We start from the raw sequence: 222,660 nt of genomic DNA, 5'->3' as shown, positions 1-222,660 counted from the left end.
CCAACGTTGAGCAGGAGGACTTCCTTCCTCTTTATCGGCTCGACCCTGAGCTCCTCCTCGGTTCCAACGACGCGCTCAAGTAGGTGAACTTCGAGTCTCAGGTCATCCCAGACCGGCGGGAGCTTTCCGGGCCTTCCAACGACGTTTCCGGCCATGAGGTCGCCCTTGGTCAGGAAGGGGTCGAGTTTGGTTCCAACTCCAACGAGACCGCCCGGATACGCCTCCTCAACGAACCTTCCACCCGCCTGAAGTGAGGTTATCTCCGTGGTTATGGGCTCGTACTTTATACGCCCGTGGTCTTCGTAGGGAACGCCGGGCCTTATCTCGATCTCGTCTCCGACCTTCAGCTTGCCCTGGATTATTGAACCGCCGATGACGCCGCCCACGAGCTTCTCCGGCGGGGTTCCGGGCTTGTTGACGTCAAAGCTTCTCAGGATGAGCATCCTAGGAGTCTTCCTGAGGTCGTGTTTCGGCGTTGGAATGAACTCCTCAATCGCCTCAAGGAGAACGTCAACGTTGGCACCGTGTAAAGCGGAAATCGGGATTATCGGGGCGTTTTCAGCAACGGTCCCCTTAACGAACTCCTTGATCTCGTGGTAGCGCTCCATGACCTTCTCCCTGTCAACCAGTTCGATCTTGTTTAGGGCAATGACTATGTTCTTGTTGCCGACTATCTGAAGGGCCATCAAATGCTCCCTCGTCTGGGGCATCACGCCCTCGTTGGCCGCTATAACCAGAACAGCACCGTCCATGAGGGAAGCACCGGCCAGCATCGTCGTCATCAGGGCCTCGTGGCCAGGAGCGTCTATAAAGGAAACGCGCCTCTCGAACTCGGTCTTGTGGCCGCAGTAGGGACAGATCGGGGAAGTTGAGTATCTCCGGCAGTTCGGGCACTTCCTGATCTCTGCATCGGCAAAGCCTATCTTGATTGTGATGCCCCTTCTCAGCTCCTCGCTGTGGGTATCGGTCCAGATTCCAGTTAGGGCCTTCGTGAGTGTGGTCTTGCCGTGATCAACGTGACCAACCATACCGATGTTGACTTCAGCCTGTCTAATCTCCTTCTTCTTCGCCATTTCCTCTCACCCTTAACCATAGAAAGCGGGGTCGTTTATTAAGGTTACCTCTCAACTCCCTCAAGAGAGAGGAGAGGAAGAGCATGCAAGAAAACAAGAACGGAGAAAAGAGAAACGTCACCAGTTCACTTCGTAGTCAAAGGTGACCTCATTGGAACCGCCGGCCGGGATGTTGAGGGTGAACTCGACGTACTCGTAGGTGTCCCTGCTCGGGGCCACGCTTGAGCTCTTGAGCTTGCCGCGATACTTGTAGTGGCGTACTATGACGGTCTTGCCCTCATCGCCGAAGTTCTGCACGGTTATCCTGATCTTGTAGTAGGCGTAGTGGTCGCCGCTCTGGCGCTGAAGAACCTCAGTCTTCCCCTTTAGGTCGTAGTCCTTACCTATGCCGATCCTGACGATGTCGCCCTTCGGAGTGTGCTCGATGTGGGACTCGCCGATCAGGAGGGTCCCCTCACCATTCTCGCGGTAGATCTCGACAACACCGGCCGGAAGGACGTGCTCCGCCTCGAATGAAACGGACTCGTAAGCGTTTCCACTGCTCCCGTAGGCCCAGCTCTCGTAGAGGTACTCCCTCTTCACCCTCACCTCGCTCGCGATGTACGGGAAGAGCATCGTGCTCGCAGGCCTTATATCGACCGAGCCGAGAGAGTAGACGTAGAAGGCCTCAACCTTCTCCGGCCCTTGAACGGGCACCTCAACGGCCCCTTCCTTTGTCGCGGCAACGTTGTAGAGGTACCTCGGAGAGCCTGAGTAGAAGTTAACGTCCCCGGAGACGAGGGCGACCTTTGCGCCGTCGAACTCCTGAGACGTCGGGTTGCTGAGGAGGACGTAGCCGATGAGCTTTGCCGTGTCATTGCTCAGGTAGAGCTTGTACCTCATCTTCCAGTTCATCCCCTGGACGCGGTAGGTTATCTCAACCGGGTAGATTCCCGCCTTTTCGGCCAGGAAGCTCGCGTAGACACCACCCCTCTTCTCGATCCTTGAGGCCTTGAAGTAGGCTATCTTGGCGGGGTTGATCGCGTACAGGTTGCCGCCGTTCTGAATGATGAGCTGGCCGTTCTTCATGCCGAGGAACTTGCCCTTTATCACGTTCCCGTCGCTGGTCTTGACCTCAACGTCGCTCCCAACGTTGGAGTCGTAGATGTTCTCGCTCGATTCCTCACTGTACAAGCCCAGAAACTGGACGCCCTCGTTTAAGGGCCGGATCGTTATCTCCTCCACGTTCGTCCCCGCGAGCTCATCGAGGGGGACGCGGTTGATTCCCTTCTCAAGGCTCAGGTTCAGAACCCTGCTCACAACCCCGATCTGGGCCGAATCGTAGAGGGCTACCGTCGTGTTCTTTGGAGAAGCCCTGGTCTCGTTGAAGCCGTTTATTGCCACCATAAGGATTATTATTAACCCCAAGGAAAGGGCCACCTTAAAAGCCGTTCTCATATGCATCACCTAAGTAAACTACGGCGGCATACTATTTATGCCCCCGCTACGGCTTCAAAGGAGGTTGAAGCGTTCTCGCATTAACATACAAACGTCGGAACAGGATGGATTAGGGCACCCTAATCTTTGCAAATGGAAACCCTTTTAACGGGCCCCGAGCATTCACAACTGTCAGGCTTACGAGGTGATTGGTATGGACAGGATCGCAAAGGCAAGGGAGATAATAGAGAAGGCCAAGGCCGAAAACAGGCCGCTCGTTGAGCCGGAGGCCAAGGAGATACTCAAGCTCTACGGCGTCCCGGTTCCAGACTTCAAGGTTGCCACCAACGAGGAGGAAGCGGTGAAGTTCGCTAGGGAGATCGGCTACCCGGTCGTTATGAAGATCGTTTCCCCGCAGATCATCCACAAGAGCGACGCCGGCGGTGTCAAGGTCAACATCAAGAACGATGAGGAGGCCAAGCAGGCCTTCAGGACCATCATGGAGAACGCCAAGAACTACAAGCAGGACGCGGACCTCTGGGGCGTCATCGTCTACAAGATGCTCCCGCTCGGCAAGGAGGTCATCGTTGGCATGATCCGCGATCCGCAGTTCGGCCCGGCCATCATGTTCGGTCTCGGCGGCATCTTCGTCGAGATACTCAAGGACGTCAGCTTCCGCGTTGCCCCAATAAGCAAGGAAGAGGCCCTCGACATGATCAAGGAGATCAAAGCCTACCCGATCCTCGCCGGCGCCCGTGGCGAGAAGCCGGTGGACATCGAGGCCCTTGCAGACATCGTTACCAAGGTCGGAGAGCTCGCCCTTGAGCTTCCGGAGATCAAGGAGCTCGACATCAACCCGGTCTTCGCCTACGAGGACGGCGCTGTTGCCGTCGATGCTAGGATGCTTCTCTGAAGCTTCTTCTTTTACCGCTTTTCTAATCTCTTGTGATCCACATGACCTCACAATATTTCCAACGTATAACCGCCATTATTATAACCACCGTTATAACAATCTCAGGAGCCTGAGGGGATTCATGTCGTCGACTGGAGGGATTTTCTAAAGCTCCCCGAGCGTGAATAACCCCCCATCAACATTATTTGGAGTGCGGGGGACCCTGGTATTGCTGCTTATGTTTTAGTTTGCGCTCCAAACTATAGAAAAGCTTAAATAAGGGCTTACGAGTATTAGCTCTGATTGTTACCTCCTGCACTCAGGGAGGTGTTAAATTGAGATTCCTCGTAAGATTTCACCCGGAGAATGAGCCGTTCAGGATACCCTTCAGCCACCAGCACTACATCCAGGGTCTCTTCTACAGACGGGTTCAGCGCGTCAATTCCGATCTGAGCCTCCGCCTGCACTCTCCCAAGGTTCCGAAGCTCTTCACCTACTCACTCTTCATGGCAGAGAAGCGGGAGCTGGCTGAGGACAAGAACTCCCTGCTCGGCTACGGAAAGGGCTTCTTCTACTTCTCGACGGCGGTTCCGGAGATAGCGGAGGCATTCATAGGCGGCCTCCTCCAAAGCCCTGAAGTCGAGCTGTGGAAGGAGAAGTTCACGGTCGAGGAGGTCAAGGCTTTAGCTGAGCCTGAGAGGCTGAGCGGGAAGAAGTTCGTGACGCTGTCGCCCGTTGCAGTTACCACAAAGAGAGTTCAGTTTGGGAGGCCAAGGAGCTACGACCTCTCACCAGCGGAATCGGAGTTCTACGGCCTGATGCGGGAGAACCTGCAGGAGAAGTACCTGCACCTCTACGGGGCGAAGCCGCCGGAAGAGTTTGACATGAGAGTCCTGAGCGCCAAGCCCAAGCGCTTCGAGGTCAAGCCGGGCATCTTCCAGATAGCATGGCATCTCGTGTTCAGGGCTTACGGGGATGAGGGGCTCCTCAGGGCCGGCTACCTTACTGGCTTCGGCGAGAAGAACTCGATAGGGTTCGGGATGGTGAAGGTTGATGGAGGAAAGGAGAGGGTGAAGAAGAGATGGAAAGGAGGTGTGAGCTATCAGGAAGGAGAAGAGGCTTGACGAGTTCCTGACAAAATCGAAAAGTCAAAGTAGCCAGAAGGTGGAGACAGCCACAGATGCTCCATCTCTTTTCACTTGGACTGGACACCCATTCACCGATGCAGGCCTTGCTGCACTGTTACTGTTGAGCGGAAAGGAGAAGCCAGAGGAACTGACTGAAGAGGACATTGAAAATGCTGCAAATTTTGCTTCCAGACTGTATGCTCGAAAAGAATGGAGTTCAGGATACATACACGCGATGATGCTTCCCAACAGTGGAATCCTCATGGCAAACCCAAGCATGGCCAAGAAAAGAACACCAGAGGCAATTAAAAAGAATCTCCTCGGCCTGCTAAATGAGAAAGAAGATCCAAGCGCCCCAATATGTGAAATCTGTGGAAGAAGGCATGCTAGGATTAAGCCCGTCTATCGCTCCGACTTTCCGCTTGTGGGCACCGGAGGAGTTCCGAACTACTTCCCCTCTGGAAAAGAGGGGGCAAACATCTGCTCCCGCTGCCTGTTCCTCGCCCAGATGATGCCTTTAGTGGCCTACCGCCTCTCAAGGGTTCTTATAATCCACGCACACCCCTATGAACTGATGCTTGAGTTTCACAGGGAGGCCATCGATGACATCAAAAAGAGCGAGCTTGCCTCCACAGCAAGGGACTTCAAGCGGCCTGAGAACTTCCTGTTTGAAAAGCTCGTCGAGATAGGAACGAACCTTGAACTGGGCAAACTCGAGAATGCCTCAATAACGCTCTATTATTTTGTTGTAAACAACAAAGCTCCCACCATAGAACTGATATACATCCCCAATCCGGTTCTTCGCTTCGTCGCGTTTGCGGCCAGAGTGGACAGGGCAGGATGGAAGAAAATAGTCTCAATGGGATGGAGAAAAAAGCCGAGTGAGGAAGAGCTCGAAGACTTCAAGAAACGCTATCCCAACAACGTCTACTCAAAGCTACTCTCCGGAGAAAGCATACTCCCGTACTTTATCGACACTAAGAATCGTCGCGCGAATTCAAACTGGAGGCTTCTCTCGTTTTACTGCTCGGAGGTGTTGAGTTTGGATAAAGAAGCCTTGGAGTTTATTAAAGGAGTTGCCGACAGAATTGTGGAAACCGTTGAAAAGCTGCCCGACAACAAGCTCTCCGCTCGGGTCAGAGAGCTGGAGCGGGCGGAGAAGCTCTACCAGTTCGAGGCGTTCTTTGTGAACCTTGAAAAGCTCCGTCAAAGGCTGGGGGTTGAGAAACCACTCCTAACCTTTGACGAGTTCGCTCGGATACTCACCAGCTACGGCGAAGACCTGAACGTCTCATGGAAGACCGTCAAAAATCTCCTTCTTTTCCGCATCTACGAAAAGCTCCATGACAGGCTCGTGAAGGTCTCCGCTGAGGAGGTTGAAGGGACTGAAGAAAACGAAGAGGAATTTGAGGAGGGTGGTGAAGAATGAGGTTCGCAACAGGAATGGTTTTGATAGATGCGCCACACTCGGCGCTGAACATGCTTGGTATAGATGAAAGCCTCGCGGACAGGAACGTTACGAGAGTCAAAACCTTTAAACGCGGCGGAAAGCGCTATCCCTACGTCTCCCCGCAGGCCTGGCGCTACTGGTGGCGTTCCACGCTGAAGGAGCACTTCAATTGGGAGCTTTCACCGCTCTACAGAGAGCAGAAGCAGGTGTTCACGGCCGCAAACCCTCTCAAGTACCCTGACGATGACATCTTTGGTTACATGAGGGCCTTTAAGAAAGGCGGCGTTAACGTAACGGTTACAAGGGTTTCCCCGCTGAAGAACACCCCACTCATTTCGGTTCTCCCCGACAGGAACGCTCTAACGGTTGACGAGGGTTATGCCTCAAGACACGAGGGCGATCCGGTTCCGTACAGCCAAGAGTTCTACTCCACCGTCTTCAAGGGTGCGTTCTCACTCGACCTCGATGCGGTTGGACGCTTCACGATCATAAGCAAGGCAGGCTTCAAGAACCTCCTCACGAGGGACGATCTGCCTAAGAAGAGAAACAAGAACAACGAAGAAGTGTTCAACGAAGTCGAGGAAATGGAGAGAATTGCGAGTGAAATCGGCGCCCAGGTTGGCGAAAAGGAGTGGCTCATACCGGCAGAGATAAGAAAGAAACGCGCAAGTGAAGCCATGAAGGCCCTTCGCCTCCTTTCTGGTGGAGCTAAGCAGACGCAGTACCACACGGACATAACGCCCAAGTTTGTGCTCCTCCTCAACGTTGATGCTGGGATAAACCCGTTCATAAGCGACGTGGTCTTTGAGGACAGGGGGGAGATCAACTTCTACACTGAAGCCCTATCGAAGAGGCTGGCAGACCTTAAAGACGTTATTCCCGGCGGGGCAAAGCTCTACCTTGGCTACGATGAAGGCTTCGTTAAGTCTCTCGGCTGGGACATGGACGATGCCGTCCAGAAGTTCGAGGAGGCAGGTATTGAAGTGTTCGTTGGAACGGTGAAGGAAGCACTAGATGAGTTCGCGAAGGAAATCGAAGCCTACTACGGGTGAGCCCATGATACGGGTGAAACTGAGAGCATGGACAGCATCTTTCCGCTTTCCAACATTTCAGTCAGGGTACCAGCCGACTCTGCCTGTCCCGCCCCCATCAACGATTCAAGGCATACTCTCGGCCGCAAAGGGAGAGCCGGTTTACCTAACGGAGCTTCCATACGTCGGCTACGTCTTCAAAAGCAGGGGCAAGGGAGTAGACCTTGAAAAAATCTACGCCCTTGGAAAGGTCGAGACGGACATCATGAAGCGCGAGTTTCACTACAGTGCAGAACTTTACATCTATCTCCCAGATGAGTGGAAAGAACCCTTCAAAAGACCTCGCTATCAGCTCCTCCTTGGAAGATCGAGCGACTTGGTCGTCGTTGAAGAGATTAAGAGAGTTGAGCTTGAAGAAAAAGAAGCGCCCCTTGGCGGAACCGTAGTGCCTATCGAGCTCGGACTCCCAGGAATGGTCCACGCACTCGTCGTTGAATACGACTACTCTACCGTTCCGAGAAGGGCAAAGCTCGTAAAACCATTTATCGTGCTCCCGTTTCCAAGAATGAGGGCCGAGAGAATGAGGCAGAGAACCAAAGCGCTCCACGACCCAGAGCTCGGCATAGGCGTCTATCTGCATAGGTGGAGCGGATGAAGCTCTGCTATGCCAAATTCAACCCTCACCAGTTCCTCGAGTGCCATACGCTCGATGCAATCAACGTGCTGAAGAGCATAAAGAACGCCTTTCCCTGGCTTGAAGAGCTTTCCCCTGGCATTTTCGAGCTTTCATTTTATGCCGTCCTCCTCCACGATATTGGAAAGTGTGCCCGCGGCTTTCAAAAAAAGAAGAACAAGTGGGGTTACCGCCACGAGATTCTCTCAGTTCCATTTGTGCAGTTCTTGGACTTCCCGGAGAAGGAACGCAATCTTATAGCGCTCGCCATACTCACCCACCACAAGACTTTGGATGAACTTGAAGAGATTCTCCCGGTTAGTACTGCCGAGGTAGGTCCCCTTGAGTTCGACGAGAAGCTTGAGGAACTCCTTGAGCGGGCCGAGTACATAGAAAAGATGTTCCTGCCAAGAATTCCCAACATCGAAGCGTACTACTTTGGCACAACGAGGCCACCAAGAAAGTTCAACTTCCCTAAAGACTGGAGAGAAAAACTCAGAGAATTCGACTTCCAGAAATTGAGGGAGTGGTACAAAGACAATCTTGACGCCGAGAGGAAAACACTGGCCTTTATGCGAGGTCTGTTAAACGCCTCGGATCACCTTGCCTCTGCCGGTGAACTTGAAATACTTCTCCTCCCAGACATCGCTGAGAGGCTTGAATTGAAAATTCCAAGGGGGAAACTTAGACCACTTCAGGTTGAGGCTTTTAATTCAGAAGGGAATCTGCTCCTAAGAGCACCCACGGGATACGGGAAGACCGAAGCAGCGCTCTTATGGGCAAACAGAAATGCTTTCAGAAACAAGGAAGGTATAACAAGCAGAATTTTTTATGTCCTGCCCTACAAAGCCAGCATAAACGCGATGCACCAGCGAATGATGGATATATTTTCCGATCCATCATTGGTAGGGGTTCTACACAGCTCTGCGAGCTTTTATCTCTACACATCTGCCCTTGAGTACAGGCGACTGAGCTCGCTGTACCATAAAATTTACACTCCGCTAAAGGTCACCACCCCGTTCCAGCTTATGAAGGCCTTCTTTGGGGTCGGCTTCCACGAAATGCTGAAAACCGAGCTTTCGGGATCGCTTCTCATATTCGACGAAATCCACGCCTACGAGCCCAACGTTCTCGGTATAATCCTTGCAATGCTTAACGAACTCGAAGGTCTGAAAGCCAAGATCATGGTTATGACCGCAACCCTGCCGGACTTCCTTGAAGAGTTAATCAAGAACACGGCCGATTTCAAGGAGCTCAAAACCCCTGCAGAAGAGGCAGACAGATTTACCCGCCACAGAGTTCACGTTGTTGACGGGGGCATGGCCTCTGTGGAAGAGTTGATAGACGAGCTTGGACTTCACAGAAAGGTCAAGAAGACTTCGAGGCCTGCGTTAATAGCTTGTAACAGTGTGGATCGGGCGGTTAGTGTCTACAAAGAGCTAAGCGGAGACTACAGAGTTCTGCTTCTCCACAGCCGGTTTACCCAGGGTGACAGGGAAGCAAAGGAGAAGACACTCCTTGAAAAGATATCCGATTATGACTTTGTTGTTGCAACACAGGTCGTAGAGGTTTCCCTCGACGTCAGCTTCTCGACGATACTAACAGAGCCGGCACCTTTAGACGCGTTAATACAGCGCTTTGGGCGCGTTAACAGGCAGGGCTGGAGGGAGGGACGGATTGAAGACGTCTACGTCCTGACTAAAGGCTCGGACGCCGATAGAAAAATCTACAAACCCTACAAGGTCGTTGAAGAGAGCGTGAAGATACTCCAAGAGTTCGATGGGAGAGAACTGAGAGAATCCATAATCCCTAAGCTGGTAAGTAAAGCTTATGCGCATGTTTCTGACGAGCTTGTAGAAGAGGTTCGCTACTATCAAAAGATGGCTCAAGAGGTTTTCAACAACGTAAAGCCCATGATGAAAGGTGAAGATGAGCAAAAGTTCTACAAGATGTTCAACGGCCTCGAAGTAGTTCCCGGAACTTATCAGGGAACCGTCAGCAAACTGCTTGACAAGAAAATGGGCATGGAAGTGTATAAGTATCTCATCCCAATCCCTATGTGGCTCTATCACGCTGAGCGGGAGAATTTCCATCCCCTCTCCGACAGGGGGAGGGGGAAGTATATTCTCGTTGCCGAGCTCGAATATGACCCTGAGAAAGGCCTTCAGAGAGTCCCGTTAAATGGGGGAGAGATATTTTAATAAATTACAGTCAAAACTATAAAAATCATTATAGGTAAAACTGTTACAGGTGAAACTGTAATGGAGAACCCCTTCAGATACGGTGAACCCGTCGTCGGTAAGGACTTTGCGGACAGAAAAAAGGAGCTTGAAGAGCTAAAGATGGAGATGCTGAGCGGCCAGAACGTGATAATCTACTCTCCAAGGCGCTTTGGGAAGAGTTCGCTCGTCTACAATGCCATTCTTTCCCTGGAGGGCCAGATCGTTCCCCTCTGGGTGGACTGCTACAGCGTGCTGACAAAGAAAGAACTTGCGGAGAAAATAGCATCGGAGGCTCTGAAGCATTTAAAGCTCCAAAACCTTGTGGAGAGCGCCAAAAAGCTCTTCAAAAAAGTCACTCCAAAAGTCCGGCTTGGAGACACACTCGAAGTCGAGTTCACATTTGGAGAGGAAGAAAAGGCGTTGGGTGATGCCCTTGAAGTCCCACAGAGACTGGCCGAGCATCTAGGGAGAAGAATAGTGGTGGTTTTCGATGAGTTCCAGGAAGTGGCAGAACTTGGGGAGGACGTCCTGAAAAAAATGCGCTCGAAGTTCCAGTGGCAGAAGGATGTGACCTTCGTGTTCATCGGGAGCAGAAGGAGCATGATGGAGAGAATATTCCGCTCGGCCCAGAGCCCATTCTATAACTTTGGCAGGCACATGGTTCTAGGAAAGATTCCGAAGGATGAGTTCAGGAAGTTTATACTGGAGAAATTTAAGGAAACGAGGATCAAGATCGAGGAGAACATCGTAGATAGAGTTCTTGAGCTAACTGGGAGCCACCCCTATTACACTCAGAAGTTCTGCCACAGGCTCTGGTACGTCGGAAAGCTCAAAGGGAGCCTCGAAATTGAAGACGTTGAAAAGACGTTTGAAGAACTCGTTAAGGAAAGCGAGGCCAGCTACATCGAGATATGGGACGCACTACCGTTATCCCAGAGGAAGGTTCTTCTGGCCATAGCCCGAGGAGAGAGGGATCTGTACTCCGCTGAGTTCCTAATAAAGTATGGGTTCAGCTCAACTTCATCAGTTCAGTACTCGATCAAGGCCCTCCGGGAAAAAGAGCTGATACATCGCATTAATGGAGAATTTGAGGTCAGTGACCCATTCCTCCATCACTGGCTTCTCTGGAGGTTTGGAGGTGGAAAATGAATACCCCCTCGACGAGCTCCTCATCGGCGGCACAGAAATCAACTACCTCTTCATCTGCCCCACGAAGCTCTGGTACTTCTCGAAGGGCATCACAATGGAGCATGAAAATGAGTGGGTTGACCTTGGAAAGTTCCTTCATGAACAACGCTACGCCAACGAGGAGAAGGAGGTCCAGATCGGGAGCATAAAGATAGACTTCATCAGGAAAGGGAACATCATAGAAGTCCACGAGGTCAAGCTCGGGAAGGCGATGGAGAAGGCCCACGAGATGCAGGCACTCTATTACCTTTACTACCTCAAGAGGCTCGGCATCGAGGGGAAGGCGGTTCTCCACTACCCGAAGCTCAACGAGACGAAGGAGATAACCCTTGACGGCAGGGAAGAGGAAGTGGAGGCGGCAATTCTGGAAGTTCAGAGGATAAAATCACTGCCCGCTCCGCCGGAGCCAGTTAAATCAAAAAAGTGTAAAAAGTGCGCCTACTACGAGCTGTGCTGGGTTTGAGGTGGTGGATGTGGAAAGAAGCATACGGCTAGGAAAGCGTCTCCCCCCCGAAGATATTGAGAAATCCATAATGGGGGGCTTTGACGAATGCATTGGAAAAATTGAGGGCTTCCTGAAAGATGGGTCTTGGAAAGAGAAGAAAGCAAAGAACACTCACAACGGTGAAGGAAAATGAGAAAACGCTCCCTCACCCTCTTCTCTGACGGAAACCTCTTCCGGAGGGAGAACACACTCTACTTCGAGAACGCCAGCGGGAGGAAGCCCCTAGCCGTTGAAGGAATCTACGACATCTACGTCTACGGTCACGTGAACATAAGCTCCCAGGCCCTCCATTTCCTGGCGCAGAAGGGGATAACCGTCCACTTCTTCAACCACTACGGCCACTACGACGGCAGCTTTTACCCGAGGGAGAAGCTCCATTCCGGAAACCTGGTCGTGGCACAGGCCGAGCACTACCTCAACCGGGAAAAGCGCCTCACTCTGGCGAAGCTCTTCGTGAGGGGAAGCGCCCTCAACATGGAGAAGAACCTCAAACGATGGAAGGTCGCCGATGGATTTTTGGAGCTTTTAGATGAACTCTTCAGAGAGCTTGAGAGCGCGAGGAAGATAACAGAGGTTATGAACGTTGAGGCAAGGATAAGAGAGGAGTATTACAGCCTTTGGGACAATGCCCTTCCAGGGGGCTTTAAGATTGTGAAAAGGACGAGAAGGCCGCCGGGGAACGAAATGAACGCGCTGATAAGCTTCCTCAATTCTCGTCTTTACGCCACCATCGTGAGCGAACTCTACAACACCCAGCTCGCCCCAACCATAAGCTACCTCCACGAGCCGGGCGAGAGGAGGTTTTCGCTCGCGCTTGATTTGAGCGAGATATTCAAGCCGATAATAGCCGACAGAATAGCGACGCGCCTCGTGAAACAGGGTATAATCAAGAAGGAGCACTTCAGGGGTGAGCTTAACGGAGTTTTGATGACGAAAGAAGGTATGAAAACCGTCCTTGAGCATTACAACAAAGAGCTGGGCAAGAGTGTGAAACATCCAGGACTCAAGAAGAACGTTACGAAGCAGAGGCTGATTAGGCTTGAGGCATACAAGCTGATTAAGCACCTTGTTAGGGTTAAGGAGTATGAACCCCTGGTGGCTTGGTTTTGAGGAAGGGTTATGAAAGATTCAATTTGCCGGTTCTTTTCCATGAGGAGGCTTCAGAAGGAAAAACCTCCAGTACCTTCATCTTTTCTGATCTCTTCATATTATGGAGGGTGGGGCTTTCAAAGGGAGAAAGTTAGACGTGAAAGTGATGTTAGAGCGTTCTAATTCCTTTATACTATGTAAAGCTTATACTATGTAAAGCTATTGTTTTCACATGTTTTTGCACGTGAGAAGAGGGCGTTAAGCGTATCATCAAGATATGATGTTCAATGTGCGCGAGAAGGTGAAACAGTTTTTCAAGTTAAACTTGAAAAAAAGTAGAAAAACATGAAATGTTGGGGTGCAACTATAATACGCGTGAGAAACTCACGCGTGTTCTTGAGTGTTTGTGCATGTTTTTTGTTTTCAATTTCTTTATTCACTCTTTTTCAGAAATTTTATAGCATGCGCATTTTTGTGTTTTTCTACTTCTTCTACTTTTTTTCAAGTTAGACTGAAAAAATGTTTGATCACATTGCAAAAACTGTGCACGCTCATGACCAAATGAACCTCCCTCTCCTCATACCACAACTTCACATTTCCTAAAGCTAACATTATCAACATACACGCACCCACTCCCCCCTCCATCATAACATGCATTGCTTTTTCTCTTTCGAAAGCCTCGCCCTTCAGGGTGGGGAGGAGGTCATTTCCTTTCAAAATGAAGTGAAAACTGTATCTTCAGGCCGGATATGCAGTGCGGTGGAGAGACTCTAAATGATGTCCTCTATGGGATTCTTTTCCACTCCAATTATTTCCCTCCTCGGTCCTGAGTGGAGTTTGTAGATAACAACAGAATCCTCGTTCTCATTGATAAGCCCTTTTATGCCTGTTTTTATCCTCTTGAACTCTGCCCTCGTGACCTCCCCTTCGAAGACGCTGTTCTGAACCCAGTGCAGGTGCTGGCGCAGAAACTTTTTGACCTTATTAACTCGCTCAACCGAGATGTCGTAGACAATGATAACGTACATGCTATCACCATAGTCACTACAGTTCGATAATTTTATAGTTTTTGGCTCGTATCACGTTTAAATCCTTTTGTTGTTCAAACAGGATTTTAATAAGCAATTAATCTAGAAAATACCTGTTAATTAACCCTAGGAAGTCTTTAATAACCTTTAGTTACTATCTAACAAAAAGTTGTTTTTATAGATAAAATTATGACGAAATTTTTTCAAAATTCTGAACAGAGGCGTATGGAGGCTTCTTTAATGCTCGTCCCCAGTGCAAATTGAGTATTTTTGTGCGAAAAGGCATAAAAGCAGATCAACCTGTGTTTAAAGCTCTTTAAACGTTCCGGAAGTCTCACGTATATAGTTATACCCTGACTCAAGGGAAGGGCAAGGAGGAGGTATTGGATAGAAACTTACTTCAGAACCCTGGATTGAAGGCTTCTAGGGGCTTTTTAAAGTACCCTTTGAGGAAAAGCTTATAAACTTCGACCGCTCTTGTTAGTTCAGAGGGCAAACTAGGGGAGAATTCGCCCTGTTGCAATAAGACTCTAAGAGAATTGAAACTCATCAAGCGCTCGGCAAGGCGTACAAGCGCTACGGGGTTGCAATAAGACTCTAAGAGAATTGAAACTTGAAGGTGAGTTTCGCTATGTAGCTCATTCTCCCACGTTGCAATAAGACTCTAAGAGAATTGAAACGTTTGAGCTCCTCGATAAATCATTCAAAATGATAGTGTTGCAATAAGACTCTAAGAGAATTGAAACTATTAGCCCTGGTGGTGAAAATGGGCTTTTTGTCCAAGGTTGCAATAAGACTCTAAGAGAATTGAAACTGAAGTAGTCCTCCATAAGCTTCTTTTGTTCGATGAGTTGCAATAAGACTCTAAGAGAATTGAAACGCTTTTTGCGGACGATTGGTAGAACTGGCGCCTCTTTCGTTGCAATAAGACTCTAAGAGAATTGAAACGCTCAAAGGCTCACAAAGATGAGCATGGCGGGGGCTTCAGGTTGCAATAAGACTCTAAGAGAATTGAAACGCCTGGTCGCGGATGGCTGAGGCCGGGGACGTGTCGTGTTGCAATAAGACTCTAAGAGAATTGAAACGGGCTGACGGTGAGGACGTAGAGCCCGGCTCCCGCGTTGCAATAAGACTCTAAGAGAATTGAAACCCGCGTCTATATACTCAGGGCTAAGGGAGCTTCCGACGTTGCAATAAGACTCTAAGAGAATTGAAACAGAAGTACTGCGACGTTTTCGGCGCTGACAGGGTTAAGTTGCAATAAGACTCTAAGAGAATTGAAACGCATGACATAGAAGCGTCTTTTAGTGGGTGCACCGGTTGCAATAAGACTCTAAGAGAATTGAAACCTGGCCGACCTGTATCTTTATGCCGTCGACCTGCGCGGTTGCAATAAGACTCTAAGAGAATTGAAACGTGGAGTTGTTGAGGCATTTCTACTGTCGTCACGATCGTTGCAATAAGACTCTAAGAGAATTGAAACCTTGTCTATCTCCCGCGCCATCTCGTCGAGCTCGGCCTCGTTGCAATAAGACTCTAAGAGAATTGAAACTGGGATTACCTCCAGCACCCCATAAGAACTTGCACTCGGTTGCAATAAGACTCTAAGAGAATTGAAACTTTCCTGTGAGGATGATAGTGGCGGTGTTGTTTTCTAGTTGCAATAAGACTCTAAGAGAATTGAAACGGGACGATAGGGAACGGGAAAATAAAAGACTTTTGTAACGTTGCAATAAGACTCTAAGAGAATTGAAAGGTACAGACAATCCTCGTCTTTCTTTTCCGTCAGTTTGAAAGCGAGAAAAATTAAAAATCACTTTACTTTTTTCTCTTGAAAGCCTCGCCCTTCAGAGCGGGGAGGAGGTCAGCACCCCCTCAACCAGACGCCTCTCAATGAGCCCTAAATGGAAAGAACGAAACGATGGTACCGCATAAGGGGTTTTATAGGAGTTCTATGACTTTCCCCGCGTGGAGTTTCTCAAAGTCCTCACCGAACTCGCTAGCGAAGAGAGCTTCCGCTTTGAGGCCGGTGCAGTGGCCGGCGTAGACCTTTTTAACTCCAATTCCCTTCAAGGCCACAACAGTCTTTTGAATCCTCTCCTCATTGGCATCTATCAGATGGAAACCGCCGACAACTGCATGAACGCTCTCAACCCCGCTTATCTCCCTTGCCTTCTGCGCCATGCTGACTATTCCCGGATGAGAGCAGCCTCCTACCACGACAAGGCCTTTTCTGGTGTTTATCGCGAGTCCTACCTCATCGTTCACGTCATCCTTAACTATCCTCCCATCCTCAAGTTTGTAGAGGCCTACCGAGGTCTCTTTTTCGAAGTCAACCCTCTCCTCAACCGGAACCTCCCCAAGGGTGAACACTCCGGGCATTATTTTTATTGGATCCCTGCTAAGAACCCATATCCCACCAAGCTCCTCGATTTTCTCCTTTGTGCCTCCCCTAAGTGGTGGAATCCCCGCATAAACGAACTCCGGATCCATCACAAAGCTCACCTTGAATATCTCAGGGTGGGCAAATACCGGTACCTCCCTCTTTATCTCCTCTATGATGCCCAGAAGGCCCCCAGTGTGGTCGAAGTGACTGTGAGAGAGGACAATGGCGTCTATTTCGCTGGGATCGAGCCTGAGTAGCTTCATGTTGAAGAGGATTGGCTCGGCGTAGGAGGCCGTGTCGAAGAGGATCCTCCGTCTGGTCTCTCCAGACCTTGCGTCGATGAGAAACGAAACCCCATGCTGTGCCCAAAAAGGACTATTGTAACCCGCGTAGTCATCGGCTAGGACGTAAACCCTGGCGTTATCCACCTTCTCGACTTCCATCGGAGCACCCCCGTCACAAAGTTACCCGAACAAGTCTTTTGTGCGATGCTATGAGTTAATATATGAACAAGAGGTTATATGGTTTACCTCTGAGAGCAGAGAAAATAGAACGGAAAACTCTCAGAGGGACGATGCCACCTCAAGAACTCTCTCAAAGACAGTCCTGTGGTTGCCGAAGGCCTCGTACATTCTGCCGGAATAGCTTGCCGATGCAGTTTCAAGGAACTCGCGGAGGTTATCGCTTATCTCTTCGTTCATTGGGACATGGAGCGGGGCGGGCTCGTAGTAGTCGAGGCCCTTCATGAGCGCGGTCGAGAAGTACCAGAGGGTCTTTCTGACCTTCCTCCCCTTTATTTGGGAGAAGCTGGCCTCCATGCAGTTGAAGGCCGCGTGGAGGACGACCATCATGTCTATCTCAACGCCCTTTTTAAGGAGCCACTTCCTCTCAGGATCGTCCTTCAGATCCTTTATTCTATAACCGCTCCTCGTCTGTTCGTCGCAGGGAACATCGACGTCGTAGATTCCCTCAACGCGTGGGTCGTAGACCAGAACCTCAGTCCCACCAATGATGTAGAGCTTCCCGTTCCTGACCTCCACAACGGTGTTCTCGGTGCTCAGAACCGGTAGTCCGCGGGCCAAGGCGAGAACCGACATCGTGCTCTTACCGGTATGTGGGTAGCCCACGAACAGGATCGCTTTGCCGCTGGGTGCCACGATGCCGACGGAGTCTGTTATGAACATCCTTCCTGACTTTGCCGCGGCCCTCGCCGCCGCCTGGAGTATGAAGAAAATCGGCGCCTCGTTGCCGTAGGCGGAGGGGACGCTGGACTCTATCTTGTACTCGTCCTTACCAAGGTAGTCATAAGACGAGCTGAAGACCCTAAACTCTTCGCCCTTAAAACGCTCAACGACGACCTGAGGATCCCCTGAACCGGGTCTCACGTCGGGAAGATAGCGCCTCGAGAAGAGCCCACTAAAAGCGTCCTCAAAACCGTCGTCAAGCTCCCCGGTAAACCTGACGTTCACACCACCTATCCTCGTGCTCATTGGCTCCCCCGCTATGGGTGGGCCGTGAGATTTATAACTTTTCCGTGGAAACTCCAAAAGTTCAAAAGATGGCTGCATTAACAGGGAAGTGAGAAGGCAGAAAAGCGAAGGGAAAGGAACAAAAGCCCTCACTCGAGGGCTGCGAGGAGCTTCTCCATGAACATCTTCTCCGGGTATGCTCCCTCGAACTGGACCTTGTCCTCGCCGTCCACCTGGATGACGATCTTCGGGACGGCCATGACGCTGTACTGGTCGGCCCACTCCGGGTACTCGATGGCCTCGACCATGTCGCCGAGTATCTTGCCCTTGCCGGCGTTGGTGTTCTCTATGGCTAACTTGTGGGCCATCCTGACGGCGAGCGGGCAGTACGGGCAGGTCGGGGTGACGAAGACGAGTATCCTGACGTCCCTGTTAATCCCGACGAGTTCCTGCTTGCTCTCCGGCATGAGGTCGGTGGTGGCGTTGCTGACGTCAACTATGTCCTCGAGAAACGCACCGAACTCGTGGCCAGCTGGAAGGCCGAAGAACCTGACGCCCATATCCTTGCCGTCCTGGGTTATGGTAACGGCCGGGGCACGGTCGATCCTGTACTCCCCGGCTATCTTTTTGCCCTCCTCTGTGTCGAAGTCGTGGAACTCGTAGGTGAGCTTGTCGCTGAGCTCGGCGAGCTCCTGAACGAGCTGCTTGAGCTGCTCGCAGTACTGGCAGTGCTCCTTGCCAGTAAAGCCGATAATCTTGACCGGGTTGGCCAGCTTGGAGAAGAACTCCTCCCTAATTACTTTCTTGTCGGAATCGCTAATCAATCCCATACCAGCACCTCCGTCTAAAGGTTTATAACCCGCTGAACGCAATCAAACGTGACCTGGAATCCCCAGGTTTGCAACTTAAGGTTGAATGTTCACTATATAAGCTTTACGTCACAGATTTGGGTGGTGTGGGCCATGCCTGAGACGGAACCGGATGTGTTTTACATTCTAGGAAACAAGGTCCGGAGGGATCTTTTAAGCCATCTGACGTGTACTGAATGCTACTTCAGCTTTTTAAGTAATAAAGTAAGCGTTTCTTCGACCGCCGTCGCCAAGCACCTTAAAATAATGGAGCGCGAGGGAATTTTGAAGTCCTACGAGAGGGAGGGCCCGTTCCTCGGCCCGGCGAGAAAATACTACGAGATAAACACCGCAAAGACGTACGTAGTCACCTTAACTCCAAACCTCTTCTGGTATCGCGGCCTTGAGCTCTCAAACGACGGCCTCAAAAAGGCCTCGATTGATATAAGCGGAATCCCCGAAAAACACGAAGGGCTTCTGGACGAGGTGCAATCCTTCCTTCTCCTTACGAAGGAGCTCGAGAAGGTTCTGGAGCTTCTCAGAACAATAGAGAGCCGGAGAAACGAGCTGATGAGGGAGATAAAGGAGCGCTACCTGAGGGAGATAGGTGACATGACACAGCTGGCCATTCTCCACTACATACTCCTCACGGGCGGTGCCACTGTGGACGAGCTCAGCGACAGGCTCAACCTCAAGGAGAGAGAAGTCCTCGTAAAGGCACAGGAACTGGACAGATTCGTACCGTTAAGAATAAAAGAGAACTTCATCGAAATCGATGAGGAAAGGCTAAAACAAAACGGCGGTGACACCAATGCCGGAGAAGATTAAAGTTGTGGTCAATGAGGACAGGTGCTACCTCTGTGGCGGCTGCGCCGGTGTCTGCCCGACCCTCGCCATTGAAGTCCACTCGAGTGGCTGGGAGTTCATCCAGGAGGAGTGCATAAGCTGCAGGATATGCATCAACGCCTGCCCGGTTGGAGCTTTAAGCGCTGAGCCACTGGAGGTGAAAGAATGAACGAGATGAAATACGACGTCGTCGTTGTCGGCGCGGGTATCGCCGGCCCGATAGTGGCCAGAAACGTTGCTAAAGCCGGTTACTCGGTTCTTCTTATCGATAAGAAGCCCGCCATAGGAAGTCCAAAGCAGTGCGCCGAGGGCATAAGCATAAAGGTCTTCGAGGAGTACGACATCCCCTACGACAAGCGCTACATCAACCGCGAGATTTACGGTGCAAAGCTCTACTCCCCGAGCGGCTACGAGCTGGAGCTCAGGTACAAAGAGGCCAGCGGCGTAATCCTTGAGAGAAAGGTCTTTGACAAGATGCTCGCTTACTACGCCGCCAAGGCCGGTGCAGATGTTCTCGCGAGGACGGAGGCTCAAGACGTCATAAGGAAAGATGGCAGAATAGCTGGAATCAAGGCAAAGCATGAGGACGAACCGGTCGAGATCTATGCCGAGGTAATCGTCGCCGCTGACGGCGTTGAGAGCACCATAGCCAGAAAAGCAGGGATAAACACCTACGCTCCACCGCATGAGTTCGATTCAAGCTACGAGTACGAGATGCTCATAGAGGGCTACGACCCCGACCTCATACACCTCTGGTTTGGCAACGAGGTCGCTCCCAGGGGATACGTCTGGGTCTTCCCGAAGGACGAGGACAGGGCCAACGTCGGAATAGGCATCAACTCGGATAATCCGCAGACGGCCAAGTACTACCTCGACAAGTGGCTCAGGGAGAACAACATACCCGCCAAGAAGCTCCTTGAGATAAACGTCGGTGTTGTCCCGGTTGGTGGCTTCGTCAAGGAGCTTGCAAAGGACAACGTCCTCGTAGTTGGAGACGCTGCCAGGCAGGTTAACCCGATGCACGGTGGCGGAATGGCCGAGGCGATGGAAGCGGGAACCATAGCGAGCAAGTGGATAAACAAGGCCCTCGAAGAGGAGAACATCTCACTCCTCCAGAACTATACCAAGGAGTGGTGGGAGACCGACGGAAAGAGGCTTGAGAAGGTTCTCAAGGTCAGGAAGGTTACCGAGAAGCTCACGGATGAGGACCTCGACCTGTTCATTCAGCTCCTCAGCAGCGCGGACGCTGAGAAGATAGCCGGCGGGGACTACGGAGAGGTCATCAAAGCACTCCTGAAGCACCCGAAGGTTCTCCTGAGCAAGCGCAGGATTTCCCTGCTCAAACAGCTTCTTTAACGCATCTAAACCCCCTATTCTTTCTTCTTGAGAAAACCACTATTTCTACAGGAGTGCCCAGGTTCACGCTTCCCCAGCGAGAGGTTACCCTCTTCCCGCTGGAAAACCGGTAGTAGACATCAACGTCCCCGGAGGCGACCTTCTCAAAGTTATCCACATCTACAAGCTTGGATATCTCCTCACAGCGGCCGTCCCTGCAGAGTATGGAGGTGGGTTCAAGGCCGAGCCTCATCTCAAGGTAGAGCAGCGTTGAGAACTCCTCGATCCCCGGTGGGTTCATCTCGTATATTCTCCTCGCGGCTTTGAGGAGAAGGGGGAACCGCCTATCACCCTCGCTCGTGCCGTACCCCAGCTCCCTTAGTGGTTCCCTTGGGGGTTCCCCATTTAGGGCCTTTCTGAGCTTTATCACCCTGTTGGCCCACACCTGAATCTCCTTTGGCTCACCAAGGAGCGAGAGCCTCCTGTCGAGAGAAAAACCCTCCTCCGGGTCGAGGTTGGAGAGGGCACCGAGCTGGACTCCAACCTCTGGAATGCTCACTAAGAGTCCTTCATCTCTAAGGAAGAGCAGCGCCTCAAGGAAGGTTACGTAACAGTCATCAAGACCCTCCGAGTTCCCCTCCAGGAAGAAGCGGAGGCTCGCGTCGGCGAGGTTCAGGAAGATACCAACCTGTGCGTCGCGGAGGTCCTCTAGAGTCAGCTTTTTCTGGATGGACTTCACCCGAAGCTCCCTGAAGGCCATCCTGGCGTTCTCAAGGAACTTTCTGGCGGTTTCAGCGTTTTCCACTGGAACCACCGCCCTTTTTCCAGTCCTTGCAGTTCATGTCAACGCATATCTCGTATTCGCGGTTTCCCTCGCGTATCTTCACGACGGGCGCCCCACCGCAGCAGGTCTTGTTGGTCGGGATTATCTTACCGCGCTGTAGGAGGGGGTAGGTGACGTCGCACTTGGGCCAGTTCGAGCAGCCGACGAAGCGCTTTCCGGTCTTCCTGTTGTAGCGGACCACAAGGTCGCCGCCACATTTGGGACACTTACCGATGACGAGGGCCTTTCGTTCGGGCTTTTTAACTGGTTCGGAGCCGGATTCTCCATCCACTGCCTTTTGAACCGCCTTCTCCTCTTCCTCGCTGAGCTCATTCACGGCTTTGGTCTTCTTCGCTGTTTCTTTGCTTGTTGTTACCCCGGTTCCTGTGCTTTCCAGGAGCATTCTACCTATGTCGAGCTCCTTCTCTTTGAAGACATCGAGGATTTTTACCAAATCATTCTTGCTCTCCTCGATGACCTGATCCTTGTTCGCTTTTCCGGCCATGATGTCCTCCATCTTCCCCTCAAAGGCTTTGGTGAGCTCGACGCTGACTATGTCGGGGACGTTCTTCTCAAGGGCCTCGACAACGCGCATTCCCAGCGGGGTGACCTTTATCTTCCTCTTGCCCTCGATGTAGCCCCTGCTGTACAGGGTTTCCAGTATCTGGGCGCGGGTTGCCTTGGTTCCAATTCCCAAGTCTTCCATCCTCTTGATGACCGCCGCCGGAGAGTAGCGCGCCGGTGGTTTGGTCTTCTTCTTCTCGCGCTTTATCTGGAGGACTTTGACGGACTCACCTTCCTTGAAAGCAGGAAGGATAACCTCGTCGAACTTGACGTACTTACCATATACCTTTAGCCAGCCCTCCTTAACGGTTCTCGCACCGCTCAGGATGAAGCGATGGTTGTTGGAGTTTATGATGACCCTCATCGTTTCCCTTACCGCGGGCTCCATGAAGAGAGCCAGAAAACGCCTGACGACCAGGTCGTAGATGTTCTGTTCGTCCTTTGTGAGGTCACCGGGCTTTGGGAGCTCTCCGGTTGGGTAGATGGCTGGATGGGCAGGGTCTTCCTTCTTGCCCTCAACGGGTTTGAGCTTATCCTTCCCCAGGAGTTCATGGGCGAAGGGCTTGTAATCCGAGAGGTGAGCCAGCTTCTGGATTATGCCCTTCAGGTTGAGGTTCTTCGGGAGCTTCTGAGAACTCGTCCTTGGATACGACTGTAAGCCCTTCTCATAAAGCTTCTGTGCTATATCCAGCGTCTTCTTTGGAGAGTATCCGAAGGCTGAATAGGCCTCCCTCTGGAGGGTTCCGAGGTCAAAGGGCACAGGAGGCTTTCTGCTCTGCTGTTTGACCTCAATCCTCTCAACGAAAGCCGGCCCCTTCTTGGCCTCCTCGACTATCCTCTTGGCCTCTTCCTCGTTGAGGATGCGTTCCTTCTCGTAGTTGGCGGTGTACCCCTCCCCATTCTTCTCCAGAACCATCTTTATGACCCAGTAGGGGGTCGGTTTGAAGTTCTGAATCTCCTTCTCTCGATCAACCAGGAACTTCAAGGTGGGCCCCTGGACTCTACCTGTTGAGAGTACCATCCACTTGCCGCTGGCGCGCTTTATGGCTGACGTAAGGGCCCTGGAGAGGTTAACGCCCCAATACCAGTCCAGAACATGCCTCGCCACGCCAGCATCGGCCATACCGAAGTTTATCGTCGATTCCATGTTGTACCAGGCCTTGAGGAGGTCCGCCTTGGTTAAAGCCGAGAACTTCATCCTCTTCGCCTTTGACGGGTCGACACCGCAGGCGTATTTGAGGGCGGTGTAGCCTATGACCTCACCCTCCGTGTCGTAATCGCAGGCGACGACGAACTCATCGGCTTGCTTTGCCAGCGTCGCAAGGGCCTTTATATAGTCCTTTGCGTAGCTCTTCCCCTTTTCGGCGACATAGACAGGCACCCATTCGATGTCGAAAATGGGATAACCGTAGGTCTTAACTTTGGGGGCGAGAGAGAAGAGATGTCCTACCGCGGGAGCCACGATGACCTTCTTTCCGTCCCGTGTGAACTCGTAATAGCCCACCTTCCCGATGGTCTTTCTCACGGGTTTGCCTTCGGCCAGGGCATAGGCTATCTTCCTGGCAACGTTGGGCTTCTCAGCGATGATGAGCGTGACCATAACAACACCTCAACTTTGTACGGGGCGGCGTATAAAAATCCTGCGGAACAGGTTTTGGAGGAAGCGGAAGGGGGGCTTTGCGAGTGTCGCCCCTGGGGGTCCCGACTTCATCGCAACCCAATACTCGTCGGGCATTGGGATTTTGGGTTATTACCCTAAAAATCTGCCGGGCGATATCCTTTAATAGGCCCCATCGAACTCAGAGCGGTGCGAAAGATGGGAGGAACCGTGAGCAAGATAATCCACTTTGAGGATGAAGAGGAGTTCATAGACGACATGGATCGCGTCCTTGAGGCGTTCTCGTATTTGACTGGCAGGTACGGGCACAATCCCATCGAGGGGATCATCCTCTGGGACTCCATCGGAATCCAGGACAGGGACGGTGTCAAAGTCTTCCGCGTCGGGGAGTTTCCGTTCGCGGAGGGAACCTTAAACCTTGACCTTGAGGAAATCCGGCTGCTTGAGAGGTATTTTGACGAACTGGAGAGCAAGTGGGACGAGCTGAGCGTGGAGGACATCAGGCACTTTGTCGACCTAATGAACAAAGCCTTAGGGAAGGAGATAGTGATATACGAGGCCTACGACCTCGGACTGGACAGAAACACCGCGTACGTCCTCATTAACATAGCAAACATCCACTACCTGGATTCCATACTTGAGGACGAAGACAGAGAAGTCTTTGAGAGTGCACTGGAGCTGCTCCTGAAGTACATTTGACGGACGCGCCGATAGTAGAGCCAAAAGTTTAGATGATTAAATAATAAAACAATTAAACAATCAAATAATTCGATTGTGCTGTCCCCAATGGACTGAAAAGGTGGTATGTATGTTGTTCAGAAAGGGAGGCATCTTCACTGAGGAGGACGCGAGAAAAGTCGTTGAGTGGGTAAGCGCCCATCCCGAAGAGAGGGAGCTAATAGTGATGGCCGAAAGAGTAACGGGAGAGGCCAAGAGACGCCTGTGGGACTACGCGAGGGCGGTAAAGCTAATGGCGGACATGACTGGCGAGGGGAGGGAAGTTAAGGTCGAAATTCTTGAGGGCTTCGTGAGCGAGCATGTGAAGGGACTGGACGTCGAGGAGCTTTGAGGTGATAGAATGCGGGTCATCATAGCAGAGGTCTTCAACAGCTGGCAGGGAGAAGGGGGGAGCGTCGAAGGCTCCGCGTTCGGGAGGAGGCAGATATTCGTTAGATTCGCTGGCTGCGACCTTCACTGCGTTTACTGCGATTCAAAGGAGTACATCGATGCTTCCCGCGTTTCCCGCTGGAGGCACGAGGTGGAACCCTTCACCGGAAAGTTCAAGTACAGGCAAAACCCAGCGAGTGTGGAAGAGGTGACTGATGCCATCCTACGGCTCGATACTGGGGACATACACTCGATAAGCTATACCGGTGGAGAGCCGACCCTTCAGGTAAAGCCCCTGAAAGCCCTGATGGAGAGGATGAAGGAGCTCGGCTTCGATAACTTCCTCGAGACCCACGGCGGCCTCCCGGAGATGATTAAAGAAATCGCAACGCTGACCGATTATGCGAGCGTCGACATAAAGGACGAGAGCGCAAGGGCGACGGAAGACTGGAAGGGCCTTGTTCTCAGGGAAATCGAGAGCATCAGAATCCTGAAGGAGGCCGGGGCGAAAACCTATGCAAAGCTCGTTGTCACGAAGGAGACACAATTAGAGAACGTCCGGTGGTACGCCTCACTCCTGAAAGACCTCGCCCCGCTCGTCATCCAGCCGAGAGAGCCGATAGACATGAGCCCGGAAAAGCTGATGGAGTTCTACCGCGAGGCGGCGGGAATAATGGGAAGAAAAAACGTCGGGCTCAGCTTCCAGGTGCACAAGTACCTCAACGTCCTCTGAGGTGGTCGGATGCTCTACGTGGAAATACTTGGAAACCTGCCGGAGATGGCGGGGGATGAAGTCAAGGCGATGCTAGAGCTGGGCGGTGGGAAAATAACCGGCCAGGACTACCTCGTTATTAAGGTCGAGGCCGACGAGAAAGCCCTCCCGTTTCTGAACAGACTCGGACTGGCCCACGAGTACGGTTTTCTTCTCGTCGAAGCGGATTCTGTTGATGAACTCCTCGGGAAGGCGAGGGAAGTCGATTGGCCGATAAGGGGCACATTCAAGGTCGATACCGAGACGATGAGCAACTGCGGGCACGATGTTTTAGACCTCCCGCGGAAGCTTGGGGGAGTTATACATTCTCAGGGATTCAGGGTGAACCTCTCAAAGCCTGATACGCTCGTAAGAGTTTACTGCGGCGAGAGGCTCTACACAGGGGTAAGGCTGAAATATTTCGACCCAAAGACCTTCGAGAGGAGGAAAGCCCACCACAGGCCGTTTTTCCGGCCAATCTCACTCCATCCGCGCTTTTCCAGGGCTCTCGTTAACCTGGCCAAAGCGAGGAGGGAAGTACTGGACCCCTTCATGGGGGCAGGTGGAATACTCATAGAGGCCGGTCTGCTTGGCCTCAGGGTCTACGGCGTGGACATAAGGCCGGAGATGGTGGAGGGGGCCGAGACCAACCTCAGGCACTACGGCGTAAAGGATTACACCCTCAAGCTCGGCGACGCTACGAGGCTGGAGAAGCTCTTTCCAAAGAAGAAGTTTGAGGCGGTGGTAACGGACCCGCCCTACGGCACCGCCGCGACTCTCGCTGGCAGGGAAAGGGACGAGCTTTACCGGAAGGCTTTGAGGAGTATCTACAGCGTGCTTGAGGAGGGTGGCAGGCTTGTAACCGCGTTCCCCACCAGCTTTGACGGGGAAGGTGAGGCCGAAGCGGTGGGATTCAGAACGCTCGGAAAGTACTACCAGAGGGTTCACAAGAGCCTAGAGAGGTACTTCTATGTGTTCGAGAAGTAACACACACGAAAATAAAGGGAGTTTGACGTTTGTTCTTTACTTTTAGCGGCTTGTTCTCCCGTAGATTTTTAATTTAGGGGTCAAAACGTATATTTTTGAAATTTAACGGTGGTAAGTCGGGTTTCAATTTCTGATTACCCCCGCAGTGGTAATCTTTGACAAAATGTGTCCATTTGAGAAATAAAGCTGAAAAAGTCCTAAAAAGTGGATTGAGCAATCGTAAGGCCAGTTTAGATAGTTAAACGACCCTAAACAGCCATAGATCAAATTTTTAATCGCACTAACTTATTCAATTCTGAAAAACACGATTTCGATTGTTTGGTGTGCTCATAGAACCCGGTTCCTATTCGCAATGAAGCACAAAATGACTGAAAAAGCTCCTCTATTTTTGTGACAGGGTTATAAATGGTCTGCAGTGCTACAGGTTTTCATGGAAAGTCTTAAATAGAAGCTTAAACAGTGTCTTATTTGCCAATTAAAGGAAAAAGAGTGAGAGTTTCCGTAGGACATAATTGTGTGGAAAGAACCTGGCTTTCTGGGAGTGTTCAGACTGAATAACTGTTTCCGTAGGACATAATTGTGTGGAAAGCCACAATAGCGGGAATAATCAAAAAGCTAAGAAAAGTTTCCGTAGGACATAATTGTGTGGAAAGATGTATTCATGGACGTCCGGGAGTGTTTTTAGTTTCTTGTTTCCGTAGGACATAATTGTGTGGAAAGTTGCTCCTTTCCTGAGACGTAGCTGAAATCCCAACTTCCGTTTCCGTAGGACATAATTGTGTGGAAAGAGCGGGAACCCGACACAAAAAACAGCACCTAATAGCGTTTCCGTAGGACATAATTGTGTGGAAAGATCCATTGGTTCGCCATTCTTCACCACCTCAATCTTCTATCGTGTTTCCGTAGGACATAATTGTGTGGAAAGGGGCAATCGATAGACGTGGAGGACATGCAAGCGGATTGTTTCCGTAGGACATAATTGTGTGGAAAGCTGTCGTCGTGGACTATTCCGATGTTGCCAGAGCTAAGAGTTTCCGTAGGACATAATTGTGTGGAAAGCAGTATCTATGAGAGCCCCCGTGGGAACCTAGGGGTTTGTTTCCGTAGGACATAATTGTGTGGAAAGAGCTCATCGTTGCCTTCTGCAATCTCCCACACCTTTTGTTTCTGTAGGACATAATTGTGTGGAAAGAGGTCATTATGTCGGGACCTCGGTCCCGGCGAACACCCACGTTTCCGTAGGACACTTCTGTATCGAAAGCAACGCGACGTTCTGCCTTAGGAATTCCAAAAGATATTAGTAAGGTTTATAAACTTTAACAGTCAAACACATATCTGGCAGTTCGTGCTGTCCGGTGAAAATTATGCGACTAAAATTGTCATTAATACCCCAAAATGGCAAATTTTCCCGCCCAAACAAGCACGCAGTTCAGGGCTTTATTTACCACATGCTGAAGGGAACCGAGTACGGGCAGAGACACGATCAGCCCAAGTTCAAGTTTTTCACGTTCTCAGACTTCTTTGTGGACAGAGAAGGGAAGGCGACGTTTTTGGTTTCTTCGCCGGATTCGGGTTTTATTCGAGCCCTTCAGTCTGCGGTTAAGGAAAGGGAAAGTGTCTACATAGGAAATGACGAGTACAGGGTAGTGGAGATCAAAAAGTTCAAGCTCCCACTCCGAAACAGGTTCCAGACGGGTTCGCCAATTGTAATCTACAGGAACTCCGAAGAGGACGAGTACTTCAAGCTCCATGCCCACAGAGACCTTTGGTTCTTCCTTGAGAGACTCAAAGACAATGCAGAACGGAAGTACAATGCGTTCTACAATGATGATTTCATTCTTGAGGGGCCTCTCTTCGATAGGCTCATCCCGAAGGTGCGCAATAACAACAAACTTGACGTCTACGTAAAGGTCGTGAAGAACGGAGTCCCGTTTCCAGTCATAGGCTCCAACTGGGAGCTTCTGGAGAAAGAGAGGATAGAACCTCAAGAAAGAAAGTTTTACAGATTCATTATGGAGGCTGGGTTGGGGGAGAAGAACAGCCTGGGATTCGGATTCCTCAATCCCATAAGGGGGGAAGGACGTGCTTGATGCCTATCTCAAAAACGGGGAGCTGTTTTTGAAGGAGATCGGTATGGCTACGGTTACACCCGAGGCAATCTCCAGGGCATATCTAAAGCCTATCAGCGAGATGACCAATGGCTACGTCTCCGTGGAGTCCGATGCAGAAGCGATAGCCATCCTAAGGAGATTTGGGTTTGAATTATCTGGAAAGACCAAGGACATTCTCTCGGGGCTAACAAGTGGCAAAAAAGGCACGTGCTCCATCTGCGGGAAGAAAACGGAGGTAGTTCCCAACAGAGCTTTCATATTTCCATTCGAGCGGAAGATAGACTCCATCGTTGATGAAAGCAACAGGCTGAGCCTGTGTTCAGAGCACGCCTTCAAGCTGTATGCGGCCATGGCTTACCTTTACACGGTTCCAACGGGGGAGGGAATGCTTAAGTTCTTCTTCGATGCTCCAGAGAGGGATTTAGCGCGGTTCAAACGGACGTTTAAAGAGGGCTTTTGGAGGGAGCATTTTCAAGTCGTCTCCCAGGAGAAAAAGGGAAAGAGGCAGTACTCAATCAGAACTTCTCTTACCCTCAGCAGATACCATCCAAACGAGGCATTTTTCTCAGTCCTTCACGAATTCGTCAAGTTCCTGAAGCGGAGAAGGATGCTGAAGAAAACTCTGGAGACTGGACGAACAGTTAGAACGTACTTGGTATACGGCGCCGGACAGTTCTACCGGGAGCACGTGATAGAGGGAACGACCCTCGAAAAGCTCATCGGCTTCATAGACAGGGTTCAGAATGCAGGAAAGGAGATGAACTGGGGAAAGAGACACCTTGACGCCTGGGACTCCGCGGTTGTCACCTTCTACGAGAACCTTGAAATCCCGCGCGGAAAGGACCGCTCCAAGAACTACCTTGAGCGCGAGGAGTTCGTGAGGAAACTGCTCGAAGGGAAGTTTGATTTCGTTCTTTTGAACACGATATTTATGGAGCGGCTCAAGCGCAAGCTGACCCTCCCGCCCTATTACTACACATGGGCACACTCATATCTGAATGTATTTGGAGGTGGTGTTGTGGACATTAAAACGTTTGAGCAGGTGAACGGACTCGGCTACAGTCTTGGAATGAAGATGAAGGGAACGAACCTCGAGCGCTACCAGTGGGAGCTCTTTAGAGCCAGGGGCTTTGAGGAGTTCCTGAACAAGCTGGTCGAGCTTCAGGGCAAACTGGAAGAAAACTTTGACCTGAGGCCAGTGTACGAGAACCAGGGCGAATGGAAGGTCTTGAAGGCCATACTCCTTAACGGTATGCTCAATGCCCTTTACGGGCAGGGAAAGAAGGATAACATTGACAAGAACCCAAAGGAGGGATCTGAATGAAGGCTATTGAGGTTGTTACCCTCACAAAAGTTGAAGGGGCAAACCTGAACTCAAACGGGACTGAAGGAGTTATATCTGTCCTCAAAAAGGTCCGTGATCCCGTGGATGGAAGGGAGTACGTCCGCGTGAGCGGTCAGAGCACCAAATACCACCTGAGGATGCTCCTCAAGGAGCTCGGCTGGAAGCTCAGCCAGGTCGTTCCCAAGAGCGAGGGTGGCCAGAAGGTCATAGTTTCACTCGGTGAGCCTCACAACTACATAGATGACGACCTCTTCGGTTACATGATAGCCAAGAAGGTCGACGGAAAGAACGCGACCTTGAGGAGGACGGCCGTCGTCAGGACGAACGGCATGATATCGCTCTTCCCATACCAAGAGGACAGAGACTTTGGAGTCCGCTACGACCCGAGCGGAGACAACCACAACATCTACGAGACGGAGATAACAACCAACGTCATGAGGGGCAACTTCTTCATAGAGGTAGACAGGCTCGGCGTTTTCAAGGAGGGCCTTGAGGTTCCGAAGCTCCAGGGGCTTGAGGAGAGGAAGGAGAAGGACGCCACTGGAAATGAGGTCACCCTCTACGTCCTCCCGAAGGGAGAAAGAGAGAAGCGCCTGAAAGCCCTGCTTAAGGCGATAATGCAGTACTATGGCGGCGCAAAGCTGAGCAACTTCTTCACGAAGGTCTATCCTGAGGTGATGGTCGTCGCCCTGCTGAAGCACAAGATACCCGTCATCGGAGACGCCCTCTGTGTGAAGCCCGGCTACGTTGATAGAAAGCTCTTCCTCGACGTTGACCTCCTTAAAGAGACCGTCGAGACGTTTGAGAGCAACATAGAAAAACTCTACATCGGCCTCTTCGAGAACCGCTTCGCCAACGTGGAGGAGCTCAGAAAGACCTTTGAGGGCTCCGGGAAGGTCGAAGTACTCGGCATGAGAGAGCTGAGAGAAAGGATAGAAAAGCTTGAGCTCGGTGAGTGACGTGCTGGGCCTCGTAGTTGAGGTCAGACCCCTGCAGGCCCATTTCAGGGTGCCTTACAACTCCCTCCTCCTCGACAGCTATCCCTTCCCGCCAAGGACGACGGCGATAGGAATGTTAGCAGGCGCGATGGGCCTCCCGGAAGAGGGATTCAAGAAGCTGCTCAAAGAGCTCCGTTACGGTGTTATCATTGAGAATCCAGGCTCAAGGGTCGAGGAAAAGGCCGCAATATTCAAGAGCGCGAACTCCCCACTGTATCCGATAACAAAGACCCTGTTCCACATGCCAATGTACAGGATGTTCTTCGCTGGGGACGAGGGGGCGATAGAGAAAGCCCACGACGCCCTCTTAGACCCGGTCTTCACCCCCTATCTGGGGGACAGCGAAAGTGTGGTCTATCCAGCGCGAAGGAACTACTTCCGCATGGTTGACGTCGAAGAGACAGAAGAATCCACGCTCAGGAGCGTCATCCCAGGCGAAGCGTACGAGAAAGGTGCCCGGTTCATCCTGATGAGAAAGAACAACCTCTTTCCAAGGGAATACAGGATGCCTGTGAACTTTGTATACAAGGGGAAGAGTAGGAGAGCGATTTACAGGAAAGTCGTGGCCTTTGCAGGGGGCTTTGTGGAGCTGGCCAATCCGGTGAACGTGCTACTCTTCGATGGAGAGCCGGTTTTTGTGTTTTAAAGCTCTATTTTTCTCTCATTCACCTTTATTTATGAATTTCAATTGATTTAGAATCTATAAAGCGACATTCAACCTGTTAGAAGAGTTTTTGTTTTCTGTTTATCACCTTGTGGTAAGGATCAGACAAATAGACACATTTTGCAAAGAAAATCTAAGAAGCTCTAAACACGCCACTGGGACAAAGTTCTTTGAGTTTGAATAGTTAAGAGGCTCGAATTAATCGTGGATTTTGTTTTTAAGTGCCGGATCATGCGTAAAATCGCTAAAGTCCTCTTCGATTGCTGGAGGATTCCCCTTTGATGATTTAAAACCTGTAATAACAATTTCAGGCCTTTTTGCCGGTTCTCCATTTTTGTGTCGGGTTTATAAATAATGCGCAGTGACACAGGTTTTCATAGAAATCCTTAAATAGGAGCCTAAACAGTATTCTATTCATAAATCAAAGGAAAAAAAGTGAGGGTTTCCGTAGAACATAATTGTGTGGAAAGACGGCTACGTGCACGCTTCAAAGACTTTCCACGCTCGTTTCCGTAGAACATAATTGTGTGGAAAGAAACGGGTTCGACGGGGGAGACTGACTTGGACATAAGTTTCCGTAGAACATAATTGTGTGGAAAGACGTAACCGAGGGCCACTTCACCCTTCGCCGTTTCGAGGTTTCCGTAGAACATAATTGTGTGGAAAGCGCTGGACTGGGCGTGGCGAGATAGCATCCAGCACGGGGACAGTTTCCGTAGAACATAATTGTGTGGAAAGTGGCTCTTTGCTATGGCTATTTTTTGCATTGGGGGTAATGTTTCCGTAGAACATAATTGTGTGGAAAGTAGTTTCTGAACACTGGGGCTTTGCTCGTTCTACGGGTTTCCGTAGAACATAATTGTGTGGAAAGACTCTATAATTTCCAAACCAAAATTCTTCCTTACCCACTCGTTTCCGTAGAACATAATTGTGTGGAAAGGACCACCTCCGGTTTTGGGAAAGATTTTGCAATTATAAGAGTTTCCGTAGAACATAATTGTGTGGAAAGACGATTTCAGCAATCAGGAGAAGGTGGTGAAAGTGGGTTTCCGTAGAACATAATTGTGTGGAAAGCAACTCAAACGCCCTAATCACGATGTTTGCACTCTATCACGTTTCCGTAGAACATAATTGTGTGGAAAGCCCCTTGTGAAAAACCCAAAGGGGGTGTAATGTAATGTTTCCGTAGAACATAATTGTGTGGAAAGGCGGCGTGGAATAACCGGGGAAAGTTCCAAAATAATGGTTTCCGTAGAACATAATTGTGTGGAAAGTTCTTATGGAGGCCCTCGGAGTAGGAGAGGCCTCTTCGTTTCCGTAGAACATAATTGTGTGGAAAGCAAATAAGCATTTTGCCACGAAAATCCAACCTATTAATGGGTTTCCGTAGAACATAATTGTGTGGAAAGAGGACATCTTCGAGAGGGAGGGTCTTATCCTTTACAGTTTCCGTAGAACATAATTGTGTGGAAAGTGGCTATCGTGAAGACGAACTCGCAAGCGATGGCCAAGTTTCCGTAGAACATAATTGTGTGGAAAGGAGAAGGCGGCGTCAAGCTGGCCGGTTGTTGCAGAGGATGTTTCCGTAGAACATAATTGTGTGGAAAGTCCAGATTTTCGCCTGCTTGTTCGTACTGTCCCAGGTTTCCGTAGAACATAATTGTGTGGAAAGACACTACCAAAGAGTACCTGAGTGTAAAAAAAGACCCGTTTCCGTAGAACATAATTGTGTGGAAAGATGCCGCCGCCACGTCGGTAACTTCCTGCTCATCAAAGTTTCCGTAGAACATAATTGTGTGGAAAGACGGGTTTGTTTCCCGGTTCATCAATGCCGCGGTAGCAGTTTCCGTAGAACATAATTGTGTGGAAAGCGGGCACAGGGTGGTAAATTGTTATTGTCACTGTCTGCCCGTTTCCGTAGAACATAATTGTGTGGAAAGACAGTCCCTGTGGGAGCAGGTCATCATTGATCCACGTTTCCGTAGAACATAATTGTGTGGAAAGTCAACGCGGTTATGAGCGAGTCGGTGCCTCCCTTCTTCTCCCCGTTTCCGTAGAACATAATTGTGTGGAAAGTGGGGTTCCGTTGCTTGTTCTTCCCTATCCCGTAACGAGTTTCCGTAGAACATAATTGTGTGGAAAGGCGGGGCAAGAAGCCCCCGCCGAGATACACATAAAGCTGTTTCCGTAGAACATAATTGTGTGGAAAGCAACCTTGGTTCACTAACTCCAGCGTCCATAGAAGTCTGTTTCCGTAGAACATAATTGTGTGGAAAGAGCATAACGCAATGTGGGTGCTGACGAAGCGGAAGCGTTTCCGTAGAACATAATTGTGTGGAAAGATGGGGTCACGCTCCGAAGTAGGCCCCTGCCAGCGTGTTTCCGTAGAACATAATTGTGTGGAAAGGGAATGGTATCAACGACCTCGCCAACCGCGAAGTCGGGTTTCCGTAGAACATAATTGTGTGGAAAGAGGGCATTCCGGGGAAAGCTAAAGCCGCGGCGATGGTTTCCGTAGAACATTGTTGTGTGGAAAGAAAACTCCTGAAATTCCTCTTGTGTTCGTTTCTGTCCCCACGTTTCCGTAGAACATAGTTGTGTGGAAAGGTGTACACCATAAAGTACCGGTTCACTTTTGCCGAGTCTCCGTAGAGCATAATTGCGTAGAACGAGGGGGAAGTGGGGGACGGAACGTCCCCCCGTTTCCGTAGAACGTAGTCGTGCGGTGATGTTATGAAACGGCCCGTATACATAACCCAGATGGGGGTGCTTGAGAGGAGGGGAAACACCCTTTTCCTTGAAAACGAGAATGAGAAAAAGGCGATACCCATAAACTCGACCAGCGAAATCCACTGCTTTAAACCGGTCAGTCTAACCAGTGGGGCCATGAAACTCCTCTCGGAGAAAAACGTGCCTGTGCACTTTTACAACAAGTACGGCTACTACAGGGGCTCATACATGCCGGTTGAAGGGCAGACGAGCGGGACCGTCGTTATAAAGCAGGCCGAACATTATCTTGACCCCCAAAAGAGGCTCTACGTGGCAGGGCAGTTCATAGAGGGCATAAAGGCCTCAATGGTGGCCTTCCTCAAATCCCAGAGGGCGAACTACACAAGCATCATGGAAATGGAAGTGGGGGGAACAACACCGGCAGAGCTCATGGGAGTTGAGAGCCAGCTCTGGAAGGAGTTCTACGGGATATACGCAACTCTTCTGAATCACTTCGAGTTCAGCGAGAGGAACCGTAGACCTCCGCGGGACGAGGTGAACGCCCTGATAAGCCTCGGAAACTCTATCCTGTACACGGTCACCCTCTCGGAAATTCGCAAGACTTATCTCCATCCAGCAGTCAGTTTTCTCCACGAGCCCCTCGAGAGGCGCTATTCACTGGCCCTCGATATAGCAGACATCTTCAAGCCCATAACCGTCTTCAGAGTTATCCTAAGACTCGTGAACAGGCGGCAGATAAAGGAGGAGCACTTTGAAAGGGACATCGGCGTGATGCTCAACAGAGAAGGCCTCAAAACGTTCCTGAGCGAGCTGAACGGGGAGCTGGGTAAGAAGGTTCTTCATCCAAGGCTCAAGAGGAAGACCTCGGTGCGCTATATAATCCGGCTTGAGGGCTACTCCCTTGTCAGGCACTTCTTAGGAGATGGAAAGTACAAATCCCTGCGGGCGTGGTGGTGATGTACGTCATCGTGGTCTACGATGTGGATGTCAAGCGCGTTGCAAAGGTGCACCGCTTCCTAAGAACCCACCTCCACTGGCGCCAGAACAGTGTTTTTGAAGGGGAAGTCAGCAGAGCACAGCTTTATGAAATAAAAAGGACACTCAAGAGCCTCATCGGCGAGGAAGACTCCGTGCTGATTTACGAGCTTCCGAACGACAGGTTCAATCTTCATGTCATCGGAGTGGACAAAAGTCCGGTGGGGGATGTAATTTGAGGATAACGGGTGTTATGATTCAGTACTACTTCACGTGCAAGAGAGAGTTGTGGTTCTTCTCAAGGGGGCTCCAGTTTGACTTTGAAAACGAGGACATGCTGATTGGTAGGGTTATCCACCGCGAATCCTATGAGAGAGAATGGAAGGAGGTCATGCTCGGAGACGCCAAACTCGACGTCGTCATCAAACGAGGAGGAGTCGAGGTCGTTGAGGTCAAAAAGAGCTCAAAGTTGGAAGAGCCCGCCCTGTGGCAGCTGAAGTACTACCTTTACCTCCTAAAGAAGGCAGGCACCAATGCGAAGGGCATAATCGCGTATCCTGCGGAAGGCAAGCGAGAGGAGGTAGTTATTTCCGATGAGGACATTGCCATCCTGGAGAGGGCTATTAAGGATATCAAAAGAGTTATATCCCTTGAGCGCCCTCCAAAAGCTGAGAGGAAACCATACTGCAAAAAATGCGCATACAGGGATTTTTGCTGGGTGTAAGATATGGATTGGGAAGAACTGATAGAACTCATGAAGAGGAAGAAAGCGAAGCCGGATAGGAGCCTCTACGAGCACTCCAATGGGGTGAAGACAACGGCCTCAAGGCTTCTTCAGCGGATACCCCACGATGAAAGGCTGGATAGCTGCCTGGTTATGCACGCTTTCCTCCACGACGTCGGGAAGCTCGATGACAGATTCCAGGCAAAGCTGAACGGCAAACTGAAACGGGCTCCACCCCACGCCTACCTCGGCTTAGAATTAGCCAGCCACTTTCTGAATTGCGAGGAACCATACAGGACAATAGCCCTGGTTTCGATACTCACCCACCACTCGGACCTTCACGAGGGGCTGTATCAGAATGAGATGACGAAGAAAGAAAGTTTGGTTGTTGATGGGGAAGTCATCTCAGAACCCTCAGACTTCGTGTGGGGGCTTAGGGAGAGTGTCATCGGCGGGGATTTGGAATATGATTATAACATCGACCCCATTAAGCTGAGGGCATTGTACACCCTCTTCAACGGCCTTCTGAGGGTTTCCGACTGGCTGGATAGCGCGGGGCTTTCCGCGGATTCATACCACCTCAATGACAGGAGTGCGGTTCGGGAGAGTGTGATAAATTACCTGTCACATAGGGGGTTCTCCCTCAGGCCATACCAGTCTGCCGTTCTTGGGAGGGGTGGTGGATATTTCAGACTCCCGACAGGAGACGGAAAGACGGAAACGAGCCTTCTGGCCACGCCCGAGGGCGCCACCAAGGTCATCTATTCCCTCCCGACGATAACCACCACCGAGGCCATGAGAAGGCGCTTTGAGGCCACTTTTGGGAGCGACACTGTGTCCTTCGCCCATAGCATGCTCTTCCTAAGTCTCTACCGCAGAGGGGCGCTCGATGAGAAGTTGTTCCACCGCTACGCCATGAGGCCCATCTTTGTATCAACTGTTGATCAAATCCTGCTGGCGTTTTTGAACTATCCGCGCTTTCCGGTGAGAGAGTTTTCCCTCAGGGGTGCCTACTGGATAATTGATGAGATTCATGCTTACACACCTTTCACGCTTTCGCTTATACTGGACGCCATCGAATACGTCAGGAAGTACCTTGGAACTCAAGTGGCGGTTATGTCCGCCACACTTCCAACTCCCCTCGCGGAGGAGCTTAAAAAGCGGGGGCTAAAACCGCTCCTCCCCTTCGAGACCATCGCGGACAGATACCGCTCCAGAAAGAGAGTGGAGGTAAACGTAGAAGGAGAACCCCTAAAGAACGCGGTGGAAGACATCAAAAAAGAGAGAGGGAAAGTTCTGGTCGTTGCAAACACCGTAACGAGGGCCAGAAAACTCTACGAGGAGCTTAGGGATGAGCTCGGGGAAGATAAAGTATACCTCTTCCACTCCCGTTTCATCAACGAGGACAAGGAGGAAAAGATGAAGCTGGTGGAAAGAATAGAAAGCGGAGTCCTCGTTGCCACCCAGGTGGTTGAGGTTTCACTGGACATAGATTACGATGTGATGTACACGGAGGCCGCGCCTATTGACGCCCTTATTCAGCGCTTTGGAAGGGTGAACAGGAGGGGAAGGAAGAAAGGAAGGGTTCATATCTTCAAGCCAGAGGGGAAGCGGAGGCACCTGCCCTACGACAAAGATGCATTCAACACAAGCTTAGGCCTCATAGGAGAACTGTCAGGTATTACGAGCGAACTTGACCTCTTGAAGATCAACGACGAGTTCTACTTCAACATCTGGGAAAAATACGAGAGGGGGCTTGAGGAGCACCCCCTGCTCAGGACTCTGAAAACTCTGACGCGCTGGAAGGGAAGTGAAGGCTGGCTGACCACAAGGGACACCTTTGTGAGCCTGCCTGCGGTTCCACGGCCGTTCTTGGATAAAGCAGCGGAATTAGCCTCCGGATGGGAAAACTTGAGTGAAAGGGAGCGCCTAGAGGCGACGGTCTATGTCATAGAGCATAGCCTCAACGTCCCGATCTGGGTGCTGAACGAGGCCAAAGTCTACAATGAGGATCTCTACAACAGGTTCGGTGTCTTTGGAATTGATATAGACTATGACAGTGAGGTTGGGATAATTGAAGGGAAGAAAGAGCTGATTTTTTAGACCAACTTCCTTTTCTTAACCCCAATGGAGGCTATGTTCAAATCTGGTTTGTCTCCTCACGCTGAAATAGCCCCTGGTAGAGGCCGAGGTACTGTTTGATGAAGGCAAGGCCAAAGAGGCCAAGGGCAAGATAACGATCCCACGTATATATCCTTAGGATATAACCGGGAACATCCTGGGGTTCATCTTGATACTTGTTGGTCTTCTGACGTGCGGGTGGCTCACTGCCATTCTTCTCATTCCGTTTTATATTTACAACCCCAAAATCTCGAAAAATTTTTATAGTGCCCACTTCCAATACAACACCATGAGGAGATTAATCCCGTTCCTATTGGTGGTTTTACTAACCTCTACCTTGGCCTCAGCCAGCAACGTTACCGTCTCGTTCCATGCTCCACCCGGATACACACTCAACGACGCAACAGTTCATTACAATGCCTCCTGCAACGGTTGGCTGGTGGGAGTTTTCAAGGATGATATCTCAATCCAGAGCTTTGCCATTCATATCAACCGGAGAGGGGAGTTCAGGCTTACCGACTACATATTCCCCGGTGGGAGGAACCCCGAGCTCTACCTCAACGCGAGTTGCCCGATAAACGTCTCCGTCAGTCCGGAATATCAGCCGAACATGTTCCCTGATACAATCAAGGGGGAGTACCGGAGGTACCTGCTCACAAAGGTCGGGTTTGAGAACCTTGGAAACGGCACCTTCAGGATAAACGTCCCATGGAAGCTCGTGGCCATCTACCTTGAGAGCAATACCATATATGAAAATGGGACGTACGTCCCAAAACTTCCACTGAGCGTTGATGTGTCATGGGAAGGGAAAGAGGTCAATAGAACTCCAGCTCCGCCAGAGTACTGGGTTGACCTCAGCGACGAAAAACCATCCGGGGAAGTCCTCGTAAAATTGAGCGGGGAGCGGGCGAAGTTCATAACTGGGGTCTATGGGTACGTCCTCATTCCGTATCAGTCATATTATCCAGCGGAGGATGGGTTTCCCTTTATAATCCCCCGGCATAAGGGCTGCCAGATGGGGATTTCCTCCTATTATGAAGATGTTAAAGTCGAAGGCGAGTTCTTCTGGAGGGGAAACGATTTCACCCTTCTGAAGTTCGTCACGTCACACGGGGAGACTAAAGAGCTGTATGTCAAAGGGGGACGTGTATGCTACGGGAAATGGCCCAGGAGAAAGTGCGGTAAGGTCTCACTTCCAAAGGGAGCATTGAAACTCACGGTGGGATTCAACGGGAGGTATCTATGGGTCTGGAGCGATGGAAAGGATTATTTTGAAACAAAGCTTGACTCGTTAGGTATTGCCCCGATAGAGTTCCTTGATGGAATCCCAGACAAAAACATCTATGCAGTCAATGTTTATGCCACGAAGGGCGTCCCAGAAGAAGAGGGCAATCCATGGGATAAAGCATCGTTGGTACTAAGCATTATTGCGGTTATAACCTCACTGGCTGCCCTCGTGATATCGAGAAAAAAAGGACTGAGAGTTTAGATACAGAGCCCAGCAATTTAAGAGAGGGAATAACAAGTCGAAAATCTAAAAGTAAAAAGTTCCAAACTCACTCCTCAAGCCACAGCTCAAGCCTCTGTTTACCCTTTCCAAGGCTGGACCGCTTGAGCTTCTTGAGGTGCCCTATCTCCCTTATGTCCTTCACGTGCGTTCCTCCACAGGGAATCGGCTCGAAGTCCCTTATCTGGGTCAGCCTTGTCTCTCCTTCCCACCATATCTTCATTTCGCCGCCTTCGTCAACGTAGCGGTTGAAGAGCTCGATTATCTTCCCCTTGTACTGGTTGACGTTCTCCGGGTACTCTATGTCGTAGCGGCCCTTCTCGGCACTCATACCGCTTCCGTAGGGCTTCCACTTGCCTTTTCCAAGAACTTCGTTGAGCACGTGGTCAAGCAGATGCATCGCGCTGTGAATCCTCATGAGCTTGTAGCGGTAGTCCCAGTCGATTCTAAGCTCGACCTCGTCCCCAACCTTGAACTTCTCGGGCTCAGCAACAACGTGCCAGACGTTCCCTTCCTCGTCCTTGTAGACGTCAAGGACTTCAACGCCGTTTATCGTGCCCCTGTCATGGGGCTGGCCGCCGCCGGTGGGGTAGAACACCGTCTGGTCGAGGAGGAGGGCGTTGTCCTTACTCTCCAAAACCTTCGCCTTGGCCTCCCTCATGTAGGCATCCTCGTAGTAGAGCTTCCTTGTGGCCATCATAATCACCACAAGAAAATAAGTGCCGCCATTTAAATGAGTATCGAAAAGGTGGGGAGAAGAAAAGGAAGGAAAACGAAAGCCTTTCACTTCTTCTTTCTCAGGAGGAGTGGTATGATGGCAAGGCCGACGATGGCCGCCGGACCGCAAATGCTCGTTCCCTTCCTGCTGCTTGAAGACGGAGTAGTACTCGACTGTGGGGTGCTGCTCGGGCCGGTACTGGATGTGGTAGTCGTGGTGGTCTGGGTTGTGCTGGAGCTTGAGCTTGTAGTGCTGCTTGAGGAGGAACTGGTGGTAGTGGTTGCAGGGGCGAAGTTTATCTCCTTGGTGGCCTCTGCGGTGTTGTTGTAGAAGTCGACGGCGATGACCTTGATCTCGTAGTCGGACTGGTTAAGGGCTGGGAACTGGAAGACGTAGTATTTGTTGTCCTCCTTACCACTGGTCGGCTCTGCCGGGAACTTTGAGACATTGCCGTATGAGACCTCCTTTCTAGTGGCCTTGTCGTAGACGACCGCGTACATGTCCCTTATTCCAATGTTGTCCGTGGCAGAGAGGTAGAGCTTGAAGGGCCTTCCTGGCCTGGGCCTACTCGGGGAGGTGTAGGCTATCCTGAGAATGGGCTTCTCTGAATCCGCGCCATTGGAGGCGACTATCTGCCAGGTTCCAACGGGTATGGTCACGTTGAGGAGCAGGTAGTGCTTGTCCCCGATGGTTCTCTCGCCGAGGACTGTGTATGTGACCTTGAGTGCGGTACCGTCCTCACCATTGTGCCTGAAGACGATGAACCTATGTGGGACTGGCAGGGAGGTGAAGTTGCCGAAGACCGTTCCAAAGGCCTCCATGACGGGCTTCATCTCGATGGTTCCGTTGGCGTAGATGGTAATCAGGTTGCTGCCGTACCAGGTGAAATCGTTTCATAGAAGTATCTGGGACCGATGAGCTTCTGGAAAACGACGGGCGGGTCATCGTGGTTCTCCTTTATGTTCACAACGAGCCTGCCCGCGGCGGAGGTTCTATCCATTATGTCGAGCATGACCTTGTATCCGGCGTAGTCACCGGCGGTGTCAACGTCATCACCGGTGTTTACTGTTAGAGTCGCATTGGGGTTCATTGCCCAGTAGGTGTAGGCGCTGTCGGCGGCGGTGGCACTGTGAAGAGGTATCGGGTTGGAGCACATCTCATCGAGCTTGAAGATATCCCTCTGGAAGTAGTTTCCACAGACGTATCCGATTTTGGCACCGCTGGTTATGTGGGTATCACTGACCTGGGCGATGTTAAGAACGTCGGGGAACTTCTTGAAGACGTAGATGCCGTTGGGATTATGGTCCGGTTGCTGGAGGTGTTCACGATGAGGGAGTAGCCGTCAGGAACGATATCGTCCGGGACTTTGGCCGTTATAGTTCCGTTTTCATTCCCAAGAACCTGGCGGGTATACAGGCCGTAGAGGACTGAGATTATCTCAAGGCCCACGATTTGAACGCCGCTCTTGGGAATCAGCGTTATTGTAGAGCCCGGCGTAGTTATAGCCGGGGCTCTCGGAGCCGGCTGGGTTAAGACGCACTGTAGGTGTAGTTCGGCGCCGCTGAAGCTCCTAGGAAAGACAAAACGCTGAAGAGCGCTCCCGGCAGCAGAAAAACGACTACAAAGGAAAGCCCTCTCTCCATTGGAATCACCGAAGGTAGTCCAGCCTCCATGATATAAGCTTTCCGTTCGGAGTTAGGAGCTCATCCCCTCTCGTAGAGGCCAACTATCTCGCCCCAGGTTATAACGTGGCCTTCCATAGCCTTCTCCAGCTCCTTCCTCGATGACCCAGGCTTGAGGTGGAGCTCTGTGTCCAGGGCGTAGACCTTAAAGTGATAGTGATGGATGCCGTGTCCCCTCGGGGGACATGGGCCGTTGTAGCCGATCTTGCCGAAGTTGTTCCTCCCCTGAACGATGTGTATCGGCTCATCGGTCTCGGTCTTCTTTGGTATCCATGAGAGGATTTCGCCCACGGGTGGGATGTTCCAGGCTATCCAGTGGGTGAAGGTTCCAGCGGGCGCATCGGGGTCATCGACGATAATCACGAGGCTCTTTGCCTCAGGCGGGATGTTGCCGATGTAGATCGGCGGGTTTGTATCATCGCCTTCGCAGGCGTACTCCTTCGGTATGAACTCCCCCTCGTGGAAGGCGGAGCCTACTTCAAGGGTTTTCTCCATCTTCTCACCCCCTCCGGAGAGACATCCGGAAGCAACTCCCTCATGGTTTTAGTTACGTCATTGGGAGTAAAAAGGTTTTTGGGAAGAAATGCCTAAATTCCCCCGGTGATAATATGGAGCTGGCCGGAAAAGTTGCCCTCGTTACAGGAGCCTCAAGGGGGATTGGGAGGGCCATAGCCGTGGCCCTCGCGAAGAAGGGGGCAAAGGTGGCCATAAACTACGCCCACGACGAAGAGGGGGCAAGGGAGACTGAGAGGCTCTGCAGGGAGGCCGGGGCAGAGGCCATGATTGTGAAGGCCGACGTTAGGAACAGGAAAGAAGTAAGGGCGATGGTGGGGAAGGTCGTTGAACGCTTCGGCGGAGTAGACATCCTCATAAACAATGCTGGAATACTCGGAAAGGCTCTGAAGCCAATGGATGTTACCGATGAAGATTGGGACGCAGTCCTCGGGGTTAACCTCAAGGGTGCCTTCATTGTCACGCAGGAAGTGCTCAGGTACATGAAGAAAGGCAAGATAGTGAACATAGCCTCTATAGCGGGCAAGGATGGAGGAACGGTCGGGCCTCACTACGCGGCCTCGAAGGGAGGCCTTATAGCCCTGACCTTTAACCTCGCGAGACACCTGGCGCCGGACATACTTGTCAACGCCGTCGCCCCCGGTCCGGTGGATACTGGACTGATAAGCCCCAAGATAAAGGAGAAGCTCAGGAAGCTCTCCATTACCGGGGAGATAGCGAAGCCCGAGGAGATAGCCCACGCAGTGATATTTCTCCTTGAAAACGACCACATAACGGGTGAGGTCGTGGACGTCAACGGCGGCAGGCTGATGGACTGAGGAAACGTTTTAACCTTCCCTTCCTACCCTTTTCTGTGGGCAAGATGATGGTGCTGTGGGAGAAAGAAATTCCAGCGGAGAAGATAACCGTCTCACCGAGGCCGGTTTGGAAGTGCAGGGCCTGTCCAATGTACGGGAAGAGGCCGGGCTGTCCTCCCTATGCCCCGGACTGGAAGGAAGCCAAGGAGTGGGTTAAATCTTTCAAAAAGGCCCTTCTTGTAAAGTTTGAGATTGATACGAAGGACTTCGAGGCCGAGAAGAGGAAGGTTCTCCTGTGGCTTCTGAAAAAGGAAGCCGAACTTTTCAAGGAAGGAAAGCTCTACGCAATGGCACTCTTTCCAGGCAACTGCAACCTTTGCGACGATTGCCCGTTCGAGAGGGGAAAACCCTGTAGAATGCCAGAGAAAGTTAGGCCGAGCATAGATGCGGTTGGAATAGAGATAAGCTCGCTCGTTGAGATGGACTTCTCTGAAAGCGTCCTCTACGGGATGGTGATGGTCGAATGAGCGTCCATATAGCCCTGCTCGGGAGAACTCCCTGGGCGCTAGTGAACACCTACTACGCCTCACTCATGAGGGGCGAGAGACCAAAGGAAGTCTATATCATAACCGAGAGAAGGTACTCACACAACCTGCCGAAGATAACCAAGGCGATAAAGACGATATCTGAGGTATATGGATTTTCTCCCAAGGTAAAAACCCTCGTCATATCAGATGACGACTTCAAAGAGGCCGACAGGGTTCTCAGAAGCCTCTTCTCCGAGCTTGGGGAAAAGGATGGAGATATAATCCTCAACATGACTTCCGGGAGGAAGGCGTTGGTGACTGCCGCGATAATTCACAGCAGGGAGTCGAACGTGAGAGAAATCCTCTACATGGCCCTCCTAGATGTCCAGTTCCCGAATAGACCCTACATAATGCTTCCTAAGCACATGCAGGTGCTCAAGAACTTCCTGGGGGAGGAGAATGATGAGTGAGGTCATTATTGAGAAGCCCGAGCTCCAGATACTCATCAACCTCCTCCAAGAGAAGGGAGAACTCCGCGTTTCTTTCCCCATATACGATGCACTTCTCTTCACGGCTAGGCCCTCCGAGGGAGGCTACACCGTCCAGGTCAAGGCCGAGAAGAGGGACTTCCGAGTGAGGCATCCCGAGCTGCCCTCCTACTCCGACTTCTACGAGGCCTTCATCTCGTCAGGCATAATAGTCTACGACAACATAGAGGGCTTTGAGAGGATGCTTGAGCTCTACAGGGTTCTCAAAAAGGGCGTCGTTTTTGCTCCTGACACCAACGTATTCTACCACCGCTTCATCTCAAACTACCGCCTCCTCGACGGATACCAGATAGTCGTCGCCGAGGATGTGAAAAACGAGATAGAGGGGGCCATGAACTACAAGTACCGCTCAAACTACCTCCACGAGATAATGGAGACCGTTAGGAATGGCCATCTCCTCAGAGAGCTTAGCAACAGGAGGATTAAGAAGTCGAGGAAAGCCGCTTACATAGCCCTCAAGGAGTTCGAGGCGCTGAAGAATAGGTTGATTATCGTTGAACGCTATGGTGAAGGCCACAACAATGATGAACTCATCGTTAAGACCCTCAAGCACTACGACGAGATGAGCCCAACCCTAGTTGTTTTCCTGACCGCTGATCTGGCAGTAACGGACGTCGCCAGAATGGAGGGACTGGAATACTTCTACTTTGAGTACCCAACAGCCAAACTGGACAACCATGAAGTATCTGCCTACCAGCTCAGGACTCTCATCTTCAACCTCGCCGCCGTCTTCGGCCTTATCGAGGTGAACGGGACGTTGGTTTACGGCGAGTTTGGGGGAAAGAATAGGCTCAATGAGCTAAAGCTAGTCTTTGAGGATAAGGAGATTGAGAAAGAATTCCTCTTCCATCTCGACCTCTGCAGGAAGCTGGAAAAGATAATGGGAGATTAAGAAATGTCCTATAGCTCAACAAGCCTTTGAACCCTCATTATGACTTCCTCCGCACTCCTTCCAAAGACCAGTATCATCGGCTCCTTTCCCCAGTCACCGAGGTGATAGATCACGTCGGGCCGCTCTCCAAGCCCCTCCACGGCGCGCTCGATACCCCACTCCATAGTGCCCCTCTCGGCCCTCTTTACTTCCTCGGGCTCTTCTCTCCTGTCGTAGAAGGAAACCTTGAGTCCAAGCTTTTCTGCCCTCTCGACGAGCTCTTTCGAATACCGGATATTGATGACAGCCCTGACCTCCGGGTAGAACTCCTTCATCTTGAGGAGGGCACGTCTCAGGTGGTCGCTGGCGTTGAGCTCAACCGGGCCTACCGGCTTCACAGTCTTGCCGTAGCGGACTATCCTGCCCTTAACAGCGAAGACCTCACCGAAGTCCGTTGCTAGGGCGAAGTTCGTACCGACCTCAGGAACGTGGGAGTTCAGGAGTCCACCCATTTTCACAACCCTATCAACGGCCTCCTCAAGCTCTTCCTTAGCCCTCCACCTCTGGGAGTCCCTTTGAAGCTCCCAGAGCGGGTTAACGGCTTTTGCCCCAGTATTCGAGAACTCTATTGCTCCCTCAACGAAGCGCTTGACCCTCTCAACCGCCTCTGGAAGCTTAAGCCCCTTGGCAATGAAAGTTGCTAAGGCAGAGGAGAATGCACAGCCAGTCCCGTGGGTGAAGCCTTCAACGTACTCTCCGGGGAACTCGAAGATTTCTCCGTTCCAGTAGAGGATATCGGTAAGGTTTAGGTGCCCGCCCTTGACGATCGCTGCCTCGGCACCCATCTCTTCCGCGAGAATCTTAGCAGCCTTTTTTATGTCTTCCACTGAAGTTATTTTCAGGCCCGTTAAAATCTCCGCCTCAGGGACGTTGGGTGTGACTATCGAGCCGGGAATGAGCTTTTCTTTAAGTTCCCTCACATCTTCGGAACTCAAAAACCGGAAGCCCGAGGAGGAAGCCATAACCGGGTCGAGGACTCTAATGAGACCTTCCGTCTCTTCTGCCACAAGATCTATAGCGCCACCGTGGAGGAGGCCTATTTTGACGGCCCTGATTTCAAAGGCATCCCTAACGGCCCTTATCTGCTCCCCGATGGCCCCTGGCGGAACTGAAAAGATACCCCTAACTTCCTCTGGGTTCTGGTAGGGTATCGCGGAAACCACGGGGAGCGGGTGCTCGCCAAGGGCTGAGACCGTCTCAATATCGGCCTTTAATCCTGCTCCACCGCCAGTGTCGAGGCCCGCTATGATGAGCACTGCCATCTCCATCACTTTCCGAGCTTCTGAAGGATTTCAAGTGCCGCCTTCCTTCCGCTCAGGAGCATGCCACCGAATATCGGGCCCATCCTGGGAGCTCCGGCCAGGGCGTTCGCCGCCATTCCCGTTGCGTAGAGGCCTGGGAAGACCTCTTTCGTGTGCTCGACGGTAAGCTCCTCGCCCTTCTCGGCCCACATCGGACCCTCTCCAGGGATAGATTTTATCAGCCCGCGCTTGAGAAGGTGTTGGCTTATCTGCGCCCCATGGCCCGTTGAATCCACCACGAACTTCGCCTCGACCGTGAGCGGGTCAACATGGAGGCCGGTCATCATAACCGGAGTCCAGTTTATCACCAACCCTGAAACCCTGTCATCTTTGACAACGAGGTCCTCCACTTCAATCATGTTGAATATCCTCACTCCAGCTTTCACTGCCTTGCTAGCGAGCGTCGAGGCGAGTTCTACCGCGTCGAGAACGTAGAGTCCGTTTCCAGCTGACCTGTAACCAACTCCAAATTCGTCGAGGATTTCTCTCGCGCTCTCCTGAACGATGACACGGTTGAAGCCCATAGCTCCTCCCCAGATCCCGCCCCCGATGGAGAGCTTTTTCTCGAAGATGGCCACCTTCGCGCCGCCCTTGGCGAGGTAATATCCAGCAACCATTCCGGAGGGGCCGGCGCCGACTACGGCAACGTCGAGTTGGAGGTTATCAAGGATGTCGTTGGAGTAGGCCTCAACTATTGCCCTGCTTATCTCTATCTCCCTCATGACTACCACCTAAAACCTTTTAAACCGCGTTCAAAACTAAGTTTTTGGATTTAAAAACTTTATTATGAAGGGATTATAAAACCGGGTGATTGGTATGACACAGATTGAGGAAGCCAGGAAGGGCGTCATAACTGAGGAAATGAAGTTTGTGGCCGAGAGAGAAGGAATAGACGCCGAAAAACTGAGGAGGAACGTTGCCAGGGGTTACACCGTCATCTTCCGCAACGTCCGCCACGACTGGGTTAAGCCGGTTGCCGTTGGCGCGGGCGTCAGGGTCAAGGTGAACGCGAACATAGGTACCTCAAGGGACATTGTTGACGTTAAGGCCGAAATAGAAAAAGCCAAGGTCGCCGTGAAGTACGGCGCCGACACGATAATGGACCTCTCAACCGGCGGAGACCTCGACGAGACAAGGAAGACCATAATGCACGCCGTGGACGTTCCCATCGGTACTGTTCCAATCTACCAGGCCGCGGAGGAAATGCTGGCAAAGGGCAAAGCCATCATAGAGATGACCGAGGAGGACATGTGGGGAGCAGTCGAGAAGCACTTCAAGGACGGCGTAGACTACACGACCATCCACGTCGGCGTCACTAAAGAGGTCGTTGAGAAGATGAAGAGGGCGAAGAGAACCGTCGGAATGGTCTCGCGCGGCGGGACGTTTCTGGCGGCCTGGATACTTCACTGGGGCGAGGAAAACCCATTCTACAAGGACTACGACTACCTTCTTGAGCTCGCCAGGGAGTATGATGTGGTTTTGAGCCTCGGCGACGGGCTGAGGCCCGGCGGTCTGCCCGACGCCGGCGATGAGCTTCAGATTGCCGAGCTCTACACCCTCGGGAGGCTCGTCAGGCGCGCAAGAGAAGCTGGAGTCCAAACCATGGTCGAGGGGCCGGGCCACGTCCCCATAGACCAGATAGCGGCCCAGGTGAAGCTGGCCAAGGTTGCAACGGACAACGCACCCTTCTATGTCCTCGGGCCGGTGGTTACCGACATCTTCCCCGGCTACGACCACATAACGGCCGCAATAGGCGGGGCAATAGCGGCCCTTAACGGGGCTGACTTCCTCTGCTACGTGACTCCCGCCGAGCACCTCGGCCTTCCCGATGTGGAGCACGTGAGGCAGGGCGTGATAGCGGCGAAGATAGCGGCCCACGCGGTCAACCTGACCCGCTTCGAGGCCGACTTTAGGAAGGACTACCTCATGGCCCTCGCAAGAGGGAAGTTAAAATGGGCAAAACAGTTCGAGCTTTCGATGGACAAGGAGCGCTTCATCGAGATAAGGAAGGAGAGGCCAACGAAGACGGAGGCCTGCTCGATGTGCGGCGACCTCTGCGCAATAAAGCTCATCAACGACATGCTCGCGGGTGAGCGGGAGTGAGGCGGATCTACCGCGGAAAGACCAAGGACGTTTACGAGGATGGGCCCTATCTCGTCTTCCATTTCAAGGACTCAATACTCGGCGAGGACGGAAGGGAAGACACCGGCGGCAACGAGGTCATAGGTGAGCGGAGGGGTAAGGGAAGCGCTGTTTTAGATGAGACGGAGTTCTTCTTCCGCCTTCTTGAGAGGAACGGGATAAGGACCCACTTCGTTGAGCGGATTGACAAGAGGAGGGCGCGCTTCCTGAAGGCGGAGAAAATCCCGCTTGAGGTCATCTACCGCGAATTAGCTTACGGGAGCTTCCTGAGGCGTTACAATGGCTGGGTAAAGGAGCTGACGCCACTCGGGATAGTGGAGTTCACGCTTAAGGACGATGCCCTGAAGGACCCGCTGATAACTGAAGAGGCTATAGTGAGGCTCGGAATAGCGAGCGAAGGGGAAGTCATGGAGATGAAGGAGAAAACCCGGATAGTCGCCGAGATTCTAAGGGAGTTCTTCTGTTCAAAAGGCCTTCAGCTTGTTGATTTCAAGCTGGAGTTCGGCCGGAGAAACGGCAAGCTTATCGTCATAGACGAGCTGAGCGGCGACACGATGCGGATTATGAGGGATGGAAAGCTCCTGAGTCAGGAGAAGCTTAGGGAGGTGATAGTGTGATAGTTTCCACGATAGCTTCCCACTCCTCGCTCCAGATACTCCTCGGGGCAAAGAAGGAGGGTCTTAGGACAAGGCTCTACGTGAATCCAAAGAGGGAGCCATTCTACTCCTCCCTCCCAATCGTTGATGAGCTCCTGGTTACCGAGGACATGAGCACCATCCTGAACGACAACGGTATAGCTGTCCCGCACGGCTCGTTCGTTGCCTACCTCGGGCTTAAGGCGATAGAAAGGGCCAGAGCCAAGTTCTTCGGAAACAGACGCTTCCTCAAGTGGGAGACTACCTTCGAACTCCAGGATAAGGCCCTCGATAAGGCTGGAATTCCTAGGGTTGAGGTGGTCGAGCCTGAGGACGTTAAGCCGGACGAGCTCTACTTCGTCAGGATTGAAGGGCCGAGGGGAGGGAGCGGCCACTTTATTGCAAGGGGCAGTGAACTTGAGGATAAACTTTCAAAGCTTAAAGAGCCTTACAGGGTCGAGCGCTTTATCCCCGGCGTTTACCTTTACGTCCACTTCTTCTACTCGCCGATCATGGGGAGGCTTGAACTAATCGGCGTTGATGAGAGAGTTCTTATAGCGGACGGCAATGCCCGCTGGCCGGTAAGGCCGCTTCCGTACACGATAGCCGGCAACAGGGCAGTGGTTCTCAGAGAGTCGCTTCTTCCACAGCTACATGACTATGGGCTGGCCTTCGTCGAGGCGATGAGAAAGCTCGAACCTCCAGGGATAATCGGCCCCTTTGCGCTCCACTTCGCCTACGACGGCTCTTTCAGGGCGATAGGCATCGCATCGCGCATAGACGGGGGGAGCAACGCCGACCACTGGTACTCTGAGCTCTACTGGGGTGAGAGGCTCAGCATGGGGCAGAGGATAGCGAGGGAGCTCAGGCTTGCCGAGGAGGAAGACAGGCTTGGGGAGGTGGTAACGTGAGGTATGTGGGGAGAACCCTCGGGATAGGACTGAACAAAGGAAAGCCCTTCGCATTCTATCTCCTCTGCTCCCGCTCCTTCCCGAACAGGAGGGCGGTGGTAAAGGGGAACGCGGTTTACATAATCAACCAGACCGAGACGGAGAACCCGTACGTGAGCTATCCCGTCGTGAGGCTGAGGAAGGATTACGCGGTTGTCACCAACGGCCTCCACACGGACTTTATAGCTCAGGCCCTCGAGTGGGAGAAGCCAAGGAAGGCCCTCGTCCACGTCTTAGATGCGCTCGACTACGAGAGGGACGACTACAACACTCCAAGGATAGCGGGGATAATTAAGCGCGGGGAAAAAAGGGGCTGGCTCGGCTTCGTCGGAAGGGATAAGCTCTGGGTCAGGGAGCTTAAGCTCGGGGAAGGGAGGGCTTTCCTGACGGCTACTTACAATGTTGATGGCTTCGAAAGTGTTGAAGTGGACTTTTCCAACCAGGAAGAGCTCGTTGAAAAGGTCATGGGGCTTCCCTTCGAGCACAAGGTGCTCGCTATTGGGATAGTTGAAAATGAGAAAGGGTGGGGTCTTTCCTTCACTCCTTCCCTCTAAGTTTTTTCATCAAATTTGCCATCTCCAGCGCGGCCATCGCGTACTCGAATCCCTTGTTGCTCTTAATTCCTGCCCTGTTGAAGCCCTGGAGCTCGTCCTCGACGGTTATCACGCCGAAGATGACAGGAACGCCGCTCTGAAGGGAAACGCTGGCGACTCCCTTGGCGACTTCATTGGCAACGAGGTCGAAGTGCTTCGTTTCTCCCCTAACAACCGCGCCAAGGGCGAGAACCGCGTCGTACTTCCCGCTCTCGGCGAGTTTTTTGGCAACCAGCGGTATCTCAAAGCTTCCCGGAACCTTAACGACGTCAACTCCCTCAACGCCATGCCTCTCAAAGCAGTCGAGGGCACCGCTGAGGATCTCGTTGGTCAGAAGGTCGTTGAAACGGGCAACGACGACTCCAATCTTTACGCCTTCGCTCTTAAATTCGCCCTCAATTACGCGGACTTCCATGCTCCCCACCTCGTTTTCCATAATCCTTTAATCATGTTGTTCTTTAATCAAATAATTAGACTAAATCAGACTTCAAAGGGAAGTTTATGACCGAGCTTCTCTGCTTTGGTCTTTAAGTAGAACCTGTTGTACTCTGTAACCTCACCAGGAGCTGGAACAGTCTCAACGACCTCTATCCCGAACTCCTCAAGGGCCTCCGCTTTCTTCGGGTTGTTGGTTATCAGCCTGACCTTTGAGACGCCAAGAGCGCGGAGCATCTGGAAAGCTGCCTCGAAGGTTCTCTCGTCGGCTTTGTGGCCGAGGGCCTCGTTAGCCTCAACGGTGTCCAGACCTTTGTCCTGGAGCTCGTAGGCCTTTATCTTCTCCTTTAGGCCGATTCCCCTGCCCTCCTGGTCCATGTAAAGGAGTATTCCACCCTCCTGCTCTATCATCCTGAGGGCGTTGGCGAGCTGGCTACCGCAGTCGCATTTTAGCGAACCGAGTGTGTCCCCAGTGAGGCACTGGGAGTGAACCCTGACAAGCGGGACTTCTCCATAGGGCTCCTTGACTATGGCCGCGTGCTCCTTGAAGTCGAGTTCATTGTCAAAGGAGATTATCCTGAAGTCGCCGTACCTCGTCGGGAGCCTCGCGTTAGCGTAAATCCTCATCAGCTGCTTTCTCCTCACGAACTCCTTCCAGACGTCGTCCGTGGTGAGGACGGGAAGGCCGTGCTCCTCCGCTAGCTTTAGGGCGTACTCCCTGTTGTGAGAGTCACCATTCTCGTCGAGGATTTCCACGATGAGGGCGTACCTCCTGAACCCGAGTATCTCCATTAGTTCAAGGGAGCTTTCGGTGTGCCCCCTCCTCCTGTTGAGGCCTATTCCGCCGAGGAGGTGGAGGTGGCCGGGGTAGCGAAAGGCCTCGACTCCAAGCCCTTCCGCAACCTTCCTCGCCGTCAGCGCCCTCTCCTCTGCCGTTATGCCCGTGAAGGTTTCCTTATAGTCAACCGGGATGAGAAAATTAGTCTCCCCCTCCTTGCTCGGAAGCGGGAAGAAGCCCCTCTCCAACGCCTCGTCCATGTCCATGGTGAGACAGAGAAGGCCCTTCATTGAGAGCATGAAGTTGACGACCTCTGGAGAAGCTATCTCGGCCGGATAAATCAAATCGGCCTCAAACTCCCTCCTGTCATCTATGAGAACAACCGGTTTTCCCTCAAGAACCGCATTTTTGACTGAGTCCCAGTTCATCTTTCATTCCCCTGTCCCAGATTTGTTCCAGTACTTTTAAAAATTTGTTCTAAAAATGGAACTAAAAACGGGCTAACGCTCAAGGATTCTCCTCACGTATCTGGCCAGAACGTCTATCTCGTAGTTCACCCTTTCACCCGGCCTCAGGAGGTCGAGGTTCGTCTTTTCGAGGGTGTAGGGAATGACCTGAATCCAAAAGCGGCTGGCTTCAGCTCTCGCAACGGTGAGAGAGACGCCGTTGAGAGCTATCGAGCCCTTCTCCGCAACCCCCCAATTTTCCTTCGGCATTTCAAAGGCAATCCAGGTCGTGTTTCCGCTCCTCCTCTTTGCCACGAACCTTATCGTCCCGTCCACGTGGCCGGTAACTATGTGCCCGTCGAAGCGGCCGTTAGCTGGCATGGCCCTTTCAAGGTTGACCACCTTTGCTTCCCTTAGGTTTGTTCTCGCTAGGGTTTCCTCGCCAACATCGAAGACGGCCGTTTTTCCGTCGAAGGAAACGACGGTTAGACAGGCCCCGTTTACCACCACACTGTCCCCTTCCTTCACCTCAAACGGGAGCTCAACGTAGAGCTTTCCAGCCGAATAGCGGGCCCTTCCGGTTCCCTCAACTATCCCCGTGAACATCTCCACCACCCGGATAAGCGGTAACGAGGAAGCTCTCACCGAGCCTCTCGATTGATTCAATTCTCAATAGAGGAGCCTCGTTGGCGTTCTCAACCTTGAGGCACTCGAAGGGCTTTATCCCGTTCCCGAAGAGCTTCGGCCCGTAGAACAGGTAGAACTTGTCAGCCAGGGGCAGGAACCCACAGGCTATCCTGCCGCCCTCGATCAGGACGCTGTCTATCCCGAGCTCGCCGAGCTTCTTCAGGATCTCAATTGGTTCAGTTATAGGGTAGACCTCAGCTATTCCCTCGAATTTCTCAGGCCTCTGCGTGAAGAAGATAGCCTTCCCATCCTCGAAGAGGCGGAACTTCCTTCCGTTTCTTACATCATCCGCCACCCTACCGGAGCGGTCGAGGATAACCTTAACCTTCTGTGGGCAGTCCTCAAGCCTGCAGTTGAGCCTTGGATCGTCGGCGAGAACCGTTCCAGAGCCGACCATTATTGCCATGTGTCTTTTTCTCAGTTTCTGAACCCTCTGGCGGGCCTTTTCTCCTGTTATCCACTGTGAGGAGCCGGTTTCTGTTGCTATGAATCCGTCGAGCGTGAGGGCAAGCTTTATGGAAACGAAGGGAATCTTAGTTGTGATGTATTTGATAAAGATTTCGTTGAGCTTCCTCGCTTCGTCCTCCAAGAGGCCGACTTCCACATCTATCCCAGCTTTCCTCATCTTTTCTATGCCATTGCCGGCGACGAGGGGGTTCGGATCCTCCATCGCAACGACGACACGCTTAAAGCCCTCTCTAATTATCCTATCAGCACAGGGGGGCTGCTTTCCCCAGTGAGAGCATGGTTCGAGGGTTACGTACATCGTAGCACCTTTGACGTCATAACCCTTTGCCTTCGCGTCCTCGATGGCGTTGACCTCGGCGTGCTTCTCGCCGAACTTCCTGTGCCAGCCGACGCCTATTATCTTCCCATCCTTGACTATAACCGCTCCAACCATGGGATTCGAGTTTACCCACCCCTCCCCGCGCTTCGCCAGCTCAAGGGCGAGTCTCATAAACTTTTCGTCTTCGCTCTTCATGCTCGCAGGTTTGTTCCTTTTCTTATAAGTTTTTGTTCTGGAAAAAGAACATAAATCCCCAAAAATAGGTGCCGCTAACCCCCAGCAATACTGTTAACAAACCGAAAGCTTTATATATTCGAACCAACTAGGTTTATAGTGAAGACGATACATAAAAAGAGAGGTGATGTAAGATGGTCGTCATAGGAGAAAAGTTCCCGGAAGTTGAGGTCAACACGACCTTTGGAAAGATAAAGCTACCGGAGCATTTCACGAAGGAGGGCAAGTGGTTCGTTCTCTTCAGCCACCCGGCCGACTTCACCCCGGTGTGCACCACCGAGTTCTACGCTATGCAGAAGCGCGCCGAGGAGTTCAGAAAGCTCGGCGTCGAGCCCATCGGACTCAGCGTTGACCAGGTGTTCAGCCACCTCAAGTGGGCTGAGTGGATAAAGGAGACCCTCGGTGAGGAGATAACCTTCCCGATTATCGCCGACGACCGCGGAGACCTCGCTGAAGCCCTCGGCATGATACCGAGCGGCTCAACCCAGACCGCGAGGGCAGTCTTTGTCGTTGACGACAAGGGCACCATAAGGGCCATTGTCTACTACCCGGCCGAGGTCGGCAGGGACTGGGATGAGGTTCTCAGGCTCGTTAAGGCCCTCAAGACCAGCGACGAGAAGGGAGTTGCCCTTCCGCACAAGTGGCCGAACAACGAGCTCATCGGCGACCGCGGCATAGTCTCGCCGGCCGGAACCGTCGACCAGATCAAGGAGCGCGAGGAAGCCAAGGCCCGCGGAGAAATCGAGTGCTACGACTGGTGGTTCTGCCACAAGAAGATTTGAAGGGATTTTCCCTTCTTTTTTGTTGTCTTCTGTCGTCTTGTTTCTCAAGGATTTGGACAAGATTTAAGATTTTTAAAGCATTCTCCATCCCCGGGCAACTCAGGGCCGGAACGTTCGGAACGCCGACTCCCCATTCTGTCTATGGTATATACCTCCAACGTAGAGAGAAGCTGAGGAGAGAAAGAGCATCTATAAATTTTAGGTTCAATTTACAAAAAATATGAGAGATTTACCTCTCCTCTTTCCTTCTGAACGTCACGATCTTGGCCATCATTGTGTAATACCACTTCTCCAGGTTGTACTCGAGGAAGGGCGTCCTAATGAACTGGAGGTAGCGTCTGATCTCCGTTCCATTCACCTCAAGGCCGACCTTGACCACGTTGAAGACAAAGCTTCCGAGGGTGTTGACCACGCCCGGACTGAATATGCCCATGTTAAACGTCACCAGCGTCCTGAACCCCTCGCGCTTGTTGAGGACGGTCATGAGCCGCGGGAAGAGCTGGACGAGGTTTTCTTCGCCCTCTCTAACACCATAAAAGTCAAGCCCCAGAATCAAGACCAGCGTTCTCTTTGGAAGATTAGCAGTTATCCCAAGAATCCTGCCAGCTATTATGTCTGGTTGTGTTGTTTTCAGATTCTCCAGCGGCTGGAGCCCTTCTTCCAGGAAGGAGTTCACTGAAACGAGTTTCACACCCTCGAAGACTTTATCGACGTAGTCCCTCTCAAAGACGTTCTCCACGTACTTTCTGAAAGCCTCGTAGCCATCGTAGAACGAAATCACCAGGAAGCCTTCGTAGTTGGGGCGGAGCTTGGATAGGAGCTTCATCAGTATTACTTCTACGTCGCTCCCAATCTCGAACTGGATTAAAGTGGGGCTTATCCTTTCCACGGCACGGGCCAAAATGCCCAGTGGTTCGCTCATGCCAGTCACCTGTAAATCCTCTTGATGTACTCAACGAGCTCCTCAAGGCTGTTGACATCCTCAGACAGACCAGCTTTCTCCTTAAAGTAGCTTATGATGAGCATCTCAAGAAGCCTCGCGCTGTACTCGCCGAAGAGCTTTGAAACGGCATCCTTGAAGCGTTGGGGGTCGTTGTACGCCAGTTCAAACCCCTGCCCCGTTGTCGTCTTGAGGTGGAGCTCTAACAGGGACTTAAGCGTCGGGTTCGCCTTTTCCACAGAGTAAATCACAGCCTTCACAATAACGTTCTGGCCTTCATTCATATATCACCACCCCCTGGGAAGTTATCTCATACCGGTGGATTTTTCTGGAGTGGCCGGAGCCCCTCGCCTTTATCACGGAGAGGTAGCGCTCTATAACCCCATCATTAATAGCATAGCGGAGCCCGATGATGTTGTCAGAGAAGGTGCTGGCCTTCGTGAAGGGCACAGTCTCAAAGTTCGTGTCCGCGTTTAGGGTGATGTATGCCGCGATGTTGTGTTCCTTGATTAACAAGTTGAAATAGCGCACCATCTTTGCGAGCTCTGTGTCATCCATGTGCTCCCGCAGTGCGGTGAGGCTGTCTATCACCACCACCCCAGGCTTAAACTCTTCTATCAGCTGCTTCATCTTCAGGAATGTATAGACGGGGCTCTTTGCCTCTGGAATCCATCCCTCAAGCCTCAGCCCATTTTGTAGTGCCTCATCAATGGGGAGCCCATATCCCCGCGCAGCCCTGATTAGCTGCCCTATCGGCTCCTCGAAGCCGAAGTAAATTGCCTTCCTTCCCTGCAGGGAGTTGGCTATCGCAAAGTGCAGGCCGAAGGTTGTCTTTCCGGTTCCCGTCATTCCCACGAGGAGGGTTACCGAGCCGCGGTAAACTCCACCCCCAAGGAGTTCGTCGAGCTTTTCAATGCCCGTCGTTATCTTCTCGATTGAAACATCGCCAGTGCCTCTAACAAGCTCAGGGATTTCAAGGAAGTGTATGCCTTTGGAGGTTATCACGTACTCGTACTGGGCCCTCTCGACGGAGCGCTTCCTCATCTTGGGTATTTCCATTATCCTTCTCACGATTTCTCCGAGCTTCGAATACTTCAGCACGATTACGCCATCTACCACGAACTCCTCTACACCGAAGCCTATCTCTTCCTTTCCGAGGGGTTTCTCAGCTATGAGGAAAGCCACCGCGCCAAAAGCCTTTATGAATCTCCCAAGAGTTGTGTGGAGAAATGCTCTCGTCTTTTTCAGCCCAAGGAGCTGGGCAAAGGCCGTTATCGAGTCTATGACTATCCTCCTGGGCTGGAAGGTGAGGATTTCACTCATCATGAGCTCTATTTCCTTCTCCACTGTCTCCGGAGTCACGGTCACGAGGTCTATGAACTTGAACAGGCCCTCCTTCTCGTACTTCTCAAAGTCCATTCCGAGGCCCTTCATCTCCTCGTAGAAGTCCTCCTTTGTCTCGGCCAGAGAAACATAGACTGCTTTCTCCCCGAACTGCTCCATGCCGTTGTAGAGGAACGTGGAGCCAAATATTGTCTTCCCTGCACCGGGTTCTCCCGCCACAAGAACCGTGAATCCCTCCGGGAACCCGTCCTTGAGGATGTTCTCGTCAAAGAACTTGATGCCCATTTTCACGGCCATATTATCCCTCCGGTTTATATTTAGGTTCGAACTTAGATATAAGGTTTTCTAAAATTTCCTGTCTTCGTTATAGAAAAAAGGAGACGAGAAGAAAAGCCAAAACCCGTGCTCAGTCCCCGACCACCGCGAGGTGAATCCCCAGGAGAATCAGGAAGGACCCGGCCAGGGCGACGTGGAAGAGCTTCCACTTTCTCAGCAGAACCGTGAAGCGTTTGAGCCTCTCGCTCTGCTTTTTTCTCGCGGCCATCTCAAGCTTAACGTGGACGTATCGCCCGTAAAAGCCGCTTATGTTCATCAGGATCAGGACTATCGCCATTCCGAGGCCGGCTTTCCCAGCTAAGGTAGAGTAGTCGGTGCAGGTGGCAAAGTGGATGAGTGCTAAGATGGTTCCTGCTATCGTGAAGGCGTGGTGAATCGTCATCGGATAAACCGGACCAAAGACTGTTATGTAAGGCCTTTCCGGCTTCACCACGATTCCTGGGCTTCCCTTCCTGTGCTCGATGATGAGCCTCCTCTTGGTGAGCGCGTAGTAAGCTGTTCCTGCAAAGATGAGGAAGACCCCAAAGGAGGCTGGGCTCCCTGAACTCGGCGGCCGGGAGAACCTGGGCATCCCTCAGAATTTCTTCGGCCCTTCCCTCGATTCCCTCAGTGCCCGTATGCCTCGAACCCCTCGGACAGCCCTTCGGCAGAGGAGTTCCTTTCTCGGGATCGTAGTGCATCCGGTCAACGGCGAAATCCAGGTAGAGAACCGGGACGTCAACGCCGTCCGGCTGTATTATGGGTTCTTCTGGCCCGAATAGTGGGAGGGCCTCCCTAACGAGTCCAACGGCCTCTTCAGCGCTTTCAACTTCAAGTTTATCGTAGGGGGAGGCAACGGGAGGAAGCGGCATAGTTAACACCGTTTTCTGTTGGAAACAACACGTACATCATTTGCGGGACGCGGTGTTCCAAACCTTAGGTTTTCAAACCCCTTAAATACACCGTCGAGAACTTCTTTTGGTGTACGTTATGAGAATCGTTATCATCGGAAACGGCCCCGGAGGGGTTGAACTCGCCAAGGAGCTGTCTAAAGAGCATCAGGTAACCATTATCGAGAGGGAAGAGGTTCTATTCTACTCAAAGCCAATGCTGAGCCACTACATAGCGGGTCTGATTGAGAATGAAAAGCTCTTCACTTACCCCCTCGATTGGTACGAGCGGAATGAGATAGAGCTGAAGCTTGGCGAAGAGGCTAAACTGATAGACAGGGCGAGAAAGGTTCTCGTCACAGACAAGGGCGAATATCCGTATGATATCCTCGTTATAGCCACAGGGGCGAGAGCGAGGGAGCCGACGATGGAGGGTGGGAAACACCTACTAACACTCCGGAGCATTGAAGATGCAGAGGGGATAAAGGCCCTGCTTGAGGAGCACGGAGAAGCCTTAATTGTTGGAGGCGGATTCATCGGCCTTGAACTGGCCGGAAACCTCGCAAAGGCAGGCTACGGCGTCAAGCTAATACACAGGCGGGAGACCTTTCTTGGCCTCGACGAAGAGCTCAGCAAGCTGATAAGGGAAAAGCTTGAGGAAACCGGCGTTGAGTTCCACCTCAACGTCGAACTCCCAAAAGCCGATGAGAACGGTGTTCACACGAGCAGGGACTACGTTGAGGGGAAAGTAAAGATTTGTGCCATTGGAATAGTCCCAAACGTCGAGATAGTTAGGAGGAGTGGCATACACACAGGGAGAGGGATTCTAATAGATGACCATTTTAGGACATCCGCGGGGGGGCGTCTACGCCATCGGAGACTGTGCCGAATACAGCGGGATTATCTGCGGTACGGCGAAGGGGGCCGCTGGCCACGCAAGGGTTCTCGCAAACATTCTCAGGGGGAAAGAGGACCGCTACCCATTCGAACTCCGCTCCTCCCCCTTCAAGTTTGGCAACCTGCCGATTGCAATCATCGGAAAGACAAAGGGAGAGGGTGAGTGGCTTGATGAGCATACCAGGACGTTCTTCCAGGATGGAAGACGATCGGGGTTGTGGTCATCGGAGACATTAGAAGGGCGCTTTCCATAGAGAAAGAGCTGAAGGGAGAGCTTTACAGGGCTTGAGGATACCAACTTTTTTTGTCCCCTTCTAAGCTTCAGCCCCTATTCAACCACAGCTTGGGAGAACCGTTTCGATAATCTTATAAACGTGTTAATAGGAACTTAACCCATGCTCAGCGGTTACGGAAGGGACGCGAAGATACTTATAGCGGCCAATGCAGTGGGTCAGCTCTTCCTTCAGTTCTCGATATTCATAATGCCCTTTTACCTCCGCGCCCTCGGCTACGGTATGGACTCCATGGGGCTGTTCTTCTCGGTTCAGACCCTCACCGGCGGGCTCTTCTTCCTGCTTGCCGGCCAGCTCTCGCTCATGCTCGGTTACAGAAAGACCCTCCTTATTGGGGCGGTTCTCGGCCTCTTGGGCAGGCTCTTCCAGGTTCTGGCCCTCACCCACTACCTCCTTCTGACAGGGTTTCTTCTCGTTGGGGTGAACATGGGAATACGACAGCCGAACTTCTCGGCACTGCTGAGCGAAGAGGTTGAGGGAAAGCTGAGGCACCACGCATTCTCGATCAGCTTCGGCCTCGGGACGATATTCAACGCGGTGGGAGTCCTGATTGCGGGCTTCGCTCCGGACTTTCTGACCGAAACCTTCGGGCTTACCCCCGAAATAGCCTACCGTCTGGTTATCTCGCTCGCACTCCTCCAGTTCGCCATTGTAATTCCGGCACTGCTCGTTATTCGGGACGTGCCAGTGAAGAACCCGAGGATAAACTGGAACAGAGAGCTTGTAATAAAGATCCTAAAGTTCTCCCTGCCAAGCGCCCTCATCGGACTTGGCGCAGGTATAACAATCCCATACATGAGCCTCTACTTCAACCTCCGTTTTGGCCAGACCTTAGCGGCCATAAGCGGCGTCTTCTTCTTCCAGCAGCTGGTTATGGGTCTCGGCTCCTTTGGCCTTCCAAAACTGGTGGAGAAAATCGGCCCTGTGAACGTCATTACTTCCTTCCAGCTCGTTGCAGCCCTGCTCTTCGCAACCTTCCCGCTAATTGACGTCTTCCTCATAGCGGCCTTCCTCTACATCGTCCGCTCCATTCTAATGAACATCGTCTGGCCGATAAACGACTCCTTCATGATGGGCTTCTTCACCACGGAGGAGAAAGCTACCGCCGCTGGGATAAGGAGGGCCTTCTCGACCTTCATGCGCGGCGCTGGAAACTACATCGGCGGAGTTCTCTTCTCAGTCTCGCTCAGCTACCCGTTCTACACGACTGCCACTCTTTACGTAGTGGCAACGCTGATATTCTACGGCTTCTTTGCAAGGTACAACAAGGCCTGAACCATTTTCTCGGCGGGCCATCCGTCTCTCGTTCGGGGGCTACCTGAAAATATCCTCGTAGGCTATGTAGCCGTACCTCCCAAGCTCCTTCCTCTGAATAAAGCGGAGTGCCGCGGAGTTTATGCAGTATCTCCTTCCCGTTGGTGTGGGCTCGTCGAAGACGTGTCCAAGGTGGGAATCTGCGAAGCGGCTTCTGACTTCCCGACCGCAGAGGAAGCCCTCGCAGTCTTCGGCCTCAATAACGGCCCACTCTTCCAGAGGCTTCGTGAAGCTCGGCCAGCCGGTGCTGGAGTCGTACTTGTCGAGGGAACTGAAGAGCGGCTCGCCCGAGACCACATCGACGTATATTCCATCATCGTGGTTGTCCCAGTACTCGTTGTGGAAAGGCTCTTCCGTGTCCCCAAGCTGTGTGACCCTGTACTGGAGAGGAGTTAGCAGGAGTCTAAGCTCTGCACCGCTCGGCTTAACGTAACCTAACCAGTAGCGCTCCCTCTCAGGGAAGAGACGGAAGTATTTGTTCTTCTCCCACACTGACTTTATGAATCCGAGCCTTCCGGAGTAGAGCTTGTAGTGCTTGTAGTTCGTCTCGAAGCGGAAGTAGTAGCCCTGATGGTACTCCTCGGCTGGGTAGAACTCCTTCGCGGGCAGTATTTCGGTTACTATCTGCCCATCGAATATTCCCGAAAGCTCAAGCCTCCTCTTCGATTCCTCCGCGAGTTCCCTCTGTTCTTCGTCCAGGTAGAAGATGGCAGTCTTGTACTGCTCGCCTCTGTCGGCGAACTGGCCGCCCGGATCTGTTGGGTCTATGTTCCTCCAGAAGACCTCCAAGAGACGCTCGTAGGAGATTTTGGTCGGATCGTAGATTACCTTAACCGCTTCCCTGTGGCCGGTCTCACCCGTTGAGACGAGTTCGTAGGCAGGATTCTCCATCCAGCCCCCGGTGTAGCCAGATATTGCTTCAATCACTCCGGGAAGTCTCTCAAAGGCTTCCTCCATGCACCAGAAGCAGCCGCCTGCAAAGATCCCTATGGATGTTTTGTTTTGATACCGTTTCATTCTAATTCCCCAACCGCTTTGGTTGGAAATCTTTATATAGTTTTGCGCAGAATTACATATCGGTGGTTAAGAATGAACAGATTTGGCCTGAAGAGAGTTTGGAGGAGTTTTCGTTCTGTGCTCGGGCTCATAGAAGGGACCCTTAGTCTCGTAAAAGAGAAGAAAACCGCTCCGGTGGTGGTGAGACGTGAGTGAATTCAGGGAAGATGTTTCCATAGTCCTCGGTGGAGCCGCCGGGCAGGGCGTTCAGACGGTGGAGGCAATACTCACCTACGCCCTCAAGAAGTCCGGCTACCACGTCTACGCTAACAAGGAGTACATGTCCCGCGTCAGGGGCGGAATAAACACCACGGAGATACGCGTTTCTTCGAGGCGCGTCAGAGCCTTCGTGAAGAGGATAGACATCCTCGTGCCCTTTAAGAAGGGCACCTTAAGCTGGGTCAAAGACAGGCTCGGCGAGAACACTGTCGTCCTCGGGGAGAAGGAAAACGTCGAGGAGGACTTTTTGGACAAAGTAAACCTCGTTGAAGTCCCGCTCACCAAGATGGCCATGGAAGTCGGGAGCCAGCTCTACCTCAACACGACGGCCGCTGGTCTTATAGTCGGCCTCTTCCACGGCGACTTTGAGGCCGTTAAAGAGTACATAAGGAAGCGCTTTGGAAGTAAGGGAGAGAACGTTGTGGAGAAGAACATCGAAGCGGCAAGAAATGGCTACGACCTCGGCGTCAAGCTCTGCGAGGATGGAACGATAGGGATTGAAGTCCAAAAGGACGAAAAAGTCAGGGAGGAGGTTCTTCTAACCGGCACGGAAGCGGTGGGAATAGGCGCCTTCGCTGGAGGTATGAACTTTCTGAGCTTCTATCCCATGAGCCCATCAACGGGAGTCTCGACATTCGCGGCACAGCACGCGGAGGACTTCGAGATAGTCGTCGAGCAGGTCGGGGACGAGATTTCTGCTATAAATATGGCGCTTGGGGCATGGTACGCTGGGGCTAGGGCGATGGTGAGCACATCAGGAGGAGGATTCGCCCTCATGAGCGAGGCGCTGAGTCTGGCGGGAATGGCCGAGAACCCCGTGGTAGTTCACCTCGCCCAGAGACCGGGACCGGCCACTGGTTTGCCGACGAGGACGATGCAGGGTGACCTAAACCTTGTGCTCTACGCGGGCCACGGCGACTTCCCAAGGATAATCCTCGCACCCGGAAGCCTTGAGGAGGCGTTCTACCTTACTTCAGAGGCCTTCAACTTAGCCGACAAATATCAGGTTCCCGTGATAATCCTCACTGATCAATACTTCGTTGATACCTACTACAACCTTCCGGCTCCGGATGTGGAGAAGGTCAAGTTCGAGCGCCATATCGTAGAAGCGGAGCCCGGCTATCGGAGATACGAGCTCACCGAGGACGGAATCTCCCCAAGGGCAGTCCCTGGCTACGGCGAAGAGGTTGTGGTAGCGAACGGAAACGAGCACGACGAGTGGGGAGACATAACCGAGGACGCCGAACTCACGATAAAGATGCAGGAGAAGAGGGCTATCAAGAAGCTCGAGACTATAAAGAAGAACGCGCATCTGCCGAAGCTTATCGGCAAGGAGAATGCAAAATACCTCGCCATAGCCTGGGGTTCAACGCTTCACGTCGTTGAGGAGGCCCTTGAAAAGCTCGGAAGGGAGGACGTTGCTCTGCTCCACTTCAGCTGGGTCTATCCGCTCAACCCAGAGGTAAAGGAGTTCTTCGAGGGCAAGGTTCTCATCGATGTGGAGAGCAATATCACCGGCCAGTTCGCGGAGCTGCTAAAGAAAGAGCTTGGCATAGAGGTGCATCATAAGATTCTGAAGTACGACGGGAGGCCGTTCTCGGTTGAAGAGGTTCTTGAGGGCCTCAAGGGGGTGGTAGAATGAACGTTCAGCTTCCCACTGGAAGAGAGCTCTTCGAGCCAAAGAGGCCAGGAAGTGCTGAAATAGCGTGGTGCCCTGGGTGTGGAAACTTCGGCATAAGGAACATACTAATCTCCACTCTGGCTGAACTTGGGCTGAAGCCGAGCGAAGTGGCCATCGTCAGCGGTATCGGTCAGGCCGCAAAGATGCCGCACTACATCAACGCCAACGGCTACCACACTCTCCACGGGCGCTCGATACCGATAGCGACGGGGGTTAAGGCCTCCAACCCCGAGCTTACTGTGATAGCGGAGGGCGGAGACGGCGACATGTATGCAGAGGGTGGAAACCACCTGCTCCACGCAATAAGGAGGAATCCTGACATAACCGTCCTCATCCACGACAACCAGGTCTATGGATTGACGAAAGGACAGGCCTCGCCGACGACGATGAAAGGCATGAAGACCCCGACCCAGCCGTGGGGAGTTTTTGAAGAGCCCTTCAACCCTGTTGCCCTCGGAGTTGCCCTGGACGCTTCCTTCGTCGCGAGGACATTCATGGGCTACTTCAAGGAGAGCGTGGAGATAATCAAGAAGGCCATCAGGCACAAGGGCCTGGCCATAGTGGACATCCTCCATCCCTGTGTGAGCTTCAACAAGGTGAACACATACGCGTGGTATAAGGAGCACACCTACTGGATGGACGACCACGACCCCCACGACAGGGAGGCCGCCTTCAGGAGGGCCTTGGAGAGTGACCCGCTCCCGCTCGGAATATTCTACATCCACGAGAAGCCCAGTTTCGAAGAGCAGGTTCCGGCTTACAAGCGGGACAAAACGCCGCTCTGGAAGCGCGAGCCGAAGCCCGAGCTGGTGAAGAAGTTCTTCGAGGAGAAAAAGCTCTGAAAGGCCTCGAGTGATTTTTTCTTTTTCCTGCTTTGTTCCAACAATTAAAAACCAATTTGGAGCGTGATCGTGTGAAAGTTGGTGAAAAAGCTCCGGATTTCCTCCTTAAGGATCAGAACGGTGAAGATTTTAGGCTCAGCGACTTCAGGGGTAAGAAAGTCCTCCTGTCCTTCCACCCTCTTGCCTGGACTTCCGTCTGCGAAAAGCAGATGAAGGCCCTTGACGAGAACTACGAGCGCTTTGAGAAACTGAACGTCGTTCCCGTCGGGATTAGCGTTGATTCAGTTCCCACAAAGAAGGCGTGGGCCGAGCACATGGGGCTGAAGAAGCTGAGAATTCTGAGCGACTTCTGGCCGCACGGTAAGGTTGCAAAGCTCTACGGTCTCTTCAGGGAAGAGGGCGGCTTCTCGGAGAGAGCCAATGTCCTGGTTGATGAAGAGGGGAAGGTGGTCTTCTTCAAGGTCTACCCAATAGGCGAGCTTCCGGATCTGGAGGAGGTTTTCGGGTTCACAAAGGAAGGGTGAACTCCTCCCTTCCCCGTACTTAACTCTTCTGGTATAGATGGGGAATAAAGAAAGTCACCTAGAAATCGGACTGAGAATATAAGTGCAGTGAAGTTCACAGAGTTACATGACAATATGACCAAAAAGCCAGAAGCATGCATCCATTTTAGTGTCTCAGCAGTAAAGAATGAAAAGCCTTTTATATTTCGATTTTTGAACTCATCTTAGGGTGACGGAAAATGCCCGGAGTTCGAGTTGAGAAGCTCTGCACCGACCCGGAGCTGTACATCATCAGGGTTGACGACGACAGAATAAGATCCTTCGAGGCCGCGTGGGAGATTCCTGAGGGGATAACCTACAACGCATACCTCATGAAGCTGAAGGACGCGGTGGTTCTCTTCGATGGAAGCAAGGAGGAGTACACAGACCTTTTCATGGAGGGTCTGAAGAAACTTGTCGACCCGGAGGGGATAACCCACATAATCGTGCACCATACTGAGCCAGACCACAGCGGCGCCCTGCCGAAGGTTCTGGAGGAGAACGGTTACAGAGCTCAGATAATAGGCACGCAGTTCGCGAAGAACCTCCTCCAGGGGTTCTACGGCGATAAAGTCGTCGAGAACTTCAGGGTCGTCAAAGACGGAGAAGAGCTCAAGATAGGTGAAAAGACCTTCCGCTTCATAGCCGTCCCCTGGCTCCACTGGCCGGATACGATGATAACCTACGTGGTGGAGGACAGGCTGATATTCTCCTGCGATGCCGGCGGCGGCTATTCCATTCCTGAGACCATCGACGACAGTGATGAGGAGGTCGTAAAGAAGTACCTTCCGCACGTAACCAAGTACATCGTCACCGTCATCGGCCACTACCACAAGTACATAGTCCAGAACATCAAGAAGCTCAAGGAGCTTGGAATAGTCGAGGAAGCTAAAATGATACTACCCGGCCACGGTCTGGCCTGGTGCAAGAACCCGAAGAGGATATTCGAGTACTACGAGGCAGTTGGCGCTGGGGTTCCGGAAAAGGACAAGGTTCTCGTCATCTACGACTCTATGTATGGCTTCGTCGAGAGGAGGATGGAAATCGTCCTTGACGAGCTAAGGAAGCACGGAAAGAAACCTGTAGTTTATTGCTTCACGGACAAAGAAGCTCCTGCAGTGAGCGACATCCTCGGTGAGGTTCCGGACAGCGAAGCCATAGTAATCGGTGCCTCCACGTATGAGGCAGAGATACATCCGAGGATCCGCTACACCCTCTACGAGATAGTGGATAAGGCCAACTACGAGAAGCCCGCCCTCATCGTCGGAGCCTTCGGATGGGGCGGGGTGGCCGGAAGGAAGATCGAGACGCTCATAACGAGAAGCAAGTTCGACCACGTTGCGACCGTGGAGAGCAAGGGCTACCCGACCGAAGAGGACGAGAAGAAGCTTAGGGAAGCCGTTAGAAAGCTCGTCCAGTGGGGCTCCTGATGGGAGCTCATAGCTTTCCTCTTTGCGATCTTTGTCTTTTTTACAGCTGTTCCCCTCCGTCGCAGTTGACTCTGATGGAATCCAACAGCGCTCGCCATCTCTGAGTAGTGCCACAATGTCGTTTTCAGCAGGATTTAGATGTCATTCATTCGGTTTTTCGGACCAATATTCGAGTTTGTTTGACATTATGACAAAGGGATAATTAATTCGGCTGACAAAAGTTCATTAGGAAAACCAAAAAGGTTATATTACAGAACATCACTTATACAAAATTGAGAACAAACCCACAAAGTTGGGTAAAGGAGGTGGTTTGAATGGCGAAGACAACCTTTGAGGAGGAGATCTACCTTAGGGCCCTCACCGGAAGGCTGGTCGGAAAGGCCCTCGCAGACCTTGGACTCAACAAGGTGGCGGTGGTTGCCAGCAGGAACATAATATGCTCCAGCATAGCCACTGCAACCGAGGCAACATACATAACCCTCAGCGGAGGAGTGACCTACCACTTCCTAGCCGAGGCCGGCAAGGAGGCAGACATCGCCAAGCGCGTCAAGGAGTTCGCTCCGCAGGTTACGGTCCTTCAGTTCGGCGGTGAGACTCCGATAGAGGAGACCAAGAAGATATTCGTCGAGACCCTCAGGCAGTTAGCCGAGGGGGACGTTCCGGGAGCCTTCGTCTTCCACGTCAGGATATTCGCGGCTGGAGGACTCGCCGAGGCCCTCAAGGACGAGAAGATCAGGGAGTACCTCGGCAAGAAGGACCTCTTCGTCTACACCGTCGGCTTTGACGAGGGCGAGGTATACGTCAACAAGATACTCCTCGACGGCGAGGAGATCAAGCTCGAGAAGATCGCCGAGTATCAGGTCACCCTCGAGCACGCCGACCTGCTCAACCGCTCCCTCAAGGACAGGAGCGTTATCTTTGCCTGATTCCAGCTTTTCTTCTCTTCTATCTTTGTCCCCATTTTTGTCCAGCAAAGGTTTTTAGGTTCTATTCTCTAACTCCTGCGGTTAAAACACTGAAGGAGGCGCTGAGATGAAGGTCTTCAGGGTTCCAAGAGAACCTGGTGCAGGCGGGACTATTATCCTCTCGATGGCAGGGGGTTTAATCCTAGCCCACGCAGATTGGCAGGGCTGGCTTATTGGGCTTATCGTTGCACTGGTGACGTTCTTCACCTTCGATTTCGCCTTCGACTCCTACCGCGCCTGGAAAATGGGCGGGATGGCCCTGAGCCTCGGCCTAAACACTTTGGCGTACATTCTTCCTGCATTTTACTGGTTCGGCACCGATGTTTTCAGGCCAGCACTTGATAACCCGCTCTTCATGCCTCCGGCGGTAGTCATTGTTCTCTTTGCCCTTCACTTCGCTTTCTCACGAGCTAAAGGCTGGAAGCACCCGGTCACCTACGCCCTTGGAAACCTTCTGCCGGCAGTTCCAGCCCTTTTCGCCCCGGCCGTCTCAGGGAAGCCCTTCAGCGACAAGGTCTTCATTTTCTGGCTGGTTCTGGCCTATTACGAGGCGATCGGAGCGGCCTACGTCGAAACAAGGCTGGCCTTCAGGAAGTTCCCGAAGAAGTACCCTCTGATGGCATGGCTCCCAATCTTCGGGGTTCTGGCGTATAATCCTTATTTGATTATAACCCTCATCGAGCCGACGGTTAGACTTGTGAAGAACCTCAGGGAGGAGAACTACGTCTCGAAAATAGAAGACATCAAAATGCTCGGCTGGAGCGTCTTTAGAAGCGTGATGCTCCTCTACGTCCTTACTTTGGCAGTTCTGTACTTTACCTGATCCTCCTTTTTCAATCTCTCCCATTTCTATGCTACAAGGGCCGGTAAATTTGGAAAAAACAAGAGAAAAGCTCACGCACCTGCCAGAACTGCCTCTGCCAGCTTCTTCACGGCCCCTATGTAGGCATGATAGTCCATCACCTGAACCGCCGCCTGGTGGAAATAACTGTCTATCAGCACCGGAGCGAGGATGCCGAGGAGTATTACAAGGAGAGCTAAGACGATGTTCACGGATGTGAGCGTCCAGTCCTCTTTTATTTCGTGAACGTCATTAGCGTGTTCCTCGCGCTCTTCGTGATCCCCGTGTCCGTGCCCCTCGCTAGGCTTTCCGCGCCAGAGGTTTATGAAGAGCTTAAAGTAGGCCCAGGCCGCTATAGCGCTCGTGATTATGACAACTGAAGCAAGCCAGACGCTCTTCTGCATCAGGGCGTCAAAGATAAGCATCTTGCTGAAGAAGACGCTGAGCGGCGGGACTCCAACGAGGTTTAGGGTTGCCAGACCAAAGAGGAAGGTCGTTACAGGCATGCTCTTTCCGACGCCGGCTAACTCGTCTATCTTAGTCTTCCCGGTCGTGTAGATGAAGGCCCCAACCGTGAAGAAGAGGAGCATCTTGGCTATGGCGTGGTTCACTATGTGGAAGTTTATGGCCAAAACCGCCAGCTCCGTCCCAACGCCGAGGGTCATGAAGAGGTAGCCCATGTGGAGTATCGTCGAGTATGCTATGATCCTCTTGACATCTTTCTGAACCAGCATCATCAGCGAGCCGAGGAAGGCCGTCGCGGTTCCGAGCGTGAAAAAGACCAGCGAAAGCCAGTAGGAGAAGGAGACACCCTGGAATATGGTATAGAGGAACCTCATGAGGGCGTATATCCCAACGACCTCAACGAAGCCGCTGAGGACAGCGCCGACGGGTATTGGGGCACCTTGGTAGGCATCTGGAAGCCAGTAGTGGCCCGGGAAGATGGCGCTCTTGACGAGGACCATCGCTATGGTCAGGGCAAAAAAGATTCCGAGGGCTAAAGTTGGATCTCCGAATACCTTCACCGTGACAGGGAAGCTTATGCCATGGAACTTGGCGCTTAAATCGGCCATGTTAACCGTCCCGAAGGAGGCGTAGAGGAAGCCGAGCGCCAGAAAGTACAGGCTCGTCGCCACGGCACCGCTTATCCCGTACTTGAAGGCACCCTCGATGCTCTCGCTCCTGTTCCTGTAGAAGCCGACTATAGCGTAGGCAGAAGCGCCGAGAACCTCAAGCATGACGAAGAGGTTGAAGGCATCGCCCGTCATGAAAGCCCCCAGAGTTCCGGCCTCAAGGCCGAGGAGGAAGGTGTAGAAGAACTCCAGACCGTGCTCTCTAATGAATCTAACTGAGTATATTCCAGCCATCAGAAAGCCGAAGGTCGCGGTCAAAACCAGCGTCGCGGAGAGCCTGTCAACCTCAAAGACGATGCCTATCGGCGCTATCCAGTTCCCGAAAGCGTAAACTAGGGGCCCATTTGATGAGTAGGCCATCCTGAAGAGCTCGATTCCAGCGAGGAGAGCCACCGTTTGGGAGGTTAGGACGTAGGCTATCACGACTTTTCTGTTCTTTCCAGTTGCGAAGTCTATAAAGGGGAGGAAGAACGCAAAGCTGAGCGGTATTACAGGGACTATTCCAACCTCCATACTCTCACCTCAGTCGAATATTTTCTTCGCGTAGTCCTCAAAGTAAACGACAACGTTCTCCTTGATCTCCTTCTCATCGAGCGTGCTCACGTCAATCCAGTGGACGTAAAGCCACTTTCCGTCGTCGCTGATGTCAACGACAACAGTTCCGGGGGTGTTGGTTATCGAGTTGGCCACGAGAACCTTTCCGTAGTCGTTCTCGACTTCGAGGGGGATTCTAACGATTCCCGGGTTGGTCTTCAGGGTGAAGACCCTCTTGGCAACGTCGATGTGTGTTTTCGTCTCTTCTATCAGGAAGTACCTAAGGCCGTAGATGATCGCATAGAACCACCTTTTCGGCGAGAAGAACTTAAGGTCGTTCTCTATGAGCCAGTGGCCGACTATGAGGGAGATTATGAGTGCGACGATACTTCCGGTTATCAGGTCGTACTCACTGACCGAGCCTGTGTAGAACAGGTAAACGGCGAGCGCTATCAGGAACGTCCCTGGAGAGAACCTAACCTTCATTCTCTCTCCTCCCTCATTATTTCGGCCATGTCGCGGGCGTCGACGGTTCCGTGGAGGCGGTAGAACTGGATTGCATACGTCGTCAGGAGTATGTTCATGGCCATTCCAATGACGACGGCAGTTAGCACTAAGGCTTGAGGAACTGGATCAACGGCCCTGCTCAGGAACTCCTCGACCGTCAGGTGCTTCTCGTATATCGGCGGGAAGACGGGGTAAACGAGGCGGTAGCCGATGAGGATGAAGAGCATGTTTATCGCATCGCCCATCACATTGAGCATGATTATCTTCTTGATGAGGTTGGAACGGGTTGCAACACCGTATATTCCCAGGAAAGTCATTGCGAAGAGCGTTATTGTGATGTATAAGATAAAGAAGCTTGCTATCACTGGACCTCCCTCCTGAGGACGCTCTTGAATATCCACTCGGAGACCCCAAGGACTAAGAACACCGTCAGAAAACCAAAGGTAACCGCGGTGTACTCGCCAACGTCGAGGTTGAAGAGGCCGGTCTCTCCAGGGAGGAGGTTTATCTGGAGGACTTTTCCGCCGTAGAGGAAAACCGGGGCGAGGACGGTCGCCAGGATGAGCGCCAGGCCGAGGGCGTAGGCTGAGACGGTGTGCTTCAACGTTAGACCCTTCCTCTCCAGGGTGAACTTGCTGAAGGCCGCAAAGAGGAGAAGTGAAGCCACTGCCATGGCCGAGCCTCCCTGAAAGCCTCCGCCGGGTGTCAGATGGCCGTGTAGGGCTATCGAAGCCGAAATTGAGACGATCATTATAACGACGAGCTTTACCGTTGCCCTGACTATCAAATCCATCTGCCTGTGGGGTTCCCTCGCCTCGAGGTCATGCACCCCCTTCTCCTGCTCCTTGGTAAGCCTAAGCACGCTCAAAGCACCCATGATAGCCAAGAAAAAAACGAAGGTCTCAAAGAGGGTATCGAACCCACGGTAGTTCCATACTATAGCGGTTACCACCTCTGGGCTGTGGCTCGTCAGGCCCTCGCGGGCGAAGGCGTGACTCAGGTAGAACTCGCCGAGGGGGCGGAGCGGGTTCTGGGCTATCCCGAGGACGTCCTTTACCGTTACCGCGTACGAGATTACAAGGAACGCCAGCAGGAAGGAAACCGCAACGTAAACGTCTCGCTTCATTCTCCCACCTCGTATCTCTCGGTCTTGCTTATCGCGAGTATGACAAGGGCCGTGTAGGCTCCAACAGCTATTGCAAGGTAGGCAAGGACTATGTCGGGAGCGGCCAGGATGTAGAAGCCGAGGGCGAAGAAGGTTGACTGCACGGAGCTCAGAGCTAAGGCTTTAAGCAGATCGTGCTCCTTCATGGCCAGATAGCTGAAGACGAAGCCGAAGGAAACGACGATCGCCAGGATTATGAGATGGAACTCCTGCATTTCACACCCTCCTGAAGGTGAACTTTGACTCTTCCTCCTCGCCGGGAACCTCCTCGTGCTCCCTCACCAGCTCTGCAACGTCGCTCCTCTTCGGAAGGTCCTCCTCAAGGTGATCAACCACGAGCTTCGGCTTCTTACCTATCTTTCCGAAGTAAACAGCCGAGACGAGTGAGTGCGACCCAGTTGGTGCTATGATCAGGATAAGGACACCAACGGTGAAGGCTATTCCCGCCATGAAAAACCTCTGCCCGCCGAGGGGGTGATAGACAAGGGCAACCAATCCAGCTCCAAAGACTGGCAGAGCCGCTCCACCTATCGTCCCAACGGTGGCCGCGTGGGTTCTCATGTAGAAGTCTACGAAGCGGAGCATTCCTATAGCGGCTATGAGGTCGTAGATCGCCCCGATGAGTATCGCGATTGAGCCGATGACGAAGATGATTTGGTCTATCATACCTCTACCTCCCCGTAAAGGACGTACTTGGTGTAGTAGATATCCAGCATGAAGGCCCAGAGGGCAAGGATTATCGCGCCGCTCGCGAGCATGATGGACTTGAAGTATATTCCAAGAACGACCATGAAAGCGGCCATGTCAAAAGAGAGGCAGTCCACGGCGAGAATAATGTCAGCCGTAGTCGGTCCCTTTATCGCCCTTATCCCGTAGAGGACGAAGGCTAGCGTGTAGATGACCGCCGCGAAGTAGAGCACTTCCTGGAAAACACCAACAATGTTCACGATACCACCCCCAGGAGGACTATCAACAGGGCCAAAGCTATCGCAAACCCACTTATCAGAGCGTTCATATCAAGGTTTCTCTCGCCGCTCCACCCGGCGAGTTTCTCAAAGAGCCTTATCAAGGGGATGAACATAGCTTCATCGAGGTGCCTAACCGGATAATCGAGGGCATCGCCGTAGTCCTTGATGAGCGGAAGCTCGTGCTTTGGAACAACCTTTATGAAGGGCAGAACGTAGTTGAGGTAGGCCCTCTTACCCCTATTCAGGAAGAAATTCGCCGTGAAGCGAAGGATGTCACCCACGTTGTAGAAGATGAGAAGGAGTTCGCTGGCCCTGTCCGTGGGCATCCTGCCCATTCTCCAGCCTGCGTATGTGGAAATTAACAGCAGGGCAACGGCAATGGTCACACTCGGACTGACAAAGAAGGTTTTTGACAGGCTTTCAATTTCAAAGCCAGTAAGCTCTTTGACTATATGCTGGAGCCACGGGAAGACGAGCAGGGGGAATACCGCCACCAGAAATCCAAGAAGGGCAACGACACCGGTCACGGAACGTATGTAAAGCGGTACCTCCTCCCTCTCAACCTCCCTCTTGCAGAGGAGCCTGTTGATGCGCCTGACCTGAAGGATCGATGCCAACGGGAAGAGGCCGAGGAAAGCCACTGTAATACCCATTATCCAGAGGTGGGCGTTGGTCGTTCCAAACGATGCCTCGTAGATCAGCCACTTGCTTATGAAGGCCGCCAGAGGCGGGACTCCGGCCATTGAAAAAGCGGAGAGAGAAATCAGGAGGGTTATAACGTGACCCTTGAGGAGCTTCCTGAGGGAGCAGATGTTAGGCTCCTCGCCGTAGTGCTCTATCGCGCCCAGACCGAAGAAGATGGCGCTCTTGTAGAGGGTCTGATAGAGGGTGTGCAGGATGGTACCAACCAGGGCTACCGTGCCGAGTTCTCCACCCAGAACGATGGCCGAGCCAAGGGCGAAATATGACACCCCAACGTCCATAACGCTGTGGTAGGCGAACTTGGTCTTTAGACGGATTTCCTTGAAGGAGTAGAGGGTGGCAAATACTGAAATTGTCCCCAGGAACGCTATGACATAGCCTACCACCGGGGAGTTGGGGAGTGTTTCGAAGAACACCCTCAACGAGAGATAAACGCCAGTTCCCTCAAGGGCAATGAAGACTGGAACGAGCGGGGAGGGAAGCCTCTGGTAGACCCGTGGAATCCATGTATGAAATGGGAATACACCTGACCTCACAAGGACTGGGGGGAGGTAAAGGGCGTATAGGAGCCAGACTCCAACGGGAAGCCTGTCAAGGCCTTCTCTTAGGGCTTCGAAGGTAAGCCCATGGAGGCTACCCACCGCGGAGTAAGCAAGGCTGGTCGCCATCAGAAGGGGGATTATGCCGAAGACTTGGGTCAGGATGATGTAGTTTCTCGCCGTTACGCGGCCCCTCTTCGGAACGGTGGATAGGAATAGAGCGAGCGTGAAAACGGCCATCAGCTCGTAGGAGAAGGCGAGCTTCTCAAGGTTGTCCGTCGCGAGGAAGAGCAGGGCAGAGGCGAGTGTCCCATTGTAGGCTATAGCAAAAGTGAGGTGTCTCGGCTTCATATCGTAGTGGAGGAGATAAAGAGAGACAAAAAGGCCGATAAGGCCAAGAAAGGCCATAAAAAAGCCGTTCAGCGGTTCTACTTTGACCCCCGTTTTAAGGAGGCCGAAGAGTATCTCCCCCTTGATTTCACGGGAGATTCCGTAGGCGCCGGCGAGGAGGGTCAAGAGAGACCCCACTATGGCCGGAGGCAGGCTCACTCTGAAGTCCCACTTGAAGAGGGGCGCAACCGAACCAAGGGCAAAGAAGGCTAGGGCCAGTGAGAGGACTGAGGCATTGGTGAGCGCTATCATGCTCCCACCCCATAGAAGGTTATTTCCTCGACAAGCGGGTAGGCAAGGATCGCCGAGACCAGCGTCAGGATTATGAGCGTTATCAGTGAGGCGTTGATTATCCAGTGGGTTGGAGCCTTTTCCACGCTCGGTTTCCCAAAGACGTTCCTTCCTATCCACCCCATTCCAACCCAGAGGAACACCGCCGAGTCCGTGAGAACCATAATTACCGGAAACCAGGCCAGAGAGGTAGTTTTGAGCGCAACCAAGTCAGTTAAAAGCTCGGCCTTGCTAAAGGCTATCCCCATCGGCGGAAGGCCCGCCAAGCCGAGCAGAGCCACCGCCCATGAGAAGCCGTTCACGGGGAGGAGGTCCTTCAACCCGCTTATCTTTCTTAAATCGAGCGTTCCGAGTGAGTAAGTGAAGGTTCCGGCGGTGAGGAAACCGAGTCCCTTTATGAACGCGTGCGTAGTAAGCTGGAACATCGCTGCCTTAAGCCCAATGTCAAGGCCGAGGGCAGCGAAGGTTAAGCCGGAAAACATTATTCCAGCTTCTGCAACCGTTGAATATGCCAAAAGCCTCTTCGCGTCCTTCTGGACGGGATAGTTGAGTATAGGGATGAGCAGCGTGAGGGAGACCATGATGGCCATGAAGTAGAACACCCAGATTGGGAGCGGGCCGATGAACTGGAGGACTCTCGCAACGAGGTAAACGCCCATCTCTACCATCGCCGCGCCGTGGAGGAATGCGCTTGCTGGAGTTGGGGCCTCCATAGCGTCCGGAATCCAGGAGTAGGTCGGGAACTGGGCGCTCTTGGTGTACCCAGCGAAGAGGAGCGCAATGAACAGCCAGGGCTTTATTGATGGGGCAACGCGGGAGAGCGAGAACAGGCTCAGGTCGTGGAGCTGGGTTATGCCTATTCCTATGGCCGTGTAGAACCCTATCATCGCCCCAACGTTCGGAATTATGAAGGCCTTGAAGCCGGCCCTCCTAGCCTCAGGCGTGTTGTAGTAGCTGACAACACCCCAGCACGCCAGCCCCATGAGCTCGAAGAAGATGAGTAGGCCGAGGAAGGTAGAAGAATAGACGAAGCCAAGTGTCGCACCCTCAAAGAGGGTCATCCAAGCGTAGAAAAGCCCCCTGCCCTTTCCACCAGGATGGCCAACGTTCCTCTCGCTCATGTATTCAACGCCGTAGAACATGAATATGAAGCCCGCAACGGCTACAACCGTACCGATTAGGACGCTCATCGGGTCGATTATTATCCCGTAGGCCTCTCCGAGCCTCTCGGTGGTGAGGTAGGGAATGTGAACCATCTCAAGATGCCCCGTAAGAAAGAGGTAGGCAACGCTGAGCTGAGCAATTAAAGCCGAGATGAAGGATGCGAGCATCACTGCATCGGCTTTTCTCTCGTCTAACCTGAAGAGTATTAATCCACCTATGAGCGGAATGAAGTAAGCCATTGACGCCAGAAGACCTATCATTGCCTTCCCCCCGCATGAGCCAAAAATCCATTAGGTTTGTCTAACGGACCTTTTTAAGCTTTTTCGTCTATACGCGAAACCTTTTTGGACGATTGTATACAAAGTGTGAAAGATGATAGCCTAAGACGAGAGGTTTTCAAACTTTGCAAAAACCCTCTCAAAGTAGCCCGAGACAAGCTTGACAACCTCCTCAGACTCAAAAGGAAGGGACGAGACTTTTCTCAGGGATTCATCTACAAAATCCCTGGCGATCCCGACGGCTTCCCTGAAGACCCCTGCATTCTTCATCCTCTCAAACAGCTCAAGGAGGTTATCCTCAGTAGGCTCTCTGAGCGCCTTCTCAACGAGGGACGAGCCGTACCTCTCCGTGTAGAGGATGAGCGGGAGCGTCGTTTTTCCGTTCAAAAGGTCCTTGAAGCGATCCTTCCCCGTTCCTGGAAAGTAGTCCAAAACGTCGTCAACTATCTGGAAGGCCCTCCCCACGAGCGTCCCAGCCCTGTCAAGCTCCCTCCAGAAGAGTTTTTCAAGATAGTATGCCGGGAGAGCAAAGGAAGCGCCGAAGAGCCTTCCCGTCTTTCCGTCGATGATTTTGTAGTAAGTCTCAACATCGAGGTGGACGGTTCCCCTAACTGCCTCTTGCAGTATCTCCGCCTTCACCATGTCCTCAACGACTTTGGCAACGTAATCAACCATCTCAAGCCTTTTGGAAGCTATAACGCGGAGGGCCCTTATGAAGAGGAAGTCGCCGCTCAGAACGGCAAGCTCCGGCCCCCAGCGCATCACAACGGTTGGGTTGTTCCTCCTCTTCTCGGCCAGGTCTACTATGTCGTCGTGGATGAGACTTGCCGTGTGGATGAGCTCTATCGAAGCGGCCAGGTCGAGGGTGTCCTTCTCATCGAGGCCGAGACCCTTTGAGACGGCCAGGGCTATTCTCGGCCTTATCCTCTTTCCACCACTCTTTATTACGTATTCGCTGACCTTCTGGGCCAGTTCAACACTTCCTTCGAGGAGTTCGAGCATCTTTGCATCGAGTGACTCCATTCACTCACCTCCGAGCTTCCACGCTACTGCCACTCCCGCTAGAGCTATTGTCAGTGAACCGTATACACTCCCGAGACCGAGGGAGTAAAGGGAGAGGAACTCAAATGCCGTAAAAACTGCAAAGGGCATCAAGTCCCTCCTCTTTGAGTAGACCTCGGTGCTCAGGGCGTAGAAGACCGTGAAGATAACTGCCTCAAGGAATAGCGGCAAAACGTTGCCTGTGAACGAAACCGGGAGCTTCATGATGAAGTTTGTGGCAACGAACGTCCCAATGGCCAGGAGAACGAACTGGCCGATGCCAAGGCCGAGGCCTAAAGATAGACCGTCCCTGTTCTTCGCCAGATAGTACTTCCCGACCTCGATGGTCAGCGCACTTAGGAGAGAAACCACCGGGGTTGCCACCACCCTCGGTAGGAGGAGCGTCCCGGTCAGGGAGTAAAACGGCAGGATTATGGAGAGGACTAACGCCAGCCCGGAACCAAGCGCAAGCTCCGGAAAGCTCAACTTTTTCCTCAATAGGTAAACCCCAACCAAAGCGATTAGCGCTCCGCCCATTGCCGCAACCATACCTAGAGGATTGGGCTCCGGCACGACTCCAAGGGCAAGGCCGACGAGCTTACCCTTGTGGTACACGAGGAGAACAGGGAAAGAACCCTTTTCGGTCTCGACCGTATACTTCAGCCGAAGAAGGTCGTCCTGAGTCTCGTTGCCCTCGTAGGTGAATCCTTTTAGCTTTCCATAGTTCCTCAGTGTGAGTTCCCGGAGGTTCTGGAAATAATCCTCAGTGAACTGGGCCTTCAGCTCGTCGCTCATATATGGTTTTATCAGGGAGTAATTCCCTGTGTTGATAGCCTCAATAAACTTCCCCATGAACTCGTCTCCCTGGGATGGAGGCCCTGCAAGAACGGGCGATAAAACTACGAGTATGAAAAGAAAGATTGCAAGAGCTTTCCTCATGCTCTATCCCTCAGACGGCGTTGGAGAGACCCTTAATGAGTTTTTCGGCGAGGCTGTCTATTCCCGGTATCCTGTAGAGTCTGCCGTGGAGGTAGGTGTACATTCCAAAGGCCGCGTAGATGAGCCAGGCGTAGACGATGTACATCGCCGGGCCGAAGTGGGGATAACTCCTGTTCACGGGCATGTGCCATACAGCCATAAAGGCCAGCCAGGCAAAGAAGCCCATGACACTGGAGTAGGCCGCGTGCTTCTTGGTGAACTCGTCGGTGTCCTTCATCAGGATGAGGGGAACTCCCCCAACGAAGCCCATAATGTAGGCTATGAAAGCGTTTGTGAGGCTCCTCATATCCTCCACCTTAGGATTCTGGTTTTTAACCGGATGCATTCTCAATCACCTCCGAGATTGCCTCGATTAGCAGAGGATCACGGTGGTTCAGCTTGGCACGGTAATACTTCAAACCGAGCTCGTCGGCAACCTCTTTATACTCAACGTCGAGCTCGTAGAGAGTCTCAACGTTCTCAACTATGAAGCTGAGCGGGTAGACGAGAACCTCTTCAACTCTCTCTTCCTTCAGCCTCCTCAGGACTTCAGGAACCTCCGGGCCAAGCCACTCACCCTTACCGAACTTGCTCTGGAAGGCTATTTCCCAGGGAAGGTCAAAGGCATCCATAATGGTTTTCGCGAGCTTCTGATGGCTCTTGAGGTAGGGGTCGCCCTCGTCTATGACCCTCTTTGGAAGACTGTGAACACTAAGAATGACGTAAGGATCCTGAAAGCCGCTCTCCCTGAGACCGGCCCGTATATTCTCTCTGACCCACCTGATGAACTTCTCATCCTCGTGCCACTCCCTAACGTAGGGGACTTCTCCAAAAAGCTCTTGGATTTTGACGAGACAGCGCTCGGTTGTTGAGCTCGAGTAAACATGGTACATCGGGAAGACCAAATCGAAAGGTCCTTGAAGCTCCTCAAGGAGGGGCCTTGAGTAGCACATGCCGAGCTCTATCTCATGACCGGTTCTCTCGCTCACCCTTTCGGCTATCTCGCGCATGTAGTCAACGAGGGGGCTCTTCCCACTCATCACGGCGTAGTGGGACTTAACGGTTTTTGCCCTGGCCTTCGCTATTCCCCTGATTATCACCCTCGCCCCGGGAACGTCGAGGCCTATGTGGTGCCTTATATCGTAGAGAAAGCGGAAGATGAAGTCCTCGATTTCATCGGGAGTTGTTGGCGCTCCCATGTATGTGAAGAGAACCCTCACGGTTTCACCCCCAAAGAAGGAAAGGGTCAGAGCTTGCCGTTCATGGCAGCGCCAAGGTTCTTTGCGAGGGTTAGCAGGAAACCAAGGCCCTTCTGGACGTCCTCGTCCCGGAGGTAGCCAAACACGGCGGTCATGCCGACTTTAGGAGCCTCCTTTGGGTCGGTCTTCGCTAAAGCCTTGAGGAGCGCCCTGACGAGCTCCTCGGTGTTCCACTCTACCTCGATGACCTCATCTGTTTCAAGCTCCCTGACGGGCTCAAGGGCTGCGTTCCCAACGGCCACAACCCTCAGGAGTTCCGTCTCCTCGGATATTGTCTCAAGAAGGTGGTCTCCGTTCTCGGCCATCGCCTTGAGCAGGCCAAGGGTTCCGCTCTGTTTGAGCGCAACAGCGACTCCAACGAGCTCTTTAACGGCCGCTATCTCTTCAGGAGTGAAATTGATTTCGCTCATCTTCACCACCTCACACCCTCATGCTGTCGAGCCAGCCTCTATAGAAGGAATCCTTCATCAGTCTCACGAGCGGACTCTTGAAGAGCAGGTAGCACTGGCGCTTGTATTTGTCTCCCTTCCACTCGTACTCACAGTTGCCGGAGAAACCGGTGTTGTATCCGTGACCGAGACATAGAGTTGGAGCGTATTCAGCAACAGGATAACCTCCGTGTATCTGATGGAGTATACTCGTGGAGGCAACGACAGCCGCGTTGTGTAGCGGAACTCCTGCAGTCAAGAGCCCAAGCGGCGGCATGCTGGCCTCGCTGACGATGTAAACTTCATCATAGCCGGGATAGCGGAAGTCAGGCCCATTAATCCTTGCCCACCTCGGGTCCTTATCGCTGGCCATGAACTCCATTAGCTTCGGTATCTTTATCGGTGGTATCTTTATGAGCAGGTCGTACTCAAGCTCGGCGTTCTTGGTAACAACTTTATCGGGCGTTATCTCGACATGGCCATCGTTGTGGATGAACTTCACGTTAGCCTTATCCATCTCCCTCGTGAAGAACCTTATCAAATCTGGCCCAAGTCCGATGGCAGGCTCCTTGTCCGGGTGGACGACGGTTATCTCAACGTTTTCTATGCCCCTGTGCTCGAAGTACATCCTGAGGTTGAGGCTCATCTCGTAGGGGTAAATTCCACAGCGGTGCGGCCCTTCCGGGGTGTAGATGACCACCTTTCCCCCATTGAACCGGGAGAGCTTCTCATGGAGCTCAAGGGCTCCCTCGAGGGTGTAGTTGTGGTATCCGTACTCGTTCATGCCCTTGTACTTGTCCCAGACGTACTCCACACCAAGGCCGAGGAACAGGTAGTCGTAGTCGTAGACCTTCCCGCTCTCGGTCTTCACCCCCCTATTCGCCAAGTCTATATCAATAACCCTGTCGATGTCAACTTTGAAACCGTAGACTTTCTCGGCGTTTTTTATCGGCGCCCACGTTTCCTGCGGAGCGGCTGAACCTAAGGCCACCTCCATGAAGAGCGGCGGCATGTAGTGCCTCTCGCTCGCGGTAACCATCGTCACGTCAACATCAATGCCAAGCCTCTTAGCTTCCTCCGTTATGTATCTTCCGGCGACCAGTCCGGCGGTTCCCCCGCCGAGTATCAAAACCTTCGCCATAACTGCACCTCCTCGTTAGGTGTGTCTAAAAAATTTGGGAAGTTTGGGTATTTAACCCTTTTGATTCTAGCACCGTTGAAGTTCAGAAACCCTAACGGACGAAAATGATATAAGGAATGAACCCAAAGTTAAGGAGCGGTGATGCACCATGGCTGTGAAGGCTGAAACCGGGAAGGAAGTGATCTGGGGGCTAACGGCGATAACATTGACACTGCTGTTCGTGTTGCTTGCATTCCTGGTGCACAACGTTGTATGGATAATAGTGGGAATGATCTTCACCGTGGGCTTTGTCCAGTATGAAGCAGAGGTTCACGGCGATGGGTTCTTCACGAAGCCAAAAGCAAAGAATTAATTGAACTCCCAAAACTTTCTTTATTTTGACGAAGAACCTTTTTCAGATGCCCGAAAACATTATAAGTTTGGACATCGTTGATACCCGTTTGAGGGATAAACCTGGAGGTGACGTGGAATGGACCCCGTACTGCTGTCCAGAATTCAGTTCGCCCTTACCGCCGGCTACCACTGGCTGTTCGTACCGGCGAGTATAGGGATGGGATTCATGGTGTTTCTACTCTGGACAATGGCAGCGATAACCAACGAGGAGCAGTGGCATAAGGCTGCAAAGTTCTTCAGCAAGTGGCTCGGAGTGTTCTTCGTGCTCGGTGTCCCAACTGGAATCGTCATGGAGTTCGAGTTTGGAGCGAACTGGGCCAACTACTCAACCTTCGTCGGCTCAATCTTCGGGCCGCCGCTGATGCTCGAGGGGCTCTTCGCCTTCGCGCTGGAGTCAACGTTCCTCGGCGTTCTCCTCTTCGGCATGGACAGGCTTCCAAGAGTCATCAGCTGGATTTCGGCCTTCTTTGTTTCCCTTGGCTCGGCGCTCTCAGGCCTGTGGATCCTCATAGCCAACAGCTGGCAGCAGACCCCAAGCGCGTACATCGTTAGGAACACTCCCCTTGGACCGAGGGCTGAGCTCACCAACTTCATGAAGGCCGTCTTTAACCCGATCCTCGTTAGCGAGTACACCCACACCATCAACGCAGGCATAATCACCGGTGCGTACATAGTTGTAGCGGTCGGTGCTTATTATCTCCTCAAGAAGAGGCACGTTCAGGTTGCAAGGAGTGCAGTTGCTATCGGAATAGTCGTCCTAGCCATAAGCTCGGTAATACAGCTCTACCCAACGGGCCACGAGGAGGGTAGGGTTGTAGCCCAGTACCAGCCGACGAAGTTGGCCGCGGACGAGGGTCTCTACCACACGACCGTCGGTGCACCCATGGTGGTCTTCGGAATCGTCGACGAAAAGAACCAAGAGATAAAGTACGCAATAGAGATTCCAAAGATGTTAAGCTGGCTCGCCTTTGGTAACTGGAACGCAAAGGTTCTCGGACTGCACGACGCAGCGGAATACGTCTGGTATCAGCAGGTCTTGAACAACCCGAACTACGCCAACGAGAAGGTAAAGAAGGAGGTCGTTGACAGCATAATGAAAGCCTACGGCATCAACCCGAACGACCCGAACGCCAACCAGAAGATGGTTCAGGTTCTTGAGAAGAGCGTACCCGTTGCCTTCATGTTCTACGCCTACCGTGTTATGGTCGGCCTCGGAACGCTCTTCATCCTGATAGGCGGCCTTGGAGTGCTTCTACTTCTCCTCGGCAAACTCTACGACGCCAGATGGTTCCTCAAGGTGCTCGTGGTTACGGTACCCCTTCCCTGGCTTGCAAGCGAGGCAGGGTGGTTCACTCACGAGGTCGGAAGGCAGCCCTGGATGGTCTGGGGAATGGTCACAGTCAAAAATGGTGTTTCACAGAATATCTCCACGGCGAGTGTCTTAACAACCCTCATAGGATTTGTAGTGGTCTACACGATACTGTTCTACATCTGGCTCTACTTCGTCAAGAAGCTCATCAAGGAGGGGCCCGAACCGGTTGAGGGCGACCCTACCGCCAAACCTGCCCCAGCCGTTAGCGCCGCGGGAGGTGGTCAGTGATGGACTACGCGACTGCCTGGTTTTACTTTTCAGCCTTCCTGCTTGGAATGTACTTAGCGTTCGACGGCTTCGACCTCGGGCTTGGAAGCCTGCTTCCATTCGTTAAGAACCAGAAAGACAGGGACTTACTTGTGAACACGATGGCCCCGGTATGGGACGGCAATGAGGTGTGGTTCATCAGCTGGGGAGCTGGGCTGTTCGCAATGTGGCCGGCCCTCTACGCAGTCCTCTTCAGCACCTTCTACCTCGCGGTCTGGTTCCTGGCGTTCATGTTCGTCTTTAGGGCGGTTAGCTTTGAGTTCAGGACGAAGTACAAGAAGACCTGGGACTACCTCTTCGCCACGGTGAGCGCGCTGATAGCCTTAGTCCTCGGCGTAATCGTCGGCAACCTCATCGAGGGGATACCCATTGACGCCAGCGGCTTCCATGGCTCCCTTCTGACACTGTTCAGGCCGTTCCCGCTAATAGTCGGTCTCTTCGTGCTCTTTGCGGTGATGTGGCACGGGGCCAACTGGGCGGTCTACAAAACCACCGGGAAGCTCCAAGAGCAGATGAGAAGGTATGCACTCAGCTTCTGGGTCCTCACGGTGATCTTCCTCCTACTGACCGTGGTCGGCATGAAGATATGGGCTCCACTCCGCTTCCAGAGGGCACTGACTCCAGGAGGATTGACACTGACCCTGATAATCCTCATAGCGGCACTGCTCGATGGCTATCTCATCAAGAAGGGCGCGGAGAAGGCGGCGTTCTACATCAGCTGGCTCGCCTTCCCTCTCGTAGTCTATCTCGTCTACTACAGCATGTACCCCTACTGGATCATCTCTACCACCGACCCGAACTTCAAGCTCAGTATACACGCCCTTGCTGCATCCCCGCTGACGCTCCAGGCAGTCCTCGGAGTTTCAGTAGTGCTGGCAATAATCATCATGAGCTACACCCTCTACGTTTACAAGATGTTCGGCGGGAAGGCCACAGAAGCGGAAGGCTACTACTGAACCTCCCTTCCTTTTCTATACCTTTGAATTTCGAACTTTCCAGGGAAAAGTTTATATTTCGGTAATGCTAAGTTCATTCTGATAACCTAAGAGACGGTGGTCGAAATGCACCGAGGTAAATCTCACGGCTCCTGGCCTTACAATGGAAAGCCAGTCCTCGTCTTCTGGGAGACGACGAAGGCATGCCAGCTCAAGTGCAAGCACTGCCGAGCTGAAGCTATCCTCCAGGCCCTTCCTGGCGAGCTGACAACAGAGGAAGGAAAGAGACTCATAGACTCGCTCACTGATTTTGGAAGACCTTATCCAATACTCATTCTGACAGGCGGCGACCCGCTCATGAGGAAGGACATCTTCGAGTTGATAGACCACGCGGTGGAAAAGGGAATTAGAGTAGGCCTCGCTCCAGCAGTTACACCCCTTCTCACCGAGGAGATGATAGAGGAGATAGTCAAGCACGGTGTTAAGGCCGTCAGTATAAGCCTAGACAGCCCGTTTCCTGAGGTTCACGACGCCATAAGGGGCATCGAGGGGACCTGGGAGAGGACTGTCTGGACCATAAGGGAGTTCCTGAAGAGAGATGTGAGCATTCAGGTGAACACGGTAGTTATGCGCGAGACCGTTGATGGCCTTCCGGAGATGGTAAAACTCCTCAAAGAGCTCGGCGTGAACATCTGGGAGGTCTTCTACCTCGTTCCAACAGGCAGGGGGAGCTTTGAGAGCGACTTGAAACCTAAGGAGTGGGAGGACGTTACCCACTTCCTCTACGAGGCATCTAAACACCTCCTCGTGAGGACAACCGAGGGCCCGATGTTCAGAAGGGTTGCTATAATGAGGAAGGCCCTTGAGGAGAAGGGAATAAACCCGGACGATGTTCTCAAGCCGGGGGAGCTCTACTTCAGGCTCAAGAAGAGATTAGTTGAGCTCCTTGGCGAAGGAGGGGAAGCCAAGGCACAGACGATGGGAACGAGGGACGGCAAGGGCATAGTCTTCATAGCCTACAACGGCAACGTTTACCCGAGCGGCTTCCTGCCCTACCCAGCTGGAAACGTGAGGGAGAAGAGCCTCGTCGAAATCTACCAGAACTCCGAGCTCATGAGAAAACTCCGCTCGGCCGAGTTCAAGGGAAGGTGCGGCCTCTGCGAGTTTAAAGAGGTCTGCGGGGGGAGCAGGGCAAGGGCTTATGCATACCACGTTGACCCGCTCGCCGAAGACCCCGCCTGTCCGTATCATCCCGGAACTTACCTCAAGCTCGCCTCTCAGCTTGGGATAACCCTTCCAATAGGAACCTTTGGTGAAGAAAAGCCGATTTGAGGTGGTGGAAATGAAGTGGAAGGCATTTTTGGTAATCGGGGTTTTGCTGTTTTCGGTCTTTGCGGCAGGATGTGTGAGCAACTCGGGAAGCACTGAGAAAACCACGTCAGCAACGCCAAAGGAGATAACCGTCCAGGACCTCGTAGGGAGGACCGTTACGGTCAAGGTTCCGGTTCAGAGGGCAGTGATACTCTCAACGTCAGCCCTTGAGATAGCCCAGCTACTCAACGCAAGCAACCAAGTGGTTGGAATTACAGGAGACGCCAAGGCCGACGCTTTCCTGAGTCCGAGCCTTAAGAACAAGACTGTTGTTGGAAGAATGCTCCAAGTTACCGACTGGGAGGAAGTCCTGGCCTTAAAGCCGGACCTCATGGTGGACCTTTACCTCAAGAAGTTCTACAACGTTGACGAGTTCCTGAACAAGTCGGCCAGCTATGGAATCCCCGTCATAATGCTCCGCGAGGACAGGCTTAACGACATTCCCAAAGCTGTTGAACTGCTTGGAAAGGTCTTCGGCAAGGAGGAAAAGGCGAGTGAGTTTGAGAAGTACTTCAACGAGCAGGTAAGCGAGGTTAAGAAGATCGCCGAGAAGATACCCGCCGGCGAGAGGAAGAAAGTGGTAATGATACAGCCGATAATGGGCAAGTACTACGTGGTAAACGGCAACGACGTTCTGGCCCAGGCAGTGAGGCTGGTCGGCGCTGATTACATGGCCAACTTCACCTTCAACGGCTACACGCCTGTCAGAGTTCCACTCGATGAAGAGAAGATCATAACCCAGTTCAAGAACGCCGATGTGGTCATTTTGCTCACGAGCGCTGTAACACCCTATGACAAGGTTGAGGCCCTTAAGAACGAGATGCTGAATGACGAGGCGTGGAAGGGCATAAAGGCCGTCAGCGAGGGCAACGTGATAATCCTGAGGGCTGACATGGGCAGGAATTCATTCCTCCGGTGGAGCCCGCGCATGGCAGTGGGAATCTGGGTGATAGGAAGGGCCATCTACCCGAACTACTATCCGAACTGGGAGGAGAAGGCAGTGGAGTTCACAAAGAAGTTCTACCCCTTCCTTTCCTGACCATTTTCTTTTTGGGGTGAGAGCTTGAGGGCGGTAATCTTTCCTGCGTCGCTCGTAGAGATAGCAAAGCTGGTCGGTGCCGGGGGCAGGGTTGTCGGCGTCAACGAGGAGATAGGGCTCGACTACTGCCTCCCAGACTTCCGGGACAGGCCCGTAGTTGGCAAGTACCTCCAAAGGGAGAAGCTGACATACTGGGACGTCCTTGAGGAGCTAAAGCCAGATGTCATAATGGACTTCGAGATAGACACACTATACAGCATTGATGAGCTCAAGGCCTTCGCCGAGAGACACAATGCAAAATTAGCGCTCTTCGACATCGTTAAGGTGGAGGACCTCTTTCAAATAACCCAGAAGATTGCCAGCCTGCTCGGAGGAGACCCTTCGGCGCTCCTCGAATTCTACAGGAGACACCTTGAAAGGATCGGAGAAATCGCCAGTGGAGTTGAAGAGAGGAGAAAGGTAGTGATGCTCTACCGCGGGATAAACGTCGTGACCCAGACCAACGTCCTCAGCGATGCAGTTGAGAAGACGGGGGCAGAGTATATGGCGAAGCTCCCGACACACAGGAAGGTGGTTCCAGTCCCATTCGAAGAGTTCGTAAAGCGCTTTAGCGAGGCTGACGTTTTCATCCTGCTCACCAGCGTCCTGACGAATGAAGAGAAGCTGAGGGAAATCAGGGATGAAATGCTCGACTCAAGCGAGTGGAGGAAGGTAAAGGCCGTAGATGCTGGAGAAGTTCACATCCTGGGCTCGGCGATAGACAGAAAGGGCTTTATGCGCTGGAGTCCAAGGATAATACCCGGGATATATCAGCTCGGAAGGGTCATCTATCCTGACCACTATCCAGAATGGGGATCTATCGCCAAGGAACTCTACAGGCTCTGCGGGGTAGAGAAATGAGGAAAGAAGCCTTCCTCCTGCTTGTCTTTCCAGCGGTTGCCGTTTTCCTTGGAATCTTCGTGGGTAGCTATCCCACGAATCCCTTCCACCTTGACTCGCTTGGAAAAATAATTATCTGGGACATCAGACTTCCAAGGACACTCATGGGGATATCCGCAGGAATGGCCCTTGGCCTGGGCGGGATGGTTCTCCAGGCTGTTTTTAGGAACCCGCTCGTTGATACATACATCCTCGGCGTCTCCTCGGGGGTGGCCCTTGGGGCGGCGGTAGCGGTCTCATTCCTCCCGATGGCTGGGATAGCTCCCCTTGCGCTGATTTTTGGCCTCCTCGCCGTTTTCACCGCCTATTCCCTCGCGAGGGTGAACGGCAGGGTCTCAACGGTCTCGCTGGTTCTGGCGGGCATAATAGTCACTTCGCTTTTTTCCGCTCTACTTGCTCTTCTTGAGCTCCTCCTTCCGAGCGAGAGCCTTTCAGGCCTGGTAGTCTGGCTCATGGGCAGTTTATCCAACGCCACGTGGGAGACCGTTGACTATTCCCTTCCGGGGGTTGTCGTTCTCGCGGTACTCCTCTACCTGCTCAGGTTTAGATTGAACGTCATGAGCCTCGGGGATGAGGCAGAACTCCTTGGAGTGAACGTCCCGCTGTGGAGGGGAATATTCATCTTCATATCGGCTCTGCTGACGGTTCTGGTTATCTCCTTCACCGGGATAATCGGGTGGGTCGGTTTAATCGTTCCGCACACTGCCAGAATGCTCGTTGGCCCGGAGCACTCAAAGCTGATTCCGGCCACGGTCTCACTGGGAATAACGGTTATGGTTTTGGCGGACGTTATAGTGAGGCTCCTGCCGGGGGACGTCCCTGTTGGGATAATAACCACCGTTGTCGGCGTTCCGTTCTTCGCTTATCTCCTCAGAAAGACCGGGGGTGGATGGGAGTGAGGGTTTTAATAGTTTACACGACAAGATATGGCTCAACCGAAAAGGCCGTAAAGCTCACCTCTTCCCTGCTGGAGAAAGAGGGGCACGAGGTAGATGTGAAGAGGGCTGAAGATGACCCGGCTCCAGAGGGCTACGACATCGTGATAATGGCCGCTCCGGTCTACCGCGACGGCCCGCACTGGAACATTATGGAGTGGGTTGAGAAGCATAGGAAGGAGCTTGAAGAGGTTCCAAAGGCGTTCTTCCTCGTTGCGATGCACCTCGCTGGTTCGGTCTTCATGGGCAGACTGCACGGTGGGATAGCATACTCACAGCCTCTAATAGAAGCCTTCGAGGTTCCGCCCTTCTACGGGACACTAATAGGTGGAGATGTCGAGCCGGAGAAGCTGAGCGAAGAGGACAGGCGGAAGATGGAGAGGTTTTACCTGGCGCTTGGAGAGAGGCTCGAAAGGAAAAGCCTTTACAGGGAGGAGGACGTCAGGGCCTTCGTGAAGAGAACGCTCCTCTACTACGACTGGTTTGGTAAGCACTTCAAGAGGGGCGAGCTGGAGAAGGTTGAGGACTTCGACTTCATGGAGAAAATAAGGGAGCTTGAGAGGAATGCTAAAGGCTGAAGGCCTTTACTTCTCCTACGGCGATTTTGCGATTGAAAACATCAGCCTCTCACTCAAGGGGGGCGAGTTAGTTGCGATAATAGGGCCGAACGGTGCCGGAAAGAGCACCCTGCTCAAGCTCATCTACGGCATGATAAAGCCCAGCAAAGGTAGGGTGTTGGTTGAAGGGAGGGACATCCACCGGCTTCCCCTAGGAGAGAAGGCAAAACTGCTCGGCTTCGTGCCTCAAAGCCACGTTCCAACGTTTCCGTTCAAAGTTCTGGACTTCGTGCTCCTCGGCGCCACCCCGGAGCTGGGACCCTTCAGCGCTCCAAACGAAAGACATAAAAAATGGGCCCTGAAACTTTTGAAGCTTTTCGACCTTGAAAACCAAGCTCATAAACCATATACCTCCCTGAGCGGCGGGCAGATAAGGCTTCTCCTGACGGCAAGGGCTTTGATGACGTCTCCGAAGTACCTCATCCTCGACGAGCCCACGAGCGAACTCGACCTCAAAAACGCCCTTTTAGTTCTCCAGACCGTGAAGAAGCTCACAAAAGGAGGTGTTGGCTCCCTCGTGGTCCTCCACGATCCAAACCTCGCCGGGCTTTTCGCGGACAGGGTTGTGCTGATGAAAGATGGAAGGATAATCGCCGAAGGGAATCCCGAGAAGGTCATAGACGAGAAGCTCCTGAGCGAGGCCTACGGGGTGGAGCTCAAGCTGATTGAGTGCGGCGGTGAAAGGGTTTTAAGGCCGAAGGTGGAGGTCTAAGCGATGAAGGACATGCGTGAATACCTCGACTGGCTTGAGAAGAGGGGAGAGCTGATAAGGGTAGATGAAGAGCTTTCGCCGGAGCTTGAGATACCAGCATTTCTGAGGAAGGTTATGTACTCCAGAGCTGGAGCGGTTCTCTTCGAGAAGGTTAAGGGTTATCCTGAGTGGGGAGTGGCTGGGAATCTCTTCACGAGCGTTGAAACGCTGAAGAAAGCCCTCAACGTTGAGAGGCTTGAGGAGATAGGCGAGAGACCCCTTAAGCTCTTCGAGGGCCTTCCGCTTGGCTTCTCGGATAAGCTCTCTTCCCTCGGAAGGCTGAAGGAGATGAGCGCTTACCTCCCAAAGGTCGTGAGGAAGGCTGAGTTCACGAAGAACGTGATTGAGGATGGTCCTCTTGACTTCATCCCTGCATTCAAGACCTGGCCCAAAGACGCTGGCAGGTACCTAACTTATCCTCTCGTCTGCTTCTCCGATCCTAAGGGAGTGAACTCGATAAGCGTTTACAGGGTCATGCTCCTCGACGGCGAGAGAGGAATTATCCACTGGCAGATTCACAAGCGCGGAAGCCAGGCGTGGCTGGAGTACCTTGAGAGAAACGGAGGAAAGATGCCGGTTGCGATAGCTATCGGCTCTGACATAGGCACTCTCCTAACGGCAGTCTCCCCGGTTCCATATCCTCTCGACAAGCTCCTCTTCGCCGGCTTCGTCCGTGGAAAGGGCCTCGAACTCTACCGCCTGCCTAACGGAGTTTTGGTTCCGGCCAACGCGGAAGCGGTGATAGAGGGCTACGTTGATGTGAGCGAACTCCACGAGGAAGGCCCGTTCGGAGACCACTTCGGATTCTACGACAAGCCAGCCGAGAGGAACGAGCTCTACCCGGTTTTCCACGCAGAGAGGGTTTACTACCGCGACGACCCGATATACTACGGCTCGGTCGTGGGTAAGCCGCCGCTGGAGGATGCCGTGATTGGAAAGGCCACCGAGAGAATCTTCCTACCCATGATGAGGATGGTTCTCCCGGAGGTCGTTGACGTAAACTTTCCTGAATATGGAGTCTTCCAGGGGGTAGCGATAGTCTCGATAAAGAAGCGCTACCCCGGACACGGAAAGAAGGTATTGAATGCCCTCTGGGGGACAGGACAGGCCGCGCTCACGAAGGTTATCGTTGTGGTCAGCGAGGATATCGACCCACATGACATCAACCGGGTTATCTGGGCGATAGCTTCCTTCGTTGACCCGCAGAGGGACGTTCTGGTTGTTCCCAACGCCCACACAGATGTACTCGACCCGGCCGTTCCAAACCCACCTCTCGGAAGCAAGCTCGGGATTGACGCGACCAGAAAACTCCCGGAAGAGATGGGCGGAAGGGTAGTTGAGGAAATGGAGGAAGACCCAGAAGTTCTCAAGAGGCTTGAAGGGCTCTTCAAAAAGTACTTCGGTGAGTGAGATGGCCTTCGATCCGGGACAGGTCAGTAGGGCGAAGGGGTTTCACGCTCTCATGAGGCTGGTTAGAATAGAGCACACCCTCTTCAGCCTACCCTACGCTTATGTCGGGGCATTCCTGAGCGGCTTTAAGGTCACGCTCTGGGAGATAGTCTGGATGAGCCTGGCCCTGCTCGGCCTCAGGACAGCCGCTATGGCCTACAACAACATCGCCGACCTTGACATAGACAGCCAGAACCCGAGAACCTGGAACAGGCCGCTGATTAAAGGGGCCGTTAGGATAAGCGACGCCTGGTGGCTGGTCGTCGTTGGGTCGAGCCTCTACTTCGTCTCGGCGGTTCTCCTGAACTTCTGGACTGCCGTTCTCAGTCCAATTCCGTGGGTGATAGCCATGAGCTACTCCGGGGCGAAGAGGAAGCACAGCTTTCCACATCTGCATCTCGGCCTAACCCTCGCCCTGGCCGTTGCAGGCGGAACGATAGCCGCCGGCGGAGACGAGGCCAACCTTCTGGTTATCCTCGAAAAAATTCCGTGGGCGTTCTTCTTCGGCGTCCTCTTCTGGGTGGCGGGTTTTGATACTATCTATGCGATAATGGACTACGAGTTCGACGTCAAGCACGGCGTCGGAAGCATTCCGGCGCGATTTGGCATCGAGAAGGCGATTAAGATAGCCTTCATCTCCCACCTAATTGCCATTGGGTTCTTCGGCCTGGCGATTCCACTCTACGGCCTCGGATGGGTTTACATAATCGGCTGGCTTATCGGGAGCGCGCTCATCCTATACGAGAACGTTATCGTCTGGAGGGACCTTGAGAACATTCCCAAGGCCTTCAACCTCAACATTCCGATAGGTTTAATCCTCACGCTCTTCGCCATAACCGACGTCCTGGTAAGGCTCTACGGAGGTGGTTGAATGAGGAAATGGCTTGCACTGCTGTTGATTGGGATGATCGTCCTAACTGCAGGTTGCATAAGCTCAAACGAGAAGGCATCAAGGGGCACGACTAAAGAGCTTCCCGTAGTGAAGGCCGCGACCCTAATGGGCGGCATAAGCACCCTCGACATCATGGAGGCCAAGGGCTTCGACAGGCAGAACGGGTTCAAGGTTCAGGTTCTCCGCCTTGGAAAGACGCCGGACATAATAGCCGCTCTGGCAAAGGGAGAAACGGACTTCGCGGTTATTCCTGCCGAGATGGCGGCAAAGCTGGCCCAGAGCGGGACGAAGATAGAGATAGTTGCCGTCGATATGATGCAGAACCAGGCAATACTCGGAAAAGAAGGCATAAAGCCTGAGGACCTTAAAGGAAAGAAGATCGGGGCGGTCGTAGCATCGGGAACCTTCAAGCTCTTCCAAGCCTACATGAAGGTGCTCTACAATCTAACAGCAGAGGACTACACCGTCGTCAACGTCCCCCCCGGCTCGATAAAGGACGCGCTCAAAGACGTTGACGCCGTTGTCATCTGGGAGCCGATAGTGAGCGAGCTCATAGCCAGCAACGTGAGCGTTATAGCGACCTTCGAAGACCTCTGGGACGAGGCAGAAAAGAGGGGCATCGTTGAAGGAGAACCAGTAATGCTCGTCTGGGTCGTCAGGAAGGACTTCGCCGATGAGCACCCAGAGCTCGTCAATGCCTTCGTGAAAGCCCAGAAGGAGAGCGCGGAGTTCTGGAAGGAGAACCCCAAAGAGACCAAAGAGATACTTGGAAAGCTCTATCACCTTGATGCCAAGACCCTCGATATACTCTACAAGAGGACAGAGATCAACGATGAGGGCCTCAACGACGACCTCATAAAGGGGATAAAGTCCGAGTGGAAGCTGGCTTACCTCGGCGGCTATCTAAAAGAGAACCCGTCAAACCTGGACATCTTCTACAGGGGTTAAAGGATGAAGCGCGGCTGGCTCTACCTTTCCATTTTTGCACTGGTCTCGTGGGTACTGCTCGCAGAGCTCTATCCGACTCTCGTACCGGGGATAGGAGAAACTTTAGCGTTCTACCCCAAAGCGGGCTGGAATCTGGTTATTGTTTCCACGCTTCTAACCCTCTACCACTCATTGGCGGGCTTTTTCATAGCCTTTGCCCTTGTGGGGCTCTCCATACTTCTCTCGCTGTATTCAGAGGAGCTAAAAGCCTTCTTTTCGGCATTAAACGTCTTCCTCCAGAGTGTTTCAGTTCTCGTCTGGACGATAATCTTCATAATGATATTCGGCGTTACGAGTCCAATAGCCCCCATCCTTGTCACTGCGATGGCGGCCTTCCCGGCTCTCCTATCAGCGGGAATAAGCTCGAGTGAGAACCTCCTGTCCAAATACTGCCCGCTGGTCGTCCTAGTGAAGCCTTCAAAGCTCCAGCTGTACAGGCACTTCATCGTCCCTGGGACGCTTCCGGAGATGGTCTCGGCGAGCAGGATTGCCCTCGGAATAGCGCTGAGGATAAGCGTCGTGGCTGAAGCCTTCGGCTCCGCCGGCGGGATAGGCTACCAGCTTGTTTATTCCTACGATTTGGGACTTAAAGACGGGGTCTTCGCATGGGCGCTTCTCCTAATAGCGCTCATGATAACCCTTGACCAGCTAATCCTGAGGAGGCTTGAGCAGTGGGTGAGACGCTGGTACTGGTGAAGAACCTCAAGAAATCCTTCGGTGAGCCGATACTCGGTGGGGTCAGCCTTGAGGTCAGGAAGGGTGAGGTAATAGGGATAGTGGGGCCGAACGGCACCGGAAAGAGCACGCTCGTTAAGATTTTAGCGGGGGCTGAGAGGCCTGATTCCGGCGAGATAATCATAGGAGGAACCCTTGCCGTTGCCTACCAGGAAGACTACCTCCTGCCCTGGAAGAGAATACGGGACAACGTCTGCCTCCCGCTGAAGTTCAAAGGAGAGGGGTGCTCGCCGGAGGAACTTGAGGAACTTGCCGAGAGGCTTGGCTTAATACCCTACCTCAACCTGTATCCAAAGGAGGTCAGCGGGGGAACCAGGAGGAAGGCGGCAATTCTGAGGGCCGTTCTGATGGACGCTGACGTTACCGTTCTCGATGAGCCCTTTACAGGTTTAGACACAGACTCTGTCGGGGAACTTCTTTCACTCATAGATGAGCTGAGAGAGAGGGGAAAGACATTCATCGTGGTTTCTCACCAGCTGGAGGAGCTCTTTAGAATTGCTGACAGGGTCTACGTCCTCTCGGGAAGGCCGGCGGTGGTTAAAAAGACCATCGGGAGGGAGGAGCGTGGTAAAGGAGCACTTTAACAGCATAGCCGAGCGCTATGACCTGGTCAACAGATTGATAAGCCTCAACCTCGACCGCTGCTGGAGGAGGAAGGCCTGCGAGGAAGCCCTGAAAGTCCTTTCGCCATCTGAGGACAAAATTAGTGTTTTAGACGTCGCATGCGGAACCGGCGACATGCTCCGCTGTCTAAGGAAGAAGCTCGCCGAGAAAGGCATCGATGCGGAGTTCTACGGTCTGGACTGCAGCGAGAACATGCTTGAAGTTGCCAAGAAAAAAGTCCCCTTCGCGAGGCTCGTTCACGGCTTCGCCGAGGATATGCCCTTCAGGGATGAAAGCTTTGACCTCATAACCGTGGCCTTTGGCGTCAGGAACTTCTCCGATAGAGAAAAAGCCATAGGAGAGCTCTACAGGGTGCTGAAGCCCAGCGGAGTGCTTGCAGTTCTGGAGTTCTCGCGGAATCCGAGCTTCCTTGGAAAAACCGCCTGGTTTTACACAAAGAGCGTTGTCCCCCTCATCGGCGGCCTTGTAACGGGAGACGAAGAGGCATACGCGTATCTTGTGAGGTCGATAAGGAGATTCCCCCGTCCGAAGGAGCTCTCTAAAGAGTTCGAGAGAGCCGGTTTTTCAACGTTAAGGCTCCGCTGGTTCTTTCCCAGAATAGCTTTTCTGCTCCTTCTCAGAAAGGGTCGTTAAGACCCTCACAGCCCCGTTGACGAGCTTCTGCTCCCCAACGACTGAAAAGCCGTTCTCCTCCAAAAGCACTCCAATATTGACCCTGAAATCCGTCCCGGTTAATCTGCTCGTTACCGCGCTTAAACTCCCGAGGAAGGCCCTGAAAATGGGATTATCCGGAGGAGAACACTCCATTACCAAGAGGAAGCCACCGGGCCTGAGAACCCTCCGGAGTTCCTTGATACCCTCCCCCTTCCTGGGAACGACACAGAGGAAGAAGGTTGAAACGGCGGTGTCGAACGAACCGTCGGGAAAAGGCAGGTTTCCCGCATCTGCCTTCATCAGCGAGACTCTCGCTTTTGAGTGCTTCTTTCTGGCCTTCTCAAGCATCTTCCCGCTGACGTCGATTCCAACGACTTCAACGTCCTCTGGATAAAGCGGTAGATTTAGTCCTGTTCCCAACCCCAGTTCAATGACTTTTCCCCGAGCTTTCTTGATCAGCTCTTTTCTTGCCTTTCGTATCCCAGTAGGAACTTCAAGGAGAGAGTTTACCGGCTCGTAGATGTAGCTCGCTAAGTCGTACCCCACCGCAACCCCTCCGCGGTTCAGCGTATCGACTCCTCGAGCGGCCTGGGTTTTAGGAAGGAGAGAGCATCGTTCCTCTCGCAGGTGTTCGGATTAAGGGCCATCAAAACAGCGGGGCTGAACTTTCCAGCGAGGCGGAGGATGGATTCTGACGCGGGGATTAGGAGCACCCGTTTTCCTGCCATCGAGGCAACCCTCTGCACAAATTCGCCGAGAGCTACCGCCTTTTCCCAGCAGAGGCTCACTTTGAAGTTCTCATCAACATCCAGGATGTCTGCGATGATTTTCGCCAGGTCCCTTACGTCTATCGGCTGGACTATGGTTTTGAGCTTTGGAAAGACTTTCCACCTAAAGGCGTCGCGGAAGAGCCTCTGGCCCGGTCCAAGGACGAAGGAGGGCCTAATGATAGCATGGCTTTTCACTTTTCTTGCCTCTTTCTCACCCAAAGCTTTGGTTTTGAAGTAGGGAATTTCGGAGTTCTCGTCGGCACCGAGGGCGCTCATCTGGATTAACCTGCAGGAGGAACAGGCCTCGCTATCTCGAGCGGAATCTCCACGTGGGCCTTCCAATAATCACCCCCGAGGACACCAATGAGGTTTATCACTGCATCTGGCTTAAGCTCTTCAACGAGCCTCCCGTATTCCTCCGGCTCTCCGCTGACCCTAACGGTTTTAACGCCGGGAAGGTTAATGTCCCTCCTCGTGGGAACCACTACCTCATGCCCCCTTCTGAGGAGTTCTCCCCTCAGAAAGCTCCCAATGAAGCCCGTTCCCCCTGTGAGGACCACCCTCATGAGAAACACCACAGGCTTTAGTTTTACCAAATAATTCCCACGGATCAAAGAATTAAAATCAAAGAGAAAGGGAAATCACTCACCTTTCTGGGTGAGCAGTGCCCTAAGCTTCGGCGCCCTTGCCCCAAGCTCCCTGTCGAGCATGAAGAGGCCCTGTGGGTGGTCGCCGATTATCTTGAGCTTGTCAACTACCGCCTTCGTGCTGGCCTCTTCCTCGACCTGCTCCTCGACGAACCACTGAAGGAACTGGTAGGTAGCGTGGTCTTTCTCCTCCTGGGCAAGCTCGACGAGGTTGAAGATTGACTGCGTAACCCCAACCTCGTGGAGGTAGACAGCCTCAAAAGCCTTCAACGGACTCTCAAACTCCTGTTTAGGCTTCTCAATCCTCTCAAGCTCGACCTTTCCGCCCCTATCGAAGATGTAGTCGTAGAACCTCATGGCGTGGCCCAGCTCCTCCTCGGCCTGGGCCTCCATCCAGGTGGCGAAGCCGTCGAAACCCATGTCCCTGAAGTAGGCTTCTATACCCATATAGAAATACGCAGAGAAAAGCTCCTTGTTGAGCTGTTCGTTCAGTGCCTTGAGCATCCTCTCGCTCAGCATTACAATCACCTCACTATCTTTATTGTTTTCGAACGTTATAAGTTTATCCATCAAACCTGACATGTGGGAAACCAAAAGTTTTTAACCGATCCTAACACAGTGGATTACTCAGAATGAAGAGACGGGTTAGCTACCTCGATTAAGGTGGGGAATTATGGAGAAACTTAATTATGTGATTAAAGAATTCAACAGGCTCCATGGGAGCGAGGCCAAAGCGAGAGTAAAGAAAGTGGAGGAAGACGAAGTTATCCTGGAATTTGAAGGCTCGTTCTGCGCGACCTGCGGCCTCTACGATTACTTTGATGATATCAAATGGGGGGCAATGGAATTCGGGCTAAAAATAGAGCCGGTGGAGGTTCTGGAAGCGGAGGAGGACGAGTTTGAGCACGGCCGCTACCCGGTGAAATACAGACTTGTAGGGGACAGAAAGACCAAACCTTAGGTTCAGGAAACATTTTTATACATCACCGAACAAATAAAATCGATAATTTTCCAGGTGCTAGGAATGGTAGTGAAAAGGGAGATGACCAGGAAGTTTTTGGAAGATGCTTTTGCAGGAGAAAGCATGGCTCACATGAGGTACCTCATCTTCGCTGAGAAGGCCGAGAGGGAGGGCTATCCAAACATAGCCAAGCTCTTCAGGGCTATAGCTCACGCCGAGTTCGTTCATGCCAAGAACCACTTCATAGCCCTTGGCAAGCTCGGAAAAACGCCGGAGAACCTCCAGGAGGGAATAAACGGGGAAACCTTCGAGGTAGAGGAGATGTACCCCGTCTACAAGAACTCCGCCGAGTTCCAGGAGGAGAAGGAGGCCGTGAGAACAACCCGCTATGCCCTTGAGGCCGAGAAGATACACGCGGAGCTCTACAAAAAGGCCAAAGAGAAGGCCGAAAATGGAGAGGACATCGAGATAAAGAAAGTCTACATCTGCCCGGTCTGCGGATACACGACTGTGGACGACGTCCCGGAGTACTGCCCCGTCTGTGGCACCCCAGGAGATAAGTTCGTGGTGTTTGAATGAATCTTTCGATTTTCCATTTCACAGGTTTGATGCACAAACCTTATAAGGGGAAAATAACAACGTTAGGATGGTGAAAGGAAATGGCGAAGTGGAAATGTATAGTTTGTGGATACATATATGACGAGGACGAGGGGGACGAGGACAGCGGAATCGCCCCGGGAACCAAGTTTGAAGACCTACCGGAAGATTGGGTCTGCCCGCTCTGTGGCGCTCCCAAGGACATGTTTGAAAAAATTGAGTGAGGTGATGGAGATGCTTAGCGGAACCATAAAGAGTGGAGACTGGAAGGGGGAGAAGCACGTCCCCGTTATAGAGTACGAGAAGGAGGGCGATCTCGTCAAGGTCGAGGTCAGCGTTGGAAAGGAGATACCGCACCCGAACACCCCGGAGCACCACATAGCATGGATACAGCTCTGGTTCCAGCCGGAGGACGGGGCCTTCCCGATACTTGTCGGAAAGGTTGAGTTCAGCAACCACACCGACCCGCTCACCGAGCCAAGGGCGGTCTTCTTCTTCAGGACACAGAAGAAGGGCAAGCTCTACGCCCTCAGCTACTGCAACATCCACGGCCTCTGGGAGAACGAGGTCGCGCTCGAGTGACTGCTTAATTCTCTTTTGTCCACTTTTATTGATTCCTTTTTGCATTTCTGTACATTATACTCAATATCTTCGGCTTCAAGAATGGAATAGAACAGAAATATTTATTAGATAGTGGATTATCCTGCTAGATGGGTGAGTGCTGTGAAAAAAATTTCGACAGGAGTTGAAGGCCTTGACAAAATGCTCAACGGCGGCCTCATTCCCGGTAGGGCATACCTAGTGGAGGGCGGACCCGGGGCAGGGAAGACGACCCTAGCTATGCACTTCCTGATGGAAGGTGTTAGGAACGGGGAGAAATGCTTGTATATCGCCCTAGAAGAGCCTATCCCTTCTCTCAAGGAAGATATGAGAGCCTTCGGCTTTGAGCTGGATAACCCGAACCTGAGGCTCATAGATGCGACGCCCGTAGGAGAAAAGAGGAGTGTCTTCGCCGACATCCTCTACGAAGACTTTGCTGTCAGCTTTGAGAAGCTCACGAGGTCGATAAGCGAAGAGCTCAAGACAGAGAGCTACTCAAGGATAGTCATAGACCCCATAACAATGCTCAAGCTCACTATTAAAGATGAACTTAAATACAGGAGGGCATTTATGGCGTTTCTAAAGGTGCTAGCCAACTACGACGCCACAGTCATCTTCACCTCCGAACTCAGCGAATGCGACATTGAGGAGTACCTCGTGAGCGGGGTAATACAGCTGAGGGTGGTTGAACAGAATGGAAAGCCCCTCAGGGGCATTAAGATCAGGAAGTTCAGGGGAAGCTCCTTTGACGAGGAGGCAAGACCGTACAAGATAACCGACAAGGGCATAGTAGTGTACCCCCGTGAGTCTATGCTATGAACCCCAGACGGCAGGGAAAAGGGAATGAAGCTTGAGGTCCCAAAGCTCGACGAGCTCCTCAGGGATATTGAACCGGGGAGCATAGTACTCCTCCTTACAGTGGGAGACCTTGGAATTGATATCTTCTTTAACTCCCTAAAGGCTAACGAAGAGAGTGCTGTAATATTTGCAACGCCCCAGATTAAACGTTTCCTAACTGAGAAGATAGGTATAACAAAGGCGAAGTTCATTGTTCTCGGTGAAGATATAAGCACCAAGAATCTCTTCGAAACCACGAATCTCATAAGGAGTCTTCCAAAGGGGAGTTACGTGGGTGTGTTCTTCTTCCAGCCCCTCTTCCTCTCCCATCCAGTTGAAGTAGTTCAGAGGTTCTTCGCTCAACTCACGGAGATAGCACTTGAACGTCACTTCATACTTCTAGCGATCCTCGACAAGAGGTTCCTCAAGGAAAGGGAGATAGCGGGCTTTGAGGCCAGCGCCACCCACGTCATCGAAATATCGGAGAGGATTTCAGGGTTTACGATAATCCGAGGAATAAGGGTGAAGAAGTCACCCTCCGGTGTGAGCGAGTTCTACAAAATTGAGTTCAAGAACGGAGAGGTTATCGTGGGTGAGGCCCTTGGATGAGAGAGCTTTAGTTTCTCTACTGATAATATTAACGACACTGGCGGCGTTCGGTTATCTCTCCCTGGCGCTAGGGAAGCTGGGAAACTGCGTGGAAAGATGTAAACGGGTGTTCAAACTTCATGTCACGGGAATTTTCGTTGCCGGAGCCTCACTGGTTCTCTGGAGAGCCATTCCCGCTCCCTCGGTCCTGGCCTACGTTTTTCAGGCCAGTACTCTGGTGGGGGGCCTCCTCTACGTGCTCTCCTTGGTAACGTTCAGAGCATTCCGGTTTGGAAAAGAGCTTCTCCTCCAGATCGCGGCGGTGTTCCTGGCAGCCCTCGTTTTTCCCCTGTACTCAGGGGACACCTCGGAATTGGAGTCACTGGTGTTCATTGCATTTTTGGAGTCAACAATGCTGATGGCAATATGGTGGTTTCTCTCGATTAGGATGCTCACGCACTTTGAAAAAAGAAACCTCCGAATAGCATCGTGGCTCGTGGTCTTGTTTGCGTGGTTGAGGCCATACCAGCTAACCCAGAACGGTATTTGCCTCTTTTATACTGCACTCATGGTCATGTTCACTTCCTCGGTGCTCCTCCTGTACTCGGCCATGGTTGTCTATGAGAGGGCCTCAAGGTGGTTGTAATGGAGTGCGTGATCACTGGGATACCGGATTTCATACTCGCGGTTTTCGCCATTGTGGGATTCATCTCAAAGAGGAACCCAATCCTGTACCGCTCCCCATGGGCGCTGGGTGTAGGCGTCCTTCTTCTCATCACTTCACTTCTGGAGGCGAGGGGGGTTACCTCGCTCTGGGTAACATTTCTGGAGTTTACTATCATTCTGATGGCGGGGATCCAGATAGAGCGCTTTGTCTCAACAAATACGGGAAAGAAAGCAATGTACTGGCTCTTTGGGTTGATTACCTCTCTCGTCCTACTAACGGTTGCGGTTACCGGAAGTTTCCTCCACTTTGAAGCTGGCCTTTTAATAATCCTTGGGACAGCGGCGATTAGGTTCAGTTCACTGGAGATGATCTTCGGAACGGAGATCAAATCCCCTCTCCTCACTTCAGGGACGATGGCCCTCCTCTCGGCACTCTCACTCATTCTGGGTTTCGTGGGGCTATCCACTTTTCTGTACACGGGGGCACTCCTCCTGATACTGGTGATAGTGGAAAACGTGATGAGCGTTAGGTGATGGCCATTATGTTGCCAGACTTCCCCCCATTAACCAAAGCTAGTCTCTTTGAACATGATGGGGCGGCTCTCTCAGAACAAATGCGAAGGTTTATTACCCTCCATGGCACTAGGTTATCCATGAACAAAACCAAGCTGGTGATGATTTGATAGATCTTTATTCTGGAATAATGGGTGTAGGTGGAGTAATGGTTCTCGCCGGCATAATTCTAACTTGGAACCTCTCAAGACTTGTTGAGAAGTTCAGGGTCGGAAAGAGGAAGCTTTCGTGGCTCATTCTCCTCGGAGGCTTGTTAACTGCCGTTGGATTTATACCCCCAATTATCAATGAGGAAGGCCACATGATCGTCTGGGCGCTCATAGTAGGCCCAGTCCTTATAGGATACGCCCTTTCGGAGAGCGGGCTCGTCAGGGCGAGCCTAGAAATGCTGTTGCAGATAGTAGCGGTAGTGCTCTCACTCATCTTCACCAAAGGGGACTATCTAGCCATAGCCCAGGTGTTTTCCGCTGTATCAATAATCCTCCTGATGAACGCGGTGGCGTTCTACGTTCACTCCCCCTCGGAGATATCACGGATTTCACGGGCAGCGGCATGGCTCTTTGCAATTTTCGTCCTTCTGAACGCCTGGAAGCACGGCACTGCGTATCTTCCCCTTTTGTACCTGCTTTCCCAGCTCCTCTGGCTCTATACCCTTGTAAAACTGCATTTCGTGGCAAGACAAAGACTCCCCAAAACTGCCCAGGAAGGCTTATAACTGTTCAAAAGAAGTTCCAACGGGTGAAGGAGAATGAAGGTTTACATGCCCGACCGAGAGTGGCCCGAACATTACAAGCCCGTTCTTGAAGAATTGGCAAAGATAACCGACCCGATAACCAGCGGGGACATACTGGACTCCGGTGTTGTGGCAGGCCTTGAGGTAAGCGGAGACACGCTTAAGGTGTGGCTCAACTTTGAGAGCCACGCCGAGTACAACATAACCGGCGAGAGCGCCATAGCGTACTCGAAAATCATCGGCGACATAATAGAGCGCTTTGCCCTCGTGAAGTTTGAGAACGTCTACGTCTACGACCTCAAGAACAACCCCGTTGGGGTCTTCGAGAACAGGAGAGGGTACAGAGCCGAAGACATTGGGGGCGGCTGAGTTGGGACTCCTCGGAATCTTCAAAAGGCCCGAGAAAAAGCCCAAGCGCGGCCCCAGAGAAGACCTCCCGCCAGAGGTCAAGCGGGTGGTTAGCCTTCTCAGATCCGTCGTAGACCCTGAGACAGAACTCAACATTGTCGACGAGGGCCTCCTCTACGGTGTGACAGTTAAGGGTTCTCTAGTTCAGGCATTCTTTCTCCTTGCACGCTCAACGCCGGAGTGCCACTTCTGTCAGGCTTTGGCTGTGAACGTCCAGCGGAGAATCCTGCGGGACACGATAGAGGTTCTCAAAAAGGAAGGGTTTAAGAGGGTTGAACTCTATAATGAGATTGGACTTTTGCTCGAAGAGTGGGGTGGTGAAGATGGTTCCGCAGGAGCTTGATGAGGGGCTTCCCCTCGAAAAGATGAAGGACTTCTCCCTTGAGGAGCTTCTCGGAATGGCCGTCAAGGCTGAGATAGGTGCGAGGAAGTTCTACGAGAGCCTTGCCGAGAGGATAGATATCCAGGAGCTTAGGGAGAAAATAGAGTGGCTCGCTGGAGAAGAGAAGAAGCACGAGGAGCTTTTGAGGAAAATCTACGCCAACATGTTCCCGGGAAAGGAGGTCATCTTCCCCAAGGAGCACATAGGGCCGGAGCTCCAGCCCGTTGCGAGGGAGCTCAACGGCGTGCAGGACATCATCGACCTAATCCGCTGGGCCATGAAGGCCGAGGAGATAGCGGCCAACTTCTATGCGAAGCTTGAGGAGATGGTGAACACCGAGGAGAAGAAGAGGCTCATGCGTTATTTGAGCGACATGGAGTGGGGCCACTACTACAACCTGAAGGCCGAGTACGAGCTCCTCCTTGACTGGGAGATGTACGGCCAGATGATGCATGTTGGGCCGTGAGCCCTTTCACTTAATTTTGCGAGGAATGAGCCCCAGAGCGAAAGCTTTATAGAATTTTGCTATCCTAATATTTTTACGTGAACCTAAAATGCTCGAGGGATTAATAGCCAACCTTTCATCATGGCTTCTATCCATCTCAGGTGGCAGTCTCCTGATGGTGGCGGTCTATGCCGGAATCTTCGTGGCGGTGATGACGACTCTCGGTGCCCTGCTCGCGATTTTCGCCCACAGAATGCCTGACTGGGGAGTCGACGTCAGCCTTTCTTTTGCCGCCGGTGTCATGATAGTGGCGAGCTTCACAAGTCTCATCCTCCCGGCGATAGAATCGACTGGGAGCTTCATGCCCGCGGGCGTTGGGATTCTCCTCGGCGTTCTGCTCATCTACATCATAGACCGCTTCATCCCCCACGAGCACCTCGTCAAGGGCTACGAAGGGCCGAAGGAGTTCAAGGAGAGGCTTCACGTTGTGTGGCTCATCGTTCTAGCCGTCATCATCCACAACCTACCAGAGGGAATGGCAGTGGGGACTTCGCTCGTCTACAACCTTGAGACAGGTCTCATAACGGCGATAGCAATAGGAATCCAGGATTTTCCGGAGGGGACGGTCGTCTCGCTCCCCCTTGCCACACTCCAGAAGAAGCGCCTTATGCCCATCGTAATGGGAGCGCTGAGCGGCGTTGCCGAGATGGTGATGGTCATCCTCGGGGCGTTCCTCTTCACGGTCTTCCACTCCCTGCTTCCCTATGGGCTTGGAATGGCCGGTGGAGCGATGCTCTACGTCACTGTGAAGGAGATGGTACCCGAGATATACAAAAGGGAGGAGAACGAGACGCTCGTTACCCTCGGCTTTTTCCTCGGCTTCTACGTGATGCTGTTTCTCGATTCCATGCTCGGTTAGCTCTTGGATGTTTAAGCTCTCGCGTGACAACCGTTTATTTTTCTTCAGAATTTCAGCGGTCGGAGGCATATCCCCTCGATACCTAAGGAAAAGAAGGAAAAGAGAAAATAAAAACAAGGAAAGCCTTCACTTCGGCATCTCCCTCACGTGAACGTCCATCTGTGGGAAGGGGATTTCTATCCCCTCTTTCATGTATGCTTCGTAGACTGCCTTCGTGAGGTAGCCCTTAACGTCCCAGAAGTCCTCCGTCTTCGTCCAAGCCCTTAACTGAAGGTTTATTGACGAATCCCCGAGGCCGGTTATTGCCACGCCTGGAGCCGGGTCTTTGAGCACCTTCGGGTGGTTCTCCATAAGCTCCATAGCTATCTTTACCGCCCTATCGAGGTCCGTTCCGTATGCAACACCAACATCAACGCTTACCCTCCTCGTCGGCATCCTGGTGTAGTTGGTTATGACACTCCCCCAGACGAGCTTGTTGGGGATCGTTATGAGCACGTTGTCCGGAGTCATGAGTTCAGTGCTCATTATGCCAACGGCGTTGACCTTGCCGACCTTTCCGGCGACCTCAACGACCTCACCCATGTCAATCGGCCTGAGGGCTGCAATCCACACGCCTGCTGCCAGGTTGGTGAGGGTGTCCTGCATGCCGAAGCCCAGGATCATGCCTATAACCGCTGACAGGCCGAGGACCACTGAACCAACGCCGATTCCAAGGGCCCTCACTGTCAGCAGTATCACCGCCACGTAGAGGAGTGCGCTCAAGAACCTTCCGAGAAACTCAACGACGAGAGCGGGGAGCTTCGTCCTCTTCAGCCCCCTCTTGAAGGAAGCGACGACTAACTTTGTCACTATGTAGCCCACTATCAGTACCACTACCGCAGTTATTACTTGGATAGGCGTAATTCCCACGTAGGGGAGCGGACTACCAAAGGCAGTACTGTTTGCATCAGCCATGACATTCACCTTGTACATTTTAGGTTTAGCATTTATTAATGTATGTTGTCAGGGAGAGTATCTTTTCTCAACTTAAAGCATTGTTAGTTAGTTCTTCGAACGGGGAAGAGAGCGGCCTGAGCGCCACTTGCGAGGATGACACGAACTGGGCACTGGACAATCTAGACATGTCCAAGAAATGTTGAAAGCAAAGAAGAGAAAGGGACGTCTCACTCTTTATACTTGGCAATAAGCTCCGCCAGGAGCCTGTGGTGCTCCTGTTCGTTCTTAACTATCGCCTCGGCGAGGCCCTTGAAGAGCGGGTGGGTCATCTTCTCGGCCATCTTCTGGTAGGTCTCTATCATGTCCTTCTCTATATCAAGGTGCATCTCGGCGAAGCGCTTCACAAGAGCTTTCTGCTCAGGGGAGAGCTCTATATCTTTTACTTCTTCCAGTGGACCCTCACCGGCGAGCTTTTCAAGCTCCTTCTGGGCGTTGAGGATGGCCTCCATAAGATGTTTGTGGATTACAGTGTCAACGGCTATCCTGCCGACTATCTCCTCAACCTTGGTGTACCTAAGGCCCTGTCCCCGTATGAGTTTTAGCCCGTCGGTGTAGCTGGAGGCGGCCTTCTTTTCAGTCTCGTAGGCGTGTTTAACAAGTGGTTCAGACATAGACATCACCTGGGTAATATGGACATCAAACCTTAATAATGTTTTTCATAGTCCTACTGGGTACGTTAAAGTTGGAGGAAAATATGAAATCAAAACGAAAAACGTTAAGAAACGAGAAAGATTAGAACTTGACCTTTATTCCGGTCCCCTCTTCAACCTCGTCAAAGCCCTCCTTCATGTACTTGGCCAGTTCCTCGTCAACCTCGAAGAGTGCCGCGAGAAACTCTCCGAAGTGCTCTTTCTCCTCGTTGGCAACATCGAGGAAGATGCCCTTTATCCTCTCATCCTCTATCCCAGCGGCAAGCTGCTCGTAGATGTTTATGGCGTCGAGTTCAGCCTCGATGGCCCAGCGAAGGGCCTGCGCTATCTCCGTCTTTGTAAGGGGCCTGTCCTTCGGGAGTTCAAACGGATATTTCGCCAGCATGGTATCACCCCCTTAACATTCAAGTTCGGGATTAATAACCCTTTCGAAGCGCTCAGGGAGAAGGGCTACAAGCTAACGCCCCAGAGGCTTAAGCTGGTGGAGGTTCTGGAGGAGATCGGGGGAGAGCACCCCTCGATGAACCGGCTCCTTGAGAGGATCAGGAGGGACTTTTCAACGGTGAGCTTCTCAACGCTCTACTCCAACCTGCTCACGCTTAAGGAGCTCGGCCTCGTGGAGCTGTTCTTGATCGAGGAGGCGACAAGGGTCGAGATCAACACGAAGCCCCACGTGAACCTCATCAGGGGGAAGAGCGTTGTTGACGTTGAGGACCCGAAATCATAGAGAGCATAAGGAAAAAGCTTGGGAAGAAGGTCAAGCTTGTAAACGTCCTCGTTGAATGAAAATTTAAAAATCAGTCCACCTCCAGGCTGAAGTCCTGGTAGTCCATCCATATACCAGTCTTCATGACCGCGTCGTACTGGGCCTTCAGAAGCTCGTAGTGGGTCTTCTCGATCCTCGCCAGCTCCTCAAACAGTCGTTTAACGTTCTCGTGCTCGGCCTCTTTAGCTGCCTTCTCGTAGAACTCCCAGGTAAGTTTCTCCTGCTCCATTCCAACCTTCACGGCGTCGACCTCACTGAGGGTTTCGGGCTCCTCAACTACCAGCTTCCCGACAAGCTCCTTGTCAACTGCAGGGAGCTCGCACTTCTCTATGAGCTCCTCGACAAACTTCTCTTCAAAGAGATCCCAGTGCTCCGCTTCTTCCTTCGCCAGGAAGAGGAACATCTTTCTGGCCTTTTCATCTCTAGCCTTCCTTGCAAGCTTCAGGTAGAATTTAAGCTCGTTCTTCTCAACCTCAAGCGCCAAGGCAAGGGCCTCAAGTTCATTCATAGTATCACCCCATCAACCTACTCATCTTCCCCTATTAGCTTTTTGAATTCTGCGAGAACTTTGGCGGCATGTCCCTTCGCCCTCACGTTTATCTTCTTCCAGACAATTTTTCCATCAGGGTTCAGAATGAAAGTGCTCCTTATTACGCCCTCGTACTCCCTGCCGTAGCTCTTCTTCTTGCCCCATGCCCCGAGGGCTTTGTGGAGCTCAGTGTTCGGGTCGCTGAGGAGTTTGATCTTGAGGCCGTGCTTCTCCTTGAAACGCCCGTGGCTCCTGGGAGAGTCGCGGGAGACCCCAATGACCTGGACTCCAAGCTTCTCAAACTCGTCAATCAGTTCCGTGAACTCCTTGGCCTCAGTCGTACAGCCAGGGGTATTGTCCTTGGGGTAGAAGTACAGGACGGTCCACTTCCCGAGAACGAAGTCCCTTAGGGGTCTCTCCTTACCGTTCTCGTCGAGCACTTTTATTTCCAAGTAGTTCACAATCATCACCAGAGTAGTTAGGTTTTCCTAACATTTAAGCTTTCTGGTCGAACCAAAAGCCTCTTTTAAACGGCCGTTGAAATGGTGGGGGTGGTAGGATGAGAATTGAAAAAGTTGAGGAACCGCTCTCTCTCAAGGACGAGCTTGTGAAGTTCGTCTTCAGGGTTTACCAGTCAACCGGTGGGGCATATCCAGCTCTCGAATGGGTGGAAAATAAGCCTTCTCCCGACGATTTTGAGGGCTTTAAGAAGGTCTATGAACCATTCCTTGAGTTCAGGCTCGGAAAGGAATTCGACGAGCTCTACGTTCTCAGGAATAATGATGGAAAGATCGCGGGAACCGTTGCCCTCGTTTACAATCTCGAAGGTAAAGACGTGTGGTGGGTACCTGAGGAGATAAATAACGGAAAGACTGGTCTCATCGAGTTCTTCATGGTTCACCCCGAGTACAAGAGGAAGGGCTACGGCTCAAAGCTTTTGGATTTTGCCATCGAGAGGTTAAAGGAGCTTGGAAAGGAGGCCTACGTGATAACCTTCCCGGAGCTTGAGGCTTACTCATATTATCTAAGAAAGAGCTTCGTCAAGGTTATGGACTACGAGGAGTTTGTTGTTCTGAAGTACGACGGAGGTGGGAAGAGTGGAGGAGATGCTTGAGCTGGCCACGAAGTTCTACGAAGATGAGTACGCGGATTCAGTCCTCTACGCCCAGCTTGCGAAGGGAGAGAAGGACGGGAGAATAAAGGAGGAGTTCTTAAGACTCTCACAAATAGAATCAAAGCATGCGAAGTTCTGGCACGACTTCCTGGAGTCCAGGGGAGTCGAGCCGCCAAGGCCAAAGGTGAGAAGGCTTCACATCGTGAGCGTCAGGCTCCTCAGAAGGCTCCTAGGTCCCGGAGCAGTTGCGTCCCTCCTTGAGATGGGAGAAAACAGCGCCATTCAGAAGTACTTCAGATACCTCACAAAGTACGCGGAGGATCTCTCGGGGGGTGAGATGGAGAGGCTGAAGGAGGTCATAATAGACGAGCTGGAACACGAGCGCTTCTTTGAGGAAAGCAAGAGACGCTTCCACGCCGAGAACATCAGAGACCTCGTCCTGGGGATGAACGACGGACTCGTGGAGATACTCGGGGCTGTTACTGGATTATCAGCAGTCTATGCAAACGCGCCGAAGCTGGTGGGAATCAGCGGCCTCATCGTTGGTGTTGCCGGTTCGCTCTCAATGGGGATAGGGGCCTTCATCTCCGTCCGCTCCCAGAGACAGGTTAACGAGGCGTTGAAGGAGAGGATGAGCGTTCTCTTTAGAATTTCGCCAGACAGGGCAAAGGAGGAGATTAAAGCCAGGTTAATTGAAGGAGGAGTCCCAGAGGAGATAGCAGAGAAGACCGCCGAAGAGCTCTCCAGAAAGGGGGATGCAGCTGTTAAACTGGTAATACCAGAAGGGGGAGAGAACGAGGTTCGTTCCGCTCTTTACACCGGACTGGCGTATCTCCTGGGAGTGGCTTTTCCGGTTCTGCCGTACTTCCTCGCCTCGAGCTCCATAGTTGCACTTCCGTTCTCGATACTGTTTGCAGGAGCGGCCTTAGCAATAGTGGCAACCCTAGTATCGATCCTCTCTGGAATCTCCATAAGGACGAAGATCGTGGAGATGGTGACAACTGGGCTCGGGGCGGCCTTCATGAGCTACCTCTTCGGCAGACTAATGGAGAGTGTCTTCCACATCTCAGCCCTTTAAGAATATGGCCTAAACGTTTATATTTTCTTTTTTTCCAATTACGAACGGTGGTTTCTATGGAAGATCCTTATGTATGGATGGAGAACCTCCAGGATGAGCGCGTTCTAAAGCTCGTTGAGGAAGAGAACAGTCGATTTAGGGAGTTCATCGGAAAGCTCAGCGATGAGCTTTTCCCGGAGGTCTGGGAGCTGTACTCGATTCCAATTCTCGGAAGTGCGAGGCTGACTGAAAAGGGCACCGTTGCCATGTACCGCGAAAAAGACAGGCGGGTCATAAAATGGCTCGGTGGGGATGTCATAATCGACTCTAAGGAGCTTGAGAGGGAAGCAAACGACCAAGTTCTACTCCAGGGCTTCACTGTTGATAGAGAAGGCAAGAAGCTCACATACAGCTTTTCAATCGGTGGAGCGGACGAAGGTGTCACGAGAATAATCGACCTCGAAAGCGGGGAGCTCATAGGAGAGTTCAAACCATCTGTGTGGAACGTCACGTTCCTTGAGAACGGCTACTATTTCAGCAGATTTTACAGGCATGGCGAGACGCCGGACGGAATCAAGGCCCCAGCGGTGAGGCTGTTCTGGAAGGACGAATCCGGAGAGAAGATGGTCTTTGGAAAGGGTCTAAGCTCGGGTTACTTTATGGGACTCAGAAAGAGCACAGACGGGAAGTGGGCTATGCTGACGGTCACATTTGGCTGGAACAAGGCTAATATCTATATCGGGCCGGTTGAAGCCCCAGACCTCTGGGGGAAGGTTTACTCCGCGGAGGTTCCGGCGGAGCCGATTGATGTCGTCAACGGCAAGCTCTACGTCCTCACGAGGGAAGGAAAGGGCCTCGGAAAGGTAGTTGCCGTAGAAGGCGAAAAAACTACCGAAGTCATCCCAGAGGGTGAGTTCCCACTGGAATGGGCCGTGATCTTGGGTGACAAAGTCCTCACCGGCAGGCTCGTTCATGCGAGCCACAGGATTGAGCTATATTCCCTTGAAGGGGAGAAAATAAGTGAGTTCGGCTTTGACCTCCCTGGAAGCGTTTACCCCCTTGATTCGGACGGCAAAAAGGCCCTGATCCGTTACGAAAGCTTCACCGTCCCCTACAGGCTTTACGAGTTTGACGGAGAGCTAAGGCTCGTTGAAAATCAGGGGATAGTAGGGGATTTCAATGTAGAAGAAGACTTCGCCACATCAAAGGACGGAACAAAGATTCACTACTTCACCGTCAAAGGTTCCACCGACAGGAAGAAGGCCTGGGTGTTCGGCTACGGAGGATTTAACATATCCCTAACACCGCGCTTCTTCCCTCAGGCCATCCCGTTCATCAGGCGTGGTGGGACCTTTGCCATGGCCAACCTACGCGGAGGAAGTGAGTACGGCGAGGAGTGGCACCGGGCTGGAATGAGGGAGAACAAGCAAAATGTATTCGACGACTTCACAGCAGTCCTCGAGAAGCTCAAGGAGAGGGGCTATAAAGTCGCCGCATGGGGAAGGAGCAACGGCGGCCTTTTGGTCTCCGCCACACTCACTCAAAGACCGGACGTTATGGACGCGGCCCTGATCGGATATCCCGTCATCGACATGATGCGCTTCCACAAGCTCTACATCGGCAGCGTTTGGGTTCCAGAATACGGGAACCCGGACGACCCGAAGGACAGGGAGTTCCTGTTAAAATACTCCCCATATCACAACGTTGACCCGAACAAGCACTATCCACTGACGCTCATCTACACAGGTTTGCACGACGACCGCGTTCACCCGGCACACGCCCTCAAGTTCTTCATGAAGATGAAGGAGCTAGGAGCGCCGGTTTATATCAGAGTTGAGACGAAGAGCGGACACATGGGTGCCTCTCCTGAGACGAGGGCAAAAGAACTAACAGACCTGCTGGCCTTTGTTATTAAGGCCCTTTCCTGACGTCTTCTTCTATTATCCTTTTCATCCACGTCCCCCTGCTGAACCAGAGAAAGGCCACTATCGCCGCCAGAAAGTTGCTCATGCCCATTCCGAAGAACACACCCTTGGGGCTCATCCCGAAGAGCTCCGCGAGCGGAACTCTAAGCCCGAAAACCGTCACAGCCGCGACGTATCCGAATACGTAGCTCAGGGGTATCCTGAAGCCCCAGAGGCGGAGCATGCTGAGAACCATGCTCTTCTTGGTGTGTCCTGCCGAGCTGAACGTCCTCGTCACGACGACGAAGATTCCGTTGAAGAACGGGACGGATATCAGGAAGTACTTGAGGACGTACTCACTCTGGGCTATGACATTGGGATCATCGAGGAAGACCTTGAAGACGGGAACCCTGAAGATTCCGATTATCAGGATCGCCGAAGAGGCTATGAGGAAGTTGATAACCATGGCTCTCTCCGATATTCTCTTGGCCCTTTCGTATCTCTCCGCTCCGATGTTCTGGGATATCATCGTCCCCATCGCCATACTGACACCGCGAGCTATGCTCGTTATGAAGTTCACGAGGCGGGTGGTGATGATATATGCCGCGTAGGTCACATCTCCGTATCCATAGATAATCCTTGTCAGAACAACAAAGCCGAAGCTGTTGGCGGACTGGCCAACGGCTGATGGAAGGCCAACGCGGAAAATCCTTGAGTAGAACTCCATATCGGGCTTGAGGGTCTCCCTCGTGAGATGCAGGCCTGCCTTTCCGCTCGTTAAGAGCCAGGCGCCTATCAGGGCTCCAGTGGCGTTTGAGAGGACCGTCGCTATAGCCGCTCCGGCAACACCCCATTCGGGGAAGGGCCCAACACCGAAGATTAGAAGCGGGTCGAGCACTATGTTTATAGCCACTGTGAGCATGCTTATCTTCACGGGCGTTTTTGTATCCCCTGAAGCCCTCATGAGGGCCGAGAAGGCCATGAATGTAAAGGAGAAGGGAACGCCCGCGAAAACGACCGTGGCGTAGGCCTTAGCGTAGGGGTAGACATTTGGGGTCACCTTCATAAAGTGGAGCGCGTAGGGAAGGATTACGAGGCTTATTAGGGCAGTAACAGTTGAGAAGAAGAGCATCAGGGAGTAGAGGGCTCCAGCAGAGCGGTTGGCCCTCTCGTAGTTTCCCGCCCCGATGTACTGCCCCACGAAGGCGAAGCCAGCTGTAGCGAACCCCATGCCGAGAGCCATTAGGGTTCCTATTATCGGCCAGCTCGTTCCTGGAGCGGCCAGTGCCCCCCTTCCAAGCTTTCCGAGCCAGAATGTGTCCGTTATGTTGTAAACGACCTGAACGAGGTTGCTGACGATTAGGGGATAAGCTAACCGGAGGAGGGTTCTCTCTATGGGACCGTTGAGTATCTCCTGCCTCATCGCCTGAATCTTTCCGCGCTCCATTAGTACCACAGTAAGATGAGCATCGAAGCGGGGATATAAAAAGTTAATGGAAACAGCAGAAAAAGTTACACTCAGGTATAGGAGCGTTATAAACCAAAGAATCCATAAGGAAACACAGAAGAGGCCCGTGGCATCCTCAAAACTCCTTGAAAGACCTTAACTCAGACCTCTTCGAGCTTTTTCCTCACTTCTTCGGTGTTCTTCCTAGCCTCCTCAAGGGCGTTCCTGAGCTTCTCCAGCTCAAGCGTCATCTCGTTCAGCGTCTTGTTCATCTGGTAGAACGCGAATATGAACACCACGAGGAGTATCAGGCCGAGGATTATGCTTATCCATCCACTTGGAGTTGACACGTGCTCACCTCCCCACGGCATATCTCATTCCTCCAGGCTCTTTATCGTTTCGTTGTCTATAACCACTTTAAACTGCTTTGCGCGGTAGTACTTCTTGGCCCTCGGGTCGTCGGGCTCAAGGCGTAGCTCGCTCTCGACAAGGCCGGCCTTTTCGAGCTTTTTAAGGTGGAGGTAAAGGAGCTGCCTTGAGATGCCCAGCTCCTTGGCCAGCTCGTAGACGTACCACTCCTTCTGGCAGAGGAGTCTAAGTATTCTGATCCTCACGGGATTACCAAGGGCCTCTCCGAGGGTCACGAGTTCCTCAATGCTCCGCACCATGACCATCACTTTTAGACTGCATATGCAATCAATACCTTACAGAAAGAAAGGGGGGAGAAAGGATAAAAGCTTTCCGTTAGCTGGAGCCGACTATCTCCGAATACTCCTCCTCGCAACGACTAGAATAATCAAAAGGCCGACCAGCCCAAAGATCGCTTTTCTTCTCATCTTCATCTCCCCAGCAAGGCGTAGATTATTCCTCCACCAACGAAGAGCACCGAGAGAGCCATTATGGCAGCTATGTTTCTCCAGTTTACCTTCCGCTCCTTTCTGTTGGTGACGATGTTCCTCAGCATGCACAGCATCGGGCCGAAGTTGACGAACAGGTGGAGCGCCACCAGCGCGACCATGGCGAAGCCAAAGTATATGTGGAGCCCTTCCCATGCCTCTTTGCCGAGGCCCATGAAAGTCCAGAGCTCCTCCCTCGCAATCCTCCCGCTTGGGGCGAGGTACAGGGCTATCCCTGAAAGGGCTTCGATGATAAAATCAAAGAGCAGTAGCATGTCGAGGGTTGGTTTAAACCATCTCGGGACTCTCATTCTTCATCGCACTCCTCTATTTCCTCTTCCCGGAACCTTCTTCTTCTCGGAAAGTGAAAATAAAAAAGGGCTTCAGGCCCCTTCTCCCTGCATGGGACAGTCCCCGCTACCGTGTCCTCTCATGAGCCTGTTCCCTGCACCGCTGCCGCTTTTTCCATGTTCGTGGGTGCCTTTCTCGTGTCCGTTGCCCTTCATCCTTCCATCCATTTTTCCTCCCTGTTCCTTTGCCATCCTGTCACCGTCCTTGCCTTTCATGTGGCTGTGATTTTCTCCTGCCATCATCTTCCCGTGTCCGCTGTGGCCAGTCCCTCCGGCCAGTATTTTGTCAACCTGCTCCTGCGGAAGCACCTGGGCGGTGTACTCAACACCCTGTGACTCAAGGTTCCTCACGAAGGCCCTGAGGTGGTTCTCGCTTCCGGCCATGAGGTTGCTGTAAACCTGCTTGATGTCCTCGTTGTCGGTGTTGGCGATCCACCCCCCAAGGTCCTTGATGTCGATTTCCTCTATGAGTGCCCCGACTTTGAGTGCATCAACGGTGCTCTGGCTTCCCTGCCCGATCAGCTGGTCGTAGAGAGCCTGGAGCTCTGAGTTCTCAAAGACGCCGACCTGGTCAAGCGTGCTCGGTGCGGTCAGGTTGTACTTTTCGATCAGCGACAGCACGGCGTCCATGTGGCTCTGCTCGCTTTGGGCTATCCTCTCAAAGACCGTCAATCCAGTTTCGTTGTAGAGCGTTAGATAGACGTCCCTCGCCAGCTTCTCCTCCTCGACCATGTAGAGCAGGTCACTGGCCTCCTCGTCGCTCAGCGGTGCGTAGTAGTCGGCATAGCTACTCTGGTAAAGCTGCTCTGCTTCTGGGTTCGGACCGGGTGCACCCCTGTAGGCTGCTACTCCCCCCAGCACCAGCCCGAATAGAGCTAGCACCAGGAAACCAATTCCCAATATTTTCTTTCTCATGTTAGTTTATTCCTCCATATGTAATTTTAATATTACATATATATGTTTAGTCTATAAAGTTTTTGGTTTGGGTCACGAGAACGAAAAATAGTGCTCGATAATAAGAGAATAGGGCAATGAGCAGAAGAAATTTAATAACAGTACCTGAAATTTAATGCCTCTCGATGATCCTCTTCATCCAGCTTCCGCGGAGGAACCATGCGAGCGCTATTACCGCCCCAAGAAAATTGCTCAGCCCCATGCCAAGCCATATTCCTGCGGTGCCCCTCATGAAAAACCCCAGCCCGTAGCTCAGGGGTAGCCTTATTCCCCAGAGGCGGACCATTCCGATTACCATGCTCTTCTTGGTGTGGCCTGCGCTCTGGAAGGTGCTGTTTACGGCATCAAAGATTCCGAAGAAGGGCAGCGAAGCCGCGAAGTACTTGACAACCTTGGCGCTCTCGGCTATTATCGCCTGATTGTTGATAAAGAACCTGAAGATAGGAACGCGGAAGAGGATGAATATGAGCGTTCCGGCACCGAGTATCGCGAAGTTTATTGCCATGGTTCTCTCCGCTATGACCTTGGCCCTATCATAGAGCTTCGCGCCGATTGTCTGGCCGACCATGGTTCCCATTGCCATGCTTATGCCGTCGGAGAAGGCGAACATGAAGTTGGTGAGCCTGTTGGTTATGCTGTACGTTGCGAAGGCAACGGCCGCGTTCCCGAACTCCCCGCCTAGTGTGAAGATTATCCTCGCTAGAATAATGAAACCAAGGGCCGTGGTTGAAGAACCAACACTCGACGGGATTCCAACCCTGAAAATCTTGCCGTAGAAGTGCCTGTCCGGTTTTAGGGTCTCGAGGTCTAGATGGATTCCTACCCTGCCTTTAAACAGGAGGTAGCCACCGATAATCGAGCCGATACTATTCGAGAGCATCGTTGCAACGGCCGCTCCAGTAACCCCAAGCCTCGGAAAGGGGCCCAAACCGAAGATGAAGAGGGGGTCTAGAACAAGGTTGAGGAGAACTGTGCCGACGTTTATCTTAACGGGAGTTTTTGTGTCCCCTATGGCCCTGAGGAGGAAGTTAAAGGCAAAGAGCGTGAATGAGAAAGGAATCCCGGCAAAGATAACCCTCGTGTAGCTGAGGGCGTAGGGATAAACGGTGTTGCTCACATTCATGAAGGCCAAGAGATAAGGCGCCGAGATGACCCCGAAAAGCCCGACGCCTATCGCAAAGAGCATCATGAGCGAGTAAAGCGCCCCTGCCGCACGGTTGGCTCTCTCATATTCCCTCGCCCCGATGTACTGGCTTACGAAGGCGAAGCCAGCGGTGGCAAACCCCATACCTATGCTCATGAAGAACCAGACGAGGGGCCAGGCGGTTCCTGGTGCGGCCAGCTGCTCCATGCCGAGCTTGCCCAGCCAGAATGTGTCGGTGAGATTGTATAGGACCTGAACGAGCCTGTTGACGATTAGAGGGTAGGCTAACAGGATGAGCGTTTTAACAATGGGGCCGCTCACTATCTGCTCACGCATTGCTTCAACTTTCTCACCGTTCATTACGATAGCAATCGAAACGTTGGTATAAAAACTTTAGGGTGGATAAAAGGGCCAGCTCTAAAAAGTAGTATCTCCTAAACGAAGAAAACGAAGTAGAAAAGAGGGAAAACTCTCACTCAAGGGCCTTCCTGGCGGCCTCGAGCATCATCCTCTGTTCTTCGCGGTAGACGGTCTTCCTGACGAGCTCGACGGCATCCGGGTTGGCGCTGATGCTGTCGATTCCCATCCTGACGAGGAGCTTGACCATCTTCGGGTCGCTTCCTGCCTGGCCGCAGATGCTGGTCTCGACGCCGTACTTCTTGCAGGTCTTAATGACGTTCTCGATGAGCTTGAGAACGGCCGGGTGCTTCTCGTCGTAGAGCTTGAAGACGCGCTCGTTGTCCCTGTCGATGGCGAGGGTGTACTGGGTGAGGTCGTTGGTGCCGAAGCTGACGAAGTCAAGGCCCTCCTTGATGAGGTCCTCGATGATAAGGGCGCTGGCTGGGGTCTCAATCATGACGCCCCACTCAACGTCCTTGTGCGGGATGAGACCAACGCTGAGGGCGATTTCCTTGGCCTGTCTGACCTGCTCCGGGTAGCTGACGAGCGGGAGCATGACACCGATGTTGTCGTAGCCCTCATCGACGAGCCTTTTGATGGCCTTGAACTCGGCCCTGAGGAGCTCTGGCTGGTCAAGACCGCGCCTGATTCCGCGCCAGCCAAGCATCGGGTTCCTCTCAACTGGTTCGTCCTCTCCGCCCGGAAGCTCGCGGAACTCGTTGGTCGGGGCGTCAAGGGTCCTGTACCAGACGCGCCTCGGGTAGAAGGCCTCGACAACCTTCCTGATGCCCTCGACGAGCTTCTCGACGAGCTCCTCCTCCCTGCCCTCCTTAATGAACTTGACCGGATGGGCGCCTATGCCGAGTATCATGTGCTCAGCACGGAGGAGTCCAACACCGTCGGCGCCGGTGGCAGCTGCGCGCTCGGCAACTTCGGGCATCGAGACGTTGACCTTGACCTCGGTCGCGGTTATGAGCGGGGCACCGGCAACGACGACCTTGCTCTCTGCCTTCTCCTTTTCCTCCTTAACGAGGCTCTTCACTATCCCCTTGTAGACAACACCCCTGGTTCCGTCAACGGTGATGAGCATGCCGTCCTTGAGCTTCTTAGTGGCCTCCTTGGTGCCAACGACTGTCGGGATACCGAGCTCCCTTCCAACGATGGCCGCGTGGCAGGTTCTTCCACCCTCGTCAGTAACGATAGCAGAAGCCCTCTTCATTGCCGGAACCATGTCCGGATTGGTCATCGTCGTTACGAGAACGTCGCCCTCCTTGACCTTGTCGATGTCGTTGACGTCGAGGACTATGACGACCTTTCCAGCGCCAACGCCAGGTGAAGCTCCGAGACCCTTGAGGATGACCTCCATCTCCTCGGTAACCTCCTCAGCTTCCTCGGTCTTGGTCTCCTTGAGGGTGGTTATCGGCCTGCTCTGGACGATGTAGAGCTTGCCGTCGTCCTTGTCGTAGGCCCACTCGATGTCCTGCGGGTACTGGTAGTGTGCCTCTATCTTGGCACCCATCTGGGCGACCTCGATAATCTGCTCCTCGGTGAGAACCTGCTTCTTGACGTACTCCGGGCCGAGGAAGTCGGCGACCTTGACGAGAACGGTTCCCTTACCGGTCTCGGGGTTGCGGACGTACATGACCTCCTTCTCGGCGATGTACTTCTCCTTTATCTTCCAAGTGCCCTTTTCAACTATGTACTCGTCGGGTGAAACGGCACCGCTGACGACAGCCTCACCGAGTCCCCAAGCACCGTTGATCATTATTTCGTTCCTGTCGTTGGTGACTGGGTTGGCGGTGAACATGACGCCGCTGGTCTCACTGTTGACCATCTTCTGGACGACCGCTGAGAGGTAAACCCTCCTGTGGTCGAAGCCCTGCTTTGCCCTGTAGAACGTAGCGCGGGCGGTCCAGAGGCTGGCCCAGCACTTTCTCACATTCTCAAGGAGGTCCTCGTCGCCGTAAACGTCGAGGTAGGTCTCTTGCTGGCCGGCGAAGGAAGCCTCTGGAAGGTCCTCAGCGGTGGCCGAGCTCCTAACTGCGACGTAAACCGCGTCCTGGTTGAACTTCTGGCTGAGCTTGTGGTAGGCATCGAGAACCTCGGTCTTTATCTCTTCCGGCATCGGCATGCTGTCTATGAGCTCCCTTATGACGGCGGTGTTGTCAAGGAGCTCCCTGCTGTCGTCAACGTTGGTCCTGGAAGCTATGTCCATAACCCAGTCCTGGAGGGGTCTGGCCTCCTCCGGAGCGCTGGCGAGAACCTCGGCGAGAACGCCGCTCTTGGCCCTCTCACCCATTATCTTCTCTATATCAGCCTTGCTAACCTTAACGTTCTCAACGAAGTACTTGTAAGCCTCGGCCGTGACACAGAACCCGGGCGGAACAGGAATGCCCGCGTTGGTTAGTTCACCAAGGTTGGCACCTTTTCCACCTACAAGGGCAACATCGCCCTTTCCGAGCTCCTCAAACCACTTCACAAACCTGTATTCACTCATGGCAATCCCTCCGTTTTTAAAGTACTTACCGGTGGTGATATACGTAAACCCTATTTAAAATTAACTGAAATGACTGGGGAAAGCTCTTTAAGGATGTTGGAGAACAGACAGGAATAAGCATCGGAATACAAGAGCCAAGAGTGCCCCATTCAGTGCCCTTTTGTATTCAAAAGGTCTGTTAGAAACACCACGTTCTATAATGGACTTTCAAGTCTTTCAATGGAGGAAAAAGTTCAGAATATTACAAATGAACTAAATTAAATCTCTAGCTCTCAAAGGTATGAACTGTTAATATAAAAGGTTCCTTGTCTGTGTATCACCCCCAGCGGCAACGGAAAATTTAATAACTCCTATGATAGATACATCACTGCACAGACCTGCATGGAGGTGTCTTGAATTATGAACAGAAAAGCCCTTAGCCTCTTGGTTGTTTTTGTTATGGCACTGGCCATCGTTCCAGCGACCTCGCTACCTTCTGTAGCAGCCAGCGGAACGAATAGTATTCACCAGACGACTATTCAGCAGACCCCGATAATGCCAGTCAACAAGCAGATCGACAAACTGCTGAACGGAAACGAGAAGGAAGTACACGTCATCATAGCACCGGCCAGGAACAAGGCCATGGAAGTTTACAAAGCGATAGAAAAGATCGGCAAAATAGACCCGATCAGCAAGCCGGAGTACCAATTCATTGTCGCCACGATCCCGCGCAAGAACCTTGGGAAGCTCAAGCAGATCGGCGGCATAATCGGAATCTGGAAGGATCACACAGTCAGGCTTCAAAAACCAGTGGTACCCGAAGCTGGTCTCTCACCTATTCACAGGTCCCTCCCACCCATCCACAGACCCACTGACACGACCTCCAATGGAACTATGGCCCCCAACATGACCTTCGGCTGGTGGGACTTCGGTCAGTTCGTAACCCAGGCCTACAACGTCTGGCACGACTATAACGACCTGGGTGACAACGTTACCGTCGCCGTTCTCGACACCGGCGTTGACGTTGGCCAACCGTACCTCCAGAGAACCCTCGACGGGAAGAGGAAGATAATCGATGTGTACGATGACACTGACGAGGGGATCGCCCAGTTATTCTACGAGACCAACACAACTCACAACGGGTTCATCACGGTTAACATGACCGTCCCCGTCTACTGGGGCGCCTACTACAAGTACTATGGGCACAAGGAGTTCACCAACTATACGATGGGAACCTACTACGTGGGTAACATAAGCGGAAGCGAGTACTACCTCGGCCTCCTCCCGGAGAGGTACTTCGACTTCAACAACTTTACTGGATACAACCCGTACAGCGAAGGAACCTATGGGGACCTGAGAAACGTTTATCCAGTCCTCATTGTAAACGAAAGTGGTAACATGGTTGCTTACATCGACTTCAACCTCGACAACAACTTCACCGACGACCAGCCGATGGGCCTCTACGACCTGACAGGGGATTACGTCCAGACCCCCAAGACCAAGGTGGACGTTGCCTTCGCCAGGGTGCACATAGGTAACATGAACAACTCTGAGAACTATCCAGTTGACATCCCATACGGAGCCGGCATAGGATACGCCATGTTTATGTGGGATTCATTCGGTCACGGAACCCACGTTAGCGGCACGATAGCCGGAGTTGGCCTTCCGAACGATCCCGTCTTCAGCGGTGACTACGGAATGGCACCTGATGCCCAGCTCATGGAAGTTAAGGTTCTGGCCGGTCAGCAGGGCTTTGGAATGGACAGCTGGATAATCAACGGCATGTTCTATGCGGCTTTCCACGGTGCCGATGTTATAAGCATGTCCCTTGGTGGACTTGCAACGTATAATGACGGCCTCGAGGATCCGGCGATATTCTACGCCAACCTCATAACCGCCCAATTTGGCGTTACCTTCGCTATAGCGGCCGGCAACGACGGTCCCACGACCAACACGGTGGGCTCGCCAGGTGACAGCGACCTCGTCATAACCGTCGGTGCGTTCCGTTCAAGCTACCTCTGGAAAACAGTTGCTCAGTATCTATATGGTCTTCCGTCCCCTGTGGAGGGAGTCGCAAACACAGTTGCAAGCTTCTCAAGCAGAGGCCCGAGGATGGACGGCCTCTTAGAGCCAGATGTCATAGCCCCAGGTGAGATGATATTCTCCAGCCTGCCGCTCTACTACACTGTCTTAGACAACAACTCCTATGGATACTACGGCATTTGGGATGGGACTTCAATGGCAACTCCTCACGTCAGCGGCGCCGTTGCACTCCTCATAAGCTACGCCAAGGCCCACGGTCTCAGCTACAACCCACTCATGATAAGGCGCGCCCTTGAGATGGGAGCGATGCCAGTTGAGGAGGCCACACCAATCGACCAGGGCTTCGGCCTCATCCAGGTGGAGAACTCAATCAAGATCCTCCAGAACCTCAGCTCCCAGCCGACAACATATATCTACGGTGGAACCACCTGGACCGGCTTCAGGAACGAACTCGGGGAGAAGAAGATACCTCTCAGCCCGGCTTACGTTGAGTTCAACAGTTACTTCTACAACATGGGGCTTCCTTACCTCTACCGCGGTGTCTACATCAGGAACGAGTTCCCAGAAAGCGTGCCGCTCTACTTCTACCCGATGGGTTACTACCCAGGCTACGGCCTTGATAATATCCCCGCCACGACATATCACATAAGCTCCAGCGACAGCTGGATAATACCCATGGCCAGCAATGTGGTAGCGGGTAACGGAACGCTCGGTGCGTTCTCAATCCAGATCGACTACTCCCAGCTCCAGCCGGGCCACATCTACGTTGGCTTCGTCTACATCGACGATCCGAGGACGAGCTACATCGACGGCTTCATACCGGTCATCGTCGACATGCCGATGAACCCGAACGGTGAGAGCCATGCCACGCTCAGCGACACTGCCCTTCCGGGTGTCGCCAAGCACTACTACTACCAGGTAGCCCCAGGTACCAAGGAGCTCAAGGTAACCCTCCAGGTTCCTCTTGACGAGAACGGAACGCCCATGGGCAGGACTACCCTCATGATAGCCAAGCCCAACGGAGAGGTAGCCGCTGCCTACGTTCCAGGATACTGGTTCGTCGGTCCGGGGCTCCCGGAGTACACGTGGACTATTAAAGACCCAGAACCTGGAACCTGGGAAATAACCGCTTATACAAGCACCTTTACCAAGGCTAGGACAGGTTATGACGAGTCCCACTACACTATAACCGTTGAAACATTGGGTATCACTCTTATTCCAGATAAGATACATGCCAACATGGCAAACCCCGGAGAGATACAAACTATCGTAAGTGTCAAAAACAATAACTACGGCACATTCCATGCCCAGCTCTCAGGTATGGGAATGGGAAGACTTGACAGTACCCACGTAATGATCCGGAATGTTAATCAGGACGCTTGGGACGTGATTAGAGTTATTCCAGTATCCAATGATGATTACTACCTCCGCGTCGGCATAACGCAGCCCGAAGACCCAAGTGCAGACCTCGACCTCTACGTGTTCTACTTCCCGACCTACGAGGACCTCATGAACTTCACTAATTACACAGTTTATACAAACCAGATCGGACCAACCTCCTATGAGTCATTTGAGAAGTTCATGCCGGCCCCAGGATACTATCTCATAGCAGTATATGGATACTATACGGCAGGGTACAACCCAATCCACTACCTGTTCTATTACCAGCTCCTCGGAGGGAACAGCGGTGATATAACTGTCACCCCAGATCTTATCGTCCCGAATAACGACATTAGAGCAGCATATGTTGGTATCAAGATCCCAGCCAACGGAACATACTTGGGTGCTATCAAAGTTAAGGACGCAACAACTGGAGAGGTCATTGGATGTTATCCAATAATAGTCCAGGTCGGCCTTCCGAAGATGGGACTTACAGCCTACGCTGAGGAACCGATAAGTATAGGACAATCCACCAAGATAAAGATAATCGCTTATGACCCCCAGACCATGACGAGCATAACTAAAGGAACCACTGAGTTCATAATCAACGGAAAATCCTACTACACCGACAACGGTGTGCTTGAGTTCTCCTACACACCAAAGAGCTTTGGAGACAGGCTAATCGTCAAGGCGATCAACCCAGACTACCAGGACGCTGCGGCTGTCTTCACAATCCAGGAGCTCGACAAGAATGCCAAGTTCAGGTACTACGAGAAGCTCTACCTCGAAGAGGCCAGCATGTACGAGACACTCCTTGAGAACGCGTCACAGGTCCTCCCACAGAGGTACTACCTCATAGTCAGCATTGTCACTGGAAGGTACAACAGCTTAGCCCACTGGTACTACAACAAGGCAGAGAGCCTCGAGGGGACCAACCTCGCTCTGGCGGAGCAGTACATGAAGAAGGCGTACATCCTTGAGAAGAAAGCCAACTACATACTGCAGATATTCATAGCAAGGTTCGGAGGGCGCGATTGAGCCTCCTCTAACTTCTTCTTTTTGTTTTGATACTCCCCATTCTAAGTGGCAGTGCTACATCTGTAGAATTTTCTAGACTCTATTTAGTTCTTAAGGATATTCCCCCTAGTTCTCGATGAAGGAGATGAGCACAGAAGACATCAAGAAAGTCATGAGAAATACAAACTCAAACGGAGATCCTCACCCTATGGGCGACTCCCCTTTCAACGAGCACTTTTGCAAGTTCCCTGGGAAGGACAACGAGATCTCCCGCGGATATTGGACCGTACTCCTCAAGATGGGTATCCAAGATTGACGGAAGGTCAACGGACACTATGTAAGCTTCCCTAACCGGTTCCATTTCCGCAGAGGAAGTTTCTTCCAGAACTGAAGACTCTTCATGAGGGGCCTCTTCCTCTGTGGAAACTTGGAACCTCCCAAATTCCTCGCGCTCCACAAAGGCCTTGAGGATCAGGAACAGCTTTCTCTCCTCCTCAGCAAGTTCTCCAGGAGAACCAGAGCCGGTGAACACCATATCAACCAGTTTATGGAGTCTCAGCCGGATTATCTCCCTCATGAGGGCATCGGCTATTTTAAGCTGTTCCAGATAGAGTCCCTCCTCCAGCTCCTCGCCGCGCTCCCTGGAGTTCTCCGCCCCAATCCGGAGGGCCTTCATCAGGCTGTCGAAATCCTCGTAGAAAGAGTCCTCAATCTGGGCGAGATCAGGAGTTGAAAGCTCCCCTTCGAGCATCTCCCTGAGTTTGATGATGTCCATTGCTTCCACCGCCGTTCAAAGGATTCTCAAAGTTGAAGAAAGGAAATAAAATCAGTCCTCAACGCGGGGAGCCAGCAGGAACGTCAGCTTTCCTTCATCGCGTATGTAGTAGTCCATCTGGAGGGGCATCTCGTTGCCAAAGCGAACGGTGACCTCATCGGTCTTTCCTATGCCCTTCACCATGTCGGCGAGATAACTTATTCCATAGGCGCTCTTGGTTTCTTCCTCGACTTCAAGGTCGAGAAGGCCCTCGTCTTCGAGTGTTAGCTTTATCTCGACCTCGTTTGTCTCTCCCTCAGCTCTCATTACAAACTCGTTCTCCTTTGCCATGAACTTTATGGCGTCGCTGACTAGGGAGGCATCCTTTATGGCCTCCTTGAGCACCTCACCGAGGAGAACGACCTTAGCCGTGAACGGAAGCTCCGGAAGGTCGAGCTCAAGTTCCTCAACGTCGATGAGCGGGAGCCGGAAAGTCCTCTTGGCGGTGCCTTCGAATGTTATCTCAAGGAAGTTCTCGTCGCCCTTTCTGAGGACGAGGGTGTCCTTGCCCTTCCCGCGTTTGAGTATCTTCTTGAAGTGGTCCATGTTGACTCCAATGGTTTCCTCCTCTTCCACCTCGTACTTTGAGAATATGCTCTGGGGGAGGTTAAGGTCTATGAGAACGACCCTGCTCGGATCCATCGCGCGCATTCCAATGCCCTCTTCGGTTATCTTGAAAGCAGCCTCGTCGATAAGGTTGCTGGCAGTGGCTATCAGGTCAGCAAACTCCTTGGCATCGTCAAAAACGATTTCAAACGCCATCTTCACCCCTCCTTATTATCCCTCAGTACCTCAAGCATCAGCCTAATCCTCTCTTTTCCCCGGAATAAATAAGCTTTTCCGTTGTCAACATCTGGAACCCTACGGTAGGCTTCCTCCAGCTCCTTAAGGGCCTTCTCGGCCAGCCGCAGGATGGCCTCACGCTCCAGATCGCTCACTCGTAGGCCCTCCAGACGTAGCCGCATTTGGTACATTTGTAGAATATCGTACTCGGCTCGTCTCCGGCCCTGGTCTGCATCTCCCACCAGTAGGCGGTGTCGTTTCCGCACTTGGGGCACGTTACGTGGGCTATCGGGAGAGTCTTGACATCCTTGTCCACCACGACCACCTGCTCGTCGGGCTTGTGCTCGACTTTCTGCTTGATGACCGTTTTTTCCTTGTCCTTTTCCTCGTCAAACGGCTCCTCGTAGCCGCATACCCTGCAGACCCACACCTTGCGCTTCCTGTCAGGGAGCATGAGGTTACCGCACTTCGGGCAGAACTTCATCTTCCACACCTCCAGCCGGTGGTTGGGTATGTGGGAAGAGAATAAAAAGGTTTGTGAAGAAATCAGTGTGGTGATACATATGACGGATGAAGCGGATGTTTTTGAGCTCGCGAGGAAGTACCATTCGGAGCTGAAGGTGGAGGAACCAAGTCTCGCAACCCTAGCCGCCGAGCTTTTCGGCGACTTGGGCCTGAAGTTTAAGGAGTTCCTTGAAAAGGAGGGCTACTCCATCACAGGGGCCAAGTTCCTGGACTATGACAAGAGCCTCGTTCTCAGTGTGATAAAAGGTGAAAGAAGCTACGAGATAGTCCTAAGGAAGACCTGAAAAAGCACTTAAATTTTTAAATTACCGGAGTATCTCCCTCCGGTGGAGTGCAATGAGAGTCATAGGCGTTGACCCCGGAACCAAGAGCTTCGATGTGATTGGCCTTGAAGACGGCAAGGTAAAGCTCGACCTCAGCTATCCAAGCGAGGTCGTTGCGGAAGACCCTGGAAGGATAGTGAAGGCAATAGAGGAGTTCAACGCCGACATAATCATTGGGCCGAGCGGCTACGGCGTTCCCCTCAGGCACATAAGCGAGCTCACAGATAGAGACCGCTTCGAGATGACGCTCGTCTGGGAGGAGGAGATGAAGGAAATCCCCGTCCTCATCGGCCTCCAGGAGATGGTAAGCCAGATGGCCGAGAAGGGCATGAACGTCTGGTTCATCCCCGGCGTCATACACCTCCCAACGGTTCCGGAGTGGAGGAAGTACAACAAGGTGGACATGGGTACCGCCGACAAGATCGCGATAACGGTCCTCGGAATCTATGATCAGGCCAAGAGGCTCAGTATTGGCTACTCCGACGTTTCATTCGCCCTCCTTGAGGTCGGCTTCGGCTACAACTACGCCGGAGCGGTCAAGGGCGGAAAGATAGTGGACGGCATCGGTGGAACCATCTTCCCCGGGCCGGCCTACGTGAACAGCGGTGCCCTCGACGGCGAGGTGGCCTATCTCATGAGCCACATCAAGAAGTGGCACCTGTTCTGGGGTGGGGCAACCATAATCGCCGCAGAGAAGATACTCCCTCCAGAAGAGTTCGCCAGGAGACTCGATGAGGAGCCCTTCGCAAAGGCCTGGGAGGCCATGAAAGACGGCTTTGTAAAGGCAGTGGCGAGCGAGCTCACTGTCGTTGGAGATGCAAAGGAGATAATCCTATCCGGCAGGCTGATGCGCATAGATGAGCTTAGAAAGGACGTTGAAGACCTCTTCAAGGAGCGCTTTGGCCTCCCGGTGGTCAAGCAGAGGGGCCTTGAGGGCAAGGCAAAGGAGGCCGCCCAGGGAAGCGCAATAATCGGAGACGGTTTGGCAGGAGGACAGTTTAAGGAGCTCGTTGAGCACGTGGAGATAAAGAAGAGCCACGGAAGCGTCTTAGAATGGGTGAAGCTTCCTCTGGTCTCTTGATACTTCTCTTTTCTGCCCACCAACATTTTTAACTTAAGGCTCAGAACCTCCCCCGGTGATGGTGATGGAGAGAAAGACGGTCGTCATCATAGGTGGCGGAGCGGCCGGAATGAGTGCCGCATCCCGTGTTAAGAGGCTCAAGCCGGAATGGGACGTCAAGGTCTTCGAGGCTACTGAATGGGTCAGTCACGCACCATGCGGCATCCCCTACGTTGTTGAAGGCATATCAGAGAAGGAGAAGCTCATGCACTACCCGCCCGAGGTCTTCATCAAGAAGCGCGGCATAGACCTCCACATGAAGGCGGAGGTGATAGAGGTCGAGCAGGGCAGCGTTAGGGTCAGGGAAGAGGACGGCGAACACATCTACGGGTGGGACTACCTGGTCTTCGCCAACGGCGCCTCGCCGAGGGTTCCGCCGATAGGGGGAATGAACCTGAAGGGCGTGTTCACCGCGGACCTGCCGCCCGATGCCGTTGCGATTAGGGAGTATATAGGTTCCAACGAAGTTAAAAGTGCGGTTGTAATCGGGGGCGGATACATCGGCGTTGAGATGGCGGAGGCCTTCGCAGCCCAGGGGATGAACGTGACCCTTATTGAGAGGAACGAAAGGGTTATGGCCAAGGCCTTCGACAAAGAGATAACCGACGTCCTGGAAGAGGAAATGAAAAAGAGGATAAACCTCCGCACTGAGGAGATAACCCTCCGCATCGAAGGAAGCGAGAGGGTTGAGAAGGTCATCACTGACGCCGGCGAGTACAAGGCCGAGTTGGTTGTCGTCGCAACTGGGATAAGGCCCAATATCGAGCTTGCCAAGGAAATCGGTGTCAGAATCGGCGAGACAGGAGCAATATGGACAAACGAGAGGATGGAAACGAGCGTTGAGAACATTTATGCAGCCGGAGACGTTGCCGAGACGAGGCACCTGATTACGGGAAGGCGCGTCTGGATACCCCTCGCCCCCGTTGGAAACAAGATGGGTTACGTGGCCGGGAGCAACATTGCTGGGAAGGAGATACACTTCCCCGGCGTCCTTGGAACGAGCGTTACCAAGTTCTTCGACGTGGAGATAGGCAAAAGCGGCTTGACGGAAACTGAGGCGATGAGAGAAGGCTACGACGTCAGGAGCGCCTTCATTAAATCCACCACACGGCCCCACTACTACCCCGGAGCGAGACCGATATGGCTAAAAGGTGTGGTTGACAACGAGACGAACAGGCTCCTTGGAGTCCAGGCCGTCGGCGCCGAGATACTCCCTAGGATAGACACGGCAGCCGCCATGCTCACTGCAGGATTCACAACGAAGGATGCCTTCTTCACAGATCTAGCCTACGCACCGCCCTTCGCTCCGGTTTGGGACCCGTTGATAGTCCTCCAGAGGGTTCTGAAGTTTTAGGCTTCTCCTGTTATTTCTCCCAACTTTTTCTGTCATCGGCTTCAATCGAAAAAAACTTAATAAAGTGCTTTTCCCTGCAACGCCTAGGTGGTGCAGATGGCGGGTAAAGTTAAGAGAGAAAAGTGGAGCGAGAATTTCAGCGAGTGGTATAACGAGCTCATCGAGACCGCTGGAATCCAGGACAAGCGCTATCCGGTCAAGGGGATGAACATCTGGCTCCCGTACGGGCTTAAAATCATGCGCAACATCGAGCGCTTCATCCATGAGGAGATGGAGAGAACCGGCCACAACGAGGTTCTCTTTCCGGCCTTAATCCCCGAAACCGAGTTCCAGAAGGAAGCAGACCACATAAAGGGATTCGAGGGTGAGGTATACTGGGTCACCCACGCCGGCCACGACCCGCTGGACATCAGGCTTATCCTCAGGCCCACAAGCGAGACTGCTATGTACTCGATGTTCTCCCTCTGGATAAGGTCCCACGCTGACCTACCCTTCAAGGTCTACCAGATAGTCAACACCTACCGCTACGAGACCAAGCACACGAGGCCCCTCATCCGCGTCAGGGAGATAAGCAGGTTCTTTGAGGCCCACACGGCCCACGACAGCTACGAGGACGCTGAGAGGCAGATAAAGGAGGACCTTGAGATATTCGACAATCTCGCAAAGTTCCTCGCGATTCCCTACATAGTCTCAAAGCGCCCCGAGTGGGACAAGTTCCCCGGCGCCTACTACTCCCTCGGTGCCGAGGTAATGATGCCCGACGGCAGGACGCTCCAGATAGGAACCATGCACAACTACAAGCAGAACTTCGCGAAGGCCTACAACATCCAGTACGAGACGGAGGAGGGAGAGCACGAATTTGTTCACCAGACAACCTTCGGAATGAGCGAGCGCCTTTTGGCCGCGGTAATGGCGATACACGGCGACGACAACGGCCTCGTCCTTCCACCCACGATAGCACCGATACAGGTCGTCATCGTCCCGATACCGAAGAAGGATACCGAAGCCGACGTCTTCGCCTACGCGCGCGAGATAGCAGAGGAGCTTAGAACAGCCGGAATAAGAGTTCACGTCGACGAGCGCGACATAAGGCCCGGCAGGAAGTACTACGACTGGGAACTGAAGGGTGTCCCAGTTAGGATAGAGGTCGGCCCGAGGGACGTGGAGGGGAAGAAGGCCGTCATAGCGAGGCGCGACACCCTCACCAAGGAGGTCGTTGAGAGGGACGAGCTCATAGATGCCGTCAGGAGAACCTTCGACGAGATAATTGAGAACCTCTACAGCCGCGCGAAGGAGTTCCTGGAGAGCCACATCAAGCGCGTTGAGACCATCGAAGAGGCCAAGGCAGTCTTCGAGGACAGGCGCGGAATCGTCGAGATTCCATGGTGTGGTGAGGAGGAGTGCGGCCTCAAGATGGAGGAAGAGCTCGACGCCAAGATGCTCGGAATCCCATATCCAGAGGAGAAGGCGAAGGAAGGTATCGAGGGCAAGAAGTGCCCGGTCTGCGGCAGGGAGGCGAGATTTATCGCGAGATTCGCTAGAACCTTCTGATTTCCCCTATTTTTGAATTCCGGATCAGGAGGAGATTATCTTACTTCAAAATTTTGCGGTGGAGGCAAATGATCCTTGGAGTCCACGACGGCCACGATGCTGGGGCGGTTCTGGTAGACGGCGAGAAAATCTTCGCAGTAAATGAGGAGAGGCTCAACAGGGTCAAGAAATATCGTGGCTTCCCGGAGCGGAGCATAAGGAAGGTACTTGAAATGGGCGGGGCCAGCCCGGAGGACGTTGAGGTCATAGCCGTCGCGGGAATCTTCAGAAAGCAGGGCCGCTTAATTGAGCTTGAGAAGAACCTGAGGGCTATCTTCGGGCCGGACTTCAAAAGGAAAGTCCTCCTCGTAGAGCACCACCTCGCCCATTCGGCTTCAGCCTACTACACCTCCGGGTGGAGAGACGCGGTGGCACTGAGCATCGATGCCGCCGGCGACGGACTTAGCTCGTCCATCTACGTTGCCAGGGATGGTGAGATGGTCAGGATAGCCCAGAGTACCTACCTTGACTCCCTCGGCGACTTCTATGCATCTGTTACTGAACTCCTCGGCTTCAAGCCGATGAGGCACGAGGGTAAGGTGATGAGTCTCGCCGCTTACGGAAAGCCCACCTACGATTTAAGCTCGATAATTGAGCTCAATGGCTTGACCTTCGAGAACCACCTTAAAGTTGTCGGCATTGAGGCAACGAGAAGACTCGCTGAGCTGTTTAAGTACCCCATAAGGCATGCAAAGGAGATAGCCACCCAGATGAAGCATGGAAAGCTTGACGGCAAGCTCCAGAAGAGGGCGATAGAGATAGCCGCCAGCGCTCAAGCTCACCTTGAGAAGATCATTGAGGAGCTCGGCCTCAGGCTCAAGGGATACTCCATACCTGTGGCCTACGCCGGCGGTGTTGCCCAGAACGTCAAGGCCAACGCCGTCCTGAGGCACGTCTTTGGGGATGACAGTCTCTGGGTGTTCCCTGCGATGGACGATGGAGGCCTCGCCTTCGGGGCGGCGGTCTTCGTTAAGGCCCAGTTAGAGAAGCTCAATGGCAATTGGAGGCCCGTCAAGCTGGAGAACGTTTATCTAGGGCCCGAGTACTCTGACGAGGAAATAGAGAGCGTTCTTAAGGAAGAGGGTGTTGAGTACGAGGAGATAAGCGATGTCCCCGGCTTCGTTTCCGACGCCCTTGTTGAGGGCAAGCTCGTAGGCCTTTTACAGGGGAGAATAGAGTTCGGGCCGAGAGCTTTGGGCAACCGCTCGATTCTGGCCAACCCGCGGGATGAAAATGTTAAGGAGAGGCTCAACGTCGCCCTTAAGCGGGACGTCTTCCAGCCCTTTGCACCCTCCATGCTCTGGGAGAAGGCAGGAGAATACCTTGAAGACCTAGACGGAAGGCCCAACGAGTTCATGACGATGAGCTATACTGCCAGCGAGGAATTCAAGGAAATAGCTCCGGCGGTTGTCCACGTTGACGGGACCACCAGGCCACAGGCTGTAAGGAAGGAAATCAATGAACTATACTATTCAATAATTAAAGAATTCAATAAAAAAGCAGGGGTCGGCGCAGTGCTCAACACCAGCTTCAATATGCACGGAGAGCCGATAGTCTGCTCACCAAGTGATGCAGTACGGACTTTCAGGAACGCTAACCTTGACCTCTTAGTGATTGGGAATTTCGTCGTATCACGCTGAGAATCCTTTTTTCTAGTTTTAATTCCCTTTTAGAAGGTTACCTCTAAATTGGGGTCTTTCTGCTCCCCTGGAACTCTTTAGTAACACTTTGTTGTTATGGAACATGATGTTACAAAATTTTAGCAAATTATTACGAAATTCTTTTGGGTTATCGAAATAAGAGTGGAAAAAGCCCCATAATGGGCTATCCACATGGAATTTGTTCTTTTTCCAAATCCAGACTGTTTAAATCATGTATACTAGAATTAAAGCCCTCATCAACTCCTGGAAGTTTCACGATCAACTTCGTACACAGAAAATCCCGGATTTGCGCGGATATCCCCAAACAAACCAACACTTCTTAGGCGTCTAATCCACGCCTTCTGGCGGCTTTGTGAAGTCCCCTTCGGGGAAAGGCTTATAAGATTAAGGGCTTCTCATTCTTTTGTTGGGCAAAAGAAGGGAAAACTTACCCTGTTCCAATAAGACTCTGGGAGAATTGAAAGGGAGAACCGTACCCCCTTCTGGAACGATAGATATCTGTTCCAATAAGACTCTGGGAGAATTGAAAGTCATGTAGCTGTTACCGGGTGGTTTTGTGAACGTGATGTTCCAATAAGACTCTGGGAGAATTGAAAGCATTCTCCGCTCCCTCCGCTACTTTGCTAACGGCCAGTTCCAATAAGACTCTGGGAGAATTGAAAGTCTGATAACGTCCAATTATATGATAACAACAAATACGTTCCAATAAGACTCTGGGAGAATTGAAAGTGAAACCAACCCAGTAATAGGGGATGGTATGTAATGGAGTTCCAATAAGACTCTGGGAGAATTGAAAGTGAGGAACTACGCCCCGGAGATTGCCCAGACCATAGGTTCCAATAAGACTCTGGGAGAATTGAAAGATGGTAATCGCAAGGTTATTCAGGTTGTTCTTGAAAGTTCCAATAAGACTCTGGGAGAATTGAAAGTAATTAAATCATACTGGTAACCGTCGAGGAACTTAAGGTTCCAATAAGACTCTGGGAGAATTGAAAGTTCACAAGGGAGAATTGACCACACTTATGTAGAAAAGGTTCCAATAAGACTCTGGGAGAATTGAAAGCCGGGTTTTGCGTTTTTATTCATAGTTGCCGCTGCGGCGTTCCAATAAGACTCTGGGAGAATTGAAAGTTCATTATTTCCTCAAGGTGATGCTAAGTGAAGGAAGGTTCCAATAAGACTCTGGGAGAATTGAAAGTCGCCTCTTCTATGCTAAGCCCGTAAACCATAGCGAGTTCCAATAAGACTCTGGGAGAATTGAAAGCTAAAGTTTAGTCTAGCAACTGTGAACATGATGATGTTGCAATAAGTTCCAATAAGACTCTGGGAGAATTGAAAGGTGCTAGGGAAGGTCTCTCGCTGTTACCTGTGGTAGAGGTTCCAATAAGAATCTAGGAGAATTGAAACCTTTTGTTCTCTTTGTTGTTCGTGTCGTGCTTGCTTTTGTTCCAATAAGACTCTAGGAGAATTGAAAGCTGGAAGGAGCACGACCACTATAGCTGCTCCATGGATGTTCCAATAAGACTCTAGGAGGCAATTAAACCTTATTTGGTTCTTTCCAAGCTGTTCTTTTGGGCTTTCGGGATATGGCCTGCTTTTGGAGGAGATTCAATGTTCACCACTGCCCGACCCGTCACAAAATCGTTGTGCTGATTTCATTCATTGAGGAACTTTCCCATCCTTCGATGTCCATCTTTTCGTTGAGGTAACGTTATAAACATTGGCCCGTAGGGTCTTCGGTGATGATCATGGCGCTGAGCGACAGGCTTGAACTCGTCAACCCTTCTGAGATTAGGAAGCTCTTTGACCTCGCCGCAGGGATGGAGGGTCTCATCTCACTCGGTATTGGAGAGCCCGACTTCGACACGCCGGGGAACATCAAAGAGTATGCAAAAGAATCCCTCGACAGGGGAATGACACATTACGGCCCGAACGCAGGTTTGCCGATGCTGAGGGAAGCAGTTGCCAGAAAGTTCAAGAATCAGAACGGCATCGAGGCCGACCCAAAGACGGAGGTAATGATACTCACCGGAGCAAACCAGGCGTTTCTCATGGGGCTTGCAACCTTCCTGAAGGACAACGAGGAAGTTCTAATACCCTCACCTGCTTTCGTTACGTACGCTCCCGCCGTGGTCTTAGCCGGAGGGAAGCCCGTGGAAGTCCCCACCTATGAGGAAAACGAGTTCAGGCTCTCCGTTGATGACCTTGAGAAGCATGTTACCGAAAAGACGCGCGCCCTCATCATAAACACACCTAACAACCCGACGGGCTCTGTCCTGACGAAGAAGGACGTTGAGGAAATAGCGGACTTCGCGGTCGAGCACGACCTTATAATCTTCAGCGACGAGGTCTACGAGCACTTCGTCTACGATGGTGTCAAGAACCACAGTATCGCTTCCCTCGACGGGATGTTTGAGAGAACCATCACCGTCAACGGCTTCTCCAAGACCTTCGCCATGACCGGCTGGCGCCTCGGTTTCGTAGCCGCCCCAGCGTGGATAATCGAGAAGATGACGCGCTTCCAGATGTACAACTCCACCTGCCCCGTTACCTTTGTCCAGTACGCGGCGGCCAAGGCCCTCGAAGACCCGAGGAGCTGGAAGGCAGTGGAGGAGATGAGGAACGAGTACAACAGGAGAAGGAACCTCGTCTGGAGGAGGCTTAACGAGATGGGCCTCCCAACGGTAAAGCCCAAGGGTGCCTTTTACATCTTCCCAAGGATAAAGGACACTGGATTGACCGACCACCAGTTCAGCGAACTCATGCTGGAGGGGGCAAAGGTTGCGGTAGTTCCCGGAAGTGCCTTCGGAAAGGCCGGTGAAGGTTACATTAGGATAAGCTACGCCACGGCCTACGAGAAGCTTGAAGAGGCCATGGACAGGATGGAAAAAGTCCTGAAGGAGAAGAAGCTCGTTTGAGCCTTATATTTCTATCTTTCCTTCTAGAATCCTTCTCGTGTTATCATCGAGCATGTCCATGAACTCTTTCTCTGTCTTGAATGGCCTTTTGAATAGTATTTGCACCGCTTTCTTCCTCCCCACTCCTGGGATGTACTGAAGCACCTTTGAACCCTCCCTGTTCACGTTGATCGGCACGGGAATTCCCGTTATGCTCCTGAAGCCGTGGCCGACGATGAGAGCATCGTAGAACCTGTTGAGGGGAACTTCCTTGGGAATGCCAACTATCAGAGGGTAGCTCCCAATCTGCCTGCCGTAGGTGAGGCCGTCCTCAAAGACCTCCGCTCTCACATCGCGAAGAACAGTCCCAACTGGAACAACCCTCTTGAGCATGGGAAGGTCTATCTCGTGCCTTATCTTGTACTTGTAGTGCTGGATTAGCTTCTTGTGCTTCTCAGTCTTCACCCTGTCCCTCATGTGCCAGAGCGGCGTCCCTGGAAAGACGACAACCTGGCGGATGTTTATCCTCCTGACCATCAGGCCATCATTAAGGATTTTTTTGAGGAACTGGAAGGTAAGTTCGTAGCTCTTCTTCGTCTCGCCTGGAAGGCCAAAGATTATATTTATCCCAGGAAGGAGCCAGGGCATTCCGTTGTAGCCCCTCTTTCCACCGATTTCGTTGAGGAGCTTCACCGCCTCGTAGGTTTCCTCAGCGGTGGCGTTCAGGTTGTTGAGTTTGGCCACCTTTGGGTCTGCACTCTCAAGGCCGAATGCCACTACGTTTCCAGGTGTACCATACTCTATGAGGGCCTTGACTGTTCTCCTACTCTCCTCCGGATAGTTGGCTATGACGGCAGGGTTGGCGTTGTCCACGTGGAGGGTTTTGACTTCAGGAGCAACAGAGCGAATTCCATGGAAGAGCTTCTCTATTGCTCGGGAATTAGGAATTGGAACCCTCCCATCGGGTTTCGCCATGTAGGAGAATATGCAGCTCTGCCTGCCAACGCGGAAGTGTCTGACGCCGAGGTCGTAAAGTGCCTTGACCTCTGCAACAACGTCCTCAATCGGCCTGTCCTCAACTTTGCGGTAGCGAACAGGTTCAGTGCAGAAGGAGCAGCCACCTATTCCCATCGCCTTGGGACAGCCGCGCTGGGTTTCTATCTCGACTATGACGAAGTCGGGGTAATCAGGAAACTGTCTGACAACTTCAGCCCCAATAATTGCATAATCCTTTAATTCATTGTACGTCCTGAAGCGGAAGGGGTCGGCATCCTTCGGGTTGCTCAGATAATCAAAGAGGAACGCCTCCAAATCGCCGTAGACAACGTGGTCAAAAACACTATGGGCCAATTGAAGCTCCCTGCTCGTTATCTTAACGCCTCCCATGCTGGCGGAACCCATGAAAGCTGGCCCGCCGAGGACTTTCTCACCTTTGAACTGCTTTATGAACCTCGCAACCTCTTCAACGCTTCCAGGAACGGCCGAGAGATACTTCCCCGGCGTGTGTAGACCACCGATGTAAACTATGACGTCAGCCTTTTCGAGTATCTCCTTTGTCTTCGGATAGTTTGGGGTCTTGTTCTTTGTCTCTATGCCCCGTTCCCCGAGAAATGTAGCCCGGAGGTCATCTACGGTGAGGTAAAAGATAGAAGCGTCCTTCCTGGCCTTCTTTATGGCCCCGTAGGCGTAGCGGGGGTATATTCCAAGATAAGGGGGAACTCCGAGGCCTGCTGGCTCGTCAGTGTAACCGTCAATGATGGCAATTATCATGATCGAAAGGTGGTGATGGGAAATTTAAAAGGGTAGCGCAAACTCACCGCAGGAGATAAAAGGAAAACAATATATATAACCAGGAAGAGAGAGCCCGTTTTTCTGCCCACCCTGTTGTTCTTGAGCGATGCGGTGAGGATAAAGACCGGGAGAAGCGTCAACGGTAGGGCAACGTGAAACATCTTCTCGGAGACCCGGATGGGCCGTATAATGGCGGATACGCCAATCACGAGAAGAATATCGATGATATCAGCCCCTATCATGTTTCCAATGCTTATGTTGGGGAGCTTCTTCATGACGGCCATCAGCGAATTGGTAAGCTCGGGCAGGAGGTTCCTATTGAAACGATTGTGAGCCCTATAACCACCTGGGAGATTCCCGCGGCTCTCACGAGCTCAACGGCACTGTTAACGACGAGTTCGGCACCGGCTATAACGATGAGACCGAATAGAAAGAGTATGGACATTTCTTTGGCAACGCTTCCACGACCATCAGATTCAAGCTCCTCCAAGGACATGTGCCTCCTGTATAGATGGTAAAGGAAGAGAGGCCCATGATTAGGGCGATGTTGGCGAGAGCACTTCCAAAGGCGTTCCGAGGGCTATGCCGCTGTTGCCGTTGTAGGCGGAAATCGCCGATACGGTGAGCTCAAGCAGAGTGGTGGCGACGCTCGCAAGAATTAGGGCAATGAGCTTCCCTTTATTAAGAGAGCCAGCCCTATCGCGAACACCCCGATTATAACGATGAGGGAATCCAATTCATTCCACCTCTCCTTTCTCCTCCCCGTTCCTCTCACCGGAGGACTCCATCTTTATAACGTAGTCCGCGGCATTCTGGAGTGCCGCCGAGAAACCAGGGTCAACGCCTATGACGACGGTCTCCTTTCCCTGGCGCTTGGCCTCTATTATAATTGGAAGGAAGTCCGCGTCCCTCGAAGCTAAGGCCAGGACCTCCACGTCCGATTCATGTATTATCTCCATGGCCTCGATGGCAACCCTGACGTCGGTGTCCCCGGCAACTATAATAGGCTCAAGTCCCTGATTTACCACTGCCTCTATAAGACCCTGTGGGGCGTACTGGTTGAGAATAACCTTTGCGATGCGGACGTTTCCAATCCTCCGGAGGGCCTCCACGATGTCCTCCAGTTTTATCCCGAACTCCTTGCGGAGGATGTTGGGACCGTCAACTATAAGGCCAATCTTCTTGGAGGGGACTTCCCTCTTCTCCTCTTCCTCCTTCTCGCCCCTCCGGAGTATCTTGAAGAGCTTCTCCTTCATTCCTCCTCACCGCCTAAGACTATGGCGTAGTCGGCCGCGTGCTTCAGCGCAGCAGAAAAACCCGGTTCCACCCCGATGACGACGGTTTCCTTACCCTTCTCCTTTGCCTTTAGAATAACTGGCAGAAACTCGGCGTTCCTGGTGGCCACGGCTATGACATCGATGTGAGGGTTGTATATCTCCTTCATGGCCTCAACGGCCAGCTTCACCCCGGTTTCACCGGATACGATGAGAGGCTCAAATCCCTGGTTTGAAACAGCCTCTATAAGACCCTGTGGGGCGTACTGGTTGAGAATAACCTTGGCAACGCGTATGTCGCCTATCTCCGACAGGACATCGACCAGATCCTCGAGGCGAATTCCGAACTCCTTTCTCAGAATGTTGGGGCCATCTATCAGGAGGGCTATCTTCTTCTCCCGCGAAACCTTACGTTTCATCTGACCAATGATCCTCATCCCGTTCCGGGTTATCGATACTATCCTTTCCCATCCGCCTGCCATGGCTGTCACCGGCAGTAAAATGATAACACTGAGAATTGAGGGAAGGGCTTAAAAAATTTGGCCTCAACCCCGGAGCACGCGCTTGTAGTAGTACCAAAGGCCCCTGACGATGTCCCTGAGCTCTATCATCGTAAAGGTCTCGCTCCTCCCGATGAGCTTCGCTGTCTCCTCCCAGCTGTGGGCCTGGAGAACCCGGTGAATCAGAATCTTCATCTGCCGCTCGTCGAGGTACGGCTTCATCCAGCCGTCGAGGAAGTAGAGCTTCACTATTGGCTTTACTGCGTCCACAACCGTGTCATATGTGAGAACCTTGCCCGTGAAGGCGTCCAGCCTCTTCTTCTGAGCCTCCGTGAGATAAACGGGATAATCCACGGCCTCCCCAAAGGGGGTCTCGAAGAGCCAGCGCACTATTCCCGGCTCAATGTCCCTGTGGGTGTCGCAGAGCCACTCCGTTAACCTTATCCTGAACTCGTCGTTGGCCTTCCTGATCATCTCCTTAGCCTTCTTGCTTATCGGCTTGAGGACTATCGCCGTAAACTCGCCGCTGATGGGGTTTCTCGCCGGGCTGAGGTGAACGACCGCGAAGCCGTTCCTGACCCAGAAGCGGGCCAGCTCCTCGCTTGCACCGAAGCTAGACCCCATCCAGTCGAGGCCTTTTTCGCGAGCTTCCTTCCCCAGGAGCTCAAGGGCCTTGCTTCCCAGCCCCATGTCCATCGCATCGGGGTGAGTGGCTATCCTGACTATCCTGTACCCCTTCAGCCGGGCGAACTCCTTCATTATATGGTGCTTGATCATCATGTCGGGGATTATGTTCCCGCGGGGCTTGTAGCCCTTCAGCATCTTCTCGACGACTTTCTTCGGTATATCACCCTCCCTCGCTATCTGCACCGCGGTGACTATCTTTCCGTTCTTAAGGCGAAGTACCCTTGCCTCGTGGTGCGGTGCGTCTGCCAGAAGAGCCACATCGCTCGGTCTGTTGCGGTAGTGGGCCAGGATGTAGATTCCGACAAAGTTCCTCAGATCCTCCCTGTCGTGCTCGAACCAGTCGTCGAGGTCCGGCTCCTCCAGATAAACCTCACCGTTCTTTATGAGCTCGTAGTCCTCCTCCGTCAGCTCCACCGGCTCCGCATCAAGGAGGAGAACGTCGAAGAGCCACTTCTCGATGGGGTCGTGGTCGGCGTAGCGGATCGGCTCGTCCATGTGAAGCTCCTGGAATTCCCTCTTCTCCCTCGCCTTTTTCAGGAACTTGACGGAGAAGCCCCTGCCGGCGCCCTCGTAGCCGTGAATCGTCGAGGAATAGACAACACGTGGCTTGTCTAGGTACCTGTGGAGGATGGGAACGTGGATTCCGGCCGCTTCATCCACGATGTAGAGGTCGGCGTTCCTCCTGTAGCCATCCGCCGGACGGAAGTAGTTCATGAAGATTCTCCCAGCGCGTATTCCGGTTATGAGATCATTTTCCTCGCGGAGCCTGGGAGGTAATCCAAGTTTCTCAAAGGCTTTAGCTGCAAAACGGAAGAGCGACTGGACGTTCTCCGGTTCGGGGGCAGTTACCACAACCTCCGTTCCCCCACCCATCGTCTTGGCCAGACCAACCGCGGCTATCCCCACGGAGACGCTCTTACCCCTGCCTCTGTCGGCTGTTAGGACGAGCATGCCCTCCTTCCCTACCAGCTCCTCGAACGCCTTTATTATCCCCATCTGACCCTCGGTCAGAGCCATCTCGTAGAGCTCTTTGGGGAAAAGCGTTTCCTGGGGAATGGGAACGCCTTTCCTTCCCCTTATCCTCGCCTGACTCTTGGCCCTCTTCGGCCCCTTCCTAACCTTCCCCGTCTCCGTTATGATGTATATTCCATCATGTTCCGTGAACTTTCGTATGAGCCTCCGGTTAAAGCGCTTTTTAACGTCCTCTATCGTATAGGGTGGTGTGACGAGGCTCTTGTGGAACCCCGTCCACATGTCCTTCCACTTATTGAAGGGATGGGCCAGGATGAATATCAGCCCGCCACCGCGGACGGTCTCTATAATCCTGCCGAGGTCGTTTGGAGAGTAGTCGTAGCTCATATCGAGAACGAGGAGGTCGTAGGTCTTCCCGAGCACTTCTCGGGTGTGTTTGAAGGTAATCGCCGTAACCTCTGAGTTGGAGCCCGCGAGCACGTCAAAGTGCTTCCTAAAGGCCTCGTAGCGCTTTCTACCAAAAGTCTCCTCGCCGAGGGCGTCGGTAGCGTAGAGAACCTCGATCTTATTCTCACCCTCCTCCCTGAGGCGCTTTTTAACGAGCTCATCCAGAATGTTCTCGATAACCCTCGCAGAGGCCCCGGCAAGTATACCCGCCAGCTCCGCCTTCCTCTCGGTGTCCCCTTCGATAACTATCATTCTCCTGTGGAACTTCTCAAGGGCCTGGGCCAGGGCGGTCTCGGTAAGCCTGAGAACCCCATCCTTCACCTTCTCGCCTTTGGTGTATTCCCTCACATCGCTCTCAAAACGGACCTTCACAGTCATCGGCTCACCTCCCGGGTAAAAAGGGAGAGGGGGAATTTAAAAAGGTTGGGAGATGGTTGTTATCGATACCTATCGAAACGCTAAGCTTTTATACGAAAAAGCCCAACTTTATTCGGTGATTCTAAATGGCGAAAGGTCTGACCGAGAAGGACCTCGGAAAGTTCAAGCTTGTGGGGAACATAGACGCCTTGGGGAGAAAGCTCGTTTTCCAGGTGACGGAGATAAGCGTCGAGAAGGACGACTACTTTTCCAAACTGTACCTCTACGACGGCAGGAAGGTTAAGCCCTTCACCGCAGGAAAGAAGGACGCCAGCCCGCGCTTCTCACCTGACGGAAAGCTCGTAGCCTTCACATCCAAGCGCGATAAGGAGAGCAAAGAGGCTGAACTCTACGTCATCCCAACGGACGGCGGAGAGGCGAGACTGCTAGCGAAGTTCAAGTACGGGATTCAGAACATCCGCTTCACAGAGGAGGGAAAGGGCATAGCGGTCGTTACTCCGATAGACGTCGAGAAGAAGCCTAAGGACGACGTCCACATCATCAAGGAGCTCCCCTTCTGGTTCAACGGCGTCGGCTTTGTTTATGGAAAGAGAAGCGCCGTTTACCTCGTTGATGTCGAGAGCGGGAAGAAGAAGCGCCTCACTCCGAAGAACCTCGACGTTGGCCAGATCCGCTTCCACAAGGGCAAGCTATACTTCATAGCCCAGGAGAATCGCGAGAGGAAGCCGATGGTGAGCGACCTCTACGTCCTCGAAGGTAGGAAAACCAAGAAGCTCACGCCGGGCAAGTGGGACATCTCCGACTTCATACCGCTGGACGATGGGACGTTCATCCTCAAGGCCAGCACGCGCGAGCGCGGGATTCCGACGAACACCCACATCTACCACTACAATCCCGCCATCGGTGAGATGAGAAAGCTGACGAAAGACCTTGACAGAGCGGCCTATAACTCCCTCAACAGCGATGTTAGGGGCTCTCAGAGAGCAGAGCTCGTCTTTAAGGATGGGTGGATCTACTATGTCGCCACGGACGGCCCGAGGGCTAACCTATTCCGCGTTAACCTCAACGGCAAGATAGAGCGCGTTATAGCTGGAGACAGGAGCGTCGAGAGCTTTGCGATAGGTGATTACATAGCCTTCACGGCCCAGGACGCGGTTACACCGCTTGAGCTCTACGTCCTCCGCGACGGGAAGGAGAAGAAAGTTACTGACTTCAACGGCTGGATTAATGAGTACAGGCTCTCAAAGCCGGAGCACTTCAAGGTCAAGGCCAGCGACGGCGTTGAGCTGGATGCGTGGGTTATGAAGCCCGTGGACTTCAAGCCAGGCAAGAAGTATCCAGCGGTCCTCGAGATCCACGGCGGACCAAAGACCGCCTACGGCTACTCCTTCATGCACGAGTTCCACGTTCTAACGGCTAAAGGCTTCGTCGTCATCTTCTCCAACCCGCGCGGGAGCGACGGCTACGGGGAAGAATTTGCGGACATAAGGGAGCACTACGGGGAGAGAGATTACCAGGACATAATGGAAGTCGTCGATGAGGCGGTGAAGCGCTTCGACTTCATAGACCCGGAGAGAATAGGAGTGACCGGCGGCTCCTACGGCGGCTTCATGACTAACTGGATAGTCGGGCACACGAACCGCTTCAAGGCCGCGGTGACCCAGCGCTCGATATCGAACTGGACGAGCTTCTTTGGAACGACAGACATCGGCTACTTCTTCGCGCCCGACCAGGTTGGCGGCGACCCGTGGAGCAACACAAATGGTTACTGGGAAAAGAGCCCGCTGAAATACGCGCCCAACGTTGAGACGCCGCTCCTCATAATCCACAGCATGGAGGACTACCGCTGCTGGCTGGCGGGGGGACTGCAGTTCTTCACAGCTTTGAGGAACCTCGGCAAAACCGTCGAGCTCGCCCTCTTCCCAGGAGAGAACCACGACCTCAGCAGAGGTGGAAAGCCGAAGCACAGGGTTAAGAGGCTTGAGCTTATAGCCGGGTGGATGGAGAGGTGGTTGAAGAGCTAAGTCCTTCTAACCTTTTGAGTCTTCTTTCAGCCTCTCTCACCCATTTCTCCTTTTCGGCGTTGAACTTTCGAATGCACCTCCTCTGGGAGAGATAAATGCCAAGGACTCCCAGCCAGAGAACAGCTATGAAGCCGACATCGGGGTGTATCAGTAGATAGAGAACCAGCGAAAGGGCAAAGTTAACCCCCAGAACACCAAGGGGTGTAAGAAGGTTTAATATCCTGTCTGTCAGAAAACCGAACAAGAAAATAAGGCTCACCATAAGCCATATCCAATAATTCACGTTTATCCCGGAGGGTCCCATCGTGAGGAGAACCCACGGGAACCAGTCCATTCCAGAGCAGAAGGAAATATCTATGCGTTTGAGCTCTTTCAGGGTCTTCTTCCGCCAGTTGCTCTCAAACACCCATGAATGCACTCCAGAGGAGTAGAGGAGAATCATCGCGAGAATAAAGGCCAGTCCCCAGCCGAGGATCATGTCGCCATAAGCGCGCTCAGGCGTTCCTATGGAGTAGAAGATAACCGCAGAGAGGAAATCGCTGGAAAAGATCAAAATGAACATCAACACCGTACCAGCGCTAAAGTACAACCCCTTCCGAGGGGACAGGGAAGATGCTCCAAGAAACCTGGCAATGAGGAATATTGCCATTACAAGCAAAAAAGTCACAAAAGACAGCATAATGAACACAAAGGCCGTAAGGCCTAGGTAATCGCTTAGAATTCCATTCCAGTTTGGCTTTCCGGCTAAAAGGACTTCTGCCGTGAAATTCTCACTTCTACCATCCGGATAGACAACCGTGAAAGTAAACCTGTTCTCTTTCCCCAGGAACATCCAGGTAATGTCACCTGAGAAGGGTCCATCAAACTCATGAACTATCATTTGAAGCGCATCATACGGCTCAAATCGAACTTCTGCCGGCTGGTGAAACCATCTGAAATCTCTGAACCACGCGAATCTCACATCCCCGCTTGAATTGACCCAGAGAGTTACTTCGCCGGGTTCGAGAGCAAAGCCGTTAACAGAGCTGAGGTATATTCCAAACTTCTCACCCGGATTCCCTGTCACGTTGCAGGTCGTCTCGCTCAGGTTGGCTGTTGAGGGACACTCAACAGACAGAGCGTTAACATGGGGAACCATCATGGTCAGCCAGAGGAACACCACTACAATTCCTGCTACCGTTGTTCTCTTCAAACTTCCACCCCCACTGTAGAACCAGATCCAGCAGGCCCGATTCTGCCCCCAATCCTGGCTATGTCCTCATCAAACCGTTTCTTAGCCTCCTCGACCTTTTCAAAGGCCTTTTTACTGGAGTACGCAAAAAGCCCCACAGTGGCCAAGAAGATCAGCTGGATTACAGCGGGAGTTTTTGAGACATATAGAACGTAGAATAACACAAGCAGAGCGGAATTAACTGGCAAAAAGGCATTCTCAAAGCGGTGCAGGGCTTTTCTGCATTTTGAATAGGGGAACTCCGAATAGTACCATATAGCTATCAAAACAGGGATTAAGAGCAGGAACGAGAGGAAAGATGCCCAAATGAACTCGTCAGTAAAGTAGAAGTACACCGCCAGGGGGATTCCAGCGGTCCATGCAATCCCTGTGTAGAAAGAGATCTTCGGGTACTTGTTGAATACCAAACCAAGCGCAAAGGCCGTTTCGAGAAGAAGGAGGGAAATTAAATTCCCGGTCACGACCAGGTTCGTGGCGAACTCCCGTGCGCTTTCACCAAAGCTCCCATTCCAGCCGGCGGAGAGACCAAGGTAAACTACGAGGACTGCAAGCTGGATAACCTGAAATCCTCCAAACATAAGAAGGGAGGCTGCAATGGATGACACAAGCTCCCTTCCGGAGTTATATCCGGTGAACCCGTCAAATAAGAGGAGCAGAAGAGCAAGGAACCCCCAGATTACGTCCCACAGAATCTTTTTCGACGGAATATTAACGGTAACGAGCTGATTAAAGACGTGCTTCTCCTTGGATTCAGAGTTCACTAGCGTGATGGACAGATTGATGGGCTTTGAAGCCACCACCCAGTCAGGCATGGCACTCACGGCCGGACCGAGGGCCTCTCTCCGGTGGGAGAGCGTGTAATCCAAGGGGATTGGGAAAAGGGGATTGATCCTCGGAACCCACTCCTGGGAGTAAAGGTGTTCCCCGTCTACAAACACCGTGATTTGGTAGGTGTCGTTCCCATCATTAATTTTACATTCCAAATCCTGGCCGTAGGGAACGCTCGACGGACAGCTGATGCTGAGTGCCGATGCTAAAGGGAGCAGCGTGAACATCCCAATGATGACAAGTAATAGTAGCCGCCTCACAATCAATCCCAAGAGAGCAGTGTTTACCTAACTTAAAAGTTTTTCGTAATTAACAGCCATAGATAAACTTTTAAAGCCCTTGATGATTTTTCTGCGGATGTGAATGAAGCGCGGGATGTTGTTGCTCCCAGCTTTGCTCATCATCTCCGGAGTCCTGTTCTACCACCCGGTTAGTGCCAACCATAGAATGGACTACAGAATAAACACCACAGCCGTTTGTGGGAATTTCACCATTAAAGGAGGATGGAGTGATATTGGTGGACTCCAGACAGTCTTGGAGGGAACCTGCATTATTGAGTTTCCAAACCCTGCGAATACAAGCATAAAAGACAAGTTTCATGTGTTCAACATAGCTAGCCCAGGATACTGGAACAATGTGGAAGGAATTATATCGGTTACACCGGAGGAAATAGAGTATCCCCGGGGCTGGATAGCCCCAGGAGAACCCGTAAAGATACGGGTGCACTTTGAGAGGAGAGGAATAAGGCCTATCGATGCACTCCGGATTGTTAGGCTGGGGTTCTTCCGCTGGAGAACCAATATTGACTGGGAGGTAAACCGCACTGCCCCAAAAGGGCTTCCGCTCTGGTTTTCAATAAACGTTGGGGGAACGGGCAGGATAACCCCAGACTGGCCGAGCATTCTCCTCATGCTCTCCGTATATTTTATGTGGACAATAATAACGCTGGTTGGAGCTTTGCTTATATGGCTTATGAGAAAGAGAAAGAACGACGAAGGCACCATACTTGGAGCGGGTCTTGCCTTGGGCTACTCCTACATAATAAGCTACTTCTCGGTGTTCTTCACGCTCTCACCCACCCAGAGCCTTCTCCTCCTGGCACTGCTCTCCTTGATGCTCCTCTCCATCTGGACGTCGCTCGTTAACAGGACAACGCCCAAAAAGCCCGAAAAGACTACAAAACTGTTGGGAAACCTCGCCTTAACCTTTGTGGCCTTAGCAGTTGCTACTGCGCTCGCGGTGTCATACCTCGAAAGAAGTTCGGCGATGGCCTTTGGGCTTCTTGTCTTTATCGTCCTCTTTGAGCTCCTCTTCATCCGTGCAATAGAAAAATCCGTGGGGGAAATAGAAAAGAAGGGCAAAATCCCGCGGGTAAAGACGAGGTTTCTAGTGGTTACTGTTTTGGTTATGATATATCCCGTTATTGCCACTTCAATTCTTGCAAAGAGACTTTACATAGAAGGGAGTTCAATCCTCATTGGAACCATTACTGTTATCCTCGGATTTTCAGTCGAGAGAATAGCGAAGAGGGAAAAAAAGATCTCTCTGAAGAATTGAAAGGAGCTGAAATATATTGAAATCCCCTCACAGCGTGTAATCCAGCACCTTCCCGGCTTCCTCGATGTGTTCGGGATAGACGTTCTTTATCTCCGGGTGGAGGGCCTTGATGACCCTTCCAACGAGCACGAAGAGAGTTCCCGCTATGATGGGAAGCTCGTTTACAACGTCCTCCTCAAGCGGCTTGTCCCCGGGTATCTCCTTGAGAAGGTACTTCCTGATCGGTTCCATCTGGACGTTTTCATCCTCTATAACCGCCCTGAAGAGGTTCATGGAGCTCCTGAAGCCCTTGGTTATCGGGATGTGACGGAGTTTTATCGTGTCAGAGTTCTCAGCCTTCGCGTTCTCGTAGGCGACTTCAAAGAGGTCAGCGAGCTCCTTCTCAACGATCTCCATCATTTCCTCGGCGCGGGGCTTGATTACCGCGAGCTCGCAGGTCCTCTCAAGGATCTTCTGGAGCTGTGGATACGGAATAATCATCTCCGCCATGCTCATCACCTCCCCTGCTTGCCCTGTTCTCGACATTAATTTAATAACTTTTAGTATTTAAAACTTTCGGCGCAACACTTAAGTTCTATGGCACGCAGATTCGCCGGGTGGAAAGATGAGGTTGATCAAAGCCGTTGCACTCATTGTTCTTGCGGGGATGATAATCGGGGAACCCTGGGCCAGCGGCCTGGTCGTATCGGAGTACGGAGTCCACGTATACGGCACCGAGAAAGCGGACTCCTTTTCCGCGGTTGCAGTGGCCCCAAACGGGGACATAATCCTTGGGGGCCAGAGCTCTTACCTGGGAATCCCTCTTCCATGGCTGGTGAGGGTGGATAGATATGGAAACATCATCTGGTCTAGGGTTTACAAGTTCAACAGAACTGTGTACAGGGGAAAGATAAGCGCCCTCGCGGTAGGCAAGGATGGGAGTATAATCGCAGGGGGAACCATAGAGGAGAGTGACACCAGAGAGCTCTTCGTAATGAAGCTCGACGAAAATGGTACAGTCCAGTGGTCATACCAGTACGACGTAGGGGACATGAGCATGCTGCGGAGTTTAGGAGAAGACGACAATGGAAACATCGTAGTAACGGGCTTCAGTCCGAACATTCAGGAGATAATCATACTTAAACTAAACCCCTACGGCAACGTTATCTGGTCAAAGAAGCTGAACTGTGGAGCCACTGGGATTTTTCACGCGGCGAAAGTCCGTCCCGACGGAGAAATTCTGCTCGCATACGTAAGGGAAAGCGACCTAATCTTAACGAAGCTGAGGAGCAACGGCTTGGTCTCATGGGCAAAGGTATACAAAGGAGTTCTTTTCGGGGACGTTAGCGGGATTGATGAAGACGAAAACGGGCTCATCGTGAGCGGTTCGACCATTGACGGGAACGTTTGGGTGATGCAAACAGACCCCAGCGGAAATCTAAAGTGGGTCAACGTCTACTCGACCCCCAACAACGACGAAGCCGTTGGCGTGGCCTCATCAAACGGCGGCATTTTCATTGTCGCATCCTCGTACAACTCCACAGCGGCGGAAACGTGGGTTTTTGAAACTGACGCCAGCGGCGAGGTGTCCAGGAGTGCCCTTTACAGCCAGGGAATTCCGTCCAGCGTCAGCGGTGATTACGGGAAGCTCCTCGTCGCGGGAACCACAGTGAAGTTCAACAGTTTCAGGGGAAGCGATGGCATCCTCATGAGCCTCCCGCTGAACGGAGCTGTCATCGATGGAGGAAAACCAAACGAACCGGCAGTATTTAAGCCGACTAACAAGGTCGAAGTTTCCAATACCACGCTCTCCACCGAGTTTACACCCATAAAAGCCAAGCCCCTGAACCCCCTGCCCAAGAACGTTTGCTTAACCGTTCCGGTTATCCTCAAAATATCCCCCCCTGTCTCAGAGGGCTATCCCGGAAGCGTATACGTCGACGGGAACTATACAAGCCCTGCGTTTAGCAAGGTGCACCTCTCTCTGTGCCCGGGGGAGCACGAACTCGTGGTAAAGAGGAGCGGCTACTTTGACTACGTGAGCACCATAAACGTTGTGCCCGGCTGGGAGAACGTGCTCACGATAAAGCTCTCCAAGAAGCCAGAGCAGAAGGGGAAGCTCCTCATAGACTCGACTCCGGAGGGTGCGGCTGTCTACATAAATGGGACGCTAATGGGAATCACACCCCTCAACCTAACCCTCACACCGGGGAAGTACTCGATCAGGGTTACTAAGGGGGGCTACATAGAGTACTCCACCGAAGTGTACCTCCCTAAAAATGGAAGCATCGAGATTAAGGCCAAGCTGCAGCAAACAGGAACAAAGACGAGCTCAACCACAACCACCGCAACGACGAGCACGGGGGAGTCAGTCTCTCAAACAACGCACTCCACTACATCCACGCCCACAACAACCGAAACGGGGAACTCTCCAACGAGCACATCAAAGAAGGGTGGTGGAGGGATATGTGGACCGGCACTCATCGTGGCCTTAGCACTCGCCCCACTGTTGTGGAGGCACCGGTCGTAGAAACTCTTTTAACGGAGGGAGTTTAGGTATCCCAGGCGTAAAAGCGTGGCAAGGTGGTAGGGTTGTGTGGAATAATAGGATACATCGGTGACAGAAAAGCGTGCGACGTTATCGTAAAGGGCCTCAAACGGCTGGAATACAGAGGGTATGATTCAGCCGGAATCGTTACGGGCGATGGGGAAAAGCTGGAAATCAGAAAGGGCGCCGGCAGGATAGACGAGCTCACCAAGAAGCTCGGTTTCCTGGAGATGAAGGGCAACAGGGGCGTCGGCCACACCCGCTGGGCCACCCACGGCGTTCCAAACGACATCAATGCCCACCCCCAGACGGACTGCACGGGAAGGATTGTTCTCGCCCACAACGGCATCATAGAGAACTTCTCCGAGCTCAAGGAGGAGCTCATTGGAAAGGGTCACACCTTCAAAAGCGATACTGACACGGAGGTCATAGCCCACCTAATCGAGGAGGAGCTCAAGTCTTCTGAGAACTTTGAGGAAGCCCTGAGAAAAGCCCTCAGAAGGCTCAAGGGTTCCTTTGCCCTGGTGATAATCTACGCGGATGAACCGGATAGGTTGTACGTCGTCAGAAAAGAGAGCCCCCTTGTACTCGGAATTGGGAATGGGGAGACCTTCGCGGCGAGCGATGTTCCCGCTTTTCTGGAGTACACAAATAGGGTAGTTTTCCTCGACGATGGTGAATATGCAATCTTGACCAAAGACTCATACGTTGTAAAGAGGCTCGACACCGGCGAAGTCGTCGAAAAACCCGTCCATGAGATAAGCTGGACTCTCGATATGGCCAAAAAGGCCGGCTATCCCCACTTCATGCTGAAGGAGATTTACGAACAACCGAGGGCCATCAAGGACGCTATTCACGGAAATAGGGAGGCCATACGAAGCGTTGCGGAGGAGATAGCAAGCTACGACAGGGTGATCTTCGTCGCGATGGGAACCTCGTATCACGCGGCCCTCGCCGGAAAGTACCTTCTCCAGCGCCTAGCGAGAAAGATACCGATAGTGGAGGAGGCGAGCGAGTTTAGATACGAGTTCGGAGACCTCGTGGACGACAGAACCCTCATAATAGCGATTACCCAGAGCGGGGAGACTGCCGACACGCTGGCTGCCATAAAACTGGCGAAGAGCAGGGGCGCCAAAGTTCTCGCCATCGTCAACGTTGTTGGCAGCATGGCCACGAGAATAGCCGACCTGACACTCTACACCCACGCCGGTCCTGAAATCGGCGTCGCGGCAACGAAGACATACACGACCCAGCTCACAGTCCTCACGATGCTCGCGATAGAGCTTGCAAAAGTTCTCAAAACGGCTGACGAAGGCTATCTGGAGAAACTCGAAGGCCAGCTTGCGAAGGTTCCGGAGATGGTTGAACTTGCTCTAAAGCACGATGAGCCCCTGAGGGAGCTCGCCGAGTCCCTGAAGGACAGGAGGGACTTCTTCTACATCGGAAGGGGAATAGGGGTTCCAACGGCCCTCGAAGGGGCCCTCAAACTCAAGGAGATAAGCTACATCCATGCGGAGGGCCTCAGCGCGGGAGAGCTCAAACATGGCCCGCTTGCCCTTCTGGAGGACGGCGTCCCGGTTGTAGCAATAAATCCGACCGGGAAAGTATTCGATAAAATGATAAGCAACATCGAGGAGGCCAGGGCAAGGGGGGCTAGGATGATATCCCTCTCAGACAGGGAGGATATGGCCAAAGTTTCAGATGTTTTTATCGAGATGCCCGAAGTTGACGAGCTCCTCAGCCCGATAGTCTATGTTGTCCCGCTCCAACTCCTCGCGTATCATCTGGCTGTAATGAGGGGCAACGACCCCGACAAGCCGAGGAACCTGGCTAAATCCGTTACCGTTGAATGAAGGGGGTGTGGTTATGGTCAAGACAGACGTCAAGAAAAAACGAAAGAAGGAAAAGTTTGAAAAGAAAAAGGCCCGCCAGGAGTCTGAGAGCATAAAGAAGCTGGCAGGGGTGTATCCAAAGCTAAAAACCTACGGCCTGGCTATTATAGTCCTGATCGCAGCTTACTACGGCTATTTAATTAGGGCCAAGAGCGAGAAGCTCAAGTACTTCATCGACCCTGACACTTTCTTCCACTACGAGATGTTCAAACAGGCCGTTCAACACGGCATTCCAAGCTATTTTCAGTTCGCGGATCCTCCCACTGGCATTAACATCGGAGGAATGGCAGGGATCTATGTAATCCCAGCTAAAGTCTACAACCTGATATTCAGTCACCTTGGCTATTCGGAGCTCCACTTCTTCAAGATATGGACACCCCTCGTCGGCGCGATAACCGTCATCGGAATCTACCTACTGGGAAGGAAGCTCCACTCCGACTGGACAGGGTTTTGGGCCGCGCTGTTCCTGGCGTTCTCCTACGCAAACTACACCAAGACCTACTCCGGAAACGCGAGGGGTGAGGCACCGTTCCTGATGTTCTTCATCTTCGCGATACTCTCAATGGTCTATTACCTCGACACCAAAGTAGACTACAGAAATCTCTTCAAGGAGAAGGATGGACTCCTAAAGGTCACCTGGGGTACCCTCTTCGTCGTCTTCAGCTGGCTCTTCATGATAAGCTGGGGTGGAAGCCAGTTCGGTATCGGTGTCCTCCTGCTCTTCATGGCCTTCCACTCGATAGTCCTCTTCACCTTCGGAAAGATAGGCGAGCTCAGACGCTTCACGGTTGAATTCTACTCCGCCATGCTGTTCGTCCTCTTGGGCGGTCTCTACCTGGCAAGTGTACCCCTGATCAGCTACAAGAATTTCCTGGTGTTCTCTCTTGAGGTATACGCTGCCCTCCTTGTCCTCAACCTTGTGATGCTCTTCGGGGGTAGAGTCGGCCTCAACTACTCGGACAAAACTCACAGGCTCGGCACGGTTATAGGCATTGCCGTTCTGGGTTTCATAGGCGCATACTTCTACTACGGTCCGGATTTGAAGAAGTTCATGGGAGGCGCGTACCAGTCTGACCCCCTCTACCAGACCGTCGCCGAGCTCGCCAAGACCCACTGGGCAGACGTTAAAAACGCGTTCAGCATTCACTACGTTAATGGGGTAGGGCAAGATGGAAGCCTTTACATCCTCTCCATCATAGGCTTCAGCATACTCCTCCTCAGAATGCTTTGGAAGTACTACAAGGGAGACGCCACGGGATACAAGGAGATGTTCCTGGCGGTTTACTACGGCGCCGCTACATACCTCCTCTGGATGGCGGTCAGGTTCAGCTTCCAGGCTTCGGGCGCAGTCATACTCCTGGCGGGTCTACTCATTGGGGAACTCATCGTTATCATTGAGAAGATGAAGGACAGCGTCGGGACGAAGGCCCTCTACGCTCTGGTGATAATCCTTCTGTTCCTCCCGCTGCCGGTCATCAGCGCCAAGGACATGAACACACTTGCAAACGCCCAGGCCAAGAACGAGGCCGTTCCCTCCAGCTGGCAAAACACCCTCCTGTGGATGAGGAACAACACGAATCCGCTCGACAGCGCCACGAGCTGGTGGGACTACGGCTACTGGATTGAGTCAAGCCTGCTCAGCCACCGCAGGAGTGCCACCGACGGTGGACACGCCTACGACAGGAGGTACATCCTGGCAAAGTTCTTCTCGCACAGCGGGAACGCCGGTGAGGTCGATTTTGAGGCGTGGGAGCTCAACTACCTCATCGTCTGGCAGAGCGACATATTCAAGTTCAACGCCATAAGCTACCTCGGTGGGGCTATCACGTACGGTGAATACCATAGCACCTCTATGTTCATGCTCGTTGGCTCCCAATACGGTTCAATGATCGGGTTCGACAACAAAACGAAAACCTACTACGTCCAAGTTAGGTACTCCTCCACCGAGGTGAGAAACTACATCCCGGAGATGGTGATCAACCTCCAGAACAACGGTGTCTTAAACCAGAAAAACCACAACATGCCAGGTGCACAGCCCATACCCTACGTCCTCTATGTCTACCCAGGAGGATGGGGCATACTGGCGTACGACAAGATAGCCTTCAGCAACTTCGTGCAACTCGCGTTTAACACTATAGATCCACTGAACATAACGGACTCCCTCAAGCTCAGGGCCAACTTCAAGCTCGTCAAATCGACCGGAGACCTCAACACATACAAGTTCACCCCCTTCGGAGTTTACAGAATGGATGTGCTGACCAGCGGAACCGCCTCAAACGGCACCTGGATTCCGATATACAACTCCCTTATGGGCAAAGGAAAACTCGAACTAAGGGAAGGAAACACCACCGTCCCGCTCCTCGGCAACCACACCTTCAAGATCTACATATCCGCGTTCGGAAGGGACGTTAAGAACGCCACCCTGGTGTTTGAGGCCTACAAGAACGGAACCCTCGTGAGCAAGGAGATCCTTGCCAGGAACCTCTACATAAACCACCTGAACGAGACCCCAATAACCGTCAACATTAACGTTCCAAACGCCACCAGCTACCGCATGGTGCTCATTCAGGAGGGCCCGGTTGGAGTCCTCGATGGTCCGGTTAAGGTCAACGGAAAAGAAGTCAACCCGAGCTTCCCGATTGCACCCGGAAAGAGCGGGGACATGAGCCTTACGGCGGCTTTCAGGAAGGACTATGATAACGTCAACCTCACCCTCCGCGCGAGCATCGTTTACTATGTCACTCCCAACGGGAGAGATATCTACAGCGACAAGTTCTACCTCGAACCCCACCAGGACATCATCGACTACATACCGGTCAAGAGCCTGAGCGTCAAAGCCGGCGACAATGAGATAACGGCCCACGCAAGCGTTCCGGCGGATGTGTTCACCAAGTTCGTCGATGAACTCAAGCAGAAGTACGGAAACAACTTAGTGATACGGAGGGAAAGGATCGAGCCCATCTTCCTAACCCAGAAGGAGTACGTTATCTGGGAGGGAAGCTGAGGTTATCCCTTCACTATTTTTACATCTTTTAGACTTTTGATACTGCTTTTTTTCGACGGTTTTGATGACCCCCGGAGTGAAGTCCTCGCCGTTTTTGATTATCAACGCCTCAACCTCGCCGAACCCGAGCTTCCAGAGGGCGAAGGCTCTGTGGTGGCCGTCGAGGATGTAGTACCTCCCCATATACGGGATAACGATCACCGGAGCGTCGTAGCCGTGCTTTATCTCCTGGAGGACGACGAGGAGCTTGTTCTCACTCAGCTCCCTCTTTGTAGGCACGATGAGATCGATGGGTAAAAAACGCTTTTCGATCTGAACTCTCTGCCGTAAATAGACCCATACTCCTCCGCAATCCTCCTGGCCCGTTTGAAGGACTCCTCCCTGGTAACGAGCCTTATCTCACCCAACTTTAACCCCTCTGACGGCCACAAACGCGGCCAGGTCCTTACACCTCGTGGAGCACTTTTCATCCACCCTCTCCGCAATCCCCGTAAACGGCCAGAATGAGGGGAAGAATATGACGCCGGCGCTCTCGACCTCCCGGAATCCAACATCCCTGAGGAGTCTCTCAAGCTCTGCGGGAGTGTAGAAGCGGGCGTAGCGGTAGGCCGTCTCGACGAAAAGGCTCTTGAGCCTCTTGAAGAAGAACCATGCACTCCGCCCGTTCATCGTACCTATCAGAACCTCTCCTCCCGGCTTCAGAACGCGGTGGATTTCCTTCACGACCTTCTCCGGCTCGTGGATGAACTCGAACATGGTGACGCTGAGGACGAGGTCAAAACTTCCGTCTGGGAAGGGAAGGGAGTATGCATCGCCCTTAATGCACTCCAATCCCTTCCTTCTGGCCGCCTCCAGCATCCCCTCGCTCGCGTCCAGGCCAATGACATCAAAGCCCCTTCTCTTCAGCTCAAGCGTGTAGTTCCCTGTGCCGCAGCCGAGGTCGAGGGTCTTTCCCGACTTCGTCCGGAGCATGGAGAACACGAGCCGCTTCTCCGTTCTGTCAACGTACTGGCCGGTTTTCGTCAGATACCACGAGTCATAGCGGCCCGCTATCTTGTTGAAATATTCCGCCATTCAGACCCTCACCTTTCCCTCGATCGTCAGGGGTTTGTCCACCCTGTCGTCTATCTTAAGGCTTATGACGACCCTTTTGGCCCCCGCCTGGAGGATAGCCTCGTGGCAGAGCCGGACGAGGTCGAGTATCTCCTCCACGGAACCCTCAACAACGGTGCCCATCGGGCAGACCTGATATCTGAGGCCGCTCCCCTTTATCACCTCTACCACGGGCTTAAGGTACTTCCCGACGCTCGGGCTCTCCGTCCCTAGGGGAAAGAGGCAGAGTTCGGCAACGGCCATACCACCACCTCACTCGTGCTCCTTCCTCTTCTTCTCGCGGGCGTGGATGTAGTCAAGGAGGGGCTGGATCCTCTTCCAGACCTCCGGGATGAGCCCATCCCCGTCAACCCTGACGTAGATGCCCTTGGCGCGGTAGAACTTTATTATGGGCTCCATGTTTCTGGTATAGATGTGATAACGCTTCCTGACGACTTCCTCCCTGTCGTCGGTCCTCTGAATGAGCTTTGAGCCGCAGACGTCGCAGATTCCCGGAACCTTTGGAGGATTGTACTTAATATGATAAATCGCGCCACAGTTCGGGCATATCCTCCTGCCTGATATCCTCTCAACGCTGGTCTCTTCGTCGATGAAAATCTCAAGGGCGAGGTCGAGCCTGATGCCGTGGTCGAAGAGGTAGTTCTCAATGGTTATCACCTGCCCTGGAGTTCTGGGGTAGCCGTCCAGGATGAAGTTCTCCCTCTGGCGCCGGAGCTTCGAGATTATGAGGGTGTTGACTATGGTATCGGGGATCAGGTCTCCCCTCTTCAGGTATGAGTCCATCTCGATGCCAAGGGAGCTACCTTTTTCAATCTCGGCCCGGATTATGTCCCCAGAAGAGATGTACTTAAGGCCGTAGCGCTCCACTATGGTTCTGGAGTGGGTGCTCTTCCCGGAACCGGGGGGTCCGAATATCAGCATGTTCACCTGGATCACCAGTATGTTGTTTGGAAAGAAAAGTTGAATAAGTTTTTGTCTCTCAAACCGGCCGGAGGGAAACGTCCCCGTAGAGGATGCGCTTCAGCTCGCCACCGACCTCAAGGAGGAGCGACCCGTCGTCCAGGACGTCGAGGGCCCTTCCAATCATTGTTGTTTCTCCCTCCGTGACCCTAACGGTTCTTCCGAGGATGAAAGTCCTCTCCCTGAGGCGGGCCATGAGAAGGTCTGGACGCTCCCTGTAAATCGTATACCAGACGTCGAGGTGGAACAGGAGCTTATCCAGGACGCGCTCAAGGGTGACGGCCCTTCCAATCTCCAGCATCATCGAGGTGGCGCTTCCGCTGAGCTCCGGAGGGAGGGGGTTGTTGACGTTCAGACCTATTCCCAGGAGGACGTAGTCGTTCCCTTTTCCCTCCGTTAGAACGCCCGATATTTTCTTCCCGTTGACCCAGACGTCGTTGGGCCACTTTATACCCCCCTGGAGGCCAAAATCCAACAGCGTATCCACCACGGCAAGTCCGCCGATGAAGACCAGCCGCAGATCAGGTTTTTCAGGCTTCAGGATAACGCTCAGCCACAGACCTCCCTCAGGGGACTCCCAGCGCCTTCCGAGCCTTCCACGTCCTGAACTCTGCCGCCTGGCAACTACAACGGTCCCCTCCGGGGCTTCGGGTGCTATATCCTTTGCGTACCGGTTGGTCGAGTCTACCTCTTCAAGCCGAATTATCTTCTTCCCTATAACCTTGACATCGTTCATTCTTTCACCTCAATAAAGCCGTTTGAGGGCCCTTACACCCAGGACGAAGAAGAGGGCCGCGAGGCGGTTCCCTGAGAGCGAAATTCCTCCAGACCCTTCCACCGAGGCGCTGGTTCCAGAGGCTCTTTCCATTAATATCATAAGCACCAACAATACCCGCATCGTTTCCAGAGTAGATGGTTCCGTTGTTAAGGATCGTGCCCCATATCGGGGCCCTGGTGTTCCTCTTCCAGATCAGACCAGTTCCCCGCTTGAAGAGGTAGATCCAGCTGTCGTTGCTGCCGGCCACAAAAGTCTTCCCATCGGGGCTTATGTCAACTGCCCAGACTTGGTCTCCCGTCTTGTATTCGAAGATGGGTTTTCCCTCGGGGGAGAAGAGCTGCACGAAGAAGCCCTTGGTTCCGGCCACCACGTAGTTGTCCTCACTTATCGCGATGGAGTATGAGAAGCCCCTGCTGGGAACCTTGTAGACCCTGCTCCCATTGGGGGAGAGAAGGAGAACATCGTAGCCGAATCCGGCCGCGGTGTAACCTTCATCGTTTATCGCAAGGGAGAAGACCATGCACGCGTCGCTGTACGTCCAGCTCCAGGATGGCTCCGCCGCTGTGTAAGGGGTGAGCAGAATCACCATCAAAAGGACTAAAATGGGGAGTATCCTCTTCACTTCTTCCACCTAGGGGGAGTTGAAGGGCGTTCTTAAATCGTTAACGGTCAAAGGAAAAACTTAAATCCTCAAAGAATATATCACTCTCGGTGATTAGTATGGATGCATACCAGAGCGTTGGTGTTAGAAGGAGGCTTAGGAGGTTCTTCCGCAGGGACGGGAGAGCTTTGATATTCGCGATGGATCACGGCTTCGAGCACGGGCCGACCGATTTCGAGCCCGTCTGGGAGCACGTAAACCCACGGGTTATTGTAAGGAGGGTCATGAGGGCAGGAATAGACGGCGTCATGATGCTCCCCGGCATCGTCAGGATGGCCGGCGACGAGGTCAAGCCCGACAGAGGGCTGATGATAAAGCTCACGAGCAAGACCAGCTTAAGGCCGAAAGACGACCAGCTCCTCCAGAGCCAGCTTGGCTACGTTGAGGACGCTATAAAGCTCGGCGCCGATGCGATTGCAGCGACAGTCTACTGGGGTTCACCGCAGGAAGACGTTATGATGCGCCAGTTCGCAGAAATAGCGAGCTACGCCCATGACCTCGGCTTTCCGGTCGTCCAGTTCGCCTATCCACGCGGACCGTACATCAACGAGAAGTACGGCAGCAAAGAGGACTACAGGGTTGTTATGTACGGTGCCAGGGCAGCGGCTGAGACAGGTGCAGACATGATAAAGACCTACTGGACCGGCTCAGGGGAAACCTTCGCCAAGGTCGTCGATGCCGCCGCAGGTGTCCCGGTGCTCCTCAGCGGCGGAGCCAAGACGGAGAACCCCCTTGACTTCCTCAAGGTGGTCTACGAGGTCGTTGAAGCCGGTGGTTCAGGTGCCGTCGTCGGCAGGAACATCTTCCAGCGCGAAAACCCTGAGCCGATGATAAAGGCCCTTCTCAGGGTTGTCCACCGCAACGAAGAACCTGAAGAGGCGGCAAAGGCAGAGGGGCTGATCTGATTATAGTTTCTCCAGTTTTGCCCTTACTCTACCGTTTTCAACTTCTATTATTGCGTAGTAGCCCCTGAACAGCGGTCCAGGATTCACAACGAGCGTTTCTCCGATCGTATCAACGGATCTCGCCTCGTGGATGTGGCCCGTGAGAACCAGCGGTGGCTGCTTTTCCTCGATGAACTTTCTGAGGGCCCTGCTTCCAACGTGGATGCCGGAGTGGATCCTGTCTGCTTTGGTGCCGTAGGGTGGGGCATGGCTCAGGATGAGGTCTCCGGGATGATAGTTTCTCTCCAGAATCGAGCCTATATCCTCCTCGCTCAGCTCCCATATCGTGTTGAATGGCGTTGTATTGGAGCCGCCGAGGCCGACTATCCCAAGACCGCTCACCTCAACCCGTTTATCGTGGGCGCTTGCCCCAAGTTCTTCCAGGAGACTTGGTACGTCTTTTCCATCGCAGTTGCCAAAAACCGCTATAAGGGATGTCCCCACGTTGAGAAGAGGCTCAAGAACCCTTTCCGCAGTCCGGGCACCTCCAAAGTTAGTTATATCGCCCGCCACCAGCAGAAGGTCCGGCGAGAGAGCTGGAAGAGCTTCCGACAGCTTATGGCTCATCTTGATGTTTCCGTGGATGTCCGTGACTCCGATGATCCTCATACATATCACCACCACAAGGACCCGACGAGACCTTCTTCTCGTTCTTCCCCCATAAATCTCCATCCCGCAACACTTTTATATTTTTGGAACCCTCTAATCACATAATGCAATAACGGGGTGACCGAAATGAGAAAGATGTCAATCCTCATGGCCCTGCTAATAACGGGCTATATCCTCGGTATCTGGAACTTCCTTTTGATGCCGAAGTATTACCTCAGTTTCGGTCTTAAGGGGTTTCTAGTGTCGCTGATAGCCCTGGGGGCTGGTTTGCTCCTGATATACGGGGAGCTTGAAGCTACCAAAAGGAGCAGGTATCTTATCCACGAGTTTTTCGTTAAGGTCTCCCGAAGCCCTGCGGTGACGCTGCTTCTCCTCATGTTCCTACTCGTGAGCGGGGGGATAACCCTCTACTACTCCTCCAAGGCCCTTCTGCCGGTTTTCAACATTTCCAGCAGCGCACTCCTGCCGATAATCTGGGCAGTCATACTCTTCATCCTTATAATACTGGTTGTTCTAAAAGGAAGGAGCGTTGAGTTCATAGGGGCGCTTGCCGTCCTGTTCATACTGTTCGCCATCGTGGCAACACTGGCCATGCGCTCCGAAGTCTACGGATTCGTCAAGAGCCAAACGGCACTCCACTACCTTAATGTCCATAGGAGCGCAATCTTCTCGTTCCATCACGGCTTGACGGCCCGCGGCGTTGTTTTCATGCTGGTGGCAACTCTCGTAAGTCTCGGTCTTGGGACCGGCGTCTACTATGTCATCGGCAGCTTCTCACCGGACGACCTCGATATGAAAAAGCTCCTCACCGTCGTCGTTATCCTGCAGATATTCCTCAGCTTCGCCGCTGCCCTTACTACCGCGTACTCCATAGGGGCCGCGTACCAGAGTTATGAGAACAGTCAGGCACAGTTCCAAAAGGTCAATCAGGAGCTTCACAAGCTGTTCCTCTCTAATATAAACCCCAACTCGGAGGAGTTCAAATCCAAGTTTAGGGAGCTGAACCAGACCCTCACCAGAATTAACCAGACCCTCACGGATTTCCACAAGGTAGAGGCCTACGCCAGTTCAAGCACAGGAAACCCAATAAAAGCCATTGAAACATTCTATCTAATCCCCAAGATACTCAGGGAGAGCAATCTAACGGGAGCTACCACGATCATCTTCCTCCTCATGAGTTCCCTCTTCCTGGCCGGTTTCACGAGCCTAGTCGTCCTCGTTGAGATAGGGGCGCAGATATCGAGCGAAGTCCTTCAGATGAAGCGCGGAAGCAGCGTGACCTTCGTGAGCCTGGCGATAGCGGTGATAGGCTCAATAATGATGGTCAGTGGGATAAGGACGATGCTCCTCACCGTCCCCCTCTCGGTAGGGGCCCTCGTAATCGCCATAGAGGGGCTTCCCCTCCTGCGCGGAGTCTCACCGGTCAACAAGAGCGCGGTCTCCATCGGAGTTCTCTTGGCGCTCCTGGTGGGCATACTGGGCCTCGTGTACACGTTCAAACTTGGGGGAATTTACATCGAGCTCGGAATACTCCTGAGTCTGCTGATGTTCACCCCACTGCTCTTCAACGGATACTTGATGGGGAGCGCCAGGCGGGGCAGATGAGCCTCCTTCAAAAATTTTTTAAATGGCCTTTCAGACTCAACGTAGAACGTTTTAAGGAGGTATGAATGATGGGAGACAAGACAAAGGTTCAGGTCAGCAAGCTCAAACCCGGAAGGTACATTATTATCGACGGAGAGCCCTGCAGGATTGGAAACATAACCGTTTCCTCGCCCGGAAAGCACGGTTCGGCCAAGGCGAGGATAGAGGCCGTCGGAATCTTCGACAAGAAGGTCAGGAGCATGGTCAAACCGACCAGCGCCGAGGTTGAGGTTCCGATTATAGACAAGCGCGTCGGCCAGATCATAGCCCTGACTCCTGACACCGTCCAGCTCATGGACATGGAGACCTACGAGACCTTCGACGTCCCGATAGAGAGCGGCGTCGAGGACGATATCAAGGGCCAGCTCACAGAGGGCATAACCGTCGAGTACTGGGAGACCCTCGGCAGGGTCAAGATTATGAAGCTCAGGGGCGAGTGAAGCCCTTTTCTCTTCCGTTTTAAGCAAAACTTTTTAACCAGACTGTTCTCTACACGTGTAGATAGACATCGATAGTATTTGTTGAGTGATCCCGATGGAAGACCTGAGGAAGAGACTGTGGGCCCTCGCATGGCCAGCCGTTACTGGCAACATCTCTCAGACCCTTCTGAACTTAGTTGACATGCTTATGGTGGGGCATGTTAGCGCCCTCGCCGTTGCTTCGGTGGGCCTTGGAGGCCAGGTAAGCTGGTTCATGATGCCCATCATGATGGCAGTATCTATCGGGACGCTCGCCCTGGTGGCCAGGTTCGTCGGCGCAAAGGACGTTGAGAGAGCTGAGCTCGTTCTGGAGCAGAGCCTCTACCTGGCGGTCCTCCTTGGAATCCCTGTCCTCCTCTTCGGCTGGTTCTTCGGCGATGATGTTCTTAGAGTAATGGGTGCAAAGGGAGAACTCCTCTCACTAGCTTACTCCTACCTCAAGGTCGTGTTCCTCTTTTACCCCGTCCGCTTCGTGGCGTTCTCCTTTAACTCTGCCCTTAGAGGGGCAGGAGACACCAAGACCCCGATGAAACTTGGAATTCTAATGAACATAATAAACGCCATCATGGATTATCTCCTCATTTATGGAAAGCTCGGCTTTCCAAAACTCGGTCCCGTCGGTGCGGCATGGGCATCGGGGATAGGGATAACCGTATCCTTCATCACGGGTGCGTATCTCCTCCTGAGTGGCAGGCTCGTGCTAATCCTGCGCCCCCGCTGGCGCCTTGAGTTTGAAATGGCAAAGAGGATACTGAGGATAGGAATTCCCGCGCTGGTTGAGAGGAGCCTCTTCAGTTTCTACAACTTCCTCTACATGAGCATAGTCACACGCTTCGGCGACGTTGCCCTCGCCGCCCACCAGATTGGCCTCAGGGTCGAGAGCATAGCTTACATGCCGGCTTTCGGCTTCAACGTGGCCTCTTCTGCACTTGTAGGGCAGAGCCTCGGTGAAGGAAACCCTAAGAAAGCCGAAAGGACCGTGTACGAGGCCCTCAAGATGGTCACGGTGTTCATGTCAGTTATGGCGTTCATCCTAATAGCGTTTCCAAGGTACTTGGTGATGCCGTTCCTGAGTTCCAGCGACCCCAACTACTCGGAAGTTCTCAGGCTCGCGAGCATCTATCTGATAATAGTTGGAATAAGTGAAATCCCCCTCGGATGGGTGTTCGTTCTCAGCGGCTCACTGAGAGGAGCTGGGGACACGAAGAGCCCGATGTACGTAACGGCCGTCAGTAAGCTCTTCTTCCGCATCATCCCAGCGTACCTCCTGGGGTTCGGCATCACTCTTGGACCGCTGCACATCGCCGGGATGGGAGTGATAGCGGCGTGGCTTGCCATGTCACTGGAGACGTTCACAAGCGCCGCCATGTTCTGGTGGATATTCAAGAGGGGAAGATGGAAAAGCATGAAGGTATAGCCGGAGGAAGGTTTTTAAACCGCCCACATGAGGGGGGACGTGGTGATGGGAGTGAAGTTTAAGGGAAGGGCCTTTGGCGACACAGCCCGCATCGAGCTCGAAATAATGACACTAAGCGAGCTAAGGCTGGAAGATGTGAAGAACATCGATGCGGGCTCCCTAAGGCTCGAATTCAGGCCAACTTCCTCAGGTATAAAGATCATCGGCATATGGGAGGGCCCCGTTGAGAAGGCGGGAGAGGGCATAAAGAAGGCCCTTGAGGAGAGTTCCAAACTCCGTGAGAGGATAATGGGACGTATAAAGGCCAAAGCAGACTCAATAAGGAGTGCAATGCTCCAGATGGGCTTCCGCGAGGACGTTGTGGGTTACGGAAGCGCCCTCCGTTTCACCAAGCGCATCGGCGACTACGAGATGGCAGTCGTAGTTTCCACTTCCGACAACACCGTTCGGCTCGAAGTATACGGAAACGACAGGAAGATACTCAGCCCTGAAATAGAGAGCATCTTCGGCGACGTCGAGGTCGAGGAGCTTGAGGTGTACGACCTCGAAGACCAGAGCGACGAGAGGCTCGTGATAAACCTGGAGATTCCCAGGAACGAGGAGAGGCCGGAGAAAAGGATAGCCGAGGCCGTTAGGATAATCGAGAACATGCTCATGGCATGAGGGAATTTTTCAATCCTCCTCTAATTTTCTGGCAGTCTTGAGATATTTTGAAACCCCACGTGTTGGTCTTCCCTGAAAAAGCTTATAGGGAACATCAGCACATATAACAATGTGATAACATGGGCAGCGGCGATGCCCTCGGTGGGCTCTTTGAGAGCATCCTCCCCGGAACGACGGTGGCTTTCATCTACGAGACATACTCAACTAGCTGGGAGCTTCCCCTCCTCATGGTAAAGGAGATGGTTGAAAGTGGGAACGCGGCGGTGATAACAAGCTACACCAAGCCTGCAGGGCATCTCTTCAGAGATTTAAAACTAATGGGACTGGACGTCCAGAAGGCCATGGAAGACGACCTCCTTTTCATAATAGATATCTTCGGCTCCCGCTACCACCTCCAAGAGACGGCAAAGAACCTGTTCTATCTGGATCAAGTTGACCCAGAAACACTCAACCCCAAGATATGGCGTATCTACACTGAGCACATCCTTCCCAAGATAGAAAACAAGGGGCTACTCCGACTTGTATATCCCCTCCACGGTGTCGTGCAGTTTGCGGGTGAAGAACCGACGACAAAGTTGATGAGCCAGATCATAGCCCAGTATTCATCCATAAACAGCAGGAGTTCAATGGTCGTCACACTCAACAAAGACACAGTTTCTCGGAGCTTCACCGCATGGGCGGTCGAACTCAGCGACTACGTCTTCCTCTCAAGAATATTCCTAGGAAAGGGGAACATCGAAGAGCACCTCTACCTCCTCAAGGCCCCTATCCCAAACTTTAAACCTTCAGAGTTTATACTGAAGAAAACCGGAAAACATGGAAGGGAGCGCTTCAGGATAAAGCGGATTCTCGAAGAGGAAGGAAAGAAAAACGGTGAAAGGCTCACCCTCTGAACTTCGGCCTCCTGCTGAGGAGCAGGGGCAGTGGTCTCCCCTTGTAGGGGAATCCCTCGGTCTGCTGCCTTATCTCCTTAATGAGGTCTTCGAGCTGGGTCTCGACCTGCTTTCCGTCGCTCCTCCTCCTGACGGTTACCGTGTTCTGCTCCTTCTCGTTCTTTCCGACGACGATGATGTACGGTATCCACTCCTTCTCGGCCTTCCTTATCTTCTTGTTGAGCCTGTCGCCGGTGTCATCGACGTCCGCCCTTATCCTAGCTCCCTCGAGCTTGCCCGCGACATAGAAGGCATAGTCAAGAACGTCCTCGCTGACCGGAATAACGCGAACCTGTATCGGGCTGAGCCAGAGCGGGAAGCTCGGTTTTATTCCCTTCGCCTGGAGCTTCGCCTGCTTCTCCAGGATCGCGTACATGACGCGCTCTATCGCACCGCTCGGCGAGCAGTGGAGTATGAACGGGTACTGTTCCTTGCCCTCCTCGTCGTAGTAGGTTATGCCGAAGCGCTCGGCGTTCTCCACGTCGATCTGAACGGTGCTGAGGGCTGCAGCTTTGTCGAGGTTGTCAACGAAGTTGAACTCGAACTTGAGGATGAAGTAGAAGAACCTCTGCTTCCACATCTCGACGAGGACGGGCTTTCCTATAATCCTCGCCAGCTCGACTATGAAGTCCCTGTTCTCGTTCCAGAAGTCCTCGGTGAAGCGAATGGCAACCTCGTAGTCTTCTGGAGTTAGTCCAACTCCCCTGAGGACCTCCATGCTGAGCTTGTACTGCTTCTTGAACTCGTCCATGGCCTGCTTGAGGTCGCGGGCGACTGTGTGCATGTCCGGCATCGTGAAGGCCCTGAGCCTCCTGAGGCCAGAAAGCTCGCCGCTCTTCTCCCTTCTGAATGAATAGCGCGTGAGCTCGTACATCCTGAGCGGGAGGTTGCGGTAGCTTATGATGGCGTCCTTCTTTATGAGGAACTGGCCGAAGCATGCCGCGAAGCGGAGGAAGAACTTCTTGTCGCCGCTCTTTACCACGTACTGCCTGGCTGGGAAGCGGTTCAGGTACTTCTCAAGCGCTGGGTGCTCGAAGTCGTACATGATGGGCGTCTCGACCTCCATGGCACCGTAGTCAACGACCTTCTCGGTTACGTACTGCTCAAGGAGGCCCTTGATGAGCCTTCCCTTCGGGTAGTAGCGGAGGTTTCCGCCGTCGCTTCCCGGTTCGTAGTCCACGAGCTCCTGTTCAAGCATTATCCTGACGTGCGGGGGCTCCTTGTCTGCTATCCTGTTCTTGTGAATCTCGTAGTTCACGAACTTCTTCAGGTTCTCGTGGCCGGTGAAGTCGAACTTCTCAGCGTCAATCAGCTCACCCTCCGGCGTGAGGATGTACCAGTAGCTCTTAAGCACCTCCTCCTTTTCGAGGGCGATATTGCGCTCCTCCTTTGAGACCGCTTCCTCCGGAACTATCGTCCTGCTGAGCTCCGCCAGCGGGTGTCCCTTGCAGGAGAGTTTGAAGGCCTTGTAGTAGCCGAAGGGGGCGCGCTTGACCTCGAAGCCCTTCTCCTTAAGCTTCTCCTCGATTTCCCTGAGGATTTTGAGGGCTACATCGGGCCCGCCAAGCTCACTGCTGAGGTGGGCGAAGGGGTAAACGAAGATCCTTTCGGCTTTAACCTGTGAGGCAACGTCTTTGATTTCCATAACTGCTTTCTCAACGACTTTATCCGGGTTGCTCTCGTCAACCTTCTCGACGCTGATGAAAACCGCCAGAACCTCTTCCAGCCTGCCCCTCTTCTGCTCGTCGCTTATGGGCTCCGGGTTCTTCAGGGCTTTGTCCTTGACCTCGTATTCGAGGTAGTCCGAGTGTATCAGAAGCATTCTCATCCTTAACCACCACCTTAACATGGGGGGAAATTACTAAAAGTTTTCCCTCCAGCTTATAAACCTGTTTGCAGGGGAATCAACTCTCGTGTTCCCCTTCGATCTTTATTTTCAGGGGCTCGGCGAACCAGTTAACCCTCTGCGGGAAGGGTATCTCTATGCCCTCCCTATCGAGGGCCTCCTTGATCTTGCGGAGAACCCTGTACTTTGAGCGCAGGAGGTTCTGGCCGACCCAGAGCTTGCTGGGAACCCACGCCCATATAGTCATGTTCACGGAGCTGTTTCCAAGTTCGCTCACGTAGACCCTCGGTTCAGGTTCGGCCAGAACTGCAGGTTCCTCGTCCAGGACCCTCATGATGATGTCGATTGCCTTCTTGGCGTCCTCCTTATAAGCTATCCCGACGGTTATCTCAGCCCTCCTCGCAGGATACTTCTGGAGGTTGATGATTTCACTGTTGAAGAGCTTCTCGTTTGGTATCCTCACGAGTGTGCCATCCCACTGCCTGATCCTCGTCGAGAGTATTCTTATGTCGGTGACTATACCCTCAAAATCGCCTATCCTTACCGCGTCGCCTATCTTGAGGGGCTTGTCGAAGTACATGAAAACGCCCGAGATGAAGTTGGCAACGACGGTCTGGGAGGCGAAACCGAGGACGATACCGGTTATCCCGGCCGCGGCTATGACCGTTGACAGCCTGCCGCTGAGTCCGGCTATGTCGAGGGCTATGAAGAAGGCTATCGTAACTACAGTGTAATAGAACAGCTTTGCCTTAACCTGGGTCTCCGGGAGCTTCTCCGGCGGGGTTCGCATCACCATGTAGTCTCTCGACTTCTTGGCCAAGAGATAGCTGAAGTAAAAGATGAGTAAAGCGGTTAAGAGCGTGCTTATCTCAACGCCTCCCACCTTGAAAGAAACACCGAGGGCTCCGACGGAGTAAACCAACGCGACGAAGATTATCATATTGTAAAGCGTTCCAGCGGTGTCCTCGTTGAATATCCAGACGTAGTTCGTTTCCCTCGAGAGCTTGAGAAGATAATAGCGAATGAATCTGGCTATGAGATACGCGGCGATGATTATAGCTATCGCTTCGACTATCCCCTTCGGGGTTATGCTCAGTACTAGAGGTTTCTCCCACGCCGATATCGCCGCAGTCGTGTTCGTCGCGTTCACCGGATCCATCCTCACCACCTCATGAGGAAGTTGGGAAGCGCATCGCCGGGCCCAACTGAAACGAGCCCCTCTCTTGGTGCCCTTCCAGTGTTGTTTACCTCAGGAACGTGGTTCTTCAGCGTGACGATGATGAGAGGATAGTAAGCCCTCTCCGGGGAATAGTACATCGTGGTGTTCCATATCGGCATCACAAGCTTCTCCAGGGTTTTCCACTCGGAGGAGGGGTTTGATATGACCATCTTAATAACCCCCATCATGGAAGGTTCGTTCACTTCAAGGCTCCCCACATGGTATCTCGCGATGGCACCGGCCTCTATCGTGCCGTAGAGGGCGTACTTTTCCCTGGAAACCTGGAACCTATCGATGGAGGTTCCGCCAACCCTCACCTCAACCTCTACTGGCGCGTCAACAAATCCCTGAAGAGAATCCTTCGGGGGGATAATGAGGGGTTCACGCAACTTTATCATGAGAAGCCTAACTCCGTAGCCAATGGCAGGGGCGGGAAGAACGCTGAGCTTCTCCCCATCCTTGATTTTTATCAGCTTTTCAAGGTCTTCCCTCCGGTATCTAACCAGACCCGGGGAAGCCTCAAGGAGGTGGATTTTAGTGTCCCCTATTTTTATGAACTGGGTTTTGAGCTCGTGCTCACCAAACATGGTTATACTTTAGTGCTCAACTGGATTTAAGGTTATCGCGGTGCAAAGGCTTAAAAAATCCAGTCAAAAATTCAATGAGAGGTGAGGGGAATGGAGGAAAAGAAAAAAGCGAGCGAAGGACAGCTCGTTCTTCCAGGGGACTACCTAGGAGTCATCGAGGAATACCTACCAGGGGAAGGCGTTAAAGAAGAAAACGGGGAACTTATAGCCACGCGGGCGGGTAAAGTAAGGATAGACCCGGAGAGGATGGAGATTCACGTTGACCCAGTTACGGATGTCCCACCCCTTCCAGAGGTCGGAGACATAGTCCTCGGACGCATCATTGAGGTCAGGGGACAGAACGCCCTGGTGGAACTGATACGAATAGAGGGGAAGAATGGAAGGGACATAGCCACCTCCAAGATTGCGGGCATACACGTCTCTCAGGTCAGGAACGGTTTCGTCGAGGATCTGAGCAAGGAGTTCAAGATTGGGGACATCGTCCGTGCGAGGGTCATATCCAACGAGAAGAGCCCCATCCAGCTCACAACCAAGGCCCCAGACCTGGGGGTGGTCTACGCCCTCTGCTCCCGCTGCAGAACACCACTGATAAGGCGCGGAAACCAGCTCATCTGTCCGAAGTGCGGCAACGTTGAAACGAGGAAGCTCTCCACACTCTACCGCAAGCTGGTGATCTGAATGGCCCGGGCGAAGCGGGTGATAACTATACACGTAAGGGACGAGCGCGAAAAGGAGGAGTTCATGAGAGAGCTCCAGAGGCTGAACCTACCAGCTTTCATATACGTCCACGGCAAACTGGATTCAATCAAAATAAACGTGCAGGGAACTAAGGACGAGATAAGGGAGGCCATCGGGAAGATAAGGGCGATCCACAACAGGGTGAGGGCAAAGCTCTCTCCGGACAAGGGCGGCCTCTACCACTACTCGCCAGACGACCTCTTCAGGGACGCCGGAACCAGTGTCTCAATCCCCATAATCGTCAAGACCCTCGAACTGATGGGGGAGACAGTGAAGCTGAAGGAAGACGGGAGCGAGGTAGTATCGTCCGTTCCGTGGGAAGAGCTTGTGGAAATCGTCAAGAACCTGGGGGAGGCCCTCTCGGAGATCTCCCTCCAGACCACGAGGCAGATAAGAGAGGTCGTCCTTCCCGTCTCCGTGGCCTTTGGAATGGAGCCTGAGGACGTTCTCAACCTTCTCGTGGACCTGGGTATAGCGGAGTGGAAGGAGGATAAGTTTAAATACGAACTCGTCAAGAACAAGGGGCATGCCCTGGAAATGCTGATACGTCATCTTGAGGGAGAGGAAGGTGATAGCGATGAAGATTGAGGTCATAAAGAGGGAAGGGAACACGCTTGAGTTCTACCTTGAGGGAGAGGATCACACGTTCGCAAACCTTCTCGTGGAGACACTCCACGGGGACGAGCACGTCAAGTTTGCGGCCTACTCCATAGATCATCCCATACTCATGGCGAGGAAACCGAGGTTCAAGGTCACCACCGACGGAGAGGAAATGCCGGAGAAAGCCCTTGAGAAGGCTGCCCAGAAGATATTTGACAAGGCGAGGGAAGTCCTAGACGCCTGGAACACCGCCATAAGCTCCTAAACCCCTTTTATTATTAGGCGGAATTTTTTTAAAGGTTGAGAGTACATTTTCAAACATGGACAAGTTGAAATTCAAAGGTTCCATCAGACCAGTACATGCCCTCATCGCGGTCATCGCAGTTGCCCTGCTGGTGAGGGCTTACCTCGCTCCATTCTCCGCGGGCAGCGACATCCCCCAGTTCTACGGTTTCGGGAACACGATGCTCCATCATCCCCTTGACTTTTATGCCTATGCCTCAGGAGACCACTGGAAGGCGGAGGGGTGGCCATATAACTGGCCCTACGTATACGGTCCGGCTCTCGCCTACTTCTTGGGCTTTCTCCGCCTTCTGGGAATCGGGAGCATCAAATATTTCTGGGACTCCAGCGGGTATCACGTCTATATCGCCCGCTCGTGGGTGGTGGCTGTTAAATCACTCTTCATCGCGGCAGACATAGGTATAGCCGGGGTTCTGTACGCATACGCCTCAAGAAAACTCAAAAACGGATGGACGGGGGTTCTCCTCGCGGCCCTCTACCTCTTCAATCCGATGGTGATATACGTCTCGTCGATATACGGGATGTTCGACGGAATGGCAGTCCTGCCCTTCCTGCTGGGCATCTACTTCCTCGAAACCGGAAACAGAAAGCTCGGCTATTTTCTCATCGGCTTCAGTCTGGCCGTCAAGCACACTATCCTCTTTCCAGCGATAATCGTTCTGTGGGACGCTTTCCTCAGAGGAAGATGGAAAGGCCTCATGAAGTCCCTAAAGCCATTTCTGGCCGGTATCATTGTTCCCTTCGCGCCCTTCCTTCTCAGACCATCCTCTCTCCTGAAAATCCCAAAGCTGATGCAGGGGATGGAACCTGGTTACACGTATCCAATCTCATACAACCTCAACGGTGTGGTGAGCCTCTTAACGTACGTGCACGACAAGGCGGGAATAGACACTATGTTCTACATGAAGCACTGGTGGCTCTTCTCGCTGGCGGCCCTCGGAGTGGTTCTCTTCATCCACATGAAAACCCGGAACCTTGAGCTGTCGTTGGCCCTCTCTTACACGGCCTTTCTCCTCACATACTGGCGCGTCAACACCCAGTACACCCTGCCTTTCTTCGCGTTCATGGCGCTTGCCCTCGTCTCGTCGGACTGGTCCACCCGCGCCCTTGAGCTACTCGCGGGATTACCCGCCACACTATGGCCCCTAATGTTCCCCACGAGCTTCTGGTTCCACGTCCACTTTGAGAAACCCAACTGGGATATGGTGAGGTTTATAGACCGCCACACTCTAATGGTGTTCGATACGTGGCCCTTCGTCGAGCTCTCCCTAATCTTCACGTTCCTGCTGTTTGCTCTGATTACCTGGGCCCTCGCCGCAACCCTTTCAGGAGGATGCAGAAATGGAGAACCCACTTAAAGGGGTATCATACGAAAAGGATTTCAAAGACAAAGGGCTGGCCACCCTCGGCGATTCACTGGCCAACTTCATCTACTCCCTCGCCCTGAGCAGTTACACTGGGAAGCCCACGGGGGGAAGGGTCCCGAACGCGGCCTTCGCCATAGCGCTTGAAATGGCGGGCCTTAGAGAGGTAATTCCACGGAGAACGGACAAACACGGTAAAGGTGACATTGCCGAGGCCCTCCTAGCTTATGCATGGCTTCAAAGTAAGATAAGCGTGAAAGAGGCCGTTGGGATACTGTCCCACAACTTCACGGATGATGTCCTTCACCCATACCGGAACAAAGAGGCCCTTGGAAAGGCCTTTGGAGAGCTGTTCAAAGTTATAAAAGAGCGGCTCGGCCTCTAAATCCTTGGGCCCATTATGCCCTGCTTTTTCAGCTCCGCGTATGCTTTCCTGAGGGCTTCCCGTATGAGGTGCCGCTTGTTTATCCCACCGAGCTTCCTGGCGGCCCTTCTGAGACTCCCGGAACGGAGGAAGAGCTCGATGAGTTTTCTGTCCTCCTCCGAAAGGTCGAGGTGCTTTAGAGCTTTCTCCGCTATCTCCAGTGGGTTATTGCCCTCGTACGCATAATCGGAGGAGGTCGGAGGCCTTTCAAACTTCTCAACGAGCCTGAAGCGTATCACATGAGCAGGGGAATCCAGCGAAACTTCCTTGTAGTGTGTTTTGAGGCCATTGATGAGCTCCTCCCTGCTTGAAAATCCGTCCAGAAAGGCATCCTCATCCGTCAGCTCTCCCACAGTTTTGCTTTCGATCTTCTCAATCAGGGCCCTCCCGATGGCGTAACCACCGGAGTGCATCACCACCTCGTCCCCTTCACCAAGGTTAGGCCTCCTTCCGAGCCTGACCGTGGCCCTCTTCCGACCGCTCAGTATTGCCTTGGCGTACCTCCCGTCAAACTCAAGGTGCCTCATAATCTCACCGTTCGGGGCTCAGGAGCTTGAACCTCATGGCGATCACACCGTAACGGTTCTCCTTCCACTTCGGATAAAGGCCGTGGAAGCGCTTCACAGCCCTCTCAAACTCCGGATCGTCAGGGAATATCTTTGCTATCGGCTCCTCGCGGAGGGCCTGCCTGAACGTCTCGTAGCGCTTCACCCCCGTGACGACCGCCGGAACCTCGTCGTTGAATATTATCTTGTCCCCGGGCTTTATGTCCCTGAACTGAGGGTAATCCGCCCTCACCTCAATCTTTTTCTCGCCGGACTTTATGTAATCCAGGTACTCCTCACGAACCCTCAGTCTGTATACCTTCATGTTCATCCCATCCATAATCCAAGGGAAACTTTTAAATCTAACCGGAGCGAAATTAATATGGAGCTGATAATATGGTCGAAGTGCGGGGATACAGGCGGGCCCAGAGTGCCATTGAATATCTCTTCATGCTCGCGGCGGCGCTGATACTCGTGGCCATCGCGCTGAAGGCGGTCATGGACAGCACAAAGTACCTGGAGAAGAACGTCTCTGACTACACCAGCGTCGTCAGGAAGAAGGTTCTTGAGAACCTGTGAATACTTCTTCGGGGGAGACACTATGCTTGCTTATGAGGTAGTCGTACTTATCGTCGGTTCTACCATGGGGATTCTAACGTCGTACACCGATATGAAGACCGGTTTCATCTTTGACAACCATGCCTTTCCCCTTCTGGGCCTGATTGAACACCTGAAGGGGGCAGAAGAAGAGGAAGAAGAGGAACTACCCCTCCCCAAGTGGGTTGGAAAGGTAATCGTGCCAGCAGCCGAAATCGGGATTCTTCTCTACCTGTACCTCGGACTCAGAAATGGAGACATTCTGCTTGCCCTGTCCGGTTTAATAGGGCTGATCTTCGGGTTCATTCTTGGAATGGTGCTGTACTACGCAGGGGCATGGGCCTCAGGTGACGTCGTGGTTCTAGCGGCCTTCTCGGCACTCCTGCCCCTCCCCCTGAGCTACGCAAAGGTAGTGGCCCCGTACGAGAGCACCTACCCCCTCTATCCCCTGTCGATCCTCTTCAACAGTATTCTCGCCATCTTTCCGTTCCTCTTCTTCTACGCACTCGGCATACTCCTGGTGAGGAGAGAGACTGAAGAACTCAAGGCCGTCTTCACTGAGGGGTTCACATTAACCATGGAGGTCTCCCTGTGGGTAATGGCAGGAATAGGGGCTGCTATACTCCTTGAGAACCACGGAATTGTGCTCAACCCGGTCGTTAAGTACCTCCTTACACTCGTCATTATAGCCGTGTTCGGGAAGTACAGAAAAGCGGGAGACGCGGTGGGTCTTGCAGTTCTGGGGTATCTCCTCTACGTAGGGGGCACCGATGTCGTCTACGCCTATGGAAAGCTCTTCGCAGTCCTGTACGTCTTCAAGGTGTTCTTCTCGGTCGTCAAGGTTCTCCGCAGGAGGGCGCTTGTGGAGGAAGTTCCAGTGGAGGAGCTCAGAGAATGGGATATCCTGGGGGAGACCATATACCTTAACGGCGATGACGTCGTCCGCGACAGGCGGGACTTCTTTGAGGCGCTGAAGGATGCACTACTCTCTGGAAACCTCAAAGCCCTCTCCGGAAGCCAGGGGGAAGTTATAGCATCACCAAGCGCCGAGGGGCTCAGCGGGGAGCAGGTAGAGAAGCTCAAAGAACTGGTCAGCGAGGGGAAGCTGGAGAACAGGTTCATCAGAAAGAAGTCGATGCCGTTCGCACCCAGCATCTTCCTCGGTTTCCTCATCTCAGCCCTTTGGGGAGATATCTTCTGGTGGCTGATACTCAAGACGGCGGGGCTTTAAAGGGGTCAGGGAAGGGCGTGCTCATCACACCTCAGCAAAGCAAAAGCTCGTCATCCCCCTTGTGTTCCCTTCCGTTATTCCGTTATTGAGAGTCACCCCCAACGAGGCCCCGGATTATCTCCATTACTTCCCACAGATTTTCAACGACGTGGTCCCCCTCAACGCCCCCATGTGGGTTTATCGCTATGCTGACATCGGCCTCACGGAACATGGCTATGTCGTTGTAGCCATCTCCGACGGCAACCGTAAGCTCCGGTCGGAGCTCCTCCTTCAGGCGACGGAGAATGGGGCCCTTCCCCGTGAAATCAACGTGGGGATAAACTTCACCAGTTAGAACCCCGTTCTCGTCAAAAACGAGCTCGTTCGCAAACACGTAATCAGCCTCGAGTTCCTTTCCAACCCTACTGGCAAGGCACATCAAGCCGCTGCTCAGAATGGCAGTTTTGAAGTCGTTTCTTCGCAGGAAGTCGAAGAGCTCCCTCACCCCTTCCATATACTCAAGGGATTCCACCCACTCCAGTATCTCCTCCCTCCGGTGCCCCCTCCACAGTGAGGCGTCCAGTCTGGCCCATGTCGCGTAGTCGATTTCACCGTTGAAGAACATCTGAGCGTACTCGCTTCCCTTATCCCACGTCCCAAAGCGTTTGTGGAGCTCAACCCAACCCGAAACTGATTTCACCAGAGTTCCCTCAAGATCAAAAGCCGCCAATCTCATCTTCTCACCTCATCCCATTGACTTCATCAGTTTATAAACTTCCCGCGGGATATAACTTAAATATCCAAACAACGTAGTAGTCACGGTGAAAAAGGTGGTCTACGTTGGCGAAATACTGAAGACTCTGGAACGTGTTCCCTCAGGAATTCCAGGGCTGGATGAAGTTATAGGTGGGGGCTTCCTTCCAGGCAGGGTTTATCTCATCACAGGGCCGCCGGGAAGCGGCAAAACCACCATCGGAGTTCAGTTTCTGGTGGAGGGCGCGAAAAACGGGGAGAAAGGTACGTTCATCTCCCTGGTCGAGAACCCAAAAATCATAGTGCAGGATATGCTGCGTTACAATTTTGGCCTGCTTGGATACCTCCAGTCCAAGACGATAACCTTCCACGACCTTGGAAGCCGGCTCCTGCGCACCGAATACCGCCTCACCTGGAACGAGCTCTTCAACACGATCCTCCAGATAATCAACGAGGAGGGGGCAAGTAGGGTCGTTATCGATTCATTTACATCGATGGAACACCTGGTTAAAGACCCGGATAACAAGCGCTGGGCGCTGGGGCGGTTCATCAGAGCCCTCCAAGAGCTGGAAATCACAACAGTGGTAACCGCAGAAATGCTCCAGGGTGACGCATACACAGACGAGCACTACCTATCGGACGGTGTCATAGTGATACACCATTTCATGAGGAACTACCAGATGGTGAGAGCCCTGCAGGTGCTGAAGATGCATGGAGTGCCCCACGACAGCAACATGAAGCGGATACGGTTCACAGACGAGGGAATTAGGGTCTATCAGGAGGCCCCGTTCTGAGGTGATTGCGATGGCAAAGAAGAAGGAAACAGTGGATAAAGAGAAGGTTCGCGGGCTTCTTGAAGAGGCCTACAATCTTGGCTACTTCCTGGGTTACCACGGCCACAGTGACTGGTTGGGCTGGGCAAGGGAGCAAAGGGAAGAGCTGTACAAGAAGGCTGAGGAGCTGGGAGTTTACTCCCTTGTAAAGGAGGCGTACGCTAGGGGAAAGGAGGACGGAGCAAAGAAGAAAGAGGAGGACATCCATCTCGGACTCATAGAAAAGGGCAAGATAAGCGAGGAGGTTAGACCTAAGCCTAAGATAGTCGCTCCCCCAGAGGAGACCGCCAGACCCGCGGAAGAGAAGATTAGAGCGGAATTTGCCCGCTTCCTCCAGACCACAAAGCTCGTTCTCCCGCCGGAGTTTCTGGATACACTTAAGCACCTTGAAATACCCAGAATGCTGAAGCTGGGGGAGGAGTAAGTTGGGATTGAAAAATTACACAGAGAAGGCTCGAATCAATACTGACCGGGTACTGCACGATATCGGTGAGATAGCCCAGTTCCACAGGATACAGGGCTCAAAAGAGCTCGTTGAGGCCGTTAGATACATAGAGGAGGAGCTCTCGGCGTGGGGTATCGAATCAAAACGGCTCGACAGGACGTACGATGGAAAGAGCTTCTACCTGACACTCAGAAGCCCTATAGCATGGAACCTCCTTCACGCGGAGCTTGAGATTGGGGGTAGGAGGGTTACATCGGCCGAGACACCCCTAATCGTCATGGCCCACTCCCCGTCTGGAGAAGGGGAGGGAACCGTACTCCCAATAATCAGAGAGGAAGACTGGAAGAGGGCAGAAGGAAAGGTCGTCCTCGTTGGAAAGGACTGGAGGGAAGCATACAAAAGGGCCAACGAAGAGGGAGCGGTTGCTTTCATCGCCTATCGCAGGGGAACAGGGGAGGCTTTCCCATACATCGGACTCTTCCTGGGTAAAAAAGACCTTGAGTGGGCCGGAATCCCAGCCTTAACCGTGTCAGAGGTTTGGGCCAACAAGGTTATCGAGAAGTCGCTCTCCGGCTTGGAAGTTCGTGCCAGGTTCGCAGTCCAAGTCGAGACTCCTCCACAGGAGCGCCTTCCAATCCTCCAGGCAAGGATCGGGGACCCTCCCTTCGTAGCATTCACCGCCCACATCTGTCACCCCAAACCGGGGGCCAACGACAACGCCTCAGGAAGCGCCATGCTAATGGAACTTGCAAGGGTTCTCAGCAGGCTTTGGGACAACTCTTTCCGCTTTGGCTTCTCCTTCCTCTGGGTTCCTGAATACTACGGGACACAGGCCTTCTTTGCCGGAGACATTGACCCTCAGGATTATTACGCTGGGTTCAACCTAGATATGATTGGGGGAAGCCAGGACCGCTCCGGTTCGACCCTAATGGTGGTAAGGACACCACTTTCCAGGTTCTCGGTTGTTTCGGGTGTCCTTGAGCGGGCCCTTGAGCTGGCGAACGTCTCAGGAAGCAGGAGCCTGACGGGGGAACCGCTGCCCGGCATGAAGCTCAGGACGTTTCCCTACGAGATGGGAAGCGACCATGACGTTCTCAACTTCTTCGGTATTCCATCGGTAATGCCGATAACGTGGCCCGACAGGTTCTACCACTCAAGTGCAGATACCGTGGAGAAGCTCAGCCTTAAGGCAATCAGGATCATAGGGGACGCCGTCCTCTCTTCCGCCCTCTTCCTCGCGGAGGTACCCTCCAAAGAGCTAGAGCGCTTCTCCAGAGGCTACGCTATGAGGTACCTCGGGGAGCTCTCAATGGAGCGCGAAACAGAGGTTGCGGAAAAGTTAGTCATGATGGGACTAGCACGCGACTCGGAGTTCCTGGGAACCAAGCTTGGGCACAGATTTGATGCTGAACCCTGGCTTGAGTGGACCCTCAGGGGGAGGATGGGAGAGGACATAATGGAACTCAAGGCGAAGGAGCACCTCGATGAGTTCAAGGAGTTAACAAAGGACAGGAGGAGGGTCGTCCACCTCCACGAACTGATAATGCTTGGAGAACTCCTTCCGGAGGGAGAGGCCTACACGGCGCTGAAAGAGGAATATGGGGAAGTGGAGAGGGAAAAGCTCGAAAAACTCATGGAACTGGCGGAGAAAAGTGGTCTGGTGAGATGGAGAGGTTAATCCCCAGAGATTTCGTTCTCAAGCTCATCTATTTTCTTTAGGATGTTGTTCTTTATTCTCTCAAGAAGCTCGCGGGGCGAGGTGGCGGTGTAAACGTAGCCGAGCCAGCCCTGCTCAACCAGCTTCCTCTGAAGAATTCCTTTCCGATACAGGTTGAGGACGTGGGCCCTGACGGAGCGCTCGCTTATCCCCAGCTCCTTTTGAATCTCGGTTATCCTCATAGGGCGCTTCTTCTCCAGGAGGAGGCGGTATATCTTGAGCTCTCCTTTTTTGAGCCCCATTACACGCAGAATTCCCTCCAGTTTTTTGTAGACGTCCTCTTTTGCACCCATGGTTTCGTCCCTATGAAAGTAGACTTTCATACCCCTTAAAAACATTGTGCCGGAAAAAGTCGCAGCTGTGGGCCGGGTACAGAGACCCGCGTTCATTCATCGCGCGGGTGGATGCTCCCGGCCCTGTGGGCTCGGCGTGAGCACTCCCCGCTCATAGAACCCGATGCCTTGCGGGGGCGGATTAACCGAGCCCATGAGGAGACAAAATGTCCCCTCACTGTCGGCAGATTGAGTTGGAAAAGAGAGCTTAAAAAAGTAGAGGTTCACTCGATCGGGAGTTCCATGTCCTCTTTGTGGGCCTTTAAGACCACCATTGTATGGGTGGACTCAACGCCCTCTATGTCCCCAATCTTGTCCAGGAAGTCGTTGAGCTCGTCGCTGTCTTGGGCCCGTATCTTGACTATCATGTCGTAGTCTCCGGTGGTCTCATAGACCTCCACAATCTTAGGGTACTTCTTGAGCTCTCCAGCAACGTTAGAATACATACCTGCCTTCGCTTTTATTAAGACGAACGCCAGCATACCGAGCCCTATTGATGCCGGGTCAAGGAGAACCGTGAAGCGCCTTATAACTCCCTTCTCTTTAAGCTTCTTTATCCTCTCATATATCGTGGACTCAGCGAGGTCTACTTCCTTGGAAATCTCTCTTAGGGGTGTTCTGCTGTTCCTCTGAAGTATCGCGAGTATCTTCTTATCTACTTCATCAAGGCCTCCCCTCAATGACACCACCACAAAAAATTTTCGAAAGGCTATATAAACCTGCCGATTTTTGGGGAGACCCAAGGGGGGCCAACTGAAAGTCGGCCACATTATCTTTATAAAACGCCAGTTCTCCATAGGTTCGGAGCAGGGTGGTGAACATGCCAACGAACGTGACAGCAGAGTACCTGGCGGCAGAGGAAGAGTACCACAGGGCAAAGACGATTCCGGAGAAGATACGGGCCCTTGAGAAGATGTACGCAACGGTTCCCAAGCATAAGGGAACCGAGAAGCTCAGGCTCCAGATAAAGCGAAAGCTCTCTGAACTGAGAAAGGAGCTTGAAAAGCAGAGGCAACAGAAGAAAAGCGGCGGTTACTCCATAGCTGTCAAAAAGGAAGGGGCCGCGCAGATAGTCCTCGTTGGCCTCCCGAACGTGGGTAAGAGCTCCCTTTTGAAAGTTTTAACCAACGTCGATACCGACGTGGCCGACTACGCTTTCACTACAATCGAGCCGATTCCGGGCATGATGCACCACAGGAACGTCCAGATACAGCTAGTTGAGGTTCCTGGACTCGTTGAGGGTGCCGCCCTCGGAAAGGGCATGGGGCCCCAGCTTTTGAGTGTCGTGAGGAACGCCGACGCCATAGCCATAGTTGTTGACCTCTCCCACGACCCGATTAAGCAACTGGAAACCCTCCTGACGGAGTTCGAGAGGGCCGGGATAAAGGTGAACCGGAGGAGACCCAGGGTAGAGATAAAGCGGACTGCCAGTGGTGGAATCATCATCAACGGAGTGGAAAACATCAGGGGAGACGTGAACGAGGCAAAGAGAATGGTGTACGAGGAAAGGATTCACTCCGCCGAGATAACCGTCAAGGAGCCGGTAACTCTGGAGGAGTTCGCGGACGCGCTCGATGAGAGCCTCGTCTGGAAAAGGGCCATAATCATCGCCAACAAGGGAGATTCCCCGGGCAGCAAGGAGAACTACGAAAAGCTGGTTAAAGAATATGAAGACCGCTTCAAGATCGTTCCCGTCTCGGCGAAGAGGAAGATACAACTGGACAGACTGAAGGACGAGCTCTACGAACTGGCCGGGATAATCCGTGTCTTCACGAAGAGCCCAGGTGAAGACCCTGCATACCCACCGGTGGCCCTTAGGAAGGGCTCGACGGTCATGGATCTCGCGGAGAGGATTCACAAGGACTTTGCCAAAAACTTCCGCTACGCACGGGTGTGGGGCAAGAGCGTCAAGTTCCCTGGCCAGCGCGTTGGGGCAGACCACGTGCTTGAAGACGGGGATATCGTGGAGATTCACGCCCGCTAGCGGCAGAATGCCGGGTTCTTTCTAAATAAGGGGCACATAAATATTTTTACATATTAATTTTCTCTGTTGATGTGCATCTTAACGTTTATAAACATCGAGGGCCATCTATGAGCGCTCTTAATGTCTTCGAGGTGATAACATGGAAGGGCCTAGGCCTACGGAAGGGGATTCTTCGGGGAAACCCCATCCGGGGGATGCACGCCTTAAAGAACATCCCATTCTGAGCTTCAATGAAAGAAGGGGCAGAAAGGTAACGATATATTTTGACGGAAAGCCAATAGAGGCCTACGAAGGGGAAACGATAGCGATGGCCCTGCACGCTGCTGGAATAAGGGTTCTCAGCTACAGCGGCGAGAAGCACAGACCAAGGGGCCTGTTCTGTGCAATAGGAAAGTGCTCCTCGTGTCTGGTCAAGGTAAACGGCATCCCAAACGTCCGCTCGTGCATAACCCTCGTTGAGGACGGCATGAGGGTAGAGACCCAAAATGGCAAGGAAGAGCTCCCAAGAACCGCAAAGCCGCCGGAGTGGAAGGATGCACCCAGATACGAGGCCGATGTCGTCATAATCGGCGGCGGACCTGCCGGCCTGATGGCAGCAATCCACGCAGCTGACGCCGGAGCAAATGTAATCCTAATCGACGAACAGCCCATGCTCGGCGGTCAGCTCGTCAAGCAGACCCACAAGTTCTTTGGAAAGCGGGAGCAGTTCGCAGGTGTCAGGGGCGTTGAGATAGCCCGCATTCTCACGGAGGAAGTGAAAAAGAGGGAGAGAATACAGGTTTTCACGGAAACCTCCGCCGTTGGAATCTTCCAGGAGGGGGATAAAAAGCTCGTAACTGCCATCAGGAAGAACAAGGAGCTCATAGAATTTACGGGAAAGAGCCTCGTCGTGGCAACGGGCGCGATGGAGAAGATGATTCCCTTTGAGAACAACGATTTACCTGGAATCTACGGTGCGGGGGCAATACAAACCCTCATGAACACCTATGGAGTAAAGCCAGCGGACAGGGTTCTAATCGTCGGAGCAGGCAACGTCGGGCTGATTCTGGCATACCAGCTCATACAGGCCGGCGTTGAGGTGAAGGCGATAGTCGAGGCCATGCCAAGGGTCGGGGGTTACTTCGTGCATGCGGCCAAGGTGAGGAGGCTGGGAGTCCCGATACTCACGAGGCACACCATCCTGCGCGCAGAGGGAAAGGAAAAGGTTGAGAGGGCGGTGGTGGCCCAGCTCGACGACAACTGGAGACCAATTCCAGGAACGGAGAAGGTCTTCGACGTTGACGTCGTGGCGCTCGCCGTCGGGTTGAGGCCAAGCATAGAGCTCCTACACCAGGCGGGCTGCCAGATAAGATACGTGAGGGAGCTCAGCGGACACGTGGCGGTAAGGGATGAGAGGATGGAAACGACCGTTCAGGGAATCTTTGTCGCAGGAGACTCCGCGGGAATAGAAGAAGCAACCACTGCAATGCTCGAAGGGAAGATAGCAGGCATTGCCGCGGCGCTCAAGGCCGGAGTTGCTTCTTCAGAGTGGCTCAACGAAATAAGGAAAGCCCAGCGCGACCTTGACGAATTCCGCTCCGGACCCTTCGGAAAACACATACTCGAGGGAATAAGGAAGGCGATGGCCGGTGCCGAGCTTAAGAAAGCCGGGGAGGCGAGGGTATGAAGTTGTATCCCCGCGGTGACGTTATGGGCTGTAGAGTCCTCTTTTTCGCCAGCGCTTTTGTCAAAAGGGCTGTGGAGGCGGGAGTATGAGTAATGAAATACCGCACTTTCTCAGGGAGGGGTACCTCACCGTTGACGAGCTCTTTGAGATGACCCCCAAGCCGAGTGAAGAGAGGCTGAGGATGAAGCCCGTTGCCGTTCCAGAATGCCCGCAGGAGATACCCTGCACGCCATGTAAGGAAGTCTGCCCGGTCAACGCGATAAGCATGCCAACTCCCAACGATAGGCCCGTTGTCAATTACGATAAGTGCATTGGCTGCTCCCTGTGCGTTCAGGTGTGCCCCGGACTGGCGTTCTTCATGGTGCACTACGTCGGGGACAAAGCGAGGATAACGATGCCCTACGAACTTCTCCCGGTTCCAAAGCGCGGTGATGAGGTGATTCTCCTCAACCGCGTCGGAGAACCCGTTGGAAAAGGGAAGGTCACACTAGTAATACCGCGCGAGAAGAGCATGGGCGACACCGCCGTCGTTACGGTGGAGGTGCCTATGGAACTGGCGTGGGATGTCAGGTCGATTAAGGTGCCGGGAGATGGTGAAGATGACTGAGAACACAGGAGACCCAAGGGAAAAGATAATAATCTGCCGGTGCAACGACGTCACGCAGAAGGAGATAGAGGACCTGATAGACCGGGGAATCACCGACATCGAGGAGATAAAGCGCCTCACAAGGATTGGGATGGGTCCCTGCCAGGGAAGGACGTGCATTCCCCTCGTGATTTCGATAATCGCCAGGAAGACCGGGAAGAAGCCCGATGAGATTCCGGTTCCGGCAACGCGCGTTCCCGTCAGGCCTGTGATGATGGGGGTTTTGGCGGGCGAGATGGGTGATGACGATGAAGAGTGAGGCAAAGACGGTCATCATCGGCGGCGGTATAATAGGCCTCAGCATAGCATACAACCTCGCCAAGCTCAGCGAAAGTGACGTGGTGGTTCTTGAAAAGGGCTATCTCGGCAACGGCTCAACCTTCCGCTGCGGAACCGGAATAAGGCAGCAGTTCGGCGACGAAGCTAACATCAGGATGATGAAGCGCTCCGTCGAAATCTGGGAAGGCCTGAAGGAGGAGCTGGGACACGACGTCGAGTTCACGCAGAGCGGCTACCTCTTCCTGCTCTACGACGAGGAAGAGCTTGAGTCATTTAAAAAGAACGTCCGCCTTCAGAACAAGTTTGGCGTCCCATCAAGGATAATAACCCCAGAGGAGGCCAGGGAGATAGTCCCGCTCCTAAACACAGATGGGGTGATAGGAGCCGCTTGGAACCACACCGACGGAAAGGCGAACCCGTTTAAAGCCGTCTTTGCCTACGCGGAAGCTGCCAAAAGGCTTGGTGTTGAGATATACGAGTACACAGAGGCAAAGGGTATCAAAGTTGAAAACGGGGGGATAAAGGCCGTTGTAACGAACAGAGGGGAGATAAAAACGGGGCGGGTGATAAACGCGGCCAACGCTTGGGCATCGAAGATAAACGAGATGGCGGGCGTTCCGGTTGATATCCCCATCCACCCCTACAAGCATCAGGGCGTTAAGACCGAGCCAATAAAACCTGGCCAGATAGAACCGATGGTGGTCTCCTTCAAACACGGCGGTGTTTACCTTACGCAGGAGGCAAACCAAGGGGGTGTCATCGGCGGCTACGGCCTCAAGTACGGGCCGACCTACGATATAACGCCAACCTACGAGTTCCTTCGCGGTGTCAGCTACCGCTTCGCCCGGATAATTCCCGCGCTCAAGTATGTGAACGTCATCAGGATATGGGGCGGGTTCTACGCCGAAACGCCCGACGGAAACGCAACAATTGGTAGGATAAACGAGATAGACGAGTTCTACATCGCGGCGGGCTTCAGCGGACACGGCTTCATGCTCGCCCCAGTCGTGGGAGAGGCCCTCGCAGAGCTTATCGTGGACGGGAAGACGAACAAGCCCCTCGACTTCTATGACCCCTACCGCTTCGAGCGCGGCGAACTCCGCGGAAAGGCCATCCAGATGGGATGACCCTTTCTTTTCTTCATGTTTTTTATTGCTCTGGAGGGAGAGGACAATGATAAAAACGAATGTTTTGATAATCGGAGGAGGCGCGGCCGGAATAGTGGCCGCACTGACCGCAAAGAGCAATTATCCCGATAAAGACGTTACGATAGTGCGGAAGGAAGAGAAAACCCTCGTTCCCTGCGGCATACCATACATATTCGGAACACTGGAGAGCGTGGAAAAGGACGTTATTTCCAATGACATTCTCAAAAAGAGCGGGATAAATTTGGTGATTGATGAGATAACCTCAGTTGACCTGGGGCCGAAGATTGCAAAAACCCGGGGTGGCGAGGAACTTGCCTTTGAAAAGCTCATCCTGGCCACGGGTTCCAGACCAGTGGTACCGCCGATAAAAGGGGCTGACAAAGAGAACGTGTTTCAAGTAAAGAAAGATTTTAGGTATCTGTCAACGATGAGGGAGCGAATCAAGGAGAGTCAAGATATCGTGATAATCGGTGGTGGCTTCATAGGCGTGGAGTTCGCCGATGAACTCAGAAAGCTGGGTAAAAACGTTTCGATAGTAGAGATGCTCCCTAACGTGCTCTATGCTTCCTTCGACGACGAGTTTTGCGAGATGGCCGAAGCCGAACTCAGGAGGGTGGGCGTTGACGTCTACACGAACAGCCAGGTGAAGGGGATAACCGGCGGAAAATCCGTGGAAGGGGTCCGCCTCTCCAACGGCAAAAATCTGAACGCTGACCTCGTGATAGTGGCCGCGGGGGTTAGGCCCAACACGGAGCTCGCCGAGAGGATGGGACTGAAGGTCAGCAGATACGGGATCGAAGTAGACGAGTATATGAGAACCTCCCATCCGGACGTTTTTGCGGTCGGCGACTGCGCCGAGAAGCGCGACTTCTTCACGCGGAAGCCCAAACTCACCCTCCTAGCATCGGTGGCCACTGCCGAGGCTAGAATAGCGGGGGCGAACCTATACAAAATAAGAGCCTTCAAGCAGTTTAAAGGAACCCTCGGCATATTCGCCACCAAGGTAGGGAACCTTTCCCTCGGAGCTGCAGGGCTTATCGAAAGGAGTGCAAGGGCGGAAGGGTTTGAATATGTGGTGGGCAGGAGCGACGTGCCGGACAAGCATCCGGCATCACTTCCTGAGACAAGCGAGGTCTCGGCGAAGTTGATCTTCACGAAGCAGGGAGGCTTTTTCCTGGGTGGTCAGTTGGCTGGAGGAGACACCGTCGGTGAGATGATAAACCTCATCGGATTTGCCATAGAGAGCGATTACACCGCCGCCAAGTATATCAACCTCCAAATAGGCACGCATCCGCTCCTAACGCCTGCACCAACTGCCCCCGCAACCATAAAAGCGGCGGAGGACGCCCTGAGGAAAATATACCAATAACCTTTTCAATCCTTTTCTCACCATTTCGACAGAAATTTTATAAATCCCTTAATATAGCCCCCCAACATGCCCCTGGGGAAGAGAGATCGAGTGGTAACACAGGGAAAGCGCGAGAGGACGCTCAAACTAAAAAAGCTTAGGGTTAAGCGGAGGAACACGCTCGTCTTCTTAGTTGCGATGTTCTTTGCCAACATGGCCTTCGGCATGGCCTTTCCCTACTTAAGCGTCTACATGCGGCTCCTTGGAGCAAGTATGTTCACCGTCGGCCTTCTGAGCGTCGTATTTAACCTGACCTCCACGATATTTCAGTATCCTTTCGGCTGGCTCTCAGACACGAGCAGAAATAGAAAGGGTTTCATAGCCTTTGGATTATCTTCATTCGGGCTGTTCTACGCCACAATGGCCCTCGCTGCCACACCTAGCCAGGTTCTCATTCTTAGAACCCTCCAGGGGGTCTTCGGCTCGGCACTGACCCCAGCCCATTCTGCACTCATATCTGAGTTATCAACCAAAACAGGCTCCATATTCGGCCTCTTTAACTCGGTTGAGAACGCCGGCTACATGCTCGGTAACTTCCTTGGCTCGGCAATAGTTGGATACGTCGGCGTCAAAAAGCTCTTCGTTATATCCGGTGGAATCCTCTTCTTCTCTGTTGGTTTATCCCTCTTCATCCGCGAGAGGCCCCTCGGCAGGCGCTCCCTGCGCGGCATGATACTCGTACAGGAGGGAAGGGAAGGCTGGAGGACGACGGTTAAGGGCTCAGCGTTCATGACGCTCCTCAGGAGAAGGGACTTGGGGCTGTTTTATCTAACCGTCTTCCTCGTTATGGTGGCCAGCGGACAGTTCTACTCGGTTGTTTCCGTATATCTAAGCCAGACGTTTGGGGGATGGAGCGTTGGAGTGATATTCGGAATAGAGAGCCTCGCTGCCGCTTTGACGGGCTACTTCATTGGGAAGCTCATCGACAGGCACGGAGCGAGACGCTTCTACTTAATAGCCATAGCCGGATACATTGTAGCGTTCCTCCTCTACGGCATAGTGAGGAACATCTGGCTGCTCTTCGGCGTTGCATTCCTCTCCGGCCTTAAGTGGGTGATGACAATAAACTCAACCTCCGCCTACGTGGCGGAGAAAGTTAGTGTCTCGGAGAGAGCTCAGGGTATGGGGCTTCTCAACGCGATGATGAGCCTTGGCTGGGTAGTTGGACCGCTCATAGGTGGCTACCTCTCAGGAATAAGCTTCCAGCTTAATTTTATTAGCACAACTGTGCCCCTGGGTATTGCCTTTATTATGGCACTAAAGCTCCCCCAATGAGCACTAACTTCTTAAATTTGTGTTCCTCCCTTTCTCCGGGGGAAGAACATGTCGCTGGATGAGCTTTACTCTCACCTCTGGAGGAGAAATATGGATCCTGAAAATGAAGTGGCTCAGAGGAGGTACCTTTCCCTCAGGGCTTTCTTTAACTGGGCGATAAAGGAGGCCCTTCTCCCCGAGGGGAGAAAGCTTAAGATTCTAGACCTCTGCGCAGGAACTGGGATAGCTGGCGCGGCTCTGCTTGAAACCCTCCGCGAGTGGAACGTTGAGGGCTCCCTGACCATCGTGGACAAGAGAAAAGACGACCTCTTAAAAGTTGATTCCTGGCTTGAGGACGAGAGAGAAGTCTACGGTGCCGTAATGGACTGCCTTGACGATCTCAAAAAACTCGGCGAGTTTGATGTCGTCCTGCTCTGGGGAAACACTATGCCGCACTTCGACCCCTACCAGGCGGCGGACCTCTTCAGGAACGTTGCGGAAGTCCTCATCCCTACCGGCGTCTTCATGCTTGAGGAAACAGACCGCTTTGGGGCATTCTTCTATGGGAGGAACTACCGGGAGATAGTGCCAGAAGCAAAGGGAGATGACTGCACCATAGTATCTCTTGACGAGGGATACAACCCCCTCAGAGGCACTATCCGGAGGGGGTACTACAAACTACCAGGTTGGGAGAAGATGGGGGAAGTTGACACTAGGTACTGGGACCTAGCTGGACTGGCTGGAATGGGGAAGATACTCTTCGAGGAGGCGAGGGTGATAACGAGAAGGGAGCACGGCGTCGTTGGAGTCAGCGACGTTATCTACTTCGGGCATCCAAGGCGCTAGCGGGCGTAGTACTGGGGCTTCCTGTCCCGGAAGATGTCGTTGTAGTCGTTGAGCTGTTTGCTCCGTGCAAGGGAGATGTCTATCTCAGCTATTCCAACTTCCTCTCCATCTTCACTCCCCTCAACAAGAGTTTCCGCGAGGGGGGAGTTTATCTGGCTCCTTCCAATAAAGCGGAGCCCTCTCTCAACCCCAACACGGTCCGCTGTTATCGTGTAGACTCTGTTTTCCAGGGCCCTTATCGGCATCGCCCTTGGGGCGTAGGGCATGACGAGGTTGGCGGGGTGGGCTATGATCTCCGCCCCCTTGAGTGCCAGGGTTCTCGCGCCCTCGGGGAAGAACCAGTCGAAGCATATCATAACCCCTATCCTCGCGAAGCCAATGTTGAAAACCTGAAATCCGAGGTTGCCCGGCTCGAAGAACTCCTTCTCACGGGCAAAGAGGTGGATTTTGCGGTATTTTCCAATGTAACCCATGGGCCCAACGACGACGGCAGAGTTGTATAGCCTGCCCAGGCTGTCTCTCTCGGCGGTTCCTGCCACTATGAAAATCCCATGTTTCCTGGCAGTACGTATGAGAAACCGGGTGATCTTTCCGTCGGGAATCGGCTGGGCGACGCTCTCGACCTCCTCTTTGCTTTCAAAATTATATCCCGTATCAAAGAGTTCAGGGAGAACGATGAGCTTGGCCCCTTCTGAGGCGGCCCTTTCTACAAGAGCCTCCGCCTTTGAGAGATTATCCCCAGGACTGAGCAACACCGGGTTCATCTGCCCGAACGCAACTTTAACCACATTGCTCACCTGTATCTCATTCTGTCACAAAAGGTAAATAAGCATTGCCGTTTTGAGAGCTAAAATTTTTCAGAATTTTAAAGTCCTGTTTAGGTATACCTACCGGGAAAATACGCCATATTATAACAATGAACTAGCCAAGATAACGCATTTAACGTTTTATCTGTTTAAAAAGGAGTATATCAAAGAAGGAAGCATTAAAACCAGTGATGTAAAATAAGTTTTTAGAGCCATCTCACGGCAGTTTCTGGCTCCCGCGCAACGGGGGGAGGGTTTTTGCATTCTGGGAAATATCCCAAAAGCCTAGAAGGAAAAAGCTTAAAAAGGCGCTGGGAAAGTGTGGCTGGAAAGTGGAGGTGACGCTCATGAAGAGGAGACCGAGGAAGTGGAAGAAGAAGGGCAGGATGAGGTGGAAGTGGATAAAGAAGAGGGTCCGCAGGCTCAAGAGGCAGCGCAGAAAGGAGCGCGGTCTCATCTAATAGCACCCCGGTGGGCAATACATGGAGTCAGAGTGGATACGGCGCGAGTTCGAGCGCCTGTCCCTCATTTTTCACACTTCCCTCGGCAAGACGCTCGTTATCTCCGATCCTCATGTAGGTTTTGAATTCTCGCGCGGACTCAGGCTCCGCACACATTTTGAGGAGAAACTTGCATCGTTCATCCAGGAAAAAGACCCAGACCTTCTCATCATTCTAGGGGACATTAAGGAGCCAATCGGGCTCAGTTTTGCCGTGAAGACGATATTAATGGAGTTCTTCTCCAGCCTCAAGGGGATTAACGTTGTAATCACCAAGGGCAACCACGACGGTAGGATAGAGGAAGCGGCATCCCCATTCCCAAACATCAGCGTTCTCGATTATCTGATCCTCGATGGTGCCCTATACCTTCACGGCCACACAAACCTTCCCACAGTAGAGTTCGGGGAGGGATATCTGGGGCACATTCATCCCGCGTACACCGTAGGAAGCCCTGGAAAGAGGATCAAGGTATTCGTGAGGGCTGGAAAATTCCTTATCCTCCCAACAATAAACCCGTACATAGAGGGATTTGATGTGCGGCAGGGAATAAAAATGGTGCCATTCCTAAGAGGAGTAGAGGAACTGAATTTATTCTTGCCGGAAGGGGTATATCTTGGAAAAGTCCAGCTGTGAAAAACAGCGTGATTAAAAACATGGAATGAAAAGATAGAAACTTTCTCGATTCCATCTATCTTATTCCCAGCCACCAGCTTATTCTATCTGCATTACCATTTGAACTTCATTGTTCAAGGGGCTTTATTCAAACTCTGATTTTCGCCAAAGAGGGGCTACGGAAGGGGGAACTCCCAGTAAGGTCCCCCTCGTTGCCCCCATCCTCATTTTAACCTGTCTTAACAACGCTAATTGCTCAATAGCGCCATATTTAAGTTTTTCTATTAAAAATTTCCAATGTATCACCTCAATAGCTGATAATTCATCAAGTACCTACATAAATGCATACATAAATGCATTCAAGGATTGAAGATACTCCAACAGACCCAGTTTGTACTTATGAATTCTACAAAATATGCATCCAGAGGAAAGGAACGAAGAGGAACACCACTCCAAAAGAAGGTGGAAATGACCAGTTTAAATCAAACTAAGGAAGAGTAATCGAAAAAAACATGGTCACTTGCTCAGCTCTTGAGCCTTTCTGGCCAGTTCCTGAAGTTTATTCTCCAGTTCTCCAAGAGCCGCCCGGGTCTTGGTTATAGCCTCGCTGTACTCATTTATTCTTGCCTCAAAGTACTCCACGGCATCACCCAGATTCTTTTCCACAGCGTATCCAGCCCCAACGCTCACGATGGCCCGCTCAGTATCTGTGAGGGCACCCTTGAGGAATGATCCCGCACCAATGGGGACAAGAATCTCGCTCTGCCTCCCCTCTTTTTTGAGTGCCTCCACAGTGGCCTTCGCCGCCTCGAACTCGTTCTTTCCGACGGTCAGCAACTCCAGGTTCTGGGCCAGAAGCTGAGCCTGCGCCTGCAGGAGCTGATACTCGTAAGCCAGCTTTTCAAGTTCCTCATTTCCCTTGGCCTCCACCATTCACATCACCGGGCTAAGTAGGAGGGCAGCTTTAAAGGGTTTCCCCTACTCACCCTGCTTCCTCTTGAAAAGGTCGACGCGGGTTATTATCCCCCTCAAAACCCCGTTCTTATCCTGAACGAGAACAGCCGGATGGTCCTCAAGGAGATATTTGACCACTTCGAGGTCTTCTTCCTCGTTGACTATCGGAAACGGTTCGTCCATGACCTCCATGACCTTCCGCTCGTAGATGTCCTCATACTCAAGGCTCTTTCTAACCAAAGAGCGCTCCGTGACCGAGCCGACGACCTTGTTCCCGCTTATCACCGGAATCTGGGAAATGTTGTGCGTGTTCATCAGCCGGATAACGTCCTCAACCTTCTCATAGGGCTTTACAGATATGACTGGAGACGACATGACATCCGCAGCTTTGGGGACGGCTTTCCTGCACTCAAGTAAAGCCGTAAGTATCCTGTTGAAGGTTGAGAGCCTTGGATCCACCTTACCGTTTTCGAGCTTAGCTATGTACGCCTGTGTGACCCCCGCTTTTTCTGCCAGCTCCTCCTGTGTAATATCGAGCTCCCTGCGTATCCTCTTGATAATCCTCGGATCTATTGGGTGGGGTATCGCCACCGTAATAATCACCGGTTATATCCCTAACTTAAAGACTAATAAGCTTTGAGGTTCGCGGCAACCTTTTAAGGATGAACGAGCATACAATGAGCGATGAGAGCGTTAAATCAGAGAAGGTTGCTGGTTCTCTCACAGGCAATTCTTCTAATTCTGGTGAGCTTTGGGTTGGCCCTACCCAGTATAAACATGGACGTGCAGGAGATTGGGGAAGGATTACAGAGGCTAGTCTCCCCTGTTCTCCAGGGTTCGATTTGGTTTTATACCAACCTACCCTGAGGACAGCTGGTTTTTTCGGAGGATCCCCCGCGGGCACTCATATCTAGTTTTCTCTTAGGGACTCTAATAACAATGTTCTCGCGTACAGCTATTCTATCGTTCTAACGTCTAATCTAACAGCCGGGAGCATTTTGGACTATTCACTTGTTTCTCAAACAGGAGCCAGCAGATCTGACGTTGTTACGGCTCTCGTTGTAGTTATAACACCAAACTATCAGACAACGCTCACTTCCGGAAACATCCTTGGTTATGAGCAGAGAGCTCGGAGAGGGAACGGCCAACACCATGAAGTTCTGCACTCCCATAACCATAACTGAAAGGAGCGGGAACAACCTTTACGGTCACACTCTACAATGGCCAGCTGACTTTCTACCAGAAGACTCCAGATGGGAATTTTGGGAATGTTTCCACATACACTGAAAAGTCCCGGTATTCTATCACCGTAAACGGAGACGGAAGAATTGGTCTGGGCCAGTGGAGCGACTACAACAACGTTCCCAGTAAGTACTACCTCATTGTCGTCAGAAACTATGTTGATCCGAACCTTCTGTTTCAGTAGGTTACTGGTATTACAAGCTTGTCTTCCGTCCCCAGCCTCCGACTGCACCGCTCTCTGTGGGCTCTTCATCAGCCAAGGAGACTTCTTAGCCCCGTATGATTGGCGGCACGAACAAAGAAGAACCTCACGCGTTCTCCTCTCCAGACATCTTAAACAGCACTGCCCGGTTCAGCCGGGCTGAGGGGCATAGCGGAGGAATAATGCAGGATCGATATCAAAACCTCATCCATCCCCCTGAATATCTTCAGCATACCACTCCACCGTCTTCTTCAGCCCTTCCTCAAGGCTCCACTCCGGCTCAAAGCCGAGCTTTCTAATCTCGCTGATGTCAGCCAGGCTATGTCTTATGTCACCCGGCCTCGGTTTGTCAAATACTATAGAACCATTGGAGCCTGTTATCTCGATTATCTTCGTTGCGAGCTCCAGAACGCTCGTCTGCTTTCCAGTGGCAACGTTGAAGACCCTTCCGTTGGCTTTTCTGCTCTCTGCTACCAGGATGTTCGCCTTAACAACGTCCTTGACGTAGATGAAGTCCCTCGTCTGCTTCCCGTCGCCGAAGATGACGAGAGGTTCTCCCCTCAGCGCGCGGTTTATGAAGATGCTTATCACTCCAGCGTACTGGTTGGCACTCTGCCTCGGCCCGAAGACGTTGAAGTAGCGGAGTGCAACAACTGGAAGGCCGTAGAGCTCGTGGAAAACCCTGAGGTGCTCTTCCGCTGCCCACTTCGTGACCCCATAAGGAGAGAGCGGCCTCGGCCTCTCTGTCTCCTTTAGGGGCAGGTTGGGGTTGTCACCGTAGACGGCGGCTGAGGAGGCGAATATCAGCTTCCCATGCCCTTCAAGAAGGGCCTTCAGGATGTTGAGCGTCCCGAGGACGTTGACTTCCTCCGTGAAAACCGGGTCTCTGACGCTTTCGACGACGCTCACCTGGGCCGCCTCGTGGAAGACGTAGTCCGCCTGGCTTATCAGCTCTGCTATGGCAGTGTATTCCCTCACGTCTGCCCTGACGAGCTTTGCTCCCGGAGGGACGTTCTCCTCCTTTCCGGTGTGGAGGTTGTCGATAATTATCACATCGTTATCCTTAACCAACTCCCAGGCTATGTGGGAGCCTATAAAACCAGCTCCTCCGGTAACAACGACCAACTTGTTCTTAATCATGATGAATACCCATTATCCATGAGCCCACGGTATCTTTTAATATTTTCTTTTCTTCAGCATGTCACTGAGGACTTCTTTTTCCAGAAGTTCCCCCGGCTCTGAGCTATGTACACAAGGTCTTCAAGAACAAGTGCCACCTTCTCAAGCGAGTCCGTTGTGACGTTCCAGGGTATGGCGTACCTGAACTCTACAATCTCGGCTAGATCGTCGAGGTTCAGTTCCCCAGCTCTTTGCCGTCTTCAGTCCTAACAACAACAGTTTTTCAACCGGGATTATCTCCAAACAGACCATATGCACCACAGTGTAAAATTCCCACCATAACAATTTAATGGTTTCGAGCCATGTTTAACATATAGGTGTTAAATAGAAAGCATTATAAACCCCTTCTTGACTTAAATATGGGTAAGAGCCATGCCGAGCTACATCGTCGTTGGTGGTCAATGGGGGGACGAGGGCAAGGGTTCTATCATAGCTTACCTTACCCTCAAGGACAAACCTGACATGATAGCGCGCGGTGGCGTCGGGACGAACGCAGGACACAGCGTTTTCATAAACGGGAAGAAGTACGCGGTAAGACAGCTCCCGACTGGCTTCATGCAGACCAAAGCAAGACTTCTCGTTGGCGCGGGCGTTCTCGTCGATCCGGACGTTTTCTTTCACGAGCTCGAACACCTTAAGGATTTCAACGTTGCCGGGAGGGTCGGGATAGATTACCGCTGTGCGATAGTCGAGGAAAAACACAAGAAGTTCGACAGGAGCAACGGCCACCTTCACAAGGAGATTGGAACTACTGGGAGTGGCTGCGGGCCTGCAAACGCTGACAGGGTCATGAGGAAGGCGAAGCTCGCGAGAGACGTGAAGGAGCTCGAACCCTATCTAACGGACGTCGCCGCCGAGGTGAACGACGCAATCGACGAGGGCAAGCTCGTTCTCGTTGAGGGGACTCAGGGCTTTGGATTGAGCCTCTACTACGGAACCTACCCCTATGTGACTTCCAAGGATATCACCGCCTCTGCCATAGCGAGCGACGTTGGCATCGGGCCGACGAGGGTTGATGACGTCATCGTTGTCTTCAAGAGCTTCCCGACGAGGGTGGGGGCCGGCCCATTCCCAACAGAGATGAGCCAGGGAGAGGCCGAAAAGCTCGGAGTCGTCGAGTACGGAACCGTCACTGGAAGGAGACGGAGAGTCGGCTGGTTTGACTTCGAGTTCGCCCGCTACTCGGCCAGGATTAACGGTGCAACAATGCTCGCCCTGACGATGCTGGACAAATACGATAGGGAGGCCTTTGGAGTAACTGAGTACGACAGGTTGCCGGAGAAGGCGAAGGGTTTTGTTGAGGAGATAGAAGAGCGCGTTGGCGTTCCAGTTGGCCTGATAAAGACCGGCCCGGAGCTTGAGCATATCATAGACAGGAGGGAGAACATCTAACTCGGAAAGGAGAGGACGTTCTCTTCACTTTAATCTTTTCCTGAATGTGAATCCAGATGCCTAAATGAGCGTGTCTTTTGGTGTACTCATAACATTTGCACGTTATTCTCGAAGTTTTGTCCCGTTGCAGTGTTTATTGAAAAGGTTTCGTCCCAATTTGATACCTCCAGGCGTGGAAAGATATTTATTCCTCGGCTCCGCTATAGATTATGGGGGAATTGCAATGAAGTGGGACGCGTCGGTTCTTAAGATCGCACCAGAGGAGTTCATAGTCGAGGGGCTGTCCGAGCTCCTGAGAAAAGCCGGATTTCAAGAGGTCGGGAGGGAGTACAAGAAGGTTGGGAAAGCCAGGGTTGCCGTTGTCATCGGCGAGAGGGAGAACATCTTCACCCAGAAGGAGACAATGACCATAGCCGTCGTGAGAGGGATCATTGAAGGAGAAAAACTCCAAAAGCTCCTTGCTGATTACGGAGATGGCGTAGTCCTCATACCGTTTGATAGGCTTGAGGGGGATGTTGAGGGAGCGAGAGTTCTAACACCGGAATGGCTAGCTGATGCTTTCACCCTACACGAGATAAAGCCCCCAAAGACAATCCTTGAGAAGTTCCTACCCCTGGAAGACGAGACGGGCTTTCTCAGGGAGTTCATCCTTGACGGTCCTCTCCTGAATCCAGTTTATCCGGCAAGACTTATTGAAGAATCCAAAAAACTGCTCTCCTACAGGTATGGGGTTAGTCCTGAATCAATACGCCCTGAAAAGCTGAAGCTGGAACTCAGGGAAGTCCACGTTTTCACGTGGGTTTCCGGGGAGGGCACAAAGAGGGCCCTCATTCGGAAAGAAGGGGTGGTTCTCGACACCGACTCGGGAAAGCTGAAGGGGGTAGCTATGCGCGTTCTCCTCGAGGACGTGGCGACGGTTCAAGCCTCAGAGCTACTGTTCGAGGGAATCGAGAACCCAAAAGAGATGCTCGTGAGGGAAGCCACCAAAGGCGGAATCCTGGACTTAAAGACCGTTGAGGGCAGAAAAGCTTACATTCCGACGGAAGCGGTCCTCGAGCTCTCAATTGGGGAAAATAAAGCGACCGTAAAGTTCAACCTTGAAAACGGAAGGACTCAGGCCAGGGCAAGTCCCCTAAAAGAGGATGAACTCGTTGAAAAGTTCTCTGAGGTCGTAAGGAGAGAAACCGGCGAGGAGCCAACTTTGACCGGCAAAGTCGGCAAGGGCAAGGTTCTTCTGGTAAGGGGAAGGACCGAGAGGTACGTTATTGAGGGAGAGATAAACCGATACAGCGGAGAGATAGGCCTCTTTAGGAAGGCCCTCAACGAGAGTGCGATACTTTTCATAATTTTGGAGCGCTACCCCGATGGTGAGGTAGTCAGCGTGGAGAAGCAGGGAGACTCGGTTATCGCTGATGTGCTAACTGAGAAGGCATTGGTGGTTTTAGGGATTGATCCAGAGACGGGCGAAAGCAGTAGTATGAAGAAGTTAATCCATCCGTCCCAGATACTGGGGAGAATTTTGAAGGAGGAGAACCTTCCGTTCAAACCTGGGGACTTCTCCTTGAAGGTGGATGGAGTGCTCTGGCACAGAAACGTCCGGGCGGTGTTCGAAGGCAAAGGCGTGATGGTAAGAGCAGAGTACAACGGCAAGACTGGAGAAGTGAGGGAAAAAGAGCTCCAGATTTCCAGGGAGGCGGCGGTGCAGATCGCCCTCAGCAGGTACAAGGGCTTCAAGCTCATGCTGGAAGAGGAGAGCGAGGGGGCTTTCCACCTCACCCTGGGGGGAGAAAAGCACATAGTTAAGCTTAAGGTCATTTCGGACGGCAGAATTGAAGAGACCGACCGCTTTTTGAAGAAGAAAACCGTTGAGGAAATAGCCCTCAAGAAGGTCTCTGAGATCGACGAAGGGCCGGTTGTTGAGAGCCTCTCCCTCCACGATAACTGGGAGGTCGAGTTCAGCGGGGTGAAGAGGTTCGGAAGGATGATCATTCACAGAACCACCTGCGAGATTCTGGCCTTTGAACACCAGTACCTGGAGAGCTTTCTGACCAAGCTCTTCAAGGATCTCGTGGAGGATGAATACGGGGATGGGACCGAGGTGGAATGGGTTCTCCACAACCTTGAGGAAGGAGTCGCAGGAGTGAAGGGCTGCGGCGGAAAGGGGACGTACTTCGCCAAATTCGACACCCGCACTGGGAGGGTGATTTCGCGGGACTTCGTGCCGAGGGGAATAACCTCAAAGATCCGCCTGGCGCAGGTGGAAAGCAGATACCGGCCATGAGGTGGTTGGGATGAAGGTTCTAGAGTACAAGCCTCCCAGAACTGTGATTGGGGGAGCGGTCGTTTTCATAGCCATTGCCGTTGTCTTCTTCATGTTTGCCTTCCCGCTGACGGAAATGGCCGGGTCAAGCTTTCAGTTGATATTTCTGGCGTTCATGGGAATATTCTTTGCAGTTCCAGTCGTTCTCCTGCTGAGGGTTAAAAGCGCTAGGAGCAAGGTTTCTTCCTTCATGAGGGATGCAAGCATAGGGGAGACCGTGACCCTGCCACAGCCCGTCCGTTATGAGGTCGGAACCTACACCTGCACTGGAGAATGGAGAAGCAGCGGAAAGAACAGGCACTACTACACTTCCCACACGTTCAGGAGAACTGAAAGCGGGGAGGGGCCGACGATAGCGCTTCCCAAAGGTCCTTTCATTGTCACAGTGAAGAGAGACGACAGCGGGCTCGTGGAGTTTCCGGCGGTAAGGATACTGAGCGAACCCTACAAGAACGTCCTGCTTCTTTAAATGCCCTCAGGTGGAACCGTCAACGCTTCGGGCACCGTTGAGGTCGCCACGGAAAACGACTCCGCCCAGCTCTCCCTCAAGGGGGCGGGCAAATCCCTGGCCGGGACCGTCTACGCCACCCTCCAAAAGGCGAGGAAGGCAAAGGTGGAGATATTTCACACGGCCTGTGAGAGGAACCGCTTCAAAATCGGGGAGGGGGCAACCTTCGACTTCTCGAAAGAGCTCCTACCCGAGGAGGATAGGCTCATAGTTGCCTACGAAGGCTTCTCCCCAAGGGACTTCAGGAGGCTCATGGGAGGAGGGGAGTACATCATGGGACACGGAACATACGGGGTCAGGCTGATCCTCGACATCCCACTCCGTCCGGATGTTGTTGAAGAAGGCTCCTTTGAGGTTGTTCTAGAAGAAAAAGAGACGGAGAAAGAAAAAGAGCCTGGAGATGGTTGGGGCTTTGAGTGAGTGTTTGAAGAGATAAAGCTAACTATAACCCTGCCGCCCGCTGAAAGACCCACAGCAAACCTCCAGCGGAGATGAATGCCAGGAACCCTATCAGAGCTCCAAGGACAAGCTTTTTCCACACTTTCAGCTCCTTTCTATCCCTTCCTTCCAAACAGCGCTCCGCCACGAGCACGGGGATGGCTTTGTAGGAGCCGTAAACCAGCAGGACGTAAAGCCACACTATGGGGTTGAAGGTCAGGAAGACGGCCCCCATCTGCTCCATTAGTATTCCAGTGGCGCCACCTATTAGAAAAACCTCCTTCCAGGAGTAGTTGTATCGCCGAACCGCCAGCCCCCAGTAGAGGACGAAGGGGAGGTAATAAGCGAACGCTAGGTACAAGTCAGTCAGAGGGTTTGGGTTGAAGAGGGCCCTCCCCCCCGGAGGCCGCTTCAGGTTGTCTATTATCGCAAGAACCTCCGTGAGGTAGGCCGAGGCCATCCCAACAAGCAGGTACGCTTTAAAATTGCCTCCGTGGCGTTCGTAAAAGACCCAGGCCCTTTCCCTAAATTTGTAGGCTACCCCTACGAGGGTAAAGATTAGCCATGTCGTCCCGAGCCACGGCACCGTCAGAAGAGGGATAAACGTGGAGATATAAAAAAGGCGTTCCCTATCGACCTTCATCTCAAGCCCTCTTAGAATGCTCCACAAACCACCCCACTATCGTTCTGTGGAACTCTTCACCCCACTCCTGATCCTCGAATATCTCGTGGTAAGCCCCCTCGAACTCCTTAATTTCTTTGTCCTCCACCGTGAGCTCCTCGAAGAGCCTCCTTGAGCCTTCCGGTGGCGTTATGATGTCGCCGGTGCCGACGAGCAGAAGAACGGGCACCTTAATTCTCTCTGCCTCCCTGTGTGCCCTCTCCATGTTGCTGAAGATGCTCGTGCCGAGCTTCCCGGAGATTCTGTCGTGGACGAGGGGGTCTTCGATGTAGCGCTTCACAGCGTCTGGGTTTCTTGAAAGGAGTTCCGGTTTTATGCCGTTTGAAAGGGTCAAACCTGGGGCTATTTTTCCAAGAACTTTCGCTAGCGCCACCATGAAGCTTGGCGTCTTTGGGCTTCTTGCGAGTGCTGGGGAGGAAGCGACGACGCCTCTTACCTCATCCGGCCTCGTCTCGGCGTAGCGGATAACGGTCAAGCCACCGAGGCTGTGGCCGAAGAGGAAGGGCTTTTCACCCAATTCTTCAATTATTGAATCAATTATTTCCATGGCCTCTTCGACGCTGGTGTGTCCCCTCTTTCCCGGGCTTTTCCCGTGTCCAGGCCAGTCGAAGGTGTCGACGGCAAAGCCGGCATCGTTGAGCATCGAGATGAGCTTTTCATACCTTCCACTGTGCTCCCCGAGACCGTGAACGAGAACGACCCAACCCCGCTCAGGGGTTCCAAATTTGGCATTGTAGATTTCCATGTCTCAAACCTCCAGCCAGAGCCTCTTAATGGGGAGTTTGTCAAAGTCCTCATCCTCACTCACGATCGCCTGAAGGCCGTTGTTTTGGATCGTGGCCACGTGAAGGGCGTCCGAGGGACGGAGGTTGTATTTGAGGATTATTTCTTTGGCCGTGAGGTAATCAAGAATCGTCAGCGGGAGAATTTTAACGTATGGAATGACTTTTTCGTCTATGAACTGAAGGGAGGTTTTATATGGGACTTTATACCTCTTTCTCGATACGTGAATTGTTTCGTCGAGTACTAAGGGGTTGGTGTAGAGAGCATGGTTATAAACGAGATCCGCATAGAACTCCACGAGCCTTTCTGCTTCATCCGGAGTTTTTGTTAGCATATATATCATCAAGTTCGCATCTATGAAGAGCTTCATTCCTCTATCCCCCAGACCTCATCGAACTCGTCTTCGAGGCTTATCCCCTTAAGCTCCCCAAGTTTGGCGGGCTTTCCCTTTGCTCTTTTGCGCTTCCATTCCAGGAGCTCTCTTATCAGGTCTTCCTTGCTTTTCTGGGGCATTATTATTAGCCCGTTGTCCGTGGGCTCCACTATGACCTCTCCACCTTCCCTTATTCCATAGGCCTCCCTGAAAACCTTGGGGATAACTATCTGGCCCTTCGGGCCTACCTTCAGACGGATACTAACCACAGATATCACCATGTATAACCTATGGTTCAACCAAATAAATAGGTTGCGCTTGAAAAGGGAAATTCAAGAAGAGAACGGGCTCTCCTTTATCTCCCCGTTAGTGAATTCAACGAGCTTCTTCACGTTCTCTTCGATTGTATCGGGCTCAGGTTTCATCTGGACGTAGAACACGTTGGTCTTGGGTGTTAAAGCAACGTGCTTTATGTTGTGGGGTTCTGGCATGCCCTCAATGAGCGATTTGAGCTTTTCCACATCGCGTCTTTTCTCGAAGAGCGCCTCGTAGGTCTTGCCTGCTATCTCAACATCCTCCTTTTGGAGAAAGTCCTCGTTCTCGATGTCAGGCCTTAGCCTGTAGTAACCCTTCTGGATGAGGTGGGCCTCACGCTTTATGTTGTTGAATGGTCGAATTACCACGTAAAGCTTGTCGTGCCTGCTGGTCACAATGGATATCGGAAAGTAGAGAAGGCTCTGTCTCGGGAGAAGCGTGAGGGTAAATTCGAACTTTTTGATGTTTTCTCTGTTCACCTTGTAGTCAGCTCTGAAACCTATGTACCCTCCCAGCCATACGTAGTTCTCGTCCTCGGGCTTAACGATGCCTTTTATCACCTTTATGTAGTGCTCCATAAGCATCAGGTTTAGCTTTCTTCCCCTGTAGAACTGAAGGGAAGCAATACCCGCCAGTACCAGGATGACTGTGAAGAGGAGCCCTGTGTTCATACTTAAGTCATCCCCACCACGTATTTCCCGATTACCTCAAGCTCATTGAATCCCCGGGGTTCCCTTGGCAGGAATGGTATCTTCACGACTTCAACGTTCTTAAATTTCTCGTCAACCTCCTCCAGAACCTTTTTCTGGGAGTCTATCTTAACCTTAAGTTCCGGTATCTCCGGTTGCAGTTCCATCACCTTGTTCATGACTATCATGTTGAATGGTACATTAAACTTCCTAAGGCTCTCGTATGCCCTCTCCGTCTCGTACAGCGGGAGCATCTCAGGGTTCATCACTCCAACTACTGATGTTACATCTGGGTCCGTTATCATGGTGTTTACAGACTCCACCTCCTTCCTGTAAGCCTTAAGCTCCCTCATCACCTCGTCTTCTTCCTCCCCTGTTGGCAGTACAAAGGTCTTTCCCTCTATCTTAAACTCCTGTTTCCCTTTTATGTTTGAGATGGCACGTCTTCTCTCAAGGATCTTCCTCCTTAGTTCTATCAGTTTATCAGTCCAGATGAGTGATATGCTGGGGAGCGCGAGGACCCTTAACGTGAGGCCCGTGGGAGGGGTGTCAAAAACTATGACGTCCCAGTCCTTACCGCTGTTCAGTATCTCTCTTATCGCTTCAAGCGTCGCGTACTCCTCGATTCCCGGGGAGAAACTTAGAACCTCAAAATACTTTTCCAGGTTTATGACGGTGAGGTAACGGTACATGTGCTTCATGCTCTCCTCAAGCCTTTTCAGGTAGGAGGTTATCAGTTTTTTCATGTCAAGCTCACTTGCGTAGAGGTTCTCGCCTATCTCCCTCGGCTTGTCGCTCAGCTCTTTCATGAAGACATCGCCCAGGTTGTGGGCCGGATCTATGGAGACGATTAGGGTTTTATAACCCATCTTAGCGAGGGCCAAAGCGGTCGCGGCTGAGCTTGTTGTTTTTCCAACGCCTCCCTTTCCGATGAAAAAGATGACCCGGAACTTTTTCTTGGGTATCAGAAACTCCCTTACCTCCTGTTTGTCGTCATGATCCATGTTACCACCTCCACACCCGCTTATCAATCTATATCAAACATGCTGGTTATCTCACCGAATATATCGTCCATATTTGCGGCCCGCATCTGCATAACGTACACCTCCCTTACCATGTGGGGCATGAGTCTTATGACCAGGGTGGTCGGCGGGGAGGGTATTCCAACAAAGGAACCCATTATCAGAAGGGCAAAAACGTTTTCAAGCTCTCTCGTCTCGAACTCTATATAACCGGTTGACTGGTCCTTAAAAGATTCCATCATTCCCTGGAAGAAATCTCTAAATTTTTTGATCTTCTCTGCCTTGGACAATTCCAACACCTCCAGCAAACAAAAAGTGGAAAAAGTTAAAGACAATCACGCTGCCGTGGGGGTGGTGTACTCTTCCTCTGGCTTCTTCCATGCCAGCCAGAACTCCCAGGCCAGCATGAAATTGAGGGCGAGCCCTACAAGGGTTATGAACCCTACAGAGTACCTAGTCAGTGCACTGGGTATCCCTGGCACTACCGTTATCAGGAACCATATTAATGCCAGGGTGACAGTTATCCAGAGGAACAGTGCGGGCACAACCACTGCCCACTTCCATTTTCCTGCCCTCTGAACCTTACTGACCCACAGGGCCACCGTCATTAGTGCTATTGACGCCAGCATCTGATTCATGCCGCTGAAGGATGGCCAGAGGATAAGCCACTCGTTACTCCAAGCGAGTGCAACACCGAAGACCGCTAAGATTGTTGAGGCAATCCACTTGTTGGTTAATACCTTGAAGAAGCCCTTGCTGGTATCCGTGAACATTCCGAATATCTCCTGCCATGCGTACCTCCCGAGCCTCGTGGCAGTATCCAGGGTCGTGAGGGCAAAAGCTGCAACCCAGAGGCTTGCAAAGGTCGTCCCTACCGTGGTGTTTATGCCGAGCGCGTTGTTCAGGGCATAACCGTAGCTCTTAGCGAATATTGTTACCTTTCCCACCTTACTGGCCACCAGATGAGCGTACGTGCTTCCCCATGTTGCACTCGTTATGTGGACCCCAGCATCGGCGAACACCTGGAACCCGTAGACTGATATAGCGGCTATGACTATCGTGGATAGGAATCCCTCGGTGAACATACCGCCCCATCCGATCATGAGGCCGTGTATCTCGTTGTCAAGCTGTTTGCTTGAGGTTCCCGAGCTGACGATTGAATGGAAGCCACTGAGGGATCCACAGGCTATCACCAGGGGAATGGTGGGCCAGAACGGTGAGGCCTTTCCGCCTATCACGTTGGCGCTCCACGTTGTGAAGGCCGGTGCCGTGAACCTCCCGCTCCCGCCTATTGCTATGAACGCTATTATACCGGCTATTAATCCAAGCCAGAGGAGGTAAGCGTTCAGGTAATCCCTGGGTTGCAGGAGTATCCACACGGGTATCGAGGACGCTATTATGATGTAAACCAACAGGAATATCGCCCATTCATGGAAGCTGAAGGTGACCGGGAATTCAAACCCTAACCACACTGAGAGGAGCATGAATATTATTGCAAGGGCAGTGGATAACCTGAAGTCTATGCGGACCTTGTACATGAGTATCCCCAGTAATATACCAAAGGCCATGAAGAACAGTGCCGCCGATGCCGCCTGTGGAACCTTCTGGAATATCCCCGCTATAACCGCCGTAAAGGCTGCTATAACGAGAACCAGTGCAAACCATATGTACACCTCAAAGGCGGCCCCGGTTCTCTTGCTCATCAGTTTTCCTGCTATCCACTGGACCGACTTACCATCGTAGCGAACTGACGACATGAGGGAGAGGTAGTCGTGTATTGCACCGATGAAGGCGTTTCCGAACCACACCCATAGCAGTCCTGGCAGCCAGCCCCATGCCATTGCGAGGGCCGGACCCACTATTGGGCCTGCACCTGCTATTGACGCGAATGGTGCCCGTAGAGGACGAGTGGGTGTGCTGGAACGTAGTCAACGCCGTCGTAAAACTTGTGGGCTGGTGTTGGTCTGTTGGGGTTTACTTTAACAATCTTGTTCTGGACGGCCTTGCCGTATGTGAAGTAGAAAAACAGATACAACAAGGCCGCTATTATTACTATAACTGCCGAGTAGGCTGCCATATTGTACACCTCCAGACAAACTCGTACAAGTTAATCTATAAAACTATAAATGTCTTTCGGTACAGAATCGAACATTTTAAGGCTTCTAACGACGAGTGAGGGCATTTAGACACCTCCAGAGTATTTTGTATCCTACCCAACGCCGGATAACACGACAACCAGCTGAAAATTTATTGGGGACAATGGATAACATTAAATACCCCCGCGAGTTTAATGTGGCAGTTGGTTAACTGGAGGTTGATTGGATGAAGAAAATTGCAGTCTTTATAGTGTTCCTTTTTGGAGTTGGTCTTCTCGGAGGTCCCGTTCTCGCTGGAGACGCCTATTCCGAGAGGGTAGAGACCCACTATGAGATAAGCTGGGACGGTTCAGCGAACATGACCATAATAACGACCCTTTACGGGCCCGGGAACATGCTCAACCAGACCAAAGAAAGCATACTAAAGCAGGGTGTTGAGAACGCAAGTCAGCTCTACCTCAAGCAGGAAGTACAGAAGCTTGCCCAGAAGGGGATAAACCTAGAAAACGGAAGCGTTGAGTTCGAAGGCTACAACTCGACCGGCCCCCTCAAGATAATCGTGAGGGGAAAAGCCCTTGGGGTGGCAAAGTACTACACGTACGGAAAGGTGTGGGAGATAGACCTTGACCTTTTAAGGACGGCCGAGCTTTCTCAGATAAACCCCACCAAGCTCAACCAGACCCTTGACCTCGACAACGTCTACGTCATCTCCCTCCCCACAGACGCCAACGTAATCACCATCCCGCAGAACTACAGCGTAACCGCAGGGAACAGCTACGTTAAGATAGAGGCCAACCGTACGGGGAACAAAATATTCCTGGAGTCCCACATATACCTGGCCAAGGGAGTGACGATGGACGAAATAAACAAGCTTTACGCCAATCCCAGGGCCTTTGTGATTCAGTACTCAGGACACAAGGGCAGCGAGGGGAACTACACAGTCTACAAACTCAGGATAACCAACAACATCACCGTCGGCAAGGAAGAGACTGTTATGGACACGGTTGACGAATACCTAGAACCCCAGGATTACATCAACTATCTCAAGTTCCAGCTCTCGTACCAGGGGGAGCAGGCCGCTATTCAAAACCTCTATCGGAGCTACGCCAAGGCGTTCCAATCCCAGGGAATCGGGATAAAAGGATGGAACATAAGCTTCGGGAACCTGCAGTCAAAGGGGCCGCTGATCGTTAAATTCCACTGGGTGCTGACCAACTATACCAAGTCCAGCAACGGAACGTACACCTACGAGTATGACCCAACACTAGGCCTCGGCAACATTCCATCACTCCACAGGCTCAGCGCAGAGGTGGACCAGGAGGTAACCACGCACATAACCCTTCCCAACGGAGCAAAGTTCACGGAGATACCAAATGACATAAACGTGACCGTCAACGGGAGCAGCGTCATTATGAAGGTGGAGAAGCTCAGCGACCATGAAATCATCATCCACAGCAGGGTTTTCCTTCGTTACGGCATGTACACTAACGATTACAAGAATATGATGAAGGAAATCCCAACCAAGCTGGAGTTCAGGTACACTCTATCCTCTGGAGGAAGCAGCATCTGCGGACCGGCTTTCATAGTTGGACTGGCCATTCTACCCCTGCTCTTCATCAGGAGAAGAAAGTGAGGTCTCTTTTTCCAATTTTTGTATTTTCCACTCCCATCCGCCTGCAATTTTGACCGTCGAGTTTTTAAAACCCCACTCACCCTTAGTACATCCTGAACCCCTGCCTCCAAACCCTAGACTTTTTCGCCACATGCGGACATGGAAACATTTTAATATTAGTGATGCAAAAAGGCTAGTGATGAACTAGATTGGGTGATAGAAATGTGGGGAAAGATTGAGCACTACTTCGATGAGTACCCCGTGAGGAAGTTGATAGCCAAAACGCTACTCAAGTATGGCCTCCGCGTCTCGGACGACATGAAGATAAAGGCCGGGGACATTGAGGTTCCTTACACGAAGATAGCAAAGGCCCTCGACGTGGACAGGCGCGTCGTGAAGGAGACCGTGGGGATGATACTGAAGATACCCGAGCTCAAGGAGATATACAAGAACCTTGAACCGACCGTCCACATGAAGTACGTCGGGAGACACGTGGGATACGGTGTTATCGAGATAGAACCCGAGCCGCGGGCAGTTGGGATACTGGCCAAGATAGCTCAGAAAATAGCCGACAGGGGAATAAACATCGTCCAGGTCGTGGCTGAGGATCCAGAGCTCTACCCGGAGGCAACCCTGACGATAATCACGGAGAAGGGCATACCCGGCGAACTCATAAACGAGCTTTCGAAGCTTGAGGGAGTCAAGAGGATTTCAATCTACTGAGAATTTTTTTCTTCACTGTTCTTTGCCGTTCCTTGTTTTCTATCGGGATTCTTTAGATGTTCAAGGTTCCTGAGTACCACCGGTAATCAGTGCAATTCTGTTTTGCGCTCTAAAGAACCTATTGGAGCATTGGGGGACAAATACGGTGCCACCATTTTAACCAAACGTTCAAAACCTTTGTTCTTTACAGATAACGTTTATAAGTCATCGTTAACAACCTCAGGTAGCAGTTTCAAGAAACTGTTTAATTCACAGCAGCTTGCGCTGGGGGGTTGATGATGGAAGAAGCAGGTAAACTTAGCAGATACCTGTACACTGTTATCGTGCTGTTCTTAGTCTGGATACCACTGACGGCAAGCCTGGACACGCAGGAGCTCGAATTCGGCTTTATACTGGCCCTAACAGTCGGAGCTTTGACATACCCAGTGTTCACAACGCGCGGACTTGCGAACCTCCATCCAAAGAGGGTGGCCTACGCCATAGCCTACATCCCCTATTTCCTGTGGGCTATGATAGTGGCCAACCTCGACGTCGCATACAGGGTTCTCCACCCGGCCAGGCCGATAAGGCCGGGGATAGTACACTGCAAGACGATCCTGAAGACAAACCCGGGGAAGCTCGGACTGGCGAACTCAATAACACTCACTCCAGGAACCATAACCCTCGACGTCGATGGCGACGACTACTTCATCCACTGGATATGGGTTCCGGATGAGGTTCTCCAGGCCAAGAGCGAGGATGAGCATGCCGAACACGCCTCTGAGGCGATAACCAGACCCTTTGAAAAATTCCTGAAGGTGATCTTCGGATGATAGGGGTTAATATCTACCTTGCCCTGATAGCGATAGCCACTCTCCTGAGCATGTACAGGGTGTTCAGGGGACCGACCACCGTCGACAGGCTCGTGGCAGTTGACATTATGACGACGATAACCACCGGACTGATGGTGCTCTTCTCGCTCTACTACGGCAGGATGATATACATCAGTGTGGCCCTCGTTTATGCAATCCTGGCCTTCGGCGGTGTCATAGCCTTCGCGCGCTACCTGGAGGGAGGACTATGAACGTGTTATCTGCAACCGGAGAGGCCCTCGTCCTTATCGGAACGTTCTTCTACTTCCTATCAACGCTGGGTCTCATCAGGATGCCCGACGTATACAACAGGATGCAGACCTCGACTAAGAGCGCAACGCTTGGAAGCCTTGGAGTCCTGGTGGGAACCGGCTTCTGGGCCGTCGGAAAGGGTTATTCATGGGCGTGGATCGTGCAGACTCTCGTGGTGGCAACCTTTCTTCTGCTCACGAACCCGATAAGCGCCCACGCCCTTATCAGGGCGGCGTACAAGAGGGGAATCCCCCTGTGGAGCGGCAGCGTCGTTGACAAGTACCATGAGCACCTGAAAAAGAAGGAGGAAACCGTGGAGGAGGCACCCATCGAAGGTGATGCGGAATGAACTGCGTTGTTTGCATCGAATATATAATCGTAGCGGTAATGATAGTCTCCGCGGCTCTCGCTGTTGAATGGAGGGACCTGCTGGCAGCTGCCGTCGGAAGTGCAGCCGTTAGTCTGTTCGTCTCAATACTGTTCTTCATGCTGCAGGCCCCGGATGTGGCCATGACCGAAGCGGCCATAGGGGCCGCCCTCAGCGGTGCAGTGTTCATCTTCGCAATTAAGAGAACCCAGAGGTATGAGACCGAGGAAGAGGAGAGACCAGGGTGGTGGGTAAGATGGTGAGCATTCTCAAGAGGTCACTCGCCATAATAACCCTTCTGATCATAGGGTACTGGCTGGCCCAGGGTCTGGCAGGGGTACCCTTCGGTCAGGACAAAATGCTGGTTGGACAGTACTACCTCAACCATGTTGAGGCTCAAACAGGTGCCATCAACGTGGTTACCGCAATAGTAGTCAACTACCGTGGATTCGATACGCTCGGTGAAGTTACAGTCCTGTTCATAGCCTCAACAGGTGTCGCAGCCCTTCTGTGGGGAAGAAAGAAGAAGAGGACGGCCAAGACCGAGGGCTCAGTCGTACTGACAACCGGCATCAGCCTTCTATTCCCATTCGTCCTGATGTTCGGCGGATACATCTTCATCCACGGACACCTGACACCGGGAGGGGGATTCCCCGGCGGAGCCACAATAGCCACCGGCTTCCTGCTCATGTACATGGCGTTCATAAGCTATGAGATACCCCACGGAAAGTTCGAGGTCACTGAAGGGCTCGTCGGCATGGGCTACGTTATAGTCGGTCTTATAGGCCTTGCCATCAGTGGCTACTTCCTCTTCGACTGGATCTGGCAGACCTGGCACTGGGGAGCAGGGAACATCGGCAGGCTCTTCAGCGGCGGATTCATACCGGTCATATACACCCTTATAGCCCTCAAGGTCGGAACCGAGCTCAGCGGAATCATCGACAACATGCTCAAAGAGGAGGTGAAAGAATGATCTCCGTCTACTACTTCGGGGCAATCTCACTGGTACTCATAGGACTCTACGCAGTACTCGTTAAGAAGAACCTGCTCAAAATCCTCATAGGTCTCGACATAATGGAGAGTGGGGTTAACCTCTTGATAGTCAGCATAGGCTACATCAACGGCAAGAGCGCCCCCATACTGAGCGAAGGCATCGGTCCTTCTCAAGCCGTCGATCCGATTCCGCAGGCCCTCGTCCTCACGGCAATAGTCATAGGCGTTGCCACAACGGCCCTAGCCCTCAGCGCCGCGATAATCGTCTACGAGAAGTACGGAACCCTTAACATCGAGGAAATAAGGAGGTTGAGAGGATGAACCCACAGTACGCTTCACTCCTTATCGCGCTGCCCCTGTTAAGCGCGTTCTTCGTTCCGGTCATTAAGGCCGTGAGCAAGAAGGCTGTCATGCCATTCCTCGTGCTCGTTACGGCAACCCAGACTGGAATAGCTGCATGGGTCTTCAAGGAAGTCTACACAACCGGGAAGCCGATAATAGTCATGGCTGGTGCATGGAGGCCCCCGGTTGGAATCGATCTCTACATCGGTCACTTCGCGGCACTCTTCGCCTTCATCGTAGCTGGGATTAGCTTCTTCATGGCAGTGTTCAGTTGGAGGGCCATTAAAACGGAACCAGTTGACAAGTACGCCATGCTCCTCATGCTCCTCATGCTCGGAGCCACGGGGATGATGGCCACGGGGGATATATTCAACCTCTTCGTCTTCATGGAGATAACCTCCATAACCGCCTACGCTCTGACCGCATACAACAAGACGGGAGAAGCGGCTGAGGCTTCACTCAAGTACATGATACTGGGTGGAATTGGCTCGAGCTTCTTCCTAATTGGCCTTATCATGCTCTACGGCGCGACGGGAACCCTCAACATGGCACAGCTGGCGCAGTTTGCAGGGTCAATAAACCCGACGGTGGTTCAGGTTGGTCTGGGCCTGATAGTCTTCGGGCTTGCAGTTGAGGCGGAGCTGTTCCCTCTCAACGCGTGGGCGCCGGATGCATACCAGGCCGCACCGCACCCGGTAACCGCAATGTTCTCAGCCTTCGTCGTCAAGGCCGGCCTCTACGCCATGGCGAGAATATTATACCTCATGCAGTCCGCCAGCGGATGGCACAACGTTCTCAAGCTCCTTGTGATAATGGCCACCCTAACCGTCTTCGTGGCCGAGTTCGCCGCACTGAGGCAGAAGGACGTTAAGAGGATGATAGCTTACTCCTCCATAAGCCAGGTTGGGTTCATAGCGCTCGCCTTTTCACTTGGAAGCTCTATAGGAGTAGATGCAGGAGTGTTCCACATGATGAACCATGCCATCGTCAAGGGGCTACTCTTCCTCACCGTCGGCTACGTCGCGGTTGAGCTTGGGGGAAGCAGGATCGAGAACTTCAGGGGGCTCGGTAGGAGGATGCCCCTCACGGCACTGGCAATTACCATCGGCTCATTAGCAGCAATCGGAGTGCCCATGTTCAACATATTCTGGAGTAAGGTCTGGATCATCCTCGCGGCAGTCAAGGCAAACTATGCATGGGCAGCGGCGGTGGTTCTGACGGCGAGCGTCGTGGAGGCAGTCTATTACATAAGGCTCATTCACACGATGTGGTTCAGCGGAGGAGAGGGAGAGAGGATCAGGGAGAATCTCGCCGTAGGTACAATCGCCCTGTTCCTCGTGATACTGATACTGACAATAGGCGTTTACCCGAACTACTTCTGGGCCGTGGCACAGAAGGCAGGCGCAGATATCTTCAACGTGGGACAGTACATTAAGAACGTTCCTCTAATGGGGGTGGGATCATGAGTTTCATACCCGCTGACTACGTTATACCCCTCCTGCTGTTCGTTCCGGCGGTAAGCGGAGTACTGGCCTGGGCCATTAACGTTAAAGGAATCCGTGAGCTGTTGGGCCTCATCGGTGGCATTACCCCACTTGCAGTCATCGCCCTAGCGTACAACACAGTCCTGAACGGGCCGATAAACTACACCCTGGACGCTAGGGTCTTCACGCTCACGTTCCACCTTAGCACCCTGACATGGTACTTCGCGGCGGTAGCGGCCCTCGTCGCCTCAGCGATGGTCTTTGGAATGGTTTCCACCAGCGGCAGCGGCTACGACTGGATGTTCACCCTGATGAGCGTCACAGGTGTACTCGGCGTCTTCGTGGCCAACGACTTCATAGCCTTCTTCCTGTTCTGGGAGCTAATGACATTCGCCAGCTTCATGATGGTGCTCAAGAGGAACCGCCACGCGTCGCTCAAGTACTTCGTTCTGAGCATAATAGGCGCCTACTCAATGATACTGGCAATAGCCATGATATACGCCAAGACGGGAGCCCTTGATTTCGCGGGGGTAAGGCAGGGCATGTATCTTCTAACTGCAACTCACAGGATCAGCAACGCCTACGTTGACACAATATACGTCCTGTTCCTCGTGGCATTCGGAGTCAAGGCTGGAGTCTGGCCGCTCCACGTGTGGGCACCCGACGCGTACAGCGAGACTGACCAGAGCTACACGACCTTCTTCAGTGGTGCTCTCAGCAAGGCAGGGGTCTACGGGTTCCTGCTCCTGTATTTACTGATAGGGGTCAGCCTCTATCAGGCCATCGGCACATTCCACGGCCACATCGGCTTTGCGTACATCATGGCATGGCTTGGTGCAATAACCGTGGTAGTAGCCAGCTTCCTGGCGGTTCTCCAAGAGGACATCAGAAAGCTCTTCGCCTACTCCTCAATCGGCCAGGTAGGATACATTATCCTCGCCTTCGGACTCGGAACTGGGCTCGGCTTTGCGGGAGGACTCTTCCACGTCCTCAGCCACGCCGTCTTTAAGGGCCTGTTCTGGCTCGTCACAGCCGCGATAATCCTGAGAACCGGCAAGACGGAGTTCAAGGATTTGGGCGGGCTGGCCGAGAAAATGCCCTACACCTTCGCTATGGCACTCATAGCGGTTCTAAGTCTCGCAGGAATACCACCAATGGCAGGCTTTGCGAGCAAGTGGCTGATCTACGAAGCGGCAATAAGCGCCCACATGCCCCTCGTTGCTGGAGCAATATTCCTCGGAAGTGCACTGGCGTTCGCTTACGTCGTCAGGTTCCTCTACGCGGTATGGTTCGGCCAGAGGCCGAGCGACCTTGAGGACGTCCAGGAGGCACCGCTTCCGCTCCTCGTAGGTATGACGATACTGGCGATACCCAACATCGTCTTCGGAATCGCCCCTGGGCTCGTCGCGAACTACATCAACAAGATATTCGAAACGGACATCGTTGGGGGCAACTATTACAAACTCACCACCCCATCCGGAACCTATAACGCCCTGACCGTCACCCTGCTCCTAATCGTTGGCCTCGCCATAGCGGGGTTGGTATACCTCTACGGCGCCAGGGCAAGAAAAATCCCGGTTACAGACACCTATCAGTCCGGTAACCCTGTAACAAACGAGTTCAACCTCACTATAAGGAAGAACTTCTATCTGCCGCTAAAGGAAGCCCTCGGCTCCTGGCTGAAGGTCAGCTTTGATAGATTCTACGAACGCCTTGCCAACCTCTTCGAGGATTTTGGAGACTGGCTGAGGGAGGGCTTCTACAACGGAAACGTCCAGAGCTACGCCTGGTACCTGGCCATAATACTGCTCGTACTTGCTCTGTGGGGGGTGCTGTGAATGATTGACTGGAAACTCATACTCGAGGCAATAGGAATACTGATCTACGCCACGTTCATGGGCTTCATCTTCATGGGTATAGAGAGAAAGGCCATGGCAAGGATACAGAGAAGGGTTGGACCACCCCTTTGGCAGCCCCTTATAGATACCCTCAAACTGCTCGGCAAGAAGGAGAGCGTCAGCCACGGCTTCATCTATGACTTCGGCCCGATATTCGCACTGGGGGCTACCATAGCGGCGCTCCTCTTCATCCCGATAGCGAACTTCCAGCTCTTCAGCAGCAACGCTGACCTCATCGTCGTTGCCTACCTCCTGGAGGTTCCGATGCTCGGAATAATGCTCGGTGCAATGAGCTCAGGCAACCCGTTCTCAGGTCTCGGTGTCCAGCGTGGACTCCTCACCATGGTGGCCATGCAGCTACCGTACGGCCTCGCGGTAATAGCCCTCGTCCAGCACTGGGGAACGTTCATGCTGAGCGAGATAGTGTCGGAACAGCAGATGCACGGATGGAGCATAACAGTTCCGGCACTGCTCCTCGCGTTTATAGTCTTTGACATAGTCTTCCAGGCAATGCTCGGCCTTGAGCCGTTCGACATCGTCCCGGCACCGGCGGAAATCTCAATGGGTCCGATGGTCGAGTACGGCGGAAAACACGCGGCCATACTGTTTACCCAGCACGCAATACAGCTCTTCGCTGAGACGACGTTCTTTACAATACTGTTCCTTGGAGGGGCAAGCAACCTGCTCACGCTGTTCCTGAAGCAACTCGCGGTCCTCTTCATATCAATATTCATAGCCAGCATCTATCCGAGGTTCACCATCGACCAGGCAGCGAAGTTCTTCTGGAAGTGGCCGACGATAATTGGAATAATAGCAGTCCTCCTGACGATGTGAGGTGATGGTAATGGGTGAGATGCAAAACGGTGATGTTATACACTACGAACTGAAGGAGTTTCAGGTCTTCGAACCCCTCTTCAGGTGGGCGAGAAAGAAGAGCCTCTGGATAGTGGCGTTCTGTACGGGATGCGGCGGTATAGAGATGCCGCCGCTCGCCAATGCCCGCTATGATTTCGAGCGCTTCGGAATCATGATAAACCCCTCGCCAAGGATGGGCGACCTGTTCCTCATCACGGGCTACGTTACGCCGAAGACGCTCAAGAGGATAATCATAACCTACGAGATGATGCAGGACCCGAAGTACATACTGGCCCATGGTTCCTGCCCGATAAACGGTGGAGTCTACTGGGACTCCTACAACGTAGTTAAGCAGCTCGACAAGTACATACCAATTGATGTGGCCATAGCCGGTTGCATGCCGAGAGCAGAGGCAGTCATGGACGGAATAACCACCATCATGAAGAAGATAGAGAATGGAGAAGCCGACGGCTGGAAGCGCTATAGGGAGAACTACGAGTGGTACCGGAAGAACCAAGACGAGCTGTTCGGAGAGGGATGGCGTGAGAAGGACGCGAGGAGGTGGCTCGCATGGATATGAACGAGAAGCCCAAGGTCGAGGAGAAGGTCGAGGAGAAGGTCGAGAACGCTCAGCCCGTTGAGGAGAATAAGCCGGAGCTTCCAGACACCACGGAAGGAAAGCTGGTGGAGGTGCTCCTTGAGAAGGCACCCTACGCCGAGGGAGAGGTAATTCGCAAGAGGCGCGTTAAGTTCACCGTTCCAGCCGAGAGGATACACGAGTTCCTTGAGCTCGCGAGCGAGAAGTTCGAGATGCTCATGCAGATAAGCGTCGTGGACTGGCTCAAAGAGGGCCAGTTCGAGGTGAACTACCAGCTCTGGAGTTTGAGCGAGAGCGTCCATGCGTTCGTGAAGACGAGAATACCAAGGGACGACGCGAAGCTCCCGACGGTCATGGACATCTGGCCAGTGGCGGAGACCTACGAGAGGGAAGCCCACGAGTTCTTCGGGATAATCTTCGAGGGCAACCCAAGGCTCGGACCCTTCATCCTTGAGCCGAGGGAGTACGAGAAGCACCCACTCAGGAAGGACTTCAACACACTCTCCTACGCCAAGACGATCTACGGCGAAGACTTCGACAGGTTCGATGAGAGTAAGACCAACTACGTGATATGAGGTGATGATCATGGCTGATTTGGAAGTCCCGAAGGAACTTAAAGAAGAAGCAAAGGGACACGACATGTACCTCCACCCAATAGACAAGGACACCTACGAGCTGTTCTTTGGCCCGCAGCACATGGCCACCGAAAACTTCAGCATAATCCTAAAGATGGATGGAAACAGGATTGAGAGGGCGATAGTCAACCCCGGCTTCCTCCACAGGGGTTTCGAGAAGCTCTCCGAGCACAGGCCTTACTTCAGCAACATAGCCCTCATCCTGCGCATCTGCGTTCCTGAGAGTGACGTCCCAGAGAACATATACTCAATGGCCGTTGATGAGATCGTCGGCTGGGAGGTTCCGGACAGGGCTATCTGGATAAGGAACGTAGTCCTAGAGATGGCCAGGATGAGCTCATGGCTCTTCTGGATAATGGGCTTTGGAAACGAGATAGGCCTCTACACAGCCGGCCAGTGGGCGGCAGCCTACCGTGAGAGGTTCATGCGCCTCTTCGAGGAGCTCACCGGAGGAAGGGTCTACCACATCTACACCGTCCCCGGCGGTGTGAGGAGGGACATTCCAGGGGACAAGTGGCTTAGGCAGCTCAGGGATACCGTTGAATACATCAAAAGCAAGATGAAGGACTTCGACGAGATACTCTTCGACAACTACATCATGTTCGAGAGGACTGAGGGAGTTGGCGTTATGGACAAGAAGTTCGCCCTCAAGCACGCCGTAACCGGGCCAAACCTCCGCGCCGTCGGCGTTCCCTACGACGTCAGAAAGGACGACCCCTACTACCTCTACGACCAGCTCGACTTTGAAGTACCGATTCTCAAAGAAGGGGACAGCCTCGCAAGAACCCTCGTCAGGAGGTACGAGATGGAGCAGGACCTCTACATACTCGAACAGCTCCTCGATATGGGGCCGCCGAACGGGCCACACATGGTTCAGGATGCCAGGCTTAAGGCCCTTCCGAGGTTCAAACCGCCAAAGGGGGAGGCTTACGCACACGTCGAGTCGACCAAGGGCGACTTCGGGGCCTTCGTGGTCAGCGACGGAACCCACAAGCCCTACAGAGCACACTTCCGCGGTCCAAGCCAGAGTCACGGTGTCACAGTACTTGAAGAGCTCCTGAAGGGAGCGCGCCTCGCCGACGTCCCGGTCATATTGAAGACCCTTGACAACTGCCCGCCGGACCTGGACAGGTGATGAAGATGCCCGTGAGAGTCGTTGGTGAGGAAAAGGTCAAGGTCAAGAAGTCATTCGTCAAGCCCTGGATGGGTATCAAGTACCTCTTCAAGAAGCCGGTCACGATAAAGATACCCTACGAGAAGATAGAGCCGGCGCCGAAGTACAGGGGCTTCCACACACTCGACTGGAAGAAGTGCATAGGCTGTAACTTCTGCGGTCAGATATGCCCGGCCAGGGCAATAGAGATGACCTGGATAGAAGTGGACGGCCAGATGGAGAAGAGACCGCACCCGAAGGTGGACTACGGCAGGTGTACGTTCTGCCAGTTCTGCGTTGACGTCTGCCCGACGGGAGCGCTCGGCTTCAGCGAGAACTACTACCTGACCACAGGTGGCCTCGAAGAAGACCTCCAGCTCTACGACTGGGTGCCCGTCCACCCGGACAAGCTTAAAGAGCTGAACGAGAAGTTCAACGACTACCGCTTCCCGGTCGAGAGGATAAAGTTCAACAAGGAGACGAAGGAAGTAACCTACTACCTCCGCGATGGTTCAAAGATAGAGTTCAAGATACTCGGCTACGGCCTCAGGCCGCCCAAACTGCCAGCAAAGCCAAAATCCGCCGCCAAACCTGCGGAGAAGAAAGAGACAAAGCCCGCGGAGAAAAAGGAAGAGCCCAAGACTGAAGAGAAGAAGGAGTGAGCTTTTCTTTCTCTCCTTATCCCTCTTCCTTTGATTTTAAAGCCACTGGCGTTACCACCCCTGCACGTTCTTGAGAACTTCATCCGGTACACGGCCCGTCTCAACGTCCTCTATTGCCTCTTCGAGCTTGTCCAATCCCTCATCAAGCACCTCTTCCTCAATGGTCAGGGGCGGCTCAATCCTCAGGACGTTGCCCTGGAGGAAGGCCACGATCAGACCTAGCTCGTAAGTCCTCCAGACGATCTTTTTGGCCTCTTCATAGGCCCTTTCCTTTGTCTCTCTGTCCTTTACGAGGTCAACGCCCAACATAAGACCCAGCCCGCGGACATCTCCTATTAGGTCATGCTTCTTTTTCATCCCCTCGAGCCGTTTCTTCGCTTTGTTACCAAGCAACTCCGCTCTCTTCAGGAGGTTCCTCTCTTCTATCTCCTCAAGAACCGCCAGGGCCGCCGCACTTGCCACGGGATTTCCAGCCAGTGTGAACGCATGTCCCAGAGGCGGGAGAGAGCCCATTATCTCGGCCCTTCCGACCACTGCGCTTATTGGCAGTCCACCTCCAAGGGGTTTTGCGAGGGTTATTATGTCCGGCTCGACACCGAAGTGCTCTATCGCAAACCACCTGCCCGTTCTTCCCAGGCCGCTCTGAACTTCATCAACGACGAGCAGGATGCCGTGTTCGTCCAGTAACTTCTTGATCTTTTTGAAATAATTCTCAGGGGGCACTACCATCCCGGCGTCACCTTGTATGGCCTCCCCAATCAAGGCAGCCGTCCCTTCCGCGTGAACCTCTCCCTCGAACTTCTCCTTCAGGAAAGACACGCATTCCATGTGGCATTTTCCGGGCTCCTTGCCAAAGGGACAGCGGTAGCAGTTTGGAAACGGGATGAAGTGAACGTCGCTGAGCTGGCCGACCTTTGACCGAACTTCAAAGTCGAGGCCGGTTATGCTCATCGCGCCGTAGGTGGAGCCGTAGTAGCTCCTCAGGTAGCCAATAATTGAGCGCCTACCGGTGTATGCCCTGGCGAACTTTATCGCACCATCGTTTGCATCGCTCCCGCTCAGCCCAAAAGCAACTTTACCCCCCTCAAAGGGTGCTATCTCCGTGAGCTTCTCGGCGAGTAGGAGGGGCTCAACCGGAAACCCGTAAATGAATGTGAAGTGGAGTAACCTGTTCGCGGTGTTCTTTATCGCTTCGAGAACCCGCGGGTTGTTGTGCCCAACGTTCTGAACGGCGGCATCAGCGAGAAAGTCTATGTATCTCCTCCCGTTGACGTCCCACACAAAGGCGTTTTCTGCCCTGTACGGGACGATTGGGATGTACGTAACGTGAGAAGTGCGGGCGATAACACGAGAGTACCTGCTCACAATATCCTCATGTCCATCCATAAATACCACCACCTGCGTAATATATGCGCTTGGAACTAATATTATTTTCGCATAAAAATTACTAATTTAGTAGAAAAACTTATAAAGTTGCTACTAATTTAGTTAAAATGGTGAGGAAATAATGATGAATAAGGAAGAGCTTGACACCCTCGACAGGTCAATACTCCGAATTCTCCAGGAGGACGGAAGGGCAAGCTACTCCGAGATCGCGCGGAGAATAGGAGTTCCAGAATCGACTGTGAGGCTGAGGGTTAAAAAGCTCGTTGAGAGGGGAGTTATACGAAAGTTTGCGGCACTTATAAACCCATTCAAGGCCGGTTATTCCATAGTGGCTTTCATAGCGGTTGATGTTGAACCTGGAAGAATAAAGGAGGCCGTTGAGAAGCTGGGGAAGCTGCCAGAGGTGGATGTCCTAGGAATAGCCACGGGGGCACACGACATCCTCATGCAGGTTACAGTCAGGGATTTGCAGGAGCTTGAGGACTTTCTAATCGAGAAGCTCGGGAGGATAGACGGCATAAAGAGTACTGAGACCTCCATCCTGACCAGCGTGAGGAAATGGGGCTATGCGAGGGTGTTTTAAAGCCACCAATACCAAGAGAAAAAGAAATGATGGCCTCATCCCAGGACAACCTGAAGAACTGCCTCCTCACCAGGTTTCATCTCTTCTATTTCCCATATGACTGTGTTGCCCTCTATCCTTGCATCTCCCTCTGTCGCCCTGACTTCCACCGCGTTCATCTGACCTTCCCAGTGGAAGTCCTTGAGAGGTACCAGACGGGGGGCCTTGAGCTTCACGAAGTAGTACCTACCAAGCTCCTCTTCTATTATGTGCGGACGGAAGAAAGAGAGATAAATTCCCCCCACCAAGATGGCCGCTGAAACTCCAAGTACCAAAGCCTCAGCGGGCAGCGAGCTTCCCTTTGGAGTGCTCGGTGGGATGGGGGTGGTCGTCGTTGGAAGGGTGGAGGAAGTTAGAGGCGTGGTTGTAGAAGACGAGCTAGTTGTGGTTTTATAGGTGGAGCCCGTGGTCGTTATAGGGCTCCACATGCTGGTTATAGCGAGTGTGGCCGTTGCCCCCACGTACCCCACTGCAGTTGCAGAGATGGAAACTGGGCCGTAACCGAGTGCATCCACGGAGAGCTTCGCTGTGCCATCCTCCCCGGTGATTGCCGTGTACTCACCCCTGGAAGCGGTTATTGAGAGGGTAACGTTGGGAACCGGGTTGCCGGAAGAATCCACCACCCGGATGACGAGGTTCCCTCCGGAGACGGTGGTGTTCAGCCGGAGCTGCCCCACGGTCACGGGGATTTTTTTGATGATCCCGTCTAGGTTAAGGGTAACGTTGTATGTTCTGGGCTCAGTTGTTGGGTAGACTGCCAGCCCCTCCCCATTCGTCTCAAGCTTTATCCCATCGAAGCTCACGGGAACTCCTGCCGCCGGGGAGCCGTTTGAGAGGAGAACCCGCACGCGAAGGGCCCCATCTGAGTACCATACGGTGTAGTTGAAGCGTCTTCTGTAGACTACAAACGTCTTCTTGACCTCGCGGTAGATGCCCGAAAGGTTGGCGGAGAATAGAACCGTGTATATCCCGGTTTTCGGTTTCTCCAGCTTAATTGAGTACTTCCATGTGCCTCCAGGCTGCAGAGGATATATCTCAGCGTGCTGGTCAACGAGCGTGTTGTTTCTGTAGACCTTCACCCATATCGGGCCAGTTAGAACGTCGTTGGAGTAGCTGACGATTGAGAAGTTCATGAGGACGTCGTGGCCGTAGATGTAGCTGTATCCGACCTCTGCGTCCATAGTATACTCAACGTAGGGTTTAACCGTGACCGTCATGTTCTTTTCCACCGTGAAGTTGCCCCAGAGACCGAGAACCGTCAGGTTGTAAGTTCCGGATGGGACCATGGGGACTCTGAGCGTTAGATCAAAGACTCTGCTCTCATGGGGGCCAATGGGGGTCGTCTTGTTCACGACGTAGAGACCTCCACCGGCGGCCCATTTCAGGACAACGCTCATGTTCTCAAGGCTCTCGTTCAGAAGGTTGGTCACCCTTACCGGAATCGTCAGGGCGCTCCCGGGGAGCACCTCGATGTTGTCCTGGAGGGGTTGCAGAATAAATGGAAGCCCTGGCTGATCAGCGGAAGCACTCCCAGTTGTCGGAAGTGCAGGCATTGTGAGAATGGCAGCAAGGAAAAGGACCTTAACAAACCCGGAGATTTCAGCTTTCTTCAACGTTGAACACCTCCACGAGACTCTTCTGCCTTCCCAACACCCCATCGAGCGTCATACCTGGGGTGTCCAGGGATATTCGGTAGTTCTTCCCGTTTTTTCCAGATTTAATCAGCTCCTCGGGTGCAAAAAACCTCCAGCTCCTGTTAATGAACTTGACCGCTATAACCGGCCTCCCACCAAAGCTGGAGGAGAACGAAAGGAGTTTATCCATATCCTCGTCGCTGAAGTATATCCTGTCTCCAGTCGTGCTCTTGACCTCTATGCAGAGGTACATCTCCCCGTTTCCAGCCACGAGGTCAACTTTCTTACTGCCAGCGGAGCGAACCACCGCAAAACCCCTCTTCTCAAGGGACCGTATCAGCTCCCGCTCAGCGGAGGCTCCCCTTCTGTACCTCATATTCAACCCCATAGAAAATGAAAACGGGAATATTTATACTTACCGAATTTGGGGCAGGTCCGGGAATAACAGGGAACAAGTGAACCATGAAGTAGGAAAAAGAAAACTCACCAGCTCTCGAATTCCTCCACGTCAAACTGCTCCGGAGGTTGCTGGGTAGCGACTCCTAGATTGAGACGCTGAGGCATGTTGGAGAACGCTAGTATTCTGTAAATCGCGCCGATGAGGAGCAGTATAATGCCAACAAGGATTATGAAGGTCAGCGCACCCCACCAGATGAACTTGGCGGCATCGTTGAACTCCTTGACCTTCGTCAGCCGGGCCATCTCTTCCCATGCCCGCTTTTCATAGTAGGCCCCGAGGATTATCACCAGAACAATGAGAATAACTGCCGCAATGACCAGCCCGATTCCTGCACCAGTTAGTTCCTCATGCTGCTCATACGAAATTATCTGGACTGGGTTTGAGCCGCCCAAAGGGGAGGAGATCATCTGACCACCGGATGAACCAGAGAAGGAATGAACCCCCATTGCAAACGCCCCTATCAAAAGTAAGATAACGATTATGAAGCCCACAAAATCTATTATGAAGGCTCTCAGATAGTAACTAAAGGGCCGCTTGTTTCCAGTCTTCTCCCCTATGCCATGGAGGGATATGAGAACAAGGACGAAGCCGATGAGACCCAATAACTGCCCAACCTTTGGTATTAAGGCCAGTAGAGCCAGGATGGCTCCGATGAGGCCGAGGGACCTCTCGCTGCTCACATCAACCTGGTTAGAGGTAGCGGCATCGTACGTGTCCATGAAAACCACCATATTTAGTAAACCCGATTCATTTTAAAGTTTTTCCTAGAGTTCCCAAACTTTATTAAGGGAAATGTGTAGGGGGTGAGGGGTGAAACGATGCTGGAATCGCTGTGGCAGTTCCTCAACCAGTACTTCATTCAGCCGATGTACACTAGGAGTGGCTACAACGCTATTAACACGTTCCTCTACGCGTTCCTGTTTGGCCTGGGGGTTGTGTACTCGTACAAGTACATAATCAAACCACTAAAAATAAAAGTCGACGAGAGGCTCTTCTGGGCGGTTACGCCGATGGTAGTCTTTGGGGCCACTGTGAGGGCCCTCGTCGACGGGGGGGTACTGCCCGAGAATCCCTGGATACTCACGCCGGGCATATTCTTCACGGCGTTCTTCCTCATAGTCCCTGCCCTTGTCATAGATGCAAAATTCGGGCTGTATCCCAAGGTGACTGTGGGATGGGGGACGGTGCTGGCCCTCTGGGCTAACTACCTGCTCGTCGTGAACGCCAAGAACTGGGAGCCCTACGGCCTCACAATGCTCCACACCCTCGTGAGCTGGGCCATCGCCCTCGCTTGGTACAGGTACAGGCCCTTTGACAAACTCTACCTCTACGCCGTGCTGGCCCATCTCTACGACATGGGCTCAACGGTCGTAGGAATCCACTTCTACCACTACCATGAGGTTCACTGGATAGAGCACCACCTCGTCGACTGGTTCGGGGCTTACGTATACTACCCCTGGATAACCGTCATCCTCGTGGTGGTCTACTACGGCCTCAAATACCTCGTGCCCGATGAGGAGGAGAGAAAGTTCTGGTACCTGGCCATCTACATACTCGGCCTCGGACCCGCAATCAGGGATCCAGCCCAGATGGTGCTTCAAATCTGAGCTCAGGAGACCCAGCCGCGCTCCCGGTACCTTCCCCTCTCTTCTATTTCCCGAATCTTATCAACGATCTGGGCGGCTTTTTCCTCTCCTCTGACCTCACGGTAGCCTTCAATGACCGCCGCAAACCCCCTATCAAACCAAGTGTAGTGAGTGCTCTCCATGGCCCTCCTGAGGAGGTGAAGATCAACGCCCTGGGCCTCCAGCGTTCCATCAAAATCGGCCAGACCGAAATCTATGAGGTAAACCTCTCCATCCCGGAGGATCATGTTGGAAGTTGTCAGGTCGCCATGTACTATCCCCGCCTCATGGAGCAGCCCAATCCGCCTCCCAACTTCCCTGCAGACTTCCAGTCTCTCCTCCATTGGAACCCGCTCAAGGTACTCCTTCAGCCGCTCTCCCTCCACGAACTCCATTACAATTTTCATGTCCCTAAGGTCGACCTCGTACATGTGGGGGCAGAACACCCCAGCTTCCTTTGCCCTGTGGAGTATCCTGGCCTCACGCACCGTTCTCTCCTTCCTCAGCCTCTCATCAATCTCCTTTATGCGGTAGCGCTTTGGAACCCTGTGCTTCACCACGACATCTTCATCGAGGAGTTTCACCCCAAAGACTTCTTTAAAGCTCCCTCGGTAAATTTTGGCCTCCGCGCCCTGCTTTATCAGCCTCACGCTCTCACCACCACAACTACTGTCCTTGAGTTTTATCATTTTCTCCAGATTCCGGGGCCATTGTTTGTTATTTTAACTATTTTTTACTATTTAATTGAACTTTTTGACCCAAAAATTTTTATATAACACTGACGAAGTATTGAGTGCAAAAATAAATTGAGAGGAGGAATGTGAAATGGCTCAGTTAAGCGGACAGCCTGTTGTTATTCTACCCGAAGGAACCCAGAGGTACGTCGGAAAAGACGCCCAGAGACTCAACATTCTGGCCGCAAGAATCATAGCAGAAACCGTCAGAACCACCCTTGGACCAAAGGGAATGGACAAAATGCTCGTCGACAGCCTCGGAGACGTTACCGTCACCAACGACGGTGCCACAATTCTCGACAAGATAGACCTCCAGCACCCGGCTGCCAAGATGATGGTTGAGGTTGCTAAGACTCAGGACAAGGAGGCCGGTGACGGTACTACTACTGCGGTTGTTATTGCTGGAGAACTCCTCAGGAAGGCGGAGGAGTTACTCGACCAGAACATTCACCCGAGCATCGTCATCAAGGGGTACGCTCTCGCCGCCGAGAAAGCCCAGGAAATACTCGACCAGATGGCCAAGAAGGTTGACCCTGAGGATGAGGAGACCCTCGTAAAGATAGCCGCTACCTCAATCACCGGAAAGAATGCCGAGAGCCACAAAGATCTCTTTGCCAAGCTCGCCGTTGAGGCCGTCAAGCAGGTCGCTGAGAAGACCGAGGAGGGCTACTCCGTTGACATCGACAACATCAAGATTGAGAAGAAGGCTGGCGAGAGCGCTGAGGAGAGCGAGCTCATCCGCGGCGTCGTCATCGACAAGGAGCGCGTCCACCCAAGGATGCCAGCCAGGATTGAGAACGCTAAGATCGCCCTCATTAACGAGGCCCTCGAGGTTAAGAAGACCGAGACCGACGCGAAGATAAACATCACCAGCCCCGACCAGCTCATGAGCTTCCTTGACCAGGAGGAGAAAATGCTCAAGGAGATGGTTGACAAGATCAAGGAGGTTGGAGCGAACGTCGTCTTTGTGCAAAAGGGCATCGACGATTTAGCACAGCACTACCTGGCCAAGTACGGCATAATGGCAGTCAGGCGCGTCAAGAAGAGCGATATGGAGAAGCTCTCCAAGGCCACTGGCGCCAAGATCGTCACCAACGTTAAGGACCTTACTCCAGAAGACCTCGGTGAGGCCGAGCTCGTCGAGGAGAGGAAGG

At 52.7% G+C, this 222,660-nt stretch carries 235 protein-coding genes, 2 pseudogenes and 4 CRISPR repeat arrays (1 of these 241 only partly in view); of the genes and pseudogenes, 137 read left to right on the top strand and 100 right to left on the bottom strand.

The genetic code is table 11. The features are described from left to right. On the bottom strand, positions 1-1,073 hold the 5' portion of the coding sequence (gene eif2g / locus E3E29_RS01170; RefSeq protein WP_167909144.1) for a translation initiation factor IF-2 subunit gamma. Its footprint begins 160 nt before the window's first position; only the first 1,073 of its 1,233 coding nucleotides appear in the window; its start codon is at positions 1,071-1,073; the stop codon falls past the left edge of the window. A gap of 117 nt (positions 1,074-1,190) precedes the next feature. Continuing rightward, positions 1,191-2,510, bottom strand: a complete 1,320-nt coding sequence (locus tag E3E29_RS01165) for a DUF4139 domain-containing protein (protein WP_167909143.1) — start codon at positions 2,508-2,510, stop codon at positions 1,191-1,193. Positions 2,511-2,703: 193 nt separating this feature from the next. Here E3E29_RS01165 and E3E29_RS01160 point away from each other — a divergent pair, with 193 nt between their 5' ends. The 10 genes from E3E29_RS01160 to cas1b (E3E29_RS01115) all read left to right on the top strand — a co-directional run bounded on the left by E3E29_RS01160 (position 2,704) and on the right by cas1b (E3E29_RS01115) (position 12,687). Next, positions 2,704-3,402, top strand: coding sequence for an acetate--CoA ligase family protein (locus E3E29_RS01160; RefSeq protein WP_167909142.1), 699 nt, complete (start codon positions 2,704-2,706; stop codon positions 3,400-3,402). Between the two features lie 314 nt (positions 3,403-3,716). Further along, the gene (cas6, locus tag E3E29_RS01155; RefSeq protein ID WP_167909141.1) at positions 3,717-4,505 is read left to right on the top strand and encodes a CRISPR-associated endoribonuclease Cas6; all 789 of its coding nucleotides are present in this window, start codon (positions 3,717-3,719) and stop codon (positions 4,503-4,505) included. 40 nt (positions 4,506-4,545) lie between these two features. After that, complete coding sequence (gene cas8a1, locus E3E29_RS01150; protein WP_342764643.1) at positions 4,546-5,937, top strand: type I-B CRISPR-associated protein Cas8b1/Cst1; 1,392 nt, start codon at positions 4,546-4,548, stop codon at positions 5,935-5,937. Beyond that, a complete protein-coding gene (gene cas7i / locus E3E29_RS01145) occupies positions 5,934-7,010 on the top strand; it encodes a type I-B CRISPR-associated protein Cas7/Cst2/DevR (RefSeq protein ID WP_167909140.1) in 1,077 nt (358 codons plus the stop codon). Before cas8a1 ends, cas7i (E3E29_RS01145) begins: the two co-directional genes overlap by 4 nt. Positions 7,011-7,014: 4 nt before the next feature. After that, positions 7,015-7,644 carry a type I-B CRISPR-associated protein Cas5b gene (gene cas5b, locus E3E29_RS01140; RefSeq protein WP_167909139.1) on the top strand — a complete coding sequence of 210 codons (630 nt, stop codon included), beginning with the start codon at positions 7,015-7,017 and terminating at the stop codon, positions 7,642-7,644. After that, the gene (gene cas3, locus E3E29_RS01135) at positions 7,641-9,863 is read left to right on the top strand and encodes a CRISPR-associated helicase Cas3' (RefSeq protein ID WP_167909768.1); all 2,223 of its coding nucleotides are present in this window, start codon (positions 7,641-7,643) and stop codon (positions 9,861-9,863) included. Before cas5b ends, cas3 (E3E29_RS01135) begins: the two co-directional genes overlap by 4 nt. 60 nt (positions 9,864-9,923) lie before the next feature. Then, complete coding sequence (locus E3E29_RS01130; RefSeq protein WP_167909138.1) at positions 9,924-11,033, top strand: ATP-binding protein; 1,110 nt, start codon at positions 9,924-9,926, stop codon at positions 11,031-11,033. Beyond that, complete coding sequence (gene cas4 / locus E3E29_RS01125; protein ID WP_167909137.1) at positions 11,023-11,535, top strand: CRISPR-associated protein Cas4; 513 nt, start codon at positions 11,023-11,025, stop codon at positions 11,533-11,535. The genes E3E29_RS01130 and cas4 (E3E29_RS01125) overlap by 11 nt, the downstream gene beginning before the upstream one ends. Positions 11,536-11,545: 10 nt before the next feature. Then, the gene (locus E3E29_RS01120) at positions 11,546-11,710 is read left to right on the top strand and encodes a hypothetical protein (RefSeq protein ID WP_167909136.1); all 165 of its coding nucleotides are present in this window, start codon (positions 11,546-11,548) and stop codon (positions 11,708-11,710) included. Further along, entirely contained in the window at positions 11,707-12,687 is a 981-nt protein-coding gene (gene cas1b, locus E3E29_RS01115) for a type I-B CRISPR-associated endonuclease Cas1b (protein WP_167909135.1), read from the top strand. The genes E3E29_RS01120 and cas1b (E3E29_RS01115) overlap by 4 nt, the downstream gene beginning before the upstream one ends. 749 nt (positions 12,688-13,436) lie before the next feature. On the opposite strand, the gene cas2 (E3E29_RS01110) is transcribed toward cas1b (E3E29_RS01115), so the two are convergent. The 4 genes from cas2 (E3E29_RS01110) to E3E29_RS01095 all read right to left on the bottom strand — a co-directional run bounded on the left by cas2 (E3E29_RS01110) (position 13,437) and on the right by E3E29_RS01095 (position 18,379). After that, the gene (cas2, locus tag E3E29_RS01110) at positions 13,437-13,694 is read right to left on the bottom strand and encodes a CRISPR-associated endonuclease Cas2 (protein WP_167909134.1); all 258 of its coding nucleotides are present in this window, start codon (positions 13,692-13,694) and stop codon (positions 13,437-13,439) included. 516 nt (positions 13,695-14,210) lie between these two features. Next, a CRISPR array of direct repeats spans positions 14,211-15,450; the repeat unit is 30 nt; unit sequence GTTGCAATAAGACTCTAAGAGAATTGAAAC. Positions 15,451-15,635: 185 nt separating this feature from the next. After that, positions 15,636-16,523 carry an MBL fold metallo-hydrolase gene (locus tag E3E29_RS01105; RefSeq protein WP_167909133.1) on the bottom strand — a complete coding sequence of 296 codons (888 nt, stop codon included), beginning with the start codon at positions 16,521-16,523 and terminating at the stop codon, positions 15,636-15,638. 120 nt (positions 16,524-16,643) lie between these two features. Then, positions 16,644-17,570, bottom strand: a complete 927-nt coding sequence (locus E3E29_RS01100) for a hypothetical protein (RefSeq protein WP_167909132.1) — start codon at positions 17,568-17,570, stop codon at positions 16,644-16,646. A gap of 128 nt (positions 17,571-17,698) precedes the next feature. After that, positions 17,699-18,379, bottom strand: coding sequence for a thioredoxin family protein (locus tag E3E29_RS01095; protein WP_167909131.1), 681 nt, complete (start codon positions 18,377-18,379; stop codon positions 17,699-17,701). 132 nt (positions 18,380-18,511) lie between these two features. On the opposite strand from E3E29_RS01095, the gene E3E29_RS01090 reads away from it, so the two are divergent. Genes E3E29_RS01090 through E3E29_RS01080 form a run of 3 tightly spaced genes read left to right on the top strand, consistent with a single transcriptional unit; the run spans position 18,512 to position 20,599 of the window. Next, on the top strand, positions 18,512-19,225 hold the full coding sequence (locus E3E29_RS01090) for a transcriptional regulator (protein WP_167909130.1): 714 nt from the start codon (positions 18,512-18,514) through the stop codon (positions 19,223-19,225). Continuing rightward, entirely contained in the window at positions 19,209-19,412 is a 204-nt protein-coding gene (locus E3E29_RS01085) for a DUF362 domain-containing protein (RefSeq protein ID WP_167909129.1), read from the top strand. Before E3E29_RS01090 ends, E3E29_RS01085 begins: the two co-directional genes overlap by 17 nt. Positions 19,413-19,417: 5 nt before the next feature. Next, positions 19,418-20,599, top strand: a complete 1,182-nt coding sequence (locus E3E29_RS01080) for an NAD(P)/FAD-dependent oxidoreductase (protein ID WP_167909767.1) — start codon at positions 19,418-19,420, stop codon at positions 20,597-20,599. Here the strand turns inward: E3E29_RS01080 and E3E29_RS01075 are convergent. Further along, positions 20,583-21,383, bottom strand: coding sequence for a hypothetical protein (locus tag E3E29_RS01075; protein ID WP_167909128.1), 801 nt, complete (start codon positions 21,381-21,383; stop codon positions 20,583-20,585). The two genes, E3E29_RS01080 and E3E29_RS01075, sit on opposite strands and share 17 nt — an antisense overlap. Then, positions 21,370-23,565: a DNA topoisomerase I gene (topA, locus tag E3E29_RS01070; protein WP_167909127.1), complete on the bottom strand. Its 2,196-nt coding sequence runs from the start codon at positions 23,563-23,565 to the stop codon at positions 21,370-21,372. The genes E3E29_RS01075 and topA overlap by 14 nt, the downstream gene beginning before the upstream one ends. 216 nt (positions 23,566-23,781) lie before the next feature. Here topA and E3E29_RS01065 point away from each other — a divergent pair, with 216 nt between their 5' ends. The 12 genes from E3E29_RS01065 to cas3 (E3E29_RS01010) all read left to right on the top strand — a co-directional run bounded on the left by E3E29_RS01065 (position 23,782) and on the right by cas3 (E3E29_RS01010) (position 38,078). Next, positions 23,782-24,282 carry a hypothetical protein gene (locus E3E29_RS01065; RefSeq protein WP_167909766.1) on the top strand — a complete coding sequence of 167 codons (501 nt, stop codon included), beginning with the start codon at positions 23,782-23,784 and terminating at the stop codon, positions 24,280-24,282. A gap of 109 nt (positions 24,283-24,391) precedes the next feature. After that, the gene (locus E3E29_RS01060) at positions 24,392-24,652 is read left to right on the top strand and encodes a hypothetical protein (RefSeq protein ID WP_167909126.1); all 261 of its coding nucleotides are present in this window, start codon (positions 24,392-24,394) and stop codon (positions 24,650-24,652) included. 9 nt (positions 24,653-24,661) lie between these two features. Beyond that, positions 24,662-25,423 carry a 7-carboxy-7-deazaguanine synthase QueE gene (locus E3E29_RS01055; protein ID WP_167909125.1) on the top strand — a complete coding sequence of 254 codons (762 nt, stop codon included), beginning with the start codon at positions 24,662-24,664 and terminating at the stop codon, positions 25,421-25,423. A 9-nt stretch (positions 25,424-25,432) separates the two neighbouring features. Continuing rightward, positions 25,433-26,428: a TIGR01177 family methyltransferase gene (locus E3E29_RS01050; RefSeq protein WP_167909124.1), complete on the top strand. Its 996-nt coding sequence runs from the start codon at positions 25,433-25,435 to the stop codon at positions 26,426-26,428. Between the two features lie 495 nt (positions 26,429-26,923). Next, positions 26,924-27,689: direct repeats of the CRISPR family, unit length 29 nt; unit sequence GTTTCCGTAGGACATAATTGTGTGGAAAG. Between the two features lie 103 nt (positions 27,690-27,792). Then, complete coding sequence (gene cas6 / locus E3E29_RS01045; protein WP_167909123.1) at positions 27,793-28,518, top strand: CRISPR-associated endoribonuclease Cas6; 726 nt, start codon at positions 27,793-27,795, stop codon at positions 28,516-28,518. Continuing rightward, on the top strand, positions 28,511-29,863 hold the full coding sequence (locus tag E3E29_RS01040; protein WP_167909122.1) for a hypothetical protein: 1,353 nt from the start codon (positions 28,511-28,513) through the stop codon (positions 29,861-29,863). Before cas6 (E3E29_RS01045) ends, E3E29_RS01040 begins: the two co-directional genes overlap by 8 nt. Next, on the top strand, positions 29,860-30,843 hold the full coding sequence (gene cas7i / locus E3E29_RS01035; RefSeq protein ID WP_167909121.1) for a type I-B CRISPR-associated protein Cas7/Cst2/DevR: 984 nt from the start codon (positions 29,860-29,862) through the stop codon (positions 30,841-30,843). The genes E3E29_RS01040 and cas7i (E3E29_RS01035) overlap by 4 nt, the downstream gene beginning before the upstream one ends. Next, positions 30,836-31,528, top strand: a complete 693-nt coding sequence (gene cas5, locus E3E29_RS01030; protein WP_342764642.1) for a CRISPR-associated protein Cas5 — start codon at positions 30,836-30,838, stop codon at positions 31,526-31,528. The genes cas7i (E3E29_RS01035) and cas5 overlap by 8 nt, the downstream gene beginning before the upstream one ends. 459 nt (positions 31,529-31,987) lie before the next feature. Continuing rightward, positions 31,988-34,217: direct repeats of the CRISPR family, unit length 29 nt; unit sequence GTTTCCGTAGAACATAATTGTGTGGAAAG. Between the two features lie 62 nt (positions 34,218-34,279). Beyond that, the gene (gene cas1b / locus E3E29_RS01025) at positions 34,280-35,233 is read left to right on the top strand and encodes a type I-B CRISPR-associated endonuclease Cas1b (protein WP_167909119.1); all 954 of its coding nucleotides are present in this window, start codon (positions 34,280-34,282) and stop codon (positions 35,231-35,233) included. Further along, positions 35,233-35,490: a CRISPR-associated endonuclease Cas2 gene (gene cas2 / locus E3E29_RS01020; protein ID WP_167909118.1), complete on the top strand. Its 258-nt coding sequence runs from the start codon at positions 35,233-35,235 to the stop codon at positions 35,488-35,490. Before cas1b (E3E29_RS01025) ends, cas2 (E3E29_RS01020) begins: the two co-directional genes overlap by 1 nt. Further along, a complete protein-coding gene (gene cas4 / locus E3E29_RS01015) occupies positions 35,487-35,975 on the top strand; it encodes a CRISPR-associated protein Cas4 (protein ID WP_167909117.1) in 489 nt (162 codons plus the stop codon). The genes cas2 (E3E29_RS01020) and cas4 (E3E29_RS01015) overlap by 4 nt, the downstream gene beginning before the upstream one ends. Positions 35,976-35,978: 3 nt before the next feature. Continuing rightward, the gene (gene cas3, locus E3E29_RS01010) at positions 35,979-38,078 is read left to right on the top strand and encodes a CRISPR-associated helicase Cas3' (RefSeq protein ID WP_167909116.1); all 2,100 of its coding nucleotides are present in this window, start codon (positions 35,979-35,981) and stop codon (positions 38,076-38,078) included. Positions 38,079-38,115: 37 nt separating this feature from the next. Here cas3 (E3E29_RS01010) and E3E29_RS01005 read toward each other — a convergent pair whose 3' ends face one another. Then, the gene (locus E3E29_RS01005) at positions 38,116-38,370 is read right to left on the bottom strand and encodes a hypothetical protein (RefSeq protein WP_167909115.1); all 255 of its coding nucleotides are present in this window, start codon (positions 38,368-38,370) and stop codon (positions 38,116-38,118) included. Positions 38,371-38,385: 15 nt separating this feature from the next. Between E3E29_RS01005 and E3E29_RS01000 the strand changes: the two genes are divergently transcribed. Continuing rightward, a complete protein-coding gene (locus E3E29_RS01000; protein ID WP_167909114.1) occupies positions 38,386-39,585 on the top strand; it encodes a hypothetical protein in 1,200 nt (399 codons plus the stop codon). 67 nt (positions 39,586-39,652) lie between these two features. Here the strand turns inward: E3E29_RS01000 and E3E29_RS00995 are convergent, their stop codons facing one another. The 3 genes from E3E29_RS00995 to E3E29_RS11690 all read right to left on the bottom strand — a co-directional run bounded on the left by E3E29_RS00995 (position 39,653) and on the right by E3E29_RS11690 (position 41,477). After that, positions 39,653-40,300 (bottom strand): alanyl-tRNA editing protein, encoded by a 648-nt coding sequence (locus E3E29_RS00995; protein ID WP_167909765.1) that lies wholly within the window; start codon positions 40,298-40,300, stop codon positions 39,653-39,655. A gap of 86 nt (positions 40,301-40,386) precedes the next feature. Then, complete coding sequence (locus tag E3E29_RS11695; protein WP_240922719.1) at positions 40,387-41,154, bottom strand: CGP-CTERM sorting domain-containing protein; 768 nt, start codon at positions 41,152-41,154, stop codon at positions 40,387-40,389. A gap of 29 nt (positions 41,155-41,183) precedes the next feature. Then, positions 41,184-41,477, bottom strand: a complete 294-nt coding sequence (locus E3E29_RS11690) for a hypothetical protein (protein WP_240922718.1) — start codon at positions 41,475-41,477, stop codon at positions 41,184-41,186. Here E3E29_RS11690 and E3E29_RS11685 point away from each other — a divergent pair. Further along, positions 41,451-41,660: a hypothetical protein gene (locus E3E29_RS11685; RefSeq protein ID WP_240922717.1), complete on the top strand. Its 210-nt coding sequence runs from the start codon at positions 41,451-41,453 to the stop codon at positions 41,658-41,660. The two genes, E3E29_RS11690 and E3E29_RS11685, sit on opposite strands and share 27 nt — an antisense overlap. 190 nt (positions 41,661-41,850) lie before the next feature. On the opposite strand, the gene E3E29_RS11945 is transcribed toward E3E29_RS11685, so the two are convergent. Further along, positions 41,851-41,973: a hypothetical protein gene (locus tag E3E29_RS11945; RefSeq protein ID WP_277346680.1), complete on the bottom strand. Its 123-nt coding sequence runs from the start codon at positions 41,971-41,973 to the stop codon at positions 41,851-41,853. 51 nt (positions 41,974-42,024) lie between these two features. Then, positions 42,025-42,498: a YbhB/YbcL family Raf kinase inhibitor-like protein gene (locus E3E29_RS00985; RefSeq protein WP_167909113.1), complete on the bottom strand. Its 474-nt coding sequence runs from the start codon at positions 42,496-42,498 to the stop codon at positions 42,025-42,027. Between the two features lie 113 nt (positions 42,499-42,611). Here E3E29_RS00985 and E3E29_RS00980 point away from each other — a divergent pair, with 113 nt between their 5' ends. From E3E29_RS00980 to E3E29_RS00965, 4 genes are read left to right on the top strand one after another with little or no spacing between them, the layout of a single operon-like run. Beyond that, positions 42,612-43,334 carry an SDR family NAD(P)-dependent oxidoreductase gene (locus E3E29_RS00980; RefSeq protein WP_167909112.1) on the top strand — a complete coding sequence of 241 codons (723 nt, stop codon included), beginning with the start codon at positions 42,612-42,614 and terminating at the stop codon, positions 43,332-43,334. 44 nt (positions 43,335-43,378) lie between these two features. After that, a complete protein-coding gene (locus E3E29_RS00975; RefSeq protein ID WP_167909764.1) occupies positions 43,379-43,840 on the top strand; it encodes a DUF2284 domain-containing protein in 462 nt (153 codons plus the stop codon). Beyond that, a complete protein-coding gene (locus E3E29_RS00970) occupies positions 43,837-44,310 on the top strand; it encodes a hypothetical protein (protein WP_167909111.1) in 474 nt (157 codons plus the stop codon). The genes E3E29_RS00975 and E3E29_RS00970 overlap by 4 nt, the downstream gene beginning before the upstream one ends. Further along, on the top strand, positions 44,300-45,280 hold the full coding sequence (locus tag E3E29_RS00965) for a PIN domain-containing protein (protein ID WP_167909110.1): 981 nt from the start codon (positions 44,300-44,302) through the stop codon (positions 45,278-45,280). Before E3E29_RS00970 ends, E3E29_RS00965 begins: the two co-directional genes overlap by 11 nt. A gap of 8 nt (positions 45,281-45,288) precedes the next feature. Here the strand turns inward: E3E29_RS00965 and thiD are convergent, their stop codons facing one another. Both thiD and E3E29_RS00955 read right to left on the bottom strand, forming a co-directional pair. Beyond that, positions 45,289-46,587: a bifunctional hydroxymethylpyrimidine kinase/phosphomethylpyrimidine kinase gene (gene thiD, locus E3E29_RS00960; protein ID WP_240922716.1), complete on the bottom strand. Its 1,299-nt coding sequence runs from the start codon at positions 46,585-46,587 to the stop codon at positions 45,289-45,291. Next, on the bottom strand, positions 46,587-47,342 hold the full coding sequence (locus E3E29_RS00955; protein ID WP_167909762.1) for a sulfide-dependent adenosine diphosphate thiazole synthase: 756 nt from the start codon (positions 47,340-47,342) through the stop codon (positions 46,587-46,589). The genes thiD and E3E29_RS00955 overlap by 1 nt, the downstream gene beginning before the upstream one ends. 94 nt (positions 47,343-47,436) lie before the next feature. On the opposite strand from E3E29_RS00955, the gene thiC reads away from it, so the two are divergent. From thiC to E3E29_RS00935, 4 genes are read left to right on the top strand one after another with little or no spacing between them, the layout of a single operon-like run. Then, a complete protein-coding gene (gene thiC, locus E3E29_RS00950; protein ID WP_167909761.1) occupies positions 47,437-48,723 on the top strand; it encodes a phosphomethylpyrimidine synthase ThiC in 1,287 nt (428 codons plus the stop codon). Next, positions 48,720-49,379, top strand: coding sequence for a phosphoribosylaminoimidazolesuccinocarboxamide synthase (locus E3E29_RS00945; protein WP_167909109.1), 660 nt, complete (start codon positions 48,720-48,722; stop codon positions 49,377-49,379). Before thiC ends, E3E29_RS00945 begins: the two co-directional genes overlap by 4 nt. Then, positions 49,376-50,308 (top strand): formate--phosphoribosylaminoimidazolecarboxamide ligase, encoded by a 933-nt coding sequence (locus tag E3E29_RS00940; RefSeq protein ID WP_167909108.1) that lies wholly within the window; start codon positions 49,376-49,378, stop codon positions 50,306-50,308. Before E3E29_RS00945 ends, E3E29_RS00940 begins: the two co-directional genes overlap by 4 nt. Continuing rightward, entirely contained in the window at positions 50,305-50,901 is a 597-nt protein-coding gene (locus E3E29_RS00935; protein WP_167909107.1) for an IMP cyclohydrolase, read from the top strand. The genes E3E29_RS00940 and E3E29_RS00935 overlap by 4 nt, the downstream gene beginning before the upstream one ends. Here E3E29_RS00935 and ribH read toward each other — a convergent pair. The 4 genes from ribH to ribD all read right to left on the bottom strand — a co-directional run bounded on the left by ribH (position 50,885) and on the right by ribD (position 54,268). Continuing rightward, the gene (gene ribH / locus E3E29_RS00930; RefSeq protein ID WP_167909106.1) at positions 50,885-51,355 is read right to left on the bottom strand and encodes a 6,7-dimethyl-8-ribityllumazine synthase; all 471 of its coding nucleotides are present in this window, start codon (positions 51,353-51,355) and stop codon (positions 50,885-50,887) included. The genes E3E29_RS00935 and ribH overlap by 17 nt on opposite strands. Positions 51,356-51,420: 65 nt before the next feature. After that, complete coding sequence (locus E3E29_RS00925) at positions 51,421-52,581, bottom strand: bifunctional 3,4-dihydroxy-2-butanone-4-phosphate synthase/GTP cyclohydrolase II (RefSeq protein ID WP_167909105.1); 1,161 nt, start codon at positions 52,579-52,581, stop codon at positions 51,421-51,423. Between the two features lie 72 nt (positions 52,582-52,653). After that, positions 52,654-53,205: a riboflavin synthase gene (locus E3E29_RS00920; protein ID WP_167909760.1), complete on the bottom strand. Its 552-nt coding sequence runs from the start codon at positions 53,203-53,205 to the stop codon at positions 52,654-52,656. Next, positions 53,186-54,268 (bottom strand): bifunctional diaminohydroxyphosphoribosylaminopyrimidine deaminase/5-amino-6-(5-phosphoribosylamino)uracil reductase RibD, encoded by a 1,083-nt coding sequence (gene ribD, locus E3E29_RS00915; RefSeq protein ID WP_167909104.1) that lies wholly within the window; start codon positions 54,266-54,268, stop codon positions 53,186-53,188. The genes E3E29_RS00920 and ribD overlap by 20 nt, the downstream gene beginning before the upstream one ends. A 173-nt stretch (positions 54,269-54,441) precedes the next feature. On the opposite strand from ribD, the gene E3E29_RS00910 reads away from it, so the two are divergent. Further along, on the top strand, positions 54,442-55,089 hold the full coding sequence (locus E3E29_RS00910; RefSeq protein WP_167909103.1) for a peroxiredoxin: 648 nt from the start codon (positions 54,442-54,444) through the stop codon (positions 55,087-55,089). 229 nt (positions 55,090-55,318) lie between these two features. Here E3E29_RS00910 and E3E29_RS00905 read toward each other — a convergent pair whose 3' ends face one another. The 4 genes from E3E29_RS00905 to E3E29_RS00890 all read right to left on the bottom strand — a co-directional run bounded on the left by E3E29_RS00905 (position 55,319) and on the right by E3E29_RS00890 (position 58,280). Beyond that, positions 55,319-56,011, bottom strand: coding sequence for a hypothetical protein (locus tag E3E29_RS00905; RefSeq protein ID WP_167909102.1), 693 nt, complete (start codon positions 56,009-56,011; stop codon positions 55,319-55,321). A 5-nt stretch (positions 56,012-56,016) separates the two neighbouring features. Next, positions 56,017-56,313 (bottom strand): NitrOD5 domain-containing protein, encoded by a 297-nt coding sequence (locus E3E29_RS00900; RefSeq protein WP_167909101.1) that lies wholly within the window; start codon positions 56,311-56,313, stop codon positions 56,017-56,019. Next, on the bottom strand, positions 56,306-57,670 hold the full coding sequence (locus E3E29_RS00895) for an ATPase domain-containing protein (RefSeq protein ID WP_167909100.1): 1,365 nt from the start codon (positions 57,668-57,670) through the stop codon (positions 56,306-56,308). Before E3E29_RS00895 ends, E3E29_RS00900 begins: the two co-directional genes overlap by 8 nt. 109 nt (positions 57,671-57,779) lie before the next feature. Then, positions 57,780-58,280, bottom strand: a complete 501-nt coding sequence (locus tag E3E29_RS00890) for a hypothetical protein (protein WP_167909099.1) — start codon at positions 58,278-58,280, stop codon at positions 57,780-57,782. A gap of 398 nt (positions 58,281-58,678) precedes the next feature. On the opposite strand from E3E29_RS00890, the gene E3E29_RS00885 reads away from it, so the two are divergent. The 3 genes from E3E29_RS00885 (at position 58,679) to E3E29_RS00880 (ending at position 61,043) form a co-directional block, all read left to right on the top strand. Then, positions 58,679-59,638 carry an FAD-dependent oxidoreductase gene (locus E3E29_RS00885; protein ID WP_342764669.1) on the top strand — a complete coding sequence of 320 codons (960 nt, stop codon included), beginning with the start codon at positions 58,679-58,681 and terminating at the stop codon, positions 59,636-59,638. Beyond that, a complete protein-coding gene (locus E3E29_RS12130; protein ID WP_394352970.1) occupies positions 59,598-59,729 on the top strand; it encodes a hypothetical protein in 132 nt (43 codons plus the stop codon). Before E3E29_RS00885 ends, E3E29_RS12130 begins: the two co-directional genes overlap by 41 nt. A gap of 141 nt (positions 59,730-59,870) precedes the next feature. Further along, positions 59,871-61,043: an MFS transporter gene (locus tag E3E29_RS00880; RefSeq protein WP_167909098.1), complete on the top strand. Its 1,173-nt coding sequence runs from the start codon at positions 59,871-59,873 to the stop codon at positions 61,041-61,043. A 39-nt stretch (positions 61,044-61,082) separates the two neighbouring features. Here E3E29_RS00880 and msrA read toward each other — a convergent pair whose 3' ends face one another. Further along, the gene (gene msrA / locus E3E29_RS00875) at positions 61,083-62,099 is read right to left on the bottom strand and encodes a peptide-methionine (S)-S-oxide reductase MsrA (RefSeq protein ID WP_167909097.1); all 1,017 of its coding nucleotides are present in this window, start codon (positions 62,097-62,099) and stop codon (positions 61,083-61,085) included. Positions 62,100-62,286: 187 nt separating this feature from the next. Between msrA and E3E29_RS00870 the strand changes: the two genes are divergently transcribed. From E3E29_RS00870 to E3E29_RS00845, 6 genes are all read left to right on the top strand, one after another. Continuing rightward, positions 62,287-63,999, top strand: coding sequence for a 2-oxoacid:acceptor oxidoreductase subunit alpha (locus tag E3E29_RS00870; RefSeq protein ID WP_167909096.1), 1,713 nt, complete (start codon positions 62,287-62,289; stop codon positions 63,997-63,999). Next, a complete protein-coding gene (locus E3E29_RS00865; RefSeq protein ID WP_167909095.1) occupies positions 63,996-64,880 on the top strand; it encodes a thiamine pyrophosphate-dependent enzyme in 885 nt (294 codons plus the stop codon). Before E3E29_RS00870 ends, E3E29_RS00865 begins: the two co-directional genes overlap by 4 nt. A gap of 71 nt (positions 64,881-64,951) precedes the next feature. Further along, positions 64,952-65,404, top strand: a complete 453-nt coding sequence (locus tag E3E29_RS00860) for a peroxiredoxin (protein ID WP_167909094.1) — start codon at positions 64,952-64,954, stop codon at positions 65,402-65,404. A 218-nt stretch (positions 65,405-65,622) separates the two neighbouring features. Continuing rightward, positions 65,623-66,852: an FprA family A-type flavoprotein gene (locus E3E29_RS00855; RefSeq protein WP_167909093.1), complete on the top strand. Its 1,230-nt coding sequence runs from the start codon at positions 65,623-65,625 to the stop codon at positions 66,850-66,852. 314 nt (positions 66,853-67,166) lie between these two features. After that, positions 67,167-67,778, top strand: a complete 612-nt coding sequence (locus E3E29_RS00850; RefSeq protein WP_167909092.1) for a hypothetical protein — start codon at positions 67,167-67,169, stop codon at positions 67,776-67,778. Positions 67,779-67,884: 106 nt separating this feature from the next. Beyond that, positions 67,885-68,640, top strand: coding sequence for a hypothetical protein (locus E3E29_RS00845; RefSeq protein WP_167909091.1), 756 nt, complete (start codon positions 67,885-67,887; stop codon positions 68,638-68,640). A 71-nt stretch (positions 68,641-68,711) separates the two neighbouring features. Here E3E29_RS00845 and E3E29_RS00840 read toward each other — a convergent pair whose 3' ends face one another. From E3E29_RS00840 to E3E29_RS00770, 15 genes are all read right to left on the bottom strand, one after another. After that, the gene (locus tag E3E29_RS00840; RefSeq protein WP_167909090.1) at positions 68,712-70,304 is read right to left on the bottom strand and encodes a proton-conducting transporter membrane subunit; all 1,593 of its coding nucleotides are present in this window, start codon (positions 70,302-70,304) and stop codon (positions 68,712-68,714) included. Between the two features lie 9 nt (positions 70,305-70,313). After that, positions 70,314-70,811, bottom strand: a complete 498-nt coding sequence (locus tag E3E29_RS00835) for a Na+/H+ antiporter subunit E (protein ID WP_167909089.1) — start codon at positions 70,809-70,811, stop codon at positions 70,314-70,316. Beyond that, on the bottom strand, positions 70,808-71,197 hold the full coding sequence (locus tag E3E29_RS00830; RefSeq protein WP_342764641.1) for a sodium:proton antiporter: 390 nt from the start codon (positions 71,195-71,197) through the stop codon (positions 70,808-70,810). The genes E3E29_RS00835 and E3E29_RS00830 overlap by 4 nt, the downstream gene beginning before the upstream one ends. Continuing rightward, positions 71,194-71,958, bottom strand: a complete 765-nt coding sequence (locus tag E3E29_RS00825) for a Na(+)/H(+) antiporter subunit B (protein ID WP_167909088.1) — start codon at positions 71,956-71,958, stop codon at positions 71,194-71,196. The genes E3E29_RS00830 and E3E29_RS00825 overlap by 4 nt, the downstream gene beginning before the upstream one ends. Further along, on the bottom strand, positions 71,955-72,212 hold the full coding sequence (locus tag E3E29_RS00820) for a hydrogenase subunit MbhD domain-containing protein (protein WP_167909087.1): 258 nt from the start codon (positions 72,210-72,212) through the stop codon (positions 71,955-71,957). Before E3E29_RS00820 ends, E3E29_RS00825 begins: the two co-directional genes overlap by 4 nt. A gap of 1 nt (position 72,213) precedes the next feature. Then, positions 72,214-72,663: a monovalent cation/H(+) antiporter subunit G gene (mnhG, locus tag E3E29_RS00815; RefSeq protein ID WP_167909086.1), complete on the bottom strand. Its 450-nt coding sequence runs from the start codon at positions 72,661-72,663 to the stop codon at positions 72,214-72,216. Further along, complete coding sequence (locus E3E29_RS00810; RefSeq protein WP_167909085.1) at positions 72,660-72,944, bottom strand: monovalent cation/H+ antiporter complex subunit F; 285 nt, start codon at positions 72,942-72,944, stop codon at positions 72,660-72,662. The genes mnhG (E3E29_RS00815) and E3E29_RS00810 overlap by 4 nt, the downstream gene beginning before the upstream one ends. Continuing rightward, positions 72,941-74,848, bottom strand: coding sequence for a complex I subunit 5 family protein (locus E3E29_RS00805; protein ID WP_167909084.1), 1,908 nt, complete (start codon positions 74,846-74,848; stop codon positions 72,941-72,943). The genes E3E29_RS00810 and E3E29_RS00805 overlap by 4 nt, the downstream gene beginning before the upstream one ends. Then, positions 74,845-76,311: a hydrogenase 4 subunit D gene (locus E3E29_RS00800; protein ID WP_167909083.1), complete on the bottom strand. Its 1,467-nt coding sequence runs from the start codon at positions 76,309-76,311 to the stop codon at positions 74,845-74,847. Before E3E29_RS00800 ends, E3E29_RS00805 begins: the two co-directional genes overlap by 4 nt. Positions 76,312-76,431: 120 nt before the next feature. Continuing rightward, a complete protein-coding gene (locus E3E29_RS00795) occupies positions 76,432-77,352 on the bottom strand; it encodes a polyprenyl synthetase family protein (RefSeq protein WP_167909082.1) in 921 nt (306 codons plus the stop codon). Next, positions 77,353-78,309: a DUF3887 domain-containing protein gene (locus E3E29_RS00790; protein WP_167909081.1), complete on the bottom strand. Its 957-nt coding sequence runs from the start codon at positions 78,307-78,309 to the stop codon at positions 77,353-77,355. It lies immediately after the preceding gene. Positions 78,310-78,319: 10 nt separating this feature from the next. After that, complete coding sequence (locus tag E3E29_RS00785) at positions 78,320-78,694, bottom strand: hypothetical protein (protein ID WP_240922715.1); 375 nt, start codon at positions 78,692-78,694, stop codon at positions 78,320-78,322. Then, a complete protein-coding gene (hemH, locus tag E3E29_RS00780) occupies positions 78,681-79,568 on the bottom strand; it encodes a ferrochelatase (protein ID WP_167909080.1) in 888 nt (295 codons plus the stop codon). The genes E3E29_RS00785 and hemH overlap by 14 nt, the downstream gene beginning before the upstream one ends. A 26-nt stretch (positions 79,569-79,594) precedes the next feature. Continuing rightward, positions 79,595-80,017 (bottom strand): DUF1641 domain-containing protein, encoded by a 423-nt coding sequence (locus E3E29_RS00775; protein WP_167909079.1) that lies wholly within the window; start codon positions 80,015-80,017, stop codon positions 79,595-79,597. A 10-nt stretch (positions 80,018-80,027) separates the two neighbouring features. Beyond that, positions 80,028-81,176, bottom strand: a complete 1,149-nt coding sequence (locus E3E29_RS00770) for an NAD(P)/FAD-dependent oxidoreductase (RefSeq protein WP_167909078.1) — start codon at positions 81,174-81,176, stop codon at positions 80,028-80,030. A 148-nt stretch (positions 81,177-81,324) separates the two neighbouring features. On the opposite strand from E3E29_RS00770, the gene E3E29_RS00765 reads away from it, so the two are divergent. The 15 genes from E3E29_RS00765 (at position 81,325) to ubiE (ending at position 95,115) form a co-directional block, all read left to right on the top strand. Further along, the gene (locus E3E29_RS00765) at positions 81,325-81,528 is read left to right on the top strand and encodes a hypothetical protein (RefSeq protein ID WP_167909077.1); all 204 of its coding nucleotides are present in this window, start codon (positions 81,325-81,327) and stop codon (positions 81,526-81,528) included. Positions 81,529-81,645: 117 nt separating this feature from the next. Beyond that, positions 81,646-83,169, top strand: coding sequence for a cytochrome ubiquinol oxidase subunit I (locus tag E3E29_RS00760; protein WP_167909076.1), 1,524 nt, complete (start codon positions 81,646-81,648; stop codon positions 83,167-83,169). Continuing rightward, on the top strand, positions 83,169-84,164 hold the full coding sequence (gene cydB / locus E3E29_RS00755) for a cytochrome d ubiquinol oxidase subunit II (RefSeq protein WP_167909075.1): 996 nt from the start codon (positions 83,169-83,171) through the stop codon (positions 84,162-84,164). Before E3E29_RS00760 ends, cydB begins: the two co-directional genes overlap by 1 nt. 105 nt (positions 84,165-84,269) lie before the next feature. Next, positions 84,270-85,475: a TIGR04053 family radical SAM/SPASM domain-containing protein gene (locus tag E3E29_RS00750; protein WP_167909074.1), complete on the top strand. Its 1,206-nt coding sequence runs from the start codon at positions 84,270-84,272 to the stop codon at positions 85,473-85,475. Between the two features lie 10 nt (positions 85,476-85,485). Next, positions 85,486-86,553 (top strand): ABC transporter substrate-binding protein, encoded by a 1,068-nt coding sequence (locus E3E29_RS00745; RefSeq protein ID WP_167909073.1) that lies wholly within the window; start codon positions 85,486-85,488, stop codon positions 86,551-86,553. Between the two features lie 24 nt (positions 86,554-86,577). Then, positions 86,578-87,453, top strand: a complete 876-nt coding sequence (locus E3E29_RS00740) for an ABC transporter substrate-binding protein (protein WP_167909072.1) — start codon at positions 86,578-86,580, stop codon at positions 87,451-87,453. Continuing rightward, positions 87,450-88,391, top strand: coding sequence for an iron ABC transporter permease (locus tag E3E29_RS00735; protein ID WP_167909071.1), 942 nt, complete (start codon positions 87,450-87,452; stop codon positions 88,389-88,391). Before E3E29_RS00740 ends, E3E29_RS00735 begins: the two co-directional genes overlap by 4 nt. Then, a complete protein-coding gene (locus E3E29_RS00730) occupies positions 88,388-89,005 on the top strand; it encodes a flavodoxin domain-containing protein (RefSeq protein ID WP_167909070.1) in 618 nt (205 codons plus the stop codon). Before E3E29_RS00735 ends, E3E29_RS00730 begins: the two co-directional genes overlap by 4 nt. Next, the gene (locus E3E29_RS00725) at positions 88,992-89,756 is read left to right on the top strand and encodes an ABC transporter ATP-binding protein (RefSeq protein ID WP_167909069.1); all 765 of its coding nucleotides are present in this window, start codon (positions 88,992-88,994) and stop codon (positions 89,754-89,756) included. The genes E3E29_RS00730 and E3E29_RS00725 overlap by 14 nt, the downstream gene beginning before the upstream one ends. Positions 89,757-89,759: 3 nt before the next feature. After that, complete coding sequence (locus tag E3E29_RS00720) at positions 89,760-91,205, top strand: UbiD family decarboxylase (protein WP_167909068.1); 1,446 nt, start codon at positions 89,760-89,762, stop codon at positions 91,203-91,205. Position 91,206: 1 nt separating this feature from the next. Then, complete coding sequence (locus E3E29_RS00715) at positions 91,207-92,115, top strand: 4-hydroxybenzoate octaprenyltransferase (RefSeq protein ID WP_167909757.1); 909 nt, start codon at positions 91,207-91,209, stop codon at positions 92,113-92,115. Further along, entirely contained in the window at positions 92,116-93,084 is a 969-nt protein-coding gene (locus E3E29_RS00710) for an ABC transporter substrate-binding protein (protein ID WP_167909067.1), read from the top strand. It begins immediately after the preceding gene. Between the two features lie 3 nt (positions 93,085-93,087). After that, positions 93,088-93,819 carry an ABC transporter permease gene (locus E3E29_RS00705; protein WP_167909066.1) on the top strand — a complete coding sequence of 244 codons (732 nt, stop codon included), beginning with the start codon at positions 93,088-93,090 and terminating at the stop codon, positions 93,817-93,819. Beyond that, a complete protein-coding gene (locus E3E29_RS00700) occupies positions 93,795-94,442 on the top strand; it encodes an ATP-binding cassette domain-containing protein (RefSeq protein ID WP_167909065.1) in 648 nt (215 codons plus the stop codon). Before E3E29_RS00705 ends, E3E29_RS00700 begins: the two co-directional genes overlap by 25 nt. Then, entirely contained in the window at positions 94,423-95,115 is a 693-nt protein-coding gene (gene ubiE / locus E3E29_RS00695) for a bifunctional demethylmenaquinone methyltransferase/2-methoxy-6-polyprenyl-1,4-benzoquinol methylase UbiE (protein ID WP_167909064.1), read from the top strand. The genes E3E29_RS00700 and ubiE overlap by 20 nt, the downstream gene beginning before the upstream one ends. Here ubiE and E3E29_RS00690 read toward each other — a convergent pair. The 4 genes from E3E29_RS00690 to E3E29_RS00675 all read right to left on the bottom strand — a co-directional run bounded on the left by E3E29_RS00690 (position 95,053) and on the right by E3E29_RS00675 (position 97,072). Further along, complete coding sequence (locus E3E29_RS00690) at positions 95,053-95,682, bottom strand: methyltransferase domain-containing protein (RefSeq protein ID WP_167909063.1); 630 nt, start codon at positions 95,680-95,682, stop codon at positions 95,053-95,055. The two genes, ubiE and E3E29_RS00690, sit on opposite strands and share 63 nt — an antisense overlap. 17 nt (positions 95,683-95,699) lie before the next feature. After that, positions 95,700-96,182 (bottom strand): hypothetical protein, encoded by a 483-nt coding sequence (locus E3E29_RS00685; RefSeq protein WP_167909062.1) that lies wholly within the window; start codon positions 96,180-96,182, stop codon positions 95,700-95,702. Positions 96,183-96,187: 5 nt separating this feature from the next. Beyond that, a complete protein-coding gene (locus tag E3E29_RS00680) occupies positions 96,188-96,472 on the bottom strand; it encodes an NAD-dependent epimerase/dehydratase family protein (RefSeq protein ID WP_167909061.1) in 285 nt (94 codons plus the stop codon). 75 nt (positions 96,473-96,547) lie between these two features. After that, complete coding sequence (locus E3E29_RS00675; RefSeq protein ID WP_167909756.1) at positions 96,548-97,072, bottom strand: ferritin; 525 nt, start codon at positions 97,070-97,072, stop codon at positions 96,548-96,550. Between the two features lie 154 nt (positions 97,073-97,226). On the opposite strand from E3E29_RS00675, the gene E3E29_RS00670 reads away from it, so the two are divergent. The 13 genes from E3E29_RS00670 to E3E29_RS00610 all read left to right on the top strand — a co-directional run bounded on the left by E3E29_RS00670 (position 97,227) and on the right by E3E29_RS00610 (position 104,262). Then, positions 97,227-97,514: a hypothetical protein gene (locus E3E29_RS00670; RefSeq protein ID WP_167909060.1), complete on the top strand. Its 288-nt coding sequence runs from the start codon at positions 97,227-97,229 to the stop codon at positions 97,512-97,514. Positions 97,515-97,577: 63 nt separating this feature from the next. Beyond that, positions 97,578-98,093 carry a rubrerythrin family protein gene (locus E3E29_RS00665; RefSeq protein WP_167909059.1) on the top strand — a complete coding sequence of 172 codons (516 nt, stop codon included), beginning with the start codon at positions 97,578-97,580 and terminating at the stop codon, positions 98,091-98,093. An 80-nt stretch (positions 98,094-98,173) separates the two neighbouring features. Next, positions 98,174-98,335: a rubredoxin gene (rd, locus tag E3E29_RS00660; RefSeq protein WP_167909058.1), complete on the top strand. Its 162-nt coding sequence runs from the start codon at positions 98,174-98,176 to the stop codon at positions 98,333-98,335. A gap of 10 nt (positions 98,336-98,345) precedes the next feature. Beyond that, positions 98,346-98,693 (top strand): class II SORL domain-containing protein, encoded by a 348-nt coding sequence (locus tag E3E29_RS00655; protein ID WP_167909755.1) that lies wholly within the window; start codon positions 98,346-98,348, stop codon positions 98,691-98,693. Between the two features lie 141 nt (positions 98,694-98,834). After that, positions 98,835-99,530 (top strand): ATPase domain-containing protein, encoded by a 696-nt coding sequence (locus E3E29_RS00650; RefSeq protein ID WP_167909057.1) that lies wholly within the window; start codon positions 98,835-98,837, stop codon positions 99,528-99,530. A gap of 24 nt (positions 99,531-99,554) precedes the next feature. Beyond that, positions 99,555-100,157 carry a hypothetical protein gene (locus tag E3E29_RS00645; RefSeq protein WP_167909056.1) on the top strand — a complete coding sequence of 201 codons (603 nt, stop codon included), beginning with the start codon at positions 99,555-99,557 and terminating at the stop codon, positions 100,155-100,157. Further along, entirely contained in the window at positions 100,150-100,782 is a 633-nt protein-coding gene (locus E3E29_RS00640) for a hypothetical protein (protein ID WP_167909055.1), read from the top strand. The genes E3E29_RS00645 and E3E29_RS00640 overlap by 8 nt, the downstream gene beginning before the upstream one ends. Then, the gene (locus tag E3E29_RS00635; protein WP_167909054.1) at positions 100,782-101,336 is read left to right on the top strand and encodes a hypothetical protein; all 555 of its coding nucleotides are present in this window, start codon (positions 100,782-100,784) and stop codon (positions 101,334-101,336) included. The genes E3E29_RS00640 and E3E29_RS00635 overlap by 1 nt, the downstream gene beginning before the upstream one ends. Positions 101,337-101,481: 145 nt before the next feature. Next, positions 101,482-102,090: a hypothetical protein gene (locus E3E29_RS00630; RefSeq protein WP_167909053.1), complete on the top strand. Its 609-nt coding sequence runs from the start codon at positions 101,482-101,484 to the stop codon at positions 102,088-102,090. Between the two features lie 33 nt (positions 102,091-102,123). Beyond that, positions 102,124-102,477, top strand: a complete 354-nt coding sequence (locus E3E29_RS00625; protein WP_167909052.1) for a hypothetical protein — start codon at positions 102,124-102,126, stop codon at positions 102,475-102,477. Position 102,478: 1 nt separating this feature from the next. Next, the gene (locus E3E29_RS00620) at positions 102,479-102,859 is read left to right on the top strand and encodes an iron-sulfur cluster assembly protein (RefSeq protein WP_167909051.1); all 381 of its coding nucleotides are present in this window, start codon (positions 102,479-102,481) and stop codon (positions 102,857-102,859) included. Then, the gene (locus E3E29_RS00615) at positions 102,840-103,364 is read left to right on the top strand and encodes a ferritin family protein (protein WP_167909754.1); all 525 of its coding nucleotides are present in this window, start codon (positions 102,840-102,842) and stop codon (positions 103,362-103,364) included. The genes E3E29_RS00620 and E3E29_RS00615 overlap by 20 nt, the downstream gene beginning before the upstream one ends. An 88-nt stretch (positions 103,365-103,452) precedes the next feature. Beyond that, positions 103,453-104,262, top strand: a complete 810-nt coding sequence (locus tag E3E29_RS00610; protein ID WP_167909050.1) for a ZIP family metal transporter — start codon at positions 103,453-103,455, stop codon at positions 104,260-104,262. A gap of 126 nt (positions 104,263-104,388) precedes the next feature. On the opposite strand, the gene E3E29_RS00605 is transcribed toward E3E29_RS00610, so the two are convergent. From E3E29_RS00605 to E3E29_RS00595, 3 genes are all read right to left on the bottom strand, one after another. After that, a complete protein-coding gene (locus E3E29_RS00605; RefSeq protein ID WP_167909049.1) occupies positions 104,389-105,216 on the bottom strand; it encodes a mechanosensitive ion channel family protein in 828 nt (275 codons plus the stop codon). A gap of 209 nt (positions 105,217-105,425) precedes the next feature. Continuing rightward, positions 105,426-105,875 carry a ferritin family protein gene (locus E3E29_RS00600; protein ID WP_240922751.1) on the bottom strand — a complete coding sequence of 150 codons (450 nt, stop codon included), beginning with the start codon at positions 105,873-105,875 and terminating at the stop codon, positions 105,426-105,428. 115 nt (positions 105,876-105,990) lie between these two features. Next, positions 105,991-106,293 carry a ferritin family protein gene (locus tag E3E29_RS00595; RefSeq protein ID WP_167909048.1) on the bottom strand — a complete coding sequence of 101 codons (303 nt, stop codon included), beginning with the start codon at positions 106,291-106,293 and terminating at the stop codon, positions 105,991-105,993. Between the two features lie 96 nt (positions 106,294-106,389). On the opposite strand from E3E29_RS00595, the gene E3E29_RS11680 reads away from it, so the two are divergent. After that, the gene (locus E3E29_RS11680) at positions 106,390-106,635 is read left to right on the top strand and encodes a transcriptional repressor (protein ID WP_342764640.1); all 246 of its coding nucleotides are present in this window, start codon (positions 106,390-106,392) and stop codon (positions 106,633-106,635) included. 70 nt (positions 106,636-106,705) lie between these two features. On the opposite strand, the gene E3E29_RS00585 is transcribed toward E3E29_RS11680, so the two are convergent. Then, positions 106,706-107,182, bottom strand: coding sequence for a ferritin family protein (locus tag E3E29_RS00585; protein WP_167909047.1), 477 nt, complete (start codon positions 107,180-107,182; stop codon positions 106,706-106,708). A 17-nt stretch (positions 107,183-107,199) separates the two neighbouring features. Beyond that, positions 107,200-107,664 carry a peroxiredoxin gene (locus tag E3E29_RS00580; RefSeq protein WP_167909752.1) on the bottom strand — a complete coding sequence of 155 codons (465 nt, stop codon included), beginning with the start codon at positions 107,662-107,664 and terminating at the stop codon, positions 107,200-107,202. Positions 107,665-107,762: 98 nt separating this feature from the next. On the opposite strand from E3E29_RS00580, the gene E3E29_RS00575 reads away from it, so the two are divergent. From E3E29_RS00575 to E3E29_RS00565, 3 genes are read left to right on the top strand one after another with little or no spacing between them, the layout of a single operon-like run. Then, on the top strand, positions 107,763-108,317 hold the full coding sequence (locus E3E29_RS00575) for a GNAT family N-acetyltransferase (protein WP_167909046.1): 555 nt from the start codon (positions 107,763-107,765) through the stop codon (positions 108,315-108,317). Next, positions 108,301-109,395, top strand: a complete 1,095-nt coding sequence (locus tag E3E29_RS00570; protein ID WP_167909045.1) for a VIT1/CCC1 transporter family protein — start codon at positions 108,301-108,303, stop codon at positions 109,393-109,395. Before E3E29_RS00575 ends, E3E29_RS00570 begins: the two co-directional genes overlap by 17 nt. Before the next feature lie 56 nt (positions 109,396-109,451). Then, positions 109,452-111,302: a prolyl oligopeptidase family serine peptidase gene (locus tag E3E29_RS00565; protein ID WP_167909751.1), complete on the top strand. Its 1,851-nt coding sequence runs from the start codon at positions 109,452-109,454 to the stop codon at positions 111,300-111,302. On the opposite strand, the gene E3E29_RS00560 is transcribed toward E3E29_RS00565, so the two are convergent. The 7 genes from E3E29_RS00560 to ppsA all read right to left on the bottom strand — a co-directional run bounded on the left by E3E29_RS00560 (position 111,286) and on the right by ppsA (position 118,965). Continuing rightward, complete coding sequence (locus tag E3E29_RS00560) at positions 111,286-112,725, bottom strand: MATE family efflux transporter (protein ID WP_167909750.1); 1,440 nt, start codon at positions 112,723-112,725, stop codon at positions 111,286-111,288. The two genes, E3E29_RS00565 and E3E29_RS00560, sit on opposite strands and share 17 nt — an antisense overlap. A gap of 161 nt (positions 112,726-112,886) precedes the next feature. Next, complete coding sequence (locus E3E29_RS00555) at positions 112,887-113,096, bottom strand: hypothetical protein (RefSeq protein WP_206205736.1); 210 nt, start codon at positions 113,094-113,096, stop codon at positions 112,887-112,889. Positions 113,097-113,099: 3 nt separating this feature from the next. After that, on the bottom strand, positions 113,100-113,393 hold the full coding sequence (locus tag E3E29_RS00550; RefSeq protein WP_167909749.1) for a winged helix-turn-helix domain-containing protein: 294 nt from the start codon (positions 113,391-113,393) through the stop codon (positions 113,100-113,102). Between the two features lie 170 nt (positions 113,394-113,563). Further along, the gene (locus E3E29_RS00545; RefSeq protein WP_167909043.1) at positions 113,564-113,932 is read right to left on the bottom strand and encodes a DUF4405 domain-containing protein; all 369 of its coding nucleotides are present in this window, start codon (positions 113,930-113,932) and stop codon (positions 113,564-113,566) included. 72 nt (positions 113,933-114,004) lie between these two features. Beyond that, positions 114,005-114,886: a DUF2202 domain-containing protein gene (locus E3E29_RS00540; protein WP_167909042.1), complete on the bottom strand. Its 882-nt coding sequence runs from the start codon at positions 114,884-114,886 to the stop codon at positions 114,005-114,007. Between the two features lie 151 nt (positions 114,887-115,037). Then, positions 115,038-116,429, bottom strand: a complete 1,392-nt coding sequence (locus E3E29_RS00535) for an MATE family efflux transporter (protein ID WP_167909041.1) — start codon at positions 116,427-116,429, stop codon at positions 115,038-115,040. 112 nt (positions 116,430-116,541) lie between these two features. After that, positions 116,542-118,965 carry a phosphoenolpyruvate synthase gene (ppsA, locus tag E3E29_RS00530; RefSeq protein ID WP_167909040.1) on the bottom strand — a complete coding sequence of 808 codons (2,424 nt, stop codon included), beginning with the start codon at positions 118,963-118,965 and terminating at the stop codon, positions 116,542-116,544. Between the two features lie 399 nt (positions 118,966-119,364). Between ppsA and E3E29_RS00525 the strand changes: the two genes are divergently transcribed. Beyond that, the gene (locus E3E29_RS00525) at positions 119,365-123,405 is read left to right on the top strand and encodes a S8 family serine peptidase (protein WP_167909039.1); all 4,041 of its coding nucleotides are present in this window, start codon (positions 119,365-119,367) and stop codon (positions 123,403-123,405) included. Positions 123,406-123,571: 166 nt separating this feature from the next. Here E3E29_RS00525 and E3E29_RS00520 read toward each other — a convergent pair whose 3' ends face one another. The 4 genes from E3E29_RS00520 to E3E29_RS00505 are packed head-to-tail and all read right to left on the bottom strand — an operon-like array spanning position 123,572 to position 125,465. Beyond that, complete coding sequence (locus E3E29_RS00520) at positions 123,572-124,159, bottom strand: hypothetical protein (protein WP_167909038.1); 588 nt, start codon at positions 124,157-124,159, stop codon at positions 123,572-123,574. Positions 124,160-124,210: 51 nt separating this feature from the next. Further along, positions 124,211-124,960: a DNA polymerase sliding clamp gene (locus E3E29_RS00515; RefSeq protein ID WP_167909037.1), complete on the bottom strand. Its 750-nt coding sequence runs from the start codon at positions 124,958-124,960 to the stop codon at positions 124,211-124,213. Positions 124,961-124,962: 2 nt separating this feature from the next. After that, entirely contained in the window at positions 124,963-125,163 is a 201-nt protein-coding gene (locus tag E3E29_RS00510; protein WP_394352955.1) for a hypothetical protein, read from the bottom strand. Beyond that, the gene (locus tag E3E29_RS00505) at positions 125,133-125,465 is read right to left on the bottom strand and encodes a transcription factor S (protein ID WP_167909035.1); all 333 of its coding nucleotides are present in this window, start codon (positions 125,463-125,465) and stop codon (positions 125,133-125,135) included. Before E3E29_RS00505 ends, E3E29_RS00510 begins: the two co-directional genes overlap by 31 nt. Before the next feature lie 79 nt (positions 125,466-125,544). Here E3E29_RS00505 and E3E29_RS00500 point away from each other — a divergent pair, with 79 nt between their 5' ends. The 6 genes from E3E29_RS00500 (at position 125,545) to E3E29_RS00475 (ending at position 134,472) form a co-directional block, all read left to right on the top strand. Beyond that, positions 125,545-125,790, top strand: a complete 246-nt coding sequence (locus tag E3E29_RS00500) for a hypothetical protein (RefSeq protein WP_167909034.1) — start codon at positions 125,545-125,547, stop codon at positions 125,788-125,790. A 52-nt stretch (positions 125,791-125,842) separates the two neighbouring features. Then, entirely contained in the window at positions 125,843-126,910 is a 1,068-nt protein-coding gene (locus tag E3E29_RS00495; RefSeq protein WP_167909033.1) for a DUF1464 family protein, read from the top strand. Between the two features lie 64 nt (positions 126,911-126,974). Further along, positions 126,975-128,303 carry a CoA-disulfide reductase gene (gene cdr / locus E3E29_RS00490; protein WP_167909748.1) on the top strand — a complete coding sequence of 443 codons (1,329 nt, stop codon included), beginning with the start codon at positions 126,975-126,977 and terminating at the stop codon, positions 128,301-128,303. A 96-nt stretch (positions 128,304-128,399) separates the two neighbouring features. Continuing rightward, positions 128,400-129,854, top strand: a complete 1,455-nt coding sequence (gene proS, locus E3E29_RS00485; RefSeq protein ID WP_167909747.1) for a proline--tRNA ligase — start codon at positions 128,400-128,402, stop codon at positions 129,852-129,854. Between the two features lie 68 nt (positions 129,855-129,922). After that, complete coding sequence (locus E3E29_RS00480; RefSeq protein WP_167909032.1) at positions 129,923-131,533, top strand: carbamoyltransferase; 1,611 nt, start codon at positions 129,923-129,925, stop codon at positions 131,531-131,533. Positions 131,534-131,988: 455 nt separating this feature from the next. Next, positions 131,989-133,096: direct repeats of the CRISPR family, unit length 30 nt; unit sequence GTTCCAATAAGACTCTGGGAGAATTGAAAG. A 206-nt stretch (positions 133,097-133,302) separates the two neighbouring features. Next, positions 133,303-134,472, top strand: coding sequence for a pyridoxal phosphate-dependent aminotransferase (locus E3E29_RS00475; protein ID WP_167909746.1), 1,170 nt, complete (start codon positions 133,303-133,305; stop codon positions 134,470-134,472). A 3-nt stretch (positions 134,473-134,475) separates the two neighbouring features. On the opposite strand, the gene E3E29_RS00470 is transcribed toward E3E29_RS00475, so the two are convergent. From E3E29_RS00470 to E3E29_RS00450, 5 genes and pseudogenes are all read right to left on the bottom strand, one after another. Next, positions 134,476-136,221 (bottom strand): radical SAM protein, encoded by a 1,746-nt coding sequence (locus E3E29_RS00470; RefSeq protein WP_167909031.1) that lies wholly within the window; start codon positions 136,219-136,221, stop codon positions 134,476-134,478. After that, positions 136,218-136,687, bottom strand: a pseudogene (locus E3E29_RS12005) (sodium:calcium antiporter). The gene E3E29_RS00470 and the pseudogene E3E29_RS12005 overlap by 4 nt, the downstream one beginning before the upstream one ends. Positions 136,688-136,979: 292 nt before the next feature. Continuing rightward, entirely contained in the window at positions 136,980-137,498 is a 519-nt protein-coding gene (locus tag E3E29_RS00460) for a TIGR00288 family NYN domain-containing protein (RefSeq protein WP_167909030.1), read from the bottom strand. Next, positions 137,495-137,998 carry a TIGR00288 family NYN domain-containing protein gene (locus tag E3E29_RS00455; protein WP_167909029.1) on the bottom strand — a complete coding sequence of 168 codons (504 nt, stop codon included), beginning with the start codon at positions 137,996-137,998 and terminating at the stop codon, positions 137,495-137,497. Before E3E29_RS00455 ends, E3E29_RS00460 begins: the two co-directional genes overlap by 4 nt. Before the next feature lie 63 nt (positions 137,999-138,061). Beyond that, positions 138,062-140,500 carry a tRNA(Met) cytidine acetyltransferase TmcA gene (locus tag E3E29_RS00450; protein WP_167909028.1) on the bottom strand — a complete coding sequence of 813 codons (2,439 nt, stop codon included), beginning with the start codon at positions 140,498-140,500 and terminating at the stop codon, positions 138,062-138,064. A 125-nt stretch (positions 140,501-140,625) separates the two neighbouring features. Between E3E29_RS00450 and E3E29_RS00445 the strand changes: the two genes are divergently transcribed. Next, positions 140,626-142,524, top strand: coding sequence for a S9 family peptidase (locus E3E29_RS00445; protein ID WP_167909027.1), 1,899 nt, complete (start codon positions 140,626-140,628; stop codon positions 142,522-142,524). On the opposite strand, the gene E3E29_RS00440 is transcribed toward E3E29_RS00445, so the two are convergent. Then, positions 142,487-143,716 carry a hypothetical protein gene (locus E3E29_RS00440; protein ID WP_167909026.1) on the bottom strand — a complete coding sequence of 410 codons (1,230 nt, stop codon included), beginning with the start codon at positions 143,714-143,716 and terminating at the stop codon, positions 142,487-142,489. The genes E3E29_RS00445 and E3E29_RS00440 overlap by 38 nt on opposite strands. Further along, positions 143,713-144,855, bottom strand: a complete 1,143-nt coding sequence (locus E3E29_RS11675) for a hypothetical protein (RefSeq protein WP_240922712.1) — start codon at positions 144,853-144,855, stop codon at positions 143,713-143,715. Before E3E29_RS11675 ends, E3E29_RS00440 begins: the two co-directional genes overlap by 4 nt. 91 nt (positions 144,856-144,946) lie before the next feature. Between E3E29_RS11675 and E3E29_RS00430 the strand changes: the two genes are divergently transcribed. Then, positions 144,947-146,140, top strand: a complete 1,194-nt coding sequence (locus E3E29_RS00430; protein WP_167909025.1) for a hypothetical protein — start codon at positions 144,947-144,949, stop codon at positions 146,138-146,140. Positions 146,141-146,167: 27 nt separating this feature from the next. On the opposite strand, the gene E3E29_RS00425 is transcribed toward E3E29_RS00430, so the two are convergent. Continuing rightward, positions 146,168-146,629: a DUF1931 family protein gene (locus E3E29_RS00425; RefSeq protein WP_167909024.1), complete on the bottom strand. Its 462-nt coding sequence runs from the start codon at positions 146,627-146,629 to the stop codon at positions 146,168-146,170. A 115-nt stretch (positions 146,630-146,744) separates the two neighbouring features. Here E3E29_RS00425 and E3E29_RS00420 point away from each other — a divergent pair, with 115 nt between their 5' ends. The 3 genes from E3E29_RS00420 (at position 146,745) to E3E29_RS00410 (ending at position 153,563) form a co-directional block, all read left to right on the top strand. Continuing rightward, positions 146,745-148,649 carry a PEGA domain-containing protein gene (locus E3E29_RS00420; RefSeq protein WP_167909023.1) on the top strand — a complete coding sequence of 635 codons (1,905 nt, stop codon included), beginning with the start codon at positions 146,745-146,747 and terminating at the stop codon, positions 148,647-148,649. 62 nt (positions 148,650-148,711) lie between these two features. Beyond that, positions 148,712-150,520: a glutamine--fructose-6-phosphate transaminase (isomerizing) gene (glmS, locus tag E3E29_RS00415; RefSeq protein ID WP_167909022.1), complete on the top strand. Its 1,809-nt coding sequence runs from the start codon at positions 148,712-148,714 to the stop codon at positions 150,518-150,520. A 13-nt stretch (positions 150,521-150,533) separates the two neighbouring features. Beyond that, positions 150,534-153,563, top strand: a complete 3,030-nt coding sequence (locus E3E29_RS00410) for a glycosyltransferase family 39 protein (RefSeq protein WP_167909021.1) — start codon at positions 150,534-150,536, stop codon at positions 153,561-153,563. Here E3E29_RS00410 and E3E29_RS11670 read toward each other — a convergent pair. The 6 genes from E3E29_RS11670 to E3E29_RS00380 all read right to left on the bottom strand — a co-directional run bounded on the left by E3E29_RS11670 (position 153,525) and on the right by E3E29_RS00380 (position 157,045). Continuing rightward, entirely contained in the window at positions 153,525-153,842 is a 318-nt protein-coding gene (locus E3E29_RS11670; protein ID WP_342764639.1) for a ParB/RepB/Spo0J family partition protein, read from the bottom strand. The genes E3E29_RS00410 and E3E29_RS11670 overlap by 39 nt on opposite strands. A 120-nt stretch (positions 153,843-153,962) precedes the next feature. Continuing rightward, entirely contained in the window at positions 153,963-154,637 is a 675-nt protein-coding gene (locus E3E29_RS00400; RefSeq protein ID WP_167909020.1) for a class I SAM-dependent methyltransferase, read from the bottom strand. Continuing rightward, positions 154,638-154,919 carry an MTH1187 family thiamine-binding protein gene (locus tag E3E29_RS00395; protein WP_167909019.1) on the bottom strand — a complete coding sequence of 94 codons (282 nt, stop codon included), beginning with the start codon at positions 154,917-154,919 and terminating at the stop codon, positions 154,638-154,640. Between the two features lie 9 nt (positions 154,920-154,928). Beyond that, positions 154,929-155,603 carry an adenylate kinase gene (locus tag E3E29_RS00390; RefSeq protein WP_167909018.1) on the bottom strand — a complete coding sequence of 225 codons (675 nt, stop codon included), beginning with the start codon at positions 155,601-155,603 and terminating at the stop codon, positions 154,929-154,931. Positions 155,604-155,655: 52 nt separating this feature from the next. Then, positions 155,656-156,372, bottom strand: a complete 717-nt coding sequence (locus tag E3E29_RS00385) for a biotin--[acetyl-CoA-carboxylase] ligase (protein WP_167909017.1) — start codon at positions 156,370-156,372, stop codon at positions 155,656-155,658. A gap of 4 nt (positions 156,373-156,376) precedes the next feature. Next, positions 156,377-157,045 (bottom strand): WD40 repeat domain-containing protein, encoded by a 669-nt coding sequence (locus E3E29_RS00380; protein WP_167909016.1) that lies wholly within the window; start codon positions 157,043-157,045, stop codon positions 156,377-156,379. 89 nt (positions 157,046-157,134) lie between these two features. Between E3E29_RS00380 and fba the strand changes: the two genes are divergently transcribed. Continuing rightward, positions 157,135-157,980 carry a class I fructose-bisphosphate aldolase gene (gene fba, locus E3E29_RS00375; protein ID WP_167909744.1) on the top strand — a complete coding sequence of 282 codons (846 nt, stop codon included), beginning with the start codon at positions 157,135-157,137 and terminating at the stop codon, positions 157,978-157,980. Here the strand turns inward: fba and E3E29_RS00370 are convergent, their stop codons facing one another. Further along, positions 157,981-158,628 carry a metallophosphoesterase gene (locus E3E29_RS00370; RefSeq protein ID WP_167909015.1) on the bottom strand — a complete coding sequence of 216 codons (648 nt, stop codon included), beginning with the start codon at positions 158,626-158,628 and terminating at the stop codon, positions 157,981-157,983. Between the two features lie 126 nt (positions 158,629-158,754). On the opposite strand from E3E29_RS00370, the gene E3E29_RS00365 reads away from it, so the two are divergent. From E3E29_RS00365 to E3E29_RS00345, 5 genes are all read left to right on the top strand, one after another. Continuing rightward, positions 158,755-160,233, top strand: a complete 1,479-nt coding sequence (locus tag E3E29_RS00365; RefSeq protein WP_167909014.1) for a sodium-dependent transporter — start codon at positions 158,755-158,757, stop codon at positions 160,231-160,233. Positions 160,234-160,301: 68 nt separating this feature from the next. Next, complete coding sequence (locus tag E3E29_RS00360; protein WP_167909743.1) at positions 160,302-160,712, top strand: translation initiation factor IF-5A; 411 nt, start codon at positions 160,302-160,304, stop codon at positions 160,710-160,712. Positions 160,713-160,806: 94 nt separating this feature from the next. Then, positions 160,807-162,168: an MATE family efflux transporter gene (locus E3E29_RS00355; RefSeq protein ID WP_167909742.1), complete on the top strand. Its 1,362-nt coding sequence runs from the start codon at positions 160,807-160,809 to the stop codon at positions 162,166-162,168. Positions 162,169-162,219: 51 nt separating this feature from the next. Further along, entirely contained in the window at positions 162,220-162,831 is a 612-nt protein-coding gene (locus E3E29_RS00350; protein WP_167909741.1) for a hypothetical protein, read from the top strand. A gap of 119 nt (positions 162,832-162,950) precedes the next feature. After that, a complete protein-coding gene (locus E3E29_RS00345; protein WP_167909013.1) occupies positions 162,951-163,724 on the top strand; it encodes a hypothetical protein in 774 nt (257 codons plus the stop codon). On the opposite strand, the gene E3E29_RS00340 is transcribed toward E3E29_RS00345, so the two are convergent. The 3 genes from E3E29_RS00340 to E3E29_RS00330 form a co-directional block, all read right to left on the bottom strand. Continuing rightward, positions 163,714-165,591, bottom strand: coding sequence for a threonine--tRNA ligase (locus E3E29_RS00340; protein ID WP_167909012.1), 1,878 nt, complete (start codon positions 165,589-165,591; stop codon positions 163,714-163,716). The two genes, E3E29_RS00345 and E3E29_RS00340, sit on opposite strands and share 11 nt — an antisense overlap. Before the next feature lie 76 nt (positions 165,592-165,667). Then, on the bottom strand, positions 165,668-166,768 hold the full coding sequence (locus tag E3E29_RS00335; RefSeq protein ID WP_167909740.1) for a mechanosensitive ion channel family protein: 1,101 nt from the start codon (positions 166,766-166,768) through the stop codon (positions 165,668-165,670). 2 nt (positions 166,769-166,770) lie between these two features. Beyond that, on the bottom strand, positions 166,771-167,415 hold the full coding sequence (locus E3E29_RS00330; RefSeq protein ID WP_167909011.1) for a DUF432 domain-containing protein: 645 nt from the start codon (positions 167,413-167,415) through the stop codon (positions 166,771-166,773). A 90-nt stretch (positions 167,416-167,505) separates the two neighbouring features. Here E3E29_RS00330 and E3E29_RS00325 point away from each other — a divergent pair, with 90 nt between their 5' ends. The 5 genes from E3E29_RS00325 to E3E29_RS00305 are packed head-to-tail and all read left to right on the top strand — an operon-like array spanning position 167,506 to position 170,805. After that, positions 167,506-168,093 (top strand): exosome complex RNA-binding protein Csl4, encoded by a 588-nt coding sequence (locus tag E3E29_RS00325; protein WP_167909739.1) that lies wholly within the window; start codon positions 167,506-167,508, stop codon positions 168,091-168,093. Beyond that, positions 168,094-168,741, top strand: a complete 648-nt coding sequence (locus tag E3E29_RS00320) for a DUF2067 family protein (RefSeq protein WP_167909010.1) — start codon at positions 168,094-168,096, stop codon at positions 168,739-168,741. Continuing rightward, a complete protein-coding gene (locus tag E3E29_RS00315) occupies positions 168,731-169,018 on the top strand; it encodes a DNA-directed RNA polymerase subunit L (RefSeq protein WP_167909009.1) in 288 nt (95 codons plus the stop codon). Before E3E29_RS00320 ends, E3E29_RS00315 begins: the two co-directional genes overlap by 11 nt. Positions 169,019-169,073: 55 nt before the next feature. Then, on the top strand, positions 169,074-170,414 hold the full coding sequence (locus tag E3E29_RS00310) for a hypothetical protein (RefSeq protein WP_167909008.1): 1,341 nt from the start codon (positions 169,074-169,076) through the stop codon (positions 170,412-170,414). Continuing rightward, the gene (locus tag E3E29_RS00305; protein ID WP_167909007.1) at positions 170,398-170,805 is read left to right on the top strand and encodes a ribonuclease III family protein; all 408 of its coding nucleotides are present in this window, start codon (positions 170,398-170,400) and stop codon (positions 170,803-170,805) included. Before E3E29_RS00310 ends, E3E29_RS00305 begins: the two co-directional genes overlap by 17 nt. On the opposite strand, the gene E3E29_RS00300 is transcribed toward E3E29_RS00305, so the two are convergent. Next, positions 170,802-171,371, bottom strand: a complete 570-nt coding sequence (locus E3E29_RS00300) for an ASCH domain-containing protein (protein ID WP_167909006.1) — start codon at positions 171,369-171,371, stop codon at positions 170,802-170,804. The two genes, E3E29_RS00305 and E3E29_RS00300, sit on opposite strands and share 4 nt — an antisense overlap. A 4-nt stretch (positions 171,372-171,375) precedes the next feature. Beyond that, complete coding sequence (locus tag E3E29_RS00295; RefSeq protein ID WP_167909738.1) at positions 171,376-171,714, bottom strand: ASCH domain-containing protein; 339 nt, start codon at positions 171,712-171,714, stop codon at positions 171,376-171,378. Between the two features lie 71 nt (positions 171,715-171,785). On the opposite strand from E3E29_RS00295, the gene E3E29_RS00290 reads away from it, so the two are divergent. Both E3E29_RS00290 and E3E29_RS00285 read left to right on the top strand, forming a co-directional pair. After that, entirely contained in the window at positions 171,786-171,968 is a 183-nt protein-coding gene (locus tag E3E29_RS00290) for a class III signal peptide-containing protein (RefSeq protein WP_167909005.1), read from the top strand. Positions 171,969-171,990: 22 nt separating this feature from the next. After that, entirely contained in the window at positions 171,991-173,217 is a 1,227-nt protein-coding gene (locus E3E29_RS00285; RefSeq protein WP_167909004.1) for an A24 family peptidase C-terminal domain-containing protein, read from the top strand. A gap of 82 nt (positions 173,218-173,299) precedes the next feature. On the opposite strand, the gene E3E29_RS00280 is transcribed toward E3E29_RS00285, so the two are convergent. Continuing rightward, positions 173,300-173,932 carry an HAD-IB family phosphatase gene (locus E3E29_RS00280; protein ID WP_167909003.1) on the bottom strand — a complete coding sequence of 211 codons (633 nt, stop codon included), beginning with the start codon at positions 173,930-173,932 and terminating at the stop codon, positions 173,300-173,302. 85 nt (positions 173,933-174,017) lie between these two features. Between E3E29_RS00280 and E3E29_RS00275 the strand changes: the two genes are divergently transcribed. From E3E29_RS00275 to E3E29_RS00265, 3 genes are read left to right on the top strand one after another with little or no spacing between them, the layout of a single operon-like run. Next, positions 174,018-174,743: an ATPase domain-containing protein gene (locus E3E29_RS00275; RefSeq protein WP_342764638.1), complete on the top strand. Its 726-nt coding sequence runs from the start codon at positions 174,018-174,020 to the stop codon at positions 174,741-174,743. A 10-nt stretch (positions 174,744-174,753) separates the two neighbouring features. Then, positions 174,754-175,206 carry a hypothetical protein gene (locus tag E3E29_RS00270; protein WP_167909002.1) on the top strand — a complete coding sequence of 151 codons (453 nt, stop codon included), beginning with the start codon at positions 174,754-174,756 and terminating at the stop codon, positions 175,204-175,206. 1 nt (position 175,207) lies between these two features. Continuing rightward, positions 175,208-176,905 (top strand): DUF4910 domain-containing protein, encoded by a 1,698-nt coding sequence (locus E3E29_RS00265; RefSeq protein ID WP_394352953.1) that lies wholly within the window; start codon positions 175,208-175,210, stop codon positions 176,903-176,905. On the opposite strand, the gene E3E29_RS00260 is transcribed toward E3E29_RS00265, so the two are convergent. Together E3E29_RS00260 and E3E29_RS00255 are read right to left on the bottom strand one after the other, a co-directional pair. Beyond that, on the bottom strand, positions 176,902-177,267 hold the full coding sequence (locus tag E3E29_RS00260; protein WP_394352952.1) for a helix-turn-helix domain-containing protein: 366 nt from the start codon (positions 177,265-177,267) through the stop codon (positions 176,902-176,904). The genes E3E29_RS00265 and E3E29_RS00260 overlap by 4 nt on opposite strands. Before the next feature lie 233 nt (positions 177,268-177,500). Then, entirely contained in the window at positions 177,501-177,956 is a 456-nt protein-coding gene (locus tag E3E29_RS00255; protein ID WP_167909734.1) for an Lrp/AsnC family transcriptional regulator, read from the bottom strand. A gap of 140 nt (positions 177,957-178,096) precedes the next feature. Between E3E29_RS00255 and E3E29_RS00250 the strand changes: the two genes are divergently transcribed. The 8 genes from E3E29_RS00250 (at position 178,097) to E3E29_RS00215 (ending at position 186,507) form a co-directional block, all read left to right on the top strand. Continuing rightward, a complete protein-coding gene (locus E3E29_RS00250; protein WP_167909001.1) occupies positions 178,097-179,260 on the top strand; it encodes a GTP-binding protein in 1,164 nt (387 codons plus the stop codon). 139 nt (positions 179,261-179,399) lie between these two features. Beyond that, positions 179,400-180,926, top strand: coding sequence for an FAD-dependent oxidoreductase (locus E3E29_RS00245; RefSeq protein WP_167909000.1), 1,527 nt, complete (start codon positions 179,400-179,402; stop codon positions 180,924-180,926). Between the two features lie 85 nt (positions 180,927-181,011). Further along, a complete protein-coding gene (locus E3E29_RS00240; RefSeq protein ID WP_167908999.1) occupies positions 181,012-181,533 on the top strand; it encodes a 4Fe-4S dicluster domain-containing protein in 522 nt (173 codons plus the stop codon). After that, positions 181,517-181,831 (top strand): (2Fe-2S)-binding protein, encoded by a 315-nt coding sequence (locus tag E3E29_RS00235; protein ID WP_394352951.1) that lies wholly within the window; start codon positions 181,517-181,519, stop codon positions 181,829-181,831. The genes E3E29_RS00240 and E3E29_RS00235 overlap by 17 nt, the downstream gene beginning before the upstream one ends. Further along, a complete protein-coding gene (locus tag E3E29_RS00230) occupies positions 181,821-182,978 on the top strand; it encodes an FAD-binding oxidoreductase (RefSeq protein ID WP_167909733.1) in 1,158 nt (385 codons plus the stop codon). The genes E3E29_RS00235 and E3E29_RS00230 overlap by 11 nt, the downstream gene beginning before the upstream one ends. A gap of 46 nt (positions 182,979-183,024) precedes the next feature. After that, a complete protein-coding gene (locus E3E29_RS00225; protein ID WP_206205733.1) occupies positions 183,025-184,368 on the top strand; it encodes an FAD-dependent oxidoreductase in 1,344 nt (447 codons plus the stop codon). A gap of 66 nt (positions 184,369-184,434) precedes the next feature. Beyond that, complete coding sequence (locus tag E3E29_RS00220; protein WP_206205732.1) at positions 184,435-185,682, top strand: MFS transporter; 1,248 nt, start codon at positions 184,435-184,437, stop codon at positions 185,680-185,682. Positions 185,683-185,730: 48 nt separating this feature from the next. After that, positions 185,731-186,507 (top strand): class I SAM-dependent methyltransferase, encoded by a 777-nt coding sequence (locus E3E29_RS00215; protein WP_167908998.1) that lies wholly within the window; start codon positions 185,731-185,733, stop codon positions 186,505-186,507. On the opposite strand, the gene E3E29_RS00210 is transcribed toward E3E29_RS00215, so the two are convergent. Beyond that, positions 186,504-187,295, bottom strand: a complete 792-nt coding sequence (locus E3E29_RS00210) for a nitrilase-related carbon-nitrogen hydrolase (RefSeq protein WP_167908997.1) — start codon at positions 187,293-187,295, stop codon at positions 186,504-186,506. The two genes, E3E29_RS00215 and E3E29_RS00210, sit on opposite strands and share 4 nt — an antisense overlap. A 500-nt stretch (positions 187,296-187,795) precedes the next feature. On the opposite strand from E3E29_RS00210, the gene E3E29_RS00200 reads away from it, so the two are divergent. Further along, positions 187,796-188,446 carry a metallophosphoesterase gene (locus E3E29_RS00200; RefSeq protein ID WP_167908996.1) on the top strand — a complete coding sequence of 217 codons (651 nt, stop codon included), beginning with the start codon at positions 187,796-187,798 and terminating at the stop codon, positions 188,444-188,446. 495 nt (positions 188,447-188,941) lie between these two features. Here the strand turns inward: E3E29_RS00200 and pfdA are convergent, their stop codons facing one another. Both pfdA and E3E29_RS00190 read right to left on the bottom strand, forming a co-directional pair. Then, positions 188,942-189,358 carry a prefoldin subunit alpha gene (gene pfdA, locus E3E29_RS00195; RefSeq protein WP_167908995.1) on the bottom strand — a complete coding sequence of 139 codons (417 nt, stop codon included), beginning with the start codon at positions 189,356-189,358 and terminating at the stop codon, positions 188,942-188,944. Between the two features lie 45 nt (positions 189,359-189,403). Further along, a complete protein-coding gene (locus E3E29_RS00190; protein ID WP_342764637.1) occupies positions 189,404-189,982 on the bottom strand; it encodes a CBS domain-containing protein in 579 nt (192 codons plus the stop codon). 81 nt (positions 189,983-190,063) lie between these two features. Between E3E29_RS00190 and E3E29_RS00185 the strand changes: the two genes are divergently transcribed. Continuing rightward, on the top strand, positions 190,064-190,246 hold the full coding sequence (locus tag E3E29_RS00185) for a hypothetical protein (RefSeq protein WP_167908994.1): 183 nt from the start codon (positions 190,064-190,066) through the stop codon (positions 190,244-190,246). 781 nt (positions 190,247-191,027) lie between these two features. Here the strand turns inward: E3E29_RS00185 and E3E29_RS00180 are convergent. Further along, the gene (locus tag E3E29_RS00180) at positions 191,028-191,963 is read right to left on the bottom strand and encodes an SDR family oxidoreductase (protein ID WP_167908993.1); all 936 of its coding nucleotides are present in this window, start codon (positions 191,961-191,963) and stop codon (positions 191,028-191,030) included. Positions 191,964-192,374: 411 nt separating this feature from the next. Between E3E29_RS00180 and E3E29_RS00175 the strand changes: the two genes are divergently transcribed. The 4 genes from E3E29_RS00175 (at position 192,375) to E3E29_RS00160 (ending at position 196,642) form a co-directional block, all read left to right on the top strand. Next, on the top strand, positions 192,375-193,394 hold the full coding sequence (locus tag E3E29_RS00175) for an adenylosuccinate synthetase (RefSeq protein ID WP_167908992.1): 1,020 nt from the start codon (positions 192,375-192,377) through the stop codon (positions 193,392-193,394). 223 nt (positions 193,395-193,617) lie between these two features. Continuing rightward, positions 193,618-195,675, top strand: a complete 2,058-nt coding sequence (locus E3E29_RS00170; protein ID WP_167908991.1) for a hypothetical protein — start codon at positions 193,618-193,620, stop codon at positions 195,673-195,675. Between the two features lie 10 nt (positions 195,676-195,685). Beyond that, a complete protein-coding gene (locus E3E29_RS00165; protein WP_167908990.1) occupies positions 195,686-196,183 on the top strand; it encodes a hypothetical protein in 498 nt (165 codons plus the stop codon). After that, positions 196,184-196,642: a hypothetical protein gene (locus E3E29_RS00160; RefSeq protein ID WP_167908989.1), complete on the top strand. Its 459-nt coding sequence runs from the start codon at positions 196,184-196,186 to the stop codon at positions 196,640-196,642. A 22-nt stretch (positions 196,643-196,664) separates the two neighbouring features. Here the strand turns inward: E3E29_RS00160 and E3E29_RS00155 are convergent, their stop codons facing one another. The 8 genes and pseudogenes from E3E29_RS00155 to E3E29_RS00120 form a co-directional block, all read right to left on the bottom strand. Further along, positions 196,665-197,303 carry a hypothetical protein gene (locus tag E3E29_RS00155; protein ID WP_167908988.1) on the bottom strand — a complete coding sequence of 213 codons (639 nt, stop codon included), beginning with the start codon at positions 197,301-197,303 and terminating at the stop codon, positions 196,665-196,667. Position 197,304: 1 nt separating this feature from the next. Then, the gene (locus E3E29_RS00150; RefSeq protein ID WP_167908987.1) at positions 197,305-198,087 is read right to left on the bottom strand and encodes an alpha/beta hydrolase; all 783 of its coding nucleotides are present in this window, start codon (positions 198,085-198,087) and stop codon (positions 197,305-197,307) included. Between the two features lie 3 nt (positions 198,088-198,090). After that, entirely contained in the window at positions 198,091-198,495 is a 405-nt protein-coding gene (locus tag E3E29_RS00145) for a type II toxin-antitoxin system VapC family toxin (RefSeq protein ID WP_167908986.1), read from the bottom strand. After that, positions 198,492-198,779 carry an AbrB/MazE/SpoVT family DNA-binding domain-containing protein gene (locus E3E29_RS00140; RefSeq protein WP_206205731.1) on the bottom strand — a complete coding sequence of 96 codons (288 nt, stop codon included), beginning with the start codon at positions 198,777-198,779 and terminating at the stop codon, positions 198,492-198,494. The genes E3E29_RS00145 and E3E29_RS00140 overlap by 4 nt, the downstream gene beginning before the upstream one ends. A gap of 51 nt (positions 198,780-198,830) precedes the next feature. After that, the gene (locus E3E29_RS00135; RefSeq protein WP_167908985.1) at positions 198,831-199,484 is read right to left on the bottom strand and encodes a hypothetical protein; all 654 of its coding nucleotides are present in this window, start codon (positions 199,482-199,484) and stop codon (positions 198,831-198,833) included. Between the two features lie 2 nt (positions 199,485-199,486). Next, positions 199,487-200,506 (bottom strand): ArsA family ATPase, encoded by a 1,020-nt coding sequence (locus E3E29_RS00130; protein WP_167908984.1) that lies wholly within the window; start codon positions 200,504-200,506, stop codon positions 199,487-199,489. Positions 200,507-200,529: 23 nt separating this feature from the next. Further along, entirely contained in the window at positions 200,530-200,766 is a 237-nt protein-coding gene (locus E3E29_RS00125) for a hypothetical protein (protein WP_167909726.1), read from the bottom strand. Positions 200,767-200,859: 93 nt separating this feature from the next. Further along, positions 200,860-202,601: pseudogene (locus tag E3E29_RS00120) on the bottom strand (carbon starvation protein A). 245 nt (positions 202,602-202,846) lie between these two features. Here E3E29_RS00120 and E3E29_RS00115 point away from each other — a divergent pair. From E3E29_RS00115 to nuoI, 15 genes are all read left to right on the top strand, one after another. Continuing rightward, positions 202,847-204,253, top strand: a complete 1,407-nt coding sequence (locus tag E3E29_RS00115) for a CGP-CTERM sorting domain-containing protein (RefSeq protein WP_167908983.1) — start codon at positions 202,847-202,849, stop codon at positions 204,251-204,253. 201 nt (positions 204,254-204,454) lie between these two features. Further along, a complete protein-coding gene (locus tag E3E29_RS00110; protein ID WP_167909725.1) occupies positions 204,455-204,955 on the top strand; it encodes an ACT domain-containing protein in 501 nt (166 codons plus the stop codon). 278 nt (positions 204,956-205,233) lie between these two features. Next, positions 205,234-205,767 (top strand): Na+/H+ antiporter subunit E, encoded by a 534-nt coding sequence (locus E3E29_RS00105; RefSeq protein ID WP_167908982.1) that lies wholly within the window; start codon positions 205,234-205,236, stop codon positions 205,765-205,767. After that, positions 205,764-206,018, top strand: a complete 255-nt coding sequence (locus E3E29_RS00100; RefSeq protein WP_167908981.1) for a monovalent cation/H+ antiporter complex subunit F — start codon at positions 205,764-205,766, stop codon at positions 206,016-206,018. Before E3E29_RS00105 ends, E3E29_RS00100 begins: the two co-directional genes overlap by 4 nt. Then, entirely contained in the window at positions 206,015-206,407 is a 393-nt protein-coding gene (mnhG, locus tag E3E29_RS00095; protein WP_167908980.1) for a monovalent cation/H(+) antiporter subunit G, read from the top strand. The genes E3E29_RS00100 and mnhG (E3E29_RS00095) overlap by 4 nt, the downstream gene beginning before the upstream one ends. After that, complete coding sequence (locus tag E3E29_RS00090; protein WP_167908979.1) at positions 206,404-206,688, top strand: DUF4040 domain-containing protein; 285 nt, start codon at positions 206,404-206,406, stop codon at positions 206,686-206,688. Before mnhG (E3E29_RS00095) ends, E3E29_RS00090 begins: the two co-directional genes overlap by 4 nt. 2 nt (positions 206,689-206,690) lie before the next feature. Continuing rightward, positions 206,691-207,398, top strand: coding sequence for a Na(+)/H(+) antiporter subunit B (locus E3E29_RS00085; RefSeq protein WP_167909724.1), 708 nt, complete (start codon positions 206,691-206,693; stop codon positions 207,396-207,398). Continuing rightward, complete coding sequence (locus tag E3E29_RS00080; RefSeq protein ID WP_167908978.1) at positions 207,395-207,739, top strand: NADH-quinone oxidoreductase subunit K; 345 nt, start codon at positions 207,395-207,397, stop codon at positions 207,737-207,739. The genes E3E29_RS00085 and E3E29_RS00080 overlap by 4 nt, the downstream gene beginning before the upstream one ends. Beyond that, on the top strand, positions 207,736-209,226 hold the full coding sequence (locus E3E29_RS00075; protein WP_167908977.1) for a proton-conducting transporter membrane subunit: 1,491 nt from the start codon (positions 207,736-207,738) through the stop codon (positions 209,224-209,226). Before E3E29_RS00080 ends, E3E29_RS00075 begins: the two co-directional genes overlap by 4 nt. Then, on the top strand, positions 209,223-211,082 hold the full coding sequence (locus E3E29_RS00070) for a proton-conducting transporter membrane subunit (RefSeq protein ID WP_167908976.1): 1,860 nt from the start codon (positions 209,223-209,225) through the stop codon (positions 211,080-211,082). The genes E3E29_RS00075 and E3E29_RS00070 overlap by 4 nt, the downstream gene beginning before the upstream one ends. Further along, entirely contained in the window at positions 211,083-211,976 is an 894-nt protein-coding gene (locus E3E29_RS00065) for a respiratory chain complex I subunit 1 family protein (RefSeq protein ID WP_167908975.1), read from the top strand. It begins immediately after the preceding gene. A 19-nt stretch (positions 211,977-211,995) separates the two neighbouring features. After that, entirely contained in the window at positions 211,996-212,577 is a 582-nt protein-coding gene (locus E3E29_RS00060; RefSeq protein ID WP_394352969.1) for a NuoB/complex I 20 kDa subunit family protein, read from the top strand. After that, positions 212,568-213,170 (top strand): NADH-quinone oxidoreductase subunit C, encoded by a 603-nt coding sequence (locus tag E3E29_RS00055; protein ID WP_167908974.1) that lies wholly within the window; start codon positions 212,568-212,570, stop codon positions 213,168-213,170. The genes E3E29_RS00060 and E3E29_RS00055 overlap by 10 nt, the downstream gene beginning before the upstream one ends. 10 nt (positions 213,171-213,180) lie before the next feature. Further along, positions 213,181-214,365 (top strand): NADH-quinone oxidoreductase subunit D, encoded by a 1,185-nt coding sequence (locus E3E29_RS00050; RefSeq protein WP_167908973.1) that lies wholly within the window; start codon positions 213,181-213,183, stop codon positions 214,363-214,365. 5 nt (positions 214,366-214,370) lie between these two features. Beyond that, complete coding sequence (gene nuoI / locus E3E29_RS00045; protein ID WP_167909722.1) at positions 214,371-215,045, top strand: NADH-quinone oxidoreductase subunit NuoI; 675 nt, start codon at positions 214,371-214,373, stop codon at positions 215,043-215,045. A gap of 51 nt (positions 215,046-215,096) precedes the next feature. On the opposite strand, the gene E3E29_RS00040 is transcribed toward nuoI, so the two are convergent. After that, the gene (locus E3E29_RS00040; protein WP_167908972.1) at positions 215,097-216,431 is read right to left on the bottom strand and encodes a leucine/methionine racemase; all 1,335 of its coding nucleotides are present in this window, start codon (positions 216,429-216,431) and stop codon (positions 215,097-215,099) included. A 121-nt stretch (positions 216,432-216,552) separates the two neighbouring features. Between E3E29_RS00040 and E3E29_RS00035 the strand changes: the two genes are divergently transcribed. Further along, positions 216,553-217,014: an Lrp/AsnC family transcriptional regulator gene (locus E3E29_RS00035; protein WP_167908971.1), complete on the top strand. Its 462-nt coding sequence runs from the start codon at positions 216,553-216,555 to the stop codon at positions 217,012-217,014. A 35-nt stretch (positions 217,015-217,049) separates the two neighbouring features. Here E3E29_RS00035 and E3E29_RS00030 read toward each other — a convergent pair whose 3' ends face one another. From E3E29_RS00030 to E3E29_RS00020, 3 genes are all read right to left on the bottom strand, one after another. After that, a complete protein-coding gene (locus tag E3E29_RS00030) occupies positions 217,050-218,666 on the bottom strand; it encodes a carboxypeptidase-like regulatory domain-containing protein (protein WP_240922711.1) in 1,617 nt (538 codons plus the stop codon). After that, a complete protein-coding gene (hjc, locus tag E3E29_RS00025; protein WP_167908970.1) occupies positions 218,653-219,063 on the bottom strand; it encodes a Holliday junction resolvase Hjc in 411 nt (136 codons plus the stop codon). Before hjc ends, E3E29_RS00030 begins: the two co-directional genes overlap by 14 nt. A 107-nt stretch (positions 219,064-219,170) precedes the next feature. Then, positions 219,171-219,866, bottom strand: coding sequence for a DUF996 domain-containing protein (locus E3E29_RS00020; RefSeq protein WP_167909720.1), 696 nt, complete (start codon positions 219,864-219,866; stop codon positions 219,171-219,173). A gap of 99 nt (positions 219,867-219,965) precedes the next feature. Between E3E29_RS00020 and E3E29_RS00015 the strand changes: the two genes are divergently transcribed. Then, positions 219,966-220,754 (top strand): DUF63 family protein, encoded by a 789-nt coding sequence (locus E3E29_RS00015; RefSeq protein WP_167908969.1) that lies wholly within the window; start codon positions 219,966-219,968, stop codon positions 220,752-220,754. 2 nt (positions 220,755-220,756) lie between these two features. Here the strand turns inward: E3E29_RS00015 and E3E29_RS00010 are convergent, their stop codons facing one another. Next, complete coding sequence (locus E3E29_RS00010) at positions 220,757-221,422, bottom strand: Kae1-associated kinase Bud32 (protein WP_167908968.1); 666 nt, start codon at positions 221,420-221,422, stop codon at positions 220,757-220,759. A gap of 175 nt (positions 221,423-221,597) precedes the next feature. Here E3E29_RS00010 and thsB point away from each other — a divergent pair. Then, a partial coding sequence (thsB, locus tag E3E29_RS00005; protein ID WP_277346679.1) for a thermosome subunit beta occupies positions 221,598-222,660 on the top strand: 1,063 nt, incomplete at its 3' end.

The sequence above is a fragment of the Thermococcus sp. Bubb.Bath genome (assembly GCF_012027595.1).
GTDB lineage: Archaea > Methanobacteriota_B > Thermococci > Thermococcales > Thermococcaceae > Thermococcus.
Note: the sequence above shows the minus strand (reverse complement) of the source record. Positions and strands in the feature narration are given on the sequence as shown.

What these genes read in the sequence shown, in the direction of transcription:
- cas2 (WP_167909118.1), top strand. Translation starts at nt 35,233, where the DNA reads ATGTACGTCATCGTGGTCTACGATGTGGATGTCAAGCGCGTTGCAAAG.
- E3E29_RS00885 (WP_342764669.1), top strand. Translation starts at nt 58,679, where the DNA reads ATGAGAATCGTTATCATCGGAAACGGCCCCGGAGGGGTTGAACTCGCC.
- cdr (WP_167909748.1), top strand. Translation starts at nt 126,975, where the DNA reads ATGGAGAGAAAGACGGTCGTCATCATAGGTGGCGGAGCGGCCGGAATG.
- E3E29_RS00820 (WP_167909087.1), bottom strand. Translation starts at nt 72,212, where the DNA reads ATGCAGGAGTTCCATCTCATAATCCTGGCGATCGTCGTTTCCTTCGGC.
- E3E29_RS00145 (WP_167908986.1), bottom strand. Translation starts at nt 198,495, where the DNA reads ATGAAGCTCTTCATAGATGCGAACTTGATGATATATATGCTAACAAAA.
- E3E29_RS00985 (WP_167909113.1), bottom strand. Translation starts at nt 42,498, where the DNA reads ATGGAGAAAACCCTTGAAGTAGGCTCCGCCTTCCACGAGGGGGAGTTC.
- msrA (WP_167909097.1), bottom strand. Translation starts at nt 62,099, where the DNA reads ATGAAACGGTATCAAAACAAAACATCCATAGGGATCTTTGCAGGCGGC.
- E3E29_RS00035 (WP_167908971.1), top strand. Translation starts at nt 216,553, where the DNA reads ATGATGAATAAGGAAGAGCTTGACACCCTCGACAGGTCAATACTCCGA.
- E3E29_RS00560 (WP_167909750.1), bottom strand. Translation starts at nt 112,725, where the DNA reads ATGGAGCGCGGAAAGATTCAGGCGATGAGGCAGGAGATACTCAACGGT.
- E3E29_RS00475 (WP_167909746.1), top strand. Translation starts at nt 133,303, where the DNA reads ATGGCGCTGAGCGACAGGCTTGAACTCGTCAACCCTTCTGAGATTAGG.
- ribD (WP_167909104.1), bottom strand. Translation starts at nt 54,268, where the DNA reads ATGAAGAGCGAAGACGAAAAGTTTATGAGACTCGCCCTTGAGCTGGCG.
- E3E29_RS00705 (WP_167909066.1), top strand. Translation starts at nt 93,088, where the DNA reads ATGAAGCGCGGCTGGCTCTACCTTTCCATTTTTGCACTGGTCTCGTGG.
- E3E29_RS01105 (WP_167909133.1), bottom strand. Translation starts at nt 16,523, where the DNA reads ATGGAAGTCGAGAAGGTGGATAACGCCAGGGTTTACGTCCTAGCCGAT.
- cas6 (WP_167909123.1), top strand. Translation starts at nt 27,793, where the DNA reads ATGCGACTAAAATTGTCATTAATACCCCAAAATGGCAAATTTTCCCGC.
- E3E29_RS00535 (WP_167909041.1), bottom strand. Translation starts at nt 116,429, where the DNA reads ATGAACGGTGAGAAAGTTGAAGCAATGCGTGAGCAGATAGTGAGCGGC.
- E3E29_RS00610 (WP_167909050.1), top strand. Translation starts at nt 103,453, where the DNA reads ATGCTCGAGGGATTAATAGCCAACCTTTCATCATGGCTTCTATCCATC.
- E3E29_RS00330 (WP_167909011.1), bottom strand. Translation starts at nt 167,415, where the DNA reads ATGTTTGGTGAGCACGAGCTCAAAACCCAGTTCATAAAAATAGGGGAC.
- E3E29_RS00325 (WP_167909739.1), top strand. Translation starts at nt 167,506, where the DNA reads ATGGAGGAAAAGAAAAAAGCGAGCGAAGGACAGCTCGTTCTTCCAGGG.
- E3E29_RS00480 (WP_167909032.1), top strand. Translation starts at nt 129,923, where the DNA reads ATGATCCTTGGAGTCCACGACGGCCACGATGCTGGGGCGGTTCTGGTA.
- E3E29_RS00235 (WP_394352951.1), top strand. Translation starts at nt 181,517, where the DNA reads ATGGTGAAGATGACTGAGAACACAGGAGACCCAAGGGAAAAGATAATA.
- E3E29_RS00775 (WP_167909079.1), bottom strand. Translation starts at nt 80,017, where the DNA reads ATGAGCGAAATCAATTTCACTCCTGAAGAGATAGCGGCCGTTAAAGAG.
- E3E29_RS00840 (WP_167909090.1), bottom strand. Translation starts at nt 70,304, where the DNA reads ATGGAGGTTGGAATAGTCCCTGTAATACCGCTCAGCTTTGCGTTCTTC.
- E3E29_RS00625 (WP_167909052.1), top strand. Translation starts at nt 102,124, where the DNA reads ATGAAGGTTTACATGCCCGACCGAGAGTGGCCCGAACATTACAAGCCC.
- E3E29_RS00565 (WP_167909751.1), top strand. Translation starts at nt 109,452, where the DNA reads ATGGAAGATCCTTATGTATGGATGGAGAACCTCCAGGATGAGCGCGTT.
- hjc (WP_167908970.1), bottom strand. Translation starts at nt 219,063, where the DNA reads ATGAGGTACAGAAGGGGAGCCTCCGCTGAGCGGGAGCTGATACGGTCC.
- cydB (WP_167909075.1), top strand. Translation starts at nt 83,169, where the DNA reads ATGGACTACGCGACTGCCTGGTTTTACTTTTCAGCCTTCCTGCTTGGA.
- E3E29_RS00615 (WP_167909754.1), top strand. Translation starts at nt 102,840, where the DNA reads ATGGTTCCGCAGGAGCTTGATGAGGGGCTTCCCCTCGAAAAGATGAAG.
- ppsA (WP_167909040.1), bottom strand. Translation starts at nt 118,965, where the DNA reads ATGAGTGAATACAGGTTTGTGAAGTGGTTTGAGGAGCTCGGAAAGGGC.
- cas7i (WP_167909121.1), top strand. Translation starts at nt 29,860, where the DNA reads ATGAAGGCTATTGAGGTTGTTACCCTCACAAAAGTTGAAGGGGCAAAC.
- E3E29_RS00540 (WP_167909042.1), bottom strand. Translation starts at nt 114,886, where the DNA reads ATGAGAAAGAAAATATTGGGAATTGGTTTCCTGGTGCTAGCTCTATTC.
- E3E29_RS00150 (WP_167908987.1), bottom strand. Translation starts at nt 198,087, where the DNA reads ATGGAAATCTACAATGCCAAATTTGGAACCCCTGAGCGGGGTTGGGTC.
- E3E29_RS00835 (WP_167909089.1), bottom strand. Translation starts at nt 70,811, where the DNA reads ATGAAGGTTAGGTTCTCTCCAGGGACGTTCCTGATAGCGCTCGCCGTT.
- E3E29_RS00200 (WP_167908996.1), top strand. Translation starts at nt 187,796, where the DNA reads ATGGAGTCAGAGTGGATACGGCGCGAGTTCGAGCGCCTGTCCCTCATT.
- E3E29_RS00160 (WP_167908989.1), top strand. Translation starts at nt 196,184, where the DNA reads ATGCCCTCAGGTGGAACCGTCAACGCTTCGGGCACCGTTGAGGTCGCC.
- E3E29_RS00720 (WP_167909068.1), top strand. Translation starts at nt 89,760, where the DNA reads ATGAAGGACATGCGTGAATACCTCGACTGGCTTGAGAAGAGGGGAGAG.
- E3E29_RS00555 (WP_206205736.1), bottom strand. Translation starts at nt 113,096, where the DNA reads ATGCCGTGGGGAGGTGAGCACGTGTCAACTCCAAGTGGATGGATAAGC.
- E3E29_RS00240 (WP_167908999.1), top strand. Translation starts at nt 181,012, where the DNA reads ATGAGTAATGAAATACCGCACTTTCTCAGGGAGGGGTACCTCACCGTT.
- E3E29_RS00165 (WP_167908990.1), top strand. Translation starts at nt 195,686, where the DNA reads ATGAAGGTTCTAGAGTACAAGCCTCCCAGAACTGTGATTGGGGGAGCG.
- E3E29_RS00920 (WP_167909760.1), bottom strand. Translation starts at nt 53,205, where the DNA reads ATGTTCACGGGGATAGTTGAGGGAACCGGAAGGGCCCGCTATTCGGCT.
- E3E29_RS01160 (WP_167909142.1), top strand. Translation starts at nt 2,704, where the DNA reads ATGGACAGGATCGCAAAGGCAAGGGAGATAATAGAGAAGGCCAAGGCC.
- E3E29_RS11695 (WP_240922719.1), bottom strand. Translation starts at nt 41,154, where the DNA reads ATGAAGCCCGTCATGGAGGCCTTTGGAACGGTCTTCGGCAACTTCACC.
- mnhG (WP_167908980.1), top strand. Translation starts at nt 206,015, where the DNA reads ATGAACGTGTTATCTGCAACCGGAGAGGCCCTCGTCCTTATCGGAACG.
- E3E29_RS00260 (WP_394352952.1), bottom strand. Translation starts at nt 177,267, where the DNA reads ATGAAAGTCTACTTTCATAGGGACGAAACCATGGGTGCAAAAGAGGAC.
- E3E29_RS00055 (WP_167908974.1), top strand. Translation starts at nt 212,568, where the DNA reads ATGGATATGAACGAGAAGCCCAAGGTCGAGGAGAAGGTCGAGGAGAAG.
- E3E29_RS00455 (WP_167909029.1), bottom strand. Translation starts at nt 137,998, where the DNA reads ATGGCAGGCGGATGGGAAAGGATAGTATCGATAACCCGGAACGGGATG.
- E3E29_RS00585 (WP_167909047.1), bottom strand. Translation starts at nt 107,182, where the DNA reads ATGAATGAACTTGAGGCCCTTGCCTTGGCGCTTGAGGTTGAGAAGAAC.
- E3E29_RS00180 (WP_167908993.1), bottom strand. Translation starts at nt 191,963, where the DNA reads ATGATTAAGAACAAGTTGGTCGTTGTTACCGGAGGAGCTGGTTTTATA.
- E3E29_RS00125 (WP_167909726.1), bottom strand. Translation starts at nt 200,766, where the DNA reads ATGATGGAATCTTTTAAGGACCAGTCAACCGGTTATATAGAGTTCGAG.
- E3E29_RS00155 (WP_167908988.1), bottom strand. Translation starts at nt 197,303, where the DNA reads ATGAAGGTCGATAGGGAACGCCTTTTTTATATCTCCACGTTTATCCCT.
- E3E29_RS00710 (WP_167909067.1), top strand. Translation starts at nt 92,116, where the DNA reads ATGAGGAAATGGCTTGCACTGCTGTTGATTGGGATGATCGTCCTAACT.
- E3E29_RS00220 (WP_206205732.1), top strand. Translation starts at nt 184,435, where the DNA reads ATGCCCCTGGGGAAGAGAGATCGAGTGGTAACACAGGGAAAGCGCGAG.
- E3E29_RS00315 (WP_167909009.1), top strand. Translation starts at nt 168,731, where the DNA reads ATGAAGATTGAGGTCATAAAGAGGGAAGGGAACACGCTTGAGTTCTAC.
- E3E29_RS01080 (WP_167909767.1), top strand. Translation starts at nt 19,418, where the DNA reads ATGAAATACGACGTCGTCGTTGTCGGCGCGGGTATCGCCGGCCCGATA.
- E3E29_RS00725 (WP_167909069.1), top strand. Translation starts at nt 88,992, where the DNA reads ATGCTAAAGGCTGAAGGCCTTTACTTCTCCTACGGCGATTTTGCGATT.
- E3E29_RS01050 (WP_167909124.1), top strand. Translation starts at nt 25,433, where the DNA reads ATGCTCTACGTGGAAATACTTGGAAACCTGCCGGAGATGGCGGGGGAT.
- E3E29_RS00795 (WP_167909082.1), bottom strand. Translation starts at nt 77,352, where the DNA reads ATGGAGTCACTCGATGCAAAGATGCTCGAACTCCTCGAAGGAAGTGTT.
- E3E29_RS00925 (WP_167909105.1), bottom strand. Translation starts at nt 52,581, where the DNA reads ATGAACTGGGACTCAGTCAAAAATGCGGTTCTTGAGGGAAAACCGGTT.
- E3E29_RS00890 (WP_167909099.1), bottom strand. Translation starts at nt 58,280, where the DNA reads ATGCCCAGGTTCTCCCGGCCGCCGAGTTCAGGGAGCCCAGCCTCCTTT.
- E3E29_RS01055 (WP_167909125.1), top strand. Translation starts at nt 24,662, where the DNA reads ATGCGGGTCATCATAGCAGAGGTCTTCAACAGCTGGCAGGGAGAAGGG.
- E3E29_RS00880 (WP_167909098.1), top strand. Translation starts at nt 59,871, where the DNA reads ATGCTCAGCGGTTACGGAAGGGACGCGAAGATACTTATAGCGGCCAAT.
- E3E29_RS00340 (WP_167909012.1), bottom strand. Translation starts at nt 165,591, where the DNA reads ATGAGAATGCTTCTGATACACTCGGACTACCTCGAATACGAGGTCAAG.
- E3E29_RS00805 (WP_167909084.1), bottom strand. Translation starts at nt 74,848, where the DNA reads ATGATAGCGCTCACCAATGCCTCAGTCCTCTCACTGGCCCTAGCCTTC.
- E3E29_RS00335 (WP_167909740.1), bottom strand. Translation starts at nt 166,768, where the DNA reads ATGGATCCGGTGAACGCGACGAACACGACTGCGGCGATATCGGCGTGG.
- E3E29_RS00665 (WP_167909059.1), top strand. Translation starts at nt 97,578, where the DNA reads ATGGTAGTGAAAAGGGAGATGACCAGGAAGTTTTTGGAAGATGCTTTT.
- E3E29_RS00905 (WP_167909102.1), bottom strand. Translation starts at nt 56,011, where the DNA reads ATGAGCGAACCACTGGGCATTTTGGCCCGTGCCGTGGAAAGGATAAGC.
- E3E29_RS00770 (WP_167909078.1), bottom strand. Translation starts at nt 81,176, where the DNA reads ATGGCGAAGGTTTTGATACTCGGCGGGGGAACCGCCGGACTGGTCGCC.
- E3E29_RS00900 (WP_167909101.1), bottom strand. Translation starts at nt 56,313, where the DNA reads ATGAATGAAGGCCAGAACGTTATTGTGAAGGCTGTGATTTACTCTGTG.
- ribH (WP_167909106.1), bottom strand. Translation starts at nt 51,355, where the DNA reads ATGGAAGTCCGCGTAATTGAGGGCGAATTTAAGAGCGAAGGCGTAAAG.
- E3E29_RS00075 (WP_167908977.1), top strand. Translation starts at nt 207,736, where the DNA reads ATGAACCCACAGTACGCTTCACTCCTTATCGCGCTGCCCCTGTTAAGC.
- proS (WP_167909747.1), top strand. Translation starts at nt 128,400, where the DNA reads ATGGCGGGTAAAGTTAAGAGAGAAAAGTGGAGCGAGAATTTCAGCGAG.
- E3E29_RS00470 (WP_167909031.1), bottom strand. Translation starts at nt 136,221, where the DNA reads ATGATAATTGCCATCATTGACGGTTACACTGACGAGCCAGCAGGCCTC.
- E3E29_RS00250 (WP_167909001.1), top strand. Translation starts at nt 178,097, where the DNA reads ATGCCAACGAACGTGACAGCAGAGTACCTGGCGGCAGAGGAAGAGTAC.
- E3E29_RS00505 (WP_167909035.1), bottom strand. Translation starts at nt 125,465, where the DNA reads ATGAAGTTCTGCCCGAAGTGCGGTAACCTCATGCTCCCTGACAGGAAG.
- E3E29_RS01165 (WP_167909143.1), bottom strand. Translation starts at nt 2,510, where the DNA reads ATGAGAACGGCTTTTAAGGTGGCCCTTTCCTTGGGGTTAATAATAATC.
- E3E29_RS00015 (WP_167908969.1), top strand. Translation starts at nt 219,966, where the DNA reads ATGCTGGAATCGCTGTGGCAGTTCCTCAACCAGTACTTCATTCAGCCG.
- E3E29_RS01095 (WP_167909131.1), bottom strand. Translation starts at nt 18,379, where the DNA reads ATGGGATTGATTAGCGATTCCGACAAGAAAGTAATTAGGGAGGAGTTC.
- E3E29_RS00980 (WP_167909112.1), top strand. Translation starts at nt 42,612, where the DNA reads ATGGAGCTGGCCGGAAAAGTTGCCCTCGTTACAGGAGCCTCAAGGGGG.
- E3E29_RS00040 (WP_167908972.1), bottom strand. Translation starts at nt 216,431, where the DNA reads ATGGATGGACATGAGGATATTGTGAGCAGGTACTCTCGTGTTATCGCC.
- E3E29_RS00420 (WP_167909023.1), top strand. Translation starts at nt 146,745, where the DNA reads ATGAGGTTGATCAAAGCCGTTGCACTCATTGTTCTTGCGGGGATGATA.
- E3E29_RS00245 (WP_167909000.1), top strand. Translation starts at nt 179,400, where the DNA reads ATGGAAGGGCCTAGGCCTACGGAAGGGGATTCTTCGGGGAAACCCCAT.
- E3E29_RS00595 (WP_167909048.1), bottom strand. Translation starts at nt 106,293, where the DNA reads ATGCTGGCGAAATATCCGTTTGAACTCCCGAAGGACAGGCCCCTTACA.
- E3E29_RS00445 (WP_167909027.1), top strand. Translation starts at nt 140,626, where the DNA reads ATGGCGAAAGGTCTGACCGAGAAGGACCTCGGAAAGTTCAAGCTTGTG.
- fba (WP_167909744.1), top strand. Translation starts at nt 157,135, where the DNA reads ATGGATGCATACCAGAGCGTTGGTGTTAGAAGGAGGCTTAGGAGGTTC.
- E3E29_RS01085 (WP_167909129.1), top strand. Translation starts at nt 19,209, where the DNA reads ATGCCGGAGAAGATTAAAGTTGTGGTCAATGAGGACAGGTGCTACCTC.
- E3E29_RS00460 (WP_167909030.1), bottom strand. Translation starts at nt 137,498, where the DNA reads ATGAAGGAGAAGCTCTTCAAGATACTCCGGAGGGGCGAGAAGGAGGAA.
- E3E29_RS00735 (WP_167909071.1), top strand. Translation starts at nt 87,450, where the DNA reads ATGAGGAAAGAAGCCTTCCTCCTGCTTGTCTTTCCAGCGGTTGCCGTT.
- E3E29_RS00360 (WP_167909743.1), top strand. Translation starts at nt 160,302, where the DNA reads ATGGGAGACAAGACAAAGGTTCAGGTCAGCAAGCTCAAACCCGGAAGG.
- E3E29_RS00430 (WP_167909025.1), top strand. Translation starts at nt 144,947, where the DNA reads ATGAAGCGCGGGATGTTGTTGCTCCCAGCTTTGCTCATCATCTCCGGA.
- E3E29_RS00100 (WP_167908981.1), top strand. Translation starts at nt 205,764, where the DNA reads ATGATAGGGGTTAATATCTACCTTGCCCTGATAGCGATAGCCACTCTC.
- E3E29_RS00300 (WP_167909006.1), bottom strand. Translation starts at nt 171,371, where the DNA reads ATGAGGCACCTTGAGTTTGACGGGAGGTACGCCAAGGCAATACTGAGC.
- E3E29_RS00395 (WP_167909019.1), bottom strand. Translation starts at nt 154,919, where the DNA reads ATGGCCGTTGCCGAACTCTGCCTCTTTCCCCTAGGGACGGAGAGCCCG.
- E3E29_RS00170 (WP_167908991.1), top strand. Translation starts at nt 193,618, where the DNA reads ATGAAGTGGGACGCGTCGGTTCTTAAGATCGCACCAGAGGAGTTCATA.
- E3E29_RS00790 (WP_167909081.1), bottom strand. Translation starts at nt 78,309, where the DNA reads ATGAGGAAAGCTCTTGCAATCTTTCTTTTCATACTCGTAGTTTTATCG.
- E3E29_RS00370 (WP_167909015.1), bottom strand. Translation starts at nt 158,628, where the DNA reads ATGAGGATCATCGGAGTCACGGACATCCACGGAAACATCAAGATGAGC.
- E3E29_RS00895 (WP_167909100.1), bottom strand. Translation starts at nt 57,670, where the DNA reads ATGGCCGTGAAAATGGGCATCAAGTTCTTTGACGAGAACATCCTCAAG.
- E3E29_RS00295 (WP_167909738.1), bottom strand. Translation starts at nt 171,714, where the DNA reads ATGAAGGTATACAGACTGAGGGTTCGTGAGGAGTACCTGGATTACATA.
- E3E29_RS00965 (WP_167909110.1), top strand. Translation starts at nt 44,300, where the DNA reads ATGATGAGTGAGGTCATTATTGAGAAGCCCGAGCTCCAGATACTCATC.
- E3E29_RS00385 (WP_167909017.1), bottom strand. Translation starts at nt 156,372, where the DNA reads ATGAACGATGTCAAGGTTATAGGGAAGAAGATAATTCGGCTTGAAGAG.
- E3E29_RS00670 (WP_167909060.1), top strand. Translation starts at nt 97,227, where the DNA reads ATGGAGAAACTTAATTATGTGATTAAAGAATTCAACAGGCTCCATGGG.
- E3E29_RS00215 (WP_167908998.1), top strand. Translation starts at nt 185,731, where the DNA reads ATGTCGCTGGATGAGCTTTACTCTCACCTCTGGAGGAGAAATATGGAT.
- E3E29_RS00550 (WP_167909749.1), bottom strand. Translation starts at nt 113,393, where the DNA reads ATGGTGCGGAGCATTGAGGAACTCGTGACCCTCGGAGAGGCCCTTGGT.
- E3E29_RS00450 (WP_167909028.1), bottom strand. Translation starts at nt 140,500, where the DNA reads ATGACTGTGAAGGTCCGTTTTGAGAGCGATGTGAGGGAATACACCAAA.
- E3E29_RS01065 (WP_167909766.1), top strand. Translation starts at nt 23,782, where the DNA reads ATGGGAGGAACCGTGAGCAAGATAATCCACTTTGAGGATGAAGAGGAG.
- E3E29_RS00510 (WP_394352955.1), bottom strand. Translation starts at nt 125,163, where the DNA reads ATGCGGCTACGTCTGGAGGGCCTACGAGTGAGCGATCTGGAGCGTGAG.
- E3E29_RS00185 (WP_167908994.1), top strand. Translation starts at nt 190,064, where the DNA reads ATGAGAGCGTTAAATCAGAGAAGGTTGCTGGTTCTCTCACAGGCAATT.
- E3E29_RS00850 (WP_167909092.1), top strand. Translation starts at nt 67,167, where the DNA reads ATGGCGAAGACAACCTTTGAGGAGGAGATCTACCTTAGGGCCCTCACC.
- E3E29_RS00825 (WP_167909088.1), bottom strand. Translation starts at nt 71,958, where the DNA reads ATGAAGCGAGACGTTTACGTTGCGGTTTCCTTCCTGCTGGCGTTCCTT.
- E3E29_RS00135 (WP_167908985.1), bottom strand. Translation starts at nt 199,484, where the DNA reads ATGAACACAGGGCTCCTCTTCACAGTCATCCTGGTACTGGCGGGTATT.
- E3E29_RS00975 (WP_167909764.1), top strand. Translation starts at nt 43,379, where the DNA reads ATGATGGTGCTGTGGGAGAAAGAAATTCCAGCGGAGAAGATAACCGTC.
- E3E29_RS01090 (WP_167909130.1), top strand. Translation starts at nt 18,512, where the DNA reads ATGCCTGAGACGGAACCGGATGTGTTTTACATTCTAGGAAACAAGGTC.
- cas7i (WP_167909140.1), top strand. Translation starts at nt 5,934, where the DNA reads ATGAGGTTCGCAACAGGAATGGTTTTGATAGATGCGCCACACTCGGCG.
- E3E29_RS00110 (WP_167909725.1), top strand. Translation starts at nt 204,455, where the DNA reads ATGTGGGGAAAGATTGAGCACTACTTCGATGAGTACCCCGTGAGGAAG.
- E3E29_RS00355 (WP_167909742.1), top strand. Translation starts at nt 160,807, where the DNA reads ATGGAAGACCTGAGGAAGAGACTGTGGGCCCTCGCATGGCCAGCCGTT.
- E3E29_RS00745 (WP_167909073.1), top strand. Translation starts at nt 85,486, where the DNA reads ATGAAGTGGAAGGCATTTTTGGTAATCGGGGTTTTGCTGTTTTCGGTC.
- thiC (WP_167909761.1), top strand. Translation starts at nt 47,437, where the DNA reads ATGACACAGATTGAGGAAGCCAGGAAGGGCGTCATAACTGAGGAAATG.
- E3E29_RS00605 (WP_167909049.1), bottom strand. Translation starts at nt 105,216, where the DNA reads ATGGCTGATGCAAACAGTACTGCCTTTGGTAGTCCGCTCCCCTACGTG.
- E3E29_RS00970 (WP_167909111.1), top strand. Translation starts at nt 43,837, where the DNA reads ATGAGCGTCCATATAGCCCTGCTCGGGAGAACTCCCTGGGCGCTAGTG.
- E3E29_RS00645 (WP_167909056.1), top strand. Translation starts at nt 99,555, where the DNA reads ATGAAGCTTGAGGTCCCAAAGCTCGACGAGCTCCTCAGGGATATTGAA.
- rd (WP_167909058.1), top strand. Translation starts at nt 98,174, where the DNA reads ATGGCGAAGTGGAAATGTATAGTTTGTGGATACATATATGACGAGGAC.
- E3E29_RS00310 (WP_167909008.1), top strand. Translation starts at nt 169,074, where the DNA reads ATGGACAAGTTGAAATTCAAAGGTTCCATCAGACCAGTACATGCCCTC.
- E3E29_RS00655 (WP_167909755.1), top strand. Translation starts at nt 98,346, where the DNA reads ATGCTTAGCGGAACCATAAAGAGTGGAGACTGGAAGGGGGAGAAGCAC.
- E3E29_RS00365 (WP_167909014.1), top strand. Translation starts at nt 158,755, where the DNA reads ATGAGAAAGATGTCAATCCTCATGGCCCTGCTAATAACGGGCTATATC.
- E3E29_RS00955 (WP_167909762.1), bottom strand. Translation starts at nt 47,342, where the DNA reads ATGAGGGAGATAGAGATAAGCAGGGCAATAGTTGAGGCCTACTCCAAC.
- E3E29_RS00525 (WP_167909039.1), top strand. Translation starts at nt 119,365, where the DNA reads ATGAACAGAAAAGCCCTTAGCCTCTTGGTTGTTTTTGTTATGGCACTG.
- cas1b (WP_167909135.1), top strand. Translation starts at nt 11,707, where the DNA reads ATGAGAAAACGCTCCCTCACCCTCTTCTCTGACGGAAACCTCTTCCGG.
- nuoI (WP_167909722.1), top strand. Translation starts at nt 214,371, where the DNA reads ATGCCCGTGAGAGTCGTTGGTGAGGAAAAGGTCAAGGTCAAGAAGTCA.
- cas1b (WP_167909119.1), top strand. Translation starts at nt 34,280, where the DNA reads ATGAAACGGCCCGTATACATAACCCAGATGGGGGTGCTTGAGAGGAGG.
- E3E29_RS00065 (WP_167908975.1), top strand. Translation starts at nt 211,083, where the DNA reads ATGATTGACTGGAAACTCATACTCGAGGCAATAGGAATACTGATCTAC.
- E3E29_RS00305 (WP_167909007.1), top strand. Translation starts at nt 170,398, where the DNA reads ATGGAGAACCCACTTAAAGGGGTATCATACGAAAAGGATTTCAAAGAC.
- E3E29_RS00080 (WP_167908978.1), top strand. Translation starts at nt 207,395, where the DNA reads ATGATCTCCGTCTACTACTTCGGGGCAATCTCACTGGTACTCATAGGA.
- E3E29_RS00515 (WP_167909037.1), bottom strand. Translation starts at nt 124,960, where the DNA reads ATGGCGTTTGAAATCGTTTTTGACGATGCCAAGGAGTTTGCTGACCTG.
- E3E29_RS00270 (WP_167909002.1), top strand. Translation starts at nt 174,754, where the DNA reads ATGGCAAAGAAGAAGGAAACAGTGGATAAAGAGAAGGTTCGCGGGCTT.
- E3E29_RS00345 (WP_167909013.1), top strand. Translation starts at nt 162,951, where the DNA reads ATGGGCAGCGGCGATGCCCTCGGTGGGCTCTTTGAGAGCATCCTCCCC.
- E3E29_RS00050 (WP_167908973.1), top strand. Translation starts at nt 213,181, where the DNA reads ATGGCTGATTTGGAAGTCCCGAAGGAACTTAAAGAAGAAGCAAAGGGA.
- E3E29_RS00175 (WP_167908992.1), top strand. Translation starts at nt 192,375, where the DNA reads ATGCCGAGCTACATCGTCGTTGGTGGTCAATGGGGGGACGAGGGCAAG.
- E3E29_RS00400 (WP_167909020.1), bottom strand. Translation starts at nt 154,637, where the DNA reads ATGGCGGAATATTTCAACAAGATAGCGGGCCGCTATGACTCGTGGTAT.
- E3E29_RS00115 (WP_167908983.1), top strand. Translation starts at nt 202,847, where the DNA reads ATGAAGAAAATTGCAGTCTTTATAGTGTTCCTTTTTGGAGTTGGTCTT.
- E3E29_RS00760 (WP_167909076.1), top strand. Translation starts at nt 81,646, where the DNA reads ATGGACCCCGTACTGCTGTCCAGAATTCAGTTCGCCCTTACCGCCGGC.
- E3E29_RS00020 (WP_167909720.1), bottom strand. Translation starts at nt 219,866, where the DNA reads ATGGACACGTACGATGCCGCTACCTCTAACCAGGTTGATGTGAGCAGC.
- cas3 (WP_167909768.1), top strand. Translation starts at nt 7,641, where the DNA reads ATGAAGCTCTGCTATGCCAAATTCAACCCTCACCAGTTCCTCGAGTGC.
- E3E29_RS00800 (WP_167909083.1), bottom strand. Translation starts at nt 76,311, where the DNA reads ATGATAGGTCTTCTGGCGTCAATGGCTTACTTCATTCCGCTCATAGGT.
- E3E29_RS00280 (WP_167909003.1), bottom strand. Translation starts at nt 173,932, where the DNA reads ATGAGATTGGCGGCTTTTGATCTTGAGGGAACTCTGGTGAAATCAGTT.
- E3E29_RS01130 (WP_167909138.1), top strand. Translation starts at nt 9,924, where the DNA reads ATGGAGAACCCCTTCAGATACGGTGAACCCGTCGTCGGTAAGGACTTT.
- E3E29_RS00855 (WP_167909093.1), top strand. Translation starts at nt 65,623, where the DNA reads ATGCCCGGAGTTCGAGTTGAGAAGCTCTGCACCGACCCGGAGCTGTAC.
- E3E29_RS11690 (WP_240922718.1), bottom strand. Translation starts at nt 41,477, where the DNA reads ATGTGCTCCAACCCGATACCTCTTCACAGTGCCACCGCCGCCGACAGC.
- E3E29_RS00320 (WP_167909010.1), top strand. Translation starts at nt 168,094, where the DNA reads ATGGCCCGGGCGAAGCGGGTGATAACTATACACGTAAGGGACGAGCGC.
- E3E29_RS00600 (WP_240922751.1), bottom strand. Translation starts at nt 105,875, where the DNA reads ATGTCTATGTCTGAACCACTTGTTAAACACGCCTACGAGACTGAAAAG.
- E3E29_RS00685 (WP_167909062.1), bottom strand. Translation starts at nt 96,182, where the DNA reads ATGAGCGCCCTCGGTGCCGACGAGAACTCCGAAATTCCCTACTTCAAA.
- E3E29_RS00285 (WP_167909004.1), top strand. Translation starts at nt 171,991, where the DNA reads ATGCTTGCTTATGAGGTAGTCGTACTTATCGTCGGTTCTACCATGGGG.
- cas3 (WP_167909116.1), top strand. Translation starts at nt 35,979, where the DNA reads ATGGATTGGGAAGAACTGATAGAACTCATGAAGAGGAAGAAAGCGAAG.
- E3E29_RS01100 (WP_167909132.1), bottom strand. Translation starts at nt 17,570, where the DNA reads ATGAGCACGAGGATAGGTGGTGTGAACGTCAGGTTTACCGGGGAGCTT.
- E3E29_RS00070 (WP_167908976.1), top strand. Translation starts at nt 209,223, where the DNA reads ATGAGTTTCATACCCGCTGACTACGTTATACCCCTCCTGCTGTTCGTT.
- pfdA (WP_167908995.1), bottom strand. Translation starts at nt 189,358, where the DNA reads ATGGTGGAGGCCAAGGGAAATGAGGAACTTGAAAAGCTGGCTTACGAG.
- E3E29_RS00105 (WP_167908982.1), top strand. Translation starts at nt 205,234, where the DNA reads ATGGAAGAAGCAGGTAAACTTAGCAGATACCTGTACACTGTTATCGTG.
- E3E29_RS01000 (WP_167909114.1), top strand. Translation starts at nt 38,386, where the DNA reads ATGAGGAGATTAATCCCGTTCCTATTGGTGGTTTTACTAACCTCTACC.
- thiD (WP_240922716.1), bottom strand. Translation starts at nt 46,587, where the DNA reads ATGGAGATGGCAGTGCTCATCATAGCGGGCCTCGACACTGGCGGTGGA.
- E3E29_RS00290 (WP_167909005.1), top strand. Translation starts at nt 171,786, where the DNA reads ATGGTCGAAGTGCGGGGATACAGGCGGGCCCAGAGTGCCATTGAATAT.
- E3E29_RS00680 (WP_167909061.1), bottom strand. Translation starts at nt 96,472, where the DNA reads ATGAGGGTGGTCCTCACAGGGGGAACGGGCTTCATTGGGAGCTTTCTG.
- E3E29_RS00410 (WP_167909021.1), top strand. Translation starts at nt 150,534, where the DNA reads ATGGTCAAGACAGACGTCAAGAAAAAACGAAAGAAGGAAAAGTTTGAA.
- E3E29_RS00495 (WP_167909033.1), top strand. Translation starts at nt 125,843, where the DNA reads ATGAGAGTCATAGGCGTTGACCCCGGAACCAAGAGCTTCGATGTGATT.
- E3E29_RS00910 (WP_167909103.1), top strand. Translation starts at nt 54,442, where the DNA reads ATGGTCGTCATAGGAGAAAAGTTCCCGGAAGTTGAGGTCAACACGACC.
- E3E29_RS00545 (WP_167909043.1), bottom strand. Translation starts at nt 113,932, where the DNA reads ATGAGAGTCCCGAGATGGTTTAAACCAACCCTCGACATGCTACTGCTC.
- E3E29_RS00130 (WP_167908984.1), bottom strand. Translation starts at nt 200,506, where the DNA reads ATGGATCATGACGACAAACAGGAGGTAAGGGAGTTTCTGATACCCAAG.
- E3E29_RS01060 (WP_167909126.1), top strand. Translation starts at nt 24,392, where the DNA reads ATGTTGTTCAGAAAGGGAGGCATCTTCACTGAGGAGGACGCGAGAAAA.
- E3E29_RS00995 (WP_167909765.1), bottom strand. Translation starts at nt 40,300, where the DNA reads ATGGCCACAAGGAAGCTCTACTACGAGGATGCCTACATGAGGGAGGCC.
- topA (WP_167909127.1), bottom strand. Translation starts at nt 23,565, where the DNA reads ATGGTCACGCTCATCATCGCTGAGAAGCCCAACGTTGCCAGGAAGATA.
- E3E29_RS00500 (WP_167909034.1), top strand. Translation starts at nt 125,545, where the DNA reads ATGACGGATGAAGCGGATGTTTTTGAGCTCGCGAGGAAGTACCATTCG.
- E3E29_RS00675 (WP_167909756.1), bottom strand. Translation starts at nt 97,072, where the DNA reads ATGCTGAGCGAGAGGATGCTCAAGGCACTGAACGAACAGCTCAACAAG.
- E3E29_RS00785 (WP_240922715.1), bottom strand. Translation starts at nt 78,694, where the DNA reads ATGCATCCGGTTAAAAACCAGAATCCTAAGGTGGAGGATATGAGGAGC.
- mnhG (WP_167909086.1), bottom strand. Translation starts at nt 72,663, where the DNA reads ATGATAGACCAAATCATCTTCGTCATCGGCTCAATCGCGATACTCATC.
- E3E29_RS00575 (WP_167909046.1), top strand. Translation starts at nt 107,763, where the DNA reads ATGAGAATTGAAAAAGTTGAGGAACCGCTCTCTCTCAAGGACGAGCTT.
- E3E29_RS00865 (WP_167909095.1), top strand. Translation starts at nt 63,996, where the DNA reads ATGAACGTTCAGCTTCCCACTGGAAGAGAGCTCTTCGAGCCAAAGAGG.
- E3E29_RS00845 (WP_167909091.1), top strand. Translation starts at nt 67,885, where the DNA reads ATGAAGGTCTTCAGGGTTCCAAGAGAACCTGGTGCAGGCGGGACTATT.
- E3E29_RS00750 (WP_167909074.1), top strand. Translation starts at nt 84,270, where the DNA reads ATGCACCGAGGTAAATCTCACGGCTCCTGGCCTTACAATGGAAAGCCA.
- E3E29_RS00090 (WP_167908979.1), top strand. Translation starts at nt 206,404, where the DNA reads ATGAACTGCGTTGTTTGCATCGAATATATAATCGTAGCGGTAATGATA.
- E3E29_RS00060 (WP_394352969.1), top strand. Translation starts at nt 211,996, where the DNA reads ATGCAAAACGGTGATGTTATACACTACGAACTGAAGGAGTTTCAGGTC.
- E3E29_RS00765 (WP_167909077.1), top strand. Translation starts at nt 81,325, where the DNA reads ATGGCTGTGAAGGCTGAAACCGGGAAGGAAGTGATCTGGGGGCTAACG.
- E3E29_RS00230 (WP_167909733.1), top strand. Translation starts at nt 181,821, where the DNA reads ATGAAGAGTGAGGCAAAGACGGTCATCATCGGCGGCGGTATAATAGGC.
- cas2 (WP_167909134.1), bottom strand. Translation starts at nt 13,694, where the DNA reads ATGTACGTTATCATTGTCTACGACATCTCGGTTGAGCGAGTTAATAAG.
- E3E29_RS00635 (WP_167909054.1), top strand. Translation starts at nt 100,782, where the DNA reads ATGGAGTGCGTGATCACTGGGATACCGGATTTCATACTCGCGGTTTTC.
- E3E29_RS00225 (WP_206205733.1), top strand. Translation starts at nt 183,025, where the DNA reads ATGATAAAAACGAATGTTTTGATAATCGGAGGAGGCGCGGCCGGAATA.
- E3E29_RS00425 (WP_167909024.1), bottom strand. Translation starts at nt 146,629, where the DNA reads ATGGCGGAGATGATTATTCCGTATCCACAGCTCCAGAAGATCCTTGAG.
- E3E29_RS00520 (WP_167909038.1), bottom strand. Translation starts at nt 124,159, where the DNA reads ATGGACATCATCAAACTCAGGGAGATGCTCGAAGGGGAGCTTTCAACT.
- E3E29_RS00140 (WP_206205731.1), bottom strand. Translation starts at nt 198,779, where the DNA reads ATGGTGATATCTGTGGTTAGTATCCGTCTGAAGGTAGGCCCGAAGGGC.
- cas5b (WP_167909139.1), top strand. Translation starts at nt 7,015, where the DNA reads ATGATACGGGTGAAACTGAGAGCATGGACAGCATCTTTCCGCTTTCCA.
- E3E29_RS00715 (WP_167909757.1), top strand. Translation starts at nt 91,207, where the DNA reads ATGGCCTTCGATCCGGGACAGGTCAGTAGGGCGAAGGGGTTTCACGCT.